This is a genomic window from Pseudomonas sp. RAC1 (genome assembly GCF_030658255.1).
GTDB classification, from domain to species: Bacteria; Pseudomonadota; Gammaproteobacteria; order Pseudomonadales; family Pseudomonadaceae; genus Aquipseudomonas; species Aquipseudomonas boreofloridensis.
Window position 1 is genome coordinate 115,344 of record NZ_JAUTXS020000037.1, and the last position, 227,237, is coordinate 342,580.

The window sequence follows — 227,237 nt, forward strand, 5'->3', positions numbered from 1 at the left end:
AAGACCGGCCTGCTTGTCAGCGAAGTTGCCGCTTGCATTGCCGACAACGGACACGGCATCTGCCCCGAGCGCCGAGACACTGGCGATCCCGCTCAGCGTGGCGGCGGTGGTGCCGTCGTAGGTTTTGCCGTTGGCGCTCAACCCGGTCAACGCCAAGTTCGCCTTGTCGATCGTGGCGGTCAACGCCACAGGTTGAAGCAGGTTGTAGTTGCCAGCGTCGGCACCGGTGAGGGTGTAGCCGTTGACGAGGACCGCTTTGCCAACGCCCGCATTCTTGTCGCTGAAGGCGCCCGAAGCGGTGCCATTGAGGCTCAGCACATCGCTGCCGAATCCGCTCACCGTAGCGATACCCGACAAGGTCGCGGCGCTGGTGCCGTCGTACGTCTTGTTGGCGGCGCTCACGCCTGTGACGCTGATGTCAGCTTTGCCGATGCTGGCAGAGAGGCCGCTGGGCTGGAGCACGTCATAGTTACCCGCGTCGGCGCCGGACAGGGTGAAGCCGGTTACGGTGACAGCCTTGGCCGCGCCGACGTTCTTGTCGGCGAAGGACGCCGTGACTGGGCCGCCCACCGACACCACATCGCTAGCAAAGGCATTGACCGAGGCGGTGCCGGTGAGATTCGCGGCGGTGGTACCGTCGTAGGTTTTGTTTGCTGCCGAAATACCCACGATGCCGAGCGTGGCCTTGCCGATATCGGCCGTCAGGTTGCTTGGCTGCACCAGGTTGTAGTTGCCGGCATCGGCGCCGACCAGTGAATAACCTGTGACGGAAACCGCTTTTCCGACGCCTGCTTGCTTGCTGGCGAAATTGCCGCTTGCACTCCCGGCAATCGACACGACATCCGACCCAAGCGCCGTGACACTGGCGGTTCCGCTCAACGTAGCGGCCGTGGTGCCGTCATAGGTCTTGCTGCTGGCCGCAAGGCCAGACAAGGCCAGATCCGCCTTGGCGATGGTGGCCGTCAGCCCGGTGGGCTGGCGCAAGGTGTAGTTGCCAGCGTCAGCACCGCTGAGGGTGAAGCCGTTGACGAGCACCGACTTGCCAACGCCCGCGTTCTTGTCGCTGAACGCAGCCGAAGCCGTGCCATTGAGGCTCAGTACATCGCTGCCGAATGGGGTCAACGAAGCGCTACCCGACAAAGTCGCGGCGGTGGTGCCGTCGTAGGTCTTGTCAGCGACGCTCAGTCCGCTGACGGTGATATCGGCCTTGTTGATGGTGGCCGTAAGGCCGCTGGGCTGGACTGCGTTGTAGTTGCCCGCGTCGGCGCCGACCAAAGTGTATCCGGTCACGCTCACAGCCTTGCCCGAACCAGCATTCTTGTCGGCGAACTCGGCAGTGCCGGTACCGCCTACCGACACCACATCACTGCCCAGCGCGGCCACAGAGGCCGTTCCGTTCAGCGTCGCGGCGGTACCGCCATCGTAGGTTTTGTCACCTGCGGTGATTCCAGAAACGACCAGGCTGGTTTTGCCGATGTTGGCCGTGAGATTGCTCGGCAACACCAGGTTGTAGTTGCCGGCGTCAGCACCGCTCAGGCCGTAGCCGGTCACCGACACCGTCTTGCCAGCACCCGCGTTCTTGTCGACGAATTGACCGCTGCCGCTACCCGATACGGAGACCACATCGGCGCCAATCGGCTGAACCACGGCGAACCCGCTGAGGGTGGCCGCGCGGGTGCCGTCGTAAGTTTTGTCGCTGGCAACGATGCCCGACAGCGCCAAGTCCGCTTTGCTGATGGATGCGGTCAGGCCTGAGGATGGCGCCAGTTGGTAGTTGCCAGCATCCGCGCCCGACAGCGCGTAGCCGAACACGCTGACCGCCTTGTTGGCGCCGACGTTCTTGTCGGCGAAGCTGGCGCTGCCTGAGCCTGTCACCGACACCACATCGGCGCCAATCGGCGCGACCGTTGCGCTGCCGGCCAGCGACGCCGCCGTAGTGCCATCGTAGACCTTGTCGGCCACAGCGATGCCCGAGACGGCCAGGTTGGCTTTGCTGATGGTCGCCGTCACGCCGGTGGGCTGAACGATGTTGTAGTTGCCTGCATCGGTGCCAACCAGGGTATACCCAGCCACAGTCACCGCTTTGCCCGAACCTGCGTTCTTGTCAGCGAAAGTGCCCGTGCCCGTGCCGGACACGGCCACGACATCACTGCCCAGCGCTGACACGGCAGCCGTGCCAGACAGCGTAGCGCCCGTACCGCCATCGTAGGTTTTGCTCTGTGCGCTGACGCCCGATACCGCCAGGTTGGCCCTGGTGACATTGGCAGTCAGCCCCGTTGGCGTGACCAGGTTGTAGTTGCCTGCGGATGCGCCGGAAAGCGTGTAGCCATTGAGGGTAACGGCCTTCGCGGTGCCCACGTTCTTGCTGTCGAAGCTGCTGCCTGCGCCAGAGCCCACGACCGAAACCACATCCCCGGCAATGATGCCGTCGCCTGTTGCAGTACCGCTGAGCGTGGCGGCGGTGGTGCCGTCATAGGTCTTACTGTTCGCGGTAACGCCAGTGAGGGTGAGCGTCGCCTTGTTGATCGTGGCGGTCTTGCTGTCCAAGCCGTTGAGCGCGTATTTGCTTGCACCAGGGCCGCTGAGGGTCACACCGCTGATCGTGACCGCTTTGTTGGCCCCTGCATTTTTGTCTGCGAAGGACGCCGTAGCAGCACTGAAATCGACCGTGGCATCGGACGGGCCGCTCCCCAGCACCGCGAGGCCGCTGACAACACCAGCCGTTGTGCCGTCGTAGGTCTTGTTGGCAGCACTACCCACGACGTTGACCAGCATGTAGGCATTGAAATTACTCGCGTTGACAAGGTTGTTGCCGTAGTCCGGATCGATCAGGCTTTCATACGCGGTCGGCGAGGTGTAGCTGGTGGGGTTGTAGTAGAACTTGACCGAGCCAGTGTTGGCGTAGACCGTGCCATTGCGGCCCATGTCGATGGTGCCGACTCCACTGGCCATGTTGTCGGCACGCAACACGATGCTGCCGTTGCCGCCGCTGGCGTCGATGCTCGCCGAGCCTCGGAAGCTGATGTTGCGCAGAGCGCTCAAGGTCAAGGTAGTCGAACCGGTCCAGTAACCACTGCCGATGGAAATACCGTCCAGCAGGATGATGTCGCCATTACCCGAGACACCCGCGCTGCAACCCACGCCGGCACACGACACGCTTTGACCGGTCTTGATGGTGACGTTGTTGTTGGCCAGTGCCTGCGAGATCTGGTCGTAGTTGATGTCGTACGGATCAGGAGAGAAACCACCGATCCTCAGGTCCTGAGGATCGAGCAACCATTCGCCTGCCTGGCCTTTGGACGCCTGGGTGGTCACCGCAGCCGCAGTACCGACGTTCAACTGCTTGCCCGACGTCTCCACGGAACCGCCGTCGCCACCGTTGCGCCCGGCCTGGGCGCTGATGGCGCCGTTGAACGTGGTGCTGCCATCGGACCACACCGCGACCTTGCCGCCCTTGCCTTGGCTGATGGCGTCGGCCTTGATGCGGCTGCCGGCCGCCACGGTGACCGCCTTGGCATTGCGCTCAGGCCCGGCGCCAAGAAAGTTGCCACCCACCAGTGCGGTGCCACCCGCCAGGTCGCCGCTCACGTCGATCGCACTCTGGGCGGCCAGCGCCACCGTCTCGCCCAGCACCTTCACCGTGCCCCCGGTCTGGCCGACCTGCGTGCCGGACGCATCGAGGGTGCCGCTGTTGCTGACGGTACTGTCAGCGCCGCCGCCCAGTACGATGGTGCCGTTGATGTTCTGCACGCTGCGCGCCTGGACGATGCCGGTATTGTTGACCACGCTGGCCAACACGGCGTCCTTGGCCCCGGCCGACATCAGCACGGTACCGCCATCGGCCTGCACCAGCCCACCATTGCTCGCCAGCCCTTGCAGGGTGCTCTTGTCCACCTGAAGGTTGACCAGCTTGTCGCCGGTGAACGACAGCGTGACCTCGCTGCCTGCGGCCAGCGCGGCCGTGCCGCCCGGCGTATTGATGGTTCCTTGGTTATCGACCTTGTTGCCGAGGAAAGCGACGTAGCCGCCCTGCGCGGTGGTGATGGTGCCCTGGTTGACGATGCTGCCCGCACCGTTGCCGCTGAACGTGCGGGCCGGATCGGACAGCGACCGGTCGCTGATATCGAGTGTGGAGGCCACCAGCCCACCGACGTTCACCTGCGACCCCGCGCCGAACACGATGCCGTTGGGGTTGACCAGATAGACCTTGCCATTGGCGTCCAACTGGCCGAAGAACTGCGTGGGGTTCACATCGCTGATACGGTTGACGGCGATGGCGCTGCTCGAAGGCTGCACGAACTTGACCGATTCGGCACTGCTGGTGTTGAACGACTGCCAGTTGACCGAGAGGTTCTGAGTGCCCTGAGTGATGGTCGTGGTAGTGCCCGCCTGGCTGATGCTACCGGCACCCGCCGTGATTTCACCGCCTTGTGGCCCCGCATGCGCCAGGGGAATGGCCGCGCTCGCCATCACCATCACGGCAACGGACAGCTTGCGCAGGGATTTCTTGCCAGGCCCGAGGGTGAGCTCGGAGACGGCGATCAGAGCCTGTTGCGCCGGGCTCCAGACAAGACGGTAGACGTGATTCATGGTCGACTTCCCATGCGGATGCATACGCTCGTTGTTATAGGCCGATGCTTACTGCGCGATTGCATCGGGTTTGCTGGCATTGGCTAGATGCTCCGCCACTCGGCGGTCCAGCTCGGGTTTCCACTGCTCGGGCATTACGGCCAGGACCAGCTTTTCTATGCGCTCGATCTCGGCCAGTTGCTGCTGATTGTGCGTCGCCGATTTCGCGGCGCTGTTCCACATGTAGATCTTCGCCAGGTCCTTGGGCGTCAGCACACCTGTCTGAGGATCGACGGGTGCGTTGGCATACAGGATGGCGGTGGCGAGGTAGGCCGGTGCATAGCCCTCCATCGCCGCATGCTCCAGCCAGAACCGGGCGTTCTGCGGATCGGCCTCCCCGCCCTGCCCCTCGCTCAACATCAAGCCGAGCTGAAATTGCGCCTCATGAACATGCCGTTGTGCAGCCTGCTCGTACCAGAACCTGGCCAGAGTCAGGTTCTGCGGCACTTCACTGCCTTTCTGGTAATACGCCGCCAAAGTCATCATCGCGGGCGTCGACTGCGCCTGGGCGGTCGAGGTACAGAGGGCCAGACCGCGCGGGATATCCTTGTCCACCAGTCGCCCTTCGATATACAGCTGCCCGGCTGCGCAGGCTGCCGCGACCAGTCCACCGTTCACTGCCGCCTGATACCACTTCAGTGCCGCCTGACCATCCACCGCAAGACCGATGCCTTGGGCGTAGCAGTCACCGTAAAATTGCTGGGCCGTCGGGATCGAGGCGTGCGCTGCACGACCGAACCATCCACAGGCTGCCGTGGGGTCGGCGGGCCGGCCCCAGCCCCGCTGTTCGATAAGCCCCAGGGCAAATTGGGCCAGTCCATTGTTATCGGCGTGCAGGGAATACTCTTGATAGGCCACCCGATAGTCGGCATCGGCCATGGCCTTGTCGGCACGCTCCAGGCCCACACGCAAATCACGTACCGGGGACGGCGCCAGGGCAGCGCTCGCGCCCGTACTCAACAAAAGTAATAACCACAGGATTGGACGCACGACGACTCCTTGTCCGAATCATGCGCCGGGACGCGCGGAGTCGCGCGTCCGGCGCCGAACGCTGACTAATTGTTCGAGGGGAAGATGCCACTGACGGCGATGAAATAAGGCATGACTAGGTAGGGCGGCATCGTCGGTACATCGGCACCGCCACCAATGGATCCGGTCGCGCCACTCACCTGGGCGCTGCCGTTCAGCGTCGTGGTGGCATTGCCTGTCACCGTGACCGGTGCGGTGATGCCGTCATTCACCGTCATCGTCAGGTCACCCGAGATGGACGCGGCATTGAGGACCGCGTCAGGCGTACCAGCGGTGCTGTAGAGGTTGCCCTGCGCGCCGCCGCTCTTGCCCAGAAGGTTCCCGCCTGGAGTCCCGGTCCCGCCCGAGGAAGAACCGTTCAACTTCAGGCCGGTGGTCGGCCCGACCAGCTTCACGCCAGACAGATTGGCAGTGGCGCTGAGGCTGGAGAGCGTGGTGGTCGCCGTCACGGTGCTCATCGACACCGGCAGGTTGTTCAGCGGCAGCGCGTGCGGGGGCAATTGCGCGATGCTCAGCTTGAGCGACACGGCGCCCCCCGTTTTCCCGATCGGCTGCGCAGTGTTGCGGCTGTCGAAACCGACGATGACCCTGCCGCGCAGGTCAGGCAACATGAAGTTGGTTCGCCCATCCCCGCCGTACGTCGTACCAATGAGTGCGAACAGCGCGTTGTACTGACTGATGTTGAGCGTCTGGCCTGCGGCCTGAACGTACTGGTTGTTGCCGAAGCCTTGCAGTTGAGGCGTTCCATTGCCGAACGCCATGACGCACACACTGGCGATGTAAGGCTCCATGTTGCAGGCGGAACTGGAAGGGCTCCAGGCCATGAAGCCGAGGGCACAGGACAGTGCTAGCGCAGAAACGGATTTCTGTGAGGAGAGTTTCATCTTGCTCAGATTCCTTTAGGCAAGTTGGGAGGGCACAGCGGTTTCAAAGCACAGTCGTCGAATATCGAAGCGGCTGTAAGTCCATTTCCACGTTGTCGAAACTCAGGCTCACCTGTGCGCCGAGACGCGCGAATGAGCCTCGGAGTGAGTCATGCAGGGGTTAAATCGGAACGGTAGAAACGATTGGAAAGACAGGGGCGGCTGGAATCAGCACCCGCGGATCGAGCTGAGCAACCACTACGCGATGGGTAAGCATCCTGTGCTCCTGTCCGCCGATCTGTCGACGGATATCCTGTATGACCTTTGCCGGACAACCCGAATGCTGCGGGCTGGCAGATGATCTGAACGCGCAAGGGAGCGCTTCACGCAGGAGATTAGCGCTTTAGTGGCAAGCGTGCACTTTTTTCTGATGGCATTATGACCACGCCTCTTTTTCCGGAGTTTCCCCATGCCCCCAGAAGGCAGCCTGCTGCAGACCGCCGTCATCTTCCTGCTTGCCGCCGTGGTCGCCGTGCCCTTGGCCAAACGTCTGCAACTGGGCGCGGTAATCGGTTACCTGCTGGCGGGGGTCGCCATCGGCCCGCAGGCACTGGGCCTGATTCGCGACACCGAAAGCGTGGCGCACATCTCCGAGCTGGGCGTGGTCCTGCTGCTGTTCATCATCGGCCTCGAACTCTCGCCGCGGCGCCTGTGGCTGATGCGCAAGGCGGTGTTCGGCGCAGGCCTGGCGCAGGTGCTGCTGACCGGCTGCCTGATCGGCGCCATCGCCTGGTTCGGCTTCGGCCAGACGCTGTCTGCTGCGGTGGTGCTGGGCCTCGGCCTGGCGCTGTCGTCCACCGCGCTGGGCCTGCAGAGCCTGGCCGAAAGCCGGCAACTGAACGCCCCGCATGGCCGTCTGGCCTTCGCCATCCTGCTGTTCCAGGACATCGCAGCCATTCCGTTGATCGCCCTGGTGCCGCTACTGGCCAGCGGTCCGGACAACAGCCACGGCGATAACCTCGAGCATGGCCTGCGCATCGTCGGCAGCATCGCCATCGTTATCGTCGGCGGGCGCTACCTGCTGCGCCCGCTGTTTCGTATCGTCGCTCGCACCGGGCTGCCGGAAGTGTCCACCGCCACAGCGCTGCTGGTGGTGATCGGCACCGCCTGGTTGATGGAAGAGGCTGGCATTTCCATGGCCCTGGGCGCCTTCCTCGCCGGCCTGCTGCTGGCGGACTCGGAGTACCGGCACGAACTGGAGTCGCAGATCGAACCCTTCAAGGGGCTGCTGCTGGGGCTGTTCTTCATCAGCGTGGGCATGGGCGCCAACCTCGGTCTGCTGCTCGACGCACCTGTCCTGCTGCTGGGCCTGACGCTGTTGCTGGTAGCGGTGAAACTGCCGCTGCTGATGCTGGTGGGACGCGCGGTCGGCGGGCTGAGCCGAGTCAGCGCGCTACGCCTGGGACTGGTGCTGGCCGCTGGCGGCGAATTCGCCTTCGTGGTGTTCAAGCTGGGCAAGGACGAGGGCCTGTTCGACGCCTACACCTACGACCTGCTGCTGATGACCATCACCCTGTCGATGGCCCTCACGCCGCTGTTGCTACTGGCCAGCGCGCGGCTGATCAAACGCCCGGCGCCGGCCCGCGAGGTGCCCGAGCATTACCGCAGCATCCAGGCCGATACGCCACGGGTGGTGATCATCGGCATGGGCCGCATGGGCCAGATCGTGGCGCGGATCCTGCGCGCGCAGAAGGTGCCGTTCATCGCGCTGGACACCTCGGTGGATGCGATCGAAATGACCCGCTCCTTCGAGCAGGCGCCGGTGTTCTATGGCGATCCGCTGCGCCCGGAGGTGCTGCATGCGGCCAAGGTCGGCCAGGCGGAGTATTTCGTGATCACCATCGACGATGCCGAGGCCGCCGTGCGCATCGCCGAACGGGTAAAACAGGAATACCCGCACCTGAAAGTCATCGCCCGGGCGCGTAATCGCCAGCATGTGCACAAGCTGGTGGACGTGGGTGCCGAGCCGATTCGCGAGACGTATTACTCGAGCCTGGAGATGACCCGCCTGACCCTGATCGGCCTGGGCCTGAGCGAGGCCCAGGCGGCCGATCGCATCCAGCGCTTCACCGAGCACGACCAGCAGGTGCTGGAGGCCCAGGGGCGTGTGCGTGACGACCGCGCCAAGGTGATGCAGACCGCGCAGGAAGCCCGGGTCGAGCTGCAGCGCTTGTTCGAGTTCGACAACGACTGAACCTCAGAGGGCTGCTCGGCAGCCCTCATGAGCGGCAAGCGAACTCAAGCGTCCGTCACCTTCTGCCAGACCTTGGGCCGGAAGAACAACGTCTCGCCGCGCGCCAGACCGGTGAGGCTGTCATGGTCCTTGACCACTTCGGCCTCGATCAGCTCGCTCTGCCCTTCGACCTTCAAGGTCACCCGCGTGGTCGCGCCCAGCGGGCGGATGTCGCGCACCTCGGCGGCGTGATGGCCTTCGGTCTCGTGGCGCGATAGCGATACTTCGTGCGGACGGAACAGCACGTGGTTGCCTTCGCTCAGGGCCAGGCGATTGGAGTCGCCCAGGAAGTGATAGACGAAGTCGTTGGCCGGCTGCTCGTACACCTCGCCCGGCGAACCGATCTGCTCGATCACGCCCTTGTTCATCACCACGATGCGGTCGGCCACTTCCATGGCCTCCTCCTGGTCGTGGGTGACGAACACCGAGGTCAGGTTGATGTCCTCGTGCAAACGCGCCAGCCAGCGGCGCAGCTCCTTGCGCACCTTGGCATCCAGGGCGCCGAACGGCTCGTCGAGCAGCAGCACCTTGGGCTCCACCGCCAGGGCGCGGGCCAGGGCGATGCGCTGACGCTGCCCGCCGGACAACTGCTCGGGGTAGCGGTCGGCGAGCCAGTCGAGCTGCACCATGTTCAGCAGCTCATGGACCTTCTCGGCGATGCGGCTTTCGCTCGGCCGCTCGCCCTTGGGCTTCATGCGCAGACCGAAGGCGACGTTGTCGAACACGCTCATGTGACGGAACAGGGCGTAGTGCTGGAACACGAAGCCGACGTTGCGATCGCGCACGTCGTGACCGGACACATCCTCGCCATGGAACACGATGCTGCCATCGTCCGGGGTTTCCAGACCGGCGATGATGCGCAGCAGGGTGGTCTTGCCGCAGCCGGACGGGCCGAGCAACGCCACCAGCTCACCGCTGTGGATATCCAGGTTGATGGCGTTCAGGGCCTGGAAACTGTTGAAGCGCTTGCTGACGTTACGAACTTCGATCGACATGACTCATTCCTCCGCGGCGCTGTGGCGCAGGCGGTTAATTCGGTTCTCGCTCCACTGCTTGAGCAGCAGGATGAAGAGCGCCAGGATCAGCAGCAGGCTGGCCACGCTGAAGGCCGCCACGTGGTTGTACTCGTTGTAGAGGATCTCCACGTGCAGCGGCAAGGTGTTGGTGACGCCGCGAATGTGCCCGGACACCACCGACACCGCGCCGAATTCGCCCATGGCCCGGGCGGTGCACAGCACCACGCCGTAGATCAGGCCCCACTTGATGTTCGGCAAGGTGACGTGCCAGAACATCTGCCAGCCGTTGGCGCCCAGCAGGCGCGCGGCCTCCTCCTCCTGGGTGCCCTGCTCCTGCATCAGCGGGATCAGTTCGCGAGCGACGAAGGGCACGGTGACGAAGATGGTCGCCAGGACGATGCCCGGCAGGGCGAAGACGATCTGGATATCGTGGTCCTGCAACCACGGCCCGAACAGGCCCTGGGCGCCGAACATCAGCACGTAGACCAGGCCGGCGATCACCGGCGAGACAGAGAACGGCAGGTCGATCAGGGTGACCAGCACGCTCTTGCCACGGAAGCTGTACTTGCTCACGCACCACGCAGCGCTGACACCGAACACCAGGTTCAAGGGCACCGAGATCACCACGGCGAGCAACGTGAGTTCGAGCGCCGCCAGCGCGTCGGGCTCGAAGATCGCCTCGAAGAAGGTACCGAAGCCGTTTTTCAGCGCCTGCGACACCACGATCACCAGCGGCAGCAGCAGGAACAGCGCGAACACCAGCCAACCGAGGCCGATCAGCACGCGCCGTGAGGTGGCGCTGCCACGGCGGGCGGCATTGGCGGCAGCGCTTGCGTTCAGAGTGGATGAAGACATGACCGGGCCTCCTTCAAGGGGTTTCGATGCGCCGCTGAAGCAGGTTGATCAGCAGCAGCAGGATGAAGGAAACCACAAGCATCAGCACGCCGATGGCGGTGGCGCCGGTGTAGTCGTATTGGTCGAGCTTGACCATGATCAGCAGCGGCAGGATCTCGGTCTTCATCGGCATGTTGCCGGCGATGAAGATCACCGAACCGTACTCGCCCACGCCTCGGGCGAAGGCCAGGGCAAAACCGGTGAGCCAGGCCGGCAGCAGCGCCGGCGCCAGCACATGACGGAACACTTGCAGCGGCTTGGCGCCCAGGCACGCGGCGGCTTCCTCGACTTCACGCGGGATGTCGGCGAGCACCGGCTGTACCGTGCGCACCACGAACGGCAGGGTGACGAAGGTCAGTGCCAGGGTGATGCCCAGCGGCGTGTAGGCGATCTTCAGGCCCAGGTCGGTGGCGAACTGACCGACCCAGCCGGACGGCGCATACAGCGCGGTCAGGGCGATGCCGGCCACGGCGGTGGGCAGGGCGAACGGCAGGTCGATCATCGCGTCGATGATCTTGCGGCCGGGAAAGGTGTAGCGCACCAGCACCCAGGCCAACAGGGTGCCGATCACCCCATTGATGAGCGCGGCGCACAGGGCAGTGCCGAAACTCAGCTTCAGCGCAGCGAGCACACGCGGTGCGCTGACGATGGTCCAGAACTGCTCCCAGGTGAGCTGGGCGGCATGAATGAACATGGCGGCCAGCGGTATCAGCACGATCAGGCTGAGGTACACCAGTGTGTAGCCCAGCGTCAGCCCGAAGCCGGGTATGACGGGGGAAATGCGACGTGACATAGGAATCCCTGGTTGAACGCACGCAGCCCGGGAGCGCTCCCGGGCCGCTGCAGGCTACTGAAGGGTGTTGCATTCGGGGGCCGCAACGCAGCCCCGGTGATTCATTGCGCCTGGTAGATCTGGTCGAACACACCGCCATCGTTGAAGAACTTCGGCTGTGCAGTTTTCCAGCCGCCGAAGTCCTTGTCGATGGTCACCAGGTCCAGTTTCGGGAACTGCTTGCCAAACTCGGCAGCCACTTTCTCGTCACGCGGACGGTAGAAGTTCTCGGCAGCGATCTTCTGCCCGGCCGGGCTGTACAGGTATTTGAGGTATTCGGTGGCGATCGCGGTATTGCCTTTCTTCTCGGCATTCTTGTCCACCACCGCCACCGGCGGCTCGGCCAGGATCGACAGCGACGGCACGACGATCTCGAACTTGTCGCTGCCACCGTCTTCCTTGAGCGCCAGGAAGGCTTCGTTTTCCCAGGCCAGCAGCACGTCACCCTGACCGTTGTTGACGAAGGTGATGGTCGAGCCGCGCGCACCGGTATCGAGCACCGGCACATGCTTGAACAGCTCCTGCACGTAGGCCTTGGCCTTGTCCTCGCTACCGCCGCTCTTCAGGCCGTAGGCCCAGGCGGCCAGGAAGTTCCAGCGGGCACCGCCGGAGGTCTTCGGGTTCGGGGTAATGACCGAAACGTCCTTCTTGATCAGGTCGCCCCAATCCTTGATGCCCTTGGGGTTGCCCTTGCGCACCAGGAACACGATGGTCGAGGTGTAGGGGGTGCTGGCGTCCGGCAGGCGGGTCTGCCAGTTCTCGGGCAAGGTCTTGCCGAGCTTGGCGATTTCGTCGATGTCGCCCGCCAGCGCCAAGGTCACCACGTCGGCGCGCAGGCCGTCGATCACTGCCCGGCCCTGCTTGCCCGAACCGCCATGGGACTGCTGGATCTTCACCTTGTCGTCCGGATGCGCCTGTTGCCAGTGCTTGATGAACTCGGCGTTGTACTGCTGATACAGCTCGCGGGTCGGGTCGTAGGACACGTTGAGCAGTTCGTAGTCCTTGGCGATCGCGGAACCGGCAAACACAGCGCTGGCCAGGGCGGCGAGCGCGTAACGGCGGATGGACATGCTGAAGCTCCTGAAAAGGGTGTTTTCTAATTAGAGGTGTTGGCGATCAGCCGGACTTCTGCCCTGGCTGCTGCAGGCGAAACTTCTCCTTGCGCTCGATCTGCACCACCTGGGCGTTGTGCACGGTGATCTCCACCGCGCCATAGCGCAGGTCGCGCAGGGCGCTCTGGATCTCACGCAGAATGGTGGCTTCGTCCTGTCCGTCGATGCTGCGCAGCGATGCACTCATGCTCGTTCTCCGTTGAGTCGGGGTGCCGGGCAGAGGGGAGGAATTGCGCCTGGCTTGAGGGCAATAGTAGTGAGGGCGGGATATTCTTAAAAATAATGTTTAAGAATGTTTATATAACTTTTAGCAAGATCACATTCAGGCCTCACCCTGCCATCCCTGTAGGCGCGGCGCCAGTGCGCCTACAGGAGCGTGCAGCCAGCGGCCTCAGTGTTTTTCCTGCGGCTCGCGGATCTTGTACCAGGCCACGTACAGTGCTGGCAGGAACAGCAGGGTCAACAGCGTTGCGCTGATGATGCCGCCGATCATGGCGTAGGCCATCGGGCCCCAGAATACCTCGCGGGCAATGGGGATCATGCCCAGGCTGGCCGCTGCGGCGGTGAGCAGGATCGGTCGGCGGCGGTGATTGGTAGCCTCCACCACGGCATCCCACGGCGCGTAGCCATCGGCCTCGAAGGCATCGATCTGGGTCACCAGGATCACCGAGTTGCGGATGATGATGCCGATCAGCGCGAGTATCCCCAGAATCGCCACGAAGCCCATCGGCGTACCGGTCGGTACCAGTGCCAGGACCACGCCGATCAACCCCAGCGGCGCCACGCTGGCCACCAGGAACAGCTTCTGCACGCTGTGCAACTGGATCATCAGGAAGGTCGCCATGAGGAACAGCATCAGCGGCAGCACTTTGGCGATCGGACCCTGAGCCTTGCCGCTTTCCTCCACCGTGCCGCCGGTGGCCACTTCGTAGCCGACCGGCAGGGAACCGGCGAACTCGTCGATCTTCGGCTTGAGCTGGGCCACCAGGTCGGTGGGCTGGATGTCGCCATTGACCGAGGCCTTGATGGTGATGGTCGGTTTGCGATCGCGACGCCACACCAGCGGCTGCTCCAGCTCGTAGCGCACCGTGGCGAACGACAGCAGCGGAATCGACACGCCGCTGGGGCTGACGATCTGCAGGTCCTGCAGGGTGTCCGGCGAGCCGCGCTCGCTGTCCTTGGCGCGCGCCACCACGTCGATCAAGTAGATCTCGTCGTTGACCTGGGTGACGGGCGCGCCGCTGACGATGCTGTTCATCACATTGGCCACGTCCTCGGACGACAGCCCCAACTGCCGCGCCTTGTCCTGGGCGATCTCCACACGCAGCACTTTGCCCGGCTCGTTCCAGTCGTACATCATCTCGCCGATGTTGGGATTCTTGTCGAGCAGGGTGGCCAGGTCGATGGCGTGCTTGCGCACCTCGTCGATGTCCTTGCCACTCACGCGGTACTGGATCGGCCGGCCCACCGGTGGCCCCATTTCCAGCGATTGCACGTTGGTGCCGATGCCGACGAAGTCCTTGCGCAGACGCTCCTGCAACTTGGCGATCAGCGCGTTGCGCTGCTCCAGGCCCGTGCTGACGATCACCAACTGGGCGTAATACGGGTTCTGCAATTGCTGGTCGAGCGGCAGGTAGAAGCGCACCGCGCCCTGGCCGATATAGGTGCTCCAGTGGTCGATGTCCGGATCGTCCTTGAGCGTGGCTTCGAGGCGATCGACCACGCGGCGGGTTTCCTGGATCGAGGCATTCTGCGGCAGGTTCAGGTCGAGCAGGATTTCCGGCCGGTCCGAGGACGGGAAGAACTGGTTCTGCACGAAGCGCATGCTCAACAGCGCCAGGGCGAACAGCAGCACGGTGCCGATGATGGTCAGCCAGCGATGGCGCATGCACCACAGCAGGCTGCCCTCGAAGGCGCGGCCAATGCGCCCCGGTTCTTCGTCATGGGGTTTGACCTTGCTGCTGAGGATGTGCACCCCGAGCACCGGGGCGAAAAACACCGCCACCACCCAGGACACCAGCAGCGCCACCGCGATCACCGCGAACAAGGTGAATGTGTACTCGCCCGCCGAGCTGGCGTTGAGGCCGATGGGCACGAAGCCGGCCACCGTGACCAAGGTGCCGGTGAGCATCGGGAAGGCGGTCGAGGTATAGGCGTACGTGGCCGCCTCCTGCTTGCTCTCGCCCATTTCCAGGCGCGTGACCATCATCTCCACGGTGATCATCGCATCGTCCACCAGCAGGCCCAGGGCGATGATCAGCGCGCCCAGGGAAATGCGCTGCATGGTGATGCCGCTGTACTCCATGAACACGAAGACCATCGCCAGCACCAGCGGGATCGAGCAGGCCACCACCAGCCCGGCACGGATGCCCAGGCTGATGAAGCTGACCACCAGCACGATGATCACCGCCTCGAACAACGCGCTGGTGAAGCCGCCGACGGCGTCCTCGACCACCCGCGCCTGGTTCGACACGGTATGCACGCCCACCCCGACCGGCAGTTCGGCGGTGATGGCGTCCATCTTCTCGCGCAGGACCTTGCCGAACTCCTGAATGTTGCCGCCCTTCTTCATGCCGATCGCCAGGCCGATGGCGGTCTGGCCGTTGTAGCGGAACATCGGCGCCGGCGGATCCTGGAAGCCGCGCTCGATGTCGGCGATGTCGGCCAGGCGGAAGAAACGATCGTTGATGCGCAGGTTGACCACTTGCAGGTCTTTCTCCGAGGCGAACTGGCCCGTGGTACGCACCGAGATGCGCTCGGGACCGGCCTCGATCACCCCAGCGGGGGTCACCGCGTTCTGCGCTTGCAGGGCCTGCATGACCTGGCGTTGATCGATGCCCAGCGCCGCCAGCTTGCGGGTGGAGAAGTTCAGGTAGAGCACCTCGTTCTGCACACCGATGGTCTCGACCTTGCCGATGTTCGGCACTTCGCGCACCTCGGCGCGCACCTGCTCGACATAGTCGCGCAACTGGCGCAGGTCCAAACCATCGGTGGTGAAGGCGTAGATCGACCCGAACACGTCGCCGAACTCGTCGTTGAAGGCCGGGCCCTGCAAGCCTTGCGGAAACTCGCCACGGATGTCCTGGATCTTCTTGCGCACCTGGTACCAGATCTGCGGAATGTCCTCGGCCTGGGTGGTGTCGCGCAGGTACACGAACACGGTCGACTCGCCGGGGCGGGTGTAGCTCTTGACGTAGTCGAGCGAATCCAGCTCCTCGAGCTTTTTCTCGATGCGGTCGGTGACCTGATACAGGGTTTCGTCCTGGGTCGCGCCCGGCCAGCGGGTCTGGATGACCATGGTCTTGATGGTGAAGGACGGATCTTCTTCGCGTCCCAGGTTCATGTAGGAGAACACGCCCATCAGCAAGGCGACGAACATCAGGTACCACACGAAGGACTGGTGCTTGAGCGCCCAGTCCGACAGGTTGAAGCGTCCTTTCATCGTGCGTCCTCGTCGACTTTGACCGGCTGGCCCGGTTTGAGGCTGTTGACGCCCGCAGTGACCACGCGCTCGCCCGGCTGCAAGCCACTGGCGACCACGATGCGCTTGGCGTCGCGGTCGATGAGCGTGACCTCGCGGGTCGCTACGCTGTGCTGTTGCGGATCGACCACCCACACCAGGGTCTTGCCCTCGCGCTCGATCAGCGCGGTGGCCGGCAGCTCGCTGCGTGGGCTGATGGCCGAGCTGAGGGTGACACTCACCGCAGTACCCAGGTGGAAGGCCGGCGGCGTGCTGGCCAGGGTCAGCCGCGCGCGGCGGGTACGGGTGGCGGCATCGGCCTGGGGCTCGAGCTCGCGCAGGGTGGCGGTGGTGGCGATGCTCGGGTCCAGTTGCGAGGCGACGGTGAACACCAGCGATGGGCTGAGCTGTTCGGCAACCGGGATCGGCAGGTCGATCACCGCCTCCTTGACGTCGGGGCGCGCCAGCGTGACCACTTCCTGGCCGGCACTGACCGTTTGCCCGGCCTCGGCGCGCCAAGCGGTGACCACAGCGGCGTGATCGGCCTTGAGCGTGCTGTAGCCCAACTGGTCACGGGCCTGGCTGACCGACGCGCGCGCCTGCTCCAGCGAGGCGCTGCTGGTCTTCAGGTCGGTCTGGGCGATGTCCAGTTGAGCCTGGGCGCCGACGCCACGGTCATACAGTTGCTGCTGGCGGCGGGCGTTGGCCTGGGCATTGATCCACTGCGCCTGGACCCTGGCCAGGTCGCCCTCGGCAGCGCGCAGTTGGTTCTGTTGATCGGTGGGGTCGAGGGTGGCGAGGGTCTGGCCTGCCTCGACCTGCGCGCCGACATCCACCCAGCGCCGGGCGATGCGACCGGACACGCGAAAGCCCAGCGTGCTTTCATAACGCGCCTCGATGTTACCGGCGAAGCGGCCCAACTGCGCCTGGGACAAAGGCTGCACCACGGTGGACAGCACCGGCCGCACCGGCTCGGGCTTGTCGTCGTCGCCCTTGCAGCCGCCCAACAGCACCAGGGCGCCCAGCATCATCAGCAGCACCTTCATGGCTGTACCTCCGGGGCCTTGGCATCGACGGTCTCGACCTGCATACCGGGATGCAGCAGTTGCCCGCCGCTGACCACCACGGCTTCGCCGCCTTTCAGGCCTTCGCCGATCACCACGCGCCCGGTGAGATAACGCGCCACCTGAACCTTGCGCAACTCGACCTTGTCGCCTTCACCGACCACCCACACCGCCGGCGCGTGCAGGGCCTTGGTCAGGCTCGACCAGGGCAGCTCGACGCTGGGCCGGGCCTGGGCACGGGCAGTGGCGGTGACCGGCGAGCCGAGCTGCATGGCCGGCGGCACCTCGCGCAGGGCGACCTTGACCTGCACCGTGCCGCTCTGGGCGGACACCGTGGGCGTGACTTCGCGGATGCGCCCCTGGGCTTGGATTTTGGAATTGTCCAGCAAGCGCACCGTCATGCTTTCGTCGCTGGAAGGCGCCACCAGCAGTGATTCATAGACGTTGAACACGGCATCGCGGTCGCCATCGGCGGCCAGGGAGAAGATTGGCATGGTGGCCTGCACCACCTGCCCGACCTCGGCCTGGCGCGCAGTGATCACCCCGTCCGCCTCGGACACGAGCCCGGTGTAGCCCAACTGCTCACGGGCCGTGGCCAGTTGCGCCTGGGCAGCCTTGAGCGCGCTCTGGCTGCTGCGCAGGGCGGCCTCGGCCGAGTCGTACTCGCTCTGGCTGGTGTAGCCCTTGGGCAGCAGTTTCTGCTGGCGCACGAACGCGGCGCGGGTCTGGGTGACCCGCGCCTGCTCGGCGAACACGGCAGCCTTGGCCGAGTCCACGTTGTTCTGCAGATCCTTGGGGTCCAGGCGCGCAAGCACTTGCCCGGCCTTGACGTGGTCGCCCACATCGACGCTGCGGGCAATGATCTTGCCGCCCACGCGGAACGACAGGTCGGTCTGCACCCGTGCCTGGATATCGCCGGTGAGGGTGACGTTGGCGGCGAAGTCGCGCGACTCCACGCGCGTCACACCGACACGCGGCAGCTCTGCGGCGGGCGGTTTTTCCTCGCAGCCTGAAAGCACGCTCATCGCCCCCAGAAAGACGATCGACAGCGCACGCGTAAACGACATGCCGGCTCCTTGCTTGCGCGCAAATGATTCGTGGGATGCGACTGTTCAGGGTAGTTCAGGGTTCCACAAACAGTAACGACGTACAGCGGCCAAGCTTGCCGATGGACCATACTGCGCCCTCGCACCCGCGTCGAGGACCGCACATGCTCACCACATTGGCCATCGCCAACTACCGCTCGATCAACGAACTGGTCATGCCCTTGGGACCACTGAATGTGATCACAGGTGCCAACGGCAGTGGTAAATCCAATTTGTACAAGGCCCTGCGCCTGCTGGCCGAAACCGGTCGCGGCGGGGTGATCAATGCCCTGGCCGCCGAGGGCGGTCTGGACTCCACGTTCTGGGCCGGGCCGGAACACATCACACGGCGCATGCTGTCGGGCGAGGTCGCGGTCGAGGGTGGCCCGCGCCAGGAGGTCAAGCGCCTGAAAATGGGCTTCGCCGGGGACGACTTCGGCTATGCCATCAGCCTGGGTTTACCGCCACCGACCCGCTCCAAGTTCGCCCTCGATCCGCAGATCAAGCAGGAGGCGTTATGGGCAGGACCGGTGTGCCGACCCGCCAGCCTGCTGGTGCAGCGCAAGGCCGCGATGGTCAAGGCGCGCGACGGGCGTCAGTGGCAGGTCCTGCACCAACACCTGAGCGAGTTCGACAGCCTGTTCGACCAGGTGGGCAGCCTGCACGGCTCGCCCGAGGTGCTGCACCTGCGTGAGCGCATCCGCAGCTGGCGCTTCTACGACCACTTCCGCACCGACCCCGACGCCCCGGCACGCCAGTCGCGCCTGGGCACCCGCACCCCGGTGCTGCATCACGACGGCCGCGACCTGGCGGCGGCGTTGCAGACCATCGACGAGATCGGCGACCTGCAGGCGCTGAACGCGGCGGTCAGCGACGCCTTTCCCGGCGCCCAGGTCAAGGTCGACGCCGAGGCCGGTGGGCTGTTCAGCCTGCGCTTCTACCAGCCCGGCCTGCTGCGCCCGCTCAGCGCTGCGGAACTGTCGGACGGCACCCTGCGCTACCTGTTGCTGGTGGCGGCGCTGCTCACGCCCAGGCCGCCGAGCATGATGGTGCTCAACGAGCCGGAAACCAGCCTGCACCCGGATCTGCTACCGGCGCTGGCGCGGCTGATCGTGCGGGCCTCGCGCGACTGCCAGGTATGGGTGGTGTCCCACGCGCCGCGTCTGGTGGCCGCGCTGGAACAGGATGAACGGTGCAATTCGATCCAACTGGACAAGGCCCTGGGCCAGACCGTGCTGGTGGGCCAAGGCATGCTGGATCGACCGATGTGGAACTGGCCCGATTAGCCGACGGTGCACGATCGGGTGATCGTGCGGCGTGGAGCGGATCGGTCGGCGTTGGCAGAGAGATACGGTCTGGCGTGGAGGCGCGGGCGTGCCGGTCGCGGGTAGATCGCAGCAGCGACTTACCCGCGACAGGCCCGGTCAGGTCGACGCAGCCGTCTGCACCGGACGCCGGACCTGGGGCTGACCGACGTTCGCCGCAGCCCCTTCCTCGATGGCCTGCTGGATGGCCTTGCGGCGGCGCTCTTCGGCACGACGGCTGAAGTACCACACCAGGAAGGTCACCAACGACACCGAGAGCAGGATCAGGCTCGCCACGGCGTTGATCTCAGGCTTCACGCCCAGACGCACCGCCGAGAACACTTCCATCGGCAAGGTGGTCGAGCCGGGGCCGGACACGAAGCTGGCCAGCACCAGGTCATCCAGCGACAGGGCGAAGGACATCATGCCACCGGCCGCCAGCGAGGGCGCGATCATCGGGATGGTGATCAGGATGAACACCTTCCACGGCTTGGCACCCAGGTCCATCGCCGCTTCCTCGATCGACAGGTCCAGCTCGCGCAAGCGTGCCGACACCACCACCGCCACATAGGCCGCGCAGAACGTGGTGTGGGCGATCCAGATGGTGACGATGCCACGCTCCTGCGGCCAGCCGATCATCTGCGCCATGGCCACGAACAGCAGCAACAGCGACAGACCGGTGATCACCTCGGGCATCACCAACGGTGCGGTGACCAGGCCACCGAACAGGGTGCGGCCCTTGAAGCGGGTGACCCGGGTCAGCACGAAGGCGGCCAAGGTGCCCAGCGCCACCGCAGCCACCGCCGTGTAGCAGGCGATTTCCAGCGAGCGCATGACCGACCCCATCAACTGGGTGTTGTCGAGCAGGCCGACGTACCACTGCACCGACCAGCCGCCCCACACCGTCACCAGCTTCGAGGCGTTGAACGAGTAGATCACCAGGATCAGCATCGGCAAGTAGATGAACAGCAAGCCGAGCACCAGCATCAGCTTGGAGAAACCGAAGCGCTTCATGCCCTGCCCTCCATTTCCTTGGCCTGGCTGCGATTGAACAGCAGGATCGGCACGATCAGGATCGCCAGCATCACCACGGCCAATGCCGAGGCCACCGGCCAGTCGCGGTTGTTGAAGAATTCCTGCCAGAGCACTTTACCGATCATCAGGGTTTCCGGGCCGCCGAGCAGTTCGGGGATGACGAACTCGCCCACCACCGGGATGAACACCAGCATGCAGCCAGCGATGATGCCGTTCTTCGACAGCGGCACGGTGATCTTCCAGAAGCTGTTGAAGGTGCTCGAGCCCAGGTCGCTGGCCGCTTCCAGCAGGCTCTGGTCATGCTTCACCAGGTTCGCGTACAGCGGCAGGATCATGAACGGCAGGTACGAATAGACCACGCCGATGTACACCGCCAGGTTGGTGTTGAGGATCTGCAGCGGCTGGTCGATCAGCCCGGTCCACAGCAGGAAGCTGTTGAGCAGCCCGTTGTTGCTGAGGATGCCCATCCAGGCATAGACGCGGATCAGGATCGCGGTCCAGGTCGGCATCATGATCAGCAGCAGCAGCACCGTCTGGTACTCCTTCTGCGCCTTGGAGATGGCGTAGGCCATGGGGTAGCCGATCAGCAGGCACAGCAGGGTGCTGAAGAAGGCGACCTTGAGCGAACCCAGGTAGGCCGAGATGTACAGGTCGTCTTCAGTGAGCAGGCCGTAGTTGGCCAGGTTCAGCACCAGTTGGATTTTGTCCTCGACGTAGGTGTAGATCTCGGTGTACGGCGGAATGGCCACGTCGGCTTCGGCGAAGCTGATCTTCAGCACGATGAAGAACGGCAGCATGAAGAACAGGAACAGCCAGATGAACGGCACGCCGATCACCAGGTGGCGTCCCTGCGGGACGATGCGCTTGAGGGCTCGTTTGAGCTTTCGTGGTTTCATGAGCGCAGTACCACGCCGCTGTCGTCTTCCCACCAGACGAACACTTCGTCGTCCCAGGTCGGCCGTGCGCCTTGACGCTCGGCGTTGGCGACGAAGGACTGGACGATCTTGCCGCTGGGCAGTTGCACGTAGAACACCGAGTGACCGCCCAGGTAGGCGATGTCATGGACTTTGCCACGCGACCAGTTGTGCTCGAAATCGGGCTGGGTGGTGGTGACCAGCAGCTTCTCGGGACGCAGTGCGTAGGTGATGTGCTTGTCCTCGACCGAGGTGCTGACGCCGTGACCGACGTAGATCTTGCGCTCCAGCTCCGGCGAGGCGATCAGCGCGTGGCCTTCGGCGTCGTCGATCACTTCACCTTCGAACAGGTTGACGTTGCCGATGAACTCGCAGACCAGGCGGCTGGTGGGGGTCTCGTAGATATCCACAGGCGAGCCGATCTGGGCGATCCAGCCCAGGTGCATGATGGCGATGCGCTGGGCCATGGTCATGGCCTCTTCCTGGTCGTGGGTGACCATCACGCAGGTCACGCCGACCCGCTCGATGATCTCCACCAGTTCCAGTTGCATCTGCGAACGCAGCTTCTTGTCCAGCGCGCCCATCGGTTCGTCGAGCAGCAGCAGCTTGGGGCGCTTGGCCAGCGAACGGGCCAGGGCCACGCGCTGACGCTGGCCGCCGGAGAGCTGGTGCGGCTTGCGCTTGGCGTACTGGGTCATGTGCACCAGCTTGAGCATCTCGGTCACGCGGGCTTCGATATCGGCCTTGGGCATCTTGTCCTGCTGCAGGCCGAAGGCGATGTTCTGCGCCACGGTCATGTGCGGGAACAACGCGTAGGACTGGAACATCATGTTGATCGGCCGCTCGTAGGGCGGCATGTCGGTGATGTCCACGCCATCGAGGAAGATCCGCCCTTCGGTGGGACGTTCGAAGCCGGCGAGCATGCGCAGCAAGGTGGACTTGCCCGATCCGGAACCGCCGAGCAGAGCGAAAATCTCGCCCTTGCGGATCTCCAGGGACACATCGTCCACGGCGACGGTTTCGTCGAACTTCTTCGTGACCCGGTCGATCTTGACCAGCACCTGCTTGGGTTGCTGGCCACCCTCGAGGGCTTTCTTATAGGCACCGGAGGCAACTGCCATGAGTGAAACTCCCAACAAGATTTTGATGCCCGGACGGCCTGTGTGCAGGGCCGCGCCGGGTCTGGATGGTTACTTGCCCGACTTGACCTTGGTCCAGCTGCGGGTCATCAGACGTTGCACCTTGGGGGGCAACTCCGCGTTGACGAACATCTTGTCCAGCACTTCCTGCGGTGGGTAGACCGCGGCGTCAGTTCTCACAGCCTGATCCATCAGGTCGCCAGCCTTGAGGTTGGGGTTGGCATAACCGACGTAGTCACTGACCTGGGCGATAACCTCAGGTTTCAGCAAATAGTTGATGAAGGCGTGGGCCTGCTCGACGTTCTTGGCGTCCTTGGGGATGGCCAGCACGTCGAACCAGAGATTGCCGCCTTCCTTGGGAATGGCGTAGGCCAGGTTCACGCCCTTCTTGGCCTCGGCGGCGCGCGCCTTGGCCTGGAATACATCGCCGGAGAAACCGGCGGCCACGCAGATGTCGTCGTTGGCCAGGTCGGTGATGTATTTGGAGGAGTGGAAATAGGTCACGTAGGGACGCACGGCCAGCAGTTTCTGCTCGGCCTTCTGGTAGTCCTTGGGGTTGCTGCTGTTGGGGTCCAGCCCCAGGTAGTTGAGCACCGCTGGCAGCATTTCGTCCGCCGAGTCGAGGAACGCGACGCCGCATTTGGAGAGCTTCTTCATGTTCTCCGGTTCGAACAGCACCGCCCAGGAGTCGATGCGTTCCACACCCAGCGCGGCCTTGACCTTGTCGACGTTGTAGCCGATGCCGTTGGTGCCCCACAGGTAAGGCACCGCGTACTGGTTGCCCGGATCGTTCTTGGTCAGACGCTTCATCAGCGCCGGATCGAGATTGGAATAGTTGGGCAGTAGTTGCTTGTCGAGCGGCTGGAAAGCGCCCGCCTTGATCTGCTTGCCGAGGAAATGGTTGGACGGCACCACCACGTCATAGCCGGTGTTGCCGGCCAGCAGTTTGCCTTCCAGGGTTTCGTTGGAATCGAACACGTCCAGCACCGGCTTGATGCCGGTTTCTTTCTCGAAATCGGCCAGCGTGTTGGGGCCGATATAGTCCGACCAGTTGTAGATATGCACCGTGGGCGCCGCTTGAACGCTGAGGGCCAGCGTCAGACCTGCTCCAGCCATCATGGCCTTGCGCACTACAGAGATAGACAAGGGGTGGGTCCTCACAATCAGAGCCTTCGGTGGCGTCGGGGTGTGGCCGTACACGCGAAACGGCCGCGCAACTTACCTGCGTGGCGTCGATGCCGCAATCGACAATCGCGTTCAAAGCGCTCTGGACCGCGCTTCGGCGGCCCAGAGGTGACGCATCGGCGTTACTTGCCCGACTTGATCTTGGTCCAGATACGGGTAATCACGCGCTGAGCCGCAGCCTCGGGCGCAGCGATCGCGTACAACTGTTTCTTCACCTCGGCCGGCGGATAAATGCTCGGGTCGCTGGTGATGTCCTTGTTCACGTACTGGGTAGCGGCCTTGTTGCCGTTGGGGAAGCGCACGGCGTTGGTGATCTCGGCCATGATTTCCGGCTGCAGCAGGAAGTTCATGAACTGATAGGCCGCGTCTTTATGATCCGCGTCCTTGGGCATGGCCACCATGTCGTAGAAGGTACCGGCGCCTTCTTTCGGAATGATGTAGTCCAGTTTCACCTTGTCGCCCGCTTCATGGGCACGGGCTTTGGACTGCTCCAGGTCACCGGAGTAGCCGACGGCCAGGCAGATGTTGCCGTTGGCCAGGTCACCGATGTACTTGGAGGAGTGGAAGTAGGTGATCGACGGACGAATCTTGAGGAACAGGTCCTCGGCCGCCGCCAGGTCTTCCTTCTTGGTGCTGTCGGTGGGCAGGCCCAGGTAGTGCAGTGCGGCCGGCAGCATCTCGGTCGGCGCATCCAGGAAGCTCACGCCGCAGCTCTTGAGCTTGGCGATGTTCTCGGGCTTGAACACCACGTCCCACGAATCGATCTTGTCGATGCCCAGCGCCGCCTTGACCTTCTCAGGGTTGTAGCCGATACCGATCGAGCCCCACATGTAGGGGAAGGCGTATTTGTTGCCCTTGTCGCTGGCATCGCCGACGGCCTTGAGCAGGTCTTCGTCGAGGTTTTTCCAGTTCGGCAGCTTGGAGCGGTCCAGCTCCTGGTAGACGCCCGCCTTGATCTGCTTGGCCAGGAAGTTGTTCGACGGCACCACGATGTCGTAGCCCGACTTGCCGGCGAGCAGCTTGGCCTCGAGGGTTTCGTTGCTGTCGAAGACGTCGTACTTGACCTTGATGCCGGTCTGCTTCTCGAACTTGGCGATGGTGTCCGGTGCGATGTAGTCGGACCAGTTGTAGACGTTCAGCACCTTGTCTTCAGCCTGAACAGCGGTGGCCATGGCGCCCATCAGAGCGGCAGCCAGCAGCGTCTTGCCCATTTTCTTCATGCGTTGTGCTCCAGAATGTTCTTAGTAGCCATCTGTTCAGCGGCCAGGTCCCCGTGGTGCAAGACGGGCGACTGAAACAGCCGCTAGTCTGGCAAGTTACCAGGCGCCGTTTCAACAACGGCAAGGCCTGGCGAGCACTTAATGTCACATCGCTAGCCTAGCAAAGGGCTAGCGGATGGCTTCCAGCGTCAGGTCCAGGCACTTGCGCGCCTTTTCCACCAGTTCGTCCACTTCGGCGTGGCTGATCACCAGCGGCGGAGCGATGATCATGGTGTCGCCCACCGCGCGCATGATCAGGCCGTTGTCGAAACAGAAGTTACGGCAGATCATGCCCACGCCCTGCCCCTCGTAACGGCTGCGGGTCGCCTTGTCCTTGACCAGCTCGATCGCGCCGAGCAGACCCAGGCCGCGCACCTCGCCCACCAGGGGGTGGTCCTGCAGCTCACGCAGTCGTTTTTGCAAGTACGGTGCCACCTCGTCGCGGGCACGCTCGACGATGCCTTCTTCGCGCAGGATGCGCAGGTTTTCCAGCCCCACCGCCGCTGCCACCGGGTGACCGGAATAGGTGAAGCCGTGGTTGAAGTCACCGCCTTCGCTGAGCACCTGGGCCACCTTGTCGCGCACGATCACGCCGCCCATGGGGATGTAGCCGGAGGTCAGGCCCTTGGCGATGGTCATCAGGTCCGGCGCCAGGTCGTAGTAATCGCTGCCGAACCACTGGCCGGTGCGGCCGAAGCCGCAGATCACTTCGTCGGCGACGAACAGGATGTCGTAGCGGGCGAGGATCTCCTTGATCTTCGGCCAGTAGGTGTCAGGCGGGATGATCACCCCGCCAGCGCCCTGGATCGGCTCGGCGATGAAGGCCGCGACGTTGTCTTCGCCGACTTCGAGAATCTTCTTTTCCAACTGCTCGGCCGCCCACACACCGAAGGCGTCGGGCGTCATGTCACCGCCTTCGCCGAACCAGTAAGGCTGCGGGATGTGGACGATGCCCGGGATCGGCAAGCCGCCTTGTTCATGCATGCCGCTCATGCCGCCCAGGCTGGCGCCGGCCACGGTGGAGCCGTGATAGCCGTTGACCCGGCCGATGAGGGTCTGCTTGTGCGGCTTGCCCTTGAGCGCCCAGTAATGACGCACCATGCGCAGCACGGTGTCGTTGCCCTCGGAGCCGGAGCCGGTGAAGAACACATGGCTCATGCCCGCCGGCGCCACCTCGGTGATCGCCTTGGCCAGCTCCAGCGCCGGTGGGTGGGCAGTCTGGAAGAACAGGTTGTAGTAGGGCAGCTCGCGCATCTGCCGCTCGGCCGCCTGCACCAGTTCCTCACGGCCGTAGCCAACCGCCACGCACCACAGGCCGGCCATGCCGTCGAGGATCTGCTGGCCTTCGCTGTCCCACAGGTGCACGCCCTTGGCCTTGGTGATGATGCGCGGGCCCTTTTCCTTCAACTGCTTGTAGTCGCTGAACGGGGCCAGGTGGTGCTCGCCGCTCAACTGCTGCCATTCACGGGTTTGCGGATTGTTGACGCTCATCGGTTTCTCCAGGGTCCGAGGGCCGCGCGCTGGCGGCCGCAGGGTTGATCACACGGCGAACAGCAGGAACTCACGCTCCCAGGAGCTGATCACGCGCTTGAAGTTTTCATGCTCGGCACGCTTGGTGGCGACATAGCCGGTGATGAACTTCTTGCCCAGGTACGGCTCCAGCGCCTGGCTGTTTTCCATGCGCTCCAGGGCGTCCTCGATGGTCAGCGGCAGGCGCAGGTTGCGGCGCTCGTAGCCTCGACCTTGCACCGGCGCACTGGCCTCGATGCCTTCGACCATGCCGATGTACCCGCACAGCAGGCTGGCGGCGATGGCCAGGTAGGGGTTGGCATCGGCGCCCGGCAGGCGGTTCTCAACGCGGCGGTTCTGCGGGCCGGCATCCGGCACGCGCAGGCCGACGGTGCGGTTCTCTTCGCCCCACTCCACGTTCACCGGCGCCGAGGTGTCCGGCAGGAAGCGGCGGAACGAGTTGACGTTCGGTGCGAACAGCGGCAGCGCTTCAGGAATGAGCTTTTGCAGGCCACCGATGTGGTGCAGGAACAGCGTGCTCATGCTGCCGTCTTCATGGGAGAAGATATTCTTGCCGGTGGCGATGTCGATCACGCTCTGGTGCAGGTGCATGGCACTGCCCGGTTCGCCGGTCATGGGCTTGGCCATGAAGGTGGCGGCCACGTTGTGCTTGAGGGCGGCCTCGCGCATGGTGCGCTTGAACACCAGGATCTGGTCGGCCAGGTGCAGCGCGTCGCCGTGACGGAAGTTGATCTCCATCTGCGCAGTGCCGTCTTCGTGAATCAAGGTGTCGAGGTCGAGTTGCTGCAGTTCGCACCAGTCGTAGACGTCCTCGAACAAGGGGTCGAATTCGTTGGCCGCCTCGATGGAGAACGACTGGCGACCGGTCTCCGGACGGCCCGAACGGCCCACTGGGGGCTGCAACGGGAAGTCCGGGTCTTCGCTGCGCTTGGTCAGGTAGAACTCCATCTCCGGCGCGACGATCGGCTGCCAGCCCTTGTCGGCGTAGAGTTTGAGCACTTTCTTCAGCACGTTGCGCGGCGACAGCTCGACCGGATTGCCCTTCTTGTCGTAGGTGTCGTGGATGACCTGGGCGGTGGGCTCGATGGCCCAGGGCACCAGATAGACCGCGTCCTGGTCGGGGCGGCAGATCATGTCGATGTCGGCCGGGTCGAGCAGGTCGTAATAGATGTCGTCGTCGACGTAGTCGCCAGTCACAGTTTGCAACAAAACGCTTTCCGGCAGGCGCATGCCCTTTTCAGCGATGAATTTGTTGGTGGGCGAGATCTTGCCGCGAGTGATGCCGGTCAGGTCGCTGATCAGGCATTCGACTTCGGTGATCTTGTGTTCTTTCAACCAATCGGTGAGCTGGTCGAGGTTGTTGCTCATAAATACCTCAGGAGGTCGTTTGACCCAGGCCCAACGGGCCGGGCGCTACTGGCGCCTGGCGCGGCCCGAAGGCGGCACGCACGGCGCGGCCGAGCCCGAACGGGCCCGTGCATTGATTCTGGATGCAGTACGTTACCAAAGCAAAACCCTGGCGCAGGCAGCCAGGCGGTGTAAACGGTAACGGGCAGGAAGCGGGAAAGGCGTGCAGTAAACTGCTACGGAGCGAGGGCCGAGCGTGCCGGTCGTCAATTATTGCGGCCAGTGCACGGCGGGTGCGGCACTGACGGGCAGGGACCGGGCGGCAAGCGTCGAAAAGACCTGGCTGCACCGTGCAGACAGCGCTTTCAGGTCGCGGCTGGCGGACCATGTGACCCTCGTATTATTACTGTTATGGGTTGCGATCGAGCTTAGCCTCGTTCATTTTTTTTCACAACACCCCCGTAAAAAATAAAATACGGCAACATCGCCATAGCCCTTTCATACGGACTTGGCGGATAATGCCACGCCCTCCAATGCAGCAAAAATGCCGTTGACGTGCCATTTCAGGGCATCTGGAGCGCCGCTTGACATCAGTTTGGCTTTTCGATTGACTGGGTCTGCAAGCTCTCCTTGATTGATATTTTTAACAACAAAGGTGTTGCATCATGTCGGTACCCCCGCGTGCCGTTCAGCTTAACGAAGCGAACGCGTTCCTTAAGGAACATCCTGAGGTTCTCTACGTTGACCTTCTGATTGCAGATATGAATGGTGTGGTTCGTGGCAAGCGGATCGAACGCACGAGCCTTCACAAGGTTTACGAGAAAGGCATCAACCTGCCTGCCTCCCTCTTCGCCCTGGACATCAACGGTTCGACCGTCGAAAGCACAGGCCTGGGCCTGGACATCGGCGATGCCGACCGCATCTGCTATCCGATTCCGGACACCCTCTCCAACGAACCTTGGCAGAAGCGCCCGACTGCGCAACTGCTGATGACCATGCACGAACTCGAAGGCGAGCCGTTCTTCGCCGATCCACGGGAAGTGTTGCGCCAGGTGGTGAGCAAGTTCACCGACATGGGCCTGACCATCTGCGCGGCGTTCGAGCTGGAGTTCTACCTGATCGACCAGGAGAACGTGAATGGCCGTCCGCAGCCACCGCGCTCACCCATTTCCGGCAAGCGTCCGCAGTCGACCCAGGTCTACCTGATCGACGACCTGGACGAATACGCCGACTGCCTGCAGGACATCCTCGAAGGCGCGAAAGAGCAGGGCATCCCGGCCGACGCGATCGTCAAGGAAAGCGCCCCGGCGCAGTTCGAGGTCAACCTGCACCATGTGCCCGATCCGCTGAAGGCCTGCGACTATGCTGTGCTGCTCAAGCGCCTGATCAAGAACATCGCCTACGACCATGAAATGGACACCACCTTCATGGCCAAGCCCTACCCGGGCCAGGCGGGCAATGGCCTGCATGTGCACATTTCCGTGCTGGACAAGGATGGCAACAACATCTTCACCAGCGAGGATCCCGAGCAGAACGCCGCGCTTCGTCACGCGGTCGGCGGTGTGCTCGAGACCCTGCCCGCCTCCATGGCGTTCCTGTGCCCCAACGTCAACTCCTACCGCCGCTTCGGCGCACAGTTCTACGTGCCGAACGCGCCGAGCTGGGGCCTGGACAACCGCACCGTGGCCCTGCGCGTGCCGACCGGCTCGCCGGATGCGGTGCGCATCGAGCACCGCGTGGCCGGTGCCGACGCCAACCCGTACCTGATGATGGCGGCGGTCCTGGCCGGTGTGCACCACGGCCTGACCCACCAGATCGAACCGGGCCAACCCATCGAAGGCAACTCCTACGAGCAGTTGGAGCAAAGCCTGCCGAACAACCTGCGCGATGCCCTGCGCGAGCTGGACGACAGCGAGATCCTGAACAAGTACATCGATCCGAAGTACATCGACATCTTCGTCGCGTGCAAGGAAAGCGAGCTGGAGGAGTTCGAACACTCGATCTCCGACCTCGAGTACAACTGGTATCTGCACACCGTGTAACTGAAAACGCCGCCCTCCGGGGCGGCGTTTTTTTTGGCTTACAACGCCTTCTCGAAAATCTTCGAATTGCGCTGGAAGTTGTACAGCGAAGCTCGCGCTGCCGGCAGCCGCTCCACCCCACTGGGCTGGAAGCCGCGTTCGCGGAACCAGTGCGCCGTGCGCGTCGTCAGCACGAACAAGGTTTTCAGACCTGCCTGCCGCGCCCGCGTCTCGATGCGTTCGAGCAGGTCGTCGCCGCGCCCGCCGTGGCGGTATTCGGGGTTCACCGCCAGACACGCCAACTCACCCGCTTCGGACTCGGCGATCGGGTACAGCGCCGCGCAGGCGATGATCATGCCGTCGCGCTCGACCACGCTGAACTGCTCGATCTCACGCTCCAGCACCTCGCGCGAGCGCCGCACCAGAATGCCCTGCTCCTCCAGTGGGCTGATCAGTTCCAGCAAACCGCCGACGTCCTCGATGCTCGCCTCGCGGACGATCTCGAACTGCTCCTTGGCCACCAGCGTGCCGCCGCCGTCACGGGTGAACAGCTCGGTGAGCAGCGCGCCGTTCTCGGCATAGCTGACGATATGGCTGCGCGCCACACCGCCCTTGCAGGCTTCGGCTGCGGCGTCGAGCAGCTCGCCCTGGTAGTCGCTGCCCAGCCGTTGCAGGTGCGCCGGCACCTGTTGCGGGCGCAGTTCGCGCACCAGCTTGCCGTGCTCGTCGAGCAGGCCCGGCTCGGCACCGAACAGCAGCAGCTTGTCGGCGCCCAGCTCGATGGCCGCGCGGGTGGCGACGTCTTCACAGGCCAGGTTGAAGATTTCCCCGGTCGGCGAATAGCCCAGCGGCGACAGCAGCACGATGGAGCGCTCGTCCAGCAGGCGGCTGATGCCCTTGCGGTCGATGCGTCGCACCTCGCCGGTGTGGTGGTAGTCCACGCCCTCGAGCACACCGATGGGCCGTGCGGTGACCAGGTTGCCGCTGGCCACGCGCAGGCGCGAGCCCTGCATGGGCGAGGCGGAGATGTCCATCGACAAGCGTGCCTCGATGGCCAGGCGCAGCGCGCCGACGGCATCGATCACACAGTCCAGGGTCGGTGCATCGGTGATGCGCAGGCCGCGGTGGTAATGCGGGGCCAGACCACGCTCGGCCAGGCGGCTTTCGATTTGCGGGCGCGAGCCGTGGACCAGCACCAGGCGCACGCCGAGGCTGTGCAGCAGCACCAGGTCGTGGACGATGTTGCCGAAGTTGGGGTGTTCGACGCCATCGCCCGGCAGCATGACCACGAAGGTGCAGTCGCGGTGGGCATTGATGTACGGGGAGGCATGACGCAGCCAGGTGACGTATTCGGGCATGACAGGGCCTGTGGCTAAGTGAACGAGACGGGTGAAGGCGCACAACGGTGGAAAGTCATCGTCGGAACAGGCTTGCGGTCACGCGCGGTCTCCTCTGGGCAGGACGAATCTGGGCGTTGGATATTCAGCTCAGGCAATAGTGCCGGATCAGGTCGCGCAATACACGCACGGTAGGCTCGATACGTGACATTTCAAGGTACTCGCCGGGCTGGTGGGCGCAGGCGATGTCGCCAGGGCCGAGCACGATGGTCTGGCACCCGAGCTGCTGAAGATACGGCGCTTCGGTGCCGAAGGCCACGGCCTCGGCACGGTGGCCGGTGAGGCGTTCGGCCAGTTGCACCAGCTCGGTGTCAGCGGCCTGCTCGAACGGCGGCACCTCGGGGAACAGCGGCGCGTAATCGATGCGCACCTCATGCCGCTCGGCCAGCGGCACCAGCTTTTCGCGAATGGCCGCGCGCAGTTGCTCGACGTCCATGCCCGGCAGCGGGCGCAGGTCGAACTCCAGGGCGCACTGGCCGCAGATGCGGTTGGGGTTGTCGCCGCCATGGATGCAGCCCAGGTTCAAGGTCGGGGTGGGCACGCTGAACTGAGGGTTGCGGAAGGTCTGCTGCCACTGCTGGCGCAGGCCCATCAGTTCGCCCATCACCGCGTGCATGGCCTCCAGCGCGCTATGACCCAGGCTGGGATCCGACGAATGGCCGCTGCGCCCGAGAATGTCGATGCGGTCCATGAGGATGCCCTTGTGCATGCGGATCGGTTTGAGCCCGGTGGGCTCGCCGATCACCGCCGCTCGTCCGAGCGGCTGCCCGGCGTCGGCCAGGGCGCGAGCGCCGGACATGGAGCTTTCCTCGTCGCAGGTGGCGAGGATCAGCAGCGGCTGCTTGAAGTCGTGCTCCAGCAACGGCAGCACCGCTTCGATGACCAGGGCGAAGAAGCCTTTCATGTCGCAACTGCCCAGCCCTACCCAACGCCCGTCCACTTCCGTGAGCGTGAGCGGATCGGTTTTCCACAGTTGCTCGTCGAACGGCACGGTATCGCTGTGCCCCGCCAGCACCAGGCCGCCCGGCCCGCTGCCGCGGCTGGCCAGCAGGTTGAACTTGCCCGGGGTGACCTGCTGGATCTCGCAGCGAAAGCCCAGGTCGCCCAGCCAACCGGCCAGCAGGTCGATGACCGGGCGGTTGGACTGATCCAGCGCCTCCTGGGTGCAACTCACCGATGGCGCGGCGATCAGCGCGGCGAACTGGTCTTTGAGCGATGGCAACGGCATGCGCGGAATCCTCGGAAGCATGGCGGCCATCATAGCAATGCCGTCCCTTGACAGGGCAACTCCTGTAGACTCTGCGCCAACCACGCCTTCCTTCGAGCCAGCGATGCACACAGAAACCGAACTCAAGCTCCGCGCCAGCCGCGAGACCCTTGCCGCCCTGCGCGAGCACCCCTTGCTGAAGAAGCGCAACAAGTCCGGCTGGCAGACCCGCGAGCTGCTCAACCAGTACTTCGACACCCCCGAGCGCGACCTGGCGGCCGCGCGCGTGGCCCTGCGCCTGCGCCGCGACGGCGAGGTCATCATCCAGACCCTCAAGTGCCGCGGCCAGAGCGTGGCGGGGTTATCGGAGCGCAACGAGTACGAGTGGCACCTGGACAAGGTCAAGCTGGACCTGAAGAAGCTCGACGCCACCTGCTGGCCCGAGCAGTTGGCCGAGCTGGACAAGAAGACCATCAAGCCGCTGTTCACCACCGACTTCACCCGTGAATACGCAGAAATCTCCTGGGGTCGCGGCAAGGCCAAGGTGGTGATCGAAGCCGCCCTGGACCAAGGCTTCGTGATCGCCGGCAAGCGCAAGGAAGCCATTTGCGAGCTGGAGCTGGAACTGCGCGAAGGCGCCCCGCAGGCCCTGCTGGAGCTGGCGGCCGAGCTGTCCGCCAGCTTGCCGCTGATGCCTTGCGACATCAGCAAGGCCGAGCGCGGCTATCGCCTGATGGAGCCGGACAGCTATGAGTTGGGCCTGCCGCAGGTGGAACTGGATGCCGAGATGAGCGTGGACGACGCCTACGCCGCGTTGGCCTGGCAACTGCTGGGCAGCAGCCAGCGTCTGGCCGAGCAATACCGCCACAACGGCCACTGGCGCCTGCTGCAGGACTGGGTGCAGTGCCTGGCCGAACTGCGGGCGCTGACCAGCAGCCTGGGTCAGGCCGCACCCCGCGCCAGCACCCGCGACCTGCGCAGCCGCCTGGACGCCCTGCTGGAAGACTGGCGGCCGCTGGTGCAGGCCGGCAATCACGACGAAGACATTCGTCGCGCCGCGCCCGAGCAGTTCGCCGAAGAGCTCGAAGACACCCGCTGGGGCCAGTTCTCCCTGGAAACCTCGCGCTGGCTGCTGGCCCGTGCCTGGACCAGCGAGCGCAAGGGCCGCGGCGAGCGTCAGGGTTTGGCGCAGTTGGCCAGCTGGCTGCAGCATGAGCTGGGCGAGGAAGGCCGCGCGCTGAAGCTGCCGCTGTACATCCAGCGCCCGGAAGACCTCGGCGAGCAGTTGCCGCGCCTCGAACAACTGCTGGCCTGGCTGCGCCACGCGCGGCAGGTGCTCGAAGCCCCGCAACTGGATCGCCTGTACGGCGACCTGAAGAAGTTGCACGAGCTGGCCGAACAGCCGCTGGGCGAAACGGCGCCCGAGGCGCAGGATCAAGCGGCCGAAGACGCGCCTGCCCTGACCCTGCTCGAAGCGCGCATCGAACAGGCCCGCGCCATCGAGCAGAGCCGCGCCTGGAAGCATCTGCTCAAGGCCTGAGCCCCCGCCTTCGGGGCAGATCCTTTACTGGATCTGCTCCGGCGTGACGATCACCCAGTTCTTGTCCGCCGTCACCGGCAACCCCTCCTTGGCCTGCGCCGCCGCGTTCTTGGCAATCATGCCGTTCAACTGATCCATGTACTTGGCCTTGCGGTTGATCCACAAGTGGATGCCGCCCTTGTCCACGTCAACGCCATGAAACTGCATGTAGCCATCGCTGGTCGGGGTATCGCCGCCCACCAGCACCGGGCGCTTCCACTCGTCGATGTAGGTGAGGATCGCCGCCTGTTTACCGGCCATCCAGGTCGCCGGGGTCCACAGGTACGGGGTCAACTCCAGTCCTTCGTTGGCCTTGGCGTCGTAGTGACCGGCGCTGATCTGCTTGCGCGCCGTGGTCAGCGCGCCGCTGGCGCGGTCCTTGAGCAGCAGGCTGACGCCGATGACATTCTGCGGTTTGACGTTGTAGCCGTACTGGGGATCGGAGGCGACCATGCGCACCAGCTCTTCGGACGCCGCTGAGATCACGTAGACCTCGATGCCGTTCTCCATCAGCTTGTTGTACAGCTCGGCCTGACCCGCGAACACCTTGGGCGGCTGCACCTCGGTGGTCTTGCGCTGATCGCCTTCGAAATAGGTGGCCGGGATCGGCGTCTTCGACGCCATCAGCTCGTCCACCTGGACCTTCAGCTCTTTGAGCGTGAAGCCAGAGAACACCTGCGCCACCCAGGGGTAGCAGACCATGTCGTCGATTTCGCACAGGCGGTAGTAGTAACTGAACAGGCTCTCCTTGTGCTCGGCGGTGTCCTTGAACGGAATCAGCTTCAAGGCGGGGTCGAGCGTGTCGCGGGTCAGCAGGCCCTTGTTCTCCATGAACGGCAGCAGCGCTTCTTCCAGATCGTAGCGGTAGCTGGTGTTGTCCATGTCGAACACCGCGTAGTTGCCCTGGTTGGCGTTGGCGGCGATCATCGCGTCGAGCTGTTTGGCGGCCTCGGCAGGCCAATGCTTGAGCTCGGTGGCGGCCCAGGTGCTGGCGCTGAGCAGCAGGGCGAGGCTACCGGTAAGCAGTCGGGATACGGTCATGAGCTACGTTCTCCTGAGACGGGACCGCCGAAGCCTAGTGCGGATTGATGACAGACAGGCGTCTGACACCGACCTTTGAAAGGCTGCAAACGCCGCGTTGATTGTCCATGAGCGACACCGCGTTATTCCATACGCGACTATGCACATTACCTTTAGGTATAAATTCGTTTGTTTTCAGACTGTTAGCATTTCCGTTCGCAATCGCTCACAGAGGCGATCCCTACTTGTGCTTCACGGAGCTTCGATGAACCTGCCACTTTCTCTCAACCTGCTGGCATTCCTGGCCTTGCTGCTGGGTCTGGCGCAAACCCGCCGTACCGACTGGAGCCTGGCCAAGAAGGTCCTCCTCGGCCTGGTGCTGGGCGTGCTGTTCGGCCTGGTGCTGCATACGCTGTACGGCGCCGGGCACCCGGTGCTCAAGGCCACCCTCGGCTGGCTGGACCTGGTCGGCAACGGCTACGTCGGCCTGCTGCAGATGATCGTCATGCCGCTGATCTTAGCGTCGATCCTCAGCGCCGTGGCGCGCTTGCACAACGCCTCGGCGCTAGGGCGGATCAGCGTCCTGAGCATCGGCACGCTGCTGCTGACCACCGCCATCGCCGCGCTGATCGGCATCGCCCTGACCAACCTGTTCGGCCTGAGCGCCGAGGGCCTGGTGGCCGGCGTGCAGGAAACCGCGCGCTTGCAGACCATCAACAGCGACTATGCCGGCAAGGTCGCCGACCTCGACATCCCGCGCCTGCTGCTGTCGTTCATTCCCAGCAATCCGGTGGGCGACCTGGCGCGGGCCAAGCCCACGTCGATCATCAGCGTGGTGATCTTCGCCGTGTTCCTCGGCCTGGCAGCGTTGCAGCTGATCAAGGATGACCAGGACAAGGGCCAGCGCGCGCTGTCGGCCATCGACGTGCTGCAGGCCTGGGTCATGCGCCTGGTGCGCCTGGTGATGAAGCTCACGCCCTACGGCGTGCTGGCATTGATGACCAAGGTGGTGGCCAGCTCCAACCTGGAGGACATTCTCAAGCTGGGCAGCTTCGTGGTGGTGTCCTACCTGGGCCTGGGACTGATGTTCGTGGTGCACGGGGTAATCCTGGCGCTGACCGGCGTCAGCCCGCTGCGTTTCCTGCGCAAGGTCTGGCCGGTGCTCACCTTCGCCTTCACCAGCCGCTCCAGCGCCGCCAGCATTCCGCTGAACATCGAGGCGCAGACCCAGCGCCTGGGCGTGCCGCCGTCGATCGCCAGCTTCAGCGCCTCGTTCGGCGCCACCATCGGCCAGAACGGCTGCGCCGGGCTGTATCCGGCGATGCTGGCGGTGATGGTCGCGCCGGCGGTGGGCATCGACACCTTCGATCCGCTGTGGATCGCCACGCTGGTGGCCATCGTCACCCTGAGTTCGGCCGGTGTGGCCGGGGTCGGCGGCGGCGCCACCTTCGCCGCGCTGATCGTGTTGCCGGCGATGGGCCTGCCCGTCGAGCTGGTGGCGCTGCTGATTTCGGTCGAGCCGTTGATCGACATGGGCCGCACGGCATTGAACGTGAACGGTTCGATGACCGCCGGCGTGGTCACCAGTCAGTTGCTCAAGCAGACCGACAAAGCCGTGCTGGCGGACGATGAACACGCCGAACTGAGCCATTCCTGAGCGTGAGCCTAGGGACGGCCATGCGCCGTTCCTAGCGCTTGTCCCACACCTCGAAGTGGTACACCGGATTGCCTTCCTCGACCTGCCGCGCGGTCGAGGCGAGCGTCCACTGCGCCGGCTCGAACGCCGGGAACCAGGCATCGCCTGGCGGCGCCAGCTCCACCCGGGTCAGGTACATGCGACTCACCAAACCCTTTTCCAGCGCCTGCCCGTACAACTGCGCCCCGCCGATCAGCATCAGCTCTTCGACGCCCTGCTCGCGCGCCCACTGCTCGGCCCGTTGCACGGCCGCTTCCAGCGAGGCGAACACCTCGGCGCCCGGCAAGGTCAGCCCCGGCTGACGACTGACCACAAGGTTCAGCCGGCCCGGCAGTGGTCGGCCCAGCGAGTCCCAGGTCTTGCGGCCCATGATGATCGGCTTGCCCAGCGTGGTGGCCTTGAAATACTTGAAATCCCCCGGCAGGTGCCAGGGCATGGAGTTGTCGATACCGATCACGCGGTTCTCGGCGAGCGCCGCGATCAGGCTGAGGGGGAGTGATGTCTTCATGTCGGCGAGGATAGCACCCGGCGCCTGGGTTATGCTTGAGCCCGACCTGTGTACAGGAAGACCCCGTGACTGCACCCACCGAACTGGACCGCCGCTGGCTCACCGAAGCCGTGCGCCTGCGCGAAGAACAGGCCGGCCCCCTGGAAGACCAGGAGGCCAACCGCCGCGCCCGCCAACAGGGCGGTGACCTGGCCACGCGCATCGAGACCCGTGCCCTATGGCTGGCCGAGCGCGACGGCATCAGCCAGGCCCTGCGCCACTGGAAGCAAGGCGCGCGTTTGGCCCTGCTGGCGCTCATGCTCATCGCCGTGCTCAGCGGCGCCGGCCTTGGCCTGGCCGCTTTGGGCGATGGCCAACGACCAGTGAACGTGTTCTGGGCGTTGGGCAGCCTGCTGGGGCTGAACCTGGCACTGCTGCTTGGCTGGGCCTTGGGCTTTTTCTTCGCCGGCGAGCAGGGCGCCGCGCTCGGGCGGCTATGGCTGTGGCTCAGCGAACGCTTCGCCCGCGATGCCAAGGCCGCACACCTGGCGCCCGCCCTGCTGGTGCTGTTGCAGCGCCAACGCCTGAGCCGCTGGCTGCTGGGCCTGCTGGTGCATGGCCTGTGGCTGCTGGCCATGAGCGCGGCCCTGGGCATGCTGCTGGCGTTGCTGACGGCGCGGCGCTACGGCTTCGTCTGGGAAACCACCCTGCTCGCCCCCGAGCCTTTCATCGCCCTCACCCAAACCCTTGGCGCCCTGCCCTCGCTGCTGGGCTTCAGCGTGCCGGACGAGGCCATGATCCGCGCCAGCGGCGCGACGTCGCCGAGTCTGGACCTCGCCCGGCAGGCCTGGGCCAGTTGGCTGCTCGGCGTGGTGCTGGTGTACGGCTTGCTGCCGCGTCTGCTGCTGGCCAGCCTGTGTCTGTGGCGCTGGCATCAGGGGCGCCAACGGCTGACGCTGGACCTCGACCTGCCCGGCCATGCGCACTTGCGCGACGCGCTGATGCCGCACAGCGAGCGGCTTGGCGTACAGGACGCAGCGCCCGAACAGTTGCCGCAGTTCGCCGCCGGCCAACTGGAAGCCGGCAGCAGTGGCGCCCTGCTGGTGGGCCTGGAGCTGGACGAACAACGCACCTGGCCACCGACGCTGCCGGCAGCGATCACCGATGCCGGCGTGCTCGATTCCCGAGCCTCGCGCCACAAGCTCCTGGAGCAACTGAGCCGCTTCCCGCCCGCGCGCCTGCTGATCGCCTGCGACCCGCAACGCTCGCCTGACCGCGGCAGCCTGGCGCTGCTCGCTGAACTGGCCCGCAACGCCGGCAGCACACGCATCTGGCTGCTGCCAACGCTTGCCGGACAAACCCCGGACGCCGCGCGCCTGGCCAACTGGCACGAGGCGCTGGATCGTCTCGGCCTGTCCCATACCGACACCTCTCCTTTGACCTGGCTGGAGCATGGCCATGACTGAGCCGCTGAAACTGGCCGTGGTCGGCCATACCAACGTCGGCAAGACCTCGCTGCTGCGCACGCTCACCCGCGATGTCGGCTTCGGCGAGGTGAGCCATCGGCCCAGTACCACACGCCATGTGGAAGGTGCGCGGCTGTCGGTGGAGGGCGAGCCGCTGCTGGAGCTCTACGACACCCCGGGCCTGGAAGATGCCATCGCCCTGCTCGATTACCTGGAGCGCCTCGAACGTCCGGGCGAACGCCTCGACGGCCCGGCGCGGCTGGAGCGTTTTCTGCAAGGCGCCGAGGCGCGCCAGCGCTTCGAGCAGGAGGCCAAGGTGCTGCGCCAGTTGCAGGCGAGCACGGCCGGGCTGTACGTGATCGACGCCCGCGAACCGGTCCTGGCCAAGTACCGCGACGAACTGGAAGTGCTGGCCGGCTGCGGCAAACCGCTGCTGCCGGTACTCAATTTCGTCGCCAGCGAAACGCACCGCGAGCCACAGTGGCGTGAAGCCCTGGCCCGCCTGGGGCTGCACGCGCTGGTGCGGTTCGACAGCGTGGCTCCGCCGGAGGACGGCGAGCGACGTCTGTACGAAAGCCTGGCCTTGATGCTGGAGGATGCACGTCCGGCCTTGCAGCGCCTGATCGACGACCAGCAGGCCCAGCGTGTGGCCCGCCAGCACAGCGGCAAGCGCCTGGTCGCTGAACTGCTGCTCGACTGCGCCGCCTGCCGACGCAGCGTCGAAGCCGAGCCGGCCGCCGAAGCCAGGGCCATGGAAACCCTGCGCCAGGATGTGCGCCAGCGCGAACAGCGCTGCGTCGAGGCGCTGCTCAAGCTGTATGCCTTCCGCCGCGATGATGCCCACGCCAGCGACCTGCCGCTGCTCGACGGCCGCTGGGGCGACGACCTGTTCAACCCGGAAACCCTCAAGCTGCTGGGAGTGCGCCTGGGCAGCGGGGTAGCCGCTGGCGCCGCCGCCGGTGCCGGCGTCGATCTGCTGGTCGGCGGTCTGACCCTGGGCGCAGCCGCCCTGGCCGGCGCGATTGCGGGCGGCGCCTTGCAAACAGCGCGTAGCTACGGCTCGCGCCTGATGGGCAAGTTCAAGGGCCGCCGCGAACTGACGGTCGACGACAGCGTGCTGCGCCTGCTGGCCCTGCGTCAGCAGCAACTGATGCAGGCGCTGGACAGCCGCGGCCATGCGGCCCAAGAGCGGGTGCACCTGGCCGAACTGGACGAGAAGGCCTGGCGTGAAGGCAAGCTGCCAGAGGCCCTGCGCCGAGCGCGGGCGCATCCGCAGTGGTCGACGCTCAACCCCGGGGCGCGGGTCAATCAGGCGGAGCGCCAGGAGCAGGTGGAGTCGCTGGTGACTCAGTTGTGATCCACGTGGATAAACGCCGCTGAAGACGTCTAGGGCTGAGCCACCTTCTCCGACTTGCCGTCATAACGCTTGCGCCATTCGGCCAGGATCTGGTCGCGATGCGTCGACGCCCAGACGAAGTCGTTCTTGATCAAACGCTGCTCATAGTCCGCTGGCAATTCGGTCTGTGGCTTGGCGATACCCGGCGCGGCGAGTACGGCGAAGTTTTCCTTGTAAAGCGCCATCGCCACCGGGCTCGCCGAGAAGTCCGCCAGGCGCCGCGCCGCGTCGGCCTGGGGCGTGCCCTTGATCAGCGCGGTGGCTTCGATCTCCCAGCCCAGGCCTTCCTTGGGCAGCACGATGTCCAGCGGCGCGCCCTGGCGCTTGAGCTGCACGGCCGGGTACTCGAACGAGATGCCGATGGGGAATTCTCCTGCTGCTGCCAGCTTGCATGGCTTGGAGCCGGAATGAACGTACTGCCCGATGTTCTGGTGCAGCGCGTCCATGTACGCCCAGCCCTGCGCCTCGCCGAAGGTCTGCAGCCAGGCGCTGACATCGAGAAAGCCGGTTCCTGACGAGGCCGGGTTAGGCATGACGATCTTGCCCTTGTACTCAGGCTTGGTCAGATCCTGCCAACTCACCGGTTTGCTCAGGCCCTGCTTTTCGGCCTCAACGGTGTTGAAGCATACGGTTGCAGCCCAAATGTCCATGCCCACCCAGGCCGGAGGGTTGGCGGCATCGCGGTAGTTCGGCGCAATCTTGCCCAGGTCCTTGGGCGCATAGGGTTCGAGCATGCCGTGCTGGTCGAGAATGGCCAGGCTGGACGCCGCCAGGCCCCACACCGCGTCGGCCTGGGGGCGATCCTTTTCAGCCAGCAGCTTGGCGGTGATGATCCCGGTGGAGTCCCGCACCCATTTGATCTGGATATCCGGGTTGGCCTGCTCGAAGGCTTGCTTGTAGCGCTTGAGCTGCTCGGCCTCCAGCGCGGTGTAGACGGTCAGTTGAGTGGTCGCCGCCTGGGCCTGCAGGCTGAACACGGCGCAGACGACAGCGGCAAGAGCGAGTGGCTTGAACATGAGTCGGTTCCTTGGAGTGGGCAGTCGGATCAGGGCATGGGGGTGCGCTGACGCCAGGCCTGGGAGCGGCGCAGCAACCCCCGTGAGGCGGCGGCCAGCAGCAGCGAGGCGCTGGCGCTGGTCAGCAGGATCAAAGTGGACATGGCGGCAGCGCCACCGACATTGCCGGCATCGTCCATGTTCAGCACGGCGACGGCGGCCAGAAGGGTGTCCGGGCTGTAGAGGAAGATCGCCGCCGACACCGTGGTCATCGCCGAGACGAACAGGTAGCGCACGATGTCCAGCAACGCCGGCAGGCAGATCGGCACGCTGACCCGCAGGAAGTGCCGGTACAGCGGCGCCTTGAGCGACAGCGCGGCGGCCTCGAACTCACCGTCGAGCTGACGCAGGGCGGTGCTGGCGGTCATCTGCGCGGTGGTCAGGTAGTGAGCGATGGTGCACAACACCAGCAGCGACAAGCTGCCGTAGAACACATGCAGTGGATTGCCCGGCAGATTGAAGAAGAAAACGTAGCCCAGCCCCAGCACCAGCCCCGGCACCGCCATGGGGATGAAGCTGAGCAGGCGCAGGCTCTGGGTGAGCAGGCGCTGGCCATGGGTCTTCTCCATGAGGTAGGCGCCGGTGAAGATCACCAGGCTGCCGATCAGCGCGCTGCACAGCGCCAGTGTCACGCTGTTGCGGTAGGCCAGCCAGCCACCGCCAGCGGTGTCCTCGAACAGGTAGTGCTTGAACGACAGGGTCAGGTTGTAGGGCCAGAAGGTGACCAGCGAGGCGTACACGGCCATGCCGATCACCGCCAACAGCGCCGCGCAGACCACCAGTACCAGCACCAGGAAGACGGCATCGCGCGCCCGCGACGGTGACGGCACGAAGGCCTCGGCCCTCCCGCTCATGGCCTGGCTCTGCCGCCGACGCAGCCAGGCATCGACGGCAAAACTGAGCAGCGCGGGCACCAGCAGGACCATGCCGATCAGCGCGCCGCGGCCGAACTGCTGTTGGCCGACCACCGCCTTGTAGGCCTCCAGGGCCAGCACCTGATAGTCGCCGCCGACCACCACGGGCACGCCAAAATCAGTGATGGTCAGGGTGAAGACCAGGCAGAATGCGGCGAACACCGCTTGCCGCGTCGCGGGCCAGGTAATGCTGCGAAACCTCCGCCAGGGCCCTGCGCCCATGCTCGAAGCGGCATCGAACAGCCGCGCGTCGGCCAGCGACAAGGCCGACAGCAGAATCATCAGCGCATGCGGGAAGGTGTAGATGGCTTCGCCCAGCACGATGCCCCAGAAGCCGTAGATGTTGTCGTTCAGCAGCCCGCGCAGCAGGCCCTGGTTGCCGAACAGATAGACCAGCGCGATGGCCGGCAGCATCGAAGGGGCCAACAGCGGCAACAGGGAGATGCCCCGCCACAGGCCCTTGGCCGGAATGAGCGTGCGTTGCAAGGCGTAGGCGAACAGGTAGGCCAGTGGCACCACGATCAGCGCCACACTCAGGCCGACCGTCAGGCTGTTGCCGATCAGCCAGCGGAAGTGGGCGCTGGCAAATAATTCACCCGCCGCCTGCAGGCCACCGCCCTGGCCGGCGTCGCCACTGAAGCCGCGCCAGAAGATCGCCAGCAGCGGCAGCAGCACCGCCAGCAGCAGAAGCACCAGCAGCAGAGCCTTGCCACCGACCACGAAGACCCGGTCACCGAGCGCGACACCCGCGCGTGCTCCAGCCTTGGCAGACGGCGAGGACACGGATATTGACAGGCCCATCTCAGGCGAACACCTGCAGGCTCTGAGGCGGCAATGCCACCCAGATGTCCTGCGACCGCAGCCGAGGCATGATCTCAGGTGCCAGCTCGGCGAGCAAGGCATGGCCCGGCAGCGCTTGCAACTCGAAGCTCAGGCGGCAGCGATTACCGAGGAAGGTGATTTCGCGGACCTTGGCCGGGAACAGGTTTTCTTCATGCACGGCGGGGTTGACCGTGATCGTTTCCGGACGGCAGAACAGCCTGCCGCTACGAGCCTTGCCCGCGCCCGGCGCCAGGCGCAGGTTCAGGCCTCCGACCCGGGCGTGCTGGTCGTCGTGGCGCTGGAACGGCAGCCAGTTGCCCTGGCCGACGAACTCGGCGACGAAGGGTGTGGCGGGTCGGTCGTAGATGGCCTGCGCAGTGGCGTACTGCTCGACCTGGCCGTTGTTCATCACCGCAATACGGTCGGCCATCAGCATGGCTTCATCCTGATTGTGGGTGACCATCAGCGTGGTGATGCCGAGCTGACGTTGCAGTTGGCGCAGTTCACCGCACAGGTGCTCACGCACCCGAGCGTCGAGCGCCGACATCGGCTCGTCGAGCAGCAACAGCGAGGGGGCCGGCGCCAGGGCGCGGGCCAGCGCCACCCGCTGCTGCTGGCCGCCGGACAACTGGCTCGGGTACTTCTTCTCGCTACCAGTCAGGCCGACCAGCGCGAGCATCTCCCCCACCCGTTGGCGTGACGCGCCGCGACCGCAACCGTTCAGGCCATAGGCGATGTTGGCTTCGACGGTGAGATTGGGAAACAGCGCATAGGACTGAAACAGGATGCCGTAGTCGCGCGCCTGGGGCGGCAGTTCGGAGATGTCCCGCTCGCCAATGGACAAGGTGCCCTGGTCCTGGTGTTCCAACCCGGCGATGCAGCGCAGCAGCGTGGTCTTGCCGCAGCCGGAGGGGCCGAGCAGGCACACCAGCTCGCCGGCGGCGACGTCCAGGCTCACGTCGTTCAGCGCGGTGAATGCGCCGAAGCGCTTGTGAATGCCGCGCACGTGCAGGTGCGTGCCGGGAGTTGCGAGGTTCATGGCAAGGCCTCATCGAAGAGATGGAGCCATGCTAGGAATGCCGTGCGAAGGTTGCGTGGCGGTTGGGGCAAAGTGAGCGATGGTGGTATTGGCAGATTTGGGTTGGCGCGGGCTTTTCACACCGCGTCTAGAACCCGACTCCCGCCACTTCCTGGGCAACGCCCAGAAACGCGGCCGGCAAGCGCGCCTGTCGACGCTCCTTCAGGCAGTACAGGTACTCGTGCATCACCGGCGCATGCTCCAGGGTGAGCACGCGCAGTTCCGGGGTCAGGGGCACTTCATGGCGGGCGATGACACTGACGCCGATATTGCGCAGCACCCCTTCACGGATCGACTCGCGACTGCCGATCTCCAGCAATGCTCCCGCCTTGACGCCAGCCTCGTCGAGCAGCCGTTCGGTAAGCTGACGCGTGGTCGAGCCGCGTTCGCGCATCAGCAGGCAGTGCCCGGCGAGCGCCTCGATGGTCACGTGCTGGCGCTGCGCCAACGGATGGCTACGGTGCACCGCCACCACCAGCGGATCGCTGCCCAACAGCCGCCGAACCAAGCGCGCATCCTCGACACACTGCGACGAGGCAGCGACATCCACGCGGTAGTCTTCGAGCATCTCCAGCACCTGCTGAGAGTTGCCGATCTCGACGGTCACCTCGACCTGCGGCAGCCGCTCACGAAAAACCTTCACCAGGTCGAGCATGTAGTACGGCGCCGTAGCCGCCAGACGCAGGCTGCCCTGCCCCTGGGCGCCATTGCGCAGCTCGAACTCGATGTCCGCTTCCTGCTGCAGCAGCGCCTTGACCCGTGGCAGCAAGCGCACGCCTTCGTCGCTGAGCACCAGCCGCCGCCCGCCCCTGTAGAACAGTTCGATGCCGTACTGGCTTTCCAGGTTGCGCACCTGCGTGGTCACCGTCGGCTGACTCAGCCCAAGCTTCTTCGCCGCCTGAGTGATGCTGCCCAGACGCGCCACCATATAGAACGCCCTCAGCTCGGCGCTCAGCATAGGGGGCCGCCCCGGAGGGGCGGCCAGCCGCAAGCTTCGAGCGGCAAGCGGCAAGTCACAGCTGTCAGGCGTCGTCTCATCAATCGCACATTCCCCTCGATCAGCTTGAAGCTTGAGCCGCAAGTTTCGAGCTACAAGCGGCAAGTCACAGCGGTGCGGCGTCGCTTCATCAATCGCACATTCCCCTCGATCAGCTTGCCGCTCAAAACTTGCCGCTGCTACTTACGCAGAAGGCGCAAGCCGTTGAAGACCACCAGCAGGCTCACGCCCATGTCGGCGAACACTGCCATCCATAGGGTGGCCAGGCCGGCGAAGGTCACGGCCAGGAAGATTGCCTTGACCCCCAGGGCCAGCACGATGTTCTGGATCAGAATGGCCGCGCTCTGGCGTGACAGCCTGACGAACGCCGGAATTTTGCGCAAGTCGTCGTCCATCAGCGCCACATCGGCGGTCTCGATGGCGGTGTCGGTGCCGGCGGCGGCCATGGCGAAACCGATCTCGGCGCGGGCCAGGGCCGGGGCGTCATTGATGCCGTCGCCGACCATGCCGACCCGATGCCCTTGGGCGTACAGGTCTTCGATGCTCTTGAGCTTATCGGCCGGCAGCAGATTGCCTTCGGCGCGGTCGATGCCGACCTGGGCGGCGATGGCCTGGGCCGTGTGCGGGTTATCGCCGGTCAGCATCAGCGTCTTGATACCCAGTTCATGCAGCTCGGCAATGGCCTGGCGGCTGCTGTCCTTGACCGTGTCGGCCACGGCGAACAGTGCCAGCGGGCCGGAGCGGTCGAGCAGCAGCACCACGGTTTTGCCCTGACGCTCCAGCCGGTCCAGTTGTGCTTCCAGCGCAGGAGAGCACAGGCCCAGTTCCTCCACCAGGCGATGGTTGCCCAAGTGATAGACCTCACCGTCGATCTCGCCGCGCACGCCGCGCCCGGCCAGCGCCGCGAACTCGCTGACCGGGCTCAGGGCAATGTTCTGTTCGCGGCCATACTGGGCGATGGCGTGCGACACCGGATGGTCGGAGCGCTCACCGAGGCTGGCGGCGAGCGCCTGTGCACGGCTGTCGAAACGCGGGTCGAGCAGGGTGAAGTCGGTCTGCACCGGCTTGCCATGGGTGATGGTGCCGGTCTTGTCCAACGCCAGGTAATCGAGCTTGCGACCGCCTTCAAGGTAGATGCCGCCCTTGATCAGAATGCCCTTGCGCGCCGCCGCCGCCAGGCCGCTGACGATGGTCACCGGCGTGGAAATCACCAAGGCACAGGGGCACGCCACCACCAGCAGCACCAACGCGCGATAGACCCAGTCGAACCAGGCGCCGGCCATGAACAGCGGCGGAATCAACGCCACCGCCAGGGCGATGGCGAACACGGCCGGCGTATAGACGCGCGAGAACTGGTCGACGAAGCGCTGGGTCGGTGCCCGCGCGCCCTGTGCCTGCTCCACGGCCTTGATGATGCGCGCCAGGGTCGATTGCCCAGCGCCAGCCGTGACACGGTACTCCAGCGCCCCGGCCTGGTTGATGGTGCCTGCGAACAGCTTGTCGCCCAGGCCCTTCTCCACGGGCAGACTTTCGCCGGTGATCGGCGCCTGATCGACGCTGGACTGACCCTCGACCACCTCGCCGTCCAGCCCGATACGCTCACCGGGACGCACCCGCACCCGCGCACCGATCGCCACCTCGCGCACCTCTACTTCACGCCACTGGCCATCGGCCTGCTGCACGGTGGCCATGTCCGGGGCGAGTTGCATGAGGCCGCTGATGGCGTTGCGCGCGCGATCCAACGAGCGCGCCTCGATCACCTCGGCGAGGGTAAACAGCACCATGACCATGGCCGCTTCCGGCCACTGACCGATCAGCACCGCACCGGTGACGGCAATGCTCATCAGCGCGTTGATGTTGAGGTTGCGGTTCTTCAGGGCGATCCAGCCTTTCTTGTAGGTGCCCAGGCCACAGCCGAGGATAGCGGCCAGCGCCAGCGCGGCCACCAGCCACTCCGGCGCCAGGCCGGAAAAGTGCACGACTTCTGCAGCGATGGCGGCCAATCCGGAGAGCACCAGCGGCCGCCAGCGGGTCTTGTGCGCGCCCGGCGCGCTGGCGCTGCCGTCGTCTGCGTCGGCCAGGGGTTCGGCCTTCATGCCCAGGCTGTCGATGGCACGCACGATGGACGCGGTGTCGTCGAGGGTATGGCGCACGCCGAGGATACGGTTGATCAGGTTGAATTCCAGTTGCTCGATGCCGGCGAGCTTGCCCAGTTTGTCCTGGATCAGCGTCTGCTCGGTGGGGCAGTCCATGGCGTCGATGCGCAAGCGGCTCAGGCGCGCGCCGTCACTGGCTTTGTCGGTCAGTTGCACGAAGGCAGGCGCAGCCGCGCGGGTGCTGCAGCAACTGCCGCCGGGGCTGGCATGGGAGTGGTCATGGCCGCCATGATCGTGTCCCTGGTGATCGTGTCCATGATCGTGATCGTGCTCATGCGTATGGTGGTGACTGACCGGCTGGTTCATAGGTTCGCCCTGATCGAGAGTGCCTACTGACGGGGTGTTGTTGCCAAGTGAACACCCTGTAGCCACTATAGGGTCAAGCACTCAGGGGAACGCGCGATGAAGATCGGAGAATTGGCCAAGGTGACCGACTGCGCCGTGGAGACCATTCGCTACTACGAGCGTGAGGCATTGCTGCCCGAACCGGCCCGTAGCGAAGGCAATTACCGGCTGTATACCCAGGCGCACGTGGAGCGCCTGACCTTCATTCGCAACTGCCGCACCCTGGACATGACCCTCGACGAAATCCGCAGCCTGCTGCGCCTGCGCGACAGTCCCGAGGGCGCCTGCGGCAGCGTCAATGCGCTGATCGACGAGCATATCGAGCACGTACAGGCGAGGATCGACGGGCTGGTGGCGCTGCAACAGCAACTGGTGGAGTTGCGCCGGCAGTGCAATGTGCAGGGGGAGGAATGCGCGATTTTGCAGCAGTTGGAGGTCAATGGCGCGGTGACGGCGCCGGAGGTCGAGCATTCGCACGTGGGGCGTAGCCACGGGCATTGATCGGACTGGCGCCGGGACCTAGGGAGTAGCAGCGAGGCCGGGGATCGGTGCGCCCCGGCAGCGCGGTAGGAATCAGACCGCCATGGGCGCGGTCATCGGTGCATGGTGCTCATAGCCTTCGAGCCAGAAATCGCTCGGCTCGATCTTCTCCAGCCATTCGGGTTCGTACTTGCCCGTCTTGGCGAACTCCGGTACGCGCTCGCTGATCATCAGCTTCGGCGCTGCCAGCGGCTCACGCTTCATCTGCTCGTTGAGCATATCCAGGTGGTTTTCGTACACATGGGCGTCGCCGATGAAGTAGGTGAACCAGCGTGGTGTATAGCCGGTGAGACGCCCGAACAGCGACAGCAGCGCCGCGCCCTCGGTGAGGTTGAACGGGGTGCCCAGGCCCAGGTCGTTGGAGCGGATGTACAGCGTCAGGGAGATTTCCCGGGTCTGGACATTGGGGTGGAACTGGTACAGCAGGTGGCACGGCGGCAAGGCCATTTCGTCGAGCTGGGCGCAGTTCCAGCCGTGGAACAGGATGCGTCGGCTGCCCGGATCGTTGGCGATGGTATCCAGGCACTGACGCACCTGGTCGATGGCCTTGTACAGGATGACGAACGCCTGGCCGTCCTCTTCGTCCTGGGCGATCTGACGGAATCCGGCCTGCTGTGCCTTTTCGATGGCGGCGGGGTTGCTCAGCGCGATGCGCTTGTAACCCGGCCACTGGCGCCATTGCACGCCGTAGATTTCGCCGAGATCGTCATGGCCCTGACGGAACGGGTTGGCCAACCACTGGGCGTTTTCGTTGGCGTTCTGATCCCAGACCTTGCAGCCCAGCTCGCGGAACTCGCCGGCGTTCCTCACGCCGCGCAGGAAACCGACCATTTCGCCGATCGCCGACTTGAACGCCAGCTTGCGCGTGGTGATGGCCGGAAAGCCTTTCTGCAGATCGAAGCGCAGCATGGCGCCGGGCAGGCTGATGGTGCGGATGCCGGTGCGATTGCCCTGCAGCGTGCCGTTGTCGATGACGTCACGGACCAGGTCTAGATACTGTTTCATGGCCTACCTGTGGCAAGCACGGCAGGGGGATCGCCCCTGCCGTGGGATTTCAGTGGGCGGGTGTCGCCGTGGGTTTGCGATTATAAGCCCACCAGATCAGGCCGAGGCCAGCGACGATCATCGGCACGCAGAGAATCTGACCCATGGTCAGCCAGCCCCAGGCCAGGTAGCCGAGCTGGGCGTCCGGCACGCGGACGAACTCGACGATGAAGCGGAAGATCCCGTAGAACAGCGCGAACATGCCGGAGACCGCCATGGTCGGACGCGGCTTGCGCGAGAACAGCCAGAGGATCGCGAACAGCGCCACGCCTTCGAGGGCGAATTGGTACAGCTGCGACGGGTGGCGCGGCAACTGCGCCGGGTCGCTGAACGGCGGGAAGATCATCGCCCACGGCACGTCGGTGGGCTTGCCCCACAGCTCGGCGTTGATGAAGTTGCCGATGCGCCCGGCTCCCAGGCCGATAGGCACCAGCGGCGCGACGAAGTCCATCAGCTCGAAGAACGACTTGTTGTTGCGCTTGCCGAACCACAAGGCCGCCAACATCACGCCGATGAAGCCGCCGTGGAACGACATGCCGCCCTTCCACACCTCGAAGATCAGGGTCGGGTTGGCCAGGTACTGGTGCAAGTCGTAGAACAGCACATAGCCCAGGCGCCCACCGACGATCACCCCCATCGACAGCCAGAACACCAGGTCGGACAGCTTTTCCCGACTCCAGGTGGGATCGAAGCGGTTGAGTCGGCGGGTGGCGAGCAGCCAGGCGCCGCCAATGCCAACCAGGTACATCAGGCCGTACCAGTGGATTTTCAGCGGCCCGAGTGACAGGGCCACGGGGTCGATCTGCGGGTAAGGCAGCATGGAGGTTCCTCTAGATCAGAAAACTTAAACCGACGCAGAACAGCAACGCGGCGAACAGACGCTTGAGCAGACGCGGCGACAACCGATGCGCCAGACGTGCGCCGAAGCGGGCGGAAAACATGCTGGTGACGGCGATACCCATCAGCGCAGGCAAATACACATAACCCAGACTGTGCGCGGGCAGGTGCGGTTCGCTCCAGCCCAGCACCATGAAGCTCAGGGTGCTGGCCAGGGCGATCGGCAGACCGCAGGCCGACGAGGTGGCCACGGCCTGTTGCATGGACAGGCTGCGCCAGGTGAGGAAGGGTACGGTCAGCGAGCCGCCGCCGATGCCGAAGATCGCCGAGGCCCAGCCGATCACTCCGCCCGCACCGATCAGTCCAGGTTTGCCGGGGACACCGCCACGGCCCTTGGGCTTGAAGTCGAGCGTCATCTGCAGCGCCACCAGCAAGGCGAACACGCCGATGATCTTCTGCAACAGCGGGCCCTGGATCAACGAGGCGGTCTTGGCGCCGATCCCGGCACCGATGAGGATGCCGACCGTCATCCACAGGAACACCGGCCACTGCACGGCGCCCTTGCGATGGTGCTCGAGCACGGCGTTGATCGAAGTGAAGACGATGGTGGCCAAGGAGGTGCCGACGGCCAGATGGGTGAGAATCGACGCATCGAAGCCTTGCAGGGTGAAACTGAACACCAGCACCGGCACGATGATGATACCGCCGCCCACGCCGAAGAGGCCGGCGAGCACACCGGCGCAGGCGCCCAACAGCAGATAGAGTACGAATTCCATTCGCAGGCCCAGAGAATGCGATCCGGCATGGTAACGGAAGCCGGGGCCACGGCTCTAGTGAACTCTGCGTCAGGTTGATGCGCGAGCGCCAGGCAGCCGCTACAGTGGCAGACTCAGCCAGAGGCCCCAGCATGTGCCTGATTCTATTCGCCTGGCGGCCGGGTCATGCCCAGCCGCTGATCGTCGCGGCCAACCGTGACGAGTTCTACGCTCGCCCTGCCCAGTCTCTGAGCGCCTGGGAAGACGCCCCGGGCGTGTATGCCGGTCGCGACCTGGAGGCCGGCGGCACGTGGCTGGGCATCGGTCCGGGCGGGCGCTTCGCGGCGCTGACCAATATTCGCGATCCGCGTCAGCCGCTGGGGTCGCGCTCGCGTGGCGAGTTGGTGGCGGCGTTTCTGCGTGGCGAGATGGCAGTGACGACGTACCTGCAGCAGGTCGCCGAACGCAGCAGCCACTACTCAGGGTTCAATCTGCTGGCCGGCGACGGCCAGGTGCTGGGCTATGTAAACGCGCACGAGGCGCTACCACGGCTGTTGCAGCCGGGCGTCTATGGGCTTTCCAACGCTGCGCTGGATACGCCGTGGCCGAAGCTGGTGAAGGCACGGCAGGCGTTCGCGGCGGCGTTGGAGACGCCCAGCGCGCAGTATTTTTTGGCGATGTTGGCCGATGACGCGACGGCACCCGATGAGGCGTTGCCAGAGACGGGCGTTGGCCTTGCGACCGAGCGGCTGCTGTCGAGCGTGTTCATTGCCAGCCAGACCTACGGGACACGGGCGAGTACCGTATTGATCGTCGACGATCAGGGCAGAAGACGGATGATCGAGCGCAGCTATGGGCCGTTCGGCGGGCACTTGGGCGAAGTCGAAGTCAGCGCCTGACGCATCGGCGCCAGGCCGCGCTGTCAGGGCGCTTTTCGCTCACAAGGTCTTGTTCGGCCCGATCATCCGCGCCAGACCGAGATTCTTCAACGCCAACTGCAACGAGCTGTGGATGACCTGCGGGTTGTCGTGGCTCATGGCTTCGCTGAGCAGTTCGCTGGCCTTGCTCAAGTTCACCTGGCGCAGCATCCATTTCACCTTCGGCAGGTTGGTGGCGTTCATCGACAGGCTGTCGAAGCCCATGGCCATCAGCAAGATGGCGGCTGCCGGATCACCGGCCATCTCGCCGCAAATGCTCACCGGTCGCCCTTCGGCATGGGCATCGCGCACCACCGTCTGCAAGGCTTGCAGCACTGCCGGGTGCAGGTAGTCATAGAGGTCGGCGACCCGTGGGTTGTTGCGGTCCACCGCCAGCAGGTACTGGGTCAGGTCGTTCGAGCCGACCGAGAGGAAATCGACCTGCCGGGCCAGTTCGCGGGTCTGGTAGACCGCGGCCGGAATTTCCACCATCACCCCGACCGGTGGCATCGGGACATCGGTGCCCTCGTCACGCACCTCGCCCCAGGCGCGGTGGATCAGGTGCAGCGCCTCTTCCAACTCATGGATGCCGGAGATCATCGGCAGCAGGATGCGCAGGTTGTTCAGGCCCTCGCTGGCCTTGAGCATGGCGCGGGTCTGCACCAGGAAGATTTCCGGGTGGTCGAGGGTGACGCGGATACCGCGCCAGCCGAGGAAGGGGTTCTCTTCCTTGATCGGGAAGTAGGACAGTGCCTTGTCGCCACCGATGTCCAGCGTGCGCATGGTCACCGGCAGTGGATGGAAGGCGGCCAGTTGCTCGCGGTAGATCGCCAGCTGTTCCTTTTCGCTGGGAAAGCGCTGGTTGATCATGAACGGCACTTCGGTGCGATACAGGCCCACGCCCTCGGCGCCCCGCTGCTGAGCCCGGGCGACGTCGGCCAGCAGCCCAGTGTTGACCCACAGCGGCATGCGATGGCCATCGGGGGTGACGCAAGGCAGCTCGCGCAGGGCATCCAGGCCGCGGGCCAACTGGCGTTCTTCCTCGACCACGTCGCTGTACTGCTTGCGCAGCACTTCGCTGGGGTTGGTGTAGGCCTCGCCCTTGTAGCCGTCGAGAATCATCTCGATGCCATCGACCTTCGAATACGGCAGATCGACCAGGCCCATCACCGTCGGGATGCCCATGGCCCGGGCCAGAATGGCCACATGCGAGTTGCCCGAGCCCAGCACCGACACCAGGCCCACCAGCTTGCCTTCCGGCACTTCGCCGAGCATCGCCGGGGTGAGTTCCTCGCTCACCAGAATGGTGTTGTCGGGGTAGACCAGGGTCTGCGAGCGCGCTTGCTGCAGATACGCCAACAGGCGTCGACCGAGGTCCTTGACGTCGGAGGCGCGCTCGCGCAGGTAATCGTCGTCCATCAGCTCGAAGCGGTTGACGTGCTCGCCGACCACTTGGCGCAGTGCGCCCTGGGCCCACTGACCGGTCTTGATGACCTCGGCCACTTCGCCGCCGAGCGCGGCGTCTTCGAGCATCATCAGGTACACATCGAACAGCGCCCGTTCTTCGGGGCGCAACTGGGTCGCCAGCTTGGCCGACAGCTTGCGCATGTCGGCGCGCACGCCTTCGAGGGCGTTCTCGAACAGTTTCAGTTCGCCGTCGATGTCTTCGACGGTCTTGTCCGGCACCACTTCCAGGTCGGCGGGCGGCAACATGACCACCGCACGCCCGACAGCGGCACCGGGCGAGCCCGGCACACCGACGAAACGGGCTTCCTGGATACCCTTGCCCTGACGGCCCAGGCCACGAATGGAGCCGGTGGCCTCGGCGTGGGCGATGACCCCGGCGAGCTGCGCGCTCATGGTCACCAGGAAGGCTTCCTCGCCCTCGTCGAACTGACGCCGTTCCTTCTGCTGGATGACCAGCACCCCGACCACGCGACGGTGGTGGATGATCGGTGCGCCGAGGAAGGAGGCGAAGCGCTCCTCGCCAGTCTCGGCGAAGTAGCGGTAGCGCGGGTGATCGGCGGCGTTTTCCAGGTTCAGCGGTTCCTCGCGGGTGCCGACCAGGCCCACCAGGCCCTCGTTGGGCGCCATGCTGACCTTGCCGATGGAGCGCTTGTTCAGGCCTTCGGTGGCCATCAGCACGAAACGGTTGCTCTCCGGGTCGAGCAGGTAGACCGAGCAGACCTGGCTGCCCATGGCTTCCTTGACGCGCAAGACAATGATCCCCAACGCCGTCTTGAGATCTTTGGCGGAGTTCACTTCCTGGACGATCTTGCGCAGCGTATTGAGCATGGCTCGGGGTCGAACTCCGTCGTCAGTCGCGCGTCAGCAGGCGCGGGGCTAGCTCTTTCAGCGCGCGGCGATACACCTCGCGCTTGAATGTCACCACCTGGCCCAGCGGATACCAGTAGCTGACCCATCGCCAGCCATCGAACTCCGGTTTTCCGGTCAGGTCCATTCTTACCCGCTGTTCGTTGCTCACCAGGCGCAGCAGGAACCACTTCTGCTTCTGGCCGATGCACAGCGGCTGGCTGTGCGTACGCACCAGGCGCTGAGGCAGACGATAACGCAACCAGCCGCGGGTGCAGGCAAGTATTTCCACATCCTCGCGTTCCAGGCCAACTTCTTCGTTCAGCTCGCGGTACAGGGCATCTTCTGGGGTTTCGTCAGGGTTGATGCCGCCCTGGGGAAACTGCCAGGCATCCTGGTTGATCCGCCGAGCCCATAGCACCTGTCCGGCATCATTCGTGAGAATGATCCCGACATTGGGGCGAAAACCATCCGGGTCGATCACGGCAGCAACCTCGAAAACGCATGTCGCCGCATTGTTCCACAAAGCTTGCGAGCGCAGCAACGCGCCCGCCATCGCTTATGGGCAGCGCGCTAAAAACTCCGTATTCTGCGGGACTTCTTCCCGGAGGCTTCTGCGAGAAAACCCCATGCGTTTGGCTTTATTCGACCTGGACAATACCCTCCTCGGCGGTGACAGCGATCACGCCTGGGGCGACTACCTGTGTGAACGGGGCATTCTCGACCCCGTCGCCTACAAAGACCGCAACGACGCGTTCTATCAGGACTACCTGAACGGCACCCTGGACCTGCAGGCCTACCTGGCCTTCTCCATGGAAATCTTCGCCGCCACCGAGCCGGCCCAGCTCGATCAATGGCACCGCGAGTTCATGCGCGACTGCGTCGAAGCGCTGATCCAGCCCAAGGCCCTGGCCCTGCTGCAACAGCACCGCGACGCCGGCGATCACCTGGTGATCATCACCGCCACCAACCGCTTCGTCACCGCACCCATCGCTCGCCGCCTGGGCGTGCGCACCCTGCTGGCCACCGAATGCGAGCGCGACGGCGAGCGCTACACCGGGCGTAGCACCGATATACCCTGTTTCCGTGAAGGCAAGGTGACGCGCCTGCAGCGCTGGATGCTGGAGAACGGCTACGACCTGCAGGACAGCTACTTCTACAGCGACTCGCTCAACGACCTGCCGCTGCTCGAGCAAGTCACCCACCCGGTGGCAGTAGACCCCGATCCCAAGCTCAAGGCAGAAGCCGAACGCCGTGGCTGGCCGGTGATTTCGCTGCGCGACTGACGAGCCCTCAGACCGGCTTGGCACCCATCAAGCCGGCGATCGACAGAAAGCACACGCCACTGAACACCGCCAGCGCCAAGGTCAGCCGCAGCCCCACGGGCTCGGCCTTGCGCAGGCGGTTCAGGCGCACCAGCAGCCACCAGACGGCCAGCGCCCCCAGGGTGTAGAGGATGCTCGAGGCCAGCACCCAGGTCTGCCCCAGCGGCCAGCCCAGCAGGTGCACCAGCCACCAGCCCGTGAACGGCATGCTCAGCAGGCACACGCCCATGACCAGCCAGACGAACACCAGCGGACGACGCAGCAGCTTGGCGTAAGCCTGGGCATCGCCCTGGCGACGGGCACGCCAGGTCAGGATCGCCAGCCCCAGTGCACCGAGCAGCAGCAGCGCAGTGGCGAGGACGTGCAAGGTCTTGAGGGCGGTCAGGTGTTCCATGTCATGTCCTTCGGGCACTGGAGTCCGTGTGGCGGCAGCGATCGGCCGCCGCGATCAGGCGCGTTCTGCAACCAAGCGTAGCCGCTCAGCCCAGGAACAGCGTGTACGCCGGGTTATCGGTTTCGTCCCAGTAGGGGTAGCCGATCTTGGCCAAGGCATCGGGCAGCAGGTGACGCTCGTCTTCCGGCACCTGCAACCCCGCCACCACCCGACCATCGGCCGCCCCGTGGTTGCGGTAGTGGAACATCGAGATGTTCCAGCGACCGCCCAGCTTGTCGAGGAAATTGAACAGCGCGCCAGGACGCTCGGGGAATTCGAAGCGCAGCACCCGCTCGTCGCTGGCGGCTGCCGAGTGGCCACCGACCATATGGCGGATGTGCAGCTTGGCCAGTTCGTTGTCGGTGAGGTCGGTGACCGGGAAACCTTGGTCGATCAGGTGCTGCACCAGCGCTGCGCGCGGGTCGGTCTCCGGGTGGGTCTGCACGCCGACGAAGATGTGCGCCTGCTTGTCGGCGTGGTAGCGATAGTTGAATTCGGTGATCTGGCGCTTGCCGATGGCCTCGCAGAAGGCCTTGAAGCTGCCCGGGCGCTCCGGGATGGTCACGGCGATGATCGCCTCGCGCTTCTCGCCCAGTTCGGCGCGCTCGGCCACATGCCGCAGGCGGTCGAAGTTGACGTTGGCGCCGGAGTCGATGGCCACCAGCGTCTGCCCGCTGACGCCGGTCAGCTCCACGTAGCGCTTGATGCCCGCCACGCCCAAAGCGCCAGCAGGTTCGGTAATCGAGCGCGTATCGTCGTAGATATCCTTGATGGCCGCACAGATTTCGTCGGTACTGACAGTGATCACCTCGTCCACATGATGCCGGCAGATGTCGAAGGTGTGCTGGCCGATCTGCGCCACGGCCACCCCATCGGCGAACAGCCCGACCTGTGGCAGCACCACGCGCTCGCCTGCGGCCATGGCCGCCTGCAGGCAATTGGAGTCGTCCGGCTCCACGCCGATGACCTTGATCTCGGGACGCAGGTACTTCACGTAGGCGGCGATGCCGGCGATCAGGCCGCCGCCGCCGACCGGCACGAAGATCGCGTCGAGTCGCCCAGGGTGCTGGCGCAGGATCTCCATGGCCACGGTGCCCTGCCCGGCGATGGTGTGGGGGTCGTCATAGGGGTGGATATAGACGAAGCCCTTTTCGTCGACCAGCTTCAGCGAGTAGGCCAGGGCTTCGGGGAAGGAGTCGCCATGCAGCACCACCTTGCCGCCGCGCGAACGCACGCCCTCGATCTTGATTTCCGGGGTGGTCTTGGGCATCACGATGGTCGCTTTGATGCCCAGCTCGCGGGCCGCCAATGCCAGGCCCTGGGCATGGTTGCCCGCCGAGGCGGTGACCACGCCACGGGCCAGTTCCTCGGCGCTCAATTGCGCCAGCTTGTTGTACGCCCCGCGGATCTTGAAGGAAAACACCGGCTGCAGGTCCTCGCGTTTGAGCAGGACCTGGTTGCCCAGGCGCTTGCTCAGTTGCCCGGCGCTGTGCAGCGGGGTTTCGACCGCGACGTCGTAGACGCGCGAGGTGAGGATCTTCTTGACGTACTGTTCGAGCATGTTGAACACATCACTGGGCCGCGGGACAGGGGCTGGAAGTCTACCCCAGCGCCCGGTCGGGCGACCACAGCAAAGCCTGTGGAGTGGCTATACTAGCGCCCTTCAGAAAACCTCCCGCCCCTCCGGAGCCCGCATGACCCAGGACCAACTCAAACAGGCCGTCGCCCAGGCCGCCGTCGACTTCATTCTGCCGCGGCTGGATGACAAGAGCATCGTCGGCGTCGGCACCGGCTCGACCGCCAACTGCTTCATCGACGCCCTGGCCCAGCACAAAGGCGCCTTCGACGGTGCGGTCGCCAGCTCCGAGGCCACCGCCGAGCGCCTCAAGGGCCATGGCATCCCGGTCTATGAGCTGAACAGCGTGGGCGAACTGGAGTTCTACGTCGACGGCGCCGACGAGAGCGATGCGCACCTGAACCTGATCAAGGGCGGCGGTGCCGCGCTGACCCGCGAGAAGATCGTCGCGGCGGTGGCCCGCACCTTCATCTGCATCGCCGACGCCAGCAAGCTGGTGCCGGTGCTCGGCGCCTTCCCGCTGCCGGTGGAAGTCATTCCCATGGCCCGCAGCCATGTCGCGCGCCAACTGGTCAAGCTGGGCGGCGACCCGGTCTACCGCGAGGGCGTGCTGACCGACAACGGCAACGTCATTCTCGACGTGCACAACTTGCAGATCACCAACCCGGTGCAGCTCGAAGCGCAAATCAACGCCATCGTCGGCGTGGTCACCAATGGCCTGTTCGCGGCGCGGCCCGCCGACCTGCTGCTGCTGGGCACCCCTGAAGGCGTCAAGAGCCTGAAGGCGGAGTAAGCAGCCCCTGCTCAGTCGGCGGCCGGCTTGAACACGTAGAACAGGTTCGGCTCGCTGACCAGGTACAGCGTCCCGGCATCGTCCATGGCGATGCCCTCGGCCTGCGGCACCGTGCGCTCAAGCCCTTGATAACCCTTGCGCAACGACAAGGTACTCAGCGGCCGCCCCTCCACGTCCAGCTCCAGCACCAGGCGCGACTCGTCTGACAGCGCCAGCAGGTGACCGCTGCGCTCGTCGAACTGCAAGCTGGACAGGTCGCGCACGAACAGCCGCCGATCCCGTTTACGGTCCTGCACCACCTGCACGGCGTAGGGTTGGCCGGGCTGGTCGTGGGGAAAACCGCGGACTTCGTAGATCAGCATCGGGTCGCGCTCCTTGGCCACGAACAGCCGCTTGCCGGCCGAGTCGTAGGCCAGGCCCTCGAAGCCCTTGTTGCCGTTCAGGCCGATCCCCAGGGTCAATTGCTCGGCCTGGCTGGCGTCGAGCGTGCGCGTGTCATCGTCCAGGCGCACCCGGATCAGGCGCTGCTGGCGCTCATCGGTGATCACGTAGCTGTTGGGGCCGACGTACTCCACCGCCTCCGGATCGCCGAAGCCGACCAGCGTCACGCGCCGCAGGATGCGACCCTCCAGCGACAGCTCGATCAGCTCGGAGCGGGCGTTGGTGACGGTGAACAGGGTCTTGCGCTCGGGATCGAAGGTCAGCGCGGACACGTCGTCGTCCAGGCCATCGATAGGCTGGGCTTGAATCACCGCGCGATAGCGATCCAGGTCCATCCCCTGGTCGCTGGGCTGCCACCAGGTGCGCAGGTTGAACCAGCCGCGCTCGAACAGGCGAAACTCATGGGCCGCCGCCGCCAGCAGGGCCACGGACAGGAAAGCCACGAAAATCAAGGGAAGACGCAGGTGACGGCGCATGCTCAGGACTCGACGAAAGGTGGCGGATTTAACCACGTCCCGCTGAAACAAAGCTTAATGCCATCATCGCCAGGTACGCCCTCAAGACTTCTTGAAGCGGTAGAACAGCGCCGGCTCACTGATGATGTACAGGTTCCCCTGGTCGTCCATGGTCACGCCTTCGGCGCGTGGAATGCGACTTTTCAGCCCGTTGAAAGCCCCCAGCAGGCTGATGAAGCTGACCTGCTGGCCCTTCTCGTCCAGCTCCAGCAGCAGGTGAGAGTCCGCCGAGAGCACCAGCAGATGCCCGGTGCGCGGATCGACCGCCAGTGCCGAAAGGTTGCGCAGGTCCAGTTGATCGTTGGGCAACGGCTGCTTGCTGCCCACCAGTGGGCCACGTCCATCGGTGTTCCAGGTATAGAGACGCGGCGGGCGCTCCTCGCCGATCACCAGACGCTGGCGTTTCGGGTCCCAAGCGATGGCCTCGAAGCCCTTGTTGCGCTCATCTGATTCACCCAGGTCGTAGTTGGGGAAGTCGGCGCGGGTGAGCGAGGTGGTGCCCGGATCGACCTTGACCACGGTCAGGTCATGGTTGCGCTCATCGACAATGGCGATCTGGCCGTTATCGAGCACAGCCACGCCCTCAGGGTTGGCCCAGCCCAGCAGCGGGATCTGGCGCAACACATCACCCTCGAGGGTGAGCTCGACCAGGAAGGGGTTCTTGCCCATGACCGCGAACAGCGTGCGCGTCTGCGGGTTGAAGGACAGGTCCGAGGCCTCGTCGTCCGCCATGCCCGGCAGGTGCTTGGCGTCGATGTCCACCCGGTAGTCCGGCAGCCACACGCTCTGCTGGCGTTCGGCCATGCTCTCGAAGCGCTCCTTGATCCACAACACCGCGCGGTCGTCCCAGTGCATGGCGATCGCCACGCCATAGGCGATGACCGCCATCGCGGCGAAGGCGAACGACCAGCGTCGGTAGAACGGGCGTTTGCGGCGGGCGGAAGCGTGGGAGGCAGCGGGCATGCGCGGTTCCTGATGCGGGCGAGGACGCGCGCATTATCCGCACGGGGTGTGAAAAAATGGTCAATCGCCCAGGCTGGCTGCAGCCGCAAACGCGTGCGCAGCCCGCCTGGATGGGTCCGTTCAGAGCACGCGGCTTTCGAAACGGCTCGCGCCTGGCAGTTCCAGCACCAGTTCGTCACCGACGTTCAGCGGCCCGACCCCAGCCGGGGTGCCGGTGAGGATCACGTCGCCGGCCTGGAGCGAGAAATGCGCGGCGATGTGCTGGATGATCGGCACGATGGGGTTGAGCATCATCGCGCTGCTGCCATCCTGGCGCACCTCGCCGTTGATGGTCAGGCGCACCGGGATATCGGTCACGTCGGCGAAACTCGACGCCGCCACGAAGGGCGCCAGCACGCAGCCACCATCGAAACTCTTGGCCAACTCCCACGGTAGACCCTTTTCCTTGAGCTTGGCCTGCAGATCGCGCAGGGTCAGGTCCAGCGCCGGGGCATAGCCGGAAATGGCATCGAGCACCTCCTCGACGGTGGGCTGGGTGGACAGCGGCTTGCCCAGCAGCACCGCGATCTCGGCCTCGTAGTGCACCGAACCGCGCTCGGAGGGGATCTTGAAGCCGCCTTCCAGAGGCACCACGCAACTGCCCGGCTTGATGAACAGCAGCGGCTCGCTGGGGATGGGGTTGTCCAGTTCCTTGGCGTGCTCGGCGTAGTTGCGGCCGATGCACACCACTTTGCCCAGCGGGAAATGAATACGCGTACCGTCTACGTACTGGTGCTGATAACTCATGGCCGACTCCTCTGGAACTGCTTTTATTCGGGAGCGAAGATCTTACCCGGATTCATGATGCCGTTCGGATCGAACACCGCCTTTATCGCTTTCATGCAGGCGATTTCCGCCGCCGAGCGGCTGTAGCCCAGGTAATCGCGCTTGGTCATACCCACACCATGCTCGGCGGAGATCGAGCCATGGTAACGCTCGACGATCTCGAATACCCACTTGTTGACCGTGGCGCAGGAGGCGAAGAACGCGTCCTTGCTCATGTGTTCGGGCTTGAGGATGTTCAGGTGCAGGTTGCCGTCGCCGATATGGCCGTACCAGACCACTTCGTAATGCGGATAGTGCTCGGCCACCACCGCGTCGATGTCGCGCAGAAACGCGGGCACCTTGGACACGGTCACCGAAATGTCGTTCTTGTACGGGGTCCAGTGGGAGATGGTCTCGGACAGGTACTCGCGCAGCTTCCACAAGTTCTTCAACTGCGTCTCGCTCTGGCTCATCACTCCGTCGAGCACCCAGCCCTGTTCCACGCAGTGCTCGAACGTGGCCAGTGCTTCGTTGGCCACCTCATCGGTGCTGGCTTCGAATTCCAGCAGGGCGTAGAACGGGCACGGCGTCTCGAACGGTGCAGGCACGTCGCCGCGCTCGAGGATTCTGGCCAGGCCCTTGTCGGAAAAGAACTCGAACGCTGTGAGGTCGAGCTTGCCCTGGAAGGCATGCAGCACCGGCATGATCGAGTCGAAATCCGGCGTGCCCAGCACCATCGCCGTGAGGTTGCGCGGGGCGCGGTCCAGGCGCATGGTGGCCTCGACCACGAAGCCCAGGGTGCCCTCGGCGCCGATGAACAGTTGGCGCAGGTCGTAGCCGGTGGCGTTCTTGATCAGGTCGCGGTTGAGCTCCAGCAACTCGCCGGTGCCGGTCACCACCTTCAGTCCCGCCACCCAGTTGCGCGTCATGCCATAGCGGATGACTTTGATGCCGCCGGCGTTGGTGCCGATGTTGCCGCCGATCTGACTCGACCCACTCGAGGCGAAGTCCACGGGGTAGTACAAACCCTGCTCTTCGGCGAACTGCTGGAGCTGGCGGGTGATCACGCCCGGCTCACACCGCACGGTGCGGTCGAAGGGGTTGAAGTCGAGAATGCGGTTCATGCCGTCGAACGCCACCACCACCTCGCCATTGGCCGCCACGGCCGCGCCGGACAGCCCGGTGCGGCCGCCCGAAGGCACCAGCGCGACCTGATGGCGATTGGCCCAACGGACGATGGCCTGGACCTGCTCGACGGTCTTGGGCAGCACGATGGCCGTGGGCGCGGGCGGGTAGTGCTGGGTCCAGTCCTTGCCGTAGGCCTCCAGCGAGGCGGGGTCGGTGAGGACCTTGCCAGGGTCTACCAGGGTCTTCAGCTCATCAATTACCGCGTGGTCGGTCATCGGCAGAACTCTCGAACGATTCATGGTCACCCTGAGCACTCTTCACCTGTCGGGATAAGCTCAGACGGTGTCGCGTATGCTAGCATAGCGCCCCCGCCGATCGTGCTAAGGCCCGTCCAAAGCCCGTCGCCGCGCCGCTTTGCCCCTCTTCGCCATTTTTTCTCCGGGATACAGGTTTACGCAGATGAGCAAGACTTCTCTCGACAAGAGCAAGATCAGGTTCCTTCTTCTCGAAGGTGTCCATCAGAACGCCGTGGACACCTTGAAAGCTGCTGGCTACACCAACATCGAGTACCTCACGGGCTCGCTGCCGGATGCCGAACTGAAGGAAAAGATCGCCGATGCCCACTTCATCGGCATCCGCTCGCGCACCCAGCTGACCGAAGAGGTCTTCGACTGTGCGAAGAAACTGGTCGCGGTCGGTTGCTTCTGCATCGGCACCAACCAGGTCGACCTGGGCGCGGCGCGCGAGCGCGGCATCGCGGTATTCAACGCGCCGTACTCCAACACCCGTTCGGTGGCCGAGCTGGTACTGGCCGAAGCCATCCTGCTGCTGCGCGGCATCCCCGAGAAAAATGCCTCCTGCCACCGTGGCGGCTGGATCAAGAGCGCGGCCAACTCCTTCGAGATCCGTGGCAAGAAGCTGGGCATCGTCGGCTACGGCTCGATCGGCACCCAGTTGTCGGTCCTGGCCGAGAGCGTGGGCATGCAGGTGTACTTCTACGACCCGCTGACCAAATTGCCGCTGGGCAACGCCACCCAGGTCACCAGCCTGAACGAATTGCTCGGCCTGGCCGACATCGTCTCGCTGCACGTGCCTGAGCTGCCCTCCACCCAGTGGATGATCGGCGAGAAAGAAATCCGCGCGATGAAGAAGGGCTCGATCCTGATCAACGCCGCGCGCGGCACCGTGGTCGAGCTCGACCACCTGGCCAACGCGATCAAGGACAAGCACCTGATCGGCGCCGCCATCGACGTCTTCCCGGTGGAGCCGCGCTCCAACGACGAAGAGTTCGAAAGCCCGCTGCGTGGCCTGGACAACGTGATCCTGACCCCGCACATCGGCGGCTCCACCGCCGAGGCGCAGGCCAACATCGGCCTGGAAGTGGCCGAGAAGCTGGTCAAGTACAGCGACAACGGCACCTCGGTGTCCTCGGTCAACTTCCCTGAAGTGGCCCTGCCGGCGCACCCGGGCAAGCACCGTCTGCTGCACATCCACGAGAACATTCCGGGCGTGCTCAGCGAGATCAACAAGGTGTTCGCCGAAAACGGTATCAACATCTCCGGCCAGTTCCTGCAGACCGACGAGAAAGTCGGCTATGTGGTGATCGACGTCGACGCCGAGTACTCGGACCTGGCGCAAGAGAAGCTGCAACAGGTCAAAGGCACCATCCGCTCGCGCGTACTGTTCTGATCGATAAGACCGGTCCGGGAAACCGGACCGGTCGCAAACAGGCTGCGCACTCGCCTACCGCCTGTTCAGAAATATCCCTACTGAAAAATTCCCCGCCTGCCTCAAACATACGCCCGATATCGGGGTCATAGGCAGCGTTCGACCCTGGCCGACCCAAAAGCCTTGGCGAGCTGACTTCATCTGCCGAGAATCAGAAGGGAATTCCATGCGTTTGACCACTGGCCTGCTGCTGGCAGCCCTCATCAGCCCACTGGCCCAGGCCGAGCTGATCGACGAAATCTACGACCGGGGCGAGCTGCGCATCGCCGTGCAGACCGACAACGCCCCTTACGCGTTCAAGAAAGACGAGCAGTTGACCGGCTTCGATATCGAGTTCGGCCAGGAACTGGCGCGTGAACTCGACGTGCGCGCGCAGTTCGTCGAAGCGCCGGCCAACGAGGTGCTGCCCGGCGTGCAAAGCGGCATGTACGATATCGCCCTGACACCGGTAGCAGGTCAACCCGCCAGCCAAGGCGCGCTCGACCTGAGTCAGCCGTTCGCCGAAAAGACCTTGGTCATCCCCTTCCAGAAAGACAACCCTGCATTCGAGAGCGCGCTGAACAATGCATTGCAGCGGCTCGAGGACAGCGGACGAACCGCCGAGCTGGAACACAAGTGGCTCGACCCCGAGACGAAGGCCGAGACGGCGCCGTCCGTCACTCCAACGCCTGCCGAGCCTCCTCCAGCTCCAGCTCACTGAACACCCGCACGCCCTCACGGCGCAACAGCGCAGCCACCACCCCTTCGCCCGGCACCTTCACACCGCTGAAGGTGCCATCGTAGGTCAGTTGGTTGCCGCAGGACGGGCTGCCGGACTTGAGCACCGCTACCTTGATCGCATGCCGTCGCACCAGCGCCAGCGCCTGTTGGGCGCCGCCGAGAAACGCCGCGCTGACATCCTCGCCGCTGACCGTGATCACCTGGGTCTGCCCGTCGAGCACCTGGCCAACTTGCCCACCGCGAATCTCCGCCGCCGGCCGTGGCGTGGGCAGCCCGCCAGCCACTTCCGGACACAGCGGCACCACCCGGCCTTCGGCCTGCCAGCGCCTGAGCACCTGCGGATGGCCACTGGCGCGCCCGTCGTAGCGCACCGGCTGGCCCAGCAGGCAGGCACTGACCAGAACCTTCGGCAAATCAGAACGGATCATTGCCGCGCCGCCTGAACCAGCCGGTCAGCGACAGACGTTCGCGCGTCGCTGGCAGCACTTCGTGGGGTATCTCGCCGGACAGGAACACCACCAGGCTGCCCGCTTGCGGCTGCACGTCACGCTCGACGCCATCGGCGAGGAACATGCGCAACTGCCCGCCCTCGGTCGGTTGCCAGTCGTGGTTGAGGTAGAGCACCGCCGAGACCATGCGCCGATCGTCGTCGCGAAAGCGGTCCAGGTGCTTGAGGTAGAACGCCCCGGGCGGATACAGAGCGAAGTGGCACTCGAAATCCTCGAGCCCGAGGAACAGGCCGCGATTGATGGCCAGGCGTAGGGTGTCCATCAGTTCCAGGTAGCGGTCGCACGGCTCGGCCTGGCCGGGATCGATCCACTGGATCTGGTCGCCGCGAATCGCTTCGCGCACTTCCTGGCTCGCGCCCCTGCCGACGCCGGCGGGATTGAGCTCGCCCTCGGCATGACGGCGACGGCATTCGGCCGCCAGCGCACGGGCCAGCGCGTCGGGCAGGAAAAGCGGCTGTTGCGACCAGCCACGGGTGGCCAGGTCGTCGACCACGGCCGACAGCAAGGGATGTTCGAGGGGATTAGGCATGGCGCGCATCATATCCATTCGCCCCGAGCGCGCACAGCGCCGCTTGGCCGAGAAGCGCGCGGATATCTCGACAAGGCCTGCCGCCCCACGGACAATGGCGACCTGCCGACAGGAGTCCTGAATGCGCCGTCTGTTTTCCCTGCTTCTGCTGATGATCTGCACCATGCCTGTCTGGGCAGACAGCCTCGACCAGTTGTACAAGGCTGCGGGTTGGCCTGAGCAACGCGCCCACTTCAACGACGCCCTCGGCGCCGCCCAGTTGCGCTACCGCAACAGCCTGCCTCCAGCGCTGTTCCAGGCCCTGGTCAACAACAGCAATCAGCGCTTCCAGGCCCAGGCCATGGACACCCGCGCCCAGGCCCAACTGCGCGCCAAGCTGAAGAACCCGGCGCCCGCGCTGGCGTTCTTCCAGTCCTCGGTCGGGCGCAAGGTGGTCGCCGCCGAGTTGCTGGCCACCCGCAAGGACCAGTTGGCCAAGAACGCCAAGGGCCTGCCCAGGATCGAAGCCAGCGACAACCGCCTGCTGGCCATCGGTCACCTGGCCCAGGCGCTTCCGGCCCGCGAAGCCGGCGCGGAAGTGAGCCTGGCCATCGCTGGGGTCGCCGCCGACAGCCTCAGTTCGATGATTCCCGGCCTGCTCGGCAACGGTCAGGCCCAAGGCTTGCTCGACGGCCAGCGCCAGCGCCTGATGAACGAAATCGGCGAAGACCTCAACAACACGCTGCTGTACGTCTACCGCGACCTGAGCGACGACGAGCTGGAGCGCTTCGTCGAATTCGCCGAGTCGGCGCCAGGCAAGGCCTACTATCAAGCCGCCCTGGCCGCCGTGCGCGCGGGCCTGGCCGTGGGGCAGAGCAGCGCCGAGCTCAACTGAGCAGGCGCTGGTCGAGGAAGGCGAAGTAGCACTGGCGGATGTCCGGCAGCTCATTGGCCAGGTGATGCCGAGCCTGGGGCAGCAGCAGGATGTCCGGTTCGTCGAACTTGTCCTTGAGCACCTTGAGGTTGTACGGCCAGTCCACCGTGCCGTCGGCCTCGCCCTGCACGACCAGCAGCCGACGCCCACTGTGCGGCGCCGCCTCGATGCGCCGGACCCAGGCCATCAAGGCGCCGACCCACGCCGTGGGCAAACGCCGGGGCTGTAGCGGGTCGTCCTGCAGGAAGGCGAGAAACGCCGGATCGTTGGTGTTGGCGGTGAAGCGCCGCTCGATGCCATCGACGAAATGGCGCAGCACCCGGTAGCTCAACTTCGACCAGCCCCAGGCCCGTGGCCGCACCAAGGGTGCCAGCAGGATCACCTGGCCGTCGGCCGGGCTCTGCTCGGCGCAATGCAGCAGGTGATCGATCACGATGGCGCCGCCAGTGCTCTGTCCACAGAGATGCCAGGGCCGCGGCAGGTCGAGCAGATGCGCTTGCTCGAACAGCGCGTGGAGCACCTGCTGATACACGGCGAAGTCGGCGATGCTGGCACGTGCGCCGCTGGACAGGCCGTGCCCGGGCAGGTCGCAGGCGATCACTGCGAAGCCTTGGCCCAGCGCCCAGTCGATCACGTGGCGGTACAGGCCCATGTGGTCGTAGTAGCCATGCAGCAGGAACAGCGTCGCCACCGGTGCCTGCGGCAGCCACACTTGCCCTGCCAGGTCGAAGCCCGCCACGCTGAAGCCGCCCAGCCATGACGTCACCGGCAGGTCGAGCCCGTAGAAGCGCTGGTAGTCCTGGGCCTGCGGCGACAGCGGCGGGCGAGTGGCCAAGGGGGCGAAGCTGGCGCGCAGCAGGTCGGAATGAAAGGTCGGCAGCATCGAAAAGTCCGCAGTCGCGCAAGTATTGATCTGCGATATTCAGCTCTGCGCCCGGCCATGGCAAGCTGACGACTTCGCCCGGCGCTCGATCCAGAGTGCCGCCGCCCCATCGCGGACACCCCATGAAGACCCTCAGTACCCTGCTTGCCGCCCTGCTCTGCGCCGCCGCCCTGTGGTGGGCCTACGACAGCTTCCAGTCTCGCTACCTGCGCACCTTCGACGATTCCACCACGCTGTTCGAGGGCGGCACACTGCGCCTGCCGGGCGGGCTCGCCGGGCCGGGAGCGATCCGGGTGGTGCACTTCTGGGACCCGGCCTGCCCGTGCAACGTCGGCAACCAGCAGCACCTGGCCGAGCTGGTCGAGCACTTCGCGCCCCAGGGCGTGACCTTCCATGTGCTGCGCAAGCCCGGCAGCCATGGCCAGCTTCCGGCCGACCTCGACGCCCTGCAACCCCTGGCCGAGCTGCCCGGCAGCGAACAGCTTCCCGCCTCGCCCGCCGTGGCCATCTGGGACCGCGAAGGCCGGCTCGCCTACTTCGGCCCCTACAGTGCAGGGGCGGTGTGCAATTCGAGCAACAGTTTCATCGAACCGGTACTGCGCGCGCTGCTGCAAGGTCGCCACGTCGATGCCTCCAACGCCCTGGCCAGCGGCTGCTACTGCCCCTGGCGGTCCTGATCAATCGCGCACCCGCGCCGGATTGCCCACCACCACCGCACCGGCCGGCACATCGCGGGTGACCACGCTACCGGCGCCGACCACGGCGTCGTCGCCAATGGTGACGCCCGGCAGGATGATCGCCCCACCGCCGATCCACACGTTGTTGCCGATCGTCACCGGCCGGCCGCTTTCCAGGCCCGTGCGGCGCATGGCCGGATCCAGCGGATGGTCAGCGGTATAGATCTGCACCGAGGGCGCGATCTGGCAGTCGTCGCCGATGCGCACCGGCAGCACGTCGAGGATCACCACGCTGAAGTTGATGAACGTGTTGCTGCCCACGCTGATGTTGTAGCCGTAGTCGCAATAGAACGGCGGGCGGATCACCACGCCCTCGCCGACCTCGGCGAAATGCGCTTGCAGCAAGGCATGGCGCGCTTCCTTGGACAGCAAGGCGCTTTCGCTGTAGCGCTGCATCCAGCGCTTGTTGGCCATCTGCTCGGCCTGAAGCTCGGGGCAGCCAGCGTGATAGAGCTGCCCGGCCAGCATTTTCTGTTTTTCGCTCAGGGACATGGAAACTCCTGCGGGGGTCTGTTCTTCGAGACGCTTTTGCGCTGATCATCTGACCTCGCGCACCGCGCAAAATCACAGGGAGTCCCATGAAACGTCGTCTGATGCTGCTGACGGTGGTCGTGGCCAGCGCCGCGGGCGCCGGCTACTGGTACGTACACGCCAAACTGCCACAACGTGCCGGCGAAGCGACCGTGCCCGGCCTGAGCGCACCGGTGGCCGTGCGCTACGACGGACGCGGCGTGCCGCACCTGCAGGCCGCCAACGAAACCGACCTGTATCGCGCCCTGGGCTACGTACACGCCCAGGACCGACTGTTCCAGATGGAACTGATACGGCGCCTGGCCCGTGGCGAGCTGGCCGAGGTGCTGGGCAGCAAGCTGGTGCCCACCGACACACTGTTTCGCAGTCTGCGCATTCGCGAGCAGGCGGCCCGCATGGCCGCACGCGCAGACCCTCAATCGCGGTCCTGGCAGGCGTTGCAGGCTTACCTCGACGGTGTGAACAGCTGGCAAAGCAGCCATCCGCGGCCAGTGGAGTTCGACCTGCTAGGCATCGCCGAACGTCCCTTCACCGCCGAAGACACCCTGAGCGTCGCCGGCTACCTGGCCTACAGCTTCGCCGCCGCATTCCGCACCGAACCGGCATTGACCTACATCCGCGACCAACTCGGCCCCGACTACCTGAAAATGTTCGACCTCGACTGGCATCCGGACGGCGCACTGCGCCCGGCCCTGGCCGACAGCGACTGGCGCAGCCTGGAAAACCTGGCGCGCCTGAGCCACGAAGCATTGGGCGATGCGGGTATGGCCCAGTTCGAAGGTAGCAACGCCTGGGCCGTGGCCGGCAGCCGCACGCGCAGCGGCCGAGCGCTGTTGGCCGGCGATCCGCACATCGGCTTCGCGGTGCCGGCGGTGTGGTACGAGGCCGAACTGTCAGCCCCCGGCTTCAACCTGTACGGTCACTTCCAGGCGCTGAACCCGTTCGCCCTGCTGGGGCACAACCGCGACTTCGGCTGGAGCCTGACCATGTTCCAGAACGACGACGTCGACCTGATCGCCGAAAAGACCCATCCGGACGACGCCAATCAGGTGCTGGTCGACGGCCAGTGGCACAGACTCGAACGCACGGAGCAGCAGATCGCGGTCAAGGGCGAGGCGCCGGTGAGCATCATCCTGCGCCGCTCGCCCCACGGCCCGATCGTCAACGACGTGCTCGGCGACACCGCTGGCGCTACGCCGGTCGCCCTGTGGTGGGCCTTCCTGGAGACCGATAATCCGATTCTGGAGGCCTTCTACCAGATCAATCGCGCCGACAGCCTGGACAAGATGCGCGCCGCCGCCGCGCAGATCCACGCACCGGGCTTGAACCTGGTGTGGGCCAACGCCGCGGGCGACATCGGCTGGTGGGCGGCCGCGCAATTGCCGATCCGTCCACAGGGCGTCAACCCCACGTTCATCCTCGACGGCAGCAGCGCCCAGGCCGACAAGCTTGGCTTCTATCCCTTCAGCGCCAACCCCCAGCAAGAGAATCCGGCCAGCGGCTACATCGTCTCGGCCAACTATCAACCCCCGGCGGCGATGCCCATTCCCGGCTACTACAACCTGCCCGACCGTGGTCGACAACTGGAGCGCCAACTGTCCGCTGCGCACGTCAAATGGGACCTGGACAACAGCCAGGCCCTGCAGCTCGATACGCGTACCGACTACGGCCCACGCACCCTTGCGCCGCTGCTGAATACCCTGCGGCAGGTGGCCGAAGGCGTCGAGCAGCAGGAGTTGGTCGAGCAACTGGCCGCCTGGGGTGGAGACTATCCGCTGGAGTCCACCAGCGCCACGCTGTTCAACCAGTTCCTCTACGAGCTGGCCTACGCTGCGCTGCACGACGAACTGGGCGATACCTGGTTCCAGGCGCTGATCAACACCCGCGCCATCGATGCCGCGCTGCCGCGCCTGGCCGCCGAGGTGGACTCGCCCTGGTGGACACTGCGCGGTAGCCCGCAACCCACCGACCGCACTGCCATCGTACGCCTGGCCTGGCAGCGCAGCCTGGCGCATCTGCGCGAGCTGTACGGCGACGATCCGGGCCTCTGGCAATGGGGCAAGGCCCACACCCTCAGCCACAATCACCCGCTGGGGCAGCAGAAGCCGTTGAACCTGCTGTTCAACGTCGGCCCCTTCGCCGCGCCCGGCAGCCATGAAGTGCCGAACAACCTCTCGGCGAAGATCGGCCCGGCGCCCTGGCCAGTGAACTACGGGCCTTCGACCCGGCGCCTGATCGACTTCACCGACCCGGCCCAGGCCCTGACCATCAACCCCGTGGGCCAGAGCGGCGTGCCGTTCGACCGGCACTACGCCGACCAGGCCGAGGATTACGTGCAAGGGCGCTACCGCAAGGTACAGATGGGCGTGATCCCGGCGCAGAGCACCTTGCGCCTGGTGCCGGCGCGCTAGGGGCTTGAATGGGCGATCAGCCCTGCCACTTGCCGCCTTCGACGATCACGCTTTCAGGTGGGGTATCGTCGCTCAGCTCCTTGCGCACGTACTGGTCATAGAGCTTGAGCAGGAATTTCTCCTCGCCGAGCCTGGCCAGCTCGGCATTGACCCAGTCGCGCAGCTCGGTGTTGCCCTTCTTCACCGCCGGCGCGATGGGCGCTTCCTCGCCCAGCAATTGCGGCAACACGCGATAGCCGGGGTTCTGCTTGGCCCAGCTGAACAGGATCAGGTTGTCCTGGGCATAGGCATCGCCGCGCCCATTGGCCAAGGCCTGCAGCGATTCGCTGTTTTTCTCGAACTTGAGCAGCTTCCAGTCGGGGTGGTTTTTGCTCAGCCAGATATCAGCGGTGGTCCCAGTGGTGACGATGATGGTCTTGTCCGCCAGGTCGTCGAGGGCCTTTACCGGACTACCGTCGGCGACGATAGCCTGCACCGCCACCCGCAGGTTGGGGTTGGTGAAATCCACCGCTTCCTTGCGCTCCGGGGTAACGGTCATGTTGGCCAGGATCAGGTCGACTTTATCGCTCTGCAGAAATGGAATGCGGCTGGCTGGCTCCACGGCCACGAACTCGACCTTGTTCTCGTCACCGAGCAGGTCCTTGGCGAAGCGGCGGCCGATGTCGGTATCGAAGCCCACATAGCGGCCTTTTTCATCGACGAAGCCGAACGGCGGCTTGTCGGTGAAGACCCCGACGATCAGTTTGTCGCGGGCCTTGATGGTGTCCAGGTAGCTGGCCGAGGCAGCGGGTTTGGCTGCCGCCGAGGAATCGGCCGGCTTGTCGCAGCCGGCCAGCAGCGCCAGGCCGAACAGCGGTGCCAGCAGCTTGGTGAGGTGGGCAGTTTTCATGACAGCTCCTTGTGCGTTGTCTTCGGCAGGCTTTCGACGAAGGAGAACTTGTCCAGGAACTGCTGCGCGCGTGCGGTTTGCGGTCGACTGAAAAAACTCTCGGGGTCGTTCTGTTCAAGGATCCTGCCGGCCTCCATGAACAGGATGCGATCGGCCACCGCGCGGGCGAAGGCCATTTCGTGGGTGACGATGAGCAGGGTCATGCCGTCGCGGGCCAGGCCCTGGATCACTTGCAGCACTTCCTTGACCATTTCCGGGTCGAGGGCAGCGGTGACCTCGTCGAACAGCATCACCTGGGGATTCATGCACAGCGCGCGAACGATGGCGATACGCTGCTGCTGGCCGCCGGAGAGCTGGCGCGCGAAGGCATCGCGCTTGTCCAGCAAGCCGACCCGCGCCAGCAGCGCCTCGGCCTGGGCCTGGGCTTCGGCACGCGGACGTTTCTGCACCTTGAGCGGGCCGAGCAACAGGTTGTCGATCACGCTCATGTGACCGAACAGGTGGTAACTCTGAAACACCATGCCGACCCGCTGACGCACTTGGCGCCAGTCGGTGCCGGGCTGCAACAACTCCTTCCCGTCCAGGCGCAAACTGCCACTGTGCGCAGCTTCAAGACCATTCAGGCAACGCAGCAGCGTGCTTTTGCCGCAGCCGCTGGGGCCGAGAATCACCACCACTTCGCCGGCCTGAACCTGCAAGTCGATGTCCTTGAGCACCTGGTGCTCGCCGAAAAACTTGTTGAAACCCTGGAATTCGATCAATGCATTCATGAATGTGCCCAGCGGCGCTCCAGCGCGCGCGAGGCGGCCGAAAGCGGATAGCAGACGAAGAAGAAGAACAGGAACAGAGCGCCGTAGATCAATACCGATTCGTAGGTGCGCTCGATGATCTGCTGGCCGGCCTTGATCACCTCGACCACGCCGATCAGCACGGCCAGCGAACTGGTCTTGACGAGGCGGGTGTAGAGGTTGATGGTCGGCGGCGTCATGCGCTTGAGCGCCTGGGGCAGCAACACGTAGCCATACAGCTGCAGCCCGGACAGGCCGATCGACAGCCCTGCCTCACGCTGTCCGCGCGGCAGCGAGGTAAGCGCACCGCGCACCACCTCGCCGATCTCGCTGGCGCCCCACAGTCCCAGCACCAGCACGGCGCACCAGAAGCTGGGAATGCTTACGGAAAAGACGATCGGCAGACCGAAGAACACCAGGTACAGCCAGACCAGTACCGGAATGGCGCGAAACAGCTCCAGGTAGACCTGCAGGGCGATGTTCAGCGTACGTCTACCGAGCGTGGCCAGCACGCCATACAACACCCCGCCCACGGTCGCGAAAACGATGCCCAGCCCCGAGATGGCCAAGGTCTGCGCCGCGCCCCTGGTCAGTTGCGGCAGGGATACCAGCAACAGCTCAATTGCCGAACTGGCCATGTTGCAGCCTCCTTTCCAGTGCCCGTAGCAGCAGCGACAGGGGCAGGAACAGCAGCACGCACAGCAGCGTCAGCACCGTGAGCATCTCGTAGGTCTTGTAGTACAAAGCGATGTAGTTCTTGGTGGTGTAGAGAATTTCCGGCACCGCCACCGCCGACACCACGGTGGTCTCCTTGAGCAGGAAGATGAAGTTGGCGAACAGTGCCGGCAGGCTGAGAATGCTGGCCTGGGGCAGGATCACATGGCGCAGCAACTGGCCCTCGGACAGGCCGATGGCGCGCCCGGATTCCAGTTGCGCACGCGGCACCGCTTCGACGCCGGCACGCAGCACCTCGGTGAGGTAAGCGCCGCCCATGAAGGTCAGGGTGATGATCGCCGCCGCGAAGCCGGAAACCTTCAGGCCCAGGCTCGGCAGTGCGAAGTAGACGAAGAACAGTTGGATGAGCAACGGCGTGTTGCGAGCCAACTCCACGTAGCCCTTGACCATGCGCCACAGGTAGGGCGTGCGCAGCACCAGAAGTGCGGCGTTGAACAGCGCCACCAGCAGCGACGTGGCGATGGCGATCAACCCGACCTGAAGGGTCACGCCGACGGCGCTGACGAAAGCGGGCAAGGTGCTGAGCAAGAAGGCGGTATCGAACGTCATGGACGACGTCTCGGTGCAGGTTCTACGGGGTACGACATGGCGAACATTCCCTGTGCGGCGCGAGGTTCGCTCAGCGGCGCGGGTCATCGTGGAGGGCGCCGGTGGGCACCATGGGTAGACTCTAAAGGCATAAGAAATTTTCTCTAAATACCTTTATTGCATATTGATATCACCCACTTGCCGGCTTGGAAATTTCATCTGCCCTCTCCGGATCTTTCCTCGTCCCAAGCCCTCAAACAGCTCCCGGACGACAGGCACCTCGGCCTTGAGCGATGATCCCATGCCCCACACCACTCCCCCTGCCACTCCTGAACAACTGCAATGGCTGCTGGCCCTGTACAAGGCGCTGAACGGCGCGCGCTGAGTATCACCCGCCCTGTCTTTCCACAAACGAAAACGCCGACGCAAAAGCGTCGGCGTTTTCCGGTGGAGCGCTGAAGCGGCGAATCAGAACGCTGGCAGCACTGCGCCTTGGTACTTCTTCTCGATGAAGGCTTTCACTTCCGGGCTGGTCAGGGCCTTGGCCAGCTTCTGCATGGCATCGCTGTCCTTGTTGTCAGGACGGGCGACCAGGAAGTTGACGTAAGGCGAGTCGCTGCCCTCGATCACCAGGGCGTCCTTGGCCGGATTCAAGCCCGCTTCCAACGCATAGTTGGTGTTGATCATGTCCAGGTCGACCTGATCCAGCACACGCGGCAGCATGGCCGACTCGAGCTCGCGGAACTTGAGCTTCTTCGGGTTCTGGGCAATGTCCTTCGGTGTGGCCAGGGCGTTGCTCGGGTCTTTCAGGGTGATCAGCCCGGCCTTCTGCAGCAGCAGCAAAGCGCGGCCACTGTTGCTGCCCTCGTTGGGGATGGCGACGGTGGCGCCGTCTTTCAGCTCGGAGAGGCTCTTGACCTTTTTCGAGTAACCGCCGAAGGGCTCGACGTGCACACCGACCACGGTTTCCAGATGGGTGCCTTTGCCTTCGTTGAAGTTCTTCAGGTACGGCAGGGTCTGGAAGTAGTTGGCATCCAGGCGCTTCTGGTCCACCTGTACGTTCGGCTGCACATAGTCGGTGAAGACCTTGATCTCCAGATCCACCCCTTCCTTGGCCAGGGTCGGCTTGATCAGCTCGAGGATTTCGGCGTGGGGCACGGGCGTGGCCGCCACCACCAGTTTCTCGGCCGCCTGGGACAGGCCGGACAGGGACAGCGCAGCGGCGAACGCCGTGGTCAGCAGGGTCTTCTTCATGGTGATCCTTGTTCTTGAGCCTAGGCCATCGACGATGGCGAATTCAGGTGCCGCACCGCAAGCGGCGGGCGTGGAGCGGACAATACCGGTAATTTTTATGCCCTAACAATATCTTTTAATTCAATGCTTATTCCAAAAACAAAAAGCCATCATGGCTTTCGCTTCTGAGCACTCCGAATGCCCTCTAGCCCGCGCCAGGCTTGAGCTCGGTCAGATATTTCTGCAGCAGTGCACGCAATGCGGCGAGCGTCTGCGGCTCGCGGCTGCGGCCCAACTGGGACAGCCGCGTCTCCAGGCTGGCCAGAGGCGAACGGTCCGGCAGGTCCAGGTGCTGCGGCAGGATTTCCTCACCCTCGGCCTGCAGCAAGGCGAAGTGAATGACGTTCTCCAGCTCGCGGGTATTGCCCGGCCAACTGTGCGCTTCCAGCGCCTGCTGCGCGGCCTCGCTGATCAGCGCCACGCCCCGCTCCAGTCGGGCGCTGTAGATACCGACGAAATACTCGGCCAACGGCAGGATGTCACCGACCCGATCGCGCAGCGGCGGCAGCTCGAGCTCACCTTCGTGCAGGTAGAGGTACAGCCGTTCATTGAAGCGCCCGGCGCGTACCGCTTGGGCCAGGTCGATGCTGGAGGCGGCGACCAGGCGCACGTCCACCGCCTGCGGCTGCTGCGCGCCGACCCGCGTCACCTCGCGATTCTCCAAGGCGGCCAGCAGCTTGCCCTGGATCGTCAGTGGCAAATCGCCGATCTCGTCCAGGTACAAGGTGCCGCCGTTGGCCGAGCCGAACCAGCCGGCACGGCTGCTGGCGCTGCCGCCATGAATGCCGGCGCTGTAGCCGAACAGCTCGGCGTCGGCGTAGGTGTGGCTGATGCCTGCGCAGTTGACCGAAACGAACAGCCCGGCACGGTCGCTGGCGCGGTGAATCTGCCGCGCCAACAACTCCTTGCCGGTGCCGGTCTCACCGCGGATCAACACCGGCAGCGGCTGTGGCGCCAGGCGCTCCAGCGCCTCGCGCAGTTGCTGCGAGCGCGGATCGACGAACACCAGCGCCTTGGCGCGGATGCTCAGTGGGCTCTTGTCCAGCTCGGGAAAGGTCAGCAACGGCTGGCCAAAAGGGTGATTGAAACTCATGGCAGACTCCCGCCCCGCAGCGCGCGGTGCAACGGTGAAAAGCGTGTTCAGGCGCGACGCAGGGCCTGCTGGTCGATACGCCCTTGCAGCCGGAAAAGATAGGCGAAGCCCTGCTCCCAGCGTTCGTGGCCGGACTTGACGTTGATGTGCCCGGCATTGCTCAGCAGCCCGACCTCCGCGCCCCAGGCGCTGGCCAAGGCGAGTGCGCGCGGCACACTCACGGCCGGGTCGTTGTCCGAGCTGACCACCTGGCTGGGGAACGGCAACGGCTGCGTGGAAATGGGTGCGAAATTGCGCAACGCCGCCGCGCAGGTCGGCCGCTCCACATCCGCCGGTGCGACCAGCAGGGCGCCGTGGACCTGACGTAGCGCGCTCGGGCTGGCCTGCGCCGCCCAATGGGCCACGGTGATGCAACCCAGGCTGTGGGCGATCAGGATCACCGGCGAGCGCTCGGCGACGATGGCCTGGTCGAGCGCCGCCACCCAATCGCCGCGCTGCGGCGTCAGCCAATCCAGTTGCTCGACCCTGACGCTGTTGGGCAGGCTGCGCTGCCAATGGCTCTGCCAGTGATTGTCTGGCGATCCTTGCCAGCCCGGCACAATCAGGTAACGAATGGATGCACTGCGCATGGGGTCGCCTCCTTGGAACTGGGGTGTCTTGGGGCACCAGTATAAGGAGACGGTTATATTCTCAAAGGAATAAGAAGCTATTTATTAATAACCAAAATCATTATTCACCTACAGCACGACCCGCAGACACTGCCCCGCGTGATACAGCGAGAAGCCTGATTCGTAGAACAGCGTACGCAACGACGGCACGCTGACCGGCTTCATCGGCGAGAAGGGAATGGGCAGGTGTTGGTGGTCGCCCTTGAGCAGAAACTCGGCGAAGGCGCGCCCGATCACCGTGCCCGTGGTGTTGCCCCGGCCGTTGTAGCCGGTCACCGCCACCACCCCCGGCGCCGGCTCGAATAGGCGCATCAGGTGATCGGGAGTGAAGTCGATGCAGCCGGTCCAGTGCATCTCCCACGGCACCTGGCCCAGTTCCGGGAAGTAGTGACGCTGGATGCGGTCGGCCCAGCGGCGCACGAACCAGGCCGGCTTGTTGTCGACCCGCCCGAGGCTGCCGAGCAGCAGGCGGCCCTGGTCGTCGCGACGGAGGCTGCTGAGCACGGTGCGGGTGTCCCACGAACCCTGACCGTGGGGCAGGATCTGGTCCGCCGCCGCCCCCTGCAGCGGTTTCGAGGCGATCTGGTAGTAGTAGCCGCGAAAGAACTGCTTGCGCAGCACGTTCCAGTCGCCTTCGGTGTAGGCGCCGGTCGAGATCACCACCTGCTGCGCCCGCACGCTACCGCCGGCAGTCGTCACCTGCCAGCCGTCGCCGTCACGCACCAGCGCCTGCACCGGCGACTGCTGCAACAGCACGCCACCCAGCCGCTGCACGGCGTCGGCCAGCCCTTGGGTGTAGGCCATGGGATTGAGCGTGCCGGCGCGGCGGTCGAGCAGCGCGGCGGCAATCTGCTCGGTGCCGCAGTATTCGCGGCAGGCGGCGCCGGTCAGCAGTTGCACATCGGCGCCGCGTCGCTGCCATTGCGCCTGGCGCGCCTGCAGATCGGCAATGCCGGCCGCGTTGTGCGCCATGTGCAGGGTGCCCTGGTGCCTGGCCTGGCACTCGATGCCCAGGCGCTGGATCAGGGCGAAGACCTCGGCCGGCGCCTGGCCGAGCAAATGGTTCAGCCGCCCGCCACGTTCGGCCCCCAGGGTCGCCTCGACATCGTCGGGACGAATCCACGTGCCCGCGTTGACCAGGCCGACATTGCGCCCGGAGCCGCCACGCCCGACTTCGTGCGCTTCCAGCACCACCACCGAACGGCCTTGCTCGAGCACGTGCAACGCCGCTGACAACCCGGTGATGCCAGCGCCGATCACGCAGACATCGGCCCGCCGCTCGCCGGCCAGAGGCTGGACGGCGACGCTTGGCCGGGTGATCGTTTCCCACAGACAGGCTTGACGCAGATCGGACATGGCCCGGCTCCTGCAATGTTGTTCTTGTCGTAGCCTTGCAGGGGCGCGGACCGACGCCGGGCCCCGTATTCAGATCGCTCAGTCGAAGACGATGCCCTGCGCCAGCGGCAACTCGCGGGAGTAGTTCACGGTGTTGGTCTGCCGGCGCATGTAGCCTTTCCAGGCATCCGAGCCGGACTCGCGTCCACCACCGGTTTCCTTCTCACCGCCGAAGGCGCCGCCAATCTCGGCGCCGCTGGTGCCGATGTTGACGTTGGCGATGCCGCAATCGCTGCCGGAGGCGCTCTGGAAGCGCTCGGCCTCGCGCACGTCGGTGGTGAAGATGCACGACGACAGGCCCTGCGGCACGGCGTTGTTCAGGTGCAAGGCCTGGTCGAAATCGTCGTAGGCCAGCACGTAGAGAATCGGCGCGAAGGTTTCGTGACGCACCACCGCGCTCTGGGTCGGCATCTCGACGATGGCCGGCGCCACGTAGTAGGCATTCGGATAGCGCTCGGCCAGTTGCCGCTCGCCGCCGAACACGGCCCCCCCCTCGTCACGGGCCTGGGCCAACGCGCCCTGCATGGCGTCGAACGACTGTTGGTCGATCAGCGGACCGACCAGATTGTCCTGGCGGGGATCACCGATACGCACCTTGGCGTAAGCAGCCTTGAGGCGAGTGAGCACTTCGTCCTTGATCGAACGGTGGACGATCAGCCGGCGCAGGGTGGTGCAGCGTTGACCTGCGGTGCCCACGGCAGAGAACAGGATGCCGCGCACCGCCAAGTCCAGGTCGGCGCTGGGGGCGAGAATCATGGCATTGTTGCCACCGAGTTCCAGGATGCAGCGGCCGAAGCGCGCGGCCACCCGTGGCGCCACTTCGCGGCCCATGCGGGTGCTGCCCGTGGCGCTGATCAACGCGACACGCGGGTCGTCGACCAGGGCCTCGCCGGCTTCACGGGCGCCGATCACCAGTTGGCTCAGTCCCTGGGGCGCATCGGCGAAGGCGTCCAGCGCCTGGCCCAGCAGCGCCTGGCAGGCCAAGGCAGTCAGCGGGGTCTTCTCCGAAGGCTTCCATACCACGGCGTTGCCCGCCACCAGCGCCAGCGTGGTGTTCCACGCCCACACCGCCACCGGGAAGTTGAACGCGCTGATCACGCCCACCACACCCAACGGGTGCCAGGATTCACGCATGTGGTGGCCGGGACGCTCCGAGGCGATGGTCAGGCCGTACAGTTGACGCGACAAGCCGACGGCGAAATCGCAGATGTCGATCATCTCCTGCACTTCGCCCAAGCCTTCCTGGGTGATCTTGCCCGCCTCGATACTCACCAGTTCGCCCAATTCGGCCTTGTGCGCCCGCAGCACCTCGCCGAACAGGCGCACCAACTCGCCACGGCGCGGGGCCGGCACATCGCGCCAGCGCTCGAAGGCTTGCTGCGCACGGTCGATGCAGGCCACGGTCTGGTCCTTGCCCAGCAGTGTCACCGAAGCGATGCGGCTGCCGTCGATCGGCGTGTGGACAGGGTGTTCGCCCTGGGTGTAATCCGCAGCGGCAACGCCGAGACGCTCGAGCAATCCAGCAACCATGGTGCTTCTCCTGGAATCGTTTGGACAGTTGAAAAGTGACTGGCAATCAGTATTAATCCGATTGCTTCGCTGCTACAAATGACCTTTATTCCTCTAATCATTCCCCTCGGGAATGGTTGACTGTCTCGAGAACAACCATGTCCAAGCGCCTGGTCCCGTCGATGACGGCCCTGCAGTGTTTCGAGGCGGCGGCTCGCCACCTGAACTTCACCCGTGCCGCGCAGGAGTTGCACCTGACCCAGAGCGCGGTGAGCAAACAGGTGGCGCAGCTCGAAGAGCTGCTGCGCCATCACCTGTTCCTGCGTATCCGCCGGCGCTTGCAGCTCACCCCGGCCGGCGCGTTGTACCTGGCCGAGGTGAACAAGATCCTCACTCAGTTGGACATGTCCAGCCGCTACGTCCTGACCTACGGCGAGCAGACCGAAGTGCTCAAGGTCGCCACCCAGCCGAGTTTCGGCGTGCGCTGGCTGATCCCCCGGCTCAAGGGCTTCGGCAAGCGCCACCCGAACATTCACCTGGACATCCGCAACGAGATGGAGCCCTTCGCCTTGCTGCAAGGCTCGGCCGACGTGGTGTTCTTCTATGGACGAGGGACCTGGCCCGGCGCGACCTGCATCGAGTTGTTCGGCGAGGAGGTGGTGCCGGTGTGCGCGCCGGAGCTGCTCAGCGAGGGCGCGCTGAAGGGGCCGGCCGATGTGGCGGCGAGGGTATTGCTGCAAAGCACGTCGCGGCCCGAGGCTTGGCATGAATGGTTCCTGGAGCAGGGCCTGCACACCGACAACAGCTACCAGGGGCCGCGCTTCGATACCTTCTACATGGCGCTCAGTGCCGCTCAGTCGGGCTGTGGCGTGGCGCTGGTGCCGCGCTACCTGGCCAGCCGCGAATTGGCCGAAGGCAGCCTGGTGATCGCCTGGGAGCATGCGATGCAAAGCCCGGGCAAGCACTATCTGGCCTACGCCGAGCATGCGGCAGAAGTGCCCAAGGTCCGGGCACTGGTGGAGTGGATCGGCGTCGGCCAGTGAGCGTCAGGCGTGGCGGGCGTCGTGGCAGCGTTGGAAACGCGCCTCCAGGCCACGGTCGGGCATCTGGTGCGTGCGCAGGGCCTTGAGCGTCTGTTCCACATAGTCGCGCGTGGTGCCGAAGCGGCCCTTGGCATTGGCGAGGATCTGGCTGAGCAGGCTGTCGGGCAGGTTGCCGGCGTAGCACGGCAGGTGGCGCTCGAGTACGAAGCCCAGCGCCTGTACCTTGCTGCCGTCGTCCAGGCGGCAAGTCAGCCAGTGCGGACGATACGCCGGGAACGGCATCTCGCGTTGCCACAGGGCGCGCAGGGAGTCTTCCAGGCAGCGCTCTTCCAGACGATAGGCGAAGCCGCTGCATGAGCCGCCGCGGTCGAGCCCGAACACCAGGCCTGGGCATTCCGGCGTGCCGCGGTGCTCGTGGGACCAGAGGTACAAACCGCGGTGATAGCCATGCACGCGCGCGCGCCGGCGCTCCACCGAATCGCATTCCGGACGCCAGATCAGCGAGCCATAGGCGAACAGCCATACCGGCCCGCCTTCATGACGGGACATGGTCGCCTGCATCGAAAGATGCAGTTGATCGGGGGTCAGTTGCTGGCCGAAATCCAGCGAAGGGGGGTAGGACACTTGCCACTTAGAACTTTCAAGTACCGACATAGGCTGCCGCCGTTGTTTCCTGTGCAAAGCATGGACTGGGGTCTGTTTGAACGCAGTATGGGCGAGTGCAGATACAGTTCGGACAGAGCCCACGAACTTGCACCGCCAGCGCCCGCTGGCCGTCTGGGTCAGCGCATACGACGCTGGGTGAAGTCCATGCGCTTAACTTAAGGCAATCGCGCAGAGTATCTCAAGCCCCGAGAACACAGTTTTATGCACAATACCGACAGCCGGAGCGACGGTTATGAATAGATTAAAAGTTATTCATGCATTCAGTAATAATGGCGACCTTATAATCGACGCCTGCAACTTTGGTTATTACTGCGGACGTGTCATTGCGACACGTCCGTCGCTTCAATTGCGCGGGGCGTAGGCGAAGACGTCGGCGCGCATGCGGTGTGCATCCATGCCCGCTTCCACCAGGGCATCGAGCGTGGCATAGACCATGTTCGGCGAGCCGCTGGCATACACATGCACGCTGTTGAGGTCGGCGATGTCTTCGCGCACCGCCTCGTGCAACAGCCCGCAGCGTCCCTCCCAGCCACACAGGTCGCTGACCACCTTGTGCAGGAACAGATTGGGCAGGCGCTGCCACTGCGCCCAGTGGTCGATGGCGTAGAACTCGTCCGGGCGCCGCACGCCCCAGTAAAGGTGGACCGGGTGCTCGAAGCCGTGGGCACGGCAATGCTCGATCAGGCTGTGCATCTGGCCCATGCCGGTGCCGGCGGCGATCAGCACCAACGGACCGTCGGGCAGCTCGGCCAGATGGGCATCGCCGAACGGCAGTTCGACGCGCGCCATGCCCGTGCGTTGCAACTGCTCGATCAGTTGCACGGCGCTGCGCTCGCGAGCCAGCACGTGCAGTTCCAGATCGCGTCCGGCGTGGGGCGCCGAGGCCAGGGAAAACGCGGCCTTGTCCGCACCTTCGCGCTCGATCAGCAGGTACTGCCCGGCGTGATAGCGCGGCAGCTTGCCAGCCGGCGCGCGCAGGCGCACGCGCCAGACATCGCCGCCGACCTCGACGCATTCGCTGACGCTGCAGGCCAGCGCGCGCACGGGCAGTTCACCGAGGGCCAACACCCCATCCCACAACAGCACGCAGTCTTCCAGCGGCTCGGCGATGCAGGTGAACAGCTCACCCTGATCGCGGACCTCGCCGTCCTGGCGTACCCGCCCTTCCACCAGCAATGCCGCGCACACATGGCAGTTGCCGTTGCGGCAACTGCTCGGGCACTCGTAACCCAAGCGCCGCGCTGCTTCCAGAATCCTTTCGCCCGGCTGCACGGACAGTACCGCGCCGGACGGCTGCAAGGTCACCTGCATCACTCTATATTCCCAACTGGTCCCACAGCTCATCGATGCGGCGGGTGACGGCCTCGTCCTTGACGATGACCCGGCCCCATTCGCGTGTCGTCTCGCCCGGCCACTTGTGGGTGGCATCCAGGCCCATCTTCGACCCCAGGCCCGATACCGGCGACGCGAAGTCGAGGTAGTCGATCGGCGTGTTGTCGATCATCACCGTATCACGCTTGGGATCCATGCGCGTGGTGATGGCCCAGATCACGTCGTTCCAGTCGCGGGCGTTGATGTCGTCGTCGGTGACGATAACGAACTTGGTGTACATGAACTGTCGCAGGAACGACCACACGCCCAGCATGACGCGCTTGGCGTGCCCCGGATACTGCTTCTTCATGGTCACGACGGCCATGCGGTACGAGCAGCCTTCGGGCGGCAGGTAGAAGTCGACGATCTCGGGGAACTGCTTCTGCAGGATCGGTACGAACACCTCGTTCAGCGCCACGCCGAGAATCGCCGGTTCATCCGGCGGACGGCCGGTGTAGGTGCTGTGGTAGATCGGCTTGTGCCGATGAGTGATGCGCTCGACGGTGAACACCGGGAAGCTGTCCACTTCGTTGTAGTAGCCGGTGTGGTCGCCATAGGGGCCTTCGGGGGCCATCTCGCCCGGATGGATCACGCCCTCGAGAATGATCTCGGCGGTGGCCGGCACCTGCAAGTCGTTGCCACGGCACTTGACCAGTTCGGTACGGTTGCCGCGCAGCAGGCCGGCAAAGGCGTATTCCGACAAGGTATCGGGCACCGGTGTCACCGCGCCGAGGATGGTCGCCGGGTCCGCACCCAGCGCCACGGCGACCGGGAACGGCTGGCCCGGATGCTTTTCGCACCATTCGCGGTAGTCCAGCGCACCGCCACGGTGGCTCAGCCAGCGCATGATGACCTTGTTGCGACCGATCACCTGCTGGCGGTAGATACCCAGGTTCTGCCGGTCCTTGTTCGGACCACGGGTGACGGTCAGCCCCCAGGTGATCAGCGGCGCGACGTCACCCGGCCAGCAGTGCTGGATCGGCAGTTGCGACAGGTCGACGTCTTCACCCTCGACCACCACCTCCTGGCACACCGCGTCCTTGATCACCTTCGGCGCCATGGACACGACCTTCTTGAAGATCGGCAGCTTCGACCAGGCATCCTTCAGGCCTTTCGGCGGCTCGGGCTCCTTGAGGAAGGCCAGCAACTTGCCGATCTCACGCAGCTCGCTCACCGACTCGGCGCCCATGCCCATGGCCACACGCTCGGGCGTGCCGAACAGGTTGCCGAGCACCGGCATGTCGAAGCCGGTGGGCTTTTCGAACAGCAGCGCCGGGCCCTTGGCCCGCAGCGTGCGGTCGCAGACTTCGGTCATTTCCAGAATGGGCGAGATCGGAACCTGGATGCGCTTGAGTTCGCCGCGCTGCTCCAGGCCGCGAATGAAGTCGCGTAGATCGCGATACTGCATGCGTGAGCCTCATGTTGGCCGTATCGGTCGGGGTGCAGAGTGTAACGTGTTTGGCTGAAATGAGTGGGGGCCGCTACCTGCTTCGTCGCCGGTGAACCGTCCCGTCAGGAGCAGGTTCACCGGCGAAGAAACACGTAGCGGCCCCCACTTTTGCCGCGGTGAAACGCTTACTTGCGCTTCATCGACAGGAAGAACTCATCGTTGGTCTTGGTCTGCTTGAGCTTGTCGATGAGGAACTCGATGGCCGCCACTTCGTCCATCGGGTGCAGCAACTTGCGCAGGATCCACATGCGCTGCAGCTCGTCGTCGGCAGTCAGCAGTTCTTCGCGGCGGGTACCGGACTTGTTGATGTTGATGGCCGGGAACACACGCTTCTCGGCGATGCGACGGTCCAGCGGCAGTTCCATGTTGCCGGTACCCTTGAACTCTTCGTAGATGACCTCGTCCATCTTCGAGCCGGTCTCGACCAGCGCGGTGGCGATGATGGTCAGCGAGCCGCCTTCCTCGATGTTACGGGCCGCGCCGAAGAAGCGCTTGGGCTTTTCCAGGGCATGGGCGTCGACACCACCGGTGAGCACCTTGCCGGAGCTCGGAATCACGGTGTTGTAGGCACGGGCCAGACGGGTGATGGAGTCCAGCAGGATGACCACGTCCTTCTTGTGCTCGACCAGGCGCTTGGCCTTCTCGATGACCATTTCGGCGACCTGCACGTGGCGGGTCGGCGGCTCGTCGAAGGTCGAGGCGACCACTTCGCCGCGCACGGTGCGCTGCATCTCGGTCACTTCTTCCGGGCGCTCGTCGATCAGCAGGACGATCAGGTGGCACTCGGGATTGTTGCGGGTGATGTTGGCCGCGATGTTCTGCAACATGATGGTCTTGCCCGCTTTTGGCGGGGCGACGATCAGGCCGCGCTGACCTTTGCCGATGGGCGCGCACAGGTCGATGACTCGACCGGTGAGGTCTTCGGTGGAGCCGTTACCGGCTTCCATCTTCAGGCGATGGTTGGGGAACAGCGGGGTCAGGTTTTCGAAGAGGATCTTGTTCTTCGCGTTTTCCGGACGGTCGAAGTTGATGGTATCGACCTTCAGCAGCGCGAAGTAACGCTCCCCTTCCTTCGGCGGACGGATCTTGCCGACGATGGTATCGCCGGTGCGCAGGTTGAAGCGGCGGATCTGGCTGGGCGAGACGTAGATATCGTCAGGGCCGGCCAGGTACGAGGCATCTGCCGAACGCAGGAAACCGAATCCATCCTGGAGAATCTCCAGCACGCCGTCACCCGAGATTTCTTCGCCGCTCTTGGCGTGTTTTTTCAACAGGGCGAAAATCACGTCCTGCTTGCGCGAACGGGCCATGTTTTCGATGCCCATCTGTTCGGCCATTTCCAGCAGATCGGTAATCGGCTTTTGCTTGAGTTCTGTCAGGTTCATAAGGGGAGTGACGTAATCATGTAAGAAGGGGGGGAATTAAGCTTCTGGCTTAATGAAGCCGCGCCGCTAGATTGGCGACAGGATCGCGTACTGATTCGAATTGGGAGTGCGTCGGCGACGGCATGTAGAGGGCACTGGAGAAACAGTGCGAGGCCGAATGTAACACTTGCTTTTTTGGGCGTCTAGTGGTTTTGACGGTGGAAACCGGACCCAGGGGACGGGAGACGCGGTTCACCCAAGACTGCCACGAAGCAGCCCCGACACGCTCATGCGCACAGCATCAAGCGTCGGCGGGGCGCCTCACATCACAGGTGGGCGTCGATGAACGCAGTCAGTTGCGACTTGGACAGCGCGCCTACCTTGGTCGCTTCGACGTTGCCGTTCTTGAACAGCATCAGCGTCGGGATACCACGCACGCCGTGCTTGGCGGGTGTTTCCTGGTTATCGTCGATATTCAGCTTGGCGACGGTCAGCTTGCCATCGTAGCTCGAAGCGATGTCGTCCAGCACCGGGGCGATCATCTTGCAGGGGCCGCACCATTCAGCCCAGTAATCCACCAGTACAGGGCCTTCGGCCTTGAGCACTTCGGCCTCGAAAGTGGCGTCGGTGACGTGTTTGATCAGATCGCTGCTCATGGCGTTCTCCAGGTCGAAAGCGAAAAAAGTGGCCCATCATAGCCGTACCCACGGCCTATCGGAAGTCGCGAGCGATTGAGTGTCACTATAGTTGAGCAAGACGCTGTGAATGAAACTGTCATACAAGCGTCATAGGATCCGTTCCAGGCCTTCATCGAGCAGTCATGCAGGCCATCCGCACATTGCCTTGCGTCAACCCTTGCCATGCCGCGCGTTGGCGTCAGCCTGCGATCATGTCAGGATTGCCGGGTTATCGACCGAGAACAACCAGATATGCCGCATACCACCGCGAAGAACCTGTCCCTGATCGCCGCCATCGACCTTGGCTCCAACAGCTTCCACATGGTCGTGGCCAAGGCCCACCATACCGAGATCCGCATTCTGGAACGGTTGGGGGAGAAGGTTCAGTTGGCCGCCGGCATCGGCGAAGACCGCCTGCTCAGCGAAGAAGCCATGCAGCGCGGCCTCGAGTGCCTCAAGCGCTTTGCCCAGTTGATCAACGGCATGCCCGCCGGTGCCGTGCGCATCGTCGGCACCAACGCCCTGCGTGAAGCGCGCAACCGCAACGCGTTCATCCAGCGCGCCGAGGCCATCCTTGGCCATCCGGTGGAAGTCATCTCCGGTCGTGAAGAGGCCCGCCTGATCTACCTGGGTGTGTCGCACACCCTGGCCGACACGCCGGGCAAACGCCTGGTGGCCGACATCGGCGGCGGCAGCACCGAGTTCATCATCGGCCAGCGCTTCGAACCCTTGCTGCGCGAGAGCCTGCAGATGGGCTGCGTGAGCTTCACCCAGCGCTATTTCCGCGACGGCAAGGTCACTCCGGCACGCTATGCCCAGGCCTACACCGCTGCGCGCCTGGAACTGATGAGCATTGAAAACGCCTTGCACCGCCTGACCTGGGACGAGGCCATCGGCTCATCCGGCACCATTCGGGCCATCGGTGCGGCGATCAAGGCGAACGGCCAGGGCAGCGGCGAAGTCAACGCCGAAGGACTGGCCTCGCTCAAGCGCAAGCTGTTCAAGCTCGGCGAGGTCGACAAGATCGACTTCGAAGGGGTCAAGCCTGACCGCCGCGCGATCTTCCCGGCGGGCCTGGCGATTCTCGAAGCGATCTTCGACGCCCTGGAACTGCAGCGCATGGACCACTGCGACGGCGCCCTGCGCGAAGGCGTGCTGTTCGACCTGTTGGGGCGCCATCACCACGAGGACGTGCGCGAGCGCACCCTGAACTCGCTGATGGAGCGCTACCACGTCGATCAGGGTCAGGCCGCGCGCGTGGAGCGCAAAGCTGTGCACGCCTTCGACCAAGTGGCCAAGGCCTGGGACCTGGAAGACGGCAACTGGCGCGACTTGCTAGGCTGGGCGGCGAAGGTGCATGAAATCGGTCTGGACATCGCCCATTACCACTACCACAAGCACGGCGCCTACCTGATCGAGCACTCCGATCTGTCAGGCTTCTCCCGCGAAGACCAGCAGATGCTGGCGCTGTTGGTGCGTGGCCACCGCCGCAACATTCCCAAGGACAAGTTCGCCGAATTCGGTGACGACGGCGTGAAGCTGATCCGCCTGTGCGTGCTGCTGCGCTTCGCCATTCTCTTCCACCATATTCGCGGCACCCAGCAGATGCCCAAGGTGGAACTCAAGGCTGACGACGACAGCCTGGAAGTGGTCTTCCCCGAAGGCTGGCTGGAACAGAACCAACTGACCCAGGCCGACTTCGCCAACGAAGCCGAGTGGCTGGCGCGGGTGGGGTTCATTCTCAGCGTTCGCTGAACCTGTGCAAGCGGCCGGGTGCCGCGAACACCGGCCTGGCCGGTGTCAGGCCCCGCGACGCGCTTTGCTGGACATCAGTCGCAGCGGCGAAGCGCCGCTGCCACCGCCCTACCGCTGCGCGGCTAGCGTACGTTCAACACCGGATTGCTCAGGCGCTCCAGCAATGTCGCCTGGGCGCTGCGCGGGTTCTGGTTGCCGGTCGGCGTGCTACGGACATAGCGCCCGTCGGACTGCAGGGTCCAGGCCTGGGTGTTGTCGGTCAGGTAGCTTTCCAACTCCTTCTTCACCCGCAGCAGCAGCTTCTTGCCCTCGACCGGGAAGCAGGTCTCGACGCGCTTGTCGAGGTTGCGCTCCATCCAGTCGGCGCTGGACAGGTAGATCTGCTCGTCGCCGCCATTGAGGAAGTAGAACACCCGGGTGTGCTCCAGGAAGCGACCGATGATCGAGCGCACCGTGATGTTGTGCGACACCCCGGCGATGCCTGGCCGCAGGCAGCACATGCCGCGCACCACCAGGTCGATCTTCACACCCGACTGGCTGGCCTTGTACAAGGCCTTGATCACCTTGGCATCGGTCAGCGAGTTGAACTTGGCGATGATGTGCGCCGGCTTGCCGTCGAGGGCGAACTGCGTTTCGCGGGCGATCATGTCGAGCATGCCCTTCTTCAGGGTGAACGGCGCATGCAACAGCTTCTTCATGCGCAACGTCTTGCCCATACCGATCAACTGACTGAACAACTTGCCGACGTCCTCGGTGAGGGCGTCGTCGGAGGTCAGCAGGCTGTAGTCGGTGTACAGACGCGCGTTGCCGGCGTGGTAGTTACCCGTACCCAAGTGCGCATAGCGAACGATCTCGCCCTGCTCGCGGCGCAGGATCAGCATCATCTTGGCGTGGGTCTTGAACCCGACCACGCCGTAGATCACCACGGCACCCGCAGCCTGCAAGCGGCTGGCCATCTGCAGGTTGGACTCTTCGTCGAAGCGCGCACGCAGCTCGATCACCGCCGTGACCTCCTTACCGTTACGCGCTGCGTCGACCAGTGCATCGACGATCTCGGAGTTGGCGCCAGAGCGATACAGCGTCTGGCGCACGGCGAGCACGTGCGGATCCTTGGCGGCCTGGCGTAGCAGGTCGACCACCGGGGTAAAGGACTCGAACGGGTGCATCAGCAGCATGTCCTGCTTGCTGATCACGCTGAACAGGTTGTCGGCGTTCTGCAGGGTCTTGGGAATGGCCGGGGTGAACGGCGCGTACTGCAGCTCCGGGTGGCTGTCCAGGCCGGTGATGCTGAACAGGCGGGTCAGGTTGACCGGTCCATTGACCTGATACAGCTCGCTCTCGCTCAGACTGAACTGCTTGAGCAGGTAGTCCGACAGGTGTTTTGGGCAGGTGTCGGCGACTTCCAGGCGTACCGCGTCACCGTAGCGACGCGAGAATAGCTCGCCACGCAGCGCGCGGGCCAGGTCGTCGACCTCTTCGGAATCCAGTGCCAGGTCGGCGTTGCGGGTCAGGCGGAACTGGTAGCAGCCCTTGACCTTCATGCCCTGGAACAGGTCGTCGGCGTGGGCGTGGATCATCGACGACAGGAATACATAGTTGGCGCCCGCGCCACCCACTTCTTCCGGCACACGGATCACCCGCGGCAGCAGACGCGGCGCCGGGATGATGGCCAGGCCCGAGTCGCGACCGAAGGCATCGACGCCTTCGAGCTCGACGATGAAGTTCAGGCTCTTGTTCACCAGCAGCGGGAACGGGTGGGTCGGGTCGAGACCGATGGGCGTGATGATCGGCGCGATCTCGTCGCGGAAGTAGCGGCGCACCCAGGTCTTGAGCTTGGGCGTCCAGTAGCGGCGACGAATGAAACGAATCTGGTGTTTCTCCAGCTCCGGCAGCAGCACATCGTTGAGGATCGCGTACTGACGGTCGACCTCGATGTGCACCAGCTCGCTGATCCGCGCCAGCGCCTGGTGCGGCTGCAAGCCGTCGGCGCCGGCCTGTTCGCGGGCGAAATTGATCTGCTTCTTCAAGCCCGCCACGCGGATCTCGAAGAATTCGTCGAGGTTGCTGGAGAAGATCAGCAGGAACTTCAGGCGCTCCAGCAGCGGGTAGGACTCGTCCAGCGCCTGTTCCAGCACGCGGATGTTGAACTGCAGCTGCGAGAGCTCACGATGAATGTACAGGCTGCTGTCGTCCAGGCTCGGCACCGCAATGGCTGGAGCCGGGGCCGGCGCCGGCGCGGCGGCCTCGACAGCCGGTTCCGGCTCCGGTTCAGGCGCCGCCGGCAGGTCCGGCGGGGTCTGCACCAGCTCCTCCGGCAAGGCCTTGGCGTGTTTGATCTCGACAGCGGTGAGCACTTCGTTATTCATCTGAGTTCCTGTGAGGGCGTTACTGCCCTCTCAACAATTGAGCGGCACGCACGGCGAAGTAGGTGAGGATGCCATCGGCGCCGGCCCGTTTGAAAGCGGTGAGGGATTCGAGAATGACCGCTTCGCTGAGCCAGCCGTTCTGGATGGCGGCCATGTGCATGGCGTATTCGCCGCTGACCTGATACACGAAGGTCGGCACGCGGAATTCGGTCTTCACCCGGTGAACGATGTCCAGATAAGGCATGCCTGGCTTGACCATGACCATGTCGGCGCCTTCGGCGAGGTCGGTGGCCACTTCGTGCAGGGCCTCGTCGCTGTTGGCCGGGTCCATCTGGTAGGAGGCCTTGTTGGCCTTGCCCAGGTTCAGCGCCGAGCCGACCGCGTCACGGAACGGGCCATAGTAGGCACTGGCGTACTTGGCCGAGTAGGCCATGATGCGCACGTTGACGTGCCCGGCCAGCTCCAGGGCTTCACGGATGGCCTGCAGGCGGCCGTCCATCATGTCCGACGGTGCCACCACCTGGGCGCCCGCATCGGCGTGCGACAGCGCCTGACGTACCAGGGCATCGACGGTGATGTCGTTCTGTACGTAGCCTTCCTCGTCGAGGATGCCGTCCTGGCCGTGGGTGGTGAACGGGTCGAGGGCGACGTCAGTGATCACCCCCAGTTCCGGGAAGCGCGCGCGCAGGGCACGGGTGGCACGCTGGGCGATACCTTCCGGGTTCCATGCCTCGGCACCGTCGAGGGTCTTCTTCTCCACCGGCGTGACCGGGAACAGCGCCAGCGCCGGAATGCCCAGCTCCACCCAGCCTTGCGCCGCTTCGAGCAGCAGGTCGATCGACAGACGCTCGACGCCGGGCATCGACGGCACGTCCTCGCGACGGTTCTCGCCGTCCAGGACGAACACCGGCAGGATCAGGTCATCGACGGTCAGGGTGCTCTCGCGAACCAGCCGACGGGAGAAATCGTCCCGGCGGTTGCGACGCAGGCGGGTGGCAGGAAACAGACGGTTAGCGGGGGTAAAGCTCACGGCAGACTCCTGAAGCCCGCGCAGGCGGGCTAGCGCGACAGTTATAAGCGTCCATTATGACGCCTAGGTTACAGGGAAGGGCAACCCTGCGACCTGTAGCCGCAGGGCACTTGCGTGTAGGAAATGTTCACTTCGAGACACATTTGGACACTTTCCCCCGGACGCGTGAAGGGGTAGGCTGCGCGTTCATTTCGCCAGCATCTCAGAACATGCTTCAACAATTCCTGCATGATTTCGGCTATTTCGCCCTCTTTCTAGGCACCTTCTTTGAAGGCGAGACCATCCTGGTGCTTGCAGGATTTCTCGCGTTCCGTGGGTACATGGACATTTCCCTGGTGGTGCTGGTGGCGTTCTGCGGCAGTTATGCCGGGGATCAGTTGTGGTACTTCATGGGCCGTCGTCACGGGCGCAAGATCCTCGCCCGCAAGCCGCGCTGGCAGGCCATGGGCGACCGCGCCCTGGAGCATATCCGACGTCATCCGGACATCTGGGTGCTGAGTTTCCGTTTCGTCTATGGCCTGCGTACGGTGATGCCGGTGGCCATCGGCCTGTCCGGCTACCCACCCCGGCGTTACCTGCTGCTCAACGGCATCGGCGCGGCCATCTGGGCCCTGGCCCTGGGCGCGGCCGCCTACCATTTCGGCGCCATCCTCGAAGGCATGCTGGGCAACATCAAGCGCTACGAACTGTGGGTGCTGGGCGCCCTGCTGGTGCTCGGTGCGCTGCTCTGGCTGCGCCGTTATGTGCGCAATCGCCGCGCCGAGCGCAAGGCCGCCGCGCTGGCCAGCCAGGCGGAGCCGGCAACCGAGCCGCGCAACGAACAGCACTGAAGCCTTTGCCTCTGACGTCGTAACGATCGCCCGCGACCTCCCGCGCCGAATGAACACCGGGCGGCGCGTGCGATCCAATGCGTCACACGACAGGATTTCGAGCGTCTCGACACGGGAGTAACGAACATGACAAAAAAAGTCGCGGTGATTCTATCGGGCTGCGGCGTCTACGACGGCGCCGAGATCCATGAAAGCGTGATCACCCTGCTGCGCCTCGACCAGCGCGGCGCCCAAGTGCAATGCTTTGCCCCGGACGTGACACAACTGCACGTCATCAATCACCTGACCGGCGAAGCCATGCCCGAGTCGCGCAACGTACTGGTGGAGTCGGCACGCATCGCCCGCGGCGAGGTCAAGGACGTGCGCGAAGCCAAGGCCGAGGAGTTCGACGCGCTGATCGTGCCGGGCGGCTTCGGCGCCGCGAAGAACTTGTCCAATTTCGCCGTCGAAGGCGCCAACTGCACGGTGCATCCCGATGTGCTGGCGCTGGCTGAAGCCTTCGCCTCGGCCTGCAAGCCGGTCGGTCTGATCTGCATCTCGCCGGCGCTGGCCGCGAAAATCTATGGTCCAGGCGTGGTCTGCACCATCGGCAACGATGCCGACACCAGCGCAGCGGTAGTGCAAATGGGCGGCACCCATGAAGACTGCGATGTGCACGACATCGTCGAAGACACCCAGCGCAAGCTGGTGAGCACCCCGGCCTACATGCTGGCCACCTCGATCAGCGAAGCGGCGAGCGGTATCTACAAGCTGGTCGACCGTGTGCTCGAACTGACCCACGAAGACGATCAGTAAATGCCCGGGGGGCGCCAGACGCCCCCTGTCTGTTCAGCCCTTGGACAGCCGCGTCAGGATGCGATCCAGGGCGTTGGCGAAGGCCTGCTTCTCGCGCTCGCCATAAGGCGCTTGCCCGCCCCCCACCTGCCCCTGCTCGCGCAATTCGGTGAACAGATTGCGCACGGCCAGACGCTCGCCCATGTTGCGCTCGTCGAACTCACGGCCCCGTGGATCGAGCACCGCGACGCCCTTCTTGATCAGCCGATCGGCCAGAGGCACGTCGCTGCAGATCGCCAGCTCACCGGGCACGGCATGCTCGACCAGATAATCGTCGGCGGCATCCATGCCGCTGGGCACCACGATCAGGCGCACGATGGCGAACGCCGGCTTGGCCACCGCCTGGCCGGCCACCATCACCACGTCCAGCTTGCGCTTGAGGGCGAATTTGACGATCAGGTCCTTGGCCGCCTTGGGGCAGGCGTCGGCGTCGATCCATATGCGCATGGGGGAAGTTCCGTGGTTCAAAAGGACACTAGTGTCGGACCCAACTGGACACAGGGCAAGCGCCACCTCAATTCGCCGCCGCCCGACGCTTCTCGGCCATCCACGAGCGTCCGTACAGCAGCACGACCGCCAGCAAGGCCACGGCCTGCGCACCCAACGAATAGGCATCGGCATGAATGCCCAGCCAGTCGAATTCGAAGAACGGCACTGGCCGCGTGCCCAGCACGCCGGCTTCCTGCAACGCCTTCACGCCATGTCCGGCGAACACCACCGACAGCGCGCAGAGCAACGCGGCGTTGATGCTGAAGAACAGCGACAGCGGCAAGCGCGCCGAACCACGCAGGATCACCCAGGCCAGCCCCACCAGCAGTACCAGCGCCGTGGCGCCACCGGCGAGCACCGCCTGATGCCCTGCAGGACCGGCCTGCAACCACAAGGTCTCGTAGAACAGGATCACCTCGAACAGCTCGCGGTACACCGAGAAGAACGCCAGCAGGGCGAAGCCGAAGCGCCCACCACCGCTGAGCAGGCTGCGCTTGATGTAGTCCTGCCAGGCGTCGGCGTGGCGCCGGTCATGCATCCACACCCCCAGCCACAGCACCATGACAGCGGCGAACAGCGCCGTACAGCCCTCGAGCAGCTCGCGCTGGGCGCCGCCGACGTCGATTACGTAAGCCGCCAGCGCCCAGGTGGCAAAGCCGGCGAGCAACGCCAGGCCCCAGCCGATGTTCACGCTGCGCACCGCCGATTGCTGGCCGGTGTTGCGCAGGAAGGCCAGGATCGCCGCCAGCACCAGGATCGCTTCCAGGCCTTCGCGCAGCAGGATCAGCAGTCCCGAGACGTAGCTCAGCGACCAACTCAGGCCATCGCTGCCTAGCAGCTTGGCGGCCTGCGCCAGTTTCACCTTGGCTTCGTCCAGGCGCTGCACCGCCTGCTCCACCGGCAAGCCGTCCTGCAGCGCCTGACGGTAAGCCATCAGCGACTTCTCGGTGTCCTTGCGCACCTGCGCGTCGATGTTGTCGAGCGAGCTTTCCACCAACTCGAAGCCTTCCAGGTAGGCCGCCACCGACAGGTCGTAGGCCTGGTCGTGATCGCCCTCGCGATAGGCCGCCAGGCTCTTGTCCAGGGTGCTGGAGGTGTAGTCGAGCAACTGCGCCGGCCCGCGCTTGACCTGCGGCGGCTGGGCACGCTGGGCGCGGAATGCCGCCACGGCCTCGGCGCCTTGGTTGGCGGCGACTTCGGCCGGGGTCTGACGCGCCAGATCGGCGATGTTCCAGGTGAAGTCGCCTTTGCCAGCCTGAGGGTCGGCGCTGAAGCTGGCGATGTAGGCGGCCACGTCCCAACGCTGACGCTCGTCGAGCTGATCGGCGAACGATGGCATTTCAGTGCCTTCGATGCCCAGCCCCAGGGTGTTGTACAGGTCGAACAGGCTCAACTGGTCGAGCCGCTCGACATTGCGCAGGTTGGCCGGCGCAGGCTCCAGGCCGACGCCCGCAGGACCGTCGCCGGCGCCCGTGTCGCCATGGCAGATCGCGCAGTTCTGCGCATACAGCGATGCGCCGCGCGCCGGGTCCGGGGTGATCACCGGGGCCTGGCTGACCTCGTAGGCCACCGCCAGGCGCGCGCCCAACTGTCGCGCCTGCTGGGCCACCGCTGCGCCCGCTTGACGCTGGTCGATGGCCTGGCGCAGCGCCTGCACACCCTGCACCAGCGCATCGCGCTCGGGATGGGCCGGCAAGCCTGCGAGCAGCTCCGCCAGCACGGCGCCGAACTCCTGCTGCTCGCGGTACTCCGGGTCGTCCAGCACCTGGCCATCGCGCACCGTCGACGGGTAGTCGGCGCCGATGTAGTCCAGCAGATGCAGGGCCTTGGTGGCTTCTGCGGAGGACTCGGCCACAGCCAGGCAACTGCACAGCGCCAGCACCGGCAACAACAGCCAGGCAAGCAGAGAAGAGCGGGAATTCATGGCGAATCTCGGCGGGAATACGAAAGCGAACATTGTTCACTTCCACTTCGCACCACTCAAGCGGTGCGCAGGGATTTCATGAAAAATCTTGCGACAAATCAGTGTGGCATCGCGTGCTTAACGCCATCAGCGCGCGTCAAGGATTTCCACGTCCGGCAGATCCATCGACGCGGCTTCCTCCTGCAGGAACGCACTCAAGCGCCGCAGACGCTCACCACCGGGCCGCGTGCGTGGCCATACCAGGTAGTAGTCCAGCCCGCTGGGCACAGCGGTGGGCCAGGGCAGGCTCAGGCGGCCGGCGGCAACGTCCTCGGCCACCATCAGCAGGTCGCCCATCGACACGCCGTAGCCACGGGCGGCGGCGATCATGCCCAACTCCAGGGTGTCGAACACCTGCCCACCTGTGATCGGCACCGTTTCGCTCAGGCCCATGCGCGCCAACCAACTGCGCCAGTCGCGGCGGTCGGGGGTGGGGTGCAGCAGCTCGGTCCCGGCCAGCCGCTGCGCATCCCAAGGAGCCTCGGCCTGCAATTGCGGTGCACCGACCGGAATCAACAGCTCGGCGAACAGTCGACGCACTTCCCAGTCGGCGGAGAAGTTGCCGTCGCTGAGCAGCACGGCGCAATCGAAAGGCTCTTGGTTGAAGTCCACATGGTCCACGTCCATCCAGGCGCTGGTCAGTTGCACCTCGTTGCCCGGCTGCAAATGACGAAAACGACTCAGGCGCGCCAGCAGCCAGCGCATGGTCAAGGTCGAGGGCGCCTTCATGCGCAGCATGTCGTCCTCGCCACGCAGGGTGTTGCAGGCGCGCTCCAGGGCTGCGAAGCCGTCGCGTACGCCGGGCAGCAGCAGGCGCGCGGCTTCGGTGAGCTGCAAGCTGCGACCGTGGCGGATGAACAGGCGGCAGCCGAAGTGCGCTTCCAGGGTGCGGATATGCCGGCTGACCGCGCTCTGGGTGATGGACAGCTCTTCGCCCGCGCGGGTGAACGAGCACAACCGCGCCGCGGCTTCGAATGCGCGCAACGCATAAAGGGCAGGCAACTGACGAGACATGCGGCTCCCGTAAAAAGGACATGACGTGAACGAAGTGGATCTTAGCTGCATGAGTTCAACTCATGCTACGCATCGCATTTATCCTTTTGTGCAAACCTGACCGAGGCCGCAGAATCGTCCACTTTCATCGCCGCGCCCACACCGAAGGACTCCGCCCCATGCACGTCGCGCCCACCACCGAACTCAAGGCCTTGTTGCGCCTGGCTGGCCCTCTGGTCGCCTCGCAACTGGCGCACATGCTGATGGTGCTCACCGACACCCTGATGATGGCCCGCATCAGCCCGCAGGCCCTGGCCGGCGGCGGGCTGGGCGCGGCCAGTTATTCGTTCGTGTCGATCTTCTGCCTGGGCGTGATCGCCGCCGTCGGCACCCTGGTGGCCTTCCGCAAGGGCGCAGGCGACATCGCCGGTGCCACGCGCCTGGCGCAGAACGGGCTGTGGCTGGCCTGGGGCCTGGCCTTGGCTGCCGGGCTGGCGCTGTGGAACCTCAAGCCGCTGTTGCTGCTGTTCGGCCAGCGCCCGGACAACGTCGAGATGGCCATGCAGTTCCTCACGCTGCTACCCCTGGCGCTGCCCGGCTACCTCACCTTCATGGCCCTGCGCGGCTTCACCAGTGCTTTGGGCCATTCCACCCCGGTGATGGTCATCAGCCTGGTGGGCACGGTGCTCAACTACCTGATCAACCATGCACTGATCGAGGGACTGTACGGCTTGCCGAAACTCGGCCTGATGGGCATCGGCCTGGTCACCGCCGTGGTGTCGCTGGGCATGGCGGTCGCCCTGGCGCTGTACATCCGCTGGCACCGCGCCTACGACGCCTATCCCCTGCGCCAGGGCCTGTCGCGGCCGTCGCTGGAGGCGCTGCGCGAACTGTGGCGACTGGGCCTGCCGATCGGCGGCACGTACATCGTCGAAGTGGGCCTGTTCGCCTTCGCCGCCCTGTGCATGGGCGTGCTGGGCAACACGGAGCTGGCCGCTCACCAGATTGCCCTGCCGATCATTTCGGCAGCGTTCATGGTGCCGACCGGCTTGTCGTACGCGGTGACCATGCGGGTCGGGCTGTACTACGGCGCCGGCAACCTGCTGGCGGCCCGCAGCGCCGGGCGGGTGGGCATCGGCATGGGCGCGGTGATCATGTTCGCCTTCGCCGTGCTGTTCTGGTTGTTCCCGGACACCCTGGTCGGCTGGCTGGTGGACCGCCATGATCCGGCCTTCGCCGACATTTTCGCGCTGGCCGTGCAACTGGTGATGGTGGCGGCGTGGTTCGAACTGTTCGACGGCACCCAGACCATCGCCATGGGCTCGATCCGTGGCTTGAAGGATGCCAAGACCACCTTCGTCATCGGCTTGCTGTGCTACTGGCTGGTCGGTGCCCCCGCCGCCTGGCTGTTCGCGTTCACCCTCGGTGGCGGCGCCGTGGGCATCTGGTGGGGACTGGCGCTGGGTCTTGCGTGCGCCGCGGTGGCACTGACCCTGGCGTTCGAGTGGCGGATGCGGCGTTTGCTGGACAGGGCCGGTGGTGGCCAGCCGCTAGCCTCGCGGATCTGGCGGCGTTGATCCATGGGCGCGGGTTCACGCGCGCCCCGTTCATGGCGGCGCCTGACCCGCACGCTCCCCGCCGCACGCCTCCAGCAGGTACTCCATCAGTTCGTCCACCGGTAGAGGCCGACTCACCAGGAAGCCCTGCACCTGATCGCAGCCAAACTCGCGCAGCAAGGCCATCTGCTCCTCGCTTTCCACGCCTTCGGCCACCACCTCCAGGTTGAGGTTGTGCGCCAGGTTTATCATCGCGTGGACCAACTTGCGGTTCTCTTCGCGCTGCTCCATGCCGGCGACGAAGCTGCGGTCGATCTTGAGCAGCGCGATGGGCAGGCTGTTCAGGTGCACGAACGACGAGAAGCCCGTGCCGAAATCGTCCAGCGAGAAGCGCACGCCCAGCCGCCCGAGGGCATCCATGGTCTGGCGCACCACCTCGTTGCGGCGCATCACCGCCGTTTCGGTCAGTTCGAACTCCAGCCAGCGCGCATCGACGCCATGCTCGACGATCAGTCGACTCAGGGTGGCCAGCAGTTGGCTGTCCTGGAACTGGCGGAAGCTCAGGTTCACCGCCATGTGCAAGGGATCGAGGCCGCGCAGTTGCAAGGTCTGCATGTCGCGCAGGGCGCGGCAGATCACCCAGTAGCCCAGCGGCACGATCAGCCCGCTCTGCTCGGCCAGCGGTACGAACTCGCTCGGCGCCAACAGGCCACGCTGCGGATGGCGCCAGCGCACCAGCGCTTCCAGGCCGACGATACGTCCCGTGCCCAGGTCCAGGCGCGGCTGGTAGTGCAGCTCCAGCTCATCGCGGCGTAGCGCCCGCCGCAGCTCGCTTTCCAGGTCGGCCAGGCTGCGGGCATGACGATTGATCCGCTCGTTGAACACATGGTACGTGCAGCCTTGGACGCCCTTGGCCTGGCGCATGGCAATGTGCGCATGCCACATCAGCGGGTCGGCACCCGCCTGGGCGCGGGCGTGGGCCAGGCCCAGGCTGCACCCCAGCAACAGGCTTTCACCATCGACCCAGTAGGGCTCGGCCAGGGCTTCGACGATGGCCTCGGCGATGCGCTCGGCGCGGCCGGTGTCGTGGCGGGTGTCGATCAGCAGGGCGAACTCGTCGCTACCCAGGCGCGCCAACTGATCGTCGGCCCCCAGCAACTGCTTGAGCCGGTGCACCACCTGCAATATCACCCGGTCGCCGCCCTGATGGCCGAGCGCGTCGTTGACGTGGCGGAAGGTGTCCAGGTCCAGGTGACCGAGGGCCAGGCCGCGACCGCCATGCTGGGTCAAGCGTGCGGCCAGCAGCGCCTGGAAGCCCTGGCGGTTGGCGATGCCGGTGAGCGGGTCCTGCTCGGCCAAGCGCTGCAACGAGGCCACCAGCGCGCCGCGCTCGCGCACATGGCGCAGTGAGCGACGCAGCGTATCGCTGCTCAACTGGCCACGCACCAGCCAATCGCTGACGCCTTCCGGCGCGTTATCCGGCTCGGCGTCGAGCAGCAGGATGACCGGCAACGCGCAGCGGCCCACCGCTGGCTGCAACTCGGGCGTGGCCAGCACCACCGCCTGGCGGTCATGGGCGAAGAGGCTGTCCACCGCCTCCCAGCTCGGCGCGGTCAGCAACACGGCGCTGTCGGCCAACGGTCGCGCACAGTCGCGCAACAGGGCAGCCCAAAGCGGCTCCTCGGCCAACAGCAGCAGACGCAAGGGTTCGGTGGGCGTGGACAAGCGGGCTCCTTAGGCCGTGGACCGATGATGTCGAGTAGCCATATGCTAACCGACAATTAGCAATGATTCTCACTTTTAAACGTAGCGGTCCCTGCCCGGCTTTACGACGGATTTCGGGGTGCATCCTGCGCCAAACGCGCCGCCTGGGCAATTGTGTCGAAACCCGACAGTGCCCGGTCGGACGGTCGCGCCACATCCGCCCATGCCTGCTAGAATGCGCGGCTATTTTTCTGGTCACCCCCGGTTTCTAGCATGTCCCGACTCAATCCCCGGCAACAGGAAGCCCGAGACTACGTCGGCGGCCCTCTCTTGGTGCTCGCCGGTGCAGGCTCCGGCAAGACCAGCGTGATCACGCGCAAGATCGCCCACCTCATCCAGAACTGCGGCATCCGTGCCCAGTACATCGTCGCCATGACCTTCACCAACAAGGCCGCGCGCGAGATGAAGGAGCGGGTTGCCACCCTGCTGCGCCCGGGCGAGGGCCGGGGCCTGACGGTGTGCACCTTCCACAACCTGGGCCTGAACATCATCCGCCGGGAACACCAGCGCCTGGGCTACAAGCCAGGTTTCTCGATCTTCGACGAGTCCGACATCAAGGCGCTGCTGTCGGACATCATGCAGAAGGAATATTCCGGCGACGACGGCCTGGATGAGATCAAGAACATGATCGGGTCGTGGAAGAACGACCTGATCCTGCCCGCCGAAGCCCTGGAAAAGGCGCGCAACCCGCGCGAGCAGACCGCCGCCATCGTCTACACCCACTACCAGCGCACGCTCAAGGCGTACAACGCGGTGGACTTCGACGACCTGATCCTGCTGCCGGTCAAGTTGTTCCAGGAGCACCCGGACGTGCTCGATCGCTGGCAGAACCGTGTGCGCTACCTGCTGGTCGACGAATACCAGGACACCAACGCCAGCCAGTACCTGCTGGTGAAAATGCTCATCGGTCTGCGCAACCAGTTCACCGTGGTCGGCGACGATGACCAGTCGATCTACGCCTGGCGCGGCGCGCGCCCGGAAAACCTGATGCTGCTCAAGGAGGACTACCCGTCCCTGAAGGTGGTGATGCTCGAGCAGAACTACCGCTCCACCAGCCGCATCCTGCGCTGCGCCAACGTGCTGATCGCCAACAACCCCCACGACTTCGAGAAGCAGTTGTGGAGCGAGATGGGCGTGGGCGACGAAATCCGCGTGATTCGCTGCAAGAACGAGGAAGCCGAGGCCGAACGCGTGGCCATGGAAATCCTGACCCTGCACCTGCGCACCGACCGTCCCTACAGCGATTTCGCCATCCTCTACCGCGGCAACTACCAGGCCAAGCTGATCGAGCTGAAGCTGCAGCACCACCAGGTGCCCTATCGCCTCTCCGGTGGCAACAGCTTCTTCGGACGCCAGGAGGTCAAGGACCTCATGGCCTACCTGCGCCTGCTGGTCAATCCGGACGACGACAACGCCTACCTGCGGGTGATCAACGTGCCACGCCGCGAGATCGGCTCGACCACCCTGGAGAAGCTCGGCAACTACGCCACCGAGCGCGGTGTGTCGATGTACGCCGCCAGCGAGGAGATGGGCCTGGGCGAGCACCTGGACGCGCGCTACACCGAGCGCCTGCAGCGCTTCAAGCACTGGCTCGACGGCGTGCGCCACAAGGTCGCCCTGGACGACCCGATCGCCGCGCTGCACGAGATGGTCAAGGACATCGACTACGAGAACTGGATTCGCCAGAACACCGCCAGCGACAAGGCCGCGGATTTTCGCATCGGCAACGTCTGGTTCCTCATCGACGCCCTGAAGAACACCCTGGAGAAAGACGAAGAGGGTGACATGACCATCGAGGACGCCATCGGCAAGCTGGTGCTGCGCGACATGCTCGAACGCCAGCAGGAAGAGGAAGAAAACGCCGAGGGCGTGCAGATGATGACCCTGCATGCCTCCAAGGGCCTGGAATTCCCCTACGTGTTCATCATGGGCATGGAAGAAGAAATCCTGCCCCACCGCTCCAGCATCGAAGCCGACACCATCGAGGAAGAACGCCGTCTGGCCTACGTGGGCATTACCCGCGCGCGCCAGACCCTGGCATTCACCTTCGCCGCCAAGCGCAAGCAGTACGGCGAGATCATCGATTGCACCCCCAGCCGCTTCCTCGACGAGTTGCCACCGGACGACCTGGCCTGGGAAGGCCTGGACGACGCCCCGGTGGAGGTCAAGGCCGCGCGAGGCAACAACGCACTGGCCGACATTCGGGCCATGCTCAAACGCTGAATCACCCCTACTCTTTCAACCTGTGCCGCGACCCTTGGATGCGGCGACTTTTGCTACATCGAGGAATACACAGTGCAAGCACTGCATCAGAAGATTCGCGAAGAAGGCATCGTGCTTTCCGATCAGGTTCTCAAAGTCGACGCGTTTCTCAATCACCAGATCGATCCTGCCCTGATGCAGCTGATCGGTGACGAGTTCGCCCGCCTGTTCGCCGATGCCGGCGTGACCAAGATCGTCACCATCGAAGCCTCCGGCATCGCGCCGGCCGTGATGACCGGCCTGAAACTGGGCGTGCCGGTGATCTTCGCCCGCAAGCACCAGTCGCTGACCCTGACCGAGAACCTGCTGACTGCGTCGGTGTACTCGTTCACCAAGCAGACCGAGAACACCGTGGCCATTTCGCCGCGCCACCTGAACAGCAGCGACCGCGTGCTGGTGATCGACGACTTCCTGGCCAACGGCAAGGCCTCGCAGGCGCTGATCTCGATCATCAAGCAGGCCGGTGCCACCGTGGCAGGCCTGGGCATCGTCATCGAGAAGTCGTTCCAGGGCGGCCGCGCCGAGCTGGACAGCCAGGGCTACCGTGTCGAGTCGCTGGCGCGGGTGCAGTCGCTGGCAGGCGGTGTGGTCACCTTCATCGAGTGACCCCCGCTACAAGCGGCGGGTCGCGTGCAGGCCCGCCAGCAGCAAGCGCTGGTATAGCTCCTCCTTCAGGCCTTCGGGCTGCGCCAGGTTCATTCGCGCCAAGTGCGCCGGATACGCCTCGGGCTCGGGCGCATCCAGCGCTGCCTTGCCCAGCGCCAGCGCTTCGCTCAGCTTGAACTTGCTCTTGAGCCAATTCAGGGCACGCAGCACGTCCTGCTCTTGAGCCGTGAAGTCGCTGCCCAGCGGGTACTCGGCGAACATCGACGCATGCCGCGCCCTGATCGCCTCCAGGCGTTCGGGCGTGTTGTCGGTGAAGCGGGCATCCAAGGCGAAATCCTGCGCCAGCTTGCCGGCCTTCTTGGCCTGGGCCATCAGCGTTTGCTGGAAACGTGAGTCGCTGATCGCCAACAGCCGTGCGATCACCTCGCTGTCGGTCTGCCCGCGCAGGTCGGCGATGCCGTATTCGGTGATGACGATGTCGCGCAGATGGCGCGGGATGGTGCAATGCCCGTACTGCCAATACAGGTTCGAGCTCACTTCGCCACCGGCTTCACGCCAACTGCGCAGCAGCAGGATCGAGCGCGCGCCTTGCAATGCGTGGCCCTGGGCGACGAAGTTGTATTGCCCACCGACGCCGCTGAGCACCCTGCCGTCTTCCAACTGGTCGGCCACCCCAGCACCCAGCAAGGTCATGCCGAACACCGTGTTGACGAACCGCGCGTCGCGCCGCTGTCGGCGCTTGAGCGCTTCGTCGCCGTACAATTCGTTGATGAAGCTGATGGCCGTCATGGAAAAACGCGCGCGCTGCTCCAGCGACATGTGCCGCAGGCGCTGGTAGAAATCGGCTGGGCCGAGGAAGAAGCCGCCGTGCACCAGCACGCCGCGCTCGTCTGCCGGACGTCGCACCACGCCCGCCTCGGCCAGCGTCAGCAGGCCGTTGACGAACATCTCGCTGCAGCCATACAGGCCCTGGGCGAAGTCGTCCTGCCCGCCTTCACGGTCGATCAGGCTCCGCCAGGGGCTGAGGTCGAAGTCGTCCAGCAGCGCCCGGTAGGCGGCGTTGTCGGCCTGGCGCGCCAGAAGAGCCGCCGCCACCGCATCGCCCATGGCACCAATGCCGATCTGCAACGTACCGCCATCGCGCACCAGCGTGCTGGCGTACACGCCAATGCAGTGGTCCTGGACGGTGACCGGCATGTTCGGCGTGCTGAACAGGCGCCGCTGCTCGACTTCGTCGATCAGCAGGTCGAAGGCCTGGATGTGCAACTCGGCATCGCCCGGCATGTAGGGCAGTTCGGCATGCACCTGGCCGAGCATGAGCACGGTCTCGCCAGCGGCGCGGCGTGCGGCGACCATCGGCAGCAGGTCCAGGGTGATGTCGGGGTTGCAGGCCAGGCTGAGGTGCTCCGGGCGCTCCGGCGTGGCGGCGACCAATTGGGCGATCAGGTTCAGGCCCTTGGCATTGATGTCGCGGGCGGCGTGGCTGTAGTTGCTGCTGACGTAGTCCTGCTGGGCAGACGCGCTGTGCAGCAGGGAGCCGGGCTGCATGAAGAACTGCTCGACGCGGATGTTGGCCGGCAGTGTGTCGTCGCGCAGGTCCTTGAGGTAGTCGAGCTCTTCGTAATCGGCGAACACCCGTTCCAGGAAGGGTTCGAGAAAGCGCTGCTGCAGGCCCTCGCCGAGCGACGGTCGGCCCAGGCTGAGGGCGGTATAGATCGTCAGGCGGCGCTCGGGCAGCGCGCGGATGCGGGCGTAGAGCGCATTGACGAAGGCATTGGGCTTGCCCAGCCCCAGCGGCAAGCCCATGTGGATATGGGCCGGAAGACGGGCCAGGGCCTGGTCGACGGCGTGGTCGATCGAGCAACGGTGGGGCATTGGAAGCTCCTGCGGCGTGTGAGGCGTACAGGATGTGACCATTGCCGGGAGCGTGTGGCTCCCGACCTGTCGTGCAAAGGCTACGACGACCCGCGGTCGTTGCGACCGGTTCGCGGCACGAGGCCGCGTCTACACCACCGTCTTCTGGCGTGGGATCAGAGCCCGGACATCTTCTTGATAGCGCCCTTGAGCTCGTCGTCCGAGCAGTCGCCGCAGGTGCCCTTGGGCGGCATGGCGTTCAGGCCGGTGATGGCCTTGGCCAGAATGCCGTCCAGACCACCCTGGTGATCGGCGCGCTCTTTCCAGGCCGCCGTGTCGCCGATCTTCGGCGCGTTCAGCAGGCCAGTGGCATGGCAGGCGTTGCAGTGCTTGGCGACGATGTCGTCGGCGCTTCTGGCGCCAGCGCCGGCGGCCGCAGCGGTGACGGCCATGCCTTGGCATTCCTGGCCCTGAATGCACACCTTGCCGACCGGCTCCAGGCGCTTGGCGATGTCGTCGTTGGTCGCTGCGGTCGCACTCAGCGCCCACACAGCGAACAGGGCTGCTGGTACGGCCAGCATCTTCTTGATTGGGTTCACGCGTACACCCTCATGGTGGCTGATCAGGCTCGCGGCCACGGTTGGCGAGCGCGGCCGAGTATAGCGACAAGCCCTGAGGGCGTGAACGACCCTACTGCGTAAAGGGGTATTGGCGACGCAATAGCCTGAGCTGGATCAAAAATTCGAGGGGGTGGCGGCGCTGATGAGCCGGGCGGGCTCGTCGAACGGATTGCGGAAACGGTGCGGGCGGGTGCTTTCGAAGTAGTAGCTGTCGCCGGCTTCGAGCAGGAAGGTTTCGGTGCCCACCACCAGCTCCAGGCGACCTTCGAGCAGGATGCCGGTCTCCTCGCCGTCGTGGGTGAGCATTTCTTCACCCGTGTCGGCGCCGGGCGGGTACACCTCGTTGAGAAAGGCGATGGCGCGGTTGGGGTGCGACTTGCCGACCAGCTTCATGGTCACCGCGCCGTCGGAAATGTCGATCAGCTCATGGGCCTTGTAGACGATCTGCGTCGGACTTTCCGGCGCCAGTTCGACGGAGAAGAACTCCACCATCGACATGGGAATGCCGCTGAGCACCTTGCGCAGCGAGCTGATCGAGGGGCTCACGCTGTTTTTCTCGATCATCGAGATGGTGCTGTTGGTCACCCCCGCCCGTTTGGCGAGTTCGCGCTGGGACAGGCCCTTGAGCTTGCGGATGGCTTGCAGTCGTTCGCCAACGTCCAAAGCGTGGGTCTCCAGAAACGGTCGTGGGGAGGCAAAGTGTGAACGATATCATGGCAATGCCGTTCAGTATTTACAACACGACCGCCTCTCACCGCCGCGGACGACCTTATTGGCCCTGGTACTCCAGCGGCACCCGGCGCAGGTTGCAGAAGATCTGATAGGGGATGGTGCCCGCCTGCTGCGCCACATCGCTGGCCAACACCTGCTTGCCCCACAACTCCACCGGGCTGCCGACGGTCGCCTCGGGCACCTCGGTGAGGTCGACGCAGAGCATGTCCATCGACACCCGGCCGATCAGTTGCGTGCGCTTGCCCGCGACCACCACCGGCGTGCCGCTGGGGGCATGTCGCGGATAGCCATCGGCGTAGCCCATGGCGACCACGCCGACGCGGGTCGGGCGCGTGCTGGTGAACCGCGCGCCATAGCCCACCGGCTCACCGATGGGCAGCTCACGCACACTGATGATGCGCGATTGCAGGGTCATCACCGGTTGCAGGCGCGCCGCCTGGGCCTGCTCGACCTCGAAGGGCGAGGCGCCGTACAGCATGATGCCCGGTCGTACCCAGTCGCTCGGCGTGTTCGGCCACGCCAGCACGCCCGGGGAATTGCGCAGGCTGCACTCGGCGGTCAGGCCCTGGCGCGCGGCTTCGAAGGCGGCAACCTGCTGTTCGGTGGTCGCCGCGTCCAGTTCGTCGGCCCGGGAGAAATGGCTCATCAGCACGATGCGCGCGACCTTGCCGCTGGCCAGCAGACGCTGATAGGCCTCGTGGTAGTCCTTCGGGTGCAGGCCGACACGGTGCATGCCGCTGTCGAGCTTGAGCCAGATGTTCAATGGCTTGTGCACCGGATGCTGTTCGATGGCCTCGAGCTGCCACAGCGAATGGACCACGCACCACAGGTCATGCTCGGCGATCAGCGCCAGCTCGCTGGCCTCGAAGAACCCTTCGAGCAGCAGCACCGGCGCCTTGATGCCCGCGGCGCGCAGCTCCAGCGCCTCCTCGATGCAGGCCACGGCAAAGCCGTCGGCATCGGCCTCAAGGGCCAGGGCACAGCGCACCGCACCATGGCCGTAAGCATCGGCCTTGACCACGGCCAGGGCCTTGGCACCGGCCAGTTCACGGGCCAGACGGTAGTTGTGACGCAGCGCTTGGAGGTCGATCAGGGCACGGGCGGGGCGCATGGGGCAGCCTTCTGGTGGATCTGGTTATGGGCAGATGGGGCATTCATCGCGGTTGAGCCCGCGCCTACCGGGGGCGGGCTCAACCGGTCATCGTCGTTACTGATGGGCCGACAGCGGACGGCCCTGCCGAGCGACCTCACCGGCATGGCCATAGCGCGAGATGTCCAGACCTTCGGCACTGATCTGCGGCTTCTTGCGCGCGATCAGGTCGGCCAACAGGCGGCCGGAGCCACAGGCCATGGTCCAGCCCAAGGTGCCGTGACCGGTGTTCAGGTACAGGTTGCTCAGCGCGGTGGCGCCGACGATCGGCGTGCCATCCGGGGTAGCCGGGCGCAGGCCGGTCCAGAAACTGGCCTGGCTCAGGTCGCCGCCGCGAGGATAAAGGTCGTTGACGATCATCTCCAGCGTTTCGCGCCGACGCGGGTTCAGAGAGAGGTCGAAGCCGGCGATTTCAGCCATGCCGCCGACCCGGATACGGTTGTCGAAACGGGTGATGGCGACCTTGTAGGTTTCGTCGAGGATGGTCGAAGTCGGCGCCATGGCCGCGTCGGTGATCGGCACGGTCAGCGAATAGCCCTTGAGCGGGTACACCGGGGCCTTGATGCCCAGCGGCTTGAGCAACTGCGGCGAATAGCTGCCCAGCGCCAGGACATAGCGGTCAGCCGTTTCCAGCTTGCCGTCGATCCACACGCCGTTGAGGCGGTCGCCGGCCTGATCCAGGCGCTGGATGTTCTGCCCGAAGCGGAACTCGACACCCAGTTTCACGGCCATTTCCGCGAGTTGGGTGGTGAACAGCTGGCAGTCGCCGGTCTGGTCGTTGGGCAGGCGCAGGGCACCGGCCAGCAGGTGCTTGGCCCCTGCCAGGGCGGGTTCGACACGGGCGATGGCGTCGCGGTCGAGCAATTCGTAGGGCACGCCGGACTGTTCGAGCACGGCGATGTCCTTGGCCGCGGCATCCACCTGGGCCTGGGTGCGGAACAACTGGGTGGTGCCCAGGGTGCGGCTTTCGTAGGCGATGCCGGTTTCGGCGCGCAGTTCGTCGAGGCAGTCGCGACTGTATTCGGACAGCCGCACCATGCGCTCCTTGTTCACCGCATAACGGCTGGCGGTGCAGTTGCGCAGCATCTGCGCCATCCACAGGTACTGATCGACATCGCCGGTGAGCTTGATGGCCAGCGGGGCGTGCCGCTCGAGCAGCCATTTGATGGCCTTGAGCGGAACGCCCGGTGCAGCCCAGGGCGAAGCGTAGCCGGGCGAGATCTGGCCTGCGTTGGCGAAGCTGGTTTCCATGGCCACCGCCGGCTGGCGATCGACCACCGTGACCTCGAAACCTTGCCGGGCCAGGTAGTAGGCACTGGCGGTACCGATCACACCGCTACCAAGTACCAGAACTCGCATCGTCTATCCCTCATGCGCGGCGCACCGCTGTGTTGTTCGAAATGGCATGGATGCGCGCAGTATAAGAATCTCAGGCCAGTGCATTTCACTATATAAGCGCCTATATTTGGCGAGAATTCTCGGCACGAACGCCTTAGACGGAGGGGCATCCCCTATGAGAACCCAGCACCAGAGCAAGCGGGAACTGGACAAGATCGACCGCAACATCTTGCGCATCCTGCAAAGCGACGGGCGCATCTCGTTCACCGAACTGGGCGAGAAAGTCGGGCTGTCCACCACGCCCTGCACCGAGCGCGTGCGCCGTCTGGAACGCGAGGGGATCATCATGGGCTACAACGCCCGGCTCAACCCGCAGCACCTGAAGGGCAGCCTGCTGGTGTTCGTCGAGATCAGCCTGGACTACAAGTCGGGCGATACCTTCGAGGAGTTCCGCCGCGCCGTGCTCAAGCTGCCCCATGTGCTGGAATGCCACCTGGTTTCCGGCGACTTCGATTACCTGGTCAAGGCACGCATCTCGGAGATGGCGTCGTACCGCAAGCTGCTCGGCGACATCCTGCTCAAGCTGCCCCATGTGCGGGAATCGAAAAGCTACATCGTGATGGAGGAGGTGAAGGAGAGCCTCTGCCTGCCGATTCCGGACTGAACCTCAGACCAGCACCTGGCGGGTACTGGCGATGTAACCATGAATCAGTTGCTCGGCCTGCGGCTCGATCGGCGTCTGCGGCCCGCGACCGCGTGGACAGGCCAGGCGCGGGGTGGTGCCGAACAAGCGGCAGATCAGCGGGCGCTCTGTATAGACGGTGCAACCTTGAGGACCGAGGTGCACGCAATCCAGGCGCTGCAAGGCAGCCTCCTGCTCGGCCGCGGTCTTGCGCGGCAGACGCGCCATCTCCGCGCTGGAGGTGGTGACCGGACCGCAGCAGTCGTGGCAGCCGGGCTCGCATTCGAACGAGGGGATGAGTTCGCGCAGGAACTGGATCTTGTGGGTGCAGGTCATGGTCGGCGTGTCATTGAGAGGCCGGGCATTATAGGGCCATTGCCGCCCCCGCGCGCCCCGCTTATCCTCGCAGCTTTTCGCCCAGCCCCAGGAACCCGGCCATGATCCACAGCGCCCAGCACGCTGCCTCCTACTATGCCGCCAGCCGCCTGCCGCAACCGGACTACCCGTGCCTGGAAGGCGAGCACAGCGCCGACGTGTGCATCGTCGGCGGCGGCTACTCAGGGCTCAATACCGCCATCGAACTGGCCGAACGCGGCTTCTCGGTAATCCTGCTCGAGGCCCGGCGCATCGGCTGGGGCGCCAGCGGGCGCAATGGCGGGCAGTTGATTCGCGGCGTGGGCCACGACGTCGAGCAGTTCCTGCCGGTCATCGGCGCAGACGGCGTACGCAGCCTCAAGCTGATGGGCCTGGAAGCCGTGCAGATTGCCCGCGAACGTATCGAGCAGCATGCCATCGCCTGCGACCTGACCTGGGGCTACAGCGACCTCGCCTACAAGCCGGCCGAGCTCGACGGTTTCGCCGCCGACGCCGACGAGTTGCGCAGCCTGGGCTACCGCCACGAGGTGCGCGTGGTGCCCGCATCGCAGATCCGCAGCGTGGTCAATTCGGCCTGCTTCGTCGGCGGCCTGGTGGACATGGGCTCAGGCCACGTGCACCCGCTGAACCTGGCCATCGGCGAGGCGGCCGTCGCGGCGCGCCTGGGCGTGAAGCTGCATGAAGGCTCCGAGGTGACCCGCATCGACTACGGCCCGCAGGTGCAGGTGCACACGGCGCGCGGCCGGGTGCGCGCCAACACCCTGGTGCTGTGCACCAACGCCTATCACAACGACCTGAACCGCGAACTGGGCGGCAAGGTGCTGCCCGCCGGCAGCTACATCATCGCCACCGAGCCGCTGGGCGAGGCCCGCGCTCGCGATTTGCTGCCACAGAACATGGCGGTGTGCGACCAACGCGTGGCGCTGGACTACTTCCGTCTGTCCGCCGACCACCGCTTGCTGTTCGGCGGCGCCTGCCACTATTCCGGGCGTGACCCCAAGGACATCGCCGCCTACATGGGCCCGAAGATGCTCAAGGTGTTCCCGCAACTGGCCGGGGTACGCATCGACTACCAATGGGGCGGCATGATCGGCATCGGCGCCAATCGCCTGCCGCAGATCGGTCGCCTGCCCGAGCAGCCCAATGTGTACTACGCCCAGGCCTACTCGGGTCACGGCCTCAACGCCACGCACCTGGCCGGACGGTTGCTCGGCGAAGCCATCGGCGGTCAGCACGGCGGCCGCTTCGACCTGTTCGCCCAGGTGCCCCATGCCACCTTCCCGGGCGGCAAGTTGCTGCGCTCGCCGCTGCTGGCCTTGGGCATGCTCTGGTACCGGCTCAAGGAACTGCTCTGATCAACCGCGCCAGAATGGCTTGCAGCCTTCTTCCCAGGCCTGCTCGCGGCTCAGACCGATGTCCAGCAACTGCTGGTCGCTGAGCTCGCGCAACTGCTTGCGCGACTGCCAGCGGTGCAGCATCAATCTCCATGAGCCAAGGTCTACCGGAGCGCATGACAGCCTTGAGGGCTGTCCTGCTGCACATTCGTCGGCCTGCAGCATCAATCGCACATCGCTCATTCCGGTCATCGCCGCTTCTCCTTGTGATCGAAACCTGGTGCTAGCATGCACTGGCGGGTTAGCGACGATACAGATCCAAACAAATCTTATTATTCCAATACAGAACTGGCGCAGCCGCAGCTGAATGGCGTATTTTCAGCCGATCTGTATGGTCGCGCCGATCAACCTGCGCAGGAGTATGCCTGTGAACCTGTACATGAACCTGGCCGAGCTGCTCGGCGCGCGCATCGAACAGGGCCTGTACCGCCCAGGCGAGCGCTTGCCCTCGGTGCGGGCGTTGAGCCTGGAGCACGGGGTCAGCCTGAGCACGGTGCAGCAGGCCTATCGGCAGTTGGAAGAGGCGGGCCTGGTATCGCCACGGCCCAAATCGGGTTATTTCGTGGCCGAGCACCTGAGCGTGCCGGCGCTCCCGGCGATCAGCCGTCCGGCGCAGCGGCCGGTGGATATCTCGCAATGGGAGCAGGTGCTGGAACTGGTTCGCGCCAACCCTCGGCCCGACGTGATCCAGCTCGGACGCGGCATGCCGGACATCGAAAGCCCCACCCTCAAACCGCTGCTGCGCAGCCTCGCCCAGCTCAGCCGGCGCCTGGACATGCCGGGGCTGTACTACGACAACATCCACGGCAACCTGGGCCTGCGCGAACAGATCGCGCGCCTGGCGCTGGACTCCGGTTGCACCCTGTCAGCGGGCGACCTGGTGGTCACCACGGGCTGCCATGAGGCGCTGTCGACCAGCATCCGCGCGGTGTGCGAGCCCGGCGACATCGTCGCGGTGGATTCGCCAAGCTTCCACGGCGCCATGCAGACCCTCAAAGGGTTCGGCATGAAGGCGCTGGAGATCCCCACCGACCCGGTCACCGGCATCAGCCTGGAGGCCCTGGAACTGGCACTGGAACAATGGCCGATCAAGCTCATCCAGATCACGCCCAACTGCAACAACCCGCTGGGCTACATCATGCCCGAGGCGCGCAAGAAGGCGCTGCTCACCCTGGCCCAGCGCTATGACGTGGCGATCATCGAGGACGATGTGTACGGCGACCTGGCCTACACCTACCCGCGTCCGCGCACGCTCAAGTCATTCGACGAGGACGGGCGCGTGCTGCTGTGCAGCTCGTTCTCCAAGACCCTCGCCCCGGGCCTGCGGGTCGGCTGGGTGGCGCCGGGGCGCTACCTGGAGCGGGTGCTGCACATGAAGTACATCAGCACCGGCAGCACGGCCTGCCAGCCGCAACTGGCAATCGCCGACTTCATCGCCGAGGGCCATTACCAGCCGCATTTGCGGCGGGTGCGTGCGCAGTATCAGCGTGCCCGCGACCAGATGAGCGACTGGGTCACCCGCTATTTCCCACCCGGCACCCGCGCCAGTCGGCCCCAAGGGGGATTCATGCTGTGGGTCGAGCTGCCGGAGCGTTTCGATACCTTGCGTCTGAACCGCGCCTTGCTCGATCAAGGCGTGCAGATCGCCGTGGGCAGCATCTTCTCGGCCTCGGGCAAGTACCGGCATTGCCTGCGCATGAATTTTGCCGCACGGGCCACGCCGCAGATCGAGGCGGCCGTGCGCAAGGTCGGTGAAACCGCGTGCCGGCTACTGGCGCAGGACGACAACGGCGGGTAACTTTGCACGACCTTGCATGGTCCAAGGTTTCCACGTGACCCGTCGCACAGGACGATCCCCCTTGAGTCTCCAGCGAGCCTTGCCCCTGCTGCTGGCGCTGCTGCTCGGCCTGCAGGGCTGCGCCAGCGTCGATACCCCGCGCGATGTCAGCCAGGCGCTGCCTGCCGCCGACTCCGCCTTCGGCCGCTCGGTGCAGCGCCAGGCCGCGCCCTACGAGGGGCGCTCCGGCTTTCGCCTGCTGCCCAACAGCAGCGAGGCGTTTCGGGCCCGCGCCGAGCTGATCCGCCATGCCCAGACCAGCATCGACCTGCAGTACTACATCGTCCACGACGGGCTCAGCACCCGCGCCCTGGTCCACGAACTGCTGCGTGCCGCCGACCGCGGCGTGCGCGTGCGCATCCTGCTCGACGACACCACCAGCGATGGCCTGGACAGCCTGATCGCCACCCTGGACGCCCACCCGCGCATCCAGATCCGCCTGTTCAATCCGCTGCACCTTGGCCGCAGTACGGGCCTGACCCGCACCCTCGGACGGCTGTTCAACCTGTCGCTGCAACACCGGCGCATGCACAACAAACTGTTCCTGGTCGACAACAGCATGGCCATCGTCGGCGGCCGCAACCTGGGCGATGAGTACTTCGATGCCGAGCCCAACCTCAACTTCACCGACATCGACCTGCTCGGCGTCGGTCCGGTGGCCGAACAGCTCGGGCACAGCTTCGACCAGTACTGGAACAGCGCCTTGAGCCGGCCGATCGGTGATTTTCTCTGGCGCACCCCGGACGCCGACGACCTGCACAGCAGCCGGCAACGGCTGGAGGTCTGGCTGGCACAGGCGCGGGAGAAGCACCCGGCACTGTACGACCGCCTGATGGCCTACCAGACCGAACCGCGCCTGGACACCTGGCGCAACGAGCTGATCTGGGCCCACAGCCAAGCGCTATGGGATGCGCCGAGCAAGGTGCTGTCCAGCGGCGACCCCGATCCGCACCTGCTGATGAGCCAGCAGTTGGCGCCGGACCTGGAGCGCGTGCACCGTGAACTGATCCTGGTGTCGGCCTACTTCGTGCCCGGCGAGCCGGGCCTGCTGTACCTCACCGGCCGTGCCGACGCCGGCGCCTCGGTGAAGCTGCTGACCAACTCGCTGGAGGCCACCGACGTGCCGGCCGTGCATGGCGGCTATGCGCCCTACCGGCGCGCGCTGCTGGAGCATGGGGTGGAGCTGTTCGAACTGCGCCGCCAACCCGGCGATCCGAGTGCCGTACGCGGCGCACTGAGCTTCAAGGGCCAGTCGGATTCGAGCCTGCACAGCAAGGCCATGGTCTTCGACCGGCAGAAGACCTTCATCGGCTCGTTCAACTTCGACCCGCGCTCGGTGCTGTGGAATACCGAAGTGGGAGTGTTGGTCGACAGCCCGGAGCTGGCCGAGTACACCCGCGAGCTGGCCGAACAGGGCATGGCCCCGGCGCTGAGCTACCAGCCCAAGCTGGTTGACGGAAAGATGGTCTGGGTGACCGAGGACAACGGCCAGGTGCACACCCTGACCGAAGAGCCGGGCGACCTGTGGCGACGCTTCAACGCGTGGGTAGCCCAGGCGGTGGGACTGGAGCGAATGCTCTAGTCCCTCACAGCGCGGCCGGCTCGAACGCCCCCGCTCGCCGGGTCAACAACACCAGCCCCGCCGCACCGGCCGCCATCAGCCACAACAGCGCATGGCCGCTGACCCACTGGCTGCCCGCCCCGGCCAGCAGCGGCCCGAGCAGGCAACCGATGCCCCACAACTGCGCCACGTGGGCATTGGCGCGCACCAGCGCGTCGTCACGATAGCGCTCGCCGATGAGGATCAGCGACAGGGTGAACAGCCCTCCGGCGCTGGCGCCGAACAGCACCCAAAGCGGCCAGATCGCGGGGCTATGCAGCAGCAGCGGAATCGCCAGGCTAGACCCCATCAGGCTCACGGCGCAGCCGCTGAACAGAGCCTGCCGGGACATGCGGTCGGCCAACGCGCCAATCGGCAGTTGCAGCACCGCGTCGCCGACCACCACGGTACTGACCATGAACAGCGCCACTTCGGCGGTGAAGCCCTGCTGCAGCACGTAGACCGGCAGCAGCGTGAGAATCATCGCCTCGAAGGCGGCGAACAGGGCGATGGCCCAGGCGATCACTGGCAGGCGCCGACAGAAAGCCAACAGATCGCGAAGGGTCACGCTGCACGCTTCGGTAGTCGGCGCGCCCGTGCGGCCAAACAGCAGCAATGGCGACAGCAGCAGCAGGCCGGTGGCCGCCCAGAAGCCGAAGTCGTCATCCGAACCAAGCACGCCCAACACCAGCGGCCCGGCCAGTTGGCTCAGGGCATAGCTGCTGCCGTAGAGCGCGACCAGACGACCGCGCCACTGCTCGACCACCAACTGGTTGATCCAGCTCTCGCCGAGGATGAACACCACCGTCAGCGAGGTGCCGATCAGCAAGCGCAGCGCCAACCACAACGGATAGCTGGGCAGCAGCGCCAGCAGGCCGATCGACAGCGCCCCGCCCCACAGGCACAGACGCATCGCCGCCGGAACACCGAGCCAGCCAGCCAGACGACTGGCCAGGCTGGCGCCGAGCAGCACGCCGATGGCCGGCATCGCCGCCATCACACCAATAGCGAAACTGCCGTAGCCCCAGCCTTCCAGGCGCAGGGACACCAGCGGCATGCTCACGCCGAGGGCGAGGCCGACACTGAGCACCGAGGCCAGCACGGCAAAGTAGGTGGCCCAACGCATCGGCCTTCTCCTGAACGAAATGCACAAGGCCCACTCGCGGGCCAATCACCGAAGCGATTGACCCGCGAGTGGGCCATTGGGGAGGTTACAGCTTGATCCAGGTCGCTTTCAGTTCGGTGTACTTTTCCAGCGCATGCAGCGACTTGTCGCGGCCGTTGCCAGACTGCTTGAAACCACCGAACGGCGCGGTCATGTCGCCGCCGTCGTACTGATTCACCCAGACGCTGCCAGCGCGCACGGCGCGAGCGGTCTTGTGTGCCTTGGACAGGTCGGCGGTCCAGATGCCAGCGGCCAGGCCGTAAGGCGTGTCGTTGGCGATGGCCACGGCCTCTTCGGCGCTGTCGAAGGCGATCACCGACAGTACCGGACCGAAGATCTCTTCCTGGGCGATCTTCATGGCATTGGTCACGCCGTCGAAGATGGTCGGCTCGACATAGGTACCACCGGTTTCCTCAAGGATGCGCTTGCCGCCGGCCAGCAGCGTGGCGCCGTCCTGATGACCGGCGTCGATGTACGACAGCACGGTGTTCATCTGCTGGGTATCGACCAGCGCGCCTACCGTGGTGGCCGGATCCAGCGGGTTGCCGGGCTTCCAGGCCTTGAGCGCCTCGACCACCATCGGCAGGAAGGTGTCCTTGATCGAGCGCTCGACCAGCAGGCGCGAACCGGCGGTGCAGACCTCGCCCTGGTTGAAGGCGATGGCGCTGGCGGCAGCCTGGGCGGCGGCGTGCAGATCAGGCGCGTCGGCGAAGACGATGTTCGGGCTCTTGCCACCGGCTTCGAGCCAGATGCGCTTCATGTTCGACTCGCCGGCATACACCATCAGTTGCTTGGCGATGCGCGTGGAGCCGGTGAACACCAGGGTGTCCACGTCCATGTGCAGGGCCAGGGCCTTGCCGACCGTGTGGCCATAGCCTGGCAGCACGTTCAGCACACCCGCCGGGATACCGGCCTCGATGGCCAACTGGGCGATGCGGATGGCAGTCAGCGGCGATTTCTCGGAAGGCTTGAGCACCACCGAGTTGCCGGTGGCCAGCGCCGGGCCGAGTTTCCAGCAGGCCATCATCAGGGGGAAGTTCCACGGCACGATGGCACCGACCACACCCACCGGCTCGCGGGTGACCAGGCCGAGCTGGTCATGGGGCGTTGGGGCCACTTCGTCGTAGACCTTGTCGATGGCCTCGGCGGTCCAGTGGATGGCGTTGGCTGCGCCGGGGATGTCGATGCTGGAGGAGTCGCTGATCGGCTTGCCCATGTCCAGGGTTTCCAGCAGCGCCAGTTCCTCGACATGCTGGCGCAGCAGGCCGGCGAAACGGATGAGCGTGGCCTTGCGCTTGGCTGGCGGCAGTTGCGACCAGACACCCGAAGCGAAGGTGGCGCGAGCATTTTCTACCGCGCGGTTGGCATCGGCCTGGTCGCAACTGGCAACCTTGGCCAGGAAGCGCCCGTCGACCGGGCTCAGGCACTCGAAAGTATCGCCGGAGGCGGCGTCGGTATAGTGGCCGTCGATGAAGGCGCGGCCTTCGATCTTCAGTTGCTGGGCACGTTGTTCCCAATCCGCACGCGTCAAGGTGGTCATACGAAACTCCTCCTCTTGTTGAAGTGCAGCCCCGTACCGAGGACTCACGGGCACTGTCGGATATGCTGGCCGGGCGACGAGCGCACACGGGCATCCGACACCCTAAACCAGGCCTGACAAACTATCAATATATTTGACACTAAAGGCCAAAATGCCTACTGATGTGCATTTTATTAAACAATCAACGTCTTGAACCAAAAGGGTATCCAGCATGAGCATCGACCGCATCATCGATTTCGCCCAAGCCCTGACCGAGGCCGAGCGCTACCGCCCAGCGGCGGAAAAGATCCTCAAGGGTGATCCCGACCAGGCCGTGTACAACCACTATTCCAGTCCTTGTGGGCAGTTCGCGGCAGGGGTCTGGGAAGGTGAGCTGGGGCAGTGGACGGTGAACTACACCGAGCACGAATACTGCGAGATCGTCCAGGGCGTATCGGTGCTGCGCGATGAAGACGGCAACACCAAGACCCTGCGCGCGGGTGATCGCTTCGTCATTCCGGCCGGTTTCAAGGGCACCTGGGAGGTGCTGGAGCCGTGCCGCAAGATTTATGTGATGTTCGAGCAACGCTGATCGCTTGGGCAGGATTATCTACCGCCGCTGTACAACCGCCGAGGGTGAACATGGGCGTGTCCAATTCGGACCATTCAGGAGAGCCACCCATGTTCATCGAAAAGACCACCGGCCAAGCCATCGAAACCTGCGGTACCGCCATGACTGACACCCAAGTCAACGAAGCCATGCAGAGTTTGATCGGCAAGACCTATACCGACGCGATCCGTGACGAGCTGAAACAGACCACTGGCCGTCCGGTCACCGGGCCAGCCGACATCGTCACCCGTGAGCTGAATCCTCAGCGCATCAACCTGCGTACCGACGCGCAGGGTGTGATCAGCGGTGTCGACTTCGGTTGATCCCACTGGCCGAACGTTTAGGACCGCTTCCATCGGAAGCGGTTTTTTTCGCCTGACAGGTAGTTGGCGGCTACTTTGCGCGTTGCAATCCTCAATTACCGCTCGGCCAAGATGCCGCCACCTGAACATAGCGGTGTCCAATGTCGGACAGCAGATCAGGAGTACGCAGCATGACCACCGACATTCTCGGCCCGGTTCGCCATATCATCGGCTCGCGATACGTGGAAACCGTGCAGGCCTATGCGCTCGAACTGACCGGCTTGAAGGCTGTGAGGATCGTAAAAGGCGATGCAGACCTGCGCGATTACCGCCCAGATCAACTGCGCATCTACGTGGATGACAGTGGCTTCATCACGAACCTGGCCAATGCCTGAAGTCTGGCGCTGTCGAAAACCGCTTCCCTACCGAAGCGTTTTTTTCTGCACCTAGATATCTACCGCGTCTCGGCCCACAGGATGATCGACCATCGTTCGGTCTCGACTGGAGGCTTATCGAAAAGGACGCGATCATGGACAGCCAACAAGCGACACACGCTCTGCAGCACCTGCTGGGCACCCGTTTCGTACCCAGCGCAGTGAGCTACATGAAGGAACTGGCCGGCGTGAGCAATGCTGAGCAGGTCGGTGAAGTCATCACGCTGCAAGCGCGCCATGACGTCGTGCTGTACAGCGTCGAAGACGGTAACATCACCTTCGTTGCAGCCCACGTCTAAGCCTGCCGAGCATCGCCTGGCATAAAAAAACCCGCCTTCTTGCGAAGGCGGGTTTTTTTCAGGTCGCCGATCAATTACTTGATCTTGGCTTCCTTGTACACCACGTGCTTGCGAACGACCGGATCGTATTTCTTGATCTCGATCTTGTCCGGGGTGGTGCGCTTGTTCTTGTCGGTGGTGTAGAAGTGGCCAGTGCCAGCACTCGAAACCAGACGGATCAATTCACGCATGACGTTCTCCTTAGAACTTTTCGCCGCGAGCGCGCAGCTCGGCCAGCACTACGTCGATACCACGCTTGTCAATGACGCGCATGCCTTTGGCGGAAACGCGCAGACGCACGAAACGCTTCTCGGACTCGACCCAGAAACGGTGATGCTGCAGGTTCGGCAGGAAACGACGACGGGTTTTGTTGTTTGCGTGGGAAATGTTATTCCCGGTTACCGGACCCTTACCGGTAACTTGACAGACTCTCGACATGCCTCAGCCCTCTAAAACCACATGCCCAACCCGGCATGGGTTGGCCGCTTAATCTCTCAGTCTATGGCGCCAAGGCGCCGTGTTTCTGGGGGTCTTATCGAACCGGCTCGAATGAGCGACAGACCGAGCCCCTAGAAAAGAGCGCTGCTTTATACCAGAAAGGGTCGACCACAACAACAGAAGATGCACATTCCAGGCGGGTCGATTGCGCCGGGCCAGCATAGCGACAAGGCTTGCGCACTGTCGACCGCTCGTCGCCGCGCGGCGCAAAAATCCGGTAGCCATTTGCCAAGCGGCACTCTAGGGTTAGAGCTTTCCGCTTCCAGACTGCACTGGCAGATGGGCCACTGACCAGCCGAGGATCCCGCATGCGCGTCGCCGCCCTTTCCGTTCTGTTCTCTTCCCTGTTCGTCGCGGGTCTGGCCCAGGCAGCGCCGCTGTCGGTGTGCACCGAGGCCAGCCCCGAAGGTTTCGATGTGGTCCAGTACAACTCGCTGACCACCACCAATGCCTCGGCCGATGTGCTGATGAATCGCCTGGTCGAGTTCGACGCTGGCCAGGGCAAGGTGGTGCCGAGCCTGGCGCAAGCCTGGACCGTGTCCGACGATGGCCTGACCTACGACTTCACCCTACGCGATGGCGTGAAATTCCACAGTACCGACTACTTCAAGCCTACCCGCACGCTGAACGCCGACGACGTGCTGTTCAGCTTCCAGCGCATGCTGTATCCGGCCCACGCCTGGCACAAGACCGCGCCGGGCGGCTATCCGCATGCCCAGTCGCTGCAACTGGGCAGCCTGATCAAGTCGATCGAGGCGCCTGACCCGCAGCACGTGCGCTTCGTCCTGAGCCACCCCGACGCCACGTTCCTGGCCACGCTGAGCATGGGCTTCGCTTCGATCTACTCCGCCGAGTACGCCGACAAGCTGCTCAAGGCCGGCACCCCGGAGAAACTCAACAGCCAGCCGATCGGCACCGGCCCGTTCGTTTTCCAGCGCTTCCAGAAGGACGCGGTGGTGCGCTATCGCGCCAATCCCGACTATTTCGACGGCAAGCCTGCGGTCGATCCGCTAATCTTCGCCATCGCTACCGACCCCAACGTGCGCCTGCAGAAGCTCAAGCGCAACGAGTGCCAGGTGGCGCTCTCGCCCAAGCCACTGGACATCACCGAAGCCACCCAGGACGGCAACCTCAAGGTCGCCTCCACCCCGGCCTTCATGACCGCTTTCGTCGCCCTGAACAGCGAGCACCCGCCGCTGGACAAGCCTGAGGTGCGCCAGGCCATCAACCTGGCCTTCGACAAGTCGGCCTACGTCAAAGCCGTGTTCGACGACACCGCCACCGCCGCCAACGGCCCCTACCCGCCCAACACCTGGAGCTACGCCAAGGACTTGCCCGGCTACAGCCTGAACCTGAAAAAGGCCAAGGCGCTGCTGACCAAAGCGGGCCTGGGCGAGGGCTTCAGCACCACGATCTGGACCCGACCTTCGGGCAGCCTGCTCAATCCCAACCCCAGCCTCGGCGCTCAGATGCTCCAGGCCGACCTGGCCAAGGTCGGCATCAAGGCCGAAATCCGCACCATCGAATGGGGCGAGCTGATCCGCCGCGCCAAGGCCGGCGAGCATGACTTGCTGTTCATGGGCTGGGCGGGCGACAACGGTGACCCGGACAACTTCCTCACGCCACAGTTTTCCTGCGCGGCGGTGAAGTCCGGGACCAACTTCGCACGCTTCTGCGACAGCCGCCTGGATCAGTTGATCAACGCTGGGCGTACCACCAACGACCAGAGCGTGCGCAGCCGCCTGTACCAGCAGGCGCAGACCTTGATCCAGCAGCAGGCGCTGTGGCTGCCCCTGGCTCACCCCACTGCCGCGACCTTGCTCAGCAAGCGCGTGGAGGGGTATCAGGTGAGTCCGTTCGGGCGCGTGGACTTCAGCAAGGTGTCGGTGGAGCGTTGATCGGCCGCCGATCACCGCCGACTTCATCGCGGATTCACCCGCGATGAAGCGACCCAAGCCGTCCACTACCCCCCATCCAGCCCTGCTCCACCATGGATAACGGCTCGCCGTCACCGACGATCACATGGTCGAGCACGCGGACGTCGATCAACGCCAGCGCTTGCTTCAAGGTGCAGGTCAGGCGCACGTCATCCTCGCTCGGATCGCAGCTCCCGGATGGATGGTTGTGACAGATGATCAACGCCGCTGCGTTGTGCAGCAGCGAGCGGCGCACCACTTCTCGCGGGTAGATGCTCGCCCGGTCGATGGTGCCGCGAAACAGGATCTCGAACGCGACCGGCCGGTGCTTGGTGTCCAGGAACAGGCAAGCGAATACCTCGCTGTTCTCGTGGCGCAGCATGGCCTTGAGGTAACGGCGCACGGCGGCGGGGTTCTCCAGCGCTGAGGTGCGTTCGATGGCCTGGTCCAGGTAGCGTCTGCCCACTTCCAGCAGCGCCTGCAATTGCGTGTACTTCACCGGCCCCATGCCCGGCTCGCGCAACAACACCGCGCGGTCGGCCTCCAGAAACGGGCGCAGACCACCGAAGCGCGCGAGCAGGCTTCGCGCCAGGTCGACGACATTGCGCCCGGCCACGCCCGAACCGAGCAACACGGCCAGCAGCTCGGCGTCGGACAGCACTGCTGCGCCGCGTGCCAGCAACTTTTCCCTCGGCCGCTCATCCTGCGGCCATTCCCTGATGTTCATACCCCTCCTTGCGTGCTACTGCGGCGGCTTCGAGCCCTGTGTTAATCTAGTTCGCCTCGTTGAATGCGACGTTCTGCCGCAGGCATGTTCAAACGTCGTCGCCCGCTTTTACTGGAAAAAGGCAAGCCTATGCAGCGGCTGTATCGCAAGCGCATCGTTCTCGGCGTGGGTGGCGGCATTGCCGCCTACAAGAGCGCCGAGCTGATTCGCCGACTTCTGGAACACGGCGCGCAGGTGCGCGTCGTCATGACCCGCGGCGGGGCCGAGTTCATCACCCCGCTGACCCTGCAGGCGCTCTCCGGTCATCCGGTGCACATGGATCTGCTCGACCCTGCCGCCGAGGCGGCCATGGGGCATATCGAACTGGCCAAGTGGGCCGACCTGGTGCTCATCGCCCCGGCCACCGCCGACCTCATGGCGCGCCTGGCCCAAGGCATGGCCGACGACCTGCTGACCACCCTGGTGCTGGCCACCGACGCCACCGTCGCCGTGGCACCGGCCATGAACCAGGCCATGTGGCGCGACCCGGCCACCCAGGACAACCTGGCACTGCTCGAGCGCCGGGGCATCCAGGTGTTCGGTCCAGCCTCCGGCAGCCAGGCCTGCGGCGACGTGGGCCTGGGCCGCATGCTCGAAGCCACCGACCTGGCCTGGTGCGCCGCCGAAACCTTCAAGCGCCAGTCGCTGACCGGCAAGCACGTGTTGATCACCGCCGGCCCCACCCAGGAAAACATCGATCCGGTGCGCTACATCACCAATCATAGTTCCGGAAAGATGGGCTTCGCCCTGGCCGAGGCGGCCGTCGAAGCGGGGGCTCGGGTGACCCTCGTCACCGGCCCCGTGCACCTGCCGACCCCCGACCGAGTCACCCGTATCGACGTGGTGAGCGCGCGGGACATGCTCGCCGCCTGCGAAGCGGCCATGCCCTGCGACCTGTTCATCGCCTCGGCGGCGGTCGCGGACTACCGCCCGGAAGTGGTTGCCCCGCAGAAGCTCAAGAAAGACCCTACGAGCGGCGACGGCATGCTGCTGCAGATGGTGCGTAATCCGGATATCCTTGCCACCCTCGCCGGCCGCGCCGACCGTCCGTTCAGCGTCGGCTTCGCCGCCGAGACCGAACACCTGCTCGATTACGCCACGCGCAAGCTCAAGGACAAGAATCTCGACCTGATCGTCGCCAACGATGTGGCCAACCCCAGCATCGGCTTCAACAGCGAAGAGAACGCCTTGACCGTGATCGACCGCCAGCAGCACCAGACCCTCTTTGCGCAGACCAGCAAGGGCAAGATCGCCCGGCAACTGGTCGCCTTCATCGCCGAACGGCTCAATCAGGTTCAATGAGTTACATGCACGCTCTTCAAGCCAAGATCCTCGACCCACGTCTGGGTACCGAATTTCCCCTGCCGCAGTACGCCACGCCCGGTTCCGCCGGTCTGGACCTGCGCGCCCTGCTCACCGAGGACACCGTCCTCGAACCGGGTCAGACCCTGTTGATTCCCACCGGCCTGTCGATCTACATCGGCGATCCGGGCCTGGCAGCGATGATCCTGCCGCGCTCCGGCCTGGGCCACAAACACGGCGTGGTACTGGGCAACCTGGTGGGCCTGATCGACTCGGACTACCAAGGCGAACTGATGGTCTCGTGCTGGAACCGGGGCAACACCGCCTTCACCATCAGCGTCGGCGAGCGCATTGCCCAACTGATCCTGGTACCGGTGGTGCAGGCGCATTTCGACATCGTCGAGGCCTTCGACGAAACCCAGCGTGGCAGCGGCGGTTTCGGTCACTCCGGTACCCGCTGAAGCGACCGCCGGGGCCATGGATGGCGAACTCTCGGGTCCAACGACCGTCCAAGCGTTCTGTTTGCGCCTACCCAGAAGCCTCAGACCCTTGGAGTCCCCCTGAGATGAACGATATGGCCCAGCTGGTTCCCGCACTGCCGGACAGCATTTTCCGCGCCTATGACATCCGCGGCATCGTCGGCAAGACGCTGCACGCCGAGACCGCCTACTGGATCGGCCGCGCCATCGGCGCCCAGACCCTCGCCCAGGGCGAGCCGAAGATTTCCGTAGGTCGCGACGGCCGCTTGTCCGGCCCGATGCTGGTCGAGCAACTCATCCAGGGCCTGGCCGATGCCGGCTGTCAGGTCAGCGACGTGGGCCTGGTGCCCACCCCCGCGCTGTACTTCGCCGCCAACGTGCTGGCCGGCACCTCCGGCGTGATGCTCACCGGCAGCCACAATCCCTCGGACTACAACGGCTTCAAGATCGTCATCGCCGGCGACACCTTGGCCAATGAACAGATCCAGGCCCTGCTGACCCGCCTGAAAACCAACGACCTGACCCGCGCAGAGGGCAGCGTCGAACGCGTCGAGATCCTCGAGCGCTATTTCCAGCAGATCGTCGAGGACGTGAAGCTGGCCAAGCCGCTCAAGGTGGTGGTCGACTGCGGCAACGGCGCGGCGGGCGTGATCGCCCCGCGCCTGATCGAGGCCCTGGGCTGCGACGTGATCCCGCTGTTCTGTGAGGTCGACGGCCACTTCCCCAACCATCACCCGGACCCGGGCAAGCCCGAAAACCTCGAAGACCTGATCGCCAAGGTGCGCGAAACCGGTGCCGACCTGGGCCTGGCGTTCGACGGTGACGGTGACCGCGTCGGCGTGGTGACCAACACCGGCAGCATCGTCTACCCCGACCGCCTGCTGATGCTGTTCGCCCAGGACGTGCTGTCGCGCAACCCCGGCGCCGAGATCATCTTCGACGTCAAATGCACCCGCCGCCTCACCCCGCTGATCGAGCAGCACGGCGGTCGCGCCCTGATGTGGAAGACCGGTCATTCGTTGATCAAGAAGAAGATGAAACTGACCGGCTCGCTGCTGGCCGGCGAGATGAGCGGGCACATCTTCATCAAGGAACGCTGGTACGGTTTCGACGACGGTATCTACAGCGCCGCACGCCTGCTGGAAATCCTCAGCAAGTCCGAGCAGTCTGCCGAAGACCTGTTCGCCGCGTTCCCGAACGATATTTCCACGCCGGAAATCAACATCGATGTGACCGACGAGGGTAAATTCAGCATCATTGATGCACTGCAACGCGACGCCGACTGGGGCGCGGCCGAACTCACCACCATCGACGGTGTGCGAGTCGACTATCCCCACGGCTGGGGCCTGGTTCGCGCCTCCAACACCACGCCGGTGCTGGTGCTGCGCTTCGAGGCCGACAGCGAGACAGAACTGAACCGAATCAAGGCTGTATTCCGTGAGCAGTTGCACAAGGTCGAGCCTGGCCTGCACCTGCCGTTCTGACGTTCACATACTGGAGCCCTGCATGACCCTCGATCGCGACGCCGCTTCCCATGTAGCCGAGGTTTTGTCCGAAGCGCTGCCCTACATCCGCCGCTTCGTCGGCAAGACCCTGGTGATCAAGTACGGCGGCAACGCGATGGAGAGCGAAGAGCTCAAGACCGGCTTCGCCCGGGACATCGTGCTGATGAAGGCGGTGGGCATCAACCCGGTGGTGGTGCATGGTGGCGGCCCGCAGATCGGCGATCTGCTCAAGCGCCTGTCGATCGAGAGCCACTTCATCGACGGCATGCGCGTCACCGACTCGGCGACCATGGATGTGGTGGAGATGGTGCTGGGCGGTCAGGTGAACAAGGACATCGTCAACCTGATCAACCGTCACGGCGGCAGCGCCATCGGCCTGACGGGCAAGGACGCCGAGCTGATCCGCGCGAAGAAGCTCACCGTCAGCCGCCAGACCCCGGAAATGACCACGCCCGAGATCATCGACATCGGTCATGTCGGCGAAGTGGTCGGGGTCAACACCGAGTTGCTGAACATGCTGGTACGCGGCGACTTCATCCCGGTCATCGCGCCGATCGGCGTGGGCGCCAACGGTGAGTCGTACAACATCAACGCCGACCTGGTGGCGGGCAAGGTGGCCGAGGCGCTGAAAGCCGAGAAGCTGATGCTGCTGACCAACATTGCCGGCCTGATGGACAAGCAGGGCCAGGTGCTCACCGGCCTGACCACCGAGCAAGTCAACGAACTGATCGCCGACGGCACCATCTACGGCGGCATGCTGCCGAAGATCAAGTGCGCACTCGAGGCGGTGCAGGGCGGCGTCAACAGCTCGCACATCATCGACGGTCGCGTACCGAACGCGGTGCTGCTGGAGATCTTCACCGACAGCGGCGTCGGCACCCTCATCACCAACCGCAAACGCGCCTGACGGCGTCGTAGCAGCACTTCGCGGGACCGTCCGTGCCCTCGGCAACGGACAGTCCCGCGATGCACTTCACGTTTCTCAACTTTCCCTCCAGACGGCCGAAACAACGTGGCAGAATGCACGCCCGTTGCAAAAAGTTACCGTTCATCTGGAGAAACTCGCGTGAAATACGCATCACAAGGACTCGTGCTGGCCGCCGCCATCGCCCTCGGGTCCATCGCCGGCTGCGCTACCGAAACCTCTACTGCCGTGGCCGTTCAACAGGTCGAAAGCGTCAACCGCCCCTACAGCGGCGTGCGCACCCCGATCGCCGTCGGCAAGTTCGACAACCGTTCGAGCTACATGCGCGGCATCTTCTCCGATGGCGTCGACCGCCTCGGCGGCCAGGCCAAGACCATCCTCATCACCCACCTCCAGCAAACCCACCGGTTCAACGTACTGGACCGCGACAACATGGGTGAGATCCAGCAGGAAGCGCAGATCAAGGGCCAGAGCCAGCGTCTGAAGGGCGCCGATTTCGTGGTCACCGGCGATGTCACCGAGTTCGGCCGCAAGGAAGTGGGCGATCACCAGCTGTTCGGCATTCTCGGCCGCGGCAAGACCCAGATCGCCTACGCCAAGGTGGCGCTGAACATCGTCAACATCAGCACCTCCGAAGTGGTGTATTCCAGCCAGGGCGCCGGCGAATACGCGCTGTCGAACCGCGAAGTCATCGGCTTCGGCGGCACCGCCAGCTACGACTCCACCCTCAACGGCAAGGTCCTGGACCTGGCCATGCGCGAGGCGGTGAACAAGCTGGTCAACGCCGTGGACAGTGGCCAGTGGAAGCCACAGGCCCAGTAATCGACGCCCGACGTTTCGACATCCGCAACACGACAAGGAAAGCACGCACATGAGCATCACCCGCTCGGCCTGGCGCACTGGCGCCGGCCTTCTGCTGGCCAGCGCCCTGCTGGCCGGCTGCAATACGCCAAAACCGCTGTACCAATGGGAAAGCTACCAGCCCCAGGTGCGCGAATACTTCAACGACCAGTCCAAGGAAGAACAGGTCATCGCCCTGGAGCGCGATCTGGAGAAGATCAAGGCCAAGAACGGCGCGGTGCCGCCGGGCTATCACGCGCAGTTGGGCCTGCTCTACTCGAGCCTGGGCAAGGATGACCAGATGATCCAGGAATTCCGTACCGAGAAAGCGCTGTTCCCTGAGTCGGCGACCTACATGGACTTCCTGATGAAGAACGCCACGCAAGGAGCCAAGCCGTGATCAAGCGCCTTACCCAATGCCTGGTCGGCGCCTGCGTGCTGGCCCTGTTCGCCGGCTGCGCCGAGCGCAAGACCACCGACTACGCCGCCTTCAAGCAGAGCCGGCCGAAGTCGATCCTGATCGTGCCGCCACTGAACAACTCGCCGGACGTCAAGGCCAGCTACAGCATGCTGGCGCAGGTCACCTATCCGCTGGCCGAAGCGGGCTACTATGTGATGCCGGTGGCGCTGGTGGCCGAGACGTTCCGCCAGAACGGCATGACCACCCCGGCGGACATCCATGAGTTGCCGGCCGCCAAGCTGCGCGAGATCTTCGGTGCCGATGCCGGGCTGTACGTGACCGTCAACGACTACGGCACCCGCTACATGGTGCTGAGCAGCGCAACCATCGTCACCGCCAGCGCCAAGCTGGTCGACCTGAAAACCGGCGCCACCCTGTGGACCGGCGCGGCGTCGGCCTCCAGCGAAGAAGGCCGGCAGAACCAGGGCGGGCTGATCGGCATGCTGATCACCGCAGCGGTGAACCAGATCATCTCCAGCGTGCAGGACGACGCGGGCTATCCGATCGCCGGTATCACCAGCGCCCGGCTGCTGTCGCCGAACCCCAACGGCGGCATCCTGTACGGGCCGCGCTCGCCGAAGTACGGCACCGATTGAGCGACGAGCACTGCGTCGAAGCCATGAAAAAGGCGACCTACAAAGGTCGCCTTTTTCATGGACGATCTGCGCTCAGATCCCGTATTGCGCTCGATAGGCCTCGACCGCCGGCAGGTGCTGCTTGAGCTGCGGATCATCGGCCAGGAATTCCAGTACCTGGGTCAGGGATACGATGCTGACCACTGGCATGCCGAAGTCACGCTCCACTTCCTGAATGGCCGAGAGTTCGCCGTTACCACGCTCCTCGCGGTTCAGCGCGATGAGCACACCGGCGGCGCGCGCCCGCTGGGCCTGGATGATCTGCATGACTTCACGGATCGCGGTGCCTGCGGTGATCACGTCGTCGATGATCAGCACCTCGCCCGCGAGGGGAGCGCCGACCAGGCTGCCGCCCTCGCCGTGGTCCTTGGCTTCCTTGCGGTTGAAGCACCAGGGCACGTCGATCTGGTGATGCTCGGCCAGCGCCACCGCCGTGGCGGCGGCCAGCGGAATGCCTTTGTAGGCCGGACCGAACAGCACGTCGAAGGGGATCTTGCTGTCGACGATGGCCGCCGCATAGCAACGCCCCAGCTGGGCCAGGGCCGAGCCGCTGTTGAACAGACCGGCGTTGAAGAAGTACGGGCTGGTACGCCCCGATTTCAGGGTGAATTCACCGAAGCGCAGCACGCCGCGATCGATGGCAAAACGGATGAAGTCGCGCTGATACGGCTGCATGAAAAGTCCCGGACACCACGGATTTAGCTAAATGAGTTGAGCTCGGGTATCATACACGCACGAGATTTTTGGGGCCATTTATGCGGATCATCAGTGTGAACGTGAATGGCATTCAGGCTGCGGCCGAGCGTGGTTTGCTCAGCTGGTTGCAAGCCCAGAATGCCGACGTCATCTGCCTTCAGGATACCCGCGCCTCGGCCTTTGAACTCGACGACCCAGCTTTCCAGCTCGATGGCTATTTCCTTTATGCCTGCGACGCGGAGGTGCCCGCCCACGGTGGCGTGGCGCTCTACTCGCGGATGCAGCCCAAGGCAGTCATCACCGGCCTGGGCTTCGAGACAGCCGACCGCTACGGACGTTACCTGCAGGCCGATTTCGACAAGGTCAGCATCGCCAGCCTGCTGATGCCTTCGGGCATGAACGGCGACGAAGACTTGAATCAGAAATTCAAGTTGATGGACGACTTCGCCAAGTACCTGGACAAGCAGCGCCGCAAGCGCCGCGAGTACATCTATTGCGGCTCGCTGTACGTGGCGCAGCAGAAGCTCGACATCAAGAACTGGCGCGACAGCCAGCAGTCGCCCGGCTTCCTGCCGCCCGAGCGCGCCTGGATGGACGCCATCATCGGCGAAATGGGCTACGTCGATGCCCTGCGCGAAGTCAGCCGCGAAGGTGATCAGTACAGCTGGTGGCCCGATAACGAACAGGCCGAGATGCTCAACCTGGGCTATCGCTTCGACTACCAGATCCTCACCCAGGGCCTGCGCCGCTGCGTACGTAACGCGCGCCTGCCACGCCAGCCGCGCTTCTCCCAGCATGCGCCGCTGATCGTCGACTACGACTGGACGCTGACCATCTGAACCCTGACGGGGCCTCTTACCAGGCCCCGTTTTGTTTTACAGGTGCTCCTGCGCCTCGCTGGGCAGATGCTCGTCCAGGTGCAGCCACGACAGGCGGCTTTCGGTCCAGATATGCCGGTTGGCCCTGACCTGCTCCGGTCGATCCAGCGTCGCCACCGTTACATCCAGGCTTGATGGGCTGTGCGTCGTTTCCAGCGCCACATGTGCGCCACATCGGTCACAGAACATCCGCGTGCAACTGGCCGGCGCCAGATAATGCTTCGGCTGGCCCGCCAGCCAGGTGAATGCGGTACGAGGGACGGTGACCCAGGTCACCACCAGAGCGCCGCTGACCCGCCGACAGATCGAGCAATGGCAATGGGCGACATCCTCAAGGGTCCCCACCAATCGATAGCGCAGGGCGCCGCAATGGCACCCACCTTCATGGACTTCGTTCATCACCGCGACCTCTCGTCAGCTGATTCAACGCGAAAGCTGGCTGAAAGCTTTCGCCCCTAGGATAGCGCCACCACCGGCACAAAGACCGGTCAGCCAGGGTGCGCATCCACAGCACACCCGGCTCAATCAACAACAACAATGGTGATTCCGATGCTGTCCTGTGCCCGCCTCCCCGCAGTACCCCTCCCCGTATTCCACGCACAGCGCCCCACGCGCTGATCCGCCCGACACCTTTCGCCGCGCCACGCCTGGAGTACCGTCATGCTGACCTTCCTCGGCTTTGCCATGGTCATCACCTTCATGTACCTGATCATGACCAAGCGCCTGTCGGCCTTGATCGCGCTGATCCTGGTACCGATCCTGTTCGCCCTGTTCGGCGGCTTTTCCGCCAAGATCGGCCCCATGATGCTCGAGGGCATCAGCAAGCTCGCGCCCACCGGCGTGATGCTGATGTTCGCCATCCTCTACTTCGCTCTGATGATCGACTCCGGCCTGTTCGACCCGGCCGTGCGCAAGATCCTCAAGCTGGTCAAGGGCGACCCGCTGAAAGTCTCGGTCGGCACCGCCGTGCTGGCCCTGGTGGTCTCGCTCGACGGTGACGGCGCCACCACCTACATGATCTGCTGCGCCGCCATGTTGCCGCTGTACAGCCGCCTGGGCATGAGCCCGCGCATCATGGCCGGACTGATCATTCTTGCGGGCGGGGTGATGAACATGACCCCTTGGGGCGGACCGACCGCCCGTGCCGCCAGCGCCCTGCACGTGGACCCTTCGGACATCTTCGTGCCGATGATCCCGGCCATGGCCTTCGGCGTACTGGCGATCCTCGCCATCGCCTACCTGTACGGCAAGCGCGAACGTGCGCGCCTGGGCGAGCTGCACCTGCCGACCGACGACATCGACCACAGCGAAATCAGCGTGTCGCAATTCCCCGAGGCGCGTCGGCCGAAGCTGATCTGGTTCAACGGCGCCCTCACCGTCGCGCTGATGGCCGCCCTGATCGCCGGCCTGCTGCCGCTGCCGGTGCTGTTCATGATCGCCTTCAGCATCGCCATGATCGTCAACTACCCGTGCCTGCAACAGCAGAAAGACCGCATCGCGGCCCACGCCGGCAGCGTGCTGGCGGTGACCGGATTGATCTTCGCTGCGGGCATCTTCACCGGCATCCTGTCCGGCACCGGCATGGTCGAGGCCATGTCCAAGAGCCTGCTGGCGGTGATCCCGGAGGCGCTCGGGCCCTACCTGGCGACGATCACCGCGATCGTCAGCATGCCGTTCACATTCTTCATGTCCAATGACGCCTTCTACTACGGTGTCCTGCCGGTGCTCGCCGAGGCCGCCAGCCACTACGGCATCAGCCCGGTGGAAATGGCCCGCGCCTCGATCGTCGGTCAGCCGGTGCACCTGCTCAGCCCGCTGGTGCCGTCCACCTATCTACTGGTGGCCCTGGCCGGCATCGAATTCGGCGATCACCAGCGCTTTACCCTCAAGTGGGCAGTGTTGGTGTGCCTGTGCATAATGCTCGCCGCCCTGCTCATGGGAGTTTTCCCGCTGTTCAGTAGTCTTTAATACAACTGCAGCACCCTACCGCGGCGGCCCTTTTGGGGTCGTCGCCTTCACCGCTCGAAGGAATACACATGGAATGGCTGACCAGCCCGGAAATCTGGGTTGCCTTTTTCACCCTCACCGCACTCGAGATCGTGCTCGGGATCGACAACATCATCATGATCTCGATCCTGGTCAGCCGCATGCCCAAGCACATGCAGCCGCGCACGCGCATCTTCGGCCTGGCGCTGGCGATGGTCACGCGGATCATGCTGCTGCTGTCGATCACCTGGGTCATGCGCCTGACCGACGACCTGTTCGTGGTGCTCGGCGAAGGCATCTCCGGACGTGATTTGATTCTGTTCTTCGGCGGCCTGTTCCTGCTGTGGAAAAGCTCGCAGGAGATCTACCACGGCCTGGAAGGCGAAGACGAAAGCGGCGAGGCGCCCAAGGGCGGCGGCGGCAAGTTCTTCTACACCATCATCCAGATCGCGATCATCGACATCGTGTTCTCCCTGGACTCGGTGATCACGGCGGTGGGCATGGTGTCCCACGTCCCGGTGATGATCGCGGCGATCGTCGTCGCCGTGCTGGTGATGATGCTCTGCGCCGGCACCATCAGCGACTTCATCGACAAGCACCCCTCGCTGAAGATGCTCGCGCTGTCGTTCCTGATCGTGGTCGGCACCGTGCTCATCGCCGAATCGTTCGATGTGCATGTGCCCAAGGGCTACGTGTACTTCGCCATGGCCTTCTCGCTGGCGGTGGAGGCGATCAACATCCGCATGCGCACGGCGCTGGCGCGCAAGGATGGCAAGGAGCAGGACCCGGTCAAGCTGCGCAAGGACGTGCCCGGCCAGTGACCGCCCGGCGGTGCGTCGCCACCCTTGGGGCCGCTTTGCGGCCCCAATGCTTTCCATGACACAAATGTTTCAAATAAATGTCTGCCATGCGAAGCTGGCGTCTCCTGCGCAAACCCGCTAAAGCTTCAGTGAGCACTGACAGAACCGCCCAGCCCCGGGCCAGGCTCACCGCTTCACCCATTGGCCCCGCACTGGGGCGTCGGTAACAAGGGGGCCCCGACCATGCTGACCCTGCTCAACCTGCTGTCTGCCGTGACGTTGCTCGTCTGGGGTACGCATATCGTGCGCACCGGCATCCTGCGCGTGTACGGCTCGCACCTGCGCCGGGTACTCGGCCAGAACATGGATCGTCGCCCCCTGGCGTTCATCGCCGGCATCGTGGTCACCGCCGTGGTACAGAGCAGTAACGCCACCGCCATGCTGGTCACCTCCTTCGTCGGCCAGGGCCTGATGGCCATGACCCCGGCGCTGGCGATCATGCTCGGCGCCGACGTCGGCACCGCGCTCATGGCCCGGGTGCTGACCTTCGACCTGTCCTGGCTGTCACCGCTGCTGATTTTCATCGGGGTGATCTTCTTCCTCTCGCGCAAGCAGACCCGGATCGGCCAACTGGGCCGAGTGGCCATCGGCCTGGGCCTGATCATCCTGGCCCTGCAATTGATCGTGCAGGCGGCAGCGCCCATCACCCAGGCCCAAGGCGTGAAGGTTCTGTTCGCCTCGCTCACGGGCGATATTCTGCTCGACGCGCTGGTCGGCGCGCTGTTCGCGATGATCTCCTACTCGAGCCTGGCCGCCGTGCTGCTCACCGCGACCCTGGCCGGCGCCGAGGTGATCAGCCTGCCGGTGGCCATCGGCCTGGTGGTCGGGGCCAACATCGGCAGCGGGCTGCTAGCGTTTCTCAGCACCAGCATGCAGAACGCCGCCGGTCGTCGGGTCGCGCTGGGCAGCCTGCTGTACAAGCTGATCGGCCTGCTACTGATCATTCCGGTTCTGCACCCGCTGGTGGACTGGATGGACTCGCTGAGCTTCAGCCCGCAAGAGCTGGTGATCGGTTTCCACCTGCTCTACAACACCGCCCGCTGCGTGATCATGCTGCCGACGGTCAAACCCATGGGCCGCTTGTGCAACACCCTGCTGCCCGAACGCGAACTGGCCAACGGCCAGGTCAAACCGCGTCACCTCGACCCCACGGCCTTGCAGACCCCCAGCCTGGCACTGGCCAATGCTGCTCGCGAGACCCTGCGCCTGGGCGATATCGTCGAAAGCCTGCTCGATGCCATGCTCGGTGCCCTGCGCGGCACTCAGACTGCGCTCGCGCAACAGACCCGCGCCCTGGGCGAAGATGCCGAAGCGCTGTACAGCGCAATCAAGCTGTACCTGGCGCAGATGCCGCGCGAAGACCTGGGCGAACATGACAGCCAGCGCTGGGCAGAGATCATCGAGCTGTCGATCAACCTCAAGCTGGCCAGCGACCTGATCGAGCGCATGCTGCGCAAAGTCCAGCAGCAGAAGACCTCCCAGCGCCGGGAGTTCTCCGAGGTCGGGCTGGAAGAGCTGGCTGGCCTGCAACAGCAACTGCTGGCCAACCTGCGCCTGGGGCTGTCGGTGTTCCTCAGCGCCGATCCGCAAAGCGCGCGTCTGCTGCTGCGCGAAAAGCGCAGGTTCCGCGCTCAGGAGCGGCGCCTGGCCCACGCCCATGTCAGCCGTTTGCAACGCAAGGTGGTGCAGAGCATCGAGACCAGCTCACTGCACCTGGAACTGATCGCCGACATGAAACGGTTGAACTCTTTGTTCTGCAGCAGTGCCTATGTGGTACTGGGCGGCGCGGACACCGGCGGGCTTTTGCTCGACGATCAGCCGGAAGACGCCAGTCCCACTTGACCCCCGCACACCTGGAGACCGGCCCGGAAGCCTGCCCATGCGTTGCCTGATGTTCGCCTGCTGCATCCTGTTCAGTCTGCCCTCGCTCGCCCTCGACCGCTCGCGGGTCGAGGGCTATCTGTTGCCCAACGGCCTGCAGGTGATCCTCAAGTCCGGCTACGAGCGCGACCACGTCGCGATCCGTCTGGTGGTCGGCGTAGGCCTGGACGACTTCCCCTGCGACCAGCGCGAGCTGCCGCACCTGCTCGAGCACCTGCTGTTCAGCGGCCTGGACGACAGTGGCGAAGGCGGCCTTGAAGAACGTCTGCAAGCACTGGGCGGCGAATGGAATGCCTTCACCAGTGCGGCCGACACCACCTTCGTGGTCGAGGCCCCGGCGCGCAACCAGCGCAAGGTACTCGACCTGCTGCTGGCGGCGGTGCGCGACACCCGCATCGACGCCAAGGCCCTGGCCACGGCGAAGCGGATCGTCGAGCGCGAGGACGGCGGCCACTATGGTCACCTGCAACGCTGGCTGGACCGCCAGGACATCGGCCACCCGGCCAGCGATCAACTGGCGGTCGAGCTCGGGCTGAAATGCGCCGAGCGCTCCGACATCGCCAGCATGAGCCTCAAGCAGGTCCAGGCCATGCGCGAACATTGGTATGCCGCCAACAACATGAGCCTGATCGTGGTCGGTGGCCTCGATCGTTTGCTGCCCGCCTACCTGGAGCGCACCTACGGCGAATTGCCTGCCACCGAACCCGGCGAGCGGCGCGACCTGGACAGCATCACCCAGCAGGCAGAACAGCGCCGCGACCTCACCCGCGGCTGGCTCGGCGACAGTGCCAAGCTGCACTGGCTGTTCATCGAGCCGGTGCTCGATAGCGACCACGAGCAGACCCTCGACCTGCTCTCGCGCTACCTCGACTGGACGCTCTACGATCAACTGCGCCTGCGCCACGGCCTGTCCTACGGTCCCTCGGTGCGCCGGGAAAGCTTCGGCGACAGTGGCATGCTCAGCTTCAACGCCGACCTGGAACGCGGCGACATCGACCAGGCCGTCACCGTGCTGCAAGCCACGTTCGATGACCTGCGCAAGCATGGCCTGGACCCCGACACCTTCGCCCGCCTCAAGGAAGCCGCCATCGCCCGGGAAAGCTGGACCAGCCAAGGCAACAGCGCGTTGGCCGACTATTACTGGGGCGCACTGAACGACTACGAGGACGGCCGCTTCGGCGATCCGATCGGCAAGCTGCGCAAGGTCAGCCTGGCGCAGGCCAACGATGCTCTGCGCCAGTTGCTGGCCACGCCCGGTTATGTACGCATCGAGAAACCGCTGCTGGGCTACGACGAGTTGTACGGGCTGGTGGCGCTGGTGCTCGGGCTGATCCTGGCCATCGGGCTGCTGCGACGCCGCCGCCAGCCGGCGGATCGTCCCAGCGGTGCTACGCGTGAACGTTGAATTGGCGTTATTCTGAGCCGGCCGTGTCGCGGGTGAATCCGTGACACCGCCAGAACCGTCACCTCACCTTGCTGCCAGCCTCCATGCCCCCCATACCCCAGATCGTCCAGCGCATCATCGAACTGCTCAAACGCTACCCGGGAGTCATCGCCTTGGGCGGTTTCCTGTCGGGCATCGGCAGTTTCATCCTGGTCGACCGCCAGGCCGGGCTGGCCAGCTGGATCGCCATCCTGCTGTTGGTCAGTTGGATATGGCTGATGCTCGAGAACACCCTCACCGGCCTGTTCGCCCGCACCTTCAAGCGCGAAATCCCGCAGCCGCTGCTGCGCTATGCGACGCAGATGATCCACCAGGAGAGCCTGTTCTTCGTCCTGCCGTTCTTTTTCATCACCACCACCTGGAACAGCGGGCAACTGGTGTTCACCGGTCTGCTCGGCGCAGCGGGGCTGATTTCCATCGTCGACCCACTGTACTACCGCTGGCTCGCCCCGCGCCGCTGGCTGTTCCTGGCCCTGCACACGCTCACCCTGTTCGCCGCGTTGCTCACCGCACTGCCGATCATCCTGCACCTGACCACCGCGCAGAGCTTCAAGCTGGCGCTGATCGCCGCCATGGTGCTGTCGTTCCCGAGCCTGGCCAGCAGCTTCCCGATCAACACCTGGCGACGCGGCGTGATGCTGGTGGTGCTGACCCTGGCGATCGGCGGCGGCGGCTGGTTGCTGCGTTCCTGGGTGCCGCCGGCGACCCTGTGGATGACCGAAGTGGCGGTGACCACGCAGATGCAGGACCGAGAGCCGGGCGAGTCGCTGGAGCAGATCGACGCCAGCCGCATCCGCAGCGCCGGCCTGTACGCCTACACCTCGATCAACGCTCCACGTGGCCTGAACGAGCGGATCTTCCACGTGTGGCAGCAGGACGGCAAGGAAGTGGACCGCATTGCCCTGGACATCCATGGCGGGCGCAAAGAGGGCTATCGGGCCTGGACCCACAAGCAGAACTTCCCGCACAACCCGGTGGGCAAGTGGCAAGTGCGGGTGCTGACCGAGGACGGTCAGGTCATCGGCGTGCTGCGCTTCAAGGTGGTCGAGGATGGGACGGCGGGGTGAGGTTCGATCACTGCGTCGCCTTCATCGCGGGACGAGCCCGCTCCCACAGGAAGTTGTGGAAGTGGGCTTGCCCGGCGATGCAGCCACCACCGCTGCAACAGGCTATGATCTGCCCCACCGCCGTCGTGCAGAGCCAAAGACATGGAGCCCAGCGTCACCCTCGACACGCGCCAGCACCCTACGCGACTCGCCATCACCGGTGACTGGACCCTGGAGCATTACGCTCGCCTGCGGCGCGACAGCGAGCGCCTGCGCGACCAGTACGGCGCCGAGGCTCAGGTCGATCTCACCCAGCTTGGCCGCCTCGACACGGCGGGCGCCTCGCTGCTGGCCGAGCTGCTGGGCGCCGAACGCCTGGCGCACTGCACCCACGAACTGCCCGCCGCCAGCCGCGCCTTGCTGCAGACGGTCTATCGCTCGCTGCAGGACTACTGCATCCCGCTCAAGGAACCCGAGCAGCCCGTGCTGCTGCAACTGCTCGCGCGCATTGGCTGCGCCGTCGACACACTGTGGCAGGACACGCGGCAACTGCTGGGCTTCGTCGGCCTGATCCTGGCCACGCTCGCCACCCGCCTGTTCCAGCCGCACCGCTGGCGCCTCACCCCGGTGGTGGCACATATCGAGCAGACCGGCCTGGACGCTGCCCCCATCGTCGCCCTGCTGACCTTCCTGGTCGGCGCCGTGGTCGCCTTCCTCGGGGCCACCGTGCTGGCCGACTTCGGCGCCACGGTGTTCACCGTCGACCTGGTGGCGTTCTCCTTCCTGCGCGAATTCGCCGTGCTGCTCACCGCCATCCTCATGGCCGGGCGCACCGCCAGCGCCTTCACCGCGCAGATCGGCTCGATGAAAGCCAACGAGGAAATCGACGCCATCCGCACCCTGGGCCTGAACCCGATCGAGCTGCTGGTGGTGCCTCGGGTGCTGGCGTTGCTGATCGCCCTGCCGCTGCTGACCTTCGTCGCCATGCTCTGCGGCATGGTCGGCGGTGCGGTGGTCTGCGCGCTGTCGCTGGACATCCCGCCGGCGATGTTCCTGTCCCTGCTGCAGAGCGATATCGGTGTGCAGCATTTCCTGGTCGGCCTGCTCAAGGCGCCGTTCTTCGCCTTCCTGATCGCCGCCATCGGCTGCCTGGAAGGGTTCAAGGTCAGTGGCAGCGCCGAGTCGGTCGGCGCCCACACCACCTCGGCGGTGGTGCAGTCGATCTTCGTGGTGATCGTACTGGACGCCGTCGCGGCGTTGTTCTTCATGGAGATGGGCTGGTGATCGGCAAGGGCGAACCGGTGATCCAGGCGCGCGACCTGTGCAACCGCTTTGGCAGTCAGGTGGTGCACCAAGGGCTGGACCTGGACCTGTATCGCGGCGAAATCCTCGCCGTGGTCGGCGGGTCGGGTAGCGGCAAATCGGTGCTGCTGCGCAGCCTCGTCGGCCTTCGTCGACCCAACGAGGGCCAGGTGACGGTATTCGGCCAGGACCTCATCGCACTGAATGACGACCAGCGCTCGAGCCTGGAACGGCGTTTTGGCGTGCTGTTCCAGAAGGGCGCGCTGTTCTCCTCGCTGACCATTACCGAAAACGTCGCACTGCCCTTGATCGAGCACGCCGGCCTGTCGCGCGCCGACGCCGAGCACCTGGCCGGGGTCAAGCTGGCGCTGGCCGGGCTGCCCATCAGCGCGGCGGACAAATACCCGGCTGCGCTGTCCGGCGGCATGATCAAGCGCGCCGCCCTGGCCCGCGCCCTGGCGCTGGACCCCGACATCCTGTTTCTCGACGAACCCACGGCCGGGCTGGACCCGATCGGTGCGGCGGCCTTCGATCAGCTGATTTTGACGCTGCGTGACGCCCTGGGCCTGTCGGTGTTGCTCATCACCCACGACCTCGACACCCTGTACACCATCACTGACCGCGTCGCCGTGCTGGCGCAGAAGAAGGTGCTGGTGGCCGGCCCCCTGGCCGAAGTCGAACAGGCGGACGATCCCTGGATTCACCATTACTTTCACGGCCCGCGCGGGCGGGCGGCGGCACAGGCCGCTGCCGGCGCGGCACAGGAGCACTGAAGCATGGAAACCCGCGCCCATCACGTTCTCATCGGGCTGGTCGCCGTGCTGGTGGTGGCCGGGGCCATGCTGTTCGGCCTGTGGCTGGCCAAGTCCAGCGTCGACGACGCGTTCAAGGACTACGAAGTGGTCTTCAGCGAGGCGGTGTCGGGCCTGTCGCGTGGCAGCCCGGTGCAGTACAACGGCATCAAGGTCGGCGACGTCAGCAGCTTGCGCCTGGACCCGCAGGATCCGCGCCGCGTACTGGCCCGGATCCGCCTGAGCGCCGACACGCCGGTCAAGCAGGACACCCAGGCCAAGCTGACCCTGGCAGGCGTGACCGGCAACACCTTCATCCAGCTCAGCGGCGGCACGCCACAGAGTCCGGCGCTCAAAGGCAAGGACGGCCAGCTGCCCGTGATCGTCGCCTCGCCCTCGCCGATTTCGCGCTTGCTCGACGACAGCAGCGACCTGGTGACCAACGTCAACCTGCTGCTGCACAACGCCAACCAGATGTTCTCCGACACCAACATCGAGCGCCTGAGCAACACCCTGGCCAACCTCGAGCAGACCACCGGGGCCTTCGCCAGCCAGAAGGGCGGCATCGCCCAGGCCATCGAGCAATTGGGCCAGGTGGGCAAGCAGGCCAATGCCACCCTGGCCGAGACCCAAGCCTTGATGCGCAGCGCCAACGGCCTGCTGGGCAGCGAGGGCAAGCAGGCCATCGGCAGCGCAGAGCAGGCCATGCAGTCGTTGGCGCAGAGCACCGCGACCATCAACGAACTGCTTTCGCACAACCGCGAAGCCTTGGACGACGGAGCCCAAGGCTTGAACCAACTGGCGCCCGCCATCCGCGAGCTGCGTGAGACGCTCAACGCCCTCAAGGGCATTTCGCGGCGCCTGGAAGCCGACCCCAGCGGCTACCTGCTGGGCCGCGAGCCGAACAAGGAGTTCCAGCCGTGAAATCGCCTCTACGCCTGCTCGTCGTGGCCGGCCTGCTGAACCTGGCCGCCTGCTCGATCCTGCCGCAAGGCGAGCCGAGCGATGTCTATCGCCTGCCGGTGCATCAGGCCAGCCACACCGCCATGCCCGTGAACTGGTCGCTGCGTTTGAACAAGCCATTGGCCAGTGAAGCGCTGTCGGGGTCGCGCATCGCGGTGATTCCCGCAGGCGACGTGATCAGCAGCTACAAGGGCGCGCGCTGGAGCGATCCGGTGCCATTGCTGGTGCGCAACCGGCTGCTCGATGCCTTCCAGCGCGATGGCCGGGTGCAGCGCCTGAGCGCCGATGACAGCAACCTGCAGGCCGACTACGAACTGGTCGGCGAACTGCAGGCATTTCAGAGCGAGTACGGCTCGGCCGGTGTAGACGTGGTGATGCGCTATGACGCCCGACTGGTGCAGGGACGTAGCCAGCGCATTCTCGCCAGCCAGCGCTTCGAAGTGCGCCAGCCGCTGAGCGACAAGCAGGTGCCGGCGGTGGTCAGTGGCTTCGGCGCCGCGGGCGACACCCTGGCGCGCCAGGTGGTGGACTGGACCGTGACCCAGGCTTCAGGGTTCCAGGCTCAGGCGAAGAACCAGTAGCACACGCAGATCGCCGCGATCACCCCGGACAGCTCGGCCAGCAGCGCGCAGCCCACGGCGTGGCGCACACGCTGGATGCCGACCGCGCCGAAATACACCGCCAGCACGTAGAAGGTGGTTTCGGTACTGCCCTGGATCGTGGCTGCCACCAGCGCCGGGAAGCTGTCGACGCCTTGGGTCTGCATGGTCTCGATCAGCATCGCCCGCGCGGCGCTGCCGGAGAACGGCTTGACCAGCGCCGTGGGCAAGCCTTCGACGAAACGACTGTCCATCCCCAGCCATTCGACGCCGTGGCGAATGCCATCGAGCGCCAGCTCCAGCGCCCCGGAGGCGCGCAGTACACCCACCGCCACCAGCATCGCCACCAGGTACGGCAGCAGGCTCTTGGCGACGTCGAAGCCCTCTTTGGCGCCCTCGACGAACGCCTCGTAGACCTTCACCCGGCGTAGCGCGCCGATCACCACGAACAGCATGATCACGCCGAACAGCGTGAGGTTGCCGAGGATCGACGACAGGCTGGCCAGCGCCGCCGCCGACAGCGTGCCGAGAAACGCCATGAAACCGCCCAGCAGCAGCGCGCCGGGAATGAAGTAGGCAAGCACCACCGGATCCCACAGGCGCAGGCGCTGCATCACCGCCACCGACAGCAGACCGACCAGCGTCGAGACGCTGGTGGCCAGCAGGATCGGCAGGAACACCAGGGTCGGGTCGGTGGCGCCCTGCTGGGCGCGGTACATGAAGATGGTCACCGGCAGCAGGGTCAGGGACGAGGCATTGAGCACCAGGAACAGGATCTGCGCGTTGCTCGCCGTGGTGCTGCTGGGATTGAGCTCCTGCAAGGCACGCATGGCCTTCAGGCCGATGGGTGTGGCGGCGTTGTCCAGGCCCAGGCCGTTGGCGGCGAAGTTCATGGTGATCAGGCCCAGGGCAGGGTGGCCAGGCGGCACCTCGGGCATCAGGCGGGCGAACAGCGGGCCGAGTACCTTGGCCAGCCATTCGACGATGCCGGCCTTCTCGGCGATCTTGAGAAAACCCAGCCACAGGGTGAGGGTGCCGAACAGCAGCACCATGACCTCGACCGACAGCTTGGCCATGGCAAAGATGCTCTCGACCATGGCAGCGAAGATCCCGGCGTTGCCGCCCACCAGCCACTGGGCCAGGGCGGAGATGGCCGCTACCACGAAGAAGCCGAGCCAAAGGCCGTTGAGCATGCGCCTGTTCCCCTGTGAAAAATGCCGGAATGATAGCGCAAACGGGGGCGACCCGACCCCTGCGCACCATGCAAAAAGCCCCGACAGGTCGGGGCTCTTGGGTGCAACGCCAGGTTTACTGGTTGACGGTCTTGCCCGTCGCCACGGCGTGTGGCTTGGCGCCGGCCTGGAACAGCGAGTTGTAGTACGCCTCGCCCTTGGCGCTGTCGTACATCCCCTGCCACTTGGCGATCACCACCGCGGCCAGGGCGTTGCCCACCACGTTCAGGGCGGTACGGGCCATGTCCATGATGCGGTCGACACCGGCGATGAACGCCAGGCCTTCCAGCGGAATACCCACGCTGCCCAAGGTCGCCAGCAGCACCACGAAGGACACGCCCGGCACACCGGCGATGCCTTTGGAGGTGACCATCAGGGTCAGCACCAGCATCAGTTGCTGGCCGATGGACAGGTCGATGCCATACAGCTGGGCGATGAAGATTGCCGCGATGCTCTGGTACAGGGTCGAGCCGTCGAGGTTGAACGAGTAGCCGGTGGGCACCACGAACGAGCAGATCGACTTCGGCGCGCCGTACTTCTCCATCTTCTCGATCACCCGTGGCAGCACGGTCTCGGAGCTGGACGTGGAGTAGGCGAGGATCAGCTCGTCTTTCATGATGCGCATGATCTTGATGATCGAGAAGCCGAACACCCGCGCCACCAGACCCAGCACCATGAAGGCGAAGAAGGCGATGGCGAAGTACACCAGCAGCACCAGCTTGGCCAGCGGCAGCAGCGAGGCGAAGCCGAAGTTGGCGACCGTGGCGGCGATCAGGGCGAACACACCGATCGGCGCGTAGTTCATGATCATGTGGGTGACCTTGAACATGGTCTCCGACACGCCCTGGAAGGTCCGCACCAGCGGCTCGCGCAGCTCGGCATTGAGCGACGACAGCCCCATGCCGAACATCACCGAGAAGAAGATGATCGGCAGCATTTCACCACGCATCAGCGCGGCGAAGATGTTCGACGGGATCAGGTTGAGCAGGGTTTCGATGAACGCATGCTCATGCTGCACCTCGGCCGCCGTGGCCTGGTATTTGGAAATATCGACGGTACCGAGGGTGCTCATGTCGATGCCGGCACCCGGATGGAACACGTTGGCCATGACCAGGCCCACCACGATGGCGATCGTGGTCACCACTTCGAAGTAGAGAATGGTCTTCAGGCCGATGCTGCCCAGTTTCTTCGCATCGCCAACCCCGGCGATACCCACGATCAGCGACGAGATCACGATCGGGACTACGATCATCTTGATCAGGCGAATGAAGATGTCGCCGGCGGGCTGAAGGACATTGCTGATCCACCATGCCTTTTCTGCACTGAAATGATTCAGTAGCGCGCCGACTGCAACGCCCAGTACCAGACCGATCACGATCTGCCAGGCGAGGCTCAGTTTTGCCTTCTTCATGTCATTACCTTTGTTGTAGTGGTCTTGGGTTACCCGACTATAAAGCGCGTCCCAGAGCCTTCGGCAATGAAACGGCCAGCGATGGGCTTCCGTCCGGCGACCCGCTTGGAAGGCCGCCGCCCGCGAGCGAAAGAACGCTCGGGCTTGCGAAAAAGGCGCAACTATTGCGACGAGGGCCGGGCCAGTCTAATGCCGTAAACGACTACCCCATGCCGAATCGGCATAACAGAAGCGGCTATTTCGGCCAATACAGCCGCTGAAAAATCCCCGTATTCGGTTTTCCGAACACGACCGACGTGCCATTTCACGGCCGAAATGACCAGATGCGCAGAGCGCTAAAAGGAGGGTGTTCGACAATCCGAATGGGCACTTCCACGGCCCACTGGCAGAACCAAAGCGCAGGATTTTTTTCGACATACGGTTGAGACAAAATGTGTCTCGGCGGGAAAATGCTCAAAGCAGCGTTTCAAACGATCAATGGACGCTCCGGAAGCCAGGTCAGCGTTACGGGTCTGCATGTGCCCGCACTGACCTGGATCTTCCGATGCTGTCGCTCCTGACCCGGCCCTCATCGGGGGTACTCCCTGTACCCCTAGGCCACTCCGACCCTGAATCGATCAAAGCGGCCCGACCCCCTGGTCATGTGCAGCCCCTCATCGGCGCCGCGCATCATGGAAGCCGCAAGCTTGAAGGCTGCAGGCTTCCATCTGATTACAAACGACGACCGCTGGTCAGTACCAGTTCGGGTCACGCTTGAGCTGCTCCTTGAGCAACTGCTGCATGCCTTCGTCCGGTTTACCCAGCCAGCGGTAATCCGCATGCCGCGTTGGCGACTTGTCCGAAGGCAGGCCTTCGGGCACTTCGACCAACATTGCGTAGGCATCGTCCTTGTCCCAGCTGAACGCTACGATCAAACGCTTGTACTTGCAGTTGGTCTCGGACTCGCAGAGCGGCCCGACCATGTACTTGTCACCGTCCTCGGTGACGGCGGACATCTGCTCATTCGAGCTGCCGCTGAGGTTGATCACCCATTCGGGCAACCGCTCCTCTCCTTTGATCGCCTTCTGCCAAGCCTGCCGATACTGCTCGTCGGACCCTAGCAGCTGGCCCACTCGCATCTGACCGTCATTACCTGCCAGCGCCCCGGTCGCACCGCCCAGCAGCAGGGCGGTGGCCAGAGCATTGCGGAGCATCTGTTTCATCGACGTCCGCGTCCGAAGAAGAAGGAAGCGACGAACAGCACCAGGAACACGATGAACAGGATCTTGGCGATACCGGTCGCGGCGCCGGCGATACCACCGAAGCCCAGCACTGCGGCGACGATAGCGATGATCAGGAATGTGATAGCCCAGCTCAGCATGGTGTTTCTCCTTTCTTTTCGGGATTCTTTCCAGGGTTGAATCGGTGTGCCGTCAGAACACCCAGCGCTCTTGTGGAACGATGCGCTCGACCGTGGCCGGCGAGGCATTGGTCGCCGGCAGCGGTTGAGCGGCTCGAACCAAGGTGTTGGCGTGGGTGGTGCGAAGTTGCGCCAGCAGCGCAGTTTGCGCAGCCACCTGATCGGCCAGACGTGCGGTCTGCACGCTGTGGTAGAACAGGCCGGCAGCCAGGGTCAGTACCAGAGCCACAACCAGATACACCATCGGGTGTACGGACAACGCGGCGACCTGCGAACGATTGACGGATTGGCGATTCATGCCGGCGACTCCTGCAAATGTTGTTATCCAACTCTTGCAGTAGGTATTGCAGCCTGCATGCCAGGTTTTTAATCAAATAAAAAACCTTATAAATCAATGATTTAACAAATAAATCAAAACCACTGGGGAACGTATCCTGCACGATGACGTCGTGCAGCCCGTGCGTTTTGCACGATCACCCCTCGACCTTGCTGGCGACCTTCAAGAGGTCGGCGTCGACCCCACGAACGCCCAGGATCTGCCCGGCGATCTGCACCGCGATGGACTTCTGTTCATTACTCACCACTTCACCGGACAAGCGCACCATGCCGTCCTGGCTCGCCACCTTTATATTCGGGCCGTCCAGGTTGCGACTGAAGCGCAAGCTGCTTTGTACCTTGTCGATGATCCAGGCATCGCTGGGCTGCGGCCCGCTCGGCGCGGTCACTGGCTTGTCGCGGGCCAGCGCCATGGCGGCCGAGTCCAGGCTGATCAGGTTATTGACCAGATACACACCCTCGGTCGTTCGGGCGATCACCCCGGCCTGTTCCTTGGCCTCGACGTTGTCCACTCGCCCACGCATGGTCACCACGCCCTCGCGACTCTCGACCTCGATCGGCGCCTTCTCGGTGACCCGGCTCCACAACAGCCGAGCGCGAATGACGAAGGTGAGGGTGGCGTCTTCCAGGCGCTGGGCATAGGCCCGCAATTCCAGCGGTCGCTCGGCCAGTTGCGGATTGACCTGTAGCTGGTTGTCCACCCGCTCGATACCCCGGGTGGCCAGGGCCACGCGCTCTGCCAGATCACGCTCGACCGGGTTTTCCACCTCGCCACTGAGGCGGGCCTGGGCGCCCTCGACCTGGACTTCGATGCGGAACGGGTTAAGGAGTTTGTTCAGGGACACCGCCGTCTGCACCGCGCCCTCCAGGCGAGCGTCCTGTACGGAATCGGCAAAGGCGGGGACCGCCGCCAACAACAGGCTGGCGGCCAGGACGGTATGACGCGAGAACAAAGACATTGGGCTTCTCCTTTATTCGTGACAAATCCCACGCTCATCGCAACCTGCATGCCAGGCTGAAAAAGCGTAAAAAACCTAACTATTTCAATTGGTTAACCAATAACCTAGGCAACAGCTAGCCTGCATAGGGCGTAATCCTTCAGAATCGACCATGCAACTTGCCCGATTTTTCCGACACTAACCCAGATCATTCCCACAGGAGCGCAGGAAAAATGGAATCAGCCCAGGATAACCAAGGCCGCATTCTGCTGGTGGACGACGAGTCCGCGATCCTGCGTACCTTCCGTTACTGCCTCGAAGACGAGGGCTACAACGTCGCCACGGCCAACAGTGCTGCCCAGGCAGAGACACTGCTGCAGCGCCAGGTGTTCGATCTGTGCTTCCTCGACCTGCGCCTGGGTGAAGACAATGGCCTGGATGTGCTGGCGCAAATGCGTATCCAGGCGCCGTGGATGCGGGTCGTCATCGTCACCGCACACTCGGCGATCGACACCGCGGTGGACGCCATCCAGGCTGGCGCCGCCGATTACCTGGTCAAGCCCTGCAGCCCCGATCAACTGCGCTTGGCCACCGCCAAGCAGTTGGAGGTGCGGCAGTTGTCGGCTCGACTGGAAGCGCTCGAAGGCGAAGTGCGCAAACCCAAGGACGGCCTGGATTCGCACAGTCCACAAATGATGGCGGTGCTGGAAACCGCACGGCAGGTGGCCACCACTGATGCCAACATTCTTATCCTCGGCGAGTCGGGTACCGGCAAGGGCGAGTTGGCCCGCGCCATCCACGGCTGGAGCAAACGCGCACGCAAGGCCTGCGTCACCATCAACTGCCCGTCGCTCAACGCCGAGCTGATGGAGAGCGAACTGTTCGGTCACACCCGCGGGGCCTTTACCGGCGCCAGCGAAAGCACCCTTGGACGGGTCAACCAGGCCGATGGCGGCACCTTGTTCCTGGACGAGATCGGCGACTTCCCGCTGACCCTGCAACCCAAGCTGCTGCGCTTCATTCAGGACAAGGAATACGAGCGGGTGGGCGATCCGGTCACCCGTCGCGCCGATGTGCGCATCCTGGCGGCAACCAACCTCAACCTCGAGGAAATGGTGCGCGAGAGTCGCTTCCGCGAAGACCTGCTGTACCGCCTCAACGTCATCACGTTGCATCTGCCGCCCCTGCGCGAGCGCAGCGAAGACATCCTCACCCTGGCCGATCGTTTCCTGGCGCGCTTCGTCAAGGAATACTCGCGTCCGGCCCGCGGCTTCAGCGACGAAGCCCGCTCGGCACTGCTCAATTACCGCTGGCCCGGCAACATCCGCGAACTGCGCAACGTGATCGAACGCGCCAGCATCATCTGCCCGCAGGAGCGCGTGGAAATCACCCACCTGGGCATGGGCGAGCAACCCACCGGCAACGCCCCACGGGTCGGCGCAGCCCTGAGCCTGGACGAACTGGAACGCGCGCACATCGGTGCAGTGCTGGCCGCCAGCGACACCCTCGACCAAGCCGCCAAGACGCTCGGCATCGACGCCTCGACGCTGTACCGCAAACGCAAGCAGTACAACCTGTGAAGTGGCACATGAAGCTGCGCACGCGGCTGTTCCTCAGCCTTTCGGCGCTGGTGACCGTCGCGCTGCTGGGCCTGGCACTGGGGCTGATCAGCGTGCTGCAGATGGCCTCGGTGCAGCAGCAGATGGTGCGCGAGACCAATCACACCCTGGACATCGGCCTGAAGCTGCGGCAGAACCTGGGTGAGCAGTTGACGCTGATCCTCGACCCGCAGACCGATCCGAAAAGCCTGACCCACCTGCAGGACAGCTTCAGCACGCTGTTGGCGACCGGTCTGGAGCAGGGCGGCGAGCGCACGGGCTTTGGCAAGGCGCAGAGCCATTACCCAGCCTTTCTCCGGGCCTACCGCGACAGCCCCGAGCCGTGGCGCAGCATGGGCCTGGATAACCCACTGGGCGCTGCCTTCAACCAGGTGCGCAACGACCTGATCGACTCGCATCGCCAGGCCCTGGAGCAGATCGCCCGCAGTGAAGAACACACCCGCGAGCGCGCATTGCTGGTCAGCGGAGTGCTCGGCCTGATGGGGCTGACGGTGGTGGCGCTGGGCTTCGTCACCGCGCACAACCTGGCGCGTCGCTTCGGCCAGCCGATCGAGGCGCTGGCCAAGGCCGCCGACCAGGTCGGCCAGGGCAACTTCGAGGTGACCCTGCCGATCACTCAAGCCAATGAGCTCAGCCTGCTGACACGCCGCTTCGGCCTGATGGCCGACGCCCTGCGCAAGCACCAGGCCACTAATGTCGACGAACTGCTGGCCGGGCAGCAGCGCTTGCAGGCAGTGCTCGACAGCATCGACGACGGCCTGCTGATCATCGATCGCCAGGGCCGTCTGGAGCACCTCAACCCGGTTGCCCAGCGCCAGTTGGGCTGGGACGCGTCGCGGGTCGGCAGCAGCCTGGCCGAAGCACTCAATCGACCTGAGCTGGAGCAGCAGATGCGCCAGGTCCTGCGCGGCGGCAGCCTGGACCGTGCGCCGGAAGACCTGAGCATCGAGATCGACGAAGAAACCCGGCTGCTGACCTTCAGCCTGACCCCGGTCAGCCACCCTCAAGGACCGATCCTTGGCGCAGTGATGGTGCTGCACGACGTCACCGAGCAGCGCGCCTTCGAGCGCGTGCGCAGCGAGTTCGTCCTGCGCGCCTCACATGAGTTGCGCACACCGGTTACCGGCATGCACATGGCCTTTGGCCTGCTGCGCGAGCGGGTCAAGTTCCCACCCGAGGCCCGCGAGCACGATCTGCTCGACACCATCGGCGAAGAAATGCAGCGCCTGACCCAACTGATCAACGACCTGCTCAACTTCTCCCGCTACCAGAACGGCTTGCAGAAGCTGGAGCTGGCGCCCTGCGCCATCGACGAACTGCTCGAGCGGGCGCAGGCGCGCTTCGCCGAATCGGCCGCGGACAAACAGATCGAGCTGGTCAGCGAGCTCGAGCAACCCTTGCCGCGCATCCAGGCCGACGCCGCGCAACTGGACCGGGTGCTGGACAACCTGTTGCACAACGCCATCCGCCACACCGCCAGCGGCGGTCACATCCGCCTGCATGCACGGCGACATGCCGAGCGCGTCATCGTCAGTGTCGAGGACGATGGCGAGGGCATCGCCTACGGCCAACAGGGACGGATTTTCGAACCGTTCGTGCAGGTCGGGCGCAAGAAAGGTGGCGCCGGCCTGGGCCTGGCGCTGTGCAAAGAGATCGTGCAACTGCATGGCGGGCGCATGGGCGTGTTCTCCCGGCCAGGGCAGGGCACGCAGTTCTACATGGCGCTGCCGGTCTGAGGACGAGCGTAGGCTGGCCGTTCAGGGCTTGGCCTTGCTGCGCCAGCGCGGCTGCACCGGACGCCCGAGGCCGATCGAGTCGATCAGCTCCCGGGCGCTCAGCGGATGGGCGAACAACCATCCTTGTCCATGCTTGACCCCCTCCAGGGCCAGCAACGCCGCCTGCGCTTCCGACTCGATCCCTTCGGCGATCACCCGCAAGTGCAGGTCATGGGCCATGCGGATGATGTGCGGGGCGATGGCACTGTTAGTCGTGTCCTGGCCGAGCCCCTCGATGAAAGCCTTGTCGATCTTCAGGCCATCCACCGGCAGGGTCTGCAAGTACGACAGGCTGCAATAGCCGGTGCCGAAGTCGTCGATCAGGATCTGGTGACCCGCTGCGCGCAGGGCCTGCAAGGTATCGCGCGCAGCGACCACATCGACCAGGCTGCGCTCAGTGACTTCGAACGCAAGTTGCTGCGCGGGCACACGGTGCTGGGCCAGTAGCCGCGCGGCGACATGACCGATGCGCGGCAGCATGACGTCGCAGGCGGCGAGGTTGATCGAAATGTACAAATGACGATGAGCCCGCAACAGCGGGCTCAGTTGCTCCAGCACACGCTGCAGCACGAAGTCGGTGATCTGCTGGATCTGCCCGGTGTCCTCAGCCAGCGGAATGAACAGCTCCGGGCTGGTCAGGCTGCCGTCCGCACGCCGCCAGCGCACCAGCGCTTCGGCGCCCACACAGCGGCGGCTGTCGAGCTCGAAGATCGGCTGGTACAGCACTTGTAGCTCACCGCGCCGCAAGGCCTTGCGCAGCTTCGCGCCCAATGAGCGGCGGCGACGAATCAGGCGCAGCGTCAGCCATCCCAGCAGGCTGGCCAACAGCAGGCTGGCGCCGATCATCAGCCACAGCAACGTGTCGCCCGGCAGGGGCAGGCTCTGCCGGGGCACGATGAGCACGAGTTGATAGTCGGGAAACTGGGTGGGCATGCGGTAAATCAGGCGATCGCTCAGTTCGAGCAGGGCCTTGGGCGAGGGCGGTGGCCAGTCGGGCGTCGGAGGCCAGGGCTGCGGCGGGCCCAGGACCGGGATGGCGCGCCGGCCGCCATCGAGCACCACCAGCAGGCTGCCGCCCTGCGGCAGGTCCACTGCGTCAGCCAGGTGTCCGCGCGAGGTCGAGACCAGAAACGAACCTCGCCCCAGTACCAGCGCAGCGAGGTTGTCGTTGGGTTCGGCTGAGGTATTGAGCCAATAGCTGTAGGTGGGACCATGGATATCGGGGGCGCGATCAGGCCGGATGACCTGGTCGCCACCTCGGCTGGAACACGCGACGGCTCCGTCGAGATAGACCGCCTCGTAGACGAAGCGATAGTTCAACCCCACCTCACGCAGGGCCTGGCGCATGGGCGCGTCGCATTGGCGGCTGGCAACCGCCTGCAAATGATCGACGCCCTCGCGCAACTGCCCGAAGATTTGCTCCAGGCGCTCCAGGAAGCGCTCGCCGCGCGCGTTCATCTGCGCGCTTTCATGCTGCCTGGCTTGTTGCACCGACACGCCGACGCTGGCCGCCAGCAGCACGCTGGCGCTGGCCAGCGCCACCAGTACTGCCTGCAACCAGGGACTGCTGATAATTTGACGCACGGTGGCGATGAACAAGGGCATGCGCGGCATCCAGTTGAATAACCAAGGTATAGCAACTGGATGATGAATTGGCTCGTGACGATTTAGCCTGCCGGCTCAACGCTGGGTATTGAGCACCTGCAGCATCGCGGCTGTCTGCGCATCGGGCGTGCCGTCGAACAACTGAGGGCGGAAACGCATCTGGAAGGCGGCGATCACGTGGCGGGTGGCGACATCCAGCTCGCCGGTCTGCTCGATGGCGTAGCCAAACCGTGCCAACTGCTGCTGATACCACAGCGCACTGGGCGGGTTGGCTTCGAAATACACCTGCTGACGTGCCACCGCATTGGCATTCGGCCAGATGCCCAGCCCGGCATCGGCCAGGCGCTTCCAAGGGAACATCGGCCCTGGATCGAGCTTGCGCAGCGGCGCGATGTCGCTGTGACCGATGATGTTGCGCGGTGCGATGCCATTGCGCTGAACGATGTCCTTGACCAGGGCGATCACGGCCTGGATCTGCGCTTCGCTGTACGGATGCCAGACACGCCCGGTCGGCGTGTCGGTGTAGCCAGGGTTGACGATCTCGATGCCGATGGAGCTGGAGTTGAGCCAAGTGCGGCTCTGCCACTGGCTTTCGCCGGCATGCCAGGCGCGGCGGTTTTCATCCACCAACTGATAGACCGTGGCATTGCCATCGCCAACCAGGTAATGACTGCTGACCTCACCGTGGGTGAGCAGCGCCAGAGAGCGCTCCAGCGAAGCATTGGTGTAATGCAGGACGACGAACTGGATGCGGCTGTCCTGGTTGGCCGAGGGGTGGCTGCGGTCGATGCGCAGGCCACTGGAGCAGCCGGTGAGGAGCACGAGGAACAGGGTGGTGATCAGGGTTTTCATTGGCGGGGCACGTCATGAGGGCAGTCAGCGATACAGTATAACGAGCTGCTGGCGATTACCCAGTCAGGAAAACCTTCGATCTGACGGTCAGCCCCGCTCGATCCGATTACGGCCCTGGCTCTTGGCCCGGTACAGCGCCTCGTCCGCACGCTTGAGTGCCTGCTCGCCGCGTTCGCCCGAGCGCAGCGCAGTAAGGCCGATGGAAGTGGTGACCACAACGCGCTCGCCCTTGAAATGGAACGGGCAGGCCGCGACCGCCGCACGCAAGCCCTCGACCACCTGCAACGCTGCCGCCGGTGCGCTCTGCGGCAGCAGCAGAACGAACTCCTCGCCGCCGAAGCGGGCGATGAAGTCACGCCCGCGCAGGCGTTTGCGCAGTTGATCGGCGACGATCTTCAGTACCTTGTCGCCTGCCAAGTGGCCGTAGCCATCGTTGATGCGCTTGAAGTGGTCGAGATCGAGGATGGCCATGGCCAGGTGTCCACCCTCGGCCTGCCAGTGGCCGACTTCGCGCTCGACCTGCTCGGCCCAGGCGGCGCGGTTGGGCAATCCGGTGAGCGGATCGAGCAGGGCCTTCTGCCGCTGCTCTTCGAGGTGCTCGCGATAGCCGAGCGCCTCCTGCTCCATGCTGCTGACGCGCTCGGCCAAGCCCTGCAACCGCACGGCCAGGGCCTGCTCGCGGCGGTCGCGTTCGTGCTGGTGCTGATCGAGGGTGACCAGCAGGCCCTCCAGGCGGCTGTCCAGCAACTGTTTGAGGCTGTCCATGTCGACTGCACCCTGCACGCTGCTTTGCAGGCCGTCGACCTGCTCGCGCAGTTGGTCGTCCAGTTGGCGCGCGGCGCTGCTGTTGTCGGCGTGCCCTGCGCTAGCCTCCTGCAAATGGCTCTGGAAGCTTTCCAGGCGCTCGTTGATCTGTTGCAGATAGCGCTCGAACTCGTGCTGGCCGCTGTCGTTGATCGCCAGCATCAGCACCGCCAGATCGTCCAGCACGGGAATCAGCTCGTACCAGTTCAGCCCGCGGGCAACCCGCTCGCGCATCTCCAGGGCTTGGGCCTGGTGCCGCTCCGGCAGGCTGAGGTCGTCGAGCAGGCCGAGCAGGGTGTGCTCGATATGCTCGGCAACCTGGCTGTAGGGCGGCTCCACGGCATCGGGCAGGGCGTAGGTGCCGTCTTCATCGAGCGCACCTTCGGCCAGCGGGGTGGTGGCGGACGCATCCTCCTCAATCGGCGCCTCAGGGGTCGCCAGTGTCTCAACAGACGCGCAGGGCGCAGCGACCTCGACGGATTCGGGTTCGCCCTGAGGCTCGGCACTGACAACAGGCTCAGCCGCTGCGACCGACGGCGGCAAAGGCTGATCGGGGTGGAGCACGGCAGGCGCTTGCGCAGGCGATTCAACACGCGCCTCGGCCAAGGGCTCAGGCTCGGCACGGGCGGGCTTGGCCTCGACAACAGGCGGCATCGGCTGCGGCGGGACGGGCGCCTCAGGCTCAAGGATGGGTTCGGCGACGGGCTGGCTGGCGGGCTCGGGCTCAGGGTCCGAGCGGGACGCGGTCACCGCTTCGGCAGGCGGTCGCAGCGTTTGCGCCTGCGGCTCTACGGGCTCGGCTGCAGCGCTCTCGTCCCGGCCACCGAACAGGCGTTGGAACAGGCCGGGGCGGCTGTCCTCGCCGGCCTTGCGCAGTGACGACAGCGCCTGGGCCTGCAAGCCGCTGAGTTCACCGAGCAGCGGCGGCAATTCACGCGACTGGCTGACGCCGCCATCGAGCTTCTTGGCCAGTTTTTTCAGCGGCCGGGACACATCGCCGGGGAGTTCCAAGCCCTGCAACTGGGTGACCAGCGAGGTCAGCGCATCGCTGACCTGGTTCATGCGGGTTTCGCGCCGCTGTTCGGACTCCAGTACCGCCGTTTCCAGGCGCGGGATCAGGCCGGCCAGCCCGGCGTCCATGCTGTCGCCGCGGATCACCTCGCGCATTTCCTTCATGCACTGGTCGACCACCTTGTCGCTGCCCTCGGCAGCCAGGGTGCTGCGTACCAGGCCACGGCGCAGCAGGTCGAGGCGGGCTTCCCAGCGCCGCTCCAGCTTCTCCTGCTGCTCGAGGCTCTTGAGGTACTTTTCTTTCCAGCGCTCGGCTTCGTCGGTCATGCCTGGGTCCGCAACGGTGATGGCATCGGGGAAGGGTAACTACTGGATGTCGGCGAGAAGCGCCAAGTCTTGAGCGCTTCAGCGCACCGCCGGCAGGGTATCGGGCGTCAGGGCAGCGGGCAAACGGATCTCCACGGCCACGGGCAGGTGATCGGAGATGGGCTGGGACAGCACCTCGACCCGTTCCAGGGTCAGGCTCGGACTGAGCAGGATGTGGTCCAGGCAGCGTTGCGGGCGCCAGCTGGGGAAGGTGGCTTCGACCTGCGGCGCGATCAGGCCGAGGTCGCGCAGTGGCGAGCGCTCGAGCAGGTCGTTGGCATGGGTGTTCATGTCGCCCATGAGAATCTGGTGGCGATAGCCGCCGATCAGCTCGCGGATGTAGGCCAGTTGCAACGCACGGGTCTTGGCACCCAGCGCCAGGTGCATCATCACCACGATCAGCGCGTCCTCACCCTCGCCGAAGCGCACCAGAATGGCGCCACGACCGGCTGGGCCGGGCAGGGGATGGTCTTCCAGATGCTGGGGGCGCAGGCGACTGAGTACGCCGTTGCTGTGCTGGGCGAAACGCCCGAGGTTGCGGTTGAGCTGCTGATACCAATAGGGGAATGCCCCGAGCTGGGCCAGGTGCTCGACCTGGTTGATGTAGCCCGAGCGCAGGCTGCCACCGTCCGCTTCCTGCAGGGCCACCAGGTCGAAATCGCCGAGCAGCTCGCCGATTTTCTGCAGGTTGCCGGCCCGACCGTTGTGCGGCAGCAGGTGCTGCCAACTGCGGGTCAGGTAATGACGATAGCGCTCGGTGCTGATGCCGACCTGGATGTTGAAGCTCAGCAGCCGCAGGCGACCATCTTCCGGCAGGCCGGGGGCCTGCAGGTGATGCTCGTTGACCCGCGGCTGGTGCAGGCCGACGCTTCGCGTTTGACGCAAACGGGCCATGGTGACGCCGCCTACTTGGCGGCGCGCTCCTTGGCGATCAGCTGGTCAGCAACGTTCAGCACGCCTTCCGGCCCGCCGGCGGTGCCCAGGTCGAAGCGGTACTTGCCATCGACGACCATGCTCGGTACGCCGGTGATTTCGTACTTCTTCGCCAGTTCCTTGGCCTGGTTGACCTGGCCCTTGATGGCGAAGGAGTTGAAGGTGGCGAGGAACTTGTCCTTGTCCACGCCCTGGGTGGCGAGGAAATCGGCCATGTCCTTCGGATCGGTCAGGCGCTTGCGCTGGTTCTGGATGGCGTCGAAGACGGCAGCGTGAACCTTCTGCTCGACGCCCATGGCTTCGAGGGTCAGGAACATCTGGCCGTGGGCGTCCCAAGGGCCGCCGAACATGGCCGGAACGCGCTTGAAGTGGACGTCCTTGGGCAGCTTCTCGACCCAGGGATTGAGGGTCGGCTCGAAGTGGTAGCAGTGCGGGCAGCCGTACCAGAACAGCTCGACGACTTCGATCTTGCCAGGCTCGGACACCGGCACCGGTTGGCTCAGCTCGATATATTCCTTGCCTGCCACCGGCTCGGCGGCCTGGACGGCGGTCATACCGAAGACGCTTGCGGCGACCAGCGCAGTGCTGAGAATCAGTTTACGCATGCTTTACTCCTGGGCGATCTGTGGTCGCCTCGACGCGACCTGTGCTCAGACAGGCCACAACGGGCTCGAGTTCTGTAGTGTAACGGCTGAGCGCGCAAAAAAGGCAGCCAGCACTCAGCCTGGCCATCGGTCGGATGTCCGCGCCGACCGATATTCCACGACACCGCATTAACCGAGCGTTAACGCCGTGCCTCAGTGCAGCCCTTGAATGTAGCTGGCCAGCGCCTCGATGTCCTTGTTGCTCAGCTTGCCGGCGATGGTGCGCATGGTCATGGCATCACCGTCGTTGCTGCGGTTGCCTTCGCGGAAGTCGGTGAGCTGCTTGGACACGTACTGGGCATGCTGGCCACTCAGGTGCGGGAAGCCAGCCAGGGCGATGCCTTCGCCATTGGGCGAGTGGCAACCGGTGCAGGCTGGCATGCCCTTGTCCAGGTCGCCGCCATTGAACAGCGCGCGGCCGCGCTCGACCAGCTTCGGATCGGCGACGCCGACGCTGCCTTTCTGGCTGGCGAAATAGGCGGCGATGTCGGCCAGGTCCTGATCGTTCAGGCCGGCGAGCATGCCGGTCATCTCCAGCACCTGGCGTTTACCGGACTGGATATCGTGCAATTGCTTTTCGAGATAGCGCTGGCCCTGGCCGGCCAGTTTCGGGAAGTTCGGCGCCAGGCTGTTGCCGTCGGGGTTGTGGCAGGCACCGCAGACCGCAGTCTTGGCCTGGCCGGCGGCGGCATCGCCCTTGATGGGCTCGGCGGCAACGGCCGCCGCTGCGACGCCCATGGTCAACAGCAGACTCACGACTAGTTTGTTCATCAGCTCATCCAACACGGCTAAGGGTGAAATGTTATGTATCGGGACTGCCGCTCATCCAAAGGATGACCGACCGGTAGTCCTCGGTACTGCAGTCCATGCACAATCCACGCGACGGCATAGCCTTGAAACCCTGAGCAACGTGCGTCAACGGCCCGCTCACAACCTGCGCCAGCCCAGGCTCCCTCGACGCTGTCTGCCCTGCAGAGGGCCGATGACGGCGATGCCGCGTGACCCTGCGCATCGCTGCGGTTGGTCACGCCTCGGGATCCTGTGTAGCCTGTGCGCTGAAAACGGTGGAACCTACCGCTCGCCAGCAGCCGTTTCGCCATGCGCAACGACCTGACAGGGTTGGGGGCCGCGCTGCGTTCTGATGCGCAAGCTGGTGTTCGGCACCCCATGCCCGCTCTCCTACGTTGGGAGAATGAGCACACAAAAACTGGGGCATTATATACGTGCTCCCCGTAAACGGAAATGTGGCCTGGATCAGGCAACACGCACTTCGGATAACCCATGCAACTCAAAAACCCCATCCTCGGCCTCTGCCAGAAGGCCAAATTCGCCCTTAGCGCCGCCAAGGTCGAACAATGCCCGCAAGACCTGGGCTACGAGGTGGCGTTCGCCGGGCGCTCCAACGCCGGCAAGTCCAGCGCCCTCAACACCCTGACCCACGCCAGCCTGGCGCGCACCTCCAAGACGCCAGGGCGCACCCAACTGCTCAACTTCTTCAGCCTCGACGACGAGCGCCGCCTGGTCGACCTGCCGGGCTATGGCTACGCCAAGGTGCCGATTCCGCTCAAGCAGCACTGGCAGCGGCACCTGGAGGCCTATCTGGGCGGGCGCGAGTGCCTGCGTGGGGTGATCCTGTTGATGGATGTGCGCCACCCGATGACCGACTTCGACAAGATGATGCTCGACTGGGCCAAGGCCAGCGGCATGCCCATGCACATCCTGCTGACCAAAGCCGACAAGCTCACCCACGGTGCGGCCAAGAACACCTTGCTCAAGGTCCAGGCGGAGATTCGCAAGGGCTGGGGCGATGCGGCCTCCATCCAGCTGTTTTCGGCGCCCAAGCGCCAGGGCCTGGAGGAGGCATACCGGGTGCTGGCGGACTGGATGGCGCTGGAAGACAAGCCGGCGGCGTGAGGCGCCTGTTCGCCCGCAGTGATCGACGCCGAATGGCAAATTGCGGGCAAAAAAAACCCCGGACTTCATATGGGGAGGGGGAAGTTCGGGGTTCAAGTCCGGACCGCTAGGGCGGGATCCAGATATCTGCCAACACTTAACACAACATAGGAGCATCGAACGGCTTCACCAGCCATTCAGGTACTCTGAGTTGCACTTCACGGGTTTAGTTCCTGAGCCCGGAAAACTAATTGCACAGGTTTCATCTTTCGCACTGTAGCGGCCTGCGCGCTCACGCCGCAGGCCTCCAGCGCTCGCCTCAGTGGGCTTCGTCCCAGTTGGCGCCGACACCGACCTCGACCAGCAACGGCACGTCCAGTTGAGCCGCGTTGCTCATGTGCGGACGAATCTCGTTGCGCACCTGCTCCACCAGGTCCTCGCGCACCTCCAGCACCAGTTCGTCGTGCACCTGCAGGATCACCCGCGCATCCAGGCCGCTGTCGGCCAGCCAATGATCGACGTTGACCATGGCCCGCTTGATGATGTCGGCGGCGGTCCCTTGCATCGGCGCGTTGATCGCCGTGCGCTCGGCACCACGGCGCAGGGCCGGGTTCTTGGCGTTGATGTCCGGCAGGTACAGACGGCGGCCGAAGAAGGTCTCGACGAACCCCTGCTCGGCCGCCTGGGCGCGGGTGCGCTCCATGTAGGCCAGCACGCCGGGGTACTGGGCGAAATAGCGGTCGATGTAATCCTGCGCCTGCTTGCGATCCACGCCGATCTGCTTGGCCAGACCGAACGCGCTCATGCCGTAGATCAGCCCGAAGTTGATGGCCTTGGCGCTGCGCCGTTGATCGTGGGTGACCGCTTCCAGTGCCACGCCGAACACTTCGGCGGCGGTGGCCCGGTGCACGTCCAGGTCATTGCGGAAGGCGTGCAGCAGACCTTCGTCCTTGGCCAGGTGGGCCATGATACGCAGCTCGATCTGCGAGTAGTCCGCCGCCAGCAGCTTGTAGCCCGGACTGGCGACGAAGGCCTGGCGGATGCGCCGGCCCTCGAGGGTGCGCACCGGGATGTTCTGCAGGTTCGGGTCGCTGGAGGACAGTCGCCCGGTGGCGGCCACGGCCTGCTGGTACGAGGTATGGATGCGCCCAGTGCGCGGGTTGATCTGTTCGGGCAGCTTGTCGGTGTAGGTGCTCTTGAGCTTGCTCAGGGAGCGGTACTCCATCAGCACGGTCGGCAATGGGTAACCTTCGGCGGCCAGGTCGGCGAGCACCGCCTCGGCGGTGGAAGCCTGACCCTTGGCGGTCTTGCTCAGCACCGGCATGCCCAGCTTGTCGTACAGAATCACCCCCAATTGCTTGGGCGAGCCGAGGTTGAACGGCTCGCCCGCCAACTCGTAGGCCTGGCGCTCGAGCTCGGCCATCTTCACCCCCAGTTCGCCGCTTTGCACCTTGAGCAAGGCGGCGTCGACCAGCGCGCCTTGGCGCTCGATCTTGGCCAGCACCGGCACCAGCGGCATCTCGATGTCCATGAGTACCGGCTGCAGGCTCGGCGTACGCGCCAGGCGGGCTTGCAGCGCAAGGTGCAGACGCAAGGTGATGTCAGCGTCCTCGGCCGCGTAGGGGCCGGCCTTGTCCAGGTGGATCTGGTTGAAGGTCAACTGCTTGGCGCCACGTCCGGCGATGTCCTCGAACGCGATGGTGCGGTGGTCGAGGTACTTCTGGGCCAGGCTGTCCATGTCATGGCGAGTGGCGGTGGAGTCCAGCACGTAGGACTCGAGCATGGTGTCGTAGGCCACACCACGCACCTCGATCGGCTGGCTGCAATTGGCCAGGATGTTGATGTCGTACTTGGCGTTCTGCCCGACCTTGGCCTTGGCCGGGTCTTCCAGCAGCGGCTTGAGCGCCAGCAGCACCGCATCACGGTCCAACTGCTGCGGCGCGCCCTCGTAGTCGTGGGCCAGCGGCACATAGGCGGCCTCGTGGGGCTCGACCGCGAACGACACGCCGACCAGTTCGGCCCGCTGCGCGTCCAGCCCGGTGGTCTCGGTGTCGAAGGCGAACAGCGGTGCCTGACGCAGCTTGTCGAGCCAGACGTCGAAGCGCGCCTGATCGAGGACGGTTTCGTACCTGGCCTCGACCTTGGCCGCCGGCGCCTCCACCGGCTCGATCGAAGCGCCTTCGCGGGCGGCGTCGCGCTGCACGTCGGCGATCCAGCTCTTGAACTCCATTTCCGTGTACAGCGCCAGCAAGGCCTCGCGGTCAGGCTCGCCGCAGACCAGCGCGTCCACGGCGATGTCCAGTTCGACATCGATCTTGATGGTGGCCAGTTCGTAAGAGAGGAAGGCCGCATCACGGTGCTCTTCGAGCTTGGCCGGCAGGCTCTTGGCGCCGCGAATGGCCAGGCTCGGCACCTTGTCGAGGTTCTCGTACAGCTCGCGCAGGCCACCCCCGATGCCGGTCAGCAAGCCCACGGCGGTTTTTTCGCCAACGCCGGGGACACCGGGGATGTTGTCGACCTTGTCGCCCATCAGGGCGAGGAAGTCGATGATGTGTTCAGGCCCCACGCCGAATTTTTCGTGCACGCCGGCGACATCCAGCACGCTGCCGGTCATGGTGTTGACCAGCGTGATGTGGCCGTCCACCAGTTGCGCCATGTCCTTGTCGCCGGTGGAGATGATCACCGGGCGCCCGGCCGCCGCGCTGCTGCGCGCCAGGGTGCCGATCACGTCGTCAGCCTCGACGCCCTCGACGCACAGCAGTGGGTATCCAAGCGCCCGCACGCTGGCGTGCAGCGGCTCGACCTGCACCCGCAGGTCATCGGGCATGCTCGGGCGGTTGGCCTTGTATTCGGCGAACATGGCGTCACGGAAGGTGCCGCCCTTGGCGTCGAAGACCACCGCGAACAACGCGTCGGGGTACTGCCGGCGCAGGCTCTTGAGCATGTTCAGCACGCCCTTGACCGCGCCGGTCGGCATGCCCTTGGAGGTGGTCAGCGGCGGCAGGGCGTGGAAGGCGCGGTAGAGGTAAGACGAACCGTCCACCAGGACGAGGGGCGCTTGGCTCATGAGAGGAATCAACCTTTTCGACGGGTCCGGCGCTAGAATAGCCGGATCAGTGACGACAAAAGGACTTAGGTTATCATGCGCACACCCATTCGCCTGTTACTGCTCAGCCTGCTGGCCATCACCCCGGTCCTGGCACTGGCGGCGGACGAGGCCCCATCGGCCGATCCCGATGTAACCATTCGCACGGAAGGCGATCGCACCATCCAGGAGTACCGTCAAAACGGCTTCCTGTACGCGATCAAGGTCACGCCGAAACACGGCAAGCCATATTTCCTGGTACGCGCCGATGGCTCCGACGGCAACTTCATTCGATCCGACCAGCCGGACATGCTGATTCCGTCCTGGAAAATCTTCGAATGGTGAGGTAGTCACCCGTACCGTTCTCATCAACCCGGCACTTCCCAGTTGGAAGTGCCTGCATGGGCAGCTTTTCAACATGTCAGTCTTCACCCCCGTGTCCCGGCCCGAGCTGGAAACCTTTCTGGCGCCGTATGAGCTGGGCCGCCTGCTGGACTTCCAGGGCATCGCCGCCGGAACCGAAAACAGCAACTTCTTCGTCAGCCTGGAAAAGGGGGAGTTCGTCCTGACGCTCATCGAGCGCGGGCCGGCCGAGGACCTGCCGTTCTTCATCGATTTGCTCGATGTGCTGCACGACGCCGACATGCCGGTGCCCTACGCCGTGCGCGACCGCGACGGCCACGGTCTGCGCCAGTTGTGCGGCAAGCCGGCGCTGCTGCAACCGCGGCTGTCGGGCAAGCATGTGAAAGCCCCGAACAACCAACACTGCGCGCAAGTGGGCGAACTGCTGGCGCACATTCACCTGGCCACCCGCGAGCGCATCATCGAACGCCGCACCGACCGGGGGCTGGACTGGATGCTCAGCGCCGGCGCCGAGCTGCTGCCGGGCCTGGACGCCGAGCAGAGCGGGTTGCTGCGTAGCGCCTTGCAGGAAATCGAAGCGCATAAGGCGCAGATTCTCGCACTGCCCAGGGCCAACCTGCACGCCGACCTGTTCCGCGACAACGTGATGTTCGAAGGCACTCACTTGAGCGGCCTGATCGACTTCTACAACGCCTGTTCCGGGCCGATGCTCTATGACATCGCCATTACCCTGAACGACTGGTGCCTGGACGCCGACGGCGGTATCGACCTGCCGCATGCCCAGGCGCTGCTCGGCGCCTACGCTGGGCTACGGCCCTTCACGGCGGCAGAAGCCGAGTTGTGGCCGGTGATGCTGCGCGTGGGCTGCGTGCGGTTCTGGCTGTCGCGGCTGATCGCCGCCCGTGATTTCGCCGGCATGGACGTGACCATCCATGACCCCCGCGAGTTCGAGGTCCGCCTGGCCCAGCGTCAGCATGTGGCCTTGAAGCTGCCCATCGCCTTGTGACAGGCAAGCACCTCGTCGCGGCGATGACCCGCCGCGATGAGGCCGCCCCTTTGGGATCAGAGCGTCAGAGGCTCTCCAAACACCCCGCCAAATCCCCTCCGAGCTTCTCCAGCAAGCGCTCATAGCCCGTGCCGTCCACCGGGTCGGTCCCGCCCAAGGCGTCGAGCTCGGCCAACTTCACCGGCAGCCCCGCCACCAAGGTTTCGGCCAGACGCGGACGAATGGGCGGCTCGCTGAACACACAGGTCGGCCCCACCGCCTGCAAACGCGTGCGCATGGCCGCCACATGCTGCGCCCCCGGCTGCACCTCGGCGGCGACGCTGAACACGCCCGTGTGGCGCAGGCCGTACTCGGCCTCGAAATAGTCGAAGGCTTCGTGGAACACGAAGTAAGGCTTGCCCGCGATACCCGCGACCCGCGTCTTGATCCGCTGATCCAGCGCGTCCAGCCGCTCGGCGAAGGCTTTCTGGTTGGCCTGGTAGCGCGCAGCGTTGGCCGGGTCGGCCGCCGCCAGGTCGCTGGCCATCTTCGCCGCGATCACCCGCGCGTTGATCGACGACAGCCACAGGTGCGCGTCGAGCGAGCCGGGGCGGTGGTCATGGTCGTGATCGTCTTGGTCTTGCTCGTGGGAATGGCTGTCCTCGCCGAAGTGGCGCAGCCTCATGCCCGGCAGCGACTGCACCGCCACCGTAGGCTTGCTGCGGTTCTTCAACACCCGGGGCAGGAAGCTCTCCATGTCCGGTCCGATCCAGTACAGCAGGTCGGCATCGCCGACCTTGCGCACATCGGAGGGGCGCAGCGCGTAGTTGTGCGGCGACGCCCCAGGCGGCAGCAGTACGTCAGGGCGGCCAACGCCATCCTGAACCGCTGCAGCGATCTGCTGCAGGGGCTTGATACTGGTGAGCACCCGCACGTCTGCATGGGCGGAAAAAGCGATGAATGCGACAAAAAGGGCAAGGAATCGGGACACGGTGAATACTCGACTCGTCAGAAACAGGTAACATAATAACGTCTCCGCCGATAATCGTCGCCGCCCATGTCTATCACCCCGCTGGCCAACCGTCCCCACGATCATTCCCGTTGCGTGCACAGCGCCTTGAGCGAAGCCGACACCCTGTGCGCGCGCCAGGGGCTGCGCCTCACCGCGCTGCGCCGGCGCGTGCTCGAACTGGTGTGGCAAAGCCACAAGCCGCTGGGTGCCTACGATATCCTCGCCGTGCTCAGCGAGCAGGACGGCCGCCGCGCCGCGCCGCCGACGGTGTACCGCGCGCTGGACTTTCTCCTGGAAAATGGCCTGGTGCACCGCATCGCTTCGCTCAACGCCTTCATTGGCTGCAGCCATCCCGAACACAAGCATCAGGGACAATTCCTGATCTGCCGCGCCTGCCACGTGGCCATCGAGCTGGAGCAGGACAGCATCAGCGATGCCATCGTCGCCAGCGCCAAGGCGGTGAATTTCACCGTCGAGACGCAGACCGTCGAAGTGGTCGGGCTGTGCGCCAACTGTCGGAGCGCCGCATGAGCGACGCGCTGATCCGCCTGGAGCAGGTCGGCGTGAGCTTTGCCGGCGAAGCGGTGCTCGACAGCATCGACCTGGCGGTCGCACCCGGCCAGATCGTCACCCTGATCGGCCCCAACGGCGCCGGCAAGACCACCCTGGTGCGCGCCGTGCTCGGCCTGCTCAAGCCGCACCGTGGCACGGTGTGGCGCAAGCCGCGCCTGCGTATCGGCTACATGCCGCAGAAAATCCAGGTCGATGCCACGCTGCCGCTGTCGGTGCTGCGCTTCCTGCGCCTGGTACCCGGCGTGGACCGCGCCCGGGCGCTGGCGGCGTTGCGCGAGGTGGGCGCTGAACAGGTCATCGACAGCCCGATCCAGACCGTCTCCGGCGGCGAGATGCAGCGCGTGCTGCTGGCCCGCGCACTGCTGCGCGAGCCCGAGCTGCTGGTGCTCGACGAACCGGTGCAGGGCGTCGATGTGGTCGGCCAGGGCGAGCTGTACAACCTCATCACCCGCCTGCGCGACCGCTACGGCTGCGGTGTGCTGATGGTCTCCCACGACTTGCACCTGGTGATGAGCACCACCGACCAGGTGGTCTGCCTGAATCGCCATGTGTGCTGCTCGGGCCACCCAGAGCAGGTCAGCGGCGACCCGGCGTTCGTCGAGCTGTTCGGCCAGACGGCGCCGAGCCTGGCGGTCTATCACCATCATCACGATCACAGCCACGACCTGCATGGCGCCGTGATCGCCCCCGGCGCCCATGTCCACGGAGAGCACTGCAAGCATGGCTGATTTTCTTCTCTACGCCTTGCTTGCCGGATTGTCCCTGGCGCTGGTCGCCGGCCCGCTGGGCTCCTTCGTGGTCTGGCGGCGCATGGCCTATTTCGGCGACACCCTGTCCCATGCGGCGTTACTGGGCGTGGCCCTGGGCCTGGCCCTGGACGTCAGCCCGACCCTGGCGGTGACCATCGGCTGCCTGCTGCTGGCGATCCTGCTGGTAACCCTGCAGCAGCGCCAGCCGCTGGCGTCGGACACCCTGCTCGGCATTCTCGCCCCCAGCACCTTGTCGCTGGGTTTGGTGGTCTTGAGCTTCATGCACGATGTGCGCATCGACCTGATGGCCTATCTGTTCGGCGACCTGCTGGCCATCAGCAGCACCGACCTGGCCTGGATCCTCGGCGGCAGCGTGTTGGTGCTGGCCTTGCTGGCCGCGCTCTGGCGCCCCCTGCTGGCGGTCACCGTGCACGAGGAACTGACGCGGGTCGAAGGCTTGCCAGTGGCGGGGCTGCGCCTGACGCTGATGCTGCTGATCGCGGTGGTGATCGCGGTGGCGATGAAAATCGTCGGTGTACTGCTGATTACCTCGCTGCTGATCATTCCCGCCGCCGCGGCACAACGTCACGCCCGCTCGCCCGAACAGATGGCGTTGGGCGCCAGCCTGCTGGGCGTAGCCGCGGTCTGTGGCGGCCTGGCGATGTCCTGGTTCAAGGACACCCCGGCCGGTCCGTCGATCGTGGTCTGCGCGGCGGTGCTATTCTTGCTGAGCCTGGCACTGCCCAAGCGCTGACACCTGAAGGTCGCACCGTGCAACCTTTACCTGGGTAAAGGGTCAGTAAGACGTGTTTTCGAGCGTGCACACCTGGGTGTAGACTTGCTCGCTTTTTGCGCAAATAGAGAGTCGCAGGAATGAAGCCGTTCGCCTCCCGTTATCTGCTTGTTGCCGTCTTTTCGCTGTTCCTTGCCGCCTGCTCCTCAGCGCCGGTCGAACCGCCCGCCGCCCCGGAACAGCCCGACGCCTGGCAGCAGTTGCAACAGAACATCGCCAGCAACGAGCTGGCCACCGCCGAAGATCAACTCGCCACGCTGCAAGCGCAGTCGCCGGACGACGCCCGCGTCGAGCAGTATCATCGCCAGTTGGCCGAAGCCTACCTGCAACGCAGCCAGATCGTGTTGCAGAAGGGCGACGTCAACGCCGCTGCCACCGCGCTGGCCCGAGCGCGTGCCTTGATGCCCCAGGCGCCGGCCCTGACCGGCGGCGAAGCCGTGGCCCAGGCCCGCCAGGCCGAGCTGGACAAGGCCGAGGCAGCACTCAAGGCCGCCGAGTCCAAACCCCAGGCCCGGGTCATCGATCCGGCAGCACCGAGCACGGTAATTGCGTTGAAAACCACGGACATCGCGGCCATGCGCCGGCAACTGGACGACATTGCCGCCGACGTCGTGAATTATCGCTGCGAAGTGGTTTTCCAAGTGCCGCGCACCCAGGACGCGCCTTGGCTTAAGACGCTGCTGCAAAAGCGCGTCAGCAAGCTCGATGCCAGCTTCCCGCTGAAACAGAAGCATGAAATCCAGCGCGCCTTGCCGGCCCAAGTGGTGCTGGTCCCGCATCAAAACTGAACAAACGAAAAGGGCCGCAATGCGGCCCTTTCGCTACAGCGCAGGGTTACCTGTCAGGCTGGAATGGCCTCGGCCGCCGCTTCTCGCTCCCACACCCGATGAGCCTCGACCGCCTTGACGAAGGCCTCCACGGTCTTCTGATCGTCGCCCAGCAGCAGCCCCTTGTCGGTCTTCAGACCCAGCGCATCGAGCAGCGTCTTGCCCTGCGGCGCCACGCCGATGGCCTTCAAGTGCTTGTAGCCTTCGAGCAGGAAGTGCTTGGCGACGCCACTGGCGCCCAGGGCATCGAGCGAGGCCTTGCCGTCCGGCACCAGAATGCCGTCGAACATCACCGACGGCATGCCCTCCATCGACGCATCCACCGGCAACGCCTTGCCGTCGGCCGTTTTCACCGGCGCCGAAGTCGGCCCCAGCAGCATCGGCCGCGCGCTGTGCGCCTCGAGCGCCTTGACCAGCGTGTCGACGCTGGCACCGTCCACGCCGTTGGCGATCAGCAGGGCAATCTTGCGGCCCTTGATGCCGACCGTGCCGGGATGGTTCATCTGGCTCAGGGCAGGGGAGGTCTTGAGCTTGGACTGAGGCGCCTTGACGGTGCCCGCCTTGGGCGCCGGCAAGCCCAGGTTCTCGGCCACCGCCGCCGCCAGGTCGAGATCGATGTTGGCCAGAATCTCATTCACCTGCCGCTCGCGGATGTACTCGCGCTCGACCTTGCCCAGCTCGAAGCTATAGGCCTTGATGATGTGCTGCTGTTCGTTCGGGCTCATGCTCTTGAAGAACAGGCGGGCCTGGGAGAAGTGATCGCTGAACGACTCGCTGCGCTCGCGGATCTTGTGCGCGTCGACGCGTTCTTGATAGCTCTCGAAACCGCCATCCTGAGGCCCGGCAGGCGTCTCCTTCGGCCAGCCGCCGTCGATCGAGTTCGGCTCGTAGGACGCGCGCCCTTTATGGATGGTCTGGCGGTGCATGGCATCGCGCTGATTGTTGTGGTTCGGCGCCACGGGGCGGTTGATCGGGATCTCGTGGAAGTTCGGCCCGCCCAGGCGGCTGATCTGGGTATCGGTATACGAGAACAGGCGCCCCTGCAGCAGCGGGTCATTGGTGAAGTCGATGCCCGGCACGATATGCCCTGGGCAGAACGCCACTTGCTCGATCTCGGCGAAATAGTTGTCCGGGTTGCGGTTGAGCACCATCTTGCCCAGCGGCGTCACCGGCACCAGTTCTTCGGGGATGAGCTTGGTCGGATCGAGCAGGTCGAAGTCGAACTTGTGTTCATCGGCCTCCGGCACGATCTGCACGCCCAGCTCCCACTCGGGGTAGTCGCCGGTCTCGATGGCTTCGGACAGGTCGCGGCGGTGGTAATCGGTGTCCTTGCCAGCCAGTTTCTGCGCCTCGTCCCACAATACCGAGTGAACACCCTGACGCGGCTTCCAGTGGAATTTGACGAAGCTGGCCACGCCTTCGGCGTTGATCAGGCGGAAAGTGTGCACACCGAAGCCTTCCATCATCCGCAAGCTGCGCGGAATTGCACGGTCGGACATGGCCCAGATGACCATGTGCGCCGACTCCGGCACCAACGAAACAAAGTCCCAGAAGGTGTCATGGGCCGAGCCACCGGTTGGAATCTCGTTGTGCGGCTCGGGTTTGACCGCATGCACGAAGTCGGGAAACTTGATCGCATCCTGGATGAAGAACACCGGCATGTTGTTGCCGACCAGGTCGAAGTTGCCTTCATCGGTGTAGAACTTCACGGCGAAACCGCGCACATCGCGCACCGTGTCCCCCGAGCCGCGCGGGCCTTGCACGGTGGAGAAGCGCACGAACACCGGGGTGACTTTCTCAGGGTCTTGCAGGAAACCGGCCTTGGTCAGTGCGCTGTGGTTGCCGTAGCTCTGGAAGTAACCGTGGGCGCCGGTGCCGCGGGCGTGCACGATGCGCTCAGGGATGCGCTCATGGTCGAAGTGGGTAATCTTCTCGCGCATGATGAAGTCTTCAAGCAGCGAAGGCCCGCGCGCACCTGCCTTGAGCGTGTTCTGGTTGTCGGCGATGCGTACGCCCTGGTTGGTCCGCAGCGCCTGACCGGTGGCATCGCTGCGCGCCTGCTCGAGGTTCTGCAGCTTGGTGTTGGTGTTGGCGCGGTCAGGGGTCTGGGTGCCAGCCAGCTCGCTCTGCTTGGGCGCGTCGGTCCTGTTGCTCGACATCTTGGCTCTCCTCATCAGTCTTCAGGCTGCCCATCGGGGGCTTGTTCAGGTAGTGACTGGAGGGGTCGACCATGCGTTCCATCGGGTTTACCGACCGTCGCGTTATGCCCAGGCGATTGGTCGAAGACGAAATAAATGCTAAGAACCGCCAGGGGAAAAGGCTAAAATGCGCGACCCCAGCTCACCGCTGACCCTAAATTCCATGCGCCCCACAAGGTTCGCTACGTGATCGAGTTCCAACATGTGCACAAGACCTACCGCGTCGCCGGTAGGGACATCCCCGCCCTCAACCCGACCAGCCTGAGCATCGAAGATGGCCAGGTGTTCGGCCTTATTGGCCATTCCGGTGCCGGCAAGAGTACCCTGCTGCGCCTGATCAACCGCCTGGAGGCGCCGTCCGGGGGCAAGATCATCGTCGACGGTGAAGACGTCACCGCCTTCGACGCCCACCAACTTCGGCGTTTCCGCCAGCAGGTCGGCATGATCTTCCAGCACTTCAACCTGCTGGCCTCCAACACCGTCGCCGATAACGTCGCCCTGCCGCTGGTGCTGGCTGGCGAGCTGTCGCGTGCGGCGATCGACCAACGTGTCAGCCAGTTGCTGGCCCGCGTCGGCCTGTCGGACCACGCGAAGAAGTATCCGGCGCAGTTGTCGGGTGGCCAGAAGCAGCGCGTCGGCATCGCCCGGGCGTTGTCGACCAACCCGAAGATCCTGCTGTGCGACGAAGCCACCAGCGCCCTCGACCCGCAGACCACCGCCTCGGTACTGCAACTGCTGGCCGAGATCAACCGCGAGCTGAAGCTGACCATCGTGCTGATCACCCACGAAATGGACGTGATCCGTCGGGTCTGCGACCGCGTGGCGGTAATGGATGCCGGCGTCATCGTCGAGCAGGGTTCGGTGGCCGACGTGTTCCTGCATCCGCAGCACGCCACCACCAAGCGCTTCGTCCAGGAAGACGAGCAGGTGGACGAGCACGAGCAACGCGACGATTTCGCCCACGTGCCGGGCCGCATCGTGCGCCTGACATTCCAGGGCGAAGCCACCTACGCGCCGCTGCTGGGCACCGTCGCCCGCGAAACCGGAGTGGACTACAGCATCCTGGCCGGACGCATCGACCGCATCAAGGACGTGCCCTACGGCCAACTCACCCTCGCCGTCACCGGCGGCAACATCGACGCTGCGTTCGCGCGCTTCCAGGCCGCTGACGTCCACATGGAGGTCCTGCGCTGATGGACGCCCTGAATTTCTTCGCCAACGTCGACTGGTCCGAGATCTGGTTGGCCACCGGCGACACCCTGATCATGCTGTTCGGCTCGCTGCTGTTCACCGTGCTGCTCGGCCTGCCGCTGGGCGTGCTGCTGTTCCTCTGCGGCCCGCGGCAGATGTTCGAGCAGAAGGGCGTGTATGCGCTGCTGTCGCTGGTGGTGAACATCCTGCGTTCGCTGCCCTTCATCATCCTGCTGATCGTGATGATTCCGGTCACCGTACTGATCACCGGCACCTCGTTGGGCGTGGCTGGCGCCATCCCGCCCTTGGTGGTCGGTGCCACGCCGTTCTTCGCCCGCCTGGTGGAAACTGCGCTACGCGAAGTGGACCGCGGCATCATCGAGGCCACTCAGTCGATGGGCGCCACCACCCGGCAGATCATCACCAATGCCCTGCTGCCCGAAGCGCGTCCAGGTATTTTTGCGGCCATTACGGTCACCGCGATCACCTTGGTGTCCTATACCGCGATGGCCGGTGTGGTCGGCGCCGGCGGCTTGGGCGACCTGGCCATCCGCTTCGGCTACCAGCGCTTCCAGACCGACGTGATGATCGTCACCGTGGTGCTGCTGTTGGTGCTGGTGCAGATCCTGCAGAGCGTCGGCGACCGGCTGGTCGTGCATTTTTCCCGTAAGTAACAACCCCAATGGGGTCGGCGTGCCGACCCGTTCGGGGGCCGTCGCGGCCCTCACAAGGAGTGATCGATGAAGAAACTGCTTGCTGTCGTCGCCGCCGTCGCGGCCTTCTCCGCCCAGGCGGCGGAAACCTTGAGCGTGGCCGCCTCCCCGGTGCCGCACGCCGAGATCCTCAACTTCGTCAAGCCGACGCTGGCCAAGGAAGGGGTGGACTTGAAGGTCAAGGAGTTCACTGACTACATCCAGCCCAACGTGCAAGTGGCCGAGAAGCGCCTGGACGCCAACTTCTTCCAGCACCAGCCGTACCTGGACGAATTCAACAAGGCCAAGGGCACCCACCTAGTCAGCGTTGCCGGCGTGCATATCGAACCGCTGGGCATCTATTCGAGCAAGTACAAGACACTCGACGAGCTGCCATCCGGTGCCACCGTGGTCATCCCCAACGACGCCACCAACGGCGGCCGAGCCTTGCTGCTGCTGGACAAGGCCGGTGTGATCAAGCTCAAGGACAACAGCAATATCCTCGCCACCGTGAAGGATGTCGCCGAAAATCCCAAGAACGTGAAGTTCCGTGAGCTGGAAGCGGCCACCATTCCACGGGTGCTGACCCAGGTGGATGCCGCGCTGATCAACACCAACTACGCCCTGGAAGCCAAGCTCAATCCGGAAAAGGATGCCTTGGCCATCGAAGGCAAGGACTCGCCCTACGTGAACATCCTGGTCACCCGCGAGGACAACAAGGACAGCGACGCGGTCAAGAAGCTGGTTCAGGCCCTGCACTCGCCTGAGGTGAAGCAGTTCATCACCGAGAAGTACAAGGGCGCAGTGGTTCCGGCGTTCTGATTGCGCACGTCCACTTGCCCTGCGCGCCCGATTCGTAGAAAAGGCTCCAGCCGTAGTCGGGTGCGCGACAGCGCTTGAATCAGTCGCGCTTCACCAGCTTGGGCAACTGCGCCACCAGCTTTTGAGTGTCGAACGGCGCACGGATGAAACCGCGCTGCCGACCATCCGGCCCAACCACCGCCAAGTTGCCACTGTGGTCCACGGTGTAGCCAGGCTTGCGCGTGTCCGCCGGGATGAACGGGATGCTCAAGGCATGGGCCAGTGTCTGGGTGTCTTCGATGGAGCCGGCCAGCCCGACGAAATCCTTGTCGAAATACGCCAGATACTGCTTGAGCTGTTGGGGGGTATCGCGGGCCGGATCGACGCTCACCAGTACCACCTGCAAGTGATCGAGCGTCCCTTTGGACAGCTCGCTCTTGACCTGCCGCAACTGGGCCAGCGTGGTCGGGCAGATGTCAGGGCAGTAGGTATAGCCGAAGAACAGCAACGACCACTTGCCCTTGAGCTGGTCCAGTTGCACCGGCTGACCGTTCTGGTCGGTCATGCTCACCGCCGGCACGCTGCGACTCTGCGCCAGCAGAATGATCCCGGCCTCGGTGAGCCCGGCCGAATCGACCTCGCCCCGGCCGTTGAGCGCTTTGGTAACGGTCAAGCCCAGGATCAATGCGGTCAGGGCGAACAGGATCAGGATGGTTTTCTGGGTTCGGGTCATGGCTCGGGCATTCGATTCAGAGGGGCGAAATGGGAATGAAGGATCTCGTCGTAGGCGGCTAGATTACAGTCCTTGACCGGCTAGGGCTAACCAAGCGGCAAAATGATGGCACATTGATATAGCCGCATGGAGCAAGTGTCTCTCTGATATAACAAATGCGTCTTAGGCCTTTGCGCAACCGAGCTACCTTAGTGTCTTCCGTTTGTAACGCCTTGTCCCTGGAGTTGTCATGAACACCGCAGCTGTACGCGAGCAGATCCATCAAGCCCAACTGTACGAGAGTCGCACTGGCCAATTGCAACAGCGCCTCGAGCAGCAGCTGCCGCACCTGCACCCGCTGATCCAACTACCCGTGCAGGATGCCAAGGGCACCCTGGCACGCTTCGTCAGCGCCTACATCGACCAAGTGCCCGAACTGCTCGAAGCCGCCCATGCAGTGGCCCGCGAGGCGGGTATCGAGTCGCAGATCAAGCCCGTGCTGAAAATCGCCGAGGCTTATTTCCTGCAGCCGCCCAGCGTGGTGGGCTCGCACACCGGGCTGGACTGCCTGCTGGACGAAGCCTACCTGGCGCATCGGCTGGTCGAAGAGGTCAACGACCTGTACATCCGCCACTTCCAGCAGCCACTGATCCCGGTGGACACCACCGTGGCCAACCTCATCGCTCACCAACTGATCGGCGAAACCTTCGCCAATCAACTGGACGAAGTGGTGCATCACTCGGTGGACGAAATGCTCGACGACGAGAGCTTCGCCGTCGAATCGGTGGAGGCCTACCGCGAAACCCTGCGCAGCCCGCAGACCGGCGAAGCGTGGAAGCGCTGGCCATGCCTGTCGCGCCAGTTGAGCGTGGAACTGGACCTGCACCAGACCAGCCACTGAGCCTGAGGGCCGTGGCGGGAGTTGCCCCCAATGACGGCGCAGGGTGGCGGACGCCGTTGCAAGCATGGCTGACGTAGACCAGGCCGAACCGTCCGGACGCGCGTCAGGCCTGGGCCAGGCGCCGTAGCCGGCCCTCCACACGGCGTTTGAGTCCATGCTGTTCGATACGCAAGTGCGAACCGGCGGCCAGGCTCGATCGCCCCCAGTCCTCCAGCAGCTCCAGCACCGAATGGTCGATGTAGCTCAGGTTGCCCAACGGTACGTGCAGCGTGGTGCCGGGCGGCACGCTTTCCAGCGTCTGGGTCAGTGCTGGCACCTTGAGGAAGGTCGCCGCACCGCTCAAGCGCAGTTCCAGGTGTCCGGGCTCGTCGAGCGGCACCAGGTTGATCTTCAGCCGCGCGGCCTTGAACGCCAGCTTCAGCAAGGTCAGGGCGAAGCCCACCAGCACACCGGTCAGCAGGTCGGTGAAGACGATGGCCAAGGCAGTCGCGGCGTAGGTGAACATCGGCATGCGGCCATACCGGCCCAGGTCACGGAACGCTTTGACGTTCACCAGCTTGATGCCGGTGTAGACCAGCACGCCCGCCAGGCTCGCCACTGGAATCTGCTGCAGCACGCTGCCCAGCACCACCACGAAGCCCAGCAGCCACACCCCATGCAGGATCGCCGATGCGCGGGTCTGGGCGCCGGCTTGGACGTTGGCCGAGCTGCGCACGATCACCCCGGTCATCGGCAAGGCGCCGAGCAGACCACAGAGCATGTTGCCGATACCCTGGGCTGACAGTTCACGGTCGAAATCCGAACGCTGGCCATTGTGCATGCGGTCTACCGCCGCCGCCGACAGCAGGGTTTCGGCACTGGCGATGAAGGCCAGGGCGAAAGCCGCCACCAGCAAGCTCGGATCGGCCAGTTGCAGGAGGTCGTCAGGACGCAGCCAGTCGATGGCTTCGGAGAGGTCCGCCGGCACCTGCACGCGGTTGACCGGCAGCGCCAGCCACAGGCTGAGCGCGGTCATCGCCGCCACGCCCAGCAGCGCACCGGGAATGAAGCGCAGCCGCTGCGGGCGCCAGCGGTCCCAGCCCCACATCAGGGCGATGGTGCCCAGGCCCAGGGCGCCGGCCTGCCACCCACTGCCGGCGCTCTCCAGCGGCAGCGCGGCGGCGAGGGTGGCGGGGAAGCCCAGCAGGTTGTCGACGCCAGAGGGCTGCGGCGCCGCATCGAACATCACATGCACCTGGGACAGTACGATCAGCACGCCGATGCCCGCCAGCATGCCGTACACCACGGCCGGGGCAGTGACGCGGAACCAGCAACCCAGGCGCAGGCGCCCGGCCAGCAATTGCAGCAATCCAGCCAGCAGCAGGATCGGCCCGAGCATGGCTACGCCATGCTGTCGCACCAGCTCGAACACCAGCACGGCCAGGCCCGCCGCCGGGCCGCTGACCTGCAGCGGCGAGCCGGCGAGAAAGCCGACCACGACGCCGCCGATGATGCCTGTGATCAGGCCTTTGGCCGGCGGCATGCCCGAGGCAATCGCGATGCCCATGCACAGCGGCAGGGCCACCAGGAACACCACGACCGAAGCCAGCAATTCGCGCGGCAGTGCCGCTTTAATCTGTGTCATGTTCACCATGTCGCTCCTTTTCTGATTCACGGCCAATCCAATGGCCGATAGCACGCGGACCCTGAATCGCGCGCAGGCGCAGGCCGCCAGCAGGATTGCCGGCAAGGCGTTCAGGGAAATTCAAGGCAGCCGAAAGCCCTGCCGCGCCAACGGGGCGCAGCCGGCTATCAGGGTTTCTTCAGGTGGTGGGGCGGCTTAGTAGCGGCCTCTCGGAGTCGCGCAAGGCACCGGCTCACCGGCACTGAGCGGAAGGAAGGCGTCGCTGGCCGCATCGTAGGCTTCGATGCGGCTGGTCTCGATGTCGTAGACCCAACCATGGATATACAACTGGCCAGCCGCCAGACGCGAAGCCACCGAAGGGTGAGTGCGCAGGTGATGCAACTGGGCGATGACGTTTTCCTTGGTCAACACCTGCATGTTCTCGTGCTCGGTGTCGCAGGTGCAGTTGTTCTCGACCACGGTGCGAGCCACTTCGGCGTGGCGCAGCCAGGCCGAGACGGTGGGCATCTTGGCCAGCGACTGCGGGTTGAGCACGGCACGCATGGCGCCGCAGTCGGAGTGACCGCAGACGATGATGTGGTGAACACCCAACGCCATCACCGCGTACTCGATGGCGCTGGAAACACCACCGTTCATCTGCCCATAAGGCGGCACCACGTTACCCACGTTACGGGTCACGAACAGGTCGCCCGGCGAGCTCTGGGTGATCAGTTCGGGAACGATGCGCGAGTCGGCGCAGGTGATGAACATGGCGCGGGGTTTCTGCGCGGTGGCGAGCTTCTTGAACAGCTCCTGCTGCTCGGGGAACACGTCATGGTGAAATTTCAAGAAGCCGTCGACGATATGCTTCAGGGCGGCATCGGCGTTCTCGGCAGGGGCAGCCGGAACGGGCTTGGATGGGTCCTTGATGGGCATGATTCATCCTCTAGACGGTTTTTCGGTAAGCACGAGTTTACCGGGGAAAGATTCTGGCTATGCGAGGAATTAGATGACGCGCACAGGTAATAAATCACAGCCACCTTTGGCTGAGTCCTTACGCTAGCGCAGAAAACTTAACTGAAACTGAATTCAGAGGCTCTAGAACGGGCGTTCCAGGTTTTGGCGGGGAGTTCTCGATAATAGCAAAAAAGCATCAATCGCCAATACCCTCCAGCGAAATTATTGGCAGGCATGAGTGAGATTGCGGGGTAGCAGGGCATGTGTTCAAAACAACGCCATCTGCGCCCCTGGCACGCAAAACGCCGAGCAGTCCAACGCCAACGCCTCGCGCCCGGCAAAGCCCATCTGCCGAGCGGCCTTGGCAAAGCGCTGGGCCAACAGCTCGGCGAACACGCCTTCGCCACGCATGCGCGTTCCGAAACGACTGTCGTACAACTCGCCACCCCGGCTCTGACGCATCAGGCTCAGCACATGCGCCGCCCGCTGCGGGTAATGATCCTGCAGCCACTGCTCGAACAGCGGCGCCACCTCCAGCGGCAGGCGCAGCATCATGTAGGCGGCGCTCTGCGCGCCAGCGTCACGCGCCGCTTCGAGCAGGTGCTCCAGTTCGCAATCGTTGATCATCGGAATGATCGGCGAGCACAGCACCCCCACCGGCACGCCTGCTTCGCGCAACACGCGAATGGCCCGCAACCGAGCCTTCGGCGCCGCCGCACGCGGCTCCAGCGTGCGCTTGAGCTCATCGTCCAGCGTGGTGAGGCTGATCATCACCCGCACCAGGCGCAGGCTGGCCAATTCGCTCAGCAGGTCGAGGTCGCGCAGGATCAGCGAGCCTTTGGTCACGATGGTCACCGGGTGGCGATAGCGCAACAGCACCTCGAGCAGACGGCGACTGAGCTGGTGGTCGCGCTCGATCGGCTGGTAGGGGTCGGTGTTGGCACCCAGGTTGATCGGCGCACAGACATAACCCGGCTTGCTCAACTGTTGTTCGAGCACCTCGGCGGCATTGGTCTTGGCGATCAGCTTGGTTTCGAAATCCAGGCCAGGGGACAGGTCCCAGTAAGCATGGCTGGGCCGGGCATAGCAGTAGATACAGCCATGCTCGCAGCCGCGGTAGGGATTGATCGAACGGTCGAAGGGCAAGTCGGGGGAGGTGTTGCGGGCGATGATGGTCTTGGCGGTCTCGATCCGCACCTCGGTGCCCTGGGTGACCGGCACTTCCTGATGCCAGCCGTCATCTTCCACCACCGAGATGCTCGGGGCGAAGCGGTTGTGAGGATTGCTGGCCGTGCCACGGCCGCGGACGGGAGCTGACTTCATGATGAAAAAACCCGCATTGCTGTATGTGCATACAGTAATGCGGGTTGGTCATTGCCGCCAGCGGCGTCAGCCGGACGGTGCGATCAGTCGGTCTTCTTCAACTTCGGGTTGGGGAAGAATTGCACGGTCTGCACCTGTACCGGCTGCGCCTTGACCGCCTGCTGGTTGACCCGGGTGCCAAGCTCCTTGGGCACCGAAAGGCCTTGCTCGTTGAGCGTGTCGGTGAAACCGCAGGCCACGCATTCGCGGTGCGGCACGCCGTCTTCGCTCCACATCATCAGCTTGTCCGGCTCACTGCACGCCGGGCAGACCGCCCCGGCGATGAAGCGTTTCTTGGTGGTGCTGACAGCGCCCTCGCTCATGCCGCGGCCTCTTCGGTCAGGCCACTGTGGCGCAACAGGGCATCGATGGAGGGCTCGCGACCGCGGAAGTCGACGAACAGCACCATCGGTGCCCGCGAGCCGCCACGGGCCAGGATCGCCTCACGGAACGCACGGCCGGTTTCGGCGTTGAGCACGCCTTCTTCCTCGAAGCGCGAGAAGGCGTCGGCCGACAGCACTTCGGCCCACTTGTAGCTGTAGTAGCCGGCCGCATAACCGCCGGCAAAGATGTGCGCGAAGCTGTTGGGGAACCGGTTGTAGGCCGGCGGACGCATTACCGTGACCTCGTCGCGCACGCCCTCGAGCACCTGCAGCACGCTGCGGCCATCGCCATGGGTGGCGTGCAGTTCGAAGTCGAACAGGGAGAACTCCAACTGGCGCACCATCATCATGCCGGACTGGAAGTTCTTCGCCGCCAGCATCTTGTCCAGCAGGTCCTGGGGCAGCGCTTCGCCGGTTTCATAGTGACCGGAGATCAGCGCCAGGCCTTCCGGCTCCCAGCACCAGTTCTCCATGAACTGGCTCGGCAACTCGACCGCATCCCAGGCCACGCCGTTGATGCCTGAAACACCGGCATGCTCGATGCGGGTGAGCAGGTGATGCAAGCCATGGCCGAACTCGTGGAACAGCGTGGTGACTTCGTCGTGGGTGAGCAGCGCCGGCTTGCCGGGCGCTGCCGGAGTGAAGTTGCACACCAGGTTGGCTACCGGGCTCTGCAACGCGCCTGCGGCGGTGCGGCGACGGTCGCGGGCGCCGTCCATCCAGGCGCCGCCGCGCTTGTTGGCGCGGGCATAGAGGTCGAAGAAGAAGCGCCCCACGTGCTGGCCGTTTTCCTTGATCTCGAACAGGCGCACGTCCGGGTGCCAGGCGTCGAAGCCCTTGAGCTCAGCGATTTCGATGCCGTACAGGCGCTGGACGATGCTGAACAGACCGCCCAGCACCTTGTCGATCGGGAAGTAGGCGCGCAGGGCTTCCTGGGACACGCTGTAGCGCTGCTCGCGCAGTTTTTCGCCGTAGTAGCCGGCGTCCCAGCTCGACAGCTCGGCGCAGCCCTGCTCGGCGGCATAGGCCTTGAGCTGCTCGAGGTCCTGGGCGGCGAATGGCTTGGAGCGCTTGGCCAAGTCGCGCAGGAAGCTCAGCACCTGGTCGCTGGACTCGGCCATCTTGGTGGCCAGGCTCAGTTCGGCGTAGTTGGCGTAGCCGAGCAACGTGGCCAGTTCCTGGCGCAGATCGAGAATCTCGGCCATGACCGGACCGTTGTCGAACTGACCGGCATTAGGCCCCTGATCGGACGCGCGGGTGCAGTAGGCGGCGTACAGTTCTTCACGCAAGGCGCGGTCGTTGGCATAGGTCATCACCGCGTAGTAGCTGGGGAACTCCAGGGTGATCAGCCAACCGTCCAGCCCTTTGGCCTGGGCGGCGGCGGCCATCTGCGCCTTGGCCGACTCGGTCAGGCCGTCCAGCGCGGCTTCGTCGGTGACGTGCTTGGTCCAGGCCTGGGTGGCGTCGAGCAGTTGGTTGGAGAAGCGGCTGCCCAGTTCGCTGAGGGTGCTCTGCACGTGGGCGTAGCGCTGCTGTTTGTCGGGCGACAGATCGATGCCCGACAGGCGGAAGTCGCGCAGGGCGTGTTCCAGAATGGTTTTCTGCGCCACGTCGAAACCAGCGGCTTCCGGGCTGTTGGCCAGGGCCTGGTAGGCGTCGAACAGCGCGCGGTTCTGCCCCAGCTCGGTGGCGTAGGCGCTCAGCGCCGGCAGGCACGATTCGTAGGCCTCGCGCAGCGCCTGGCTGTTGCACACCGCATTGAGGTGGCTGACCGGGCTCCAGGCCGCGCCCAGGCGGTCATTGAGTTCATCCATCGCCAGCACCAGGCCAGCCCAGGAGGGGTTCTTGCCCTGCTGCTCGAGGATATCGGCGATGGCCTTGCGGTTGTCGGCCAGGATCTGCTCGATCGCCGGCAGCACGTGTTCGGCACGGATCGCGGAGAAGGGCGGCAGGTCATGGGACTGCAGAAGCGGGTTGTTCGCACTCACGGTTCGGATACCTTGGCAGGAGAAACACTGCACCATCTTAATTACAATCGACGCCGACCGCAGCAGGCAGCCTGCCTATCGGCACCGTAGAGGAATACGATCATGGCCATCCGCACCTTTCGCGACCACACGCCAAGCCTCGGCCCACGCGCCTTCGTCGACCGTTCGGCGGTGGTGATCGGCGACGTGCAGCTCGGCGAGGACAGTTCGGTCTGGCCATTGACGGTGATTCGTGGCGACATGCACCGCATCCGCATCGGTGCGCGCACCAGCGTGCAGGATGGCAGTGTGCTGCACATCACCCATGCCGGGCCGTTCAACCCCGACGGCTTCGCGCTGATCATCGGCGACGAGGTGACCATCGGCCACAAGGTCATGCTGCACGGCTGCACCCTGGGCAACAGGATCCTGGTCGGCATGGGCAGCACGGTGATGGACGGCGCCATCGTCGAGGACGAGGTGATCATCGGCGCCGGCAGCCTGGTACCGCCCGGCAAGCGCCTGGTCAGCGGCTACCTGTATGTCGGCAGTCCGGTGAAGCAGGTCCGACCACTGAGCGAAAACGAACGCGCGTTCTTCGCCTACAGCGCCAACAACTATGTGAAGCTCAAGGACCAGCACCTGGCCGAAGGCTACGATCAACCGGAGCAACCCTGATCCATGCACCAGCAAACCGTTCTTTTCGACCTCGACGGCACCCTCACCGATCCACGCCTGGGTATTACCCGCTCGATCCAGTACGCGCTGGCCAAGCTGGGCATCGACGAGCCGGGCCTGACCCGCCTGGAGCACTTCATCGGCCCACCGTTGCTCCAGGCGTTCATGCAGTTCTATGGCTTCGACGAGGCCAAGGCCTGGCAGGCGGTGAATTTCTACCGGGAGCGCTTCAAGGTCACCGGGCTGTACGAGAACCACGTGTTCGAAGGCGTGCCTGCGCTGCTGCAAGCCCTTACCGAGCAGGGCCGCACGCTGTATGTCGCCACCTCCAAGCCCTGGGAGTTCGCCCGCGAGATCGCCCGACACTTCGCCTTCGACCGGCACTTCAAAGTGATCTACGGCAGCGAGCTGGATGGCACGCGCACCAACAAGGCCGAGCTGATTCGCCATCTGCTGGATGAAGAACGGCTGGATCCGGCGCAGACGCTGATGATCGGTGACCGCAAGCACGACCTGATCGGCGCCCACAGCAACGGCCTGCAGGCGGTCGCCGTGGGGTATGGCTTCGGCAGCCGCGAAGAGCTGGCCGCCGAGACCCCGGCCTTCCATTTCGAGACGGTGGCCGACCTGCACCGGGCCTTCCTGGCCGCTTGACCGCCACAAGGGCCGCCTGGCGGCCCCGAGCGCTACCGGCTTGCGCCCAACCGCTGCAACGCCGCCTGGCGCTCATCGACCGGCAGTCGCCCTACGTCCTCGACCCGCCGATAGAATTTCGTCCAATCCCCGCCGACCTCGCGGTACAGCGCGGCGAAGGCCGGCACCCACTGGTCATACAGCCCGAACGGCAACAGCTTGGCGTTGCTCATCGGTCCATAGACCCAAGCGTCGTAGCGTGTATCGCCGCCCCAGTCGCGGTCGCGTATCTGTCGGTAGTCCCGGCGCAGGCGCTGGAACTCGGCTTGCTTGGCCACGCGCTTTTCGCCATCGCTCGATGGCTGCGCGTAGATCGCCTGCAGTCGATCGCGGCTGGCCAGCACCAGGCGCACGAACTGCTCACGCTGACCTGCGCCATCCTCATGTTCAGCCGGTAGCCCGCGCGCCCGGCGCCATTGGCGAGTGCCCTCCTGCTCGACGAAGGTGGCGAAAGACTCGTTGAATGCGGTGTCGTCCTTGACGTAGAAGCGCTGATGCGCCAACTCGTGGAAGATCAAGGTGGCCAGCCGCTCATCGTCCCAGCGCAGCATCGACGAGAGAAGCGGATCGTCGAACCAGCCCAGTGTGGAATAGGCCTCCACGCCCCCTACATAGACATCCAGCCCTTCCTGGCGCATCACCGCCGCCGCCCCACGCGCCGCGCCCTGGCGGTAATAGCCCCGGTAGGCTACGCACCCGGCGATGGGAAAACAGTGGGTGATGGGCTGCAGAGACAGCTCCGGCGTGGCGAAGACGTTCCACACCACATAGGGGCGGCCGAGGTCGGCGTAGACGCGATAGCTGCGGTTATCCGGCAGTTTCAGCCGCTCGCTGGCAAAGACGCGGGCCTGCTCGGCCTGGGTCAGGCGCTGGCGCAGCCGTGGGTCGGTCGCCGGATTGGCCACCACCTGCTCGACCGGCTGGCGCGCCCGAAGCAGTTGCCATTGCCCTTGGGCCAGTTGCCCGTAATAACCCACGGTGCCGCAGCCGCTGATCAGCAGCGCCGCCGCCAGCGGAACAAACACCGTGAAAACGCGGTCCAGAGCCCGGCGGCCTGAGCGCTGTCGTGCAAAACGTCGAACCATAGGGGCTGTTCATCCCGCTCAAGGCCAGTGCGTGCCAAGACTATCTTGCCAAGGGACCTTTTCGCCATGCGTACACTGCTTGCCATCGGCACCTTCGGGCTGCTGGGCGCCTGTTCCACTTTGCCCGATCCGGACCCCAACCAGGCCTGGGTAGACCTCGCCCCGGGCGATGACACCTCGCTGCACGCCGTGCAGGTCGATGAACGCGACTGGAGCGACAACCGCTATTTCGAAGTCCCGCCCGGTCGCCATGAGCTGACCGTGCGCTACCAATTCCCAGTGTCGCCGAGCAACATCGGCCCGGTCGCAGAACCGCTGTGGCGCGACTGCCAACTCAACCTCACCTTCAAGGACTTCAACGCCGGGCAGCGTTATCGCCTGCAAGCGGGCAGTATCGGCTTGCGGCCTTGGGTAAAGCTTTATGACGGGCAGCAGAAACTCATGGGGCAGGGCGAGCCAGCGGGATGCCAGCATGGCTGATCGACGCTATGCTTGTGCCTTGTGACCCGCAAGCGGAGTTTCACCATGCGCCAGCCCATGATGCTGTTCGCCCTCAGTGCACTGGGGGCTTGCGCCAGCCCCTTGCCCCCGAAAGATCCGGCCCAGGCGTGGATCGACCTCTACACCGTCACACCGGGTCGCGTGATCATGGCCGACAAGCTCGACGGCAAGCGCCTCGATGACGGCCGATACTTTCAGGTCGCCCCCGGCCGTCACGAACTGGTGGTGCGCTTCGACTACGAACTTACAGCGGGCCTGTTCACCACCAGCCCAACCGAGCGCACCTGTTACCTGACCGTGCGCTTCGACGACTTCAAGGCCGGTGCGCTTTACCGCCTGGAAGCGCGGGCGCCGGCGATGCAGCCTCAGTTGTACCTCTACGATGCCGATCGCCAGGTGCTGGTGGACGAGCCTGCCGAGGTGTTCTGTATTCCTTGAAAGCAGCGGGGCCACTCGGCGTGGCCCCAAGGCTTATTCATCATTCTTCTGGTAGATGATCTTGCGGGTACCGTTATCGCAACTGCCGACGACCATGTTCTGGTCGCTGACTTCGCTGTTGGAGACGATTTCCAGCGTGTAGGAGGGCACTCCAGCGGCCTGGATCTTGGCTTCGATCTCAGCCTTGAGTTCCTCGCAAGGCTTGGGTGCGGCCAATACCGAAGTGGCCACCAGCGAGCCCAGAACGACGGATGCTACGCGGATCATGGAACGGCTCCTGAAGGGGCAGGCAATCTGCCGACCCCTGCAGAGTACAACAAAGCCCGGCTTACGAGAGCAGGGTGGCGTCGAGGGTGATCTTCGCGTTGAGCAGCTTGGACACCGGGCAACCGGCCTTGGCCTTGTTGGCAATGTCATGGAACTGCTGATCACTGGCGCCCGGCACCTTGGCCTTGAGAATCAGGTGCACGGCCGTGATAGCGAACCCGTCATCCTGCTTTTCGAGGGTGACTTCGGCGGTGGTATCGATACGCTCGGGCGTGAGTTTTTCTTCGCCCAGCATCATCGACAAGGCCATTGAGAAGCAGCCGGCATGCGCCGCACCAATCAGCTCCTCCGGGTTGGTCCCCGGCAACCCCTCGAAACGGGTGTTGAAACCGTAGGGGTTCTGCTTCAGCGAGCCGCTCTCGGTGGACAGCCGGCCCTTGCCATCCTTGAGCCCACCTTCCCAGATCGCCGATGCTGTCTTTTTCATGTTGCCTCCTGGACATACGGTTAAGGTCTACAAGGTTCTGAGGCTCCACCCCACAGCAAGTTCAGACCAATCCACGGTCTGCCATTGAATCGTTCAAGCAGCGCCCATACAGAGAACTGTAAGGCCCATTGGCCAACCCACTGCCTGCGGAGGTTGCGATGACGCAGCTGCATGACCTGAAGATCTCCACCCTCGACCTGGTACCGGTGCGCGCCGACAGCGGCCCGGCCCAGTCCCTGCACAACGCTCTGGACCTGGCCCGGCATGTCGAACGCCTGGGCTACCACCGCTTCTGGGTGGCCGAGCACCACAACATGGATGGCATCGCCAGCTCGGCGACCTCGGTGCTGATCGGCTACCTGGCTGGCGGCACCTCGCGCATCCGCATCGGCTCGGGCGGCGTGATGCTGCCCAACCACGCACCGTTGGTGATCGCCGAGCAGTTCGGTACCTTGGCCAGCCTCTATCCCGGTCGCATCGACCTGGGCCTGGGCCGTGCGCCGGGTTCCGACCAGATGACCGCCCGCGCCCTGCGCCGCGAGCGCTCGGGCAGTGCTGACGATTTCCCCGATGATGTCGAGGAGCTGTCACGCTACCTCGGCCCGCGCACCGACGACCAGAAGGTCATCGCCGTGCCCGGCCACGACACCGAGGTGCCGATGTGGCTGCTCGGTTCGAGTCTGTTCAGCGCCCAGCTGGCCGGTATGCGCGGCATGCCCTACGCCTTCGCCTCGCACTTCGCACCGCGTTACATGCATGAGGCGATCCGCATCTACCGCGATCACTTCAAACCCTCGACCACGCTGGACAAACCCTACGTCATGCTGGGCATTCCGATGGTGGTGGCGGAAACGGACGAGCAGGCCGAATACCTGGCTACGTCGGTGTACCAGCGCATCCTCGCGCTGATTCGCGGGCAGAGCCTGATGCAGCGCCCGCCGGTCAAGAGCATGGACGGCCTGTGGCTGCCGCACGAACGCGACGCGGTGGGGAGTTTCCTTGGCCTGGCGATGATCGGCAGCCCGGAGAAAGTCAGGGCAAAAGTTGAGGTGCTGCTGGAGCAGACCGGCGCGGATGAGCTGATCTTCACCTGCGACCTTTACGAGCATGCCGATCGCTTGCGCTCCTACGCGTTGCTGGCGCAGGCCTTGAAGGCTTGAGGCATCAGGAACGACAAAGCCGCTACCTTGAAGTAGCGGCTTTGTCATGAAACGTGATCGATCCGCGAGACGCCAGAGTGGGCGCCCGCATCGCCTCAACCGCGCTTGTAGTTGATTTCCTTGGTGTCGCCTTCGCAAGTGCCTACGACCTTGTCCTTGGCGGTACCTTTGTCGACGATATCCAGCGTGTAGCTTTGCACACCCTTGGCATCGAGCTTGCTCGCAATCTCAGCCTTGAGTTCTTCACACGGCTTGCCGGCCGCCATTGCGCTGCCTGCAAGCACCATCAAACCTGCTGCGAGAAACACTTTCTTCATCGTTGTCGTTCCTTGTGCGGATCAAAAAAGCAGAGTAGGGCAGCGGCCCATCCCGGTGCCCCTGGAAACTCATACCCTATAACAGTGATACAGGCCAGCGCGGCGCTGTTTTCAGCTGTTGGCGATACGGAAACCGACCTTCAGCGTGACCTGATAATGGGCCACCTTGGCATTCTCGATATGACCACGGGTTTCGACCACTTCGAACCACTGCATGTGCTGGATGCTCTGGGAAGCCTCCGACAGCGCACTGTTGATGGCGTCTTCGATACTGGTGGTCGAGGAACCGACGATTTCGACCTTCTTGTAGGTGTGATGCTCGGACATGGATGCGCTCCTTGGATCAAGTGTCTGACAGGGCCGGACAGCCCAGGCCTGGTTTACCTGCGAGCCTGGAATCGCCTGGAAAGTTCGATCGCACTTTCGCGCCGCAACGCAGTCGCACCTATATCACCCCTACTCAGCGAAGGAGAGTCCACATGGCCCGTAATGCACTGCGCAAGACCTCACTGGAAAGCATGGAAGCCGAGATCGAAAGTCTGCTCAAGACCCTGGAAGAGCTCAAGGGCGACGCTTCGGAAGAAACCCAGAAAACCATGAAGGCCCTGCGCGGCAACGCTCAGAACGCCCTGAAGCATTCGCGCAACCTGCTGACGGACGCTTACGAGGAAGTGAAGACCCGCACCAAGGAAACCGGCATCGCCACCCGCGACTACGCTCAAGAGCACCCTTGGACCACCGCTGGCGTTGCCGTTGGCGCCCTGGGCCTGCTGGCTGCCTTCCTGCTGTGCCGTCGTAACTAAGCCTTTACCGCTAAGCCGGCCCTACTCAGCCGGCCCTTGCAACTCCTGGCGCAGCCACTGCGCCAGTTGCTCGGCGCGCCCATCTGCGGCGCGTCGAGGCACCCACAATGCCAGCGCCGCCGGTGTCGGGGAGAAGCCCCAAGGTGCAGCCAGGCGTCCAGCCCGCAAATCGTCCGCCACCAATGGTTGCGGGGCGATCGCCACCCCCAGTCCTGCCATCGCCGCTTCCAACAGATAGTACAAATGCTCGAACGCCTGACCGTAGGTCAGCGCGTCAGGGTCGAGCCCGTGGTGTGTGGCCCATGTCGGCCAAGCCTGGGGCCGAGAGGTGGTGTGCAATAGCGCTTCGCCTAGCAATGCCGGCGCGGGTGCGTCGCACAACTGGGCGAATCTCGGAAAATGGGGACTGACCACCGGCCCGATACGCTCTTGCGCCAGCACATGCACCTGCATGTCGCTCGGCCACGGTGGTTCGGCGTAGACCAACAACGCGTCGAGTCCCGGACGCCGGGGATCGAGGTCGCCTTCCCCAGCCGACAGGTGCAGTCGTAGGTGCGGCAGGTCGGCCTGCAAACGCCCCAGACGCGGAATGAACCAACGTGCCAGCAGACTGCCGGAACAGCCCAGCACGAAGGGCGCCTGGCTAGGATCGCGACTCAACTCGCTGCAGACGCCACGCAGCCGGTCGAATGCCTCCGCGCTGGCATCACGCAGGCGGATGCCGGCATCTGTGAGTTTGACGCCACGGCCGTCCTTGACGAACAAGGCCACCCCCAAATGCGCTTCGAGCACCTTGATCTGGCGGCTCACCGCGCCATGGGTGACATGCAGCTGTTCTGCCGCTTGGCTGACGCTGTTCAGCCGAGCGGTGACCTCAAAAGCCCGCAGGGCATTGAGCGGTGGGAGATCTTGACCCATAACGTGTGAGTTTTCCTGACGTGTTGCTGCAATCTTATCGGTTTTCAGCCCGACGAGGTCTGGGTAGAGTAAAGCCCATCGACCGGTGGCACGCCGCACGGTCCTCTTCTTTCGAATCCAGATGGAGCGTCCCATGACCCAGCCCAAATACCGTCCCGGCCCCGACGCCAACGGCCTGTTCGGTTCGTTCGGCGGCCGCTACGTGGCCGAAACCCTGATGCCCCTGGTGCTGGACCTGGCCCGCGAATACGAAGCGGCCAAAGCGGACCCTGAATTCCTCGAGCAACTGGCGTATTTCCAGCGCGACTACATCGGTCGGCCCAACCCGCTGTACTTCGCCGAACGCCTGACCGAACACTGCGGCGGCGCGAAGATCTTCCTCAAGCGCGAAGAGCTCAACCACACGGGCGCGCACAAGGTGAACAACTGCATCGGCCAGGTCCTGCTGGCCAAGCGCATGGGCAAGAAGCGCCTGATCGCCGAGACCGGCGCCGGCATGCACGGCGTGGCCACCGCCACCGTCGCTGCGCGGTTCGGCCTGCCCTGCGTGATCTACATGGGCGCCACCGACATCGAGCGTCAGCAGGCCAACGTGTTCCGCATGAAGCTGCTGGGCGCCGAGATCGTCCCGGTCACTGCCGGCACCGGCACCCTCAAGGACGCCATGAACGAGGCGCTGCGCGACTGGGTCACCAACGTCGACGACACCTTCTACCTGATCGGCACCGTCGCCGGCCCTCACCCGTATCCGGCGATGGTGCGTGACTTCCAGTCGATCATCGGCAAGGAAACCCGCGCCCAGTTGCAAGAGAAGGAAGGTCGCCTGCCCGACAGCCTGGTCGCCTGCGTCGGCGGTGGTTCCAACGCCATGGGCCTGTTCCACGACTTCCTCGAAGACGACAGCGTGCAGATCATCGGTGTCGAAGCCGGCGGACACGGTGTGCACACCGACAAGCACGCGGCCAGCCTCAACGGCGGCGTGCCGGGCGTGCTGCACGGCAACCGCACTTACCTGCTGCAGGATGCCGACGGCCAGATCACCGATGCCCACTCCATTTCCGCCGGCCTGGACTATCCCGGCATCGGCCCGGAGCACGCCTACCTGCACGAAGTGAAGCGCGTCGAGTACGTCAGCATCACCGACGACGAGGCCCTGGATGCGTTCCACGCCACCTGCCGCCTGGAAGGCATCATCCCGGCCCTGGAAAGCGCTCACGCCCTGGCCGAAGCGCTCAAGCGCGCGCCGAGCCTGCCCAAGGATCACTTGATGGTCGTGTGCCTGTCCGGCCGCGGCGACAAAGACATGCACACCGTGATGAATCACATGGCAGCCCAGGAGAAACAGGCATGAGCCGTCTTCAACAACGCTTCGCCGAGCTGAAGGCCGAAGGCCGCTCGGCACTGGTCACCTTCGTCACTGCAGGCGATCCGGGCTACGAAGCTTCGCTGGAAATCCTCAAGGGTTTGCCCGATGCCGGTGCCGACGTGATCGAACTGGGCATGCCGTTCACCGACCCCATGGCCGATGGCGTGGCCATCCAGCTCGCCACCCTGCGTGCGCTGGAAGCCGGCCAGACCCTGGCGAAAACCCTGCAGATGGTTCGTGAATTTCGCGTCGGCAACCAGACCACGCCGATCGTGCTGATGGGCTACTACAACCCCATCCATCGCTATGGCGTGCAAGCCTTCGTCGCCCAGGCCCAGGAAGCCGGGGTCGATGGCCTGATCATCGTCGACCTGCCGCCGGAGCACGACGCCGAGCTGGCCACCCCGGCCCAGGCTGCCGGCATCGACTTCATTCGCCTGACCACGCCGACTACCGACGATGCACGCCTGCCGCGTGTGCTGGAGCGCAGCTCCGGCTTCGTCTACTACGTGTCGGTGGCAGGTGTGACCGGTGCCGGTTCAGCCACCACCGAACACGTACAGGACGCCATCGCCCGCCTGCGTCGCCACACCGACTTGCCAATCAGCGTCGGCTTCGGCATCCGCACGCCGGAGCAGGCGGCCGCTATCGCCAGACTCTCCGATGGCGTAGTGGTGGGTTCGGCACTGGTCGACAAGATCGCCCAGGCAAAAACGCCCGGCCAGGCGGTCACCGATGTGCTGAGCCTGTGCTCGGCGCTGGCTGAGGGCGTACGCGGCGCTCGTCGCTGATCTAGCGTTACGCTGATCGTGGGTGAATCCGCTCTGCCAGGAGCGGATTGACTCGCAATGAGGTCACAAACCGCCACGCTCCTGCTCCAGCCACTCCACGAACCGCCCGATCAACGCCCCGCGTCGCTTGCGCGGCGGCAGCACCACGTAGTAGCCACGCGCCGAGCGCAAGCTGCCGTGCAGTGGCCGGCACAACAAGCCTTGCTCGACCAGCCCATCCACCAGATGACGCCAACCGATGGCCACGCCCTGTCCGGCGATTGCTGCCTGGATCAACAAAGTGTAGTTGTCGAAACGCAGCTGTCCCGGCGGCGGCGGGCTGACCAGGCCAAGCCCGCGAAACACGCCGCTCCAGTCGAACCAGCGGCTCGTTTGCTCGCCGCGCAAATGCAGCAGCGGTAGTCGCTGCAGGGCCTCGGCTGCCAGCGGACGGTCTGGGGCCAGGGCAGGGCTGCACACCGGGAACACTTCCTCGTCGAACAACCAGCGGCTCTCGCCATGCTGAAAGCGGCCATCGCCGAACAGCACCGCGACGTCGATGTCCGGCCTGAGCATGGCCTGGCTGCGTTCACCGGTCACCAGGCTCACGTCCACCTGTGGATAAGCCTCACGAAAGCGTTGCAGCCGTGGCATCAGCCAGAACGCGGCGAAGGCGAAATCGGTGGCCACCTGCAGCACCTCGTGCTGAGTGCGCCCCGTGGCGTCGGCCACCCCCGCGTCCATCGCCTGCAATGCCCCGTGAACCTGCTCGAACAATGTCTGGCCCGCCTCGGTCAGCTCGATGCCGCGGTAAATGCGGTCGAACAAGCGCGTGGCCAGTTGCAGTTCCAGGCGCTTGATCTGCTGGCTCACTGCCGGCTGGGTAGTGCCCAACTCCAGTGCTGCCGGTGTGAAGCCGCGCAGGCGCGCAGCGGCTTCGAAGACGCGCAAGCTCTCCAGCGACAGTCCCGCCAGGTGATCGAACATAAGCTCAGCTAATCCCAGTCATTGCCCGGCATGGGCTTTACCCACTCTTCCATGGATCCCACTCTTGAACGCAGAGATTACACATAACGTTCAACGATGGAAGGCCCCCATGAAACGACCGAACATCCTCTTCATCATGGCCGATCAGATGGCCGCGCCGCTGCTGCCGATTCATGGCCCGTCCCCCATCAAGATGCCCCACTTGGCGCGCCTGGCCGAGCAGGCGGTGGTCTTCGATTCGGCCTACTGCAACAGCCCGCTGTGCGCGCCATCGCGCTTCACCCTGGTCAGCGGCCAGTTGCCCAGCCGCATCGGCGCCTATGACAACGCCGCCAATTTCCCCGCCGACGTGCCCACCTACGCCCACTACCTGCGCTCGCTGGGTTACCGCACGGCGCTGTCGGGCAAGATGCATTTCTGCGGTCCGGATCAACTGCATGGCTACGAAGAACGCCTGACCAGCGACATCTATCCGGCCGACTACGGCTGGGCGGTGAACTGGGATGCCCCCGACGAGCGCCCGAGCTGGTACCACAACATGTCCTCGGTGCTTCAGGCCGGGCCTTGCGTGCGCACCAACCAGCTGGATTTCGACGAAGAAGTGGTGTTCAAGGCGCGACAGTACCTCTACGACCATGTGCGCGAGGACGACGACCGTCCCTTCTGCCTGACCGTGTCGATGACCCACCCGCACGATCCTTACACCATCCCCAAGGCCTACTGGGATCGCTACGAGGCTGTGGATATCCCGCTGCCCTGCGACAGCTACGCCCAGCACGAGCAGGATCCACACGCGCAACGGCTGCTCAAGGTCTATGACCTGTGGGACAAGCCGCTGCCTGTGGACAAGATCCGCGACGCGCGCCGCGCCTACTTCGGCGCCTGTAGCTATGTCGACGACAACATCGGCAAGCTGTTGCATACCTTGGAAGAGTGCGGTCTGGCCGATGACACGATCATCGTGTTCTCCGGCGATCACGGCGACATGCTCGGCGAACGGGGCCTCTGGTACAAAATGCACTGGTTCGAAATGGCTGCGCGAGTGCCGCTGCTGGTGCACGCGCCCCAGCACTTCGCCGCCGCACGGGTGAGCGCCAGCGTGTCCACCTGCGATCTGCTGCCGACGCTGGTGGAATTGGCCGGTGGGGCTGTGGATAACCAGCTGCACCTCGATGGCCGTTCGCTGCTCGGCCATCTGCAAGGGCAGGGCGGGCATGACGAGGTGATTGGCGAATACATGGCCGAAGGCACGGTCGGGCCGCTGATGATGATCCGTCGTGGCGCCTACAAGTTCGTGTACAGCGAAGACGACCCGTGTCTACTCTATGACCTGAGTCACGACCCGCACGAGCGGGAGAACCTCGCCGGCAGCCCGGATCATCAGGCGCTGCTGCAGGCATTTGTCGATGAAGCCCATCAGCGCTGGGATATTCCCACCCTGCGCCAGCAGGTGCTGGCCAGTCAGCGCCGCCGCCGCCTGGTGGGCGAAGCACTGGCCATCGGCAAGCTGAACAGCTGGGACCACCAACCGGTGGTGGATGCCAGCCAACAGTACATGCGCAACCACATCGATCTCGACGACCTCGAGCGCAAGGCACGTTATCCACAGCCCGCCCCCCTGGATTGAGAAAAGAGGCCGCCATGCAGATGTTCTCCACCGCCGTACTCGCCATGACCTTGAGCCTGAGCGCCTTGAGCGCCCAGGCCGCCGACGACGACAAGCAGTGCAGCACCGTGAAACTCGCCGACCCCGGCTGGAGCGATATCGCCTCCACCAACGCCATCGCCCGGCTGCTGTTCGAACCGCTGGGCTACCAGGTGAAGATCGAGACGCTCGCGGTACCGATCATCTACGGCGGCCTGAAGGACGGCAGCGTCGATGCTTTTCTCGGCAACTGGATGCCGGCGCAACAGGGTTTCCATGACAAATTCGTCGCCAGCGGCCAAGTGAAACAATGGTCGCGCAACCTGCAAGGCACCGAGTTCACCCTGGCCGTTCCGGATTACGTGTGGAATGCCGGCATCAAGGACTTCGCCGACCTCAACAAGCACGCCGAGGCGTTCGGCAAGAAACTCTACGGCATTGGTGCAGGGGCCCCGGCCAACCTGTCGCTCAAGGACATCATCGAGCAGAACGCCTTCGACCTCCGGCAATGGAAGCTGGTCGAGTCCAGTGAACAGGGCATGCTGTCGCAGGTCGATCGGGCGGTGAAGAACGACAAGTACATCGTGTTCCTGGGCTGGACGCCGCACCCGATGAACGTGAAGCTGAAGATGCGTTACCTCACCGGTGGCGAGAAATGGTTCGGTAGCAAAGGCGAGGTATTCACCTTGGTGCGCAATAGTTATCCACAAGCCTGCCCGAATGCAGCCAAGCTGTTGAGCAACCTGACCTTCACCCTCGACATGGAAAACGCGATCATGGCCGAGGTTGTGGATAAAAAGGTCAGCTTCGATCAGGCTGCTCAACAGTGGGTCAAAGCGCACCCTGAGGTGCTCGACGCGTGGTTGGCCGGCGTCAGCGGCAAGGATGGCGGTACGGCGCTGGAGGCGGTGAAGGCCGCAATGCGCTAGGGTCTGTTTGAAAAGTCTTGAGACGAAGGTCAGGCAAGGCGAAAACCGCCGAGGAAGCGGAGTTTACGGGTTGTAAATGAGCATTCCGACCGGGCTGGCGATCCAGGCGGTTTTCAACGCAGCATCACCGAGTATCAAGACTTTTCAGACAGAGCCTAGGGTCTGTTTCGTGTAGAGGCCAATGAACCTTCGGAATTGTCGATATGCCATGCGTCGCTTGAACCCATTGCTGCCCTTTCTGGCCTGGCTGCCCCGCCTGAGCGGGCGTAGCCTGCGCCAGGATCTGCTGGTGGGGCTGAGCGGGGCGATTCTCGCCCTGCCGCAATCCATCGCCTACGCCCTGATCGCCGGGTTGCCCGCCGAATACGGGCTATATGCGGCCATCGTGCCGGTGCTGGTCGCCTGTCTGTGGGGCTCCTCGTGGCATTTGATCGGTGGCCCCACCGCCGCGATCTCCATTGTGCTGTACGCCAGCGTCAGTCCACTGGCCATCGCCGGCAGCAGCGACTACGTCACCTTGATCCTGCTGCTGACGTTCCTCGGCGGCGTGTTCCAGCTCGTGCTGGGGCTGCTGCGGTTCGGCACGCTGGTGAACTTCGTCTCCCATTCCGTGGTGCTGGGTTTCACCCTCGGCGCCGCAGTGGTCATCGCGCTCGGCCAATTGCCCAACCTGCTGGGCATGCACCTGCCCAGCCAGGCCACCGCGCTGAAAACCGCGCAAGACTTGTTCGAGCACCTGCGCGAGGTGGACCTGCCCTCGCTGGCGCTGGGCCTGGCCACGCTGGCCATCGGGATCGCCCTCAAACTCTGGCGTCCGCGCTGGCCGGCGCTGTTGCTCAGCCTGGTGCTGGTCAGCCTGGTGGCCTGGACACTGCCCGGCTACTTCGGCCATGTGCCCCGCGTGCCGGCCTTCATCGGCCAACTACCGCCGCTGAGCCCGCTGCCGCTGCTGGACCTGGAGCTGATCCTGCGCCTGCTGCCCAGCGCCGTGGCGGTCGGCATGCTCGGCCTGGTGACCAGCTTGTCCATCGCCCGCTCGCTGTCGGCGCGTTCGGAACAGTTGATCGATGCCGACCAGGAAATCCGCGCGCAAGGCTTGTCCAACATGGTCGGCGCGTTCTTTTCGGGGTATCTGTCTTCCGGCTCCTTCACCCGCTCGGGACTGAGCTTCGAAGCCGGTGCCCGCTCGCCGATGGCCGGGGTGTTCTCGGCCTTGTGGGTGGCGCTGTTCGCGGTGGTCGGCGCCGGGCTGATCGCCCATCTGCCCATTCCGGCGATGGCCGGCAGCATTCTGCTGATCTGCTGGGGACTGGTGGATCGCCGCGCCATCGCGGCGCTGTTCCGGGTCAGCCGGGCGGAATTCGCGGTCATGACGCTGACCGCTGCGGCCACGCTGCTGCTGGAGTTGCAGACCGCAATCTACGCCGGGGTGCTGGCCTCGCTGTTCTTCTACCTCAAGCGCACCTCACGCCCGCGCATCCAACACAGCCGCGAAGAGCAGACGGACGTGCTGCGGGTCGGCGGCTCAATCTTCTTCGGTGCGGCGCACTACCTGCAGGTGCGCTTGCAAGCCTGCCAGGGCCCGCACGTGGTGATTGACGCGCGGCAGATCAACTTCATCGACTATTCCGGTGTGGACATGCTGCACCGTGAAGCACGGCGGCTGCAGCGCAACGGCGGCAGCCTGACCTTGCGCGGCGCCAGGCCCCAGGTGGAGGAGGAGTTGCAGAAGCTGGAGGGGGTGCAGGGGTGCCCCATTCGTTTCCAGGAATGAACCACCCCTGACAGGCTAGCCGCGTGCCAACTGTCGGCGCAGTTCGTCCAGCACCGGCCCGGTCTCGGGCCGAACGCCACGCCACACAAAGAACGCCTCGGCGGCCTGCTCGGCGAGCATCCCCAGCCCGTCCAGCACCTGCGCGGCGCCCAGGCGAGTGGCCCACTGGCAGAAGGGCGTAGGCTCTTTGCCATACATCATGTCGTAGCACACCGTGCGCCCGGCCTCGACCAAGGTGTCGGCGATCGGCGGCAACTCACCGGCGAGGCTGGCCGAGGTGGCATTGATGATCACATCGACCGGCTCGTGCAACCAGGCGAAGCCGCTGGCCACCACCGGCCCCAACTCATCGAATTCGTGGGCCAGTCGCTCGGCCTTTTCCACCGTGCGGTTGGCGATCACCAGTGATTGCGGTCGGTGGGCGAGGATCGGCTCCAGCACACCGCGCACCGCGCCCCCGGCACCGAGCACGAGCACGCGCTTGCCCGCGAGGCTGACGCCAGCATTGACCGTCAGATCGCGTACCAGGCCGGCACCGTCGGTGTTATCGCCCTGCAGGCTGCCGTCAGCCAGCTTGGTCAGGGTGTTCACCGCCCCGGCTCGCTGCGCACGCGGAGTGAGGCTGTCGCACAGGCGATAGGCCTCTTCCTTGAAAGGGACGGTGACGTTGGCGCCACTGCCCTGCTTGAAGAAGCCGCGCGCACAGTCGCTGAAGTCGTCCAATGGCGCCAGCAGCGTGCGGTACTCCAGGTCCTGGCCGGTCTGGTCGGCGAACAGCCGGTGGATCAGCGGCGACTTGCTGTGGCCGATGGGGTTGCCGAAAACGACGTACTGGTCCATGCACTCTCCTCGCTTATCCACAGGTGGGCTGGCCGAGCCAGTCGCGGTCCTGCAGGAAGTAATCGGTCAGGCGCGCTTCCTCGCTGCCGGGCGCCGGTTTCCAGTCATAGCCCCAGCGCACCTGCGGCGGCAACGACATGAGAATCGACTCGGTGCGCCCGCCGGACTGCAGGCCGAACAGCGTGCCACGGTCGTAGACCAGGTTGAATTCCACGTAGCGACCACGGCGAAACTCCTGGAATTCGCGCTGCTCAGCCGTCCAGGGCATGGCCTTGCGCCGCTGCACGATGGGCAGGTAGGCATCGATATAGGCGTCGCCAATGGCGCGGATGAAGGCGAAGCAGGTGTCGAAGTCCCACTCGTTCAGGTCATCGAAGAACAGCCCGCCGATGCCGCGTGGCTCGCCGCGATGCTTGAGGTGGAAGTAGCGGTCGCACCAGGCCTTGTAGCGCGGATACACCTCGGCGCCGAAGGGCGCGCAGGCCTGTTCGGCCACCCGGTGCCAGTGAATGCAGTCTTCCTCGTTGCCGTAATAGGGCGTCAGGTCGAAACCGCCGCCGAACCACCACACCGGTTCCTCGCCTTCCTTCTCGGCGCTGAAGAAGCGCACGTTGGCGTGGGAGGTGGGCACGTGCGGGTTGTGCGGGTGGATCACCAGCGACACGCCAAGCGCCTCGAAGCCTCGCCCGGCCAGCTCCGGGCGGTGCGCACTGGCCGACGGTGGCAGGCCAGCGCCGAACACGTGGGAGAAGTTCACGCCGCCTTTCTCGATCACCTGGCCCTCGCCGATCACCCGCGTGCGTCCCCCGCCACCGGCTTCGCGCACCCAGGCGTCCTCGACGAAGCGGGCGCCACCGTCCTCGGATTCGAGGGCGGCGCAGATGCGGTCTTGCAGGTCGAGCAGGTAGGCCTTCACGGCCTCGGTACGGCGGGTCATCGGATCACCTGGGAGGGGCAGGGTGGAATGGGCGGCGTAGCATACCATCGGCCAAGGCTACGTCGCAGTTGACGGCCGTCAAGCAAAGGCGTCCGATGGAAGGCCTTTTGCGACGATGACGACAGGAGAGTGCGATGGCCAAGCGAATCGAGTTCAGCCAGCATGGCGGCCCGGAAGTCCTGCAGTGGGTCGAGTTCGACCCCGCCCCACCGGGACCGCAGCAGGTGCGCGTACGCAACCAGGCGGTCGGCCTGAACTTCATCGACACCTATTTCCGTGGCGGGCTGTACGCGCCGCCGTCCCTGCCGTCCGGGCTGGGCACCGAAGGCGCCGGGGTGGTCGAGGCAGTGGGCGAGGGGGTCAGCCGGCTGCAGGTCGGCGACCGAGTGGCCTATGCGGGCGGCCCGCTGGGCGCCTACAGCGAAGTGCACACCCTGCCGGAAGCGAACCTGGTCAAGCTGCCGGAGAGCATCAGCTTCGAACAGGCCGCCGCCGTCATGCTCAAGGGCCTGACCACCCAGTACCTGCTCAAGCAGACCTACGCGGTGCAGCCGGGCGACATTATCCTGTTCCATGCCGCCGCCGGTGGGGTCGGTTCGCTGGCCTGCCAATGGGCCAAGGCGCTGGGCGCCAAACTGATCGGCACCGTCGGCTCGGCCGAGAAAGCCGAGCGGGCCAAAGCCTTGGGCGCCTGGGCGACCATCGACTACAGCCACGAAGACGTGGCCCAGCGTGTGCTCGAACTGACCGACGGCAAGAAGTGCCCGGTGGTGTACGACGGTGTGGGTGCCGACACCTGGCTGACGTCCCTCGACTGCCTGCGCCCGCGCGGCCTGATGGTCAGTTTCGGCAACGCCTCTGGCGCCGTCACCGGGGTCAACCTGGGCATCCTGTCGCAGAAGGGCTCGCTGTACGTCACCCGCCCGACACTGGCCACCTACGCCAACACGGCCGAAAACACCCAGGCCATGGCCGACGACCTGTTCGCGATGATCGCCAGCGGGAAGCTCGTGGTGGACATTCAGCAGCGTTATCCGTTGAGCGAAGCGGCCAAGGCGCAGGAGGCGTTGTCGGGGAGGCGCACGGTGGGATCGACGGTGTTGGTGCCGTGACAGGTCTCATCTTGGGGTATCGCAGCGATCGCCCAGGATTGCAGGCGATGCCGGGACTGTAGCAGGCGGTGATTCGATAGCGTCCAGCATCGCTTCCACCAGCCCTTCGGCCATTTCCAGTGAATGCAGGCTCGCCCAGAACAGGCCTCGACCGTCGTCGCGCAGATGGTCGAGGGCCTTGATACCGGCGTCGTAGGCGCAACGCAGGTAAAGCGCGACGTGGACGAGTGCGTCGTGGGGGGCGATGTCGGGGTTTACGCTGAAGAGCGGAGGGTGGCCGGCGTCGCAGCGGCCGAAGGGGTGGGGAGTGGTACAGGGAAGCGGCGGATCGGGAACCAGTTTTTTAGTCATGGGAAATCGCTCCGTGAACACGCCACAGGCCTCCGCTACCACGCGGATTGGGTGGCGACTGTACGCGGGGTGGTAGACCTGGGCGATTTCCCAAACCAGGCAGGCTCGAAAGCCTCCCACGCACAGCCGCCATGGACTGACATGGGAAATCGAATACCCGGGCTACCACACCCGATCGCCAACAGGTTCGGCGACGATCAGGAGCCTAGAGGGGACGTTTCCACTGTGAAGGTAATGGCGGCCGACACGCTGCGTAGGATATTTCCCTAAATCAACAATGTCTGACCTGACCATCAGAATCAGAAAGATCGCACCGCTGCGACATGACCCGGCATCGCGACCCGATCAGCCCGCCCGCACCACCTCGCCCGTCACCAGATCGCGAATCACACTGGGGTTCTTGCGCCCACCCAGCGCGCCACCGAGCACCAGGTCCAGTTCGTTGTGGAAATACTGCTCCACCCGCAACCGGCTCTTGGCCGCCGGGCGACCGGCCGGGTTGGCGGAGGTGGAAATCAGCGGGCCGACCAACGCGCACAGTTCGCCGACCTGGGGATGATCGCTGACCCGCAGCGCCACGGTGTCGTGCTGCCCGGTAACCCATTCGGGCAACAGGTCCTGGTGCGGCACCAGCCAGGTGTTCGGCCCCGGCCAGGTCGCGGCCATGCGGTCGATCCAGTCTTCGGGGAAATCCTCGAACAGAAAGTCGAACTGGCAAATGTTGTCGGCAACCAGGATCAGGCCTTTATCCACAGGCCGCGACTTGAGCGCGAGCAGCCGATACACCGCGTCTTCGTTCCACGGGTCGCAGCCCAGGCCCCAGACCGCTTCCGTCGGGTAGGCGATCACCGCCCCCGCGCGAATCTCACGTGCGGCTTGTTGCACACGCCAACTGCTCACCATTGCTGTCTCTCCGCTTCGATCCCGATGCGGCAGTGTACTTAGCCGCAGCGGGCAAACCAACGTCCGGCTTCGTTGCTGACCCGCCCGATCAGCTCCAGCTCGGTCAGGCGGGCCAGCACCTGGGCCAACGCCAGGCCACTGCTCAGGGCCAATGCCTCGCTGGTCTGCGGGGCCGCGATCAGCAGCGCGAGCAGCGGATCGACAGGTTCGTCCACAGGCGCGGGCGCCAGGTTCTGCCATCCGCGCAGGCTGTCGACGATCTGCTCGACACTCTCCACCAGCAGCGCGCCGTCGCGGATCAGCTGATGACAGCCCTTGGCGCCGGGATGATGGATGGACCCGGGAATCGCATACACCTCGCGTCCTTGCTCGGCCGCCAGGCGCGCGGTGATGAGTGACCCACTGGCCAGGCTCGCCTCGACCACCAGCACCCCCAGGGACAGGCCGCTGATGATGCGGTTGCGCCGAGGAAAGTTGCCCGGCTGTGGAACTGCCTCCAGCGCGAACTCCGAAACCAGCGCGCCACCGCGCTCCAGGATGTCTCGGGCGAGTACCGCGTGGCGCTGTGGATAAAGTTTTTGCAGACCCGAGCCCAGCACCGCGATGGTGCTCCCCTGCGCGTCCAGCGCGCCGCGATGAGCGGCGCCGTCGATGCCCAACGCCAGGCCGCTGGTGATGGTGAATCCGCCGCGCGCCAGGTGCCGGGAAAAGGCCCTTGCCGTGTCCAACGCCGGTGGGGTGGCACGGCGGCTACCGATCACCGCCAGTTGCGCACGCTCCAGCAGGGCAGGGTCGCCCGCGACGTACAACAGCGGTGGCGCGTCGTCGGTTTCCTTCAACAGCGCCGGGTAGCCAGGGTCGTCCCACATCAGCAAATGCTGGCCCGGACGCTCTAGCCAGGCCATCGTAGCGCTGACGGCGGTGCGCACCTCAGGGCTGCGACGGGCGTCGGCGCAGGCCTGTGCAACGCCCAGCGCCACCCAGGCACCCGCCGGCGCGCTGAGCGCCGAACAGGCACTGCCGAAGGCCTGGATGAGGGTACGAAAGCGCCGCGAGCCGATGTCGGGAAGCAGGTGCAGGCGCAGCCGTGCTTCCAGTTCGGCAGGGGAACAGGGTGCAGCAAACAGGGTATTCATGGCAGATCTTCCTTGATCGGCAGGCCGTCATCCACGCCGTACAACCTGTGGATAACTGTGTTGATAATAGTTTGAAAAGCTGTCTATCGATTGCCGTCGATACCCCTCCGAGCTGGAGCGGCGCAGACCCCTGCGGACACTGCCTCAAACCCTAGCCGAGCTTTGCCAGGTGCCGAACGCGCCAATACCCTTTATTATGTGTGCTCAGTTTTCAACCAAACGCACAGTGACTGCCTGACCCCTATGGCCATCTTGAACATCCTCGAATTCCCGGACCCGCGCCTGCGCACCCTCGCCAAACCGGTGACGGCGTTCGACGACGCCCTGAGCCAGCTGATCGACGACATGTTTGAAACCATGTACGAAGCGCCCGGCATCGGGCTGGCCGCTACCCAGGTCAATGTGCACCAGCAGGTCGTGGTCATGGACCTGTCCGAAGATCGCAGCGAACCGCGGATCTTCATCAACCCCAGCGTCGAAGAACTCACCGACGACATGGGGCAGTACCAGGAAGGCTGCCTGTCGGTACCGGGCTTCTACGAGAACGTCGACCGGCCGCTGCGCGTGCGGGTCAAGGCCCAGGGCCGCGACGGCACGCCCTTCGAGCTCGAAGCCGAGGGCCTGCTGGCGGTGTGCATCCAGCACGAGTTCGATCACCTCAACGGCAAGCTGTTCGTCGACTACCTGTCCCAGCTCAAACGCGACCGGATCAAGAAGAAGCTGGAAAAGCAGCACCGCCAGCAAGCCTGATCCCCACCTTGCAGAAGGCTTGCTCCGGCAAGCCTTCTTCTTTTCTGAAGCGAGAACTCCATGCGCATCGTCTTCGCAGGCACCCCAGAGTTTGCCGCCGAACACCTCAAGGCCCTGCTCGACAGCCCGTACCAGATCGTGGCCGTCTACACCCAGCCTGATCGCCCTGCCGGTCGCGGCCAGAAGCTCATGCCCAGCCCGGTCAAACAATTGGCCGTGGCCCACGACATTCCGGTGCTGCAACCGCCAACCCTGCGCAACGCCGAGGCCCAGGCCGAACTGGCGGCACTGGCGCCGGACCTGATGGTGGTGGTGGCCTACGGCCTGATCCTGCCCCAGGCGGTGCTCGACATCCCGCGCCTGGGCTGCATCAACAGCCATGCCTCGCTGCTGCCGCGCTGGCGCGGTGCGGCGCCGATCCAGCGCGCCGTCGAGGCCGGTGATGCCGAGAGCGGCGTAACCGTGATGCGCATGGAAGCCGGCCTGGACACCGGCCCGATGCTGCTCAAGGTCACCACGCCGATCAGCGCCGACGACACTGGCGGCAGCCTGCACGATCGCCTCGCCCAGATGGGCCCTGGCGCCGTAGTGCGCGCCATCGCCGGGCTGGCCGACGGTAGCCTGCACGGCGACGTGCAGGATGACGCCCTGGCTACCTACGCCCACAAGCTGAACAAGGACGAGGCGCGCCTCGACTGGAACCGTCCTGCCCAGGAACTGGAGCGCCTGATCCGGGCGTTCAACCCCTGGCCGGTGTGCCACAGCACCCTCGACGGCGAAACCGTCAAGGTGCTGGGCGCAACGTTATCCACAGGGCAGGGCGCACCCGGCGAAATACTCTCGGCCAGCAAGGACGGCCTGGTCGTCGCCTGCGCCGATGGCGCCTTGAGCCTATCTCGCCTGCAACTGCCTGGCGGCAAGGCCCTGGCCTTCAGCGACCTGTTCAACAGCCGCCGCGAGAAGTTCGCCAGCGGCAAGGTGCTGGGCCAATGAATCCACGCCTGGCCGCCGCCCGTGCCCTGGCCGCCGTGCTCAGCGGCAAGGCCTCGCTGAACAGCTCGCTGCCGGCGCAACTGGACAAGGTCGATGACCGCGACCGCGGCCTCACCCAGGACCTGGCCTTCGGCACCGCTCGCTGGCAGCCGCGCTTGGACCTGCTGGCCGCGCAGTTGCTGCAAAAGCCGTTCAAGGCCGCTGACGCCGACGTCCAGGCGCTGCTGCTGGTGGGCCTGTATCAACTGTTCTACACACGCATTCCGGCCCACGCCGCCATCGGCGAAACGGTCGGCTGCGCCGACAAGCTGAAGAAGCCGTGGGCCAAAGGGTTGCTCAATGCCGTGCTGCGCCGCGCCCAGCGCGAGGGCGAAGCGCTGCTGGCCTACCTGGAGCGCGATCCGGTGGTGCGCACTGCCCATCCGCGCTGGCTGCAGAAGGCGCTCAAGGCCTTCTGGCCGCAGCAGTGGGAAGCCATCTGCGCCGCCAACAACGCCCACCCGCCGATGATCCTGCGGGTCAACCGTCGCCATCACAGCCGTGATGCCTACCTGGCCTTGCTCGAGGCTGCGGGTATCGGCGCCAGCGCTTGCCGCTACAGCCGCGACGGCATCGTGCTCGACGCCGCCTGCGATGTGCGCGACCTGCCTGGATTCGCCGAGGGCTGGGTGAGCGTGCAGGACGAAGCCGCGCAACTGTCGGCCGACCTGCTGGAACTGGCGCCCGGTCAGCGGGTGCTCGACGCCTGCTGCGCCCCCGGTGGCAAGACCTGCCACCTGCTGGAGGCCGAACCCGGTCTGGCGCAGATGGTTGCCATCGACCTGGAAGCCAAGCGCCTGGCGCGGGTGCGCGACAACCTCGAGCGCCTGCAACTGGACGCCGAGCTGATCGCCTGCGATGCCCGCGACACGGCCAGTTGGTGGGACGGCCAGCCGTTCCAGCGCATCCTGCTCGATGCCCCCTGCTCGGCCACCGGCGTGATCCGCCGCCACCCGGACATCAAGCTGACCCGCCAGGCCGACGACATCGCCGCCCTGGCCGCGCTGCAAGGCGAACTGCTCGATGCCCTGTGGCCCACGCTCGAGGTCGGCGGCATGCTGCTCTACGCCACCTGCTCGAGCCTGCCGACCGAGAATACCGACGTGATCGACGCCTTCCTCGCCCGCACCCCGGGTGCCCGCGAGCTGGACCTGGCGACCGAAGCCGGTGTGCGCCAGCCCCACGGCCGCCAGTTGCTGGCCCAGGAAGGCGGTCACGATGGTTTCTACTATGCCAAGCTGATCAAGATCGCCGCTTCGCGCGGATAAGCACCTGAGGTAGGGAGTAGCCGATGAAGATCATCATCCTCGGCGCAGGGCAGGTGGGCGGCACGCTGGCCGAGCACCTGGCCAGCGAAGCCAACGACATCACCGTGGTCGATACCGACGGCGAGCGCCTGCGCGACCTGGGCGATCGCCTGGACATCCGCACCGTACAGGGCCGCGCCTCGCTGCCCACGGTGCTGCGCCAGGCCGGCGCCGACGACGCCGACCTGCTGGTGGCGGTGACCAACAGCGACGAGACCAACATGGTCGCGTGCCAGGTCGCCTATTCGCTGTTCCACACGCCGACCAAGATCGCCCGCGTCCGCGAATCGTCCTACCTCTCGCGCGAGGAACTGTTCGATAACGATCACATCCCCGTGGACGTGCTGATCAGCCCCGAGCAGGTGGTGACCAATTACATCAAGCGCCTGATCGAGCATCCCGGCGCCTTGCAGGTCATCGACTTCGCCGACGGCAAGGCGCAACTGGTCGCGGTCAAGGCCTACTACGGCGGGCCGTTGGTGGGCCAGCAACTGCGCCAGATCCGCGCCCACATGCCCAATGTCGATACCCGGGTGGCGGCGATCTTCCGCCGCGACCGCCCCATCAAGCCCCATGGCGACACCGTGATCGAAGCCGACGACGAAGTGTTCTTCATCGCCGCGAAGAAAGACATCCGCGCGGTAATGGGCGAGCTGCGGCGCATCGACGAGACCAACAAGCGCGTGGTCATCGCCGGCGGTGGACAGATCGGCGAGCGCCTGGCCGAAGCCATCGAAAGCCGCTACCAGGTGAAGATCATCGAGATGAATCCGGCACGTTGCCGGTATCTGTCCGACACCCTGGAAAGCAGCGTGGTGTTGCAGGGTAGCGCCTCGGACAAAGACCTCATGCTCGAGGAGAACATCGCCGAAGCCGACATCTTCCTGGCGCTGACCAACGATGACGAGGCCAACATCATGTCGTCGCTGCTGGCCAAGCGCCTGGGCGCACGCAAGGTCATGACCCTGATCAACAACCCCGCCTACGTCGATCTGGTGCAGGGCGGCGACATCGACATCGCCATCAGCCCGCAACTGGCGACCATCGGCACGCTGCTGGCACACGTGCGCCGTGGCGACATCGTCAGTGTGCACTCCCTGCGCCGAGGCGCTGCCGAAGCCATCGAGGCGGTGGCCCATGGCGACGCCAAGTCGAGCAAGGTGGTCGGCAGGACCATCGCCGACATCAACCTGCCGCCAGGCACCACCATCGGTGCGATCATCCGTTTCGACCAGGTGCTGATCGCCCATGATGATCGGGTGATCGAGTCAGGCGACCACGTGATCCTGTTCGTTGTGGATAAAAAACACATCCGCGACGTGGAGAAGCTGTTCCACGTCGGCCTGAGTTTCTTCTAGCCGGAGGCCCACGCATGCGCGAATCATTGGAAAAGATGCTGGCCAAGGGTGTGGATAACCCGCTGCTGCGGTTCGGCCTGGGCAAAGCATGGCTGGACGAGGGCAACGGCGTTGAAGCCGCCGTGCACCTGGCCCAGTGCGTGGCGCAGGACCCGAAGTACTCGGCGGCGTGGAAGCTGCTAGGCAAGGCTTATCAACGCGAGGGCGACCTGGCAGCGGCGCGCCAGGCCTGGGAGGAGGGCATCGCCGCAGCGCAGGCCCACGGCGACAAGCAGGCCGAGAAGGAAATGACGGTGTTTCTGAGGAAGCTCGACAAGGCGTGATCCAGCGGGGGGCCTGTACGGGCCCCTGGATCAATACCAACGCGCCTCGCCGGCCGGGCGCTTCTTGAAGCGCTTCATGCTCCACATGTACTGGCTGGGGTACTCACGCACATAACGCTCCACCACCTGGCTCATGGCCGCCGCCGCCACGTTCACATCGGCGCTGTACATGTCGTCTGGCGCCGCCTCCAGGAACACCTTGAACCCGGAACCATCGGGCAGGCGAAGCGCATGCAGGAACACCCCCACGGCCTTGCCTCCGGCGAGCATGTTCGGCACGAACTTGCTGGTCAGCGCCTGGGTGCCCAGGAAAGGCACGAATACCCCGGCCGACTCGGCCGGCTCAGGGTCGGCGGGAATGCCCACCTGGCCGCCGCGACGCACTTCCTTGATCACGCTGAGGATGCCTTCCTTGGTGGACGGCGCCACACGGTTGCCCATCTGCACCCGCTGCTCGCGCAGCAGGTCGTCCACCGCCTTGAGCTTGGGCGGACGGTAAAAGATGATGGGTTTGCACTGGTTGCAATAGAAGTGGTTCAGCACTTCCCAGTTGCCCAGGTGGCTGGTGATGCCGACCACGCCCTTGCCGGTGGCCAGCGCCTGCTCCAGCACCTCCAGGCCGTGCACTTCCTTGACCAGCGCCAGCGATTGCTGCGGCGGGCGAATCCACGCCCAAGCGCTCTCGACGAACGACTTGCCGATGTCCTTCAGGGCCAGGCCGACCAGTTGCTCACGCTCGACTTCCGGCATGCTCGGGAAACACTTGGCCAGGTTGATGCGCACCACGTTGCGCGAGCCGTTGGGGATCTTCCACATCAGCCAGCCGATACCGGCGCCCACGCGCTGCACGGCGCTCCAGGGCAATTTGGCGAACAGGCGCAGCACCCCGACCATCAGGGCGCCCTTGAACTTTTCCACAGGCGATTCCTTATTTCTGCAAGGCGGGCATTGTAACGCCTCAGTGCGCCAGCGCGGGGTAGCGATCGCAGTCGGTGGTGTGGTCCATGACCATGCCGGTGGCCTGCATGAAGGCGTAGCAGATGGTCGGTCCGACGAAGGTGAAGCCCTTTTTCTGCAGGGCCTTGCTCATGGCCTTGGCCTCGTCGGTGACGCTGGGGATATCGCCGCGGCCTTGGGGATGGTTGATCTTCGGCTCGCCGCCGACGAACGACCACAGCCACTGGCCGGGGTCTTCCAGCGCCAGCCAGGCGCGGGCATTGCGGCGCACCGCATTGAGCTTGAGGCGGTTGCGGATGATGCCCGGGTCGAGCATCAGTTCCTCGATGCGCGCATCGCTCATCTCGGCCAACCGATGGGGGTCGAAGCCCTCCAGCACCTGTCGATAGCGCTCGCGTTTCTTCAGCACCGTGATCCACGAAAGGCCCGCCTGGAACCCTTCGAGCAAAAGCATCTCGAAGAGCAACGCCGGGTCGCGCTGCGGGGTGCCCCATTCCTGGTCGTGATAGGCCTGGTACAGGGGATCGTCGGTACACCAGAAGCAGCGTGGCATAAGGCTCCAATTACGTAGAGGGCGAGGCGAATCGGGTTATACTCCCGCTCTTTACATCCGCATCCCCAGATACAGGTGAATTTCGTGAGCCAGCCTACGCCAGCCGTGCGTACCTTCCAAGACCTGATCCTCGCCCTGCAGAACTACTGGGCCGAGCAAGGTTGTGTGGTACTTCAGCCCTACGATATGGAAGTAGGCGCCGGCACTTTCCACACCGCCACCTTCCTGCGCGCCGTGGGCCCGGAGACCTGGAACGCCGCCTACGTGCAACCCAGCCGTCGCCCTGCCGACGGACGGTACGGCGAGAACCCCAACCGCCTGCAGCACTACTACCAGTTCCAGGTCGTCCTCAAGCCGAACCCGGCCAACTTCCAGGAACTGTACCTGGGCTCGCTCAAGGCCATCGGTCTGGATCCGCTGGTCCACGACATCCGCTTCGTCGAAGACAACTGGGAATCGCCGACCCTCGGCGCCTGGGGTCTGGGCTGGGAAATCTGGCTCAACGGCATGGAAGTCACCCAGTTCACCTACTTCCAGCAGGTCGGCGGCATAGAGTGCTATCCGGTCACCGGCGAAATCACCTATGGCCTGGAACGCCTGGCCATGTATATCCAGGGCGTCGACTCGGTGTATGACCTGGTCTGGGCCGACGGTCCGTTCGGCAAGGTCAGCTATGGCGACGTGTTCCACCAGAACGAAGTGGAACAGTCGACCTACAACTTCGAGCACGCCAACGTCGAGAAGCTGTTCGAGCTGTTCGACTTCTACGAAAGCGAAGCCAACCGCCTGATCAAGCTGGAGCTGCCGCTGCCGACCTACGAAATGGTCCTGAAGGCGTCGCACACCTTCAACCTGCTCGACGCCCGCCGCGCCATCTCGGTGACCGAGCGCCAGCGCTACATCCTGCGCGTGCGCACCCTGGCCCGCGACGTGGCGCAAAGCTATCTGCAAGCCCGTGCACGCCTGGGCTTCCCGATGGCCACCCCCGAACTGCGTGATGAAGTACTGGCCAAGCTGGAGGCTGCACAATGAGTGCGCAAGATTTCCTGGTTGAACTGGGCACCGAAGAGCTGCCACCCAAAGCCCTTGCCACCCTCGGCGACGCCTTCCTGGCCGGCATCGAGAAAGGCCTGCAGGCCGCCGGCCTGAACTACACCGGCAAGTCGGTGTACGCCGCGCCCCGTCGCCTGGCCGTGCTGATCCGCCAGCTCGACGTGCAGCAGCCCGACCGCAGCATCAACATCGACGGCCCGCCCCGCCAGGCCGCATTCGACGCCGACGGCAACCCCACCCAGGCCGCCCTGGGTTTCGCCAAGAAATGTGGCGTGGAGCTCGCGGAAATCGACCAGAGCGGCGCCAAGCTGCGCTTCTCCCAGCACATTCCGGGCAAGGCCACCGCCAGCCTGCTGCCGACCATCGTCGAGGACTCGCTCAACGACCTGCCGATTCCCAAGCGCATGCGCTGGGCCGCCAGCCGCGAAGAGTTCGTGCGTCCGACCCAATGGCTGGTGATGCTGCTGGGCGACCAGGTCGTCGATTGCACCCTGCTGTCGCAGAAAGCCGGCCGCGATTCGCGCGGTCACCGCTTCCACCACCCGGAAAACGTGACCATCAGCGCCCCGGCCAACTACGTCGAGGACCTGCGCAAGGCCTATGTGCTGGCTGATTTCTCCGAGCGCCGCGCGCTGATCGCCAAGCGCACCGAAGAACTGGCCCGTCAGCAGGAAGGCACGGCCATCGTACCGCCCGCCCTGCTGGATGAAGTGACCGCGCTGGTGGAATGGCCGGTGCCGCTGGTGTGCTCGTTCGAGGAACGCTTCCTCGACGTGCCCCAGGAAGCGCTGATCACCACCATGCAGGACAACCAGAAGTACTTCTGCCTGCTCGACAGCGAAGGCAAGCTGCTGCCGCGCTTCATCACCGTGGCCAACGTCGAGAGCCGCGACCCGCAGCAGATCGTGCACGGCAATGAGAAGGTGGTGCGTCCACGCCTGACCGACGCCGAGTTCTTCTTCAAGCAAGACAAGAAGCAAAAGCTGGAAACCTTCAACGAACGCCTGAAGAACGTCGTGTTCCAGGCGCAGTTGGGCACGGTCTTCGACAAAGCCGAGCGGGTGTCCAAGCTGGCGGCCTACATCGCGCCGTTCATCGGTGGCAGCGCCATCAATGCTGGGCGCGCGGGCCTGCTGTCCAAGTGCGACCTGGCCACCGAAATGGTCGGTGAATTCCCTGAAATGCAAGGCATCGCCGGCTACTACTACGCCGTCAACGACGGCGAAGCGCAGGACGTCGCCCTGGCCTTGAACGAGCAGTACATGCCGCGCGGTGCCGGCGCCGAGTTGCCCGAGACCCTCACCGGGGCCGCCGTGGCCATCGCCGACAAGCTCGACACCCTGGTCGGCATCTTCGGCATCGGCATGCTGCCCACCGGCAGCAAAGACCCCTACGCCCTGCGGCGTGCCGCGCTGGGTGTGCTGCGCATCCTGATCGAGAAGCAGCTCGACCTGGACCTGACCGCGGCGGTCGAGTTCGCGGTCAAGCAGTACGGCGCCAAGGTCAAGGCTGCGGGCCTGGCCGAACAGGTGCTCGAATTCATCTTCGACCGCTTGCGTGCGCGCTATGAAGACGAAGGCGTGGACGTGGCCACCTACCTCTCGGTGCGCGCCCTGAAACCGTCGTCGGCCCTGGACTTCGACCAGCGCGTGCAAGCCGTGCAGGCCTTCCGCAAGCTGCCCGAGGCCGATGCCCTGGCCGCCGTGAACAAGCGCGTGTCGAACCTGCTGAGCAAGGCCGAGGGCGCCATCGCCGAGCAGGTGGAGCCGAAGTACTTCGACAACGCCAACGAGTTCTCGCTGTACTCGGCGATCCAGCAAGCCGACCAGGCCGTTCAGCCCATGGCTGCAGCCCGTCAGTACCGCGAGTCGCTGGCGCGCCTGGCCGCGCTGCGCGACCCGGTCGATGCCTTCTTCGAGGCAGTGATGGTCAATGCCGAGGACGCCAAGGTGCGCGCCAACCGCTATGCCTTGCTCAGCCGCCTGCGCGGTCTGTTCCTGGGCGTCGCCGACATCTCGCTGCTGGGGTAAGCCTTGAAACTGCTGATACTCGATCGCGACGGTGTGATCAACCATGACTCCGACGCCTACATCAAGTCGCTGGACGAGTGGATCCCCATTCCCGGCGCGATCGAAGCCATCGCGCAGTTGAGTCAGGCGGGCTGGACGGTGGCCGTGGCCACCAACCAGTCCGGCATTGCCCGCGGTTACTACTCGCTCGAGACGCTCGAAGCCATGCACGCGCGGCTGCGCGCGCTGGTCGCCGAGCAGGGTGGCGAGCTGGGGCAGATCGTCTATTGCCCGCACGGTCCGGACGAAGGCTGCGATTGCCGCAAGCCCAAGCCGGGCATGCTGCGGGCAATCGCCGAGCATTATCAAGCGCCGTTGGCCGGTGTATGGTTCGTCGGCGACAGTGCGGGTGACCTGCAAGCGGCCGTGGCCGTCGCAGCACAACCGGTGCTGGTGAAAACCGGCAAGGGTCTGCGGACCCTGGACAAGGGTGTCCCATCCGGCACCTTGATTTACGACGATCTGGCAGCCATTGCCAGAGCACTCATTTAAAGCACGCGCCGGTTGGCGCGCTTTCTCAGGCGGGCATGTCCCGCAACGGTACATGCCACTATGTCGATCCTGCAGGCGATCAGAATCTTTCTTTTTTACCTGCTGCTGGGCACCAGTTCGCTGCTGTGGTGCTCACTGAGCTTCTTCATCGCGCCGTTCCTGTCGTTCCCACGGCGCTACCGTTTCATCAATGTCTATTGGTGCCGCTGCGCCTTGTTCCTGACGCGCACGATCCTCGGTATCGACTACAAGATCACCGGCGCCGAGCACGTACCGCAGCAGCCATGCGTGATTCTGGCCAACCACCAGAGCACGTGGGAGACGTTCTTCCTGTCGGCCTACTTCTCGCCGCTGAGCCAAGTGCTCAAGCGTGAGCTGCTGTATGTGCCGTTCTTCGGCTGGGCGATGGCCATGCTGCGGCCCATCGCCATCGACCGCAACAATCCCAAGGAAGCCCTGCGTCATGTGGCCAGCAAGGGCGACGAACTGCTCAAGCAGGGCGTGTGGGTACTGATCTTCCCGGAAGGCACGCGCGTGCCGTTCGGCCAGGTAGGTAAATTCTCCCGTGGCGGCACGGCGCTGGCCGTGAACGCCGGCCTGCCGGTACTGCCCATCGCCCACAACGCCGGCAAATTCTGGCCCAAGACCGGCTGGGGCAAACGCTCGGGCACCATCGAGGTCATCATCGGTGAGCCAATGTACGCCACCGGTACCGGACCGCGCGCCATCGCCGAGCTCAACGACCGCGCCCAGGCCTGGAACGAAGCCCGCCAACGGGAGATGGGCTCGCTGCCTGCAACGCAGGAAAGCGACGCAACTCCGGTCGCTTGAGAACTGTGGATAAGTTGTTAGCAATTTGGCGATTAGTCGTCAGGAATTAGAGATAAGTGTTTGAATTAAAAGCTTATTTCCCTGTATGACGAGTTCTTGAAAATCGTGCATAAGTTTTTTGCGGCTTAAAAAAACCGGCTCTTACAGCCGGTTTTTTCATGGCTTCCCGTCAGCTATCAGACCTTATCGATATCCACATCCCGGGTCTCTTTCAGGCAGAAGATCCCCACCACCAGGCTGACACCGGTGATCAACACCGGATACCACAGCCCATAGAAGATATCCCCCGTGTACACCACCAGCGCGAACGACACGGTGGGCAGGAACCCGCCGAACCAGCCATTGCCGATGTGATAGGGCAATGACATCGAGGTGTAGCGAATACGCGTGGGGAACAGCTCCACCATTACCGCCGCGAGCGGGCCGTAGGTCATGGTTGCGATCAGGATCATCGCCACGATCAGCACCACCACCATCACCTGGTTGACCTGGGCGGGATCGGCCTTGGCGGGATAGCCGGCCTGCTCGACGGCTGCCCGCATCGCCGCCTCATCGAAACCGTTGATGGTCTTGTCACCGATGCTCACCGACACCTCGCTCCCGGTCGCGGCCACTGAGCTGTACGGCAGGCCCTGCTTGACCAGGAACGTCTTGACCTTGTCGCAGGGGCTGTCGAAACGGGCCTTGCCTACGGGATCGAACTGGAAGGTACAGCCCTGCGGATCGGCACTGACCACGATCGGCGACTGACGGCTGGCCGCGTCGATCTGCGGGTTGGCGTAGTGGCTGAGGGCTTTGAACATAGGGAAATAGCACAGCGTGGCCAGCAGCAGACCGATCATCAGGATCGGCTTGCGGCCCACGCGGTCCGACAGCCAGCCGAAGAAGACGAAGAACGGCGCACCGATCACCACGCTGATGATCAGCAGGGTGTTGGCCTGGGCGGGGTCCATCTTGAGCATCTGGGTGAGGAAGAACAGCACGTAGAACTGCGCCGTGTAGAAGGTCACGGCCTGCCCGGCGTTGATGCTGAACAGCGCGGTGAGCACCACCTTCAGGTTCGGCCAGGAGGTGAACGACTCGCGAATCGGCGATTTGCTGACCTTGCCCTGCGCCTTCATTTTCACGAAGGCCGGAGACTCATGCATGCTCATCCGTATCCAGGTGGAAATGCCCAGCAGCACGATGGACAGCAGGAAGGGCAGGCGCCAACCCCAGGTTTCGAACTGATCGCCACTGATGTAGCGGCTGCCTAGCACCACCACCAGCGACAGCAGCAGCCCCAAGGTGGCGGTGGACTGAATGAAACCGGTGTGGAAACCGCGCTTGCCCGGTGGCGCATGTTCGGCGACGTAAGTGGCCGCACCGCCGTATTCCCCCCCCAGGGCCAGGCCTTGAAGCATGCGCAGGATCACCAGGATGATCGGCGCGGCGATGCCGATGCTGGCATAGGTGGGCAGCAGGCCCACCGCGAAGGTCGACAGGCCCATCAGTACGATGGTGATCAGGAAGGTGTACTTGCGTCCGATCATGTCGCCCAGGCGCCCGAACACCAAGGCACCGAAGGGCCTCACCAGGAAGCCTGCGGCGAAGGCCATCAGGGCGAAGATGAACGCCGTGGTGTCGTTGACCCCCGCGAAGAACTGCTTGCTGATCACCGCCGCCAGCGCGCCATAAAGGAAGAAGTCATACCACTCGAACACCGTGCCCAGGGATGAAGCGAAAATGATCTTGCGTTCCTCGCGGCGGCTGCTGGAAGCGGCGGCGCCCTGTTGCTGGATGTAGTCCGACATCGTTGCTGTCCTCGGCCCGCAGGCCACAGTGATTATTGTTCTTGTTCCACTGTCGGCGGCCCTCGACTCCAAGGCTGCCGGTGTGTTGCACGCGCCCGGTCAGGGCGTCGGTATCGCGTTGCTGTCGCTGAGCATGAGATGGCTGGGGGTGCCCTTGAGAATCAGCTGCGCCGCCTTCTCGGCAATCATCAAGGTGGGTGAGCAGGTATTGCCGGAAACGATCTGCGGCATGATCGAGGCATCGGCCACCCGCAGGCCGGGGATGCCGTGAACGCGTAACTGGTTATCCACAACGTCCAGCGCGCCGCTGCCCATGCGGCAGGTCCCGACCGGATGGAAGATGGTGGTGCCGATCTTGCCGGCCGCCTCGTACAGCTGTTCTTCGGTGTCCAAGGCGGCGCCCGGCAAATACTCCTTGGGATCGAAGATCGCCAGGGCAGGGGCCTGGACGATGCGCCGGGTGAGGCGAATGCTGTCGGCGGCGACTTTCAGGTCCTGGGCATCGCTGAGGTAGTTGGGGTCGATCAGCGGCGCCGCGTTCATGTCGGCCGAGCGGATGTCGATCCGTCCCCGGCTGGCCGGACGCAGGTTGCACACCGAGGCGGTGAACGCCGGGAAACGGTGCAGGGGCTCACCGAAGCGTTCGAGCGACAGCGGCTGCACGTGATACTGCACATTGGCCGACGCTTGCTCAGGCCCAGAACGCACGAACGCACCCAACTGACTCGGCGCCATGGCCAGCGGACCGCTGCGGTCATAGAGGTAGCGCAGGCCCATGCCCAACTTGCCCCACAGGCTGTTGGCCATCTGGTTGAGGGTATGGGTGTTGCGAATCTGATAGATCAGGCGCAGTTGCAGGTGATCCTGCAGGTTGCCGCCGACACCTGGCAGTTCGTGACGAACGGTTATCCCCAAGTCATTGAGCAAGGCACGTGGGCCGATGCCAGAGCGTTGCAGGATGCCCGGCGAGCCAACCGAGCCTGCGCACAGGATGATCTCGCGGCGCGCGCCGAATTCATGCCAGGCGCCTTGCCAGCGCGCCTTCACGGCCGTGGCGCGGCTCTGGTTGAGCAGCACCTGATCCACCTGCACGTCGGTCAGAACGGTGAGGTTGGGGCGTGCCGCGATCGGCCGCAGGAATGCCTTGGCGGCGTTCCAGCGCACACCGCTGCGCTGATTGACCTGAAAGTATCCACAGCCTTCGTTGTCGCCGGTGTTGAAATCCGCCACCTTGGCCACACCGCTCTGCTCGGCGGCGTCGCGGAAGGCATCGAGGATGGGCCAACTGTAGCGTTGCTGCTCGACCCGCCATTCACCCGCAGCGCCATGACTCTCACTGGCGCCCGCGAAGTGGTTTTCGCTGGCCTTGAACAGCGGCAGCACGTCCTTCCAGGCCCAACCGGCATTGCCCTGTTCGGCCCAGCGATCATAGTCGGCCGCCTGACCGCGCATGTAGATCATGCCGTTGATGGACGAGCAGCCACCCAGTACCTTGCCGCGCGGGTAACCCAGGCTGCGACCGTCCAGCCCAGGCTGCGCTTCGGTCTTGAAGCACCAGTCGGTGCGCGGATTACCGATGCAGTACAGGTAACCGACAGGGACGTGAATCCAGGGGTAGTTGTCGCGGCCGCCCGCTTCGAGCAGCAGTACGCGACAGGCAGGATCGGCGGACAATCGATTGGCCAGTAGACATCCGGCGGGACCGGCGCCTACCACGACGTAGTCGTAGAGAGAATCGGCTGATGGCATGGGGCAACCTCGGGCCTGATTTTTTATTCTTGTCCCGATTCATCTTAGTGAGTAATTTCGCGGATGAAACACGAGTTTTCGCGCAGCCGTTGTGCGTTTTAGCACAGCGTTATCTTTTCTTAGGCGTCCGCATCCTCCGTTGTGACGGCGGTGTGCCGGCCCATGGAACCGAGACAGTGATCGGCATGTTCGACTGGAACGACCTGCGATTTTTCCTGGAGCTGCAGCGCAGTGGTCGCCTGCTCACCGCAGCCAAGCGCCTCAACACCACCCACAGCACCGTGGCCCGGCATATCGAGAACATCGAGCAGAGCCTGGGCACCGCGCTGTTCGTCCAGCACGCCCAAGGCTACGAACTGACACCCTCCGGCCAGGCCTTGCTCAAGCACGCCAAGGCCATGGAGAACGTGGCCTTGCTGGCGCAGGAGGAAATCACCCAGGCAATCACCCCGCTGGGCAAGATCCGTCTGGGCGTGACCGAAGGCATCGGCATCATGTTCTTCACCCCACGGCTGGGCGTGTTGTTCGAGCGCTATCCGGGGCTGGAGGTGGAACTGGTGGCGGTGCCACGTTTCGTCAGCATCCTCAATCGCGAGGCGGAAATCAGCATCCACTTGGAACGGCCCAATGCCGATCTGTTGATCACCCGCAAACTCACCGACTACCGCCTGGCGCTCTACGCCAGCCAAGCCTACCTGGACCGTGCCGCGCCGCTGCAAAGCCGCGAGGACCTGGCCCGTCATAGCTGGATCGGCTACGTCGACGATCTGATCTTCAGCCAGGAACTGCTGTTCCTCAACAGCTTCTGCAGAGCCCCGAGCGTGGTCTTTCGCAGCACCAGCGTGATCGCCCAGCAGCAGGCGGCCCGCGCGGGCCTGGGCATTGCCGTACTGCCCAACTACATGGCACGACATGACCCCGGGCTGGTCCGCGTGCTGCCCAGCGAGACCATCCAGCGCAGCTACTGGATCTGTACCCGGCGCGAACTGCACAAGTCCGTGCGCCTGCGCGTGGTCTGGGATTACCTGCTCACGCTGTGCGCCGAGCAGCAGCACGAACTGCTAGCCGAGTAGTACCTTGGCCGCCAGCGACACTGCGGCGGCGATACCCACCAGGGCGAACAGTTGCTGGAGGCGCGGGCCGGCCAATTTTCCAGCGAGTGGGCGAGCGGCCAACAGGCCGAGGACCGCGCCTGCGGCGAATGGCGCACCGACCTGCCAATGCATCACGCCACCTAGGCTGGCGCTGACCACGCTGCCGGCGGACACCAGCGCGATCACCGCCAGCGAGGTGGCGACAATGCTCTTCATGTCCAGGTTGGTGTAACGGTTCAAGGCGGGAATGATGACGAATCCGCCGCCCACGCCCAGCAGCCCCGACAGCACGCCGGACACCGCGCCGGTCAGTGCCAAGGCGCGGGCGCAGGGCAAGGTCCAGCGCAGACGACCCTGCAATGGGTTGAGCACACAGGGCATGATCTGCCGCTCGGCGCAGGCCGACTCACCCGCCAGTTCGCGCTTGGCCTTGCGCCAGATCCGCAGGCAGGCATACACCAGCACGACCGAGAACACCAACGCCAGCGGCCCGTTCGGCAACCGATGAGCGAGCACCAGCCCCAGTGGCGCACAGACGATACCGATGACGGCGATGAGCAGCGCCGCACGGTAGCGCACTCGGCCCTGCCGCAGTCCCAGCACCGCCCCCACCGCCGCCGCCAGCCCCACGGCCAGCAGGCCGATGGGCGCCGCTTCGACCATCGACAACCCCAGCCCGAAGACCAGCAAGGGCACGGCCAGAATGCCGCCACCAGCACCGGTCAATGCCAGGACCGCACCGATGACGGCGCCCAGACCAGCGCCGAGCACTTGATGTTCGATCACTTGGACGTCTCGGTTACCAGGGGTTGTGGCCGCGCCAACCACTCGTGGCCCTTGAGCATGGCCTTCCAGTACAACGGCGGCAGTACCCGAGCCTTGAGCAGCCAGGCCAACCGCGTGGGCTTGCGGCCATCAAGCAGCCAGCGCGGGAAACTGGGCGCGAGCTTGCCGCCGTAGGTGAACTCGGCCAAGACGATCTTGCCGCGCTCCACGGTGAGTGGGCATGAACCATAGCCGTCATAGGCGGCCAGCTTGGACAGACGCCCCAGTGCGACCAGCACATTGTTGGCCACCACCGGTGCCTGCTTGCGCGCGGCAGCGGCAGTCTTGGCATTGCTGGTGTTGATGACGTCTCCCAGTGCATGGATGTCGGCGAACTGGCGATGCCGCAGGCTGTGCGGGTCGACATCCACCCAACCGGCTGCATCGGCGAGGGGGCTCTGGCGAATGAAGTCCGGGGCCACTTGTGGCGGCACCACGTGCAGGAAGTCGAAGGGCTCGGTGCGCGTCTCGCTGCTGCCATCGGCCAAGGTTCGCACGAAGGTGGCGCGCTGAGCGGGACCGTCCACTGCCACCAGACGCTGGCTGTAGTTGAGGTCGACCCCGTACTTGTCGATATAGCTCATCAGCGCCGGAACATAGTCGGCCACGCCGAACAGCACGGCGCCGGCGTTGAAGAAGGCCGGCTTGATCGCGCCTAGGCGACCTGCGCGCAACCAGTGATCGCAGGACAGGTACAGCGCTTTCTGCGGCGCGCCGGCGCACTTGATCGGCATCGGCGGCTGAGTGAACAGCGCCCGTCCTTGTTGCAGCGACTGCACCAGCTTCCAGGTGTAGGGGGCGAGGTCGTAACGGTAGTTGGAGGTCACCCCGTTGCGGCCAAGCGTTTCGTCCAGGCCCTCGATGGCGCCCCAGTCCAGCGTGAGCCCAGGACAGACCACCAACTGCTGGTAGCTCAACGTGCGGCCATCCTCCAGCATCACCTGGCGCTGCTCGGGGGCGAAGCCGGTCACCCGCGACTGAATCCAGCGCACGCCGGAAGGCAGTAGATCGGCGGTGTTGCGGGCGGTGGAGGGGGCATCGAATACACCCGCGCCCACCATGGTCCAGCCCGGCTGGTAGTAGTGGATGGCGGAGGGGTCGATGAGGGTGATCTCGAGCGATGGATCGCGCTTGATCAAACTGGAAGCCGTGGCGATACCGGCGGCACCAGCACCGACGATCAGCACCTGATGGTGGTCAGCAGCGGCGGGAGAAGCAAGCAGGGCAGGCATGGGAGTTCCTTTGAATTCTGGTTATGGGAGCCGCAGGCTCAGAGCAGGTTGAGCGGGATCTTCAGGTAGCGCACGCCGTTGTCTTCGGGCTCCGGCATTTGGCCGCTGCGCATGTTGATCTGCACGGAGGGCAGGATCAGAACCGGCATTTCCAACGTGGCGTCACGAGCCTCACGCATGGACACGAAACTGTCCTCGCTGACGCCTTCGTGGATGTGCACGTTGTGGGCACGCTGTTCGGCCACCGTGGTGACGTACTGCATCTCGCGACCACCTGGCAGGTAGTCGTGACACATGAACAGGCGAGTCTGCTCCGGGAGTGCCAGCAAGCGACGGATCGATCGGTACAAGGTACGGGCGCTGGCGCCGGGGAAGTCGCAGCGGGCCGTTCCGTAGTCAGGCATGAACAGCGTATCGCCGACGAACACGGCCCTCTCACCGGCATCCTCGACTTGGTAGCTCATACAGGCCGGCGTATGACCTGGCGTGTGCAGCGCCCGAGCCTGCAGGTTGCCGATGCGAAAACGGTCGTTATCACTAAACAGCACGTCGAACTGACTGCCGTCGCGGGCGAACCCTGAGTCGGCGTTGAACAGCGAACCGAAGGTTTTCTGCACCTGGGTGATCTGCGCGCCGATGCCGATCTGGCCGCCGAGACGCTGCTTGAGATAGGCCGCTGCGGACAGGTGATCGGCATGGACATGCGTCTCCAGAATCCACTGCACCTTGGCGCCCAGGGCCTCGACGCGGGCGATGAGTTGGTCGGCAGAGTGCTGATCGGTGCGTCCGGACTTCGGGTCGTAATCCAGCACACTGTCGATCAGGGCGCAGTACCGGGTTTCCCGGTCCATCACCAAGTAGCTGATGGTGGAGGTCGCCGGGTCGTACAAGGCTTCCACATGAAGGTTGTTGCCAATGATCATCACAGTCTCCAAAACGCTGCCTCGCCTGAACAGAAGCGTCGGCAGGGACTGAGCATTGTTCAAGATGCATGCCAGGCCATTTCCGACAGGGATTTCCCCTAATCACGGGGGTGTTCCTACCGCTTAGGGGATCGCTGCCAGCGGGGATGGCAGACATCTGACAGCGACTGGCAGTGATTGGCAGTCCTTGCTAACCTCGCTGGCAGTTCCCTCCGGTGCCCTTATGTCCGAGCTCGCGGCTGCACACCATCCTGCCATCCTGGCGCTGGTTTCCTATTTGGAACACGATGCGCTGCCCAGCATCGTGCTCGATACCGACTACAACATCCTGGCCGCCAATGCGGCTTATCGGCGCCAGTTCGCCATAGAGGATCGTGCGCCCCTGGGCGAGAAATGCCATCGGGTGTCCCATCACTATGCGGTGCCCTGCGATCAGGCCGGCGAGCACTGTCCGATGCGCAAGGCGTGGGACAGCAAGGTGCCGGAGCGGGTCTTGCACATTCATCACACCCCGCGTGGACCGGAACATGTCGACGTGGAACTGCGGCCCATCCTGGACGAACAGGGCAGGGTGGTCGCGTTCGTCGAACGCCTGACCAGCATCACCCTCGCTGCAGCCCAGCCCCAGCAGCAAGGCCTGGTCGGACAGTCCAGCGCGTTCAAGGCGGCGCTGGCCAGTCTGCAACGTGCTGCACCCGCGCAGATTCCTGTGCTGCTTCAGGGTGAATCAGGCACCGGTAAGGAGTTGTTCGCCCGTGCATTGCACTTGGGTAGCCCGCGGGCCAATGGTCCGCTGGTGGTGGTCGATTGCACCGGGCTGACCGAGTCGCTGTTCGAGAGCGAACTGTTCGGTTACGAGAAGGGTGCATTTACCGGGGCGACCCAACGCAAAATCGGCCTGGCCGAGGCCGCCCATGGGGGCACGCTGTTCCTCGATGAAATCGGCGAAGTGCCGTTGGCCATGCAGGTCAAGTTGCTGAGGCTCATCGAGACCGGGAGCTTCAGACCGGTAGGCAGTCTGCGCACCGTGCACTCGGATTTCCGTCTGGTCTCGGCCACCCACAAACCACTCAAGGCCATGGTGGCCGACGGCAGCTTCCGCGAAGACCTTTACTACCGCATCAGCGGCTTCCCCATTCGCCTACCTGCGTTGCGCGAGCGGGTCGAAGACCTGCCGCTGTTGATCGACAGTCTGCTGCAACGCATTGCAGGCAAAGGCAAAGCTCAGGTGGACACGGATGCGCTGGAGCGGCTTAGCCTGCATCCGTTTCCCGGAAACATTCGTGAACTGCGCAACCTGTTGGAGCGTGCCTGGCTGTTCGCCGACGACGGTGTGATTCGCGCAAACCATCTGCTGGATGAGGGCGGTGCGCTGGCCCCTTTGGGCACGAACAAACGTGAATTGCATGAACTGAAGGCACTGGCTCAAGCGCTGGACAGTTTCAACGGCTCTCGACGTGAGCTTGCTAAACAGCTTGGAATGAGTGAGCGGACACTTTATCGGCGGCTTAGAGATCTCGAGTCATGAGCAGTTTTTTTGAGTGTTTCACGTGGAACATTCCTGAGTGGGAACAAAAAAGCCAAGGCGGGTGAGGCCTTGGCTTTTTTGATGCGCTAACGGTGGAGGACGATTAGAAGTCCAGGTTAGACACCGACAGGGCATTGCTTTCGATGAAGTCGCGGCGCGGCTCGACAGCGTCGCCCATCAGGGTGTTGAACAGCTGGTCGGCTGCGATGGCATCCTCGATGGTGACCTTGAGCATACGGCGCACAGTTGGATCCATGGTGGTTTCCCACAACTGATCCGGGTTCATCTCACCCAGTCCTTTGTATCGCTGGATCGTGTGGCGCTTGGTGCTTTCGTTCATCAACCAGTCCAAGGCTTCCTTGAACTCGGTCACCGCCTTGCGACGCTCACCGCGCTGAACATAAGCGCCTTCACCGAGCAGCGTCGCCAGCTTGTTACCCAGACCCACGACCGAGCGGTAGTCGTTGCTGCCGAAGAAGTCTCGGTTGAAGGTCACGTAGCTGGCCTGGCCGTGGGAAGTAACTTCCACTTCCGGCAGCCACAGACTGCGCTCCTTGTCCTCGCGCAGGCTGACCTTGTAGCTCAAACCGGACTTCTGGCAACTATTCAGGCGCTCCTGGAGTTTGGGCAGCCAGGCTTGCATGGTGGCGTGCTCGCCCAGGTGAGCGTGAGTGATCTCTGGCAGGTAGATGAAGTGCTCGGTCAGCTCTTCCGGGTACAGGCGAGACAGGCGCTTGAGCGTCTTCATTACCGTACGGAAGTCGTTGACCAAGGACTCGAGCTGGACACCGGACACGGCGGGCGCAGACTCGTCCAAGTGCAGGCTGGCATCTTCGAGGGCCGACTGGGTCATGTATTCCTCCATGGCCTCGTCGTCCTTGATGTACTGCTCCTGCTTACCACGCTTGACCTTGTACAGCGGCGGCTGAGCGATGTAGATATAGCCACGCTCGACCAACTCGGGCAACTGGCGGAAGAAGAAGGTCAGCAGCAGCGTACGGATGTGCGAACCGTCGACGTCAGCATCGGTCATGATGATGATGTTGTGGTAGCGCAGTTTCTCGATGTTGTACTCGTCGCGACCGATGCCACAGCCCAGCGCAGTGATCAGCGTGCCGACCTCCTGGGAGGAGATCATCTTATCGAAGCGCGCTTTTTCGACGTTCAGGATCTTACCCTTCAATGGCAGGATCGCTTGAGTGCGACGGTTACGGCCTTGCTTGGCTGACCCACCTGCAGAGTCGCCCTCCACCAAGTACAGTTCGGAAAGGGCAGGATCCTTTTCCTGGCAGTCTGCCAGTTTGCCCGGCAGACCGGCGATATCCAGCGCACCTTTACGGCGGGTCATCTCCCGCGCTTTACGCGCTGCTTCTCGAGCACGCGCTGCGTCGATCATCTTGCCGACCACTGCCTTGGCTTCGTTGGGGTTCTCCAACAGGAAGTCGGCGAAGTACTTGTTCATCTCCTGTTCCACGGCGGTCTTCACCTCCGAGGAGACCAGCTTGTCCTTGGTCTGCGAGCTGAACTTGGGATCCGGCACTTTGACCGAAATGATCGCAGTCAGGCCTTCTCGCGCATCGTCACCCGTGGTCGCAACCTTGTTCTTCTTGGCCAGACCTTCTTGCTCGATGTAGTTGTTCAAGCTGCGGGTCAGCGAAGAGCGGAAGCCCACCAGGTGAGTACCGCCATCGCGCTGAGGAATGTTGTTGGTGAAGCACAGCAGGTTTTCGTTGAAGCTGTCGTTCCACTGCAACGCGACTTCAACGCCCACACCATCGTCTCGCTGGACGTTGAAGTGGAACACCTGAGAGTTGACCGGCGTCTTGTTGGTGTTCAGGAAGTCGACGAAGGCGCGCAGACCGCCCTCATACTTGAAGAACTCTTCCTTGCCCGACCGCTCATCCTTCAGCAGGATGCCGACACCCGAGTTGAGGAAAGAGAGCTCACGAATCCGCTTCGCCAGGATGTCCCAGCTGAAGTGAATGTTCTTGAAGGTTTCAGCCGAGGGCTTGAAGTGGATGTGGGTACCGGTGGTTTCGCTTTCACCGACAACCGCCATTGGCGCCTGTGGTACGCCATGAACGTAGGTCTGCTCCCAGATCTTGCCGCTGCGACGCACGGTCAACACCAGTTTTTCCGAAAGCGCGTTCACTACGGAGACGCCTACACCGTGCAGACCGCCGGATACTTTGTAGGAGTTGTCATCGAATTTACCGCCTGCGTGCAGGACGGTCATGATGACCTCAGCGGCGGAAACCCCTTCTTCCTTGTGTACGTCGACCGGAATACCGCGACCGTTGTCGCGCACGCTGATCGATTCGTCAGGGTGAATGATGACGGTGATGTCATCGCAATGACCGGCGAGCGCCTCGTCGATCGAGTTGTCGACCACTTCGAAGACCATGTGGTGCAGGCCGCTACCATCATCGGTGTCGCCAATGTACATGCCGGGACGCTTGCGCACGGCATCCAGCCCTTTCAGCACCTTGATGCTGGAGGAATCGTACGTTTGATTTTCGCTCATGCCTTCACTCCCGGTGGTCGTGGGTCTGGGTGATACGGCCTTGTTCCACGTGGAACAAAGCAACTGGCGTATCCGTCTGCCAGCCTTCCCTCAGTAATTCGTGATCTACACAGGTGATGAACACCTGGCAGCGTAATTCTTCAAGCAAGCGGCATAGCGCACGGCGGTGCTGCTCGTCCAGTTCGGACGGCAAGTCATCCACCAGATAAATACACTGACCGCGGCGAGCCTGGCTAACCAAGTGCCCCTGAGCAATACGCAGGGCACAAACCACCAGTTTTTGCTGACCCCGTGAGAGGATGTCGGCCGCGTTGTTGGCGCCCAATCTCAGACGTAGATCTGCACGCTGAGGACCGGCCTGGGTGTGGCCCATCTGCTGGTCTCTAAGCAGCGCAGTGGACAGGACATCGCTAAGATCCCGATCCTTGTCCCAGCCTCGATAGTAGCTAAGGGTCAATCCGTCCAGCTCGACCAGTTCACTCAGGGTTCGCTCGAAGACGGGCTTCAAGGCCTTGATGTAGTTGCGACGGTATTCATCTATTTCCGCGCTGGCGAGACACAATTCCCGGTCCCAGGCGGCTTGCGAAGCGGCGTCAAGTGTACCATGTCGCAGCCACGAGTTCCGCTGCCGCAGGGCCTTCTGCAGGCGCTGCCAGGTAGCCATGAATCGAGGTTCCACGTGGAACACACCCCAATCCAAAAACTGTCGGCGTACCTTGGGGGCGCCTTCCAATAGCCGGAAGCTGTCGGGGTTGATCAGTTGTAGGGGGAGCATCTCAGCCAATTGAGCCGCGCTGCGTGCGTTCTGGCCATCTATGCGAATCGTGAAATCGCCCTGCCGCTCACGCGAAACACCCAGGTTACTGGTCGCCCCGTCTGACACCTCAACCTGACCGAAAACCGTACAGGTCGGCTGCTCGTATTGAATGACAGGATTCAGGCGAGTGCTGCGAAACGAGCGCGCTAGCCCAAGCAGATGAACCGCTTCGAGCACACTGGTCTTGCCGCTGCCATTAGCGCCGTAGAGGATGTTGATGCGGGGGGAGGGAGAGAGGGTCACCGGGTGCAGGTTTCGCACCGCGGTGACCGACAGACGTCGAAGGGACATTGGGCCTGCTACGGTTACAGGCGCATCGGCATGACGACATAGGACGAGTCGTCATTGCCGGCTTCCTGCAACAGCGCACTGCTGTTGGAGTCGGCCAGGATCAAACGAACTTGCTCAGTGGTCATCACACCCAAAACGTCCAGCAGGTAGCTGACGTTGAAGCCGATCTCCAACGAGCCGCCTTCGTAGTCCACGCTGATCTCTTCCTCGGCTTCTTCCTGCTCCGGGTTGTTGGCCTGAATCTTGAGCTGACCCGAAGCCAATTGCAGACGGATGCCACGGTACTTTTCGTTGGAGAGAATCGCGGTACGGCTGAACGCTTCACGCAGGGCCTGGCGATCACCCACGACCAACTTGTCGCCGCCCTTAGGCAGTACACGCTCGTAATCAGGGAATTTGCCATCGACCAGTTTGGAGGTGAAGGTGAACTCACCCGTGGTCGCGCGAATATGGTGCTGGCCCAGCACGATGCTGACCATACCTTCCGGGTCGGTCAGCAGTCGGGCCAGTTCAAGAATACCTTTGCGCGGCACGATGACCTGATGGCGTTCGGCCTGACCAATCTGCGCGTGCATTGCGCACAGCGCAAGACGATGGCCGTCGGTGGCGACAGCGCGCAGTGTGTCGGTCGAGACTTCCAACAACATACCGTTGAGGTAGTAGCGCACATCCTGCTGAGCCATTGCGAAGCTGGTGCGCTCGATCAAGCGACGCAGCTTGCTCTGCTCCAGATTGCAGGTCAGCGACCCCGGACCTTCCTCTACAGTGGGGAAATCATTGGCGGGCAGCGTGGACAGGGTGAAGCGGCTGCGCCCGGCCTTGACCAACAACTTCTGCTCGTCGAGTTTGATATCGATCAGCGCGTCACTGGGCAGACTCTTGCAGATGTCCATCAGCTTACGTGCCGGAACGGTGATTTCGCCGGGCTCGGCCGACTCTTCCAATTGCACGCGGCCAACCAGTTCGACTTCCAGGTCGGTACCGGTCAACGACAGTTGCTGGCCTTGTACCACCAGCAGGACGTTGGACAGGACCGGCAAGGTCTGGCGGCGCTCGACGACGCCTGCGACCAGTTGCAGGGGTTTCAACAGGGCTTCGCGTTGAATGGTGAAATGCATGGTCTAGTCCCTTGCCTTCAATAAGCTGCGCCGTCACCCATCAGGTGGTCAGCGTGCGCAGCAGGTTCTTGTAGTCCTCGCGGATGTCCGCGTCGGATTCCTTCAATTCGTTGATCTTGCGGCAGGCGTGCAGCACCGTAGTGTGATCCCGGCCGCCGAACATGTCGCCGATCTCCGGCAAGCTGTGGTTGGTCAGCTCCTTGGACAGGGCCATGGCCACCTGACGCGGGCGAGCCACAGAGCGCGAACGGCGCTTGGACAACAGATCGGAGATCTTGATCTTGTAGTACTCGGCCACGGTGCGCTGGATGTTATCCACACTGACCAGCTTGTCTTGCAGTGCCAACAGATCCTTGAGCGACTCGCGGATCAATTCGATGGTGATATCACGCCCCATGAAGTGCGAATGGGCGATCACCCGCTTGAGCGCACCTTCCAGTTCGCGAACGTTGGAGCGAATACGCTGTGCGATGAAGAACGCAGCGTCGTGGGGCAGTTCCACCTTGGCCTGGTCGGCCTTCTTCATCAGGATCGCAACGCGAGTCTCCAGTTCAGGTGGCTCGACGGCAACCGTCAGGCCCCAACCGAACCGCGACTTGAGGCGTTCTTCCAGGCCTTCGATTTCCTTGGGATAGCGGTCGCTGGTGAGAATGACCTGCTGACCCCCCTCGAGCAACGCGTTGAAGGTGTGGAAAAACTCTTCCTGGGAACGCTCTTTGCGCGCGAAGAACTGGATGTCGTCGATCAACAGCGCGTCCACCGAGCGGTAGAACCGTTTGAATTCGTTGATCGCATTGAGCTGCAGGGCTTTGACCATGTCGGCGACGAAACGCTCGGAATGCAGGTAGACGACCTTGGCATTCGGGTTCTTCTTCAACAGGTGGTTACCCACAGCGTGCATCAAGTGGGTCTTACCCAAACCGACGCCACCATAAAGGAAGAGTGGGTTGTAGCCATGCTTGGGATTGTCGGCCACCTGCCAGGCGGCTGCGCGTGCCAACTGGTTGGACTTACCCTCGACGAAGGTTTCAAAGGTGAAGGTACGGTTCAAGTAACTGGTGTGCTTGAGCGCGCCCTCGACCTGCACAGTGCGTTGCTCGCTACGCGTGGCGGCAACTGGAGCTGGCGTCGGCTCGTCTGTGGTGTCGTAGACATTGTTGGCGGGCGATTCGGCTTCGCTGACCGACGCAGGCTCGACGGGAGCCACTGCGGCCGCGGCTACAGTTGGCGCAGCGGCGGGCTGCACCACCTGCTTGGCCTGAGTCTGAGCCAAAGATGCCGCCATCGCTGCACTCACCGGTGCGTTCGGGGCGGCCCTGGGCGCAGAACTACGACGACTGCCGATCAACAGCGAAAGCGCCGGCGCCAAACCGCTGCCTTGCTCACCGAGCAGTTCGAGCAGGCGGCCGAGGTACTTTTCATTGACCCAATCGAGGACAAAACGGTTAGGCGCATAGACGCGCAACTCGTCGCCTTCGGCTTCGACCTGTAGCGGACGGATCCAGGTGTTGAATTGCTGGGCAGGCAGTTCATCGCGCAGAAGCTCCACGCACTGCTGCCAAAGTTCCACTGACACGGATATCCCCTGAGTTGAAAGCCGGATGAGGCAAAAGCAAACCGCCATTGTACCGGGCGAGCGGCCACTTATCCACACGAGACCGAGGATTGGGACGTGCCATATCTGCCATTTAACGACCAGTACAACGCAGGGGAGCGCTCATAAGCACTGTGGATAACCCTGCATGAGGTCTATGCACAACCCTAGGGGCAACGCTGTGGATAAATCATCTGTGGGTAACAAGCCATTCCATCCACAGGATATTTGTCCGATGGGCACAGCCGCAGCACCTGTTACCGACACACTTATGATTCTCTGTACAGCCCATGAAATCTATCCTTCAGGCGGTTATCCACAGATACTTGTCCACATAAGATTTATAAGTTCTTCAGAAAAGCTTTAAATATGTCCTTTCTATTTTTCATGTTGAGCGACTGAACGTGCTCGATGGGCCGACCGGTGTTCAAGGCATCCGATTCACCAGAAAGGCGCACCTTCAAGGAATGTTGGTTGGAAATTGACCTATTGCCTTGCTTTCTCTAGAATCGCCGGTCTCTTAAAAAGGGGGCCATCCCGGCCCGTTGTCGACAACCCAGGTAACACGCCATGAAACGTACTTTCCAACCAAGCACCATCAAGCGCGCGCGCACCCACGGTTTCCGTGCTCGTATGGCCACCAAGAACGGCCGTGCCGTTCTGTCGCGTCGTCGTGCCAAAGGCCGTAAGCGTCTGGCCATTTGATTTTTCGGTACAGGTGGTGAGTCAGGACTTCAGTCGGGACAAGCGACTGCTTACACCCCGGCATTTCAAAGCGGTCTTTGACTCCCCAACCGGCAAGGTTCCAGGGAAAAACCTGCTTATCCTTGCTCGCGAGAACGGGTTGGATCATCCACGCCTCGGCTTGGTGATCGGCAAGAAGAGCGTCAAGCTCGCCGTTCAGCGCAATCGCCTCAAACGCTTGATGCGCGACTCGTTCCGTCTGAACCAGCACAGTCTGGCCGGGCTGGATATCGTGATCGTCGCGCGCAAGGGGTTGGGCGAGGTGGAAAACCCAGAATTGCACCAACACTTTGGCAAACTCTGGAAGCGCCTGGCCCGCGGTCGGCCCGCTCCAGCGGTACCTGCCGATTCCGCACGGGTAGACAGTCACGATGCGTAAACTGGCCCTCGTTCCGATCCAGTTCTACCGTTACGCCATTAGTCCTCTGATGGCCAGTCACTGTCGTTTCTATCCCAGTTGCTCCTGTTACGCGTACGAAGCCATTGAAAACCATGGCCTCCTGCGTGGCGGGTGGCTTGCCGTTCGTCGCCTGGGTCGTTGTCATCCGTGGAACGACGGCGGTTTCGATCCCGTCCCGCCAGCTCCTTCTTCCCGAACTTCTTCGATAGCCGAGTAATCATGGATATTAAACGCACGATCCTGATCGTCGCCCTGGCAATCGTGTCCTATGTGCTGGTCCTCAAGTGGAACCAGGACTATGGCCAGGCAGCCCTGCCGACTCAGCACACGGCGGCCAACAACGCTGCACCGGCCCTGCCGGATACCGTTGCGGCCAGCAACACTGGCGCCAGCGCCGACGTGCCGAGCGCCAACGCCGAGGCCAGCCCTGCTGAAATCGCGCCAGTCGCTGTCAGCAAGGACCTGATCCGGGTCAAGACCGACGTCCTGGACCTGGCTATCGACCCGGTCGGCGGCGACATCGTCCAGTTGACCCTGCCCAAGTACCCGCGTCGTCAGGATCATCCGGACATCGCCTTCCAGCTGTTCGACAACGGTGGCGAGCGCGTCTACCTGGCCCAGAGCGGTCTGACTGGCACCGACGGTCCAGACGCCCGTTCCACCGGCCGTCCGCTGTATGCCGCCGAGCAGAAGAGCTACCAACTGGCCAACGGTCAGGACCAACTGGTGGTCGACCTCAAGTTCAGCGACAACGGTGTCAACTACATCAAGCGCTTCAGCTTCAAGCGCGGTGAGTACGACCTGAATGTCAGCTACCTGATCGACAACCAGAGCGCCGCGCCCTGGACCGGCAACATGTTTGCCCAGCTCAAGCGCGACGCCAGTTCCGATCCGTCTTCGAGCACCGCTACCGGCACTGCCACCTACTTGGGCGCCGCCCTGTGGACAAGTTCGGAGCCGTACAAGAAGGTGTCGATGAAGGACATCGACAAAGGCAGTTTGAAAGAAAATGTGTCGGGCGGCTGGGTCGCCTGGCTGCAGCACTACTTCGTCACCGCGTGGATTCCGGCCAAGTCTGACAACAACGTCGTGCAGACTCGCAAGGACAGCCAAGGCAACTACATCATCGGCTACACCGGTCCGGCGCTTAACGTACCTGCCGGTGGCAAGGCCGAGACCAGCGCCATGCTGTATGCCGGTC

General features: G+C 64.4%; 208 protein-coding genes and 2 pseudogenes (2 of these 210 cut by a window edge). 89 read left to right on the forward strand and 121 right to left on the reverse strand.

The features are described from left to right. The 3 genes from Q7C30_RS16210 to Q7C30_RS16220 form a co-directional block, all read right to left on the reverse strand. Positions 1–4,590, reverse strand: the 5' portion of a protein-coding gene (locus tag Q7C30_RS16210; RefSeq protein ID WP_317872118.1) for a YDG domain-containing protein. Its footprint begins 2,235 nt before the window's first position; the window shows 4,590 of its 6,825 coding nt (coding positions 1–4,590); it begins with the start codon at positions 4,588–4,590; its stop codon lies beyond the left edge, outside the window. A 48-nt stretch (positions 4,591–4,638) separates the two neighbouring features. After that, entirely contained in the window at positions 4,639–5,619 is a 981-nt protein-coding gene (locus tag Q7C30_RS16215; protein ID WP_317872119.1) for a tetratricopeptide repeat protein, read from the reverse strand. Between the two features lie 65 nt (positions 5,620–5,684). Further along, positions 5,685–6,542 carry a tail fiber protein gene (locus Q7C30_RS16220; protein ID WP_317872120.1) on the reverse strand — a complete coding sequence of 286 codons (858 nt, stop codon included), beginning with the start codon at positions 6,540–6,542 and terminating at the stop codon, positions 5,685–5,687. A 448-nt stretch (positions 6,543–6,990) separates the two neighbouring features. Here Q7C30_RS16220 and Q7C30_RS16225 point away from each other — a divergent pair, with 448 nt between their 5' ends. Then, positions 6,991–8,775 carry a monovalent cation:proton antiporter-2 (CPA2) family protein gene (locus Q7C30_RS16225; RefSeq protein ID WP_317872121.1) on the forward strand — a complete coding sequence of 595 codons (1,785 nt, stop codon included), beginning with the start codon at positions 6,991–6,993 and terminating at the stop codon, positions 8,773–8,775. Positions 8,776–8,819: 44 nt separating this feature from the next. Here the strand turns inward: Q7C30_RS16225 and Q7C30_RS16230 are convergent, their stop codons facing one another. The 8 genes from Q7C30_RS16230 to Q7C30_RS16265 form a co-directional block, all read right to left on the reverse strand. Then, complete coding sequence (locus tag Q7C30_RS16230) at positions 8,820–9,809, reverse strand: TOBE-like domain-containing protein (protein ID WP_029612538.1); 990 nt, start codon at positions 9,807–9,809, stop codon at positions 8,820–8,822. Between the two features lie 3 nt (positions 9,810–9,812). After that, positions 9,813–10,685: a sulfate ABC transporter permease subunit CysW gene (gene cysW / locus Q7C30_RS16235; RefSeq protein WP_295481271.1), complete on the reverse strand. Its 873-nt coding sequence runs from the start codon at positions 10,683–10,685 to the stop codon at positions 9,813–9,815. Positions 10,686–10,698: 13 nt separating this feature from the next. Then, entirely contained in the window at positions 10,699–11,517 is an 819-nt protein-coding gene (gene cysT / locus Q7C30_RS16240) for a sulfate ABC transporter permease subunit CysT (protein WP_039581727.1), read from the reverse strand. A 101-nt stretch (positions 11,518–11,618) separates the two neighbouring features. After that, complete coding sequence (locus Q7C30_RS16245) at positions 11,619–12,626, reverse strand: sulfate ABC transporter substrate-binding protein (RefSeq protein WP_039581729.1); 1,008 nt, start codon at positions 12,624–12,626, stop codon at positions 11,619–11,621. Positions 12,627–12,672: 46 nt separating this feature from the next. After that, positions 12,673–12,855: a sulfur starvation response protein OscA gene (gene oscA, locus Q7C30_RS16250; RefSeq protein WP_029615266.1), complete on the reverse strand. Its 183-nt coding sequence runs from the start codon at positions 12,853–12,855 to the stop codon at positions 12,673–12,675. A gap of 204 nt (positions 12,856–13,059) precedes the next feature. Further along, the gene (locus Q7C30_RS16255; RefSeq protein WP_039581732.1) at positions 13,060–16,110 is read right to left on the reverse strand and encodes an efflux RND transporter permease subunit; all 3,051 of its coding nucleotides are present in this window, start codon (positions 16,108–16,110) and stop codon (positions 13,060–13,062) included. Beyond that, positions 16,107–17,174 carry an efflux RND transporter periplasmic adaptor subunit gene (locus tag Q7C30_RS16260; RefSeq protein ID WP_317872122.1) on the reverse strand — a complete coding sequence of 356 codons (1,068 nt, stop codon included), beginning with the start codon at positions 17,172–17,174 and terminating at the stop codon, positions 16,107–16,109. The genes Q7C30_RS16255 and Q7C30_RS16260 overlap by 4 nt, the downstream gene beginning before the upstream one ends. Next, complete coding sequence (locus Q7C30_RS16265; protein WP_317872123.1) at positions 17,171–18,259, reverse strand: efflux RND transporter periplasmic adaptor subunit; 1,089 nt, start codon at positions 18,257–18,259, stop codon at positions 17,171–17,173. The genes Q7C30_RS16260 and Q7C30_RS16265 overlap by 4 nt, the downstream gene beginning before the upstream one ends. Before the next feature lie 143 nt (positions 18,260–18,402). Here Q7C30_RS16265 and Q7C30_RS16270 point away from each other — a divergent pair, with 143 nt between their 5' ends. Then, entirely contained in the window at positions 18,403–19,563 is a 1,161-nt protein-coding gene (locus Q7C30_RS16270) for an AAA family ATPase (protein WP_039581740.1), read from the forward strand. Between the two features lie 138 nt (positions 19,564–19,701). Here Q7C30_RS16270 and Q7C30_RS16275 read toward each other — a convergent pair whose 3' ends face one another. From Q7C30_RS16275 to Q7C30_RS16305, 7 genes are all read right to left on the reverse strand, one after another. Beyond that, positions 19,702–20,595: an ABC transporter permease subunit gene (locus Q7C30_RS16275; protein ID WP_317872124.1), complete on the reverse strand. Its 894-nt coding sequence runs from the start codon at positions 20,593–20,595 to the stop codon at positions 19,702–19,704. Further along, positions 20,592–21,512 carry an ABC transporter permease subunit gene (locus Q7C30_RS16280; protein WP_317872125.1) on the reverse strand — a complete coding sequence of 307 codons (921 nt, stop codon included), beginning with the start codon at positions 21,510–21,512 and terminating at the stop codon, positions 20,592–20,594. Before Q7C30_RS16280 ends, Q7C30_RS16275 begins: the two co-directional genes overlap by 4 nt. Beyond that, entirely contained in the window at positions 21,509–22,651 is a 1,143-nt protein-coding gene (gene potA, locus Q7C30_RS16285; RefSeq protein WP_029614919.1) for a polyamine ABC transporter ATP-binding protein, read from the reverse strand. Before potA ends, Q7C30_RS16280 begins: the two co-directional genes overlap by 4 nt. 69 nt (positions 22,652–22,720) lie before the next feature. Beyond that, positions 22,721–23,815, reverse strand: coding sequence for a polyamine ABC transporter substrate-binding protein (locus Q7C30_RS16290; RefSeq protein ID WP_317872126.1), 1,095 nt, complete (start codon positions 23,813–23,815; stop codon positions 22,721–22,723). A 161-nt stretch (positions 23,816–23,976) separates the two neighbouring features. After that, positions 23,977–25,074: a polyamine ABC transporter substrate-binding protein gene (locus tag Q7C30_RS16295; protein WP_317872127.1), complete on the reverse strand. Its 1,098-nt coding sequence runs from the start codon at positions 25,072–25,074 to the stop codon at positions 23,977–23,979. A 168-nt stretch (positions 25,075–25,242) separates the two neighbouring features. Next, entirely contained in the window at positions 25,243–26,604 is a 1,362-nt protein-coding gene (locus Q7C30_RS16300; RefSeq protein WP_116889772.1) for an aspartate aminotransferase family protein, read from the reverse strand. 48 nt (positions 26,605–26,652) lie between these two features. Then, complete coding sequence (locus Q7C30_RS16305) at positions 26,653–28,011, reverse strand: glutamine synthetase family protein (protein ID WP_039581747.1); 1,359 nt, start codon at positions 28,009–28,011, stop codon at positions 26,653–26,655. Positions 28,012–28,655: 644 nt separating this feature from the next. Between Q7C30_RS16305 and Q7C30_RS16310 the strand changes: the two genes are divergently transcribed. Further along, a complete protein-coding gene (locus tag Q7C30_RS16310) occupies positions 28,656–30,032 on the forward strand; it encodes a glutamine synthetase family protein (protein WP_029614915.1) in 1,377 nt (458 codons plus the stop codon). Positions 30,033–30,070: 38 nt separating this feature from the next. Here the strand turns inward: Q7C30_RS16310 and argA are convergent, their stop codons facing one another. Then, positions 30,071–31,369, reverse strand: coding sequence for an amino-acid N-acetyltransferase (gene argA, locus Q7C30_RS16315; RefSeq protein ID WP_317872128.1), 1,299 nt, complete (start codon positions 31,367–31,369; stop codon positions 30,071–30,073). A 124-nt stretch (positions 31,370–31,493) separates the two neighbouring features. Next, positions 31,494–32,636, reverse strand: a complete 1,143-nt coding sequence (gene argE, locus Q7C30_RS16320; protein WP_039581751.1) for an acetylornithine deacetylase — start codon at positions 32,634–32,636, stop codon at positions 31,494–31,496. A 103-nt stretch (positions 32,637–32,739) separates the two neighbouring features. On the opposite strand from argE, the gene Q7C30_RS16325 reads away from it, so the two are divergent. Continuing rightward, complete coding sequence (locus tag Q7C30_RS16325) at positions 32,740–34,155, forward strand: CYTH domain-containing protein (RefSeq protein WP_317872129.1); 1,416 nt, start codon at positions 32,740–32,742, stop codon at positions 34,153–34,155. 24 nt (positions 34,156–34,179) lie between these two features. On the opposite strand, the gene Q7C30_RS16330 is transcribed toward Q7C30_RS16325, so the two are convergent. Then, positions 34,180–35,235 carry a haloacid dehalogenase-like hydrolase gene (locus Q7C30_RS16330; protein WP_304482906.1) on the reverse strand — a complete coding sequence of 352 codons (1,056 nt, stop codon included), beginning with the start codon at positions 35,233–35,235 and terminating at the stop codon, positions 34,180–34,182. Positions 35,236–35,479: 244 nt separating this feature from the next. Here Q7C30_RS16330 and Q7C30_RS16335 point away from each other — a divergent pair, with 244 nt between their 5' ends. Further along, positions 35,480–36,871, forward strand: coding sequence for an L-cystine transporter (locus tag Q7C30_RS16335; RefSeq protein WP_317872130.1), 1,392 nt, complete (start codon positions 35,480–35,482; stop codon positions 36,869–36,871). A 31-nt stretch (positions 36,872–36,902) separates the two neighbouring features. Here the strand turns inward: Q7C30_RS16335 and Q7C30_RS16340 are convergent, their stop codons facing one another. Beyond that, positions 36,903–37,418, reverse strand: coding sequence for a dihydrofolate reductase (locus Q7C30_RS16340; protein WP_317872131.1), 516 nt, complete (start codon positions 37,416–37,418; stop codon positions 36,903–36,905). 65 nt (positions 37,419–37,483) lie between these two features. Here Q7C30_RS16340 and Q7C30_RS16345 point away from each other — a divergent pair, with 65 nt between their 5' ends. Both Q7C30_RS16345 and Q7C30_RS16350 read left to right on the forward strand, forming a co-directional pair. Next, positions 37,484–38,863, forward strand: coding sequence for a DUF2868 domain-containing protein (locus tag Q7C30_RS16345; protein ID WP_317872132.1), 1,380 nt, complete (start codon positions 37,484–37,486; stop codon positions 38,861–38,863). Then, the gene (locus Q7C30_RS16350) at positions 38,856–40,220 is read left to right on the forward strand and encodes a GTPase/DUF3482 domain-containing protein (RefSeq protein ID WP_304482908.1); all 1,365 of its coding nucleotides are present in this window, start codon (positions 38,856–38,858) and stop codon (positions 40,218–40,220) included. Before Q7C30_RS16345 ends, Q7C30_RS16350 begins: the two co-directional genes overlap by 8 nt. A 29-nt stretch (positions 40,221–40,249) precedes the next feature. On the opposite strand, the gene Q7C30_RS16355 is transcribed toward Q7C30_RS16350, so the two are convergent. The 5 genes from Q7C30_RS16355 to Q7C30_RS16375 all read right to left on the reverse strand — a co-directional run bounded on the left by Q7C30_RS16355 (position 40,250) and on the right by Q7C30_RS16375 (position 47,587). After that, entirely contained in the window at positions 40,250–41,275 is a 1,026-nt protein-coding gene (locus tag Q7C30_RS16355; protein ID WP_317872133.1) for a putative 2-aminoethylphosphonate ABC transporter substrate-binding protein, read from the reverse strand. A 29-nt stretch (positions 41,276–41,304) separates the two neighbouring features. Further along, positions 41,305–43,029, reverse strand: coding sequence for a putative 2-aminoethylphosphonate ABC transporter permease subunit (locus Q7C30_RS16360; RefSeq protein ID WP_317872134.1), 1,725 nt, complete (start codon positions 43,027–43,029; stop codon positions 41,305–41,307). Position 43,030: 1 nt separating this feature from the next. Beyond that, entirely contained in the window at positions 43,031–44,089 is a 1,059-nt protein-coding gene (locus tag Q7C30_RS16365) for a putative 2-aminoethylphosphonate ABC transporter ATP-binding protein (protein ID WP_317872135.1), read from the reverse strand. Between the two features lie 127 nt (positions 44,090–44,216). Beyond that, positions 44,217–45,086: a LysR substrate-binding domain-containing protein gene (locus Q7C30_RS16370; protein WP_317872136.1), complete on the reverse strand. Its 870-nt coding sequence runs from the start codon at positions 45,084–45,086 to the stop codon at positions 44,217–44,219. 218 nt (positions 45,087–45,304) lie between these two features. After that, a complete protein-coding gene (locus Q7C30_RS16375) occupies positions 45,305–47,587 on the reverse strand; it encodes a heavy metal translocating P-type ATPase (RefSeq protein ID WP_317872137.1) in 2,283 nt (760 codons plus the stop codon). A gap of 96 nt (positions 47,588–47,683) precedes the next feature. Here Q7C30_RS16375 and cadR point away from each other — a divergent pair, with 96 nt between their 5' ends. Next, positions 47,684–48,127 (forward strand): Cd(II)/Pb(II)-responsive transcriptional regulator, encoded by a 444-nt coding sequence (cadR, locus tag Q7C30_RS16380; RefSeq protein ID WP_029614759.1) that lies wholly within the window; start codon positions 47,684–47,686, stop codon positions 48,125–48,127. 72 nt (positions 48,128–48,199) lie between these two features. Here the strand turns inward: cadR and Q7C30_RS16385 are convergent, their stop codons facing one another. Genes Q7C30_RS16385 through Q7C30_RS16395 form a run of 3 tightly spaced genes read right to left on the reverse strand, consistent with a single transcriptional unit; the run spans position 48,200 to position 50,823 of the window. Next, positions 48,200–49,171, reverse strand: coding sequence for a thymidylate synthase (locus tag Q7C30_RS16385; protein WP_116889792.1), 972 nt, complete (start codon positions 49,169–49,171; stop codon positions 48,200–48,202). A gap of 49 nt (positions 49,172–49,220) precedes the next feature. Next, positions 49,221–50,030, reverse strand: a complete 810-nt coding sequence (gene lgt, locus Q7C30_RS16390) for a prolipoprotein diacylglyceryl transferase (protein ID WP_317872138.1) — start codon at positions 50,028–50,030, stop codon at positions 49,221–49,223. A 10-nt stretch (positions 50,031–50,040) separates the two neighbouring features. After that, positions 50,041–50,823 carry a sulfite exporter TauE/SafE family protein gene (locus tag Q7C30_RS16395; protein WP_317872139.1) on the reverse strand — a complete coding sequence of 261 codons (783 nt, stop codon included), beginning with the start codon at positions 50,821–50,823 and terminating at the stop codon, positions 50,041–50,043. A 131-nt stretch (positions 50,824–50,954) separates the two neighbouring features. On the opposite strand from Q7C30_RS16395, the gene Q7C30_RS16400 reads away from it, so the two are divergent. Continuing rightward, the gene (locus tag Q7C30_RS16400; RefSeq protein WP_317872140.1) at positions 50,955–51,701 is read left to right on the forward strand and encodes an NRDE family protein; all 747 of its coding nucleotides are present in this window, start codon (positions 50,955–50,957) and stop codon (positions 51,699–51,701) included. Positions 51,702–51,740: 39 nt separating this feature from the next. On the opposite strand, the gene ptsP is transcribed toward Q7C30_RS16400, so the two are convergent. Together ptsP and Q7C30_RS16410 are read right to left on the reverse strand one after the other, a co-directional pair. Then, complete coding sequence (gene ptsP / locus Q7C30_RS16405) at positions 51,741–54,014, reverse strand: phosphoenolpyruvate--protein phosphotransferase (protein ID WP_029614756.1); 2,274 nt, start codon at positions 54,012–54,014, stop codon at positions 51,741–51,743. A 22-nt stretch (positions 54,015–54,036) separates the two neighbouring features. Then, on the reverse strand, positions 54,037–54,516 hold the full coding sequence (locus tag Q7C30_RS16410; RefSeq protein ID WP_029614755.1) for an RNA pyrophosphohydrolase: 480 nt from the start codon (positions 54,514–54,516) through the stop codon (positions 54,037–54,039). A 145-nt stretch (positions 54,517–54,661) separates the two neighbouring features. Here Q7C30_RS16410 and Q7C30_RS16415 point away from each other — a divergent pair, with 145 nt between their 5' ends. Further along, on the forward strand, positions 54,662–55,318 hold the full coding sequence (locus tag Q7C30_RS16415) for an HAD family hydrolase (protein WP_029614754.1): 657 nt from the start codon (positions 54,662–54,664) through the stop codon (positions 55,316–55,318). Between the two features lie 7 nt (positions 55,319–55,325). Here the strand turns inward: Q7C30_RS16415 and Q7C30_RS16420 are convergent, their stop codons facing one another. After that, the gene (locus Q7C30_RS16420) at positions 55,326–55,751 is read right to left on the reverse strand and encodes a DUF2269 family protein (RefSeq protein WP_317872141.1); all 426 of its coding nucleotides are present in this window, start codon (positions 55,749–55,751) and stop codon (positions 55,326–55,328) included. Between the two features lie 85 nt (positions 55,752–55,836). Then, on the reverse strand, positions 55,837–57,351 hold the full coding sequence (gene ilvA, locus Q7C30_RS16425) for a threonine ammonia-lyase, biosynthetic (RefSeq protein ID WP_039581850.1): 1,515 nt from the start codon (positions 57,349–57,351) through the stop codon (positions 55,837–55,839). A 133-nt stretch (positions 57,352–57,484) separates the two neighbouring features. Between ilvA and rpiA the strand changes: the two genes are divergently transcribed. Beyond that, positions 57,485–58,159 (forward strand): ribose-5-phosphate isomerase RpiA, encoded by a 675-nt coding sequence (gene rpiA / locus Q7C30_RS16430; RefSeq protein ID WP_039581854.1) that lies wholly within the window; start codon positions 57,485–57,487, stop codon positions 58,157–58,159. An 11-nt stretch (positions 58,160–58,170) separates the two neighbouring features. On the opposite strand, the gene Q7C30_RS16435 is transcribed toward rpiA, so the two are convergent. The 4 genes from Q7C30_RS16435 to Q7C30_RS16450 form a co-directional block, all read right to left on the reverse strand. Beyond that, positions 58,171–59,076 carry an SdiA-regulated domain-containing protein gene (locus tag Q7C30_RS16435; RefSeq protein WP_317872142.1) on the reverse strand — a complete coding sequence of 302 codons (906 nt, stop codon included), beginning with the start codon at positions 59,074–59,076 and terminating at the stop codon, positions 58,171–58,173. 81 nt (positions 59,077–59,157) lie between these two features. Continuing rightward, complete coding sequence (locus Q7C30_RS16440) at positions 59,158–60,078, reverse strand: SdiA-regulated domain-containing protein (RefSeq protein ID WP_317872143.1); 921 nt, start codon at positions 60,076–60,078, stop codon at positions 59,158–59,160. A 120-nt stretch (positions 60,079–60,198) separates the two neighbouring features. Continuing rightward, on the reverse strand, positions 60,199–60,864 hold the full coding sequence (locus Q7C30_RS16445) for a fumarylacetoacetate hydrolase family protein (protein WP_029614749.1): 666 nt from the start codon (positions 60,862–60,864) through the stop codon (positions 60,199–60,201). Positions 60,865–60,887: 23 nt separating this feature from the next. After that, positions 60,888–62,285, reverse strand: coding sequence for an FAD-binding oxidoreductase (locus tag Q7C30_RS16450; RefSeq protein ID WP_317872229.1), 1,398 nt, complete (start codon positions 62,283–62,285; stop codon positions 60,888–60,890). A 184-nt stretch (positions 62,286–62,469) separates the two neighbouring features. Between Q7C30_RS16450 and serA the strand changes: the two genes are divergently transcribed. After that, a complete protein-coding gene (gene serA / locus Q7C30_RS16455) occupies positions 62,470–63,699 on the forward strand; it encodes a phosphoglycerate dehydrogenase (protein ID WP_039581865.1) in 1,230 nt (409 codons plus the stop codon). Between the two features lie 205 nt (positions 63,700–63,904). Next, the gene (locus Q7C30_RS16460) at positions 63,905–64,438 is read left to right on the forward strand and encodes a transporter substrate-binding domain-containing protein (protein ID WP_317872144.1); all 534 of its coding nucleotides are present in this window, start codon (positions 63,905–63,907) and stop codon (positions 64,436–64,438) included. Here Q7C30_RS16460 and Q7C30_RS16465 read toward each other — a convergent pair. Further along, positions 64,395–64,886, reverse strand: a complete 492-nt coding sequence (locus tag Q7C30_RS16465) for a DUF523 domain-containing protein (protein ID WP_317872145.1) — start codon at positions 64,884–64,886, stop codon at positions 64,395–64,397. The two genes, Q7C30_RS16460 and Q7C30_RS16465, sit on opposite strands and share 44 nt — an antisense overlap. Then, positions 64,873–65,505 (reverse strand): 2OG-Fe(II) oxygenase, encoded by a 633-nt coding sequence (locus Q7C30_RS16470; protein ID WP_029614746.1) that lies wholly within the window; start codon positions 65,503–65,505, stop codon positions 64,873–64,875. Before Q7C30_RS16470 ends, Q7C30_RS16465 begins: the two co-directional genes overlap by 14 nt. Before the next feature lie 112 nt (positions 65,506–65,617). Between Q7C30_RS16470 and Q7C30_RS16475 the strand changes: the two genes are divergently transcribed. Continuing rightward, positions 65,618–66,370 (forward strand): DUF2059 domain-containing protein, encoded by a 753-nt coding sequence (locus tag Q7C30_RS16475; RefSeq protein ID WP_116889814.1) that lies wholly within the window; start codon positions 65,618–65,620, stop codon positions 66,368–66,370. Here the strand turns inward: Q7C30_RS16475 and Q7C30_RS16480 are convergent. Next, complete coding sequence (locus Q7C30_RS16480) at positions 66,363–67,292, reverse strand: alpha/beta hydrolase (protein WP_317872146.1); 930 nt, start codon at positions 67,290–67,292, stop codon at positions 66,363–66,365. The two genes, Q7C30_RS16475 and Q7C30_RS16480, sit on opposite strands and share 8 nt — an antisense overlap. A 122-nt stretch (positions 67,293–67,414) precedes the next feature. On the opposite strand from Q7C30_RS16480, the gene Q7C30_RS16485 reads away from it, so the two are divergent. Beyond that, complete coding sequence (locus Q7C30_RS16485; protein ID WP_317872147.1) at positions 67,415–67,969, forward strand: DUF6436 domain-containing protein; 555 nt, start codon at positions 67,415–67,417, stop codon at positions 67,967–67,969. Here the strand turns inward: Q7C30_RS16485 and Q7C30_RS16490 are convergent, their stop codons facing one another. Beyond that, complete coding sequence (locus tag Q7C30_RS16490) at positions 67,970–68,521, reverse strand: sugar O-acetyltransferase (protein ID WP_029614743.1); 552 nt, start codon at positions 68,519–68,521, stop codon at positions 67,970–67,972. 86 nt (positions 68,522–68,607) lie between these two features. On the opposite strand from Q7C30_RS16490, the gene Q7C30_RS16495 reads away from it, so the two are divergent. Continuing rightward, positions 68,608–70,971, forward strand: a complete 2,364-nt coding sequence (locus tag Q7C30_RS16495) for a penicillin acylase family protein (protein ID WP_317872148.1) — start codon at positions 68,608–68,610, stop codon at positions 70,969–70,971. 16 nt (positions 70,972–70,987) lie between these two features. Here Q7C30_RS16495 and Q7C30_RS16500 read toward each other — a convergent pair whose 3' ends face one another. The 9 genes from Q7C30_RS16500 to Q7C30_RS16540 form a co-directional block, all read right to left on the reverse strand. Further along, positions 70,988–71,860 carry a transporter substrate-binding domain-containing protein gene (locus Q7C30_RS16500; protein WP_295484035.1) on the reverse strand — a complete coding sequence of 291 codons (873 nt, stop codon included), beginning with the start codon at positions 71,858–71,860 and terminating at the stop codon, positions 70,988–70,990. Further along, a complete protein-coding gene (locus Q7C30_RS16505) occupies positions 71,857–72,630 on the reverse strand; it encodes an amino acid ABC transporter ATP-binding protein (protein WP_317872149.1) in 774 nt (257 codons plus the stop codon). Before Q7C30_RS16505 ends, Q7C30_RS16500 begins: the two co-directional genes overlap by 4 nt. Continuing rightward, entirely contained in the window at positions 72,627–73,286 is a 660-nt protein-coding gene (locus Q7C30_RS16510) for an amino acid ABC transporter permease (protein WP_317872150.1), read from the reverse strand. The genes Q7C30_RS16505 and Q7C30_RS16510 overlap by 4 nt, the downstream gene beginning before the upstream one ends. After that, positions 73,267–73,932, reverse strand: coding sequence for an amino acid ABC transporter permease (locus Q7C30_RS16515; protein ID WP_039581882.1), 666 nt, complete (start codon positions 73,930–73,932; stop codon positions 73,267–73,269). The genes Q7C30_RS16510 and Q7C30_RS16515 overlap by 20 nt, the downstream gene beginning before the upstream one ends. Before the next feature lie 447 nt (positions 73,933–74,379). Then, on the reverse strand, positions 74,380–75,165 hold the full coding sequence (locus Q7C30_RS16520; protein ID WP_029614738.1) for a MetQ/NlpA family ABC transporter substrate-binding protein: 786 nt from the start codon (positions 75,163–75,165) through the stop codon (positions 74,380–74,382). 184 nt (positions 75,166–75,349) lie between these two features. Further along, positions 75,350–76,297, reverse strand: coding sequence for a sigma 54-interacting transcriptional regulator (locus Q7C30_RS16525; protein ID WP_039581885.1), 948 nt, complete (start codon positions 76,295–76,297; stop codon positions 75,350–75,352). Positions 76,298–76,344: 47 nt separating this feature from the next. Next, the gene (locus Q7C30_RS16530) at positions 76,345–76,926 is read right to left on the reverse strand and encodes an alpha/beta hydrolase (protein WP_039581886.1); all 582 of its coding nucleotides are present in this window, start codon (positions 76,924–76,926) and stop codon (positions 76,345–76,347) included. 108 nt (positions 76,927–77,034) lie between these two features. Then, positions 77,035–78,321: an FAD-binding oxidoreductase gene (locus Q7C30_RS16535; RefSeq protein ID WP_317872151.1), complete on the reverse strand. Its 1,287-nt coding sequence runs from the start codon at positions 78,319–78,321 to the stop codon at positions 77,035–77,037. A gap of 78 nt (positions 78,322–78,399) precedes the next feature. Further along, positions 78,400–79,890 carry an aldehyde dehydrogenase family protein gene (locus Q7C30_RS16540; protein ID WP_116889824.1) on the reverse strand — a complete coding sequence of 497 codons (1,491 nt, stop codon included), beginning with the start codon at positions 79,888–79,890 and terminating at the stop codon, positions 78,400–78,402. A gap of 137 nt (positions 79,891–80,027) precedes the next feature. Here Q7C30_RS16540 and Q7C30_RS16545 point away from each other — a divergent pair, with 137 nt between their 5' ends. Beyond that, complete coding sequence (locus Q7C30_RS16545) at positions 80,028–80,912, forward strand: LysR family transcriptional regulator (RefSeq protein ID WP_304482949.1); 885 nt, start codon at positions 80,028–80,030, stop codon at positions 80,910–80,912. Positions 80,913–80,915: 3 nt separating this feature from the next. Here the strand turns inward: Q7C30_RS16545 and Q7C30_RS16550 are convergent, their stop codons facing one another. From Q7C30_RS16550 to trxA, 5 genes are all read right to left on the reverse strand, one after another. Then, positions 80,916–81,566 (reverse strand): gamma-glutamylcyclotransferase, encoded by a 651-nt coding sequence (locus Q7C30_RS16550; protein ID WP_029614735.1) that lies wholly within the window; start codon positions 81,564–81,566, stop codon positions 80,916–80,918. Positions 81,567–81,920: 354 nt separating this feature from the next. Then, on the reverse strand, positions 81,921–82,889 hold the full coding sequence (locus Q7C30_RS16555; protein WP_317872152.1) for a CDP-6-deoxy-delta-3,4-glucoseen reductase: 969 nt from the start codon (positions 82,887–82,889) through the stop codon (positions 81,921–81,923). Positions 82,890–82,893: 4 nt separating this feature from the next. Further along, a complete protein-coding gene (gene ubiD, locus Q7C30_RS16560) occupies positions 82,894–84,357 on the reverse strand; it encodes a 4-hydroxy-3-polyprenylbenzoate decarboxylase (protein ID WP_039581901.1) in 1,464 nt (487 codons plus the stop codon). Positions 84,358–84,524: 167 nt separating this feature from the next. Beyond that, a complete protein-coding gene (gene rho, locus Q7C30_RS16565; protein ID WP_039581904.1) occupies positions 84,525–85,784 on the reverse strand; it encodes a transcription termination factor Rho in 1,260 nt (419 codons plus the stop codon). Positions 85,785–86,089: 305 nt separating this feature from the next. Beyond that, positions 86,090–86,419 (reverse strand): thioredoxin TrxA, encoded by a 330-nt coding sequence (gene trxA, locus Q7C30_RS16570; RefSeq protein WP_317872153.1) that lies wholly within the window; start codon positions 86,417–86,419, stop codon positions 86,090–86,092. 273 nt (positions 86,420–86,692) lie between these two features. Between trxA and ppx the strand changes: the two genes are divergently transcribed. Then, positions 86,693–88,195 carry an exopolyphosphatase gene (gene ppx, locus Q7C30_RS16575; RefSeq protein WP_116889826.1) on the forward strand — a complete coding sequence of 501 codons (1,503 nt, stop codon included), beginning with the start codon at positions 86,693–86,695 and terminating at the stop codon, positions 88,193–88,195. 122 nt (positions 88,196–88,317) lie between these two features. Here the strand turns inward: ppx and ppk1 are convergent, their stop codons facing one another. Together ppk1 and hemB are read right to left on the reverse strand one after the other, a co-directional pair. Then, entirely contained in the window at positions 88,318–90,561 is a 2,244-nt protein-coding gene (ppk1, locus tag Q7C30_RS16580) for a polyphosphate kinase 1 (protein WP_317872154.1), read from the reverse strand. 19 nt (positions 90,562–90,580) lie between these two features. Then, a complete protein-coding gene (gene hemB / locus Q7C30_RS16585) occupies positions 90,581–91,591 on the reverse strand; it encodes a porphobilinogen synthase (protein ID WP_317872155.1) in 1,011 nt (336 codons plus the stop codon). Between the two features lie 209 nt (positions 91,592–91,800). On the opposite strand from hemB, the gene Q7C30_RS16590 reads away from it, so the two are divergent. Together Q7C30_RS16590 and elbB are read left to right on the forward strand one after the other, a co-directional pair. Beyond that, positions 91,801–92,421, forward strand: a complete 621-nt coding sequence (locus Q7C30_RS16590; protein WP_295484071.1) for a DedA family protein — start codon at positions 91,801–91,803, stop codon at positions 92,419–92,421. A gap of 126 nt (positions 92,422–92,547) precedes the next feature. After that, the gene (gene elbB / locus Q7C30_RS16595; protein WP_317872156.1) at positions 92,548–93,216 is read left to right on the forward strand and encodes an isoprenoid biosynthesis glyoxalase ElbB; all 669 of its coding nucleotides are present in this window, start codon (positions 92,548–92,550) and stop codon (positions 93,214–93,216) included. Positions 93,217–93,249: 33 nt separating this feature from the next. On the opposite strand, the gene Q7C30_RS16600 is transcribed toward elbB, so the two are convergent. The 3 genes from Q7C30_RS16600 to Q7C30_RS16610 form a co-directional block, all read right to left on the reverse strand. Further along, positions 93,250–93,702: a YaiI/YqxD family protein gene (locus tag Q7C30_RS16600; RefSeq protein WP_317872157.1), complete on the reverse strand. Its 453-nt coding sequence runs from the start codon at positions 93,700–93,702 to the stop codon at positions 93,250–93,252. A 67-nt stretch (positions 93,703–93,769) separates the two neighbouring features. Continuing rightward, the gene (locus tag Q7C30_RS16605; protein WP_317872158.1) at positions 93,770–95,701 is read right to left on the reverse strand and encodes an FTR1 family protein; all 1,932 of its coding nucleotides are present in this window, start codon (positions 95,699–95,701) and stop codon (positions 93,770–93,772) included. Between the two features lie 93 nt (positions 95,702–95,794). Continuing rightward, positions 95,795–96,721: a LysR substrate-binding domain-containing protein gene (locus tag Q7C30_RS16610; RefSeq protein ID WP_304482957.1), complete on the reverse strand. Its 927-nt coding sequence runs from the start codon at positions 96,719–96,721 to the stop codon at positions 95,795–95,797. Between the two features lie 158 nt (positions 96,722–96,879). Here Q7C30_RS16610 and Q7C30_RS16615 point away from each other — a divergent pair, with 158 nt between their 5' ends. Continuing rightward, complete coding sequence (locus tag Q7C30_RS16615) at positions 96,880–98,277, forward strand: NorM family multidrug efflux MATE transporter (RefSeq protein WP_317872159.1); 1,398 nt, start codon at positions 96,880–96,882, stop codon at positions 98,275–98,277. 30 nt (positions 98,278–98,307) lie between these two features. Here the strand turns inward: Q7C30_RS16615 and Q7C30_RS16620 are convergent, their stop codons facing one another. After that, positions 98,308–99,981: a bifunctional diguanylate cyclase/phosphodiesterase gene (locus Q7C30_RS16620; protein ID WP_317872160.1), complete on the reverse strand. Its 1,674-nt coding sequence runs from the start codon at positions 99,979–99,981 to the stop codon at positions 98,308–98,310. Between the two features lie 252 nt (positions 99,982–100,233). Between Q7C30_RS16620 and rep the strand changes: the two genes are divergently transcribed. Further along, positions 100,234–102,243: a DNA helicase Rep gene (gene rep, locus Q7C30_RS16625; RefSeq protein ID WP_029614721.1), complete on the forward strand. Its 2,010-nt coding sequence runs from the start codon at positions 100,234–100,236 to the stop codon at positions 102,241–102,243. Between the two features lie 72 nt (positions 102,244–102,315). Continuing rightward, the gene (locus Q7C30_RS16630) at positions 102,316–102,888 is read left to right on the forward strand and encodes a xanthine phosphoribosyltransferase (protein ID WP_029614720.1); all 573 of its coding nucleotides are present in this window, start codon (positions 102,316–102,318) and stop codon (positions 102,886–102,888) included. 6 nt (positions 102,889–102,894) lie between these two features. Here Q7C30_RS16630 and Q7C30_RS16635 read toward each other — a convergent pair whose 3' ends face one another. The 5 genes from Q7C30_RS16635 to dadA all read right to left on the reverse strand — a co-directional run bounded on the left by Q7C30_RS16635 (position 102,895) and on the right by dadA (position 108,603). Then, positions 102,895–104,763, reverse strand: a complete 1,869-nt coding sequence (locus Q7C30_RS16635; RefSeq protein WP_317872161.1) for an acetyl-CoA hydrolase/transferase C-terminal domain-containing protein — start codon at positions 104,761–104,763, stop codon at positions 102,895–102,897. Between the two features lie 155 nt (positions 104,764–104,918). Next, the gene (locus Q7C30_RS16640) at positions 104,919–105,341 is read right to left on the reverse strand and encodes a c-type cytochrome (RefSeq protein ID WP_240326934.1); all 423 of its coding nucleotides are present in this window, start codon (positions 105,339–105,341) and stop codon (positions 104,919–104,921) included. Between the two features lie 135 nt (positions 105,342–105,476). Next, complete coding sequence (locus Q7C30_RS16645; RefSeq protein WP_039581939.1) at positions 105,477–106,025, reverse strand: cupin domain-containing protein; 549 nt, start codon at positions 106,023–106,025, stop codon at positions 105,477–105,479. Positions 106,026–106,131: 106 nt separating this feature from the next. After that, the gene (gene alr / locus Q7C30_RS16650) at positions 106,132–107,205 is read right to left on the reverse strand and encodes an alanine racemase (protein WP_317872162.1); all 1,074 of its coding nucleotides are present in this window, start codon (positions 107,203–107,205) and stop codon (positions 106,132–106,134) included. Positions 107,206–107,301: 96 nt separating this feature from the next. Next, complete coding sequence (gene dadA / locus Q7C30_RS16655; protein ID WP_317872163.1) at positions 107,302–108,603, reverse strand: D-amino acid dehydrogenase; 1,302 nt, start codon at positions 108,601–108,603, stop codon at positions 107,302–107,304. 154 nt (positions 108,604–108,757) lie between these two features. Here dadA and dadR point away from each other — a divergent pair, with 154 nt between their 5' ends. Next, entirely contained in the window at positions 108,758–109,246 is a 489-nt protein-coding gene (dadR, locus tag Q7C30_RS16660; protein WP_039581953.1) for a transcriptional regulator DadR, read from the forward strand. A gap of 3 nt (positions 109,247–109,249) precedes the next feature. Here the strand turns inward: dadR and Q7C30_RS16665 are convergent, their stop codons facing one another. Then, positions 109,250–109,600 (reverse strand): YkgJ family cysteine cluster protein, encoded by a 351-nt coding sequence (locus Q7C30_RS16665; RefSeq protein ID WP_317872164.1) that lies wholly within the window; start codon positions 109,598–109,600, stop codon positions 109,250–109,252. Between the two features lie 101 nt (positions 109,601–109,701). Here Q7C30_RS16665 and Q7C30_RS16670 point away from each other — a divergent pair, with 101 nt between their 5' ends. Next, the gene (locus tag Q7C30_RS16670) at positions 109,702–110,994 is read left to right on the forward strand and encodes an FAD-binding oxidoreductase (protein ID WP_317872165.1); all 1,293 of its coding nucleotides are present in this window, start codon (positions 109,702–109,704) and stop codon (positions 110,992–110,994) included. On the opposite strand, the gene Q7C30_RS16675 is transcribed toward Q7C30_RS16670, so the two are convergent. Further along, positions 110,995–111,225 (reverse strand): DUF1127 domain-containing protein, encoded by a 231-nt coding sequence (locus Q7C30_RS16675; RefSeq protein WP_317872166.1) that lies wholly within the window; start codon positions 111,223–111,225, stop codon positions 110,995–110,997. Positions 111,226–111,400: 175 nt separating this feature from the next. On the opposite strand from Q7C30_RS16675, the gene Q7C30_RS16680 reads away from it, so the two are divergent. Both Q7C30_RS16680 and Q7C30_RS16685 read left to right on the forward strand, forming a co-directional pair. Next, the gene (locus Q7C30_RS16680) at positions 111,401–112,831 is read left to right on the forward strand and encodes a PLP-dependent aminotransferase family protein (protein ID WP_317872167.1); all 1,431 of its coding nucleotides are present in this window, start codon (positions 111,401–111,403) and stop codon (positions 112,829–112,831) included. Positions 112,832–112,892: 61 nt separating this feature from the next. Continuing rightward, positions 112,893–114,452, forward strand: a complete 1,560-nt coding sequence (locus Q7C30_RS16685; RefSeq protein ID WP_295484126.1) for a phospholipase D family protein — start codon at positions 112,893–112,895, stop codon at positions 114,450–114,452. 4 nt (positions 114,453–114,456) lie between these two features. Here the strand turns inward: Q7C30_RS16685 and Q7C30_RS16690 are convergent, their stop codons facing one another. After that, positions 114,457–115,596 (reverse strand): MFS transporter, encoded by a 1,140-nt coding sequence (locus Q7C30_RS16690; protein ID WP_317872168.1) that lies wholly within the window; start codon positions 115,594–115,596, stop codon positions 114,457–114,459. Between the two features lie 85 nt (positions 115,597–115,681). Next, positions 115,682–117,175, reverse strand: a complete 1,494-nt coding sequence (locus tag Q7C30_RS16695) for an aldehyde dehydrogenase (protein WP_029613169.1) — start codon at positions 117,173–117,175, stop codon at positions 115,682–115,684. Between the two features lie 211 nt (positions 117,176–117,386). Here Q7C30_RS16695 and Q7C30_RS16700 point away from each other — a divergent pair, with 211 nt between their 5' ends. The 4 genes from Q7C30_RS16700 (at position 117,387) to Q7C30_RS16715 (ending at position 118,799) form a co-directional block, all read left to right on the forward strand. Further along, positions 117,387–117,746 (forward strand): cupin domain-containing protein, encoded by a 360-nt coding sequence (locus Q7C30_RS16700; RefSeq protein ID WP_029613170.1) that lies wholly within the window; start codon positions 117,387–117,389, stop codon positions 117,744–117,746. Positions 117,747–117,835: 89 nt separating this feature from the next. Then, complete coding sequence (locus Q7C30_RS16705) at positions 117,836–118,087, forward strand: I78 family peptidase inhibitor (protein WP_317872169.1); 252 nt, start codon at positions 117,836–117,838, stop codon at positions 118,085–118,087. Between the two features lie 170 nt (positions 118,088–118,257). Beyond that, positions 118,258–118,461 carry a hypothetical protein gene (locus tag Q7C30_RS16710; protein ID WP_295484141.1) on the forward strand — a complete coding sequence of 68 codons (204 nt, stop codon included), beginning with the start codon at positions 118,258–118,260 and terminating at the stop codon, positions 118,459–118,461. A gap of 134 nt (positions 118,462–118,595) precedes the next feature. Continuing rightward, positions 118,596–118,799, forward strand: a complete 204-nt coding sequence (locus Q7C30_RS16715) for a hypothetical protein (RefSeq protein WP_317872170.1) — start codon at positions 118,596–118,598, stop codon at positions 118,797–118,799. Positions 118,800–118,873: 74 nt separating this feature from the next. Here the strand turns inward: Q7C30_RS16715 and rpmG are convergent, their stop codons facing one another. After that, positions 118,874–119,029, reverse strand: a complete 156-nt coding sequence (gene rpmG / locus Q7C30_RS16720; RefSeq protein WP_003253507.1) for a 50S ribosomal protein L33 — start codon at positions 119,027–119,029, stop codon at positions 118,874–118,876. 10 nt (positions 119,030–119,039) lie between these two features. Continuing rightward, positions 119,040–119,276 (reverse strand): 50S ribosomal protein L28, encoded by a 237-nt coding sequence (gene rpmB, locus Q7C30_RS16725; protein ID WP_003258972.1) that lies wholly within the window; start codon positions 119,274–119,276, stop codon positions 119,040–119,042. A 368-nt stretch (positions 119,277–119,644) separates the two neighbouring features. Between rpmB and Q7C30_RS16730 the strand changes: the two genes are divergently transcribed. After that, positions 119,645–121,234 carry an ABC transporter substrate-binding protein gene (locus Q7C30_RS16730; protein ID WP_317872171.1) on the forward strand — a complete coding sequence of 530 codons (1,590 nt, stop codon included), beginning with the start codon at positions 119,645–119,647 and terminating at the stop codon, positions 121,232–121,234. A gap of 34 nt (positions 121,235–121,268) precedes the next feature. Here Q7C30_RS16730 and radC read toward each other — a convergent pair whose 3' ends face one another. Then, on the reverse strand, positions 121,269–121,979 hold the full coding sequence (gene radC, locus Q7C30_RS16735) for a DNA repair protein RadC (RefSeq protein WP_317872172.1): 711 nt from the start codon (positions 121,977–121,979) through the stop codon (positions 121,269–121,271). A 129-nt stretch (positions 121,980–122,108) separates the two neighbouring features. Here radC and coaBC point away from each other — a divergent pair, with 129 nt between their 5' ends. The 7 genes and pseudogenes from coaBC (at position 122,109) to Q7C30_RS16770 (ending at position 128,125) form a co-directional block, all read left to right on the forward strand. Further along, positions 122,109–123,320, forward strand: coding sequence for a bifunctional phosphopantothenoylcysteine decarboxylase/phosphopantothenate--cysteine ligase CoaBC (gene coaBC / locus Q7C30_RS16740; RefSeq protein ID WP_317872230.1), 1,212 nt, complete (start codon positions 122,109–122,111; stop codon positions 123,318–123,320). Between the two features lie 5 nt (positions 123,321–123,325). Further along, complete coding sequence (gene dut, locus Q7C30_RS16745; RefSeq protein WP_029613175.1) at positions 123,326–123,781, forward strand: dUTP diphosphatase; 456 nt, start codon at positions 123,326–123,328, stop codon at positions 123,779–123,781. A 134-nt stretch (positions 123,782–123,915) separates the two neighbouring features. Further along, a pseudogene (locus Q7C30_RS16750) lies at positions 123,916–125,283 on the forward strand (phosphomannomutase/phosphoglucomutase); the annotation flags it as partial. A 22-nt stretch (positions 125,284–125,305) separates the two neighbouring features. Next, entirely contained in the window at positions 125,306–126,211 is a 906-nt protein-coding gene (gene argB / locus Q7C30_RS16755; protein WP_029613177.1) for an acetylglutamate kinase, read from the forward strand. A 159-nt stretch (positions 126,212–126,370) separates the two neighbouring features. After that, positions 126,371–127,051: a CsgG/HfaB family protein gene (locus tag Q7C30_RS16760; protein ID WP_317872173.1), complete on the forward strand. Its 681-nt coding sequence runs from the start codon at positions 126,371–126,373 to the stop codon at positions 127,049–127,051. A gap of 49 nt (positions 127,052–127,100) precedes the next feature. After that, positions 127,101–127,469 (forward strand): DUF4810 domain-containing protein, encoded by a 369-nt coding sequence (locus Q7C30_RS16765; protein WP_039582001.1) that lies wholly within the window; start codon positions 127,101–127,103, stop codon positions 127,467–127,469. A 20-nt stretch (positions 127,470–127,489) separates the two neighbouring features. After that, positions 127,490–128,125, forward strand: coding sequence for a DUF799 domain-containing protein (locus Q7C30_RS16770; RefSeq protein ID WP_317872231.1), 636 nt, complete (start codon positions 127,490–127,492; stop codon positions 128,123–128,125). A 72-nt stretch (positions 128,126–128,197) separates the two neighbouring features. Here the strand turns inward: Q7C30_RS16770 and pyrE are convergent, their stop codons facing one another. After that, the gene (pyrE, locus tag Q7C30_RS16775; protein WP_317872174.1) at positions 128,198–128,839 is read right to left on the reverse strand and encodes an orotate phosphoribosyltransferase; all 642 of its coding nucleotides are present in this window, start codon (positions 128,837–128,839) and stop codon (positions 128,198–128,200) included. A gap of 80 nt (positions 128,840–128,919) precedes the next feature. Between pyrE and Q7C30_RS16780 the strand changes: the two genes are divergently transcribed. Then, complete coding sequence (locus Q7C30_RS16780) at positions 128,920–129,699, forward strand: exodeoxyribonuclease III (RefSeq protein WP_039582003.1); 780 nt, start codon at positions 128,920–128,922, stop codon at positions 129,697–129,699. 36 nt (positions 129,700–129,735) lie between these two features. On the opposite strand, the gene Q7C30_RS16785 is transcribed toward Q7C30_RS16780, so the two are convergent. Further along, positions 129,736–130,137, reverse strand: coding sequence for a GFA family protein (locus Q7C30_RS16785; protein WP_317872175.1), 402 nt, complete (start codon positions 130,135–130,137; stop codon positions 129,736–129,738). A 261-nt stretch (positions 130,138–130,398) separates the two neighbouring features. On the opposite strand from Q7C30_RS16785, the gene Q7C30_RS16790 reads away from it, so the two are divergent. From Q7C30_RS16790 to Q7C30_RS16830, 9 genes are all read left to right on the forward strand, one after another. Beyond that, a complete protein-coding gene (locus Q7C30_RS16790) occupies positions 130,399–131,706 on the forward strand; it encodes a CitMHS family transporter (protein ID WP_039582006.1) in 1,308 nt (435 codons plus the stop codon). A gap of 68 nt (positions 131,707–131,774) precedes the next feature. Further along, a complete protein-coding gene (locus tag Q7C30_RS16795) occupies positions 131,775–132,545 on the forward strand; it encodes a TerC family protein (protein ID WP_029613183.1) in 771 nt (256 codons plus the stop codon). Positions 132,546–132,767: 222 nt separating this feature from the next. Beyond that, positions 132,768–134,426, forward strand: coding sequence for a Na/Pi cotransporter family protein (locus Q7C30_RS16800; RefSeq protein WP_317872176.1), 1,659 nt, complete (start codon positions 132,768–132,770; stop codon positions 134,424–134,426). Between the two features lie 37 nt (positions 134,427–134,463). Further along, a complete protein-coding gene (locus tag Q7C30_RS16805) occupies positions 134,464–135,870 on the forward strand; it encodes a pitrilysin family protein (RefSeq protein WP_317872177.1) in 1,407 nt (468 codons plus the stop codon). An 83-nt stretch (positions 135,871–135,953) separates the two neighbouring features. Next, on the forward strand, positions 135,954–136,976 hold the full coding sequence (locus Q7C30_RS16810) for a DUF5924 family protein (RefSeq protein WP_317872178.1): 1,023 nt from the start codon (positions 135,954–135,956) through the stop codon (positions 136,974–136,976). A 141-nt stretch (positions 136,977–137,117) separates the two neighbouring features. Then, a complete protein-coding gene (locus Q7C30_RS16815; RefSeq protein ID WP_039582014.1) occupies positions 137,118–138,239 on the forward strand; it encodes an MlaE family lipid ABC transporter permease subunit in 1,122 nt (373 codons plus the stop codon). Continuing rightward, positions 138,236–139,030 (forward strand): ATP-binding cassette domain-containing protein, encoded by a 795-nt coding sequence (locus tag Q7C30_RS16820; protein WP_317872179.1) that lies wholly within the window; start codon positions 138,236–138,238, stop codon positions 139,028–139,030. The genes Q7C30_RS16815 and Q7C30_RS16820 overlap by 4 nt, the downstream gene beginning before the upstream one ends. A gap of 3 nt (positions 139,031–139,033) precedes the next feature. Beyond that, complete coding sequence (locus tag Q7C30_RS16825; RefSeq protein WP_295485349.1) at positions 139,034–139,972, forward strand: MlaD family protein; 939 nt, start codon at positions 139,034–139,036, stop codon at positions 139,970–139,972. Next, positions 139,969–140,592 (forward strand): ABC-type transport auxiliary lipoprotein family protein, encoded by a 624-nt coding sequence (locus Q7C30_RS16830; RefSeq protein WP_317872180.1) that lies wholly within the window; start codon positions 139,969–139,971, stop codon positions 140,590–140,592. Before Q7C30_RS16825 ends, Q7C30_RS16830 begins: the two co-directional genes overlap by 4 nt. On the opposite strand, the gene Q7C30_RS16835 is transcribed toward Q7C30_RS16830, so the two are convergent. From Q7C30_RS16835 to Q7C30_RS16860, 6 genes are all read right to left on the reverse strand, one after another. After that, entirely contained in the window at positions 140,574–141,803 is a 1,230-nt protein-coding gene (locus tag Q7C30_RS16835; RefSeq protein ID WP_039582022.1) for a nucleoside recognition domain-containing protein, read from the reverse strand. The genes Q7C30_RS16830 and Q7C30_RS16835 overlap by 19 nt on opposite strands. Positions 141,804–141,918: 115 nt before the next feature. Beyond that, positions 141,919–143,253, reverse strand: coding sequence for a glutamate/aspartate:proton symporter GltP (gltP, locus tag Q7C30_RS16840; protein ID WP_029613190.1), 1,335 nt, complete (start codon positions 143,251–143,253; stop codon positions 141,919–141,921). Positions 143,254–143,984: 731 nt separating this feature from the next. Then, positions 143,985–144,455 (reverse strand): inhibitor of vertebrate lysozyme family protein, encoded by a 471-nt coding sequence (locus tag Q7C30_RS16845; RefSeq protein WP_295485354.1) that lies wholly within the window; start codon positions 144,453–144,455, stop codon positions 143,985–143,987. Next, complete coding sequence (locus Q7C30_RS16850) at positions 144,452–144,613, reverse strand: DUF1328 domain-containing protein (RefSeq protein ID WP_023532363.1); 162 nt, start codon at positions 144,611–144,613, stop codon at positions 144,452–144,454. Before Q7C30_RS16850 ends, Q7C30_RS16845 begins: the two co-directional genes overlap by 4 nt. Positions 144,614–144,665: 52 nt before the next feature. Beyond that, positions 144,666–144,950: a hypothetical protein gene (locus tag Q7C30_RS16855; RefSeq protein WP_039582031.1), complete on the reverse strand. Its 285-nt coding sequence runs from the start codon at positions 144,948–144,950 to the stop codon at positions 144,666–144,668. Positions 144,951–145,125: 175 nt separating this feature from the next. Further along, positions 145,126–145,947: a BON domain-containing protein gene (locus Q7C30_RS16860; RefSeq protein WP_317872181.1), complete on the reverse strand. Its 822-nt coding sequence runs from the start codon at positions 145,945–145,947 to the stop codon at positions 145,126–145,128. Positions 145,948–146,159: 212 nt separating this feature from the next. On the opposite strand from Q7C30_RS16860, the gene algB reads away from it, so the two are divergent. Further along, positions 146,160–147,506 carry a sigma-54-dependent response regulator transcription factor AlgB gene (gene algB, locus Q7C30_RS16865; RefSeq protein WP_039582036.1) on the forward strand — a complete coding sequence of 449 codons (1,347 nt, stop codon included), beginning with the start codon at positions 146,160–146,162 and terminating at the stop codon, positions 147,504–147,506. Further along, on the forward strand, positions 147,503–149,281 hold the full coding sequence (locus tag Q7C30_RS16870; protein ID WP_317872182.1) for a KinB sensor domain-containing domain: 1,779 nt from the start codon (positions 147,503–147,505) through the stop codon (positions 149,279–149,281). The genes algB and Q7C30_RS16870 overlap by 4 nt, the downstream gene beginning before the upstream one ends. Positions 149,282–149,302: 21 nt before the next feature. Here Q7C30_RS16870 and Q7C30_RS16875 read toward each other — a convergent pair whose 3' ends face one another. The 7 genes and pseudogenes from Q7C30_RS16875 to Q7C30_RS16905 form a co-directional block, all read right to left on the reverse strand. Further along, positions 149,303–150,925, reverse strand: a complete 1,623-nt coding sequence (locus Q7C30_RS16875) for an EAL domain-containing protein (RefSeq protein WP_317872183.1) — start codon at positions 150,923–150,925, stop codon at positions 149,303–149,305. 75 nt (positions 150,926–151,000) lie between these two features. Continuing rightward, positions 151,001–151,777 (reverse strand): N-acetylmuramoyl-L-alanine amidase, encoded by a 777-nt coding sequence (locus Q7C30_RS16880; protein WP_317872184.1) that lies wholly within the window; start codon positions 151,775–151,777, stop codon positions 151,001–151,003. Positions 151,778–151,864: 87 nt separating this feature from the next. Then, a complete protein-coding gene (locus tag Q7C30_RS16885) occupies positions 151,865–153,919 on the reverse strand; it encodes a diguanylate cyclase (RefSeq protein ID WP_317872185.1) in 2,055 nt (684 codons plus the stop codon). 78 nt (positions 153,920–153,997) lie between these two features. Next, entirely contained in the window at positions 153,998–154,852 is an 855-nt protein-coding gene (locus Q7C30_RS16890) for an endonuclease/exonuclease/phosphatase family protein (RefSeq protein WP_029612508.1), read from the reverse strand. An 11-nt stretch (positions 154,853–154,863) separates the two neighbouring features. Continuing rightward, entirely contained in the window at positions 154,864–155,496 is a 633-nt protein-coding gene (gene dsbA / locus Q7C30_RS16895) for a thiol:disulfide interchange protein DsbA (RefSeq protein ID WP_029612507.1), read from the reverse strand. 192 nt (positions 155,497–155,688) lie between these two features. Continuing rightward, positions 155,689–156,306 (reverse strand): c-type cytochrome, encoded by a 618-nt coding sequence (locus tag Q7C30_RS16900; protein WP_317872186.1) that lies wholly within the window; start codon positions 156,304–156,306, stop codon positions 155,689–155,691. A gap of 31 nt (positions 156,307–156,337) precedes the next feature. After that, positions 156,338–156,635 (reverse strand): annotated as a pseudogene (locus Q7C30_RS16905) (cytochrome c5 family protein). Positions 156,636–156,816: 181 nt separating this feature from the next. On the opposite strand from Q7C30_RS16905, the gene yihA reads away from it, so the two are divergent. Further along, on the forward strand, positions 156,817–157,449 hold the full coding sequence (gene yihA, locus Q7C30_RS16910) for a ribosome biogenesis GTP-binding protein YihA/YsxC (protein WP_116889889.1): 633 nt from the start codon (positions 156,817–156,819) through the stop codon (positions 157,447–157,449). A 298-nt stretch (positions 157,450–157,747) separates the two neighbouring features. Here the strand turns inward: yihA and polA are convergent, their stop codons facing one another. Beyond that, a complete protein-coding gene (gene polA / locus Q7C30_RS16915; RefSeq protein ID WP_039582051.1) occupies positions 157,748–160,495 on the reverse strand; it encodes a DNA polymerase I in 2,748 nt (915 codons plus the stop codon). Between the two features lie 75 nt (positions 160,496–160,570). Between polA and Q7C30_RS16920 the strand changes: the two genes are divergently transcribed. Together Q7C30_RS16920 and Q7C30_RS16925 are read left to right on the forward strand one after the other, a co-directional pair. Then, the gene (locus Q7C30_RS16920; protein ID WP_029612500.1) at positions 160,571–160,858 is read left to right on the forward strand and encodes a DUF2782 domain-containing protein; all 288 of its coding nucleotides are present in this window, start codon (positions 160,571–160,573) and stop codon (positions 160,856–160,858) included. A gap of 73 nt (positions 160,859–160,931) precedes the next feature. After that, positions 160,932–161,882 (forward strand): homoserine kinase, encoded by a 951-nt coding sequence (locus tag Q7C30_RS16925; protein ID WP_317872187.1) that lies wholly within the window; start codon positions 160,932–160,934, stop codon positions 161,880–161,882. A gap of 64 nt (positions 161,883–161,946) precedes the next feature. On the opposite strand, the gene Q7C30_RS16930 is transcribed toward Q7C30_RS16925, so the two are convergent. Further along, positions 161,947–162,852 (reverse strand): zinc ABC transporter substrate-binding protein, encoded by a 906-nt coding sequence (locus tag Q7C30_RS16930; protein ID WP_317872188.1) that lies wholly within the window; start codon positions 162,850–162,852, stop codon positions 161,947–161,949. A gap of 66 nt (positions 162,853–162,918) precedes the next feature. Here Q7C30_RS16930 and zur point away from each other — a divergent pair, with 66 nt between their 5' ends. The 4 genes from zur to Q7C30_RS16950 all read left to right on the forward strand — a co-directional run bounded on the left by zur (position 162,919) and on the right by Q7C30_RS16950 (position 165,776). Further along, positions 162,919–163,404 (forward strand): zinc uptake transcriptional repressor Zur, encoded by a 486-nt coding sequence (gene zur, locus Q7C30_RS16935; RefSeq protein ID WP_039582055.1) that lies wholly within the window; start codon positions 162,919–162,921, stop codon positions 163,402–163,404. Then, entirely contained in the window at positions 163,401–164,174 is a 774-nt protein-coding gene (gene znuC / locus Q7C30_RS16940; RefSeq protein ID WP_039582057.1) for a zinc ABC transporter ATP-binding protein ZnuC, read from the forward strand. Before zur ends, znuC begins: the two co-directional genes overlap by 4 nt. Beyond that, complete coding sequence (gene znuB / locus Q7C30_RS16945; protein ID WP_317872189.1) at positions 164,167–164,949, forward strand: zinc ABC transporter permease subunit ZnuB; 783 nt, start codon at positions 164,167–164,169, stop codon at positions 164,947–164,949. Before znuC ends, znuB begins: the two co-directional genes overlap by 8 nt. Before the next feature lie 119 nt (positions 164,950–165,068). Beyond that, positions 165,069–165,776 (forward strand): PA5502 family lipoprotein, encoded by a 708-nt coding sequence (locus tag Q7C30_RS16950; RefSeq protein ID WP_317872190.1) that lies wholly within the window; start codon positions 165,069–165,071, stop codon positions 165,774–165,776. 53 nt (positions 165,777–165,829) lie between these two features. Here the strand turns inward: Q7C30_RS16950 and katE are convergent, their stop codons facing one another. Then, positions 165,830–167,974, reverse strand: coding sequence for a catalase HPII (gene katE / locus Q7C30_RS16955; RefSeq protein ID WP_317872191.1), 2,145 nt, complete (start codon positions 167,972–167,974; stop codon positions 165,830–165,832). 225 nt (positions 167,975–168,199) lie between these two features. Here katE and Q7C30_RS16960 point away from each other — a divergent pair, with 225 nt between their 5' ends. The 3 genes from Q7C30_RS16960 (at position 168,200) to Q7C30_RS16970 (ending at position 170,718) form a co-directional block, all read left to right on the forward strand. Continuing rightward, a complete protein-coding gene (locus Q7C30_RS16960) occupies positions 168,200–169,207 on the forward strand; it encodes a methionine ABC transporter ATP-binding protein (RefSeq protein ID WP_317872192.1) in 1,008 nt (335 codons plus the stop codon). Beyond that, positions 169,207–169,878 (forward strand): methionine ABC transporter permease, encoded by a 672-nt coding sequence (locus Q7C30_RS16965; RefSeq protein ID WP_039582067.1) that lies wholly within the window; start codon positions 169,207–169,209, stop codon positions 169,876–169,878. Before Q7C30_RS16960 ends, Q7C30_RS16965 begins: the two co-directional genes overlap by 1 nt. A 66-nt stretch (positions 169,879–169,944) precedes the next feature. Next, positions 169,945–170,718, forward strand: a complete 774-nt coding sequence (locus Q7C30_RS16970) for a MetQ/NlpA family ABC transporter substrate-binding protein (protein ID WP_029612494.1) — start codon at positions 169,945–169,947, stop codon at positions 170,716–170,718. Between the two features lie 79 nt (positions 170,719–170,797). Here Q7C30_RS16970 and Q7C30_RS16975 read toward each other — a convergent pair whose 3' ends face one another. Next, positions 170,798–171,430, reverse strand: a complete 633-nt coding sequence (locus tag Q7C30_RS16975) for an SCO family protein (protein ID WP_317872193.1) — start codon at positions 171,428–171,430, stop codon at positions 170,798–170,800. 229 nt (positions 171,431–171,659) lie between these two features. Here Q7C30_RS16975 and Q7C30_RS16980 point away from each other — a divergent pair, with 229 nt between their 5' ends. Further along, on the forward strand, positions 171,660–172,310 hold the full coding sequence (locus Q7C30_RS16980) for a hypothetical protein (RefSeq protein ID WP_039582071.1): 651 nt from the start codon (positions 171,660–171,662) through the stop codon (positions 172,308–172,310). Positions 172,311–172,413: 103 nt separating this feature from the next. Here the strand turns inward: Q7C30_RS16980 and Q7C30_RS16985 are convergent, their stop codons facing one another. The 5 genes from Q7C30_RS16985 to prlC all read right to left on the reverse strand — a co-directional run bounded on the left by Q7C30_RS16985 (position 172,414) and on the right by prlC (position 178,603). Next, entirely contained in the window at positions 172,414–173,940 is a 1,527-nt protein-coding gene (locus Q7C30_RS16985) for a SulP family inorganic anion transporter (RefSeq protein ID WP_116890217.1), read from the reverse strand. Between the two features lie 189 nt (positions 173,941–174,129). After that, positions 174,130–174,849, reverse strand: a complete 720-nt coding sequence (locus Q7C30_RS16990; protein WP_029612492.1) for a carbonic anhydrase — start codon at positions 174,847–174,849, stop codon at positions 174,130–174,132. 288 nt (positions 174,850–175,137) lie between these two features. Further along, positions 175,138–176,193, reverse strand: a complete 1,056-nt coding sequence (locus Q7C30_RS16995) for a PA0069 family radical SAM protein (RefSeq protein WP_167335975.1) — start codon at positions 176,191–176,193, stop codon at positions 175,138–175,140. Between the two features lie 83 nt (positions 176,194–176,276). After that, positions 176,277–176,555, reverse strand: a complete 279-nt coding sequence (locus Q7C30_RS17000; RefSeq protein WP_039582076.1) for a YheV family putative zinc ribbon protein — start codon at positions 176,553–176,555, stop codon at positions 176,277–176,279. After that, complete coding sequence (gene prlC, locus Q7C30_RS17005) at positions 176,552–178,603, reverse strand: oligopeptidase A (protein ID WP_039582078.1); 2,052 nt, start codon at positions 178,601–178,603, stop codon at positions 176,552–176,554. The genes Q7C30_RS17000 and prlC overlap by 4 nt, the downstream gene beginning before the upstream one ends. A 102-nt stretch (positions 178,604–178,705) precedes the next feature. Between prlC and Q7C30_RS17010 the strand changes: the two genes are divergently transcribed. After that, positions 178,706–179,260: a gamma carbonic anhydrase family protein gene (locus Q7C30_RS17010; protein WP_317872194.1), complete on the forward strand. Its 555-nt coding sequence runs from the start codon at positions 178,706–178,708 to the stop codon at positions 179,258–179,260. A gap of 3 nt (positions 179,261–179,263) precedes the next feature. Continuing rightward, positions 179,264–179,914, forward strand: a complete 651-nt coding sequence (locus Q7C30_RS17015; RefSeq protein ID WP_317872195.1) for an HAD family hydrolase — start codon at positions 179,264–179,266, stop codon at positions 179,912–179,914. Between the two features lie 32 nt (positions 179,915–179,946). Here Q7C30_RS17015 and Q7C30_RS17020 read toward each other — a convergent pair whose 3' ends face one another. Beyond that, entirely contained in the window at positions 179,947–181,038 is a 1,092-nt protein-coding gene (locus tag Q7C30_RS17020) for an aminopeptidase (RefSeq protein ID WP_317872196.1), read from the reverse strand. 66 nt (positions 181,039–181,104) lie between these two features. Between Q7C30_RS17020 and Q7C30_RS17025 the strand changes: the two genes are divergently transcribed. Further along, positions 181,105–181,518: a hypothetical protein gene (locus tag Q7C30_RS17025; protein WP_317872197.1), complete on the forward strand. Its 414-nt coding sequence runs from the start codon at positions 181,105–181,107 to the stop codon at positions 181,516–181,518. Positions 181,519–181,563: 45 nt separating this feature from the next. Beyond that, positions 181,564–181,977 carry a hypothetical protein gene (locus Q7C30_RS17030; RefSeq protein WP_317872198.1) on the forward strand — a complete coding sequence of 138 codons (414 nt, stop codon included), beginning with the start codon at positions 181,564–181,566 and terminating at the stop codon, positions 181,975–181,977. Positions 181,978–182,010: 33 nt separating this feature from the next. Here Q7C30_RS17030 and Q7C30_RS17035 read toward each other — a convergent pair whose 3' ends face one another. Beyond that, on the reverse strand, positions 182,011–182,244 hold the full coding sequence (locus Q7C30_RS17035) for a DUF1161 domain-containing protein (RefSeq protein ID WP_029612486.1): 234 nt from the start codon (positions 182,242–182,244) through the stop codon (positions 182,011–182,013). Positions 182,245–182,305: 61 nt separating this feature from the next. Further along, positions 182,306–182,731: an OsmC family protein gene (locus Q7C30_RS17040; protein WP_039582099.1), complete on the reverse strand. Its 426-nt coding sequence runs from the start codon at positions 182,729–182,731 to the stop codon at positions 182,306–182,308. A 158-nt stretch (positions 182,732–182,889) separates the two neighbouring features. Here Q7C30_RS17040 and Q7C30_RS17045 point away from each other — a divergent pair, with 158 nt between their 5' ends. Next, positions 182,890–183,891: an LLM class flavin-dependent oxidoreductase gene (locus Q7C30_RS17045; RefSeq protein WP_317872199.1), complete on the forward strand. Its 1,002-nt coding sequence runs from the start codon at positions 182,890–182,892 to the stop codon at positions 183,889–183,891. 95 nt (positions 183,892–183,986) lie between these two features. Here Q7C30_RS17045 and Q7C30_RS17050 read toward each other — a convergent pair whose 3' ends face one another. Next, positions 183,987–184,208, reverse strand: a complete 222-nt coding sequence (locus Q7C30_RS17050; protein WP_029614864.1) for a DUF1161 domain-containing protein — start codon at positions 184,206–184,208, stop codon at positions 183,987–183,989. A 111-nt stretch (positions 184,209–184,319) separates the two neighbouring features. After that, entirely contained in the window at positions 184,320–184,535 is a 216-nt protein-coding gene (locus tag Q7C30_RS17055) for a dodecin (RefSeq protein ID WP_317872200.1), read from the reverse strand. A gap of 152 nt (positions 184,536–184,687) precedes the next feature. Here Q7C30_RS17055 and Q7C30_RS17060 point away from each other — a divergent pair, with 152 nt between their 5' ends. Beyond that, the gene (locus Q7C30_RS17060) at positions 184,688–185,011 is read left to right on the forward strand and encodes a DUF883 family protein (RefSeq protein WP_029614866.1); all 324 of its coding nucleotides are present in this window, start codon (positions 184,688–184,690) and stop codon (positions 185,009–185,011) included. Between the two features lie 21 nt (positions 185,012–185,032). Here Q7C30_RS17060 and Q7C30_RS17065 read toward each other — a convergent pair whose 3' ends face one another. Next, positions 185,033–185,929 carry a LysR family transcriptional regulator gene (locus tag Q7C30_RS17065; RefSeq protein WP_317872201.1) on the reverse strand — a complete coding sequence of 299 codons (897 nt, stop codon included), beginning with the start codon at positions 185,927–185,929 and terminating at the stop codon, positions 185,033–185,035. Between the two features lie 133 nt (positions 185,930–186,062). Here Q7C30_RS17065 and trpB point away from each other — a divergent pair, with 133 nt between their 5' ends. Both trpB and trpA read left to right on the forward strand, forming a co-directional pair. Then, positions 186,063–187,280, forward strand: coding sequence for a tryptophan synthase subunit beta (trpB, locus tag Q7C30_RS17070; RefSeq protein ID WP_039582111.1), 1,218 nt, complete (start codon positions 186,063–186,065; stop codon positions 187,278–187,280). Beyond that, positions 187,277–188,086: a tryptophan synthase subunit alpha gene (gene trpA / locus Q7C30_RS17075; protein WP_039582114.1), complete on the forward strand. Its 810-nt coding sequence runs from the start codon at positions 187,277–187,279 to the stop codon at positions 188,084–188,086. Before trpB ends, trpA begins: the two co-directional genes overlap by 4 nt. 63 nt (positions 188,087–188,149) lie before the next feature. On the opposite strand, the gene Q7C30_RS17080 is transcribed toward trpA, so the two are convergent. Further along, on the reverse strand, positions 188,150–189,052 hold the full coding sequence (locus tag Q7C30_RS17080) for a LysR family transcriptional regulator (RefSeq protein ID WP_317872202.1): 903 nt from the start codon (positions 189,050–189,052) through the stop codon (positions 188,150–188,152). A 109-nt stretch (positions 189,053–189,161) separates the two neighbouring features. On the opposite strand from Q7C30_RS17080, the gene betC reads away from it, so the two are divergent. The 3 genes from betC to Q7C30_RS17095 all read left to right on the forward strand — a co-directional run bounded on the left by betC (position 189,162) and on the right by Q7C30_RS17095 (position 193,400). Then, on the forward strand, positions 189,162–190,679 hold the full coding sequence (betC, locus tag Q7C30_RS17085) for a choline-sulfatase (RefSeq protein WP_317872203.1): 1,518 nt from the start codon (positions 189,162–189,164) through the stop codon (positions 190,677–190,679). Positions 190,680–190,693: 14 nt separating this feature from the next. Beyond that, positions 190,694–191,626 carry a choline ABC transporter substrate-binding protein gene (gene choX / locus Q7C30_RS17090; RefSeq protein ID WP_317872204.1) on the forward strand — a complete coding sequence of 311 codons (933 nt, stop codon included), beginning with the start codon at positions 190,694–190,696 and terminating at the stop codon, positions 191,624–191,626. Positions 191,627–191,834: 208 nt separating this feature from the next. Continuing rightward, positions 191,835–193,400, forward strand: a complete 1,566-nt coding sequence (locus Q7C30_RS17095) for a SulP family inorganic anion transporter (protein ID WP_317872205.1) — start codon at positions 191,835–191,837, stop codon at positions 193,398–193,400. A 15-nt stretch (positions 193,401–193,415) separates the two neighbouring features. Here the strand turns inward: Q7C30_RS17095 and aroE are convergent, their stop codons facing one another. Then, on the reverse strand, positions 193,416–194,240 hold the full coding sequence (aroE, locus tag Q7C30_RS17100; protein ID WP_039582124.1) for a shikimate dehydrogenase: 825 nt from the start codon (positions 194,238–194,240) through the stop codon (positions 193,416–193,418). A gap of 13 nt (positions 194,241–194,253) precedes the next feature. Beyond that, on the reverse strand, positions 194,254–195,177 hold the full coding sequence (gene hemF, locus Q7C30_RS17105) for an oxygen-dependent coproporphyrinogen oxidase (RefSeq protein WP_317872206.1): 924 nt from the start codon (positions 195,175–195,177) through the stop codon (positions 194,254–194,256). 134 nt (positions 195,178–195,311) lie between these two features. Between hemF and Q7C30_RS17110 the strand changes: the two genes are divergently transcribed. Continuing rightward, on the forward strand, positions 195,312–196,289 hold the full coding sequence (locus tag Q7C30_RS17110; RefSeq protein WP_116889917.1) for an NADPH:quinone reductase: 978 nt from the start codon (positions 195,312–195,314) through the stop codon (positions 196,287–196,289). Positions 196,290–196,295: 6 nt separating this feature from the next. Here Q7C30_RS17110 and Q7C30_RS17115 read toward each other — a convergent pair whose 3' ends face one another. The 3 genes from Q7C30_RS17115 to dprA all read right to left on the reverse strand — a co-directional run bounded on the left by Q7C30_RS17115 (position 196,296) and on the right by dprA (position 198,679). Beyond that, entirely contained in the window at positions 196,296–196,640 is a 345-nt protein-coding gene (locus Q7C30_RS17115) for a hypothetical protein (protein WP_317872207.1), read from the reverse strand. A gap of 345 nt (positions 196,641–196,985) precedes the next feature. Further along, the gene (locus Q7C30_RS17120) at positions 196,986–197,543 is read right to left on the reverse strand and encodes a Sua5/YciO/YrdC/YwlC family protein (RefSeq protein ID WP_317872208.1); all 558 of its coding nucleotides are present in this window, start codon (positions 197,541–197,543) and stop codon (positions 196,986–196,988) included. Between the two features lie 38 nt (positions 197,544–197,581). Continuing rightward, entirely contained in the window at positions 197,582–198,679 is a 1,098-nt protein-coding gene (gene dprA, locus Q7C30_RS17125) for a DNA-processing protein DprA (RefSeq protein WP_317872209.1), read from the reverse strand. A 243-nt stretch (positions 198,680–198,922) separates the two neighbouring features. Here dprA and def point away from each other — a divergent pair, with 243 nt between their 5' ends. The 5 genes from def to Q7C30_RS17150 are packed head-to-tail and all read left to right on the forward strand — an operon-like array spanning position 198,923 to position 203,449. Further along, entirely contained in the window at positions 198,923–199,429 is a 507-nt protein-coding gene (gene def, locus Q7C30_RS17130; RefSeq protein ID WP_039582140.1) for a peptide deformylase, read from the forward strand. A 60-nt stretch (positions 199,430–199,489) separates the two neighbouring features. Further along, entirely contained in the window at positions 199,490–200,422 is a 933-nt protein-coding gene (gene fmt / locus Q7C30_RS17135) for a methionyl-tRNA formyltransferase (protein WP_317872210.1), read from the forward strand. Continuing rightward, positions 200,419–201,729 carry a 16S rRNA (cytosine(967)-C(5))-methyltransferase RsmB gene (gene rsmB / locus Q7C30_RS17140; RefSeq protein WP_317872211.1) on the forward strand — a complete coding sequence of 437 codons (1,311 nt, stop codon included), beginning with the start codon at positions 200,419–200,421 and terminating at the stop codon, positions 201,727–201,729. The genes fmt and rsmB overlap by 4 nt, the downstream gene beginning before the upstream one ends. A 23-nt stretch (positions 201,730–201,752) precedes the next feature. After that, positions 201,753–203,126, forward strand: a complete 1,374-nt coding sequence (gene trkA / locus Q7C30_RS17145; RefSeq protein ID WP_039582147.1) for a Trk system potassium transporter TrkA — start codon at positions 201,753–201,755, stop codon at positions 203,124–203,126. Between the two features lie 14 nt (positions 203,127–203,140). Next, positions 203,141–203,449 (forward strand): tetratricopeptide repeat protein, encoded by a 309-nt coding sequence (locus Q7C30_RS17150; RefSeq protein WP_317872212.1) that lies wholly within the window; start codon positions 203,141–203,143, stop codon positions 203,447–203,449. 30 nt (positions 203,450–203,479) lie between these two features. On the opposite strand, the gene Q7C30_RS17155 is transcribed toward Q7C30_RS17150, so the two are convergent. Both Q7C30_RS17155 and Q7C30_RS17160 read right to left on the reverse strand, forming a co-directional pair. Then, positions 203,480–204,367 carry a lysophospholipid acyltransferase gene (locus tag Q7C30_RS17155; protein WP_317872213.1) on the reverse strand — a complete coding sequence of 296 codons (888 nt, stop codon included), beginning with the start codon at positions 204,365–204,367 and terminating at the stop codon, positions 203,480–203,482. 40 nt (positions 204,368–204,407) lie between these two features. Continuing rightward, on the reverse strand, positions 204,408–204,959 hold the full coding sequence (locus tag Q7C30_RS17160) for a DNA-3-methyladenine glycosylase I (RefSeq protein WP_029615042.1): 552 nt from the start codon (positions 204,957–204,959) through the stop codon (positions 204,408–204,410). Between the two features lie 84 nt (positions 204,960–205,043). On the opposite strand from Q7C30_RS17160, the gene glyQ reads away from it, so the two are divergent. The 4 genes from glyQ to Q7C30_RS17180 are packed head-to-tail and all read left to right on the forward strand — an operon-like array spanning position 205,044 to position 209,404. Then, complete coding sequence (gene glyQ / locus Q7C30_RS17165) at positions 205,044–205,991, forward strand: glycine--tRNA ligase subunit alpha (protein WP_029615043.1); 948 nt, start codon at positions 205,044–205,046, stop codon at positions 205,989–205,991. Beyond that, positions 205,988–208,042, forward strand: coding sequence for a glycine--tRNA ligase subunit beta (gene glyS, locus Q7C30_RS17170; protein WP_295485443.1), 2,055 nt, complete (start codon positions 205,988–205,990; stop codon positions 208,040–208,042). The genes glyQ and glyS overlap by 4 nt, the downstream gene beginning before the upstream one ends. Before the next feature lie 3 nt (positions 208,043–208,045). Beyond that, positions 208,046–208,573, forward strand: a complete 528-nt coding sequence (gmhB, locus tag Q7C30_RS17175) for a D-glycero-beta-D-manno-heptose 1,7-bisphosphate 7-phosphatase (protein WP_039582156.1) — start codon at positions 208,046–208,048, stop codon at positions 208,571–208,573. A 60-nt stretch (positions 208,574–208,633) separates the two neighbouring features. Then, positions 208,634–209,404, forward strand: coding sequence for a lysophospholipid acyltransferase family protein (locus Q7C30_RS17180; RefSeq protein ID WP_039582158.1), 771 nt, complete (start codon positions 208,634–208,636; stop codon positions 209,402–209,404). A 176-nt stretch (positions 209,405–209,580) separates the two neighbouring features. Here Q7C30_RS17180 and Q7C30_RS17185 read toward each other — a convergent pair whose 3' ends face one another. Both Q7C30_RS17185 and Q7C30_RS17190 read right to left on the reverse strand, forming a co-directional pair. Further along, positions 209,581–211,197: an MFS transporter gene (locus Q7C30_RS17185; RefSeq protein ID WP_039582160.1), complete on the reverse strand. Its 1,617-nt coding sequence runs from the start codon at positions 211,195–211,197 to the stop codon at positions 209,581–209,583. A 99-nt stretch (positions 211,198–211,296) separates the two neighbouring features. Further along, positions 211,297–212,946 carry a GMC family oxidoreductase N-terminal domain-containing protein gene (locus Q7C30_RS17190; RefSeq protein WP_317872214.1) on the reverse strand — a complete coding sequence of 550 codons (1,650 nt, stop codon included), beginning with the start codon at positions 212,944–212,946 and terminating at the stop codon, positions 211,297–211,299. 185 nt (positions 212,947–213,131) lie between these two features. On the opposite strand from Q7C30_RS17190, the gene Q7C30_RS17195 reads away from it, so the two are divergent. Then, positions 213,132–214,019, forward strand: coding sequence for a LysR family transcriptional regulator (locus tag Q7C30_RS17195; protein ID WP_317872215.1), 888 nt, complete (start codon positions 213,132–213,134; stop codon positions 214,017–214,019). On the opposite strand, the gene Q7C30_RS17200 is transcribed toward Q7C30_RS17195, so the two are convergent. Genes Q7C30_RS17200 through Q7C30_RS17210 form a run of 3 tightly spaced genes read right to left on the reverse strand, consistent with a single transcriptional unit; the run spans position 214,008 to position 217,020 of the window. Beyond that, positions 214,008–214,826 (reverse strand): sulfite exporter TauE/SafE family protein, encoded by an 819-nt coding sequence (locus Q7C30_RS17200; protein ID WP_317872216.1) that lies wholly within the window; start codon positions 214,824–214,826, stop codon positions 214,008–214,010. The two genes, Q7C30_RS17195 and Q7C30_RS17200, sit on opposite strands and share 12 nt — an antisense overlap. After that, the gene (locus Q7C30_RS17205; protein WP_317872217.1) at positions 214,823–216,097 is read right to left on the reverse strand and encodes an FAD/NAD(P)-binding oxidoreductase; all 1,275 of its coding nucleotides are present in this window, start codon (positions 216,095–216,097) and stop codon (positions 214,823–214,825) included. The genes Q7C30_RS17200 and Q7C30_RS17205 overlap by 4 nt, the downstream gene beginning before the upstream one ends. A gap of 38 nt (positions 216,098–216,135) precedes the next feature. Continuing rightward, complete coding sequence (locus Q7C30_RS17210; protein ID WP_317872218.1) at positions 216,136–217,020, reverse strand: MBL fold metallo-hydrolase; 885 nt, start codon at positions 217,018–217,020, stop codon at positions 216,136–216,138. Between the two features lie 223 nt (positions 217,021–217,243). On the opposite strand from Q7C30_RS17210, the gene Q7C30_RS17215 reads away from it, so the two are divergent. Further along, complete coding sequence (locus Q7C30_RS17215; protein WP_029614312.1) at positions 217,244–218,548, forward strand: sigma 54-interacting transcriptional regulator; 1,305 nt, start codon at positions 217,244–217,246, stop codon at positions 218,546–218,548. Between the two features lie 103 nt (positions 218,549–218,651). On the opposite strand, the gene gyrB is transcribed toward Q7C30_RS17215, so the two are convergent. From gyrB to dnaA, 4 genes are read right to left on the reverse strand one after another with little or no spacing between them, the layout of a single operon-like run. Continuing rightward, on the reverse strand, positions 218,652–221,072 hold the full coding sequence (gene gyrB, locus Q7C30_RS17220) for a DNA topoisomerase (ATP-hydrolyzing) subunit B (RefSeq protein WP_029614321.1): 2,421 nt from the start codon (positions 221,070–221,072) through the stop codon (positions 218,652–218,654). Positions 221,073–221,076: 4 nt separating this feature from the next. Continuing rightward, positions 221,077–222,180, reverse strand: coding sequence for a DNA replication/repair protein RecF (gene recF / locus Q7C30_RS17225; RefSeq protein WP_317872219.1), 1,104 nt, complete (start codon positions 222,178–222,180; stop codon positions 221,077–221,079). A 14-nt stretch (positions 222,181–222,194) separates the two neighbouring features. After that, positions 222,195–223,298 carry a DNA polymerase III subunit beta gene (gene dnaN, locus Q7C30_RS17230; protein ID WP_029614323.1) on the reverse strand — a complete coding sequence of 368 codons (1,104 nt, stop codon included), beginning with the start codon at positions 223,296–223,298 and terminating at the stop codon, positions 222,195–222,197. A 40-nt stretch (positions 223,299–223,338) separates the two neighbouring features. Continuing rightward, the gene (dnaA, locus tag Q7C30_RS17235) at positions 223,339–224,874 is read right to left on the reverse strand and encodes a chromosomal replication initiator protein DnaA (protein ID WP_039582181.1); all 1,536 of its coding nucleotides are present in this window, start codon (positions 224,872–224,874) and stop codon (positions 223,339–223,341) included. Positions 224,875–225,462: 588 nt separating this feature from the next. On the opposite strand from dnaA, the gene rpmH reads away from it, so the two are divergent. The 4 genes in view from rpmH to yidC are tightly spaced (at most 13 nt apart) and all read left to right on the forward strand, a layout consistent with a single transcriptional unit that may run on beyond the window. Further along, a complete protein-coding gene (rpmH, locus tag Q7C30_RS17240; RefSeq protein ID WP_003253163.1) occupies positions 225,463–225,597 on the forward strand; it encodes a 50S ribosomal protein L34 in 135 nt (44 codons plus the stop codon). A gap of 13 nt (positions 225,598–225,610) precedes the next feature. Next, complete coding sequence (gene rnpA / locus Q7C30_RS17245) at positions 225,611–226,015, forward strand: ribonuclease P protein component (protein ID WP_295485490.1); 405 nt, start codon at positions 225,611–225,613, stop codon at positions 226,013–226,015. Next, positions 226,008–226,253 (forward strand): membrane protein insertion efficiency factor YidD, encoded by a 246-nt coding sequence (gene yidD, locus Q7C30_RS17250; protein ID WP_011536514.1) that lies wholly within the window; start codon positions 226,008–226,010, stop codon positions 226,251–226,253. Before rnpA ends, yidD begins: the two co-directional genes overlap by 8 nt. Positions 226,254–226,255: 2 nt before the next feature. After that, positions 226,256–227,237 carry the 5' portion of a membrane protein insertase YidC gene (gene yidC / locus Q7C30_RS17255; RefSeq protein WP_029614325.1) on the forward strand. The gene runs 701 nt beyond the window's last position, so the window shows 982 of its 1,683 coding nt (coding positions 1–982); it begins with the start codon at positions 226,256–226,258; its stop codon lies off the right edge, out of view.

Bases quoted from the DNA above. Each gene is read 5' to 3' on its own strand.
- Q7C30_RS16305 (WP_039581747.1), bottom strand. From the start codon at position 28,011: ATGAGCAACAACCTCGACCAGCTCACCGATTGGTTGAAAGAACACAAG.
- rsmB (WP_317872211.1), top strand. From the start codon at position 200,419: ATGAATCCACGCCTGGCCGCCGCCCGTGCCCTGGCCGCCGTGCTCAGC.
- yidD (WP_011536514.1), top strand. From the start codon at position 226,008: ATGCGTAAACTGGCCCTCGTTCCGATCCAGTTCTACCGTTACGCCATT.
- Q7C30_RS17060 (WP_029614866.1), top strand. From the start codon at position 184,688: ATGGCCCGTAATGCACTGCGCAAGACCTCACTGGAAAGCATGGAAGCC.
- ilvA (WP_039581850.1), bottom strand. From the start codon at position 57,351: ATGCTCGAACAGTACGTCAAGAAGATCCTCACCTCGCGCGTCTACGAC.
- dadA (WP_317872163.1), bottom strand. From the start codon at position 108,603: ATGCGAGTTCTGGTACTTGGTAGCGGTGTGATCGGTACCGCCAGTGCC.
- Q7C30_RS16220 (WP_317872120.1), bottom strand. From the start codon at position 6,542: ATGAAACTCTCCTCACAGAAATCCGTTTCTGCGCTAGCACTGTCCTGT.
- Q7C30_RS16395 (WP_317872139.1), bottom strand. From the start codon at position 50,823: ATGGAATTCGTACTCTATCTGCTGTTGGGCGCCTGCGCCGGTGTGCTC.
- yihA (WP_116889889.1), top strand. From the start codon at position 156,817: ATGCAACTCAAAAACCCCATCCTCGGCCTCTGCCAGAAGGCCAAATTC.
- Q7C30_RS16635 (WP_317872161.1), bottom strand. From the start codon at position 104,763: ATGCCCCACCGTTGCTCGATCGACCACGCCGTCGACCAGGCCCTGGCC.
- elbB (WP_317872156.1), top strand. From the start codon at position 92,548: ATGACAAAAAAAGTCGCGGTGATTCTATCGGGCTGCGGCGTCTACGAC.
- Q7C30_RS17000 (WP_039582076.1), bottom strand. From the start codon at position 176,555: ATGAGCGAGGGCGCTGTCAGCACCACCAAGAAACGCTTCATCGCCGGG.
- rpmH (WP_003253163.1), top strand. From the start codon at position 225,463: ATGAAACGTACTTTCCAACCAAGCACCATCAAGCGCGCGCGCACCCAC.
- Q7C30_RS16970 (WP_029612494.1), top strand. From the start codon at position 169,945: ATGAAGAAACTGCTTGCTGTCGTCGCCGCCGTCGCGGCCTTCTCCGCC.
- Q7C30_RS16705 (WP_317872169.1), top strand. From the start codon at position 117,836: ATGTTCATCGAAAAGACCACCGGCCAAGCCATCGAAACCTGCGGTACC.
- Q7C30_RS17110 (WP_116889917.1), top strand. From the start codon at position 195,312: ATGGCCAAGCGAATCGAGTTCAGCCAGCATGGCGGCCCGGAAGTCCTG.
- glyS (WP_295485443.1), top strand. From the start codon at position 205,988: ATGAGTGCGCAAGATTTCCTGGTTGAACTGGGCACCGAAGAGCTGCCA.
- Q7C30_RS16295 (WP_317872127.1), bottom strand. From the start codon at position 25,074: ATGAAGAAAATGGGCAAGACGCTGCTGGCTGCCGCTCTGATGGGCGCC.
- Q7C30_RS16890 (WP_029612508.1), bottom strand. From the start codon at position 154,852: ATGGCCCGTTTGCGTCAAACGCGAAGCGTCGGCCTGCACCAGCCGCGG.
- choX (WP_317872204.1), top strand. From the start codon at position 190,694: ATGCAGATGTTCTCCACCGCCGTACTCGCCATGACCTTGAGCCTGAGC.
- rpmB (WP_003258972.1), bottom strand. From the start codon at position 119,276: ATGTCGAGAGTCTGTCAAGTTACCGGTAAGGGTCCGGTAACCGGGAAT.
- Q7C30_RS16400 (WP_317872140.1), top strand. From the start codon at position 50,955: ATGTGCCTGATTCTATTCGCCTGGCGGCCGGGTCATGCCCAGCCGCTG.
- Q7C30_RS16335 (WP_317872130.1), top strand. From the start codon at position 35,480: ATGAACCTGCCACTTTCTCTCAACCTGCTGGCATTCCTGGCCTTGCTG.
- Q7C30_RS16530 (WP_039581886.1), bottom strand. From the start codon at position 76,926: ATGCGCAGTGCATCCATTCGTTACCTGATTGTGCCGGGCTGGCAAGGA.
- Q7C30_RS16730 (WP_317872171.1), top strand. From the start codon at position 119,645: ATGCGCGTCGCCGCCCTTTCCGTTCTGTTCTCTTCCCTGTTCGTCGCG.
- Q7C30_RS16420 (WP_317872141.1), bottom strand. From the start codon at position 55,751: ATGGAACACCTGACCGCCCTCAAGACCTTGCACGTCCTCGCCACTGCG.
- Q7C30_RS16470 (WP_029614746.1), bottom strand. From the start codon at position 65,505: ATGCGCGCCATGCCTAATCCCCTCGAACATCCCTTGCTGTCGGCCGTG.
- Q7C30_RS16975 (WP_317872193.1), bottom strand. From the start codon at position 171,430: ATGACCCGAACCCAGAAAACCATCCTGATCCTGTTCGCCCTGACCGCA.
- Q7C30_RS16670 (WP_317872165.1), top strand. From the start codon at position 109,702: ATGATCCACAGCGCCCAGCACGCTGCCTCCTACTATGCCGCCAGCCGC.
- Q7C30_RS17015 (WP_317872195.1), top strand. From the start codon at position 179,264: ATGCACCAGCAAACCGTTCTTTTCGACCTCGACGGCACCCTCACCGAT.
- Q7C30_RS17010 (WP_317872194.1), top strand. From the start codon at position 178,706: ATGGCCATCCGCACCTTTCGCGACCACACGCCAAGCCTCGGCCCACGC.
- Q7C30_RS16710 (WP_295484141.1), top strand. From the start codon at position 118,258: ATGACCACCGACATTCTCGGCCCGGTTCGCCATATCATCGGCTCGCGA.
- Q7C30_RS16810 (WP_317872178.1), top strand. From the start codon at position 135,954: ATGCCCCCCATACCCCAGATCGTCCAGCGCATCATCGAACTGCTCAAA.
- cadR (WP_029614759.1), top strand. From the start codon at position 47,684: ATGAAGATCGGAGAATTGGCCAAGGTGACCGACTGCGCCGTGGAGACC.
- Q7C30_RS17080 (WP_317872202.1), bottom strand. From the start codon at position 189,052: ATGTTCGATCACCTGGCGGGACTGTCGCTGGAGAGCTTGCGCGTCTTC.
- Q7C30_RS16490 (WP_029614743.1), bottom strand. From the start codon at position 68,521: ATGTCCCTGAGCGAAAAACAGAAAATGCTGGCCGGGCAGCTCTATCAC.
- def (WP_039582140.1), top strand. From the start codon at position 198,923: ATGGCCATCTTGAACATCCTCGAATTCCCGGACCCGCGCCTGCGCACC.
- Q7C30_RS16555 (WP_317872152.1), bottom strand. From the start codon at position 82,889: ATGCAGGTGACCTTGCAGCCGTCCGGCGCGGTACTGTCCGTGCAGCCG.
- dsbA (WP_029612507.1), bottom strand. From the start codon at position 155,496: ATGCGTAAACTGATTCTCAGCACTGCGCTGGTCGCCGCAAGCGTCTTC.
- hemF (WP_317872206.1), bottom strand. From the start codon at position 195,177: ATGACCCGCCGTACCGAGGCCGTGAAGGCCTACCTGCTCGACCTGCAA.
- Q7C30_RS16785 (WP_317872175.1), bottom strand. From the start codon at position 130,137: ATGAACGAAGTCCATGAAGGTGGGTGCCATTGCGGCGCCCTGCGCTAT.
- Q7C30_RS16505 (WP_317872149.1), bottom strand. From the start codon at position 72,630: ATGAATGCATTGATCGAATTCCAGGGTTTCAACAAGTTTTTCGGCGAG.
- Q7C30_RS17065 (WP_317872201.1), bottom strand. From the start codon at position 185,929: ATGGGTCAAGATCTCCCACCGCTCAATGCCCTGCGGGCTTTTGAGGTC.
- Q7C30_RS16715 (WP_317872170.1), top strand. From the start codon at position 118,596: ATGGACAGCCAACAAGCGACACACGCTCTGCAGCACCTGCTGGGCACC.
- katE (WP_317872191.1), bottom strand. From the start codon at position 167,974: ATGTCGAGCAACAGGACCGACGCGCCCAAGCAGAGCGAGCTGGCTGGC.
- Q7C30_RS16690 (WP_317872168.1), bottom strand. From the start codon at position 115,596: ATGCGTTGGGCCACCTACTTTGCCGTGCTGGCCTCGGTGCTCAGTGTC.
- gyrB (WP_029614321.1), bottom strand. From the start codon at position 221,072: ATGAGCGAAAATCAAACGTACGATTCCTCCAGCATCAAGGTGCTGAAA.
- Q7C30_RS16280 (WP_317872125.1), bottom strand. From the start codon at position 21,512: ATGAAACCACGAAAGCTCAAACGAGCCCTCAAGCGCATCGTCCCGCAG.
- Q7C30_RS16540 (WP_116889824.1), bottom strand. From the start codon at position 79,890: ATGGTTGCTGGATTGCTCGAGCGTCTCGGCGTTGCCGCTGCGGATTAC.
- rpmG (WP_003253507.1), bottom strand. From the start codon at position 119,029: ATGCGTGAATTGATCCGTCTGGTTTCGAGTGCTGGCACTGGCCACTTC.
- Q7C30_RS16900 (WP_317872186.1), bottom strand. From the start codon at position 156,306: ATGAACAAACTAGTCGTGAGTCTGCTGTTGACCATGGGCGTCGCAGCG.
- Q7C30_RS16445 (WP_029614749.1), bottom strand. From the start codon at position 60,864: ATGAGTTATCAGCACCAGTACGTAGACGGTACGCGTATTCATTTCCCG.
- Q7C30_RS16665 (WP_317872164.1), bottom strand. From the start codon at position 109,600: ATGACCTGCACCCACAAGATCCAGTTCCTGCGCGAACTCATCCCCTCG.
- Q7C30_RS16465 (WP_317872145.1), bottom strand. From the start codon at position 64,886: ATGATCCGTTCTGATTTGCCGAAGGTTCTGGTCAGTGCCTGCCTGCTG.
- Q7C30_RS16885 (WP_317872185.1), bottom strand. From the start codon at position 153,919: ATGACCGACGAAGCCGAGCGCTGGAAAGAAAAGTACCTCAAGAGCCTC.
- ubiD (WP_039581901.1), bottom strand. From the start codon at position 84,357: ATGCAGTATCGCGATCTACGCGACTTCATTCGCGGCCTGGAGCAGCGC.
- Q7C30_RS16600 (WP_317872157.1), bottom strand. From the start codon at position 93,702: ATGCGCATATGGATCGACGCCGACGCCTGCCCCAAGGCGGCCAAGGAC.
- Q7C30_RS16325 (WP_317872129.1), top strand. From the start codon at position 32,740: ATGCACACAGAAACCGAACTCAAGCTCCGCGCCAGCCGCGAGACCCTT.
- polA (WP_039582051.1), bottom strand. From the start codon at position 160,495: ATGAGCCAAGCGCCCCTCGTCCTGGTGGACGGTTCGTCTTACCTCTAC.
- fmt (WP_317872210.1), top strand. From the start codon at position 199,490: ATGCGCATCGTCTTCGCAGGCACCCCAGAGTTTGCCGCCGAACACCTC.
- Q7C30_RS16990 (WP_029612492.1), bottom strand. From the start codon at position 174,849: ATGCCCATCAAGGACCCATCCAAGCCCGTTCCGGCTGCCCCTGCCGAG.
- Q7C30_RS17050 (WP_029614864.1), bottom strand. From the start codon at position 184,208: ATGAAGAAAGTGTTTCTCGCAGCAGGTTTGATGGTGCTTGCAGGCAGC.
- alr (WP_317872162.1), bottom strand. From the start codon at position 107,205: ATGCGCCCCGCCCGTGCCCTGATCGACCTCCAAGCGCTGCGTCACAAC.
- Q7C30_RS16780 (WP_039582003.1), top strand. From the start codon at position 128,920: ATGCGGATCATCAGTGTGAACGTGAATGGCATTCAGGCTGCGGCCGAG.
- Q7C30_RS16980 (WP_039582071.1), top strand. From the start codon at position 171,660: ATGAACACCGCAGCTGTACGCGAGCAGATCCATCAAGCCCAACTGTAC.
- Q7C30_RS16605 (WP_317872158.1), bottom strand. From the start codon at position 95,701: ATGTTCGCTTTCGTATTCCCGCCGAGATTCGCCATGAATTCCCGCTCT.
- Q7C30_RS16835 (WP_039582022.1), bottom strand. From the start codon at position 141,803: ATGCTCAACGGCCTTTGGCTCGGCTTCTTCGTGGTAGCGGCCATCTCC.
- znuC (WP_039582057.1), top strand. From the start codon at position 163,401: ATGAGCGACGCGCTGATCCGCCTGGAGCAGGTCGGCGTGAGCTTTGCC.
- Q7C30_RS16800 (WP_317872176.1), top strand. From the start codon at position 132,768: ATGCTGACCCTGCTCAACCTGCTGTCTGCCGTGACGTTGCTCGTCTGG.
- ptsP (WP_029614756.1), bottom strand. From the start codon at position 54,014: ATGCTCAATACGCTGCGCAAGATCGTCCAGGAAGTGAACTCCGCCAAA.
- Q7C30_RS17030 (WP_317872198.1), top strand. From the start codon at position 181,564: ATGCGCCAGCCCATGATGCTGTTCGCCCTCAGTGCACTGGGGGCTTGC.
- Q7C30_RS16845 (WP_295485354.1), bottom strand. From the start codon at position 144,455: ATGAAACAGATGCTCCGCAATGCTCTGGCCACCGCCCTGCTGCTGGGC.
- serA (WP_039581865.1), top strand. From the start codon at position 62,470: ATGAGCAAGACTTCTCTCGACAAGAGCAAGATCAGGTTCCTTCTTCTC.
- Q7C30_RS17115 (WP_317872207.1), bottom strand. From the start codon at position 196,640: ATGACTAAAAAACTGGTTCCCGATCCGCCGCTTCCCTGTACCACTCCC.
- Q7C30_RS16245 (WP_039581729.1), bottom strand. From the start codon at position 12,626: ATGTCCATCCGCCGTTACGCGCTCGCCGCCCTGGCCAGCGCTGTGTTT.
- cysT (WP_039581727.1), bottom strand. From the start codon at position 11,517: ATGTCACGTCGCATTTCCCCCGTCATACCCGGCTTCGGGCTGACGCTG.
- Q7C30_RS17025 (WP_317872197.1), top strand. From the start codon at position 181,105: ATGCGTACACTGCTTGCCATCGGCACCTTCGGGCTGCTGGGCGCCTGT.
- Q7C30_RS16485 (WP_317872147.1), top strand. From the start codon at position 67,415: ATGAAGACCCTCAGTACCCTGCTTGCCGCCCTGCTCTGCGCCGCCGCC.
- Q7C30_RS16340 (WP_317872131.1), bottom strand. From the start codon at position 37,418: ATGAAGACATCACTCCCCCTCAGCCTGATCGCGGCGCTCGCCGAGAAC.
- Q7C30_RS17185 (WP_039582160.1), bottom strand. From the start codon at position 211,197: ATGTCGGACTACATCCAGCAACAGGGCGCCGCCGCTTCCAGCAGCCGC.
- znuB (WP_317872189.1), top strand. From the start codon at position 164,167: ATGGCTGATTTTCTTCTCTACGCCTTGCTTGCCGGATTGTCCCTGGCG.
- Q7C30_RS16925 (WP_317872187.1), top strand. From the start codon at position 160,932: ATGTCAGTCTTCACCCCCGTGTCCCGGCCCGAGCTGGAAACCTTTCTG.
- argB (WP_029613177.1), top strand. From the start codon at position 125,306: ATGACCCTCGATCGCGACGCCGCTTCCCATGTAGCCGAGGTTTTGTCC.
- Q7C30_RS16450 (WP_317872229.1), bottom strand. From the start codon at position 62,285: ATGACCGACCACGCGGTAATTGATGAGCTGAAGACCCTGGTAGACCCT.
- Q7C30_RS16330 (WP_304482906.1), bottom strand. From the start codon at position 35,235: ATGACCGTATCCCGACTGCTTACCGGTAGCCTCGCCCTGCTGCTCAGC.
- Q7C30_RS16815 (WP_039582014.1), top strand. From the start codon at position 137,118: ATGGAGCCCAGCGTCACCCTCGACACGCGCCAGCACCCTACGCGACTC.
- Q7C30_RS17020 (WP_317872196.1), bottom strand. From the start codon at position 181,038: ATGGTTCGACGTTTTGCACGACAGCGCTCAGGCCGCCGGGCTCTGGAC.
- Q7C30_RS16875 (WP_317872183.1), bottom strand. From the start codon at position 150,925: ATGCCCTTGTTCATCGCCACCGTGCGTCAAATTATCAGCAGTCCCTGG.
- Q7C30_RS16610 (WP_304482957.1), bottom strand. From the start codon at position 96,721: ATGTCTCGTCAGTTGCCTGCCCTTTATGCGTTGCGCGCATTCGAAGCC.
- Q7C30_RS16855 (WP_039582031.1), bottom strand. From the start codon at position 144,950: ATGAATCGCCAATCCGTCAATCGTTCGCAGGTCGCCGCGTTGTCCGTA.
- Q7C30_RS17205 (WP_317872217.1), bottom strand. From the start codon at position 216,097: ATGCCTGCCCTGCTTGCTTCTCCCGCCGCTGCTGACCACCATCAGGTG.
- radC (WP_317872172.1), bottom strand. From the start codon at position 121,979: ATGAACATCAGGGAATGGCCGCAGGATGAGCGGCCGAGGGAAAAGTTG.
- rho (WP_039581904.1), bottom strand. From the start codon at position 85,784: ATGAACCTGACAGAACTCAAGCAAAAGCCGATTACCGATCTGCTGGAA.
- Q7C30_RS16675 (WP_317872166.1), bottom strand. From the start codon at position 111,225: ATGACCGGAATGAGCGATGTGCGATTGATGCTGCAGGCCGACGAATGT.
- Q7C30_RS16230 (WP_029612538.1), bottom strand. From the start codon at position 9,809: ATGTCGATCGAAGTTCGTAACGTCAGCAAGCGCTTCAACAGTTTCCAG.
- Q7C30_RS16460 (WP_317872144.1), top strand. From the start codon at position 63,905: ATGCGTTTGACCACTGGCCTGCTGCTGGCAGCCCTCATCAGCCCACTG.
- zur (WP_039582055.1), top strand. From the start codon at position 162,919: ATGTCTATCACCCCGCTGGCCAACCGTCCCCACGATCATTCCCGTTGC.
- gltP (WP_029613190.1), bottom strand. From the start codon at position 143,253: ATGAAGAAGGCAAAACTGAGCCTCGCCTGGCAGATCGTGATCGGTCTG.
- Q7C30_RS16825 (WP_295485349.1), top strand. From the start codon at position 139,034: ATGGAAACCCGCGCCCATCACGTTCTCATCGGGCTGGTCGCCGTGCTG.
- argA (WP_317872128.1), bottom strand. From the start codon at position 31,369: ATGCCCGAATACGTCACCTGGCTGCGTCATGCCTCCCCGTACATCAAT.
- trkA (WP_039582147.1), top strand. From the start codon at position 201,753: ATGAAGATCATCATCCTCGGCGCAGGGCAGGTGGGCGGCACGCTGGCC.
- oscA (WP_029615266.1), bottom strand. From the start codon at position 12,855: ATGAGTGCATCGCTGCGCAGCATCGACGGACAGGACGAAGCCACCATT.
- Q7C30_RS17150 (WP_317872212.1), top strand. From the start codon at position 203,141: ATGCGCGAATCATTGGAAAAGATGCTGGCCAAGGGTGTGGATAACCCG.
- Q7C30_RS17035 (WP_029612486.1), bottom strand. From the start codon at position 182,244: ATGATCCGCGTAGCATCCGTCGTTCTGGGCTCGCTGGTGGCCACTTCG.
- Q7C30_RS16355 (WP_317872133.1), bottom strand. From the start codon at position 41,275: ATGTTCAAGCCACTCGCTCTTGCCGCTGTCGTCTGCGCCGTGTTCAGC.
- Q7C30_RS16525 (WP_039581885.1), bottom strand. From the start codon at position 76,297: ATGAGTTTCAATCACCCTTTTGGCCAGCCGTTGCTGACCTTTCCCGAG.
- pyrE (WP_317872174.1), bottom strand. From the start codon at position 128,839: ATGCAGCCGTATCAGCGCGACTTCATCCGTTTTGCCATCGATCGCGGC.
- recF (WP_317872219.1), bottom strand. From the start codon at position 222,180: ATGTCCCTTCGACGTCTGTCGGTCACCGCGGTGCGAAACCTGCACCCG.
- Q7C30_RS17190 (WP_317872214.1), bottom strand. From the start codon at position 212,946: ATGCCATCAGCCGATTCTCTCTACGACTACGTCGTGGTAGGCGCCGGT.
- Q7C30_RS16225 (WP_317872121.1), top strand. From the start codon at position 6,991: ATGCCCCCAGAAGGCAGCCTGCTGCAGACCGCCGTCATCTTCCTGCTT.
- Q7C30_RS16700 (WP_029613170.1), top strand. From the start codon at position 117,387: ATGAGCATCGACCGCATCATCGATTTCGCCCAAGCCCTGACCGAGGCC.
- trpB (WP_039582111.1), top strand. From the start codon at position 186,063: ATGACCCAGCCCAAATACCGTCCCGGCCCCGACGCCAACGGCCTGTTC.
- Q7C30_RS16415 (WP_029614754.1), top strand. From the start codon at position 54,662: ATGCGTTTGGCTTTATTCGACCTGGACAATACCCTCCTCGGCGGTGAC.
- lgt (WP_317872138.1), bottom strand. From the start codon at position 50,030: ATGCTGCCTTACCCGCAGATCGACCCCGTGGCCCTGTCACTCGGGCCG.
- trxA (WP_317872153.1), bottom strand. From the start codon at position 86,419: ATGAGCAGCGATCTGATCAAACACGTCACCGACGCCACTTTCGAGGCC.
- dadR (WP_039581953.1), top strand. From the start codon at position 108,758: ATGAGAACCCAGCACCAGAGCAAGCGGGAACTGGACAAGATCGACCGC.
- Q7C30_RS16385 (WP_116889792.1), bottom strand. From the start codon at position 49,171: ATGAAACAGTATCTAGACCTGGTCCGTGACGTCATCGACAACGGCACG.
- Q7C30_RS16310 (WP_029614915.1), top strand. From the start codon at position 28,656: ATGTCGGTACCCCCGCGTGCCGTTCAGCTTAACGAAGCGAACGCGTTC.
- Q7C30_RS16850 (WP_023532363.1), bottom strand. From the start codon at position 144,613: ATGCTGAGCTGGGCTATCACATTCCTGATCATCGCTATCGTCGCCGCA.
- dnaN (WP_029614323.1), bottom strand. From the start codon at position 223,298: ATGCATTTCACCATTCAACGCGAAGCCCTGTTGAAACCCCTGCAACTG.
- Q7C30_RS16300 (WP_116889772.1), bottom strand. From the start codon at position 26,604: ATGAGCGTCAACAATCCGCAAACCCGTGAATGGCAGCAGTTGAGCGGC.
- Q7C30_RS16520 (WP_029614738.1), bottom strand. From the start codon at position 75,165: ATGAAGAAGACCCTGCTGACCACGGCGTTCGCCGCTGCGCTGTCCCTG.
- Q7C30_RS17095 (WP_317872205.1), top strand. From the start codon at position 191,835: ATGCGTCGCTTGAACCCATTGCTGCCCTTTCTGGCCTGGCTGCCCCGC.
- Q7C30_RS16995 (WP_167335975.1), bottom strand. From the start codon at position 176,193: ATGAAGTCAGCTCCCGTCCGCGGCCGTGGCACGGCCAGCAATCCTCAC.
- dut (WP_029613175.1), top strand. From the start codon at position 123,326: ATGCACGCTCTTCAAGCCAAGATCCTCGACCCACGTCTGGGTACCGAA.
- potA (WP_029614919.1), bottom strand. From the start codon at position 22,651: ATGGCAGTTGCCTCCGGTGCCTATAAGAAAGCCCTCGAGGGTGGCCAG.
- Q7C30_RS16950 (WP_317872190.1), top strand. From the start codon at position 165,069: ATGAAGCCGTTCGCCTCCCGTTATCTGCTTGTTGCCGTCTTTTCGCTG.
- Q7C30_RS16545 (WP_304482949.1), top strand. From the start codon at position 80,028: ATGTCCAAGCGCCTGGTCCCGTCGATGACGGCCCTGCAGTGTTTCGAG.
- aroE (WP_039582124.1), bottom strand. From the start codon at position 194,240: ATGGACCAGTACGTCGTTTTCGGCAACCCCATCGGCCACAGCAAGTCG.
- ppk1 (WP_317872154.1), bottom strand. From the start codon at position 90,561: ATGAATAACGAAGTGCTCACCGCTGTCGAGATCAAACACGCCAAGGCC.
- coaBC (WP_317872230.1), top strand. From the start codon at position 122,109: ATGCAGCGGCTGTATCGCAAGCGCATCGTTCTCGGCGTGGGTGGCGGC.
- Q7C30_RS16795 (WP_029613183.1), top strand. From the start codon at position 131,775: ATGGAATGGCTGACCAGCCCGGAAATCTGGGTTGCCTTTTTCACCCTC.
- Q7C30_RS16860 (WP_317872181.1), bottom strand. From the start codon at position 145,947: ATGTCTTTGTTCTCGCGTCATACCGTCCTGGCCGCCAGCCTGTTGTTG.
- Q7C30_RS16535 (WP_317872151.1), bottom strand. From the start codon at position 78,321: ATGTCCGATCTGCGTCAAGCCTGTCTGTGGGAAACGATCACCCGGCCA.
- Q7C30_RS16515 (WP_039581882.1), bottom strand. From the start codon at position 73,932: ATGACGTTCGATACCGCCTTCTTGCTCAGCACCTTGCCCGCTTTCGTC.
- Q7C30_RS16615 (WP_317872159.1), top strand. From the start codon at position 96,880: ATGCACGTCGCGCCCACCACCGAACTCAAGGCCTTGTTGCGCCTGGCT.
- Q7C30_RS17120 (WP_317872208.1), bottom strand. From the start codon at position 197,543: ATGGTGAGCAGTTGGCGTGTGCAACAAGCCGCACGTGAGATTCGCGCG.
- Q7C30_RS16805 (WP_317872177.1), top strand. From the start codon at position 134,464: ATGCGTTGCCTGATGTTCGCCTGCTGCATCCTGTTCAGTCTGCCCTCG.
- rpiA (WP_039581854.1), top strand. From the start codon at position 57,485: ATGACCCAGGACCAACTCAAACAGGCCGTCGCCCAGGCCGCCGTCGAC.
- Q7C30_RS16265 (WP_317872123.1), bottom strand. From the start codon at position 18,259: ATGTCGTTTACGCGTGCGCTGTCGATCGTCTTTCTGGGGGCGATGAGC.
- Q7C30_RS16790 (WP_039582006.1), top strand. From the start codon at position 130,399: ATGCTGACCTTCCTCGGCTTTGCCATGGTCATCACCTTCATGTACCTG.
- Q7C30_RS17045 (WP_317872199.1), top strand. From the start codon at position 182,890: ATGACGCAGCTGCATGACCTGAAGATCTCCACCCTCGACCTGGTACCG.
- Q7C30_RS16475 (WP_116889814.1), top strand. From the start codon at position 65,618: ATGCGCCGTCTGTTTTCCCTGCTTCTGCTGATGATCTGCACCATGCCT.
- Q7C30_RS16440 (WP_317872143.1), bottom strand. From the start codon at position 60,078: ATGCCCGCTGCCTCCCACGCTTCCGCCCGCCGCAAACGCCCGTTCTAC.
- Q7C30_RS16370 (WP_317872136.1), bottom strand. From the start codon at position 45,086: ATGCTGAGCGCCGAGCTGAGGGCGTTCTATATGGTGGCGCGTCTGGGC.
- Q7C30_RS16350 (WP_304482908.1), top strand. From the start codon at position 38,856: ATGACTGAGCCGCTGAAACTGGCCGTGGTCGGCCATACCAACGTCGGC.
- rep (WP_029614721.1), top strand. From the start codon at position 100,234: ATGTCCCGACTCAATCCCCGGCAACAGGAAGCCCGAGACTACGTCGGC.
- Q7C30_RS16375 (WP_317872137.1), bottom strand. From the start codon at position 47,587: ATGAACCAGCCGGTCAGTCACCACCATACGCATGAGCACGATCACGAT.
- algB (WP_039582036.1), top strand. From the start codon at position 146,160: ATGGAATCAGCCCAGGATAACCAAGGCCGCATTCTGCTGGTGGACGAC.
- Q7C30_RS16495 (WP_317872148.1), top strand. From the start codon at position 68,608: ATGAAACGTCGTCTGATGCTGCTGACGGTGGTCGTGGCCAGCGCCGCG.
- Q7C30_RS17215 (WP_029614312.1), top strand. From the start codon at position 217,244: ATGTCCGAGCTCGCGGCTGCACACCATCCTGCCATCCTGGCGCTGGTT.
- Q7C30_RS16260 (WP_317872122.1), bottom strand. From the start codon at position 17,174: ATGAAGGTGCTGCTGATGATGCTGGGCGCCCTGGTGCTGTTGGGCGGC.
- Q7C30_RS16365 (WP_317872135.1), bottom strand. From the start codon at position 44,089: ATGAACCTCGCAACTCCCGGCACGCACCTGCACGTGCGCGGCATTCAC.
- ppx (WP_116889826.1), top strand. From the start codon at position 86,693: ATGCCGCATACCACCGCGAAGAACCTGTCCCTGATCGCCGCCATCGAC.
- argE (WP_039581751.1), bottom strand. From the start codon at position 32,636: ATGCCGTTGCCATCGCTCAAAGACCAGTTCGCCGCGCTGATCGCCGCG.
- Q7C30_RS17210 (WP_317872218.1), bottom strand. From the start codon at position 217,020: ATGATCATTGGCAACAACCTTCATGTGGAAGCCTTGTACGACCCGGCG.
- Q7C30_RS16765 (WP_039582001.1), top strand. From the start codon at position 127,101: ATGAGCATCACCCGCTCGGCCTGGCGCACTGGCGCCGGCCTTCTGCTG.
- cysW (WP_295481271.1), bottom strand. From the start codon at position 10,685: ATGTCTTCATCCACTCTGAACGCAAGCGCTGCCGCCAATGCCGCCCGC.
- Q7C30_RS17040 (WP_039582099.1), bottom strand. From the start codon at position 182,731: ATGAAAAAGACAGCATCGGCGATCTGGGAAGGTGGGCTCAAGGATGGC.
- Q7C30_RS16965 (WP_039582067.1), top strand. From the start codon at position 169,207: ATGGACGCCCTGAATTTCTTCGCCAACGTCGACTGGTCCGAGATCTGG.
- trpA (WP_039582114.1), top strand. From the start codon at position 187,277: ATGAGCCGTCTTCAACAACGCTTCGCCGAGCTGAAGGCCGAAGGCCGC.
- Q7C30_RS17160 (WP_029615042.1), bottom strand. From the start codon at position 204,959: ATGCCACGCTGCTTCTGGTGTACCGACGATCCCCTGTACCAGGCCTAT.
- Q7C30_RS16270 (WP_039581740.1), top strand. From the start codon at position 18,403: ATGCTCACCACATTGGCCATCGCCAACTACCGCTCGATCAACGAACTG.
- Q7C30_RS17180 (WP_039582158.1), top strand. From the start codon at position 208,634: ATGTCGATCCTGCAGGCGATCAGAATCTTTCTTTTTTACCTGCTGCTG.
- Q7C30_RS16275 (WP_317872124.1), bottom strand. From the start codon at position 20,595: ATGAAGCGCTTCGGTTTCTCCAAGCTGATGCTGGTGCTCGGCTTGCTG.
- Q7C30_RS16550 (WP_029614735.1), bottom strand. From the start codon at position 81,566: ATGTCGGTACTTGAAAGTTCTAAGTGGCAAGTGTCCTACCCCCCTTCG.
- Q7C30_RS16695 (WP_029613169.1), bottom strand. From the start codon at position 117,175: ATGACCACCTTGACGCGTGCGGATTGGGAACAACGTGCCCAGCAACTG.
- Q7C30_RS16510 (WP_317872150.1), bottom strand. From the start codon at position 73,286: ATGGCCAGTTCGGCAATTGAGCTGTTGCTGGTATCCCTGCCGCAACTG.
- Q7C30_RS16435 (WP_317872142.1), bottom strand. From the start codon at position 59,076: ATGCGCCGTCACCTGCGTCTTCCCTTGATTTTCGTGGCTTTCCTGTCC.
- betC (WP_317872203.1), top strand. From the start codon at position 189,162: ATGAAACGACCGAACATCCTCTTCATCATGGCCGATCAGATGGCCGCG.
- Q7C30_RS16590 (WP_295484071.1), top strand. From the start codon at position 91,801: ATGCTTCAACAATTCCTGCATGATTTCGGCTATTTCGCCCTCTTTCTA.
- Q7C30_RS17055 (WP_317872200.1), bottom strand. From the start codon at position 184,535: ATGTCCGAGCATCACACCTACAAGAAGGTCGAAATCGTCGGTTCCTCG.
- Q7C30_RS16920 (WP_029612500.1), top strand. From the start codon at position 160,571: ATGCGCACACCCATTCGCCTGTTACTGCTCAGCCTGCTGGCCATCACC.
- Q7C30_RS16480 (WP_317872146.1), bottom strand. From the start codon at position 67,292: ATGCTGCCGACCTTTCATTCCGACCTGCTGCGCGCCAGCTTCGCCCCC.
- Q7C30_RS16360 (WP_317872134.1), bottom strand. From the start codon at position 43,029: ATGGGCCTGTCAATATCCGTGTCCTCGCCGTCTGCCAAGGCTGGAGCA.
- Q7C30_RS16255 (WP_039581732.1), bottom strand. From the start codon at position 16,110: ATGAAAGGACGCTTCAACCTGTCGGACTGGGCGCTCAAGCACCAGTCC.
- dprA (WP_317872209.1), bottom strand. From the start codon at position 198,679: ATGAATACCCTGTTTGCTGCACCCTGTTCCCCTGCCGAACTGGAAGCA.
- Q7C30_RS17195 (WP_317872215.1), top strand. From the start codon at position 213,132: ATGTTCGACTGGAACGACCTGCGATTTTTCCTGGAGCTGCAGCGCAGT.
- Q7C30_RS16880 (WP_317872184.1), bottom strand. From the start codon at position 151,777: ATGAAAACCCTGATCACCACCCTGTTCCTCGTGCTCCTCACCGGCTGC.
- Q7C30_RS16500 (WP_295484035.1), bottom strand. From the start codon at position 71,860: ATGAAAACTGCCCACCTCACCAAGCTGCTGGCACCGCTGTTCGGCCTG.